Source organism: Enterococcus aquimarinus (assembly GCF_001885765.1).
Classification (GTDB): Bacteria; Bacillota; Bacilli; order Lactobacillales; family Enterococcaceae; genus Enterococcus_I; species Enterococcus_I aquimarinus.
In genome coordinates this window covers 57,672-288,357 of the sequence record NZ_JXKD01000001.1, presented here as the reverse complement: position 1 = coordinate 288,357, position 230,686 = coordinate 57,672, and the positions used below count along the sequence as shown (strand labels likewise).

Sequence of the window (230,686 nt, the reverse complement as noted above, 5' to 3'; positions counted from 1 at the left end):
TAATAAAAAAGGGCTCTTCCCCAAATAATGAAAGAAATGATAAAAGAAAATGTTTAAGCGATGAGTCTATCATCAAAAAGATAATCTATCCGAAAAAACGTTGAGGAATAATACGAATTTTAGTCCTCAACACTAAAAGTTATACAGCCTAAAAAAGAAAGAGCTGCGACAGATTAGCTGTCATAGCTCTTTCTTTTTTGTGGATTTCAAACAGATTACTGGTTAATTTAACCAGTTCACCGGATCTTTTTTCCAATTTGCGAGTAAGGCTAAATCTTTTTCTTCGATATAGTTAGCTTCTAGCGCACTTTCCAATAAAGTCGTGTAGTTGGTTAAGGTGATTAAAGGCATTTCTGCAGCTTTAAAGTTTTCTAATCCTTTTGGTAATTCATAGGTAAAGATTGCAGCGACACCCACGACATCTGCTCCTTCACGAGTTGCTGCTTCACAAGCTTCTAGTACACTACCGCCGGTTGAAATTAAATCTTCCACAACCACCATTTTTTGCCCTTCTGTAATACGGCCTTCAATTTGATTGCCTTTTCCATGGTCTTTGGCTTTGCTTCTGATATAAACCATCGGTAAATCTAAAATTTCCGCAATCCACGCAGCATGCGGAATGCCTGCTGTTGCTGTCCCTGCAATGACTTCTACTTCGGGAAATTCCGCTTTAATTTTTTCTGCTAAACCATTCGCAATCGCACGACGAACGGCTGGATAACTCATTGTCATACGATTATCGCAATAGATAGGGCTTTTTAAGCCACTTGCCCACGTAAAAGGATTTTCGGGATTTAAGAAAACTGCCTCAATTTCTAGTAAATCTTTCGCAATTTTTTTTGCTAATGTCATTTAAACGACTCCATTCCATTCATTTTTGATTGCCAAATAGGTTTCATATGGCTGAGATGCCTGTGTAATCGGTCGTCCTACCACAATCGCGTTTGAGCCGATTTCTTTAGCTAGTGCGGGTGTGACCACCCGCTTTTGATCGCCAACTTCAGCACCACTTGGACGAATCCCGGGCGTGAGACACATAAAGGTATCGGACGTCGCTTGATGGATGTTCTTTGCCTCAAGTGCAGAACAAACCACTCCAGCTAATCCTGCTTTTTCGGTACACTGAGCGTAATGTAACACCGATTCTTCTAGCGTTATCGCAAGCAATTGATCATGTTGCATTTGTTCTTGGGAAGTTGACGTTAGTTGGGTAACGGCAATTAACTGCGGTGTTTTTTCGCCTTTCGGTGTTCCCTTGACTAATCCCGCTTTGGCAGCTTCCATCATTTCGATACCACCGGCTGCGTGAACGTTGGTAATTGCCACGCCTAATTGGGCGATTCGTTCCATCGCGCGACTCACGGTATTTGGAATATCATGTAATTTTAAGTCTAAGAAAATATCGTGCCCTAATTCTTTAAGCCAGCGAACAATTTCTGGTCCTTCTTGATAAAAGATTTCCATTCCGACTTTCACGAAAAGTTTTTCTTCTTTGGGGAACTTTTCTAAAAAGACTTCAATTTCTTTTCTTGAAGGAAAATCTAAGGCAATTATTGGTCGATCAATCATCCGCGACGAGCCTCCCTCACATCTTTAATCAGTTGTTCTAATGATTCAATCCCTAATTCTTTCATGCGACCAGGTAATTGGTCGATTAACTTCGGACAAATATAGGGATCGGTAAAATTAATCGTGCCAATTCCGACTGCACTTGCGCCGGCCATGTACATCTCAAGGACGTCATCGACAGTCATAATGCCACCCATGCCAATAATTGGTAAGTTTGACACACCGGCTACTTGGTGGATCAAGCGAATTGCCACCGGTTTAATTGCTGGTCCGGATAGCCCGCCCGTTTGATTGGCAAGAATCGGTTTGCGCGTTTTTAAATCAATGCGCATTCCCAGTAACGTATTAATCATGGTAAAGCCATCCGCGCCACCGGCTTCAATCGCTTGCGCAATCGGAATAATATCCGTTACATTCGGTGATAATTTCACGTATACCGGTACTTGCGAGACTTTCTTAACCGCTTCTGTCAATTTCCCGGCTACGAGCGGGTCCGTCCCGAAGGTAATCCCACCATGCTTTACGTTCGGACACGAAATATTTAATTCAATCGCTTTGACGTTTGGCGCCTGACTAATTTCACGGCAGACTGTGACATAATCGTCTTGCGTTGATCCTGCAACATTGGCAATAATTGGCAAGTCAGGATGATTGCGATGAAGATCAGGTAAAATCTCTGTCATTACGACTTCAAGACCAGGATTTTGTAGTCCAATCGCATTTAACATGCCGCTTGGCGTTTCAGCCACTCGTGGCGTTGGATTTCCAAATCGAGCTTCCGGTGTTGTTGCTTTGATCATAACAGAACCTAATTGGCTAATATCATAAAATTTGTTAAATTCTTTCCCAAAACCAAAGCATCCACTTGCTGGAATGATTGGGTTTTTAAGGTCTAAACCTGGTAATGAGACAGCTAAAGGATTAACACTCATTATAAAACCACCTTTCCAGCGGGGAAAACAGGACCTTCATCACAGACCTTGACGCTTTTTAACCCTGTTTCATCGTCTCTTAGTTTATTGACGCAAGCATAGCAAGCGCCCATTCCACAAGCCATTCGTGCTTCTAACGAAAGTTGAACATGTTCTACTTTCCCTAAAAACTCGTTTTCCACTGCACGTAACAACCCATTACTACCGCAAGAAAATACAGCATCTGCCGGCGCAGAAGCATGTTCAAATAAATAACCAACATGCCCATGAACCCCGTAGCTACCGTCATCGGTTGCGATGTGCGTTTCGCCAAGTGCACGAAACTCTTCTTCATAGTATTTCACTTCGTTTGAAGCATACCCTAGGAAATGAATCGGTTTGATGCCTTTTGCTACTAGTTGTTTTGATAGCTCATATAAAGGAGGAATCCCAATTCCTCCACCGATAATATAAGCAACATCCCCTGTATTCAACTGAGAGTAAGAAAATCCCTTGCCTAAAGGGCCCATCACATTCAATTTCTCGCCTGCCTGCATCTGTGCAAAAGCGGCCGTACCATCGCCTTCTACACGATATATAATCCGGCAAGTCCCCTCTGCTTTATCGATATGATTAATACTGATTGGGCGACGCAATAACAAATCCGCTCGTGGAACTAATAGATTTAAAAATTGACCAGGTTCATCCATTTGTTGAACCATTTCACCTTTTAGTGTTAATTCATAGATTCGTGGTGCAAGCATGCGTTGTGATGTAATTTCCATCATCTCTATTTTGTTCATGAGATTATAATCTCCTTTCAACTGACTCTCTTTTTAAATCGCATTGACTGAAAATGCGCGTGATTCCATTACTTTTAAGATCGCATCAGCCGTATCTAACGACGTAAATAATGGGACTCCGTGCTCGACTGCTTCTCGGCGAATAATAAAACCGTCTTTTGAAGCATTTTGTCGATTTTTATCCATTGTGTTAATCACTACTTGAGTACGGCCATGACGAATCATATCAACAACCGTTTCTTTTTGAGTGTCTTCTGTAATTTTGGCCACACTGCGTACACGTAACCCATGTTGGGCTAAAAATGCGGCCGTGCCACTCGTTGCAGTCAACGTAAAGCCAATTTCAGAAAAACGTTTTGCCAAGGCAAGTGCTTCTTCTTTCGTTTCATCAGCAATCGTAAATAAAACGGAGCCAAATTCGGGAATGGTTAAGCCTGACGCTTCAAAAGCTTTATAAAGTGCCTTTTCAAGATTATGATCCGTCCCCATTACTTCCCCCGTTGACTTCATTTCAGGGCCTAAGTACGTATCAACCTTCAAGAGTTTTGTGAAAGAGAAGACTGGCGCTTTAATGTGGACCAAATCAGAAGTCGGATATAAGCCTGTTTGATACCCTAAATCCACTAGTTTTTCACCTAAAATCACTTTTGTCGCCACTTGTGACATCGGGATATTGGTCACTTTACTTAGAAACGGCACTGTTCGACTTGCACGAGGATTGACTTCAATCACATACACTTCTTCTTCATAAATAACAAATTGAATATTCATCATCCCTATACAGTTTAACCCAAGTGCAAGACGTTTGGTATAGTCTTCGATTGTTTCAATAATTTTTTTTGATAAATTTTGTGGTGGATAAACAGCCATCGAGTCACCGGAGTGAACACCAGCCCGTTCAATATGTTCCATGATTCCAGGAATAAGCACGGTTTCCCCATCACAAATCGCATCGACTTCACATTCTTTGCCGAGTAAATAACGATCAATTAAAACAGGATGTTCAGGCGAAGCTTTAACAGCTGACTTCATATAATCTTGCAAGTCATTTTGATTCTCGACAATTTCCATACCGCGGCCACCTAGGACATAACTTGGACGAACTAAGACTGGATACCCAATTTTATCGGCAATTGCTACGGCTTCTGGGATACTAGTTGCCGTATCCCCCATGGGTTGTGGAATACTTAATTCTTGTAGCGCTTTTTCAAATAAATGACGATTTTCTGCACGATCTAAATCCGCAATGGTTGTGCCTAAAATCGTAACACCATTTTGAGCAAGTGGTTCTGCTAAGTTAATAGCAGTTTGACCTCCAAATTGTACGATAACGCCAAGCGGTTGTTCTAAATCAATCACATTTAACACATCTTCTAAGGTCAACGGCTCAAAATACAATTTATCCGAAATGGAAAAGTCTGTCGAGACCGTTTCTGGATTACTATTCATAATAATTGCTTCATAGCCGGCTGCTTGGATCGCTTTAACAGAGTGAACCGTCGCGTAATCAAATTCTACCCCTTGTCCAATCCGGATTGGACCTGAACCTAAGACTAAAATCGATGGACGCTCACTTTTTTGACTTTCATTTTCAAACTCATAAGTGCTATAAAAATACGGTGTATTAGATTCAAATTGCGCCGCACACGTATCAACCATTTTATAAACGGGTTGTAAGTTATGAGTTAAACGCAAGTCACGGACTTCTTTTTCTGTCATCCCCCATAATTCGGCAATTTTACGATCCGTGAAGCCGTGTTGTTTCGCCATTTTTAACGTTGGCAGATTTTGAGCATTGTCCATCAATGTCTGCTCTATTTCAACGATATGTAAGATTTTATCTAAGAATAAACGATCAATCTTCGTCATCTCATAGAGGGCATCCAGACTAAATCCACGTCGTAAGGCTTCAACCAAGTAAAACAACCGATCATCTTGGGCTTTGACGACTTTTTCAAGTAATACTTGATCGGTTACTTGACTTAGTTCAGCCATTTCCAAATGGTACGTACCAATCTCTAATGAACGAACCGCTTTTAAGAGGGATTCTTCAATGTTACGTCCCATCGCCATCACTTCACCAGTTGCTTTCATTTGTGTTCCAAGCAAGCGTTCACCACTTTCAAATTTATCAAAGGGCCAACGTGGAATCTTAGAAACCACATAATCAATCGTTGGTTCAAATTCGGCAAAAGACGTCCCTGTGACGGGATTAATCATTTCATCAAGCGTCAATCCTACAGCGATTTTTGCGGCTAATTTGGCAATTGGGAACCCTGTTGCTTTACTTGCTAAAGCGGATGACCGAGAAACACGAGGGTTAACTTCAATGACATAGTAGTTAAAACTATCTGTATCTAACGCTAACTGAACGTTACATCCTCCTTCAATGCCAAGGGCCCGAATAATCATCAACGATGCGTCACGAAGCATTTGGTGCTCAACATCCGTTAAGGTTTGACTTGGTGCAAAAACGATCGAATCACCCGTATGAATCCCGACTGGATCAAAATTTTCCATATTGCAAACAACAATCGCATTGTCGGCTGAATCTCGCATCACTTCGTATTCAATTTCTTTATAACCTGCGATGCTGCGTTCAATTAAACATTGCGTTGCAGGGGATAGCTTTAGGCCGTTTTCAGCGATATGACGTAATTCTGCTTCATTATCGCACATCCCGCCTCCCGTTCCGCCCATTGTAAACGCCGGGCGAACGATGATGGGATAGCCAATTTTATTAGCAAAATCAACCGCTTCTTCAACGGTTGTGACAATCACTGATTCTGGAATTGGTTGGTTCAATTCTTCCATTAATTGTTTAAACAAATCGCGATCTTCCGCTTGATCAATAGCAGAAAGCTTTGTTCCAAGTAACTCAATATTTAATTCTTTTAAAATACCCGATTGTGCTAATTCCATCGCCATATTCAAGCCTGTTTGACCACCCAAAGTAGGTAAAAGCGCATCGGGTTGTTCTTTGCGTAAAATTCGCGCAACGAACTCGAACGTAATCGGTTCGATGTAGACTTTATCGGCTACTTCTTTATCCGTCATGATGGTTGCTGGATTGGAATTGACTAATACAACTTCATATCCTTCTTCTCGCAGTGCTAGACAAGCTTGGGTCCCTGCGTAGTCAAACTCTGCTGCTTGCCCAATAATAATAGGACCTGAGCCGATCACCATAATCTTCTTAATATCTGTACGTCTTGGCATTAATTGTGCTCCTTCCATGTATCCATCATTGCGATAAATTCATCAAATACGTATAAGGCATCGTGTGTTCCAGGTGATGCATCCGGCTGAAATTGAACGCTGAAAGCTGGATATTTGTTGTGTTTTAATCCTTCGATTGATTGATCATTGATTTCTAAATAGGTAACGGTTAATTGATCAGGGTCTACACTAGTTTTTTCGACTGCAAAGCCATGACCTTGCGCACTGAAGTGAACTTTTCCAGTCTCTAATTGACGAACTGGATGATTTCCGTGATGGCCAAATGTCATTTTATACGTATCGGCACCATTGGCTAGCGCAAAAATTTGATGTCCGAGCGCAATGCCAAATAGTGGTACTTTTCCTTGGATTTCTTTCACCATCTCGACCAGGGTCGGCAAGTTTTTAGGATTGCCCGGTCCATTTGTCAGCAAGACACCATCTGGACTTAATTCTAAGATTTCTTCTGCTGTCGCATTAAACGGTAAGACCGTTAGATTACATTCTCGTTTGACTAATTCTTGCATCGTACTGTGTTTTAATCCTAAATCAAGAATCACAACATTATGACCTATTCCAGGACAAGGATAAGGTTTAACGGTTGAGACTTGTTCCACTTGGTTCGTTGGAAGCACTGCCGCTTTTAATTGATCATACGCATGATGAAATTCATCACTTGCATCGACAATACTTGCTTTCATTGTGCCTTTTTCGCGAATTTTGCGTGTTAATGCGCGTGTATCAATCCCGGCAATCCCAGGAATCCCTTTACGTGTTAAAAACTCATCAAGTGTCATTTGACTGCGCCAGTTACTTGCGAGGCGTGCATGTTCTTTGACAACAATTCCTTTACAAGTAGGTGAAAGCGACTCAAAGTCATCACGGTTAATGCCACAATTTCCAATCAATGGATAAGTAAATGTGACGATTTGTCCATTTGTACTTTGACTTGTAATTGTTTCTTGATAACCTGTCATCCCAGTGGTAAAGACAATTTCACCAATAACATTACTTGTTCCGCCAAAACCTTCTCCTTCAAAATACGTACCATCTTCTAAAATTAGCCAACGTTTCATCTATTATTTCCCACCTTTTTTTTGCCATGCTATTTTACCATCTACGAGTGTCACTGTTGTATCACCATATAATTTCCACCCAACGAATGGTGTATTAATACTCTTTGATAAAAATTGTTGATCATCGACTACATATTCCGTTTCTAAATCAAAAATTGCAAGATCTGCGGGTCCGCCAATCGTCAGACGCCCAGCATTTAAACCAAAGATTTCTGCTGGTTTAATCGCCATCCAATCAACAACTTGTTCTAAAGTGAAAACACCTGTTTTTACAAAGTGCGTGTAAATCATTTGGAAAGCATATTCGGAGCCCACAATTCCAAATGGTGAATCAACAAAACTTTGATTTTTTTCTTCGTGACTATGAGGTGCATGGTCCGTTGCAATACAGTCAATCGTGCCATCTAATAAACCTTCAATCAGTGCTTTTTGGTCATCACTCGCCCGGAGCGGTGGATTCATTTTCCAATAACCATTATCTTCTGGAATATCTTCATCCATTAAAACGAGATGGTGTGGGCAAACTTCGCATGTTACGTTGATTCCTGCTTGCTTGGCTTCACGAATAATTCGAACACTTTCTTTACTTGATACGTGGCACACATGATAATGAACACCTGTTTCTTCTGCTAAAAGTAAGTCACGCGCGATTTGCGAAGATTCTGTCGCACTCATGATTCCAGGTAAGCCTAACTCTTCTGAACGTTTGCCTAAGTGCATCACACCGTCAAACAATAAGGACTCATCCTCGGTATGGGCTACGATTGAACGATTATTTTTAGCCGCAGCTTTCATCGCTAAGTACATCGTCCCCGCTGTTTGAACCCCAACGCCATCGTTGGTAAAAGCAAAGGCTCCAGCTTGTGTTAAACCATCATAATCGACTAATGTTTCACTATGTAAGTTTTCAGTCATTGGCGCATATTGCAAGACTTTGACCACCGCGTCACGATCAATGATTTTTTGGACTTCTTCAAAACGTTCGACAGTATCTGGGACTGGGTTTAAGTTCGGCATTGCACAGACCGTTGTGAATCCTCCCCGTGCTGCTGCTTGACTTCCGGTTTCAATCGTTTCTTTATACGTAAAACCAGGCTCTCTAAAATGGACATGGACATCGACTAATCCTGGCGTAATCAATTGACCTTTCACGTCAATCACTTGTTCAAATGTTTCGGCATTAAATGCTTCACCAATTGCGTGAATCTTTCCTTCTTTAATCCAAATATCTACCGTTGTTAATTCGTTATCGTGAGAAACAATTCTCCCATTTTTAATTAATGTATTCATGTCTACTTCCTCCTTATGATCGTCCTGTTAATACTGCTTCTAAAATGGCCATTCGCATATAAACACCGTTAGACATTTGGGTAATAATCCGTGATTGCATCCCTTCTACCAGCGAATCTGCTAGTTCTACATCGCGGTTAACGGGTGCTGGGTGCATAATAATGGCATGTTTTTTAAGACGTTTCGCACGCTCTTCCGTTAACCCATACGCTTGATGATACTCTTCTTTTGAGAAGCTTTTTTCATCGCCATGGCGTTCATGTTGGACACGAAGCATCATCATCACATCGACTTCTTCGACTAATTCATCCAGTGGCAAGTAGTGTCCGTAAACTTCAAATTCATCTTTATACCATTCTTTAGGGCCAGAGAAAAAGACTTTTGCTCCCAAGCGTTTTAACATTTGCATATTTGATTTTGCGACACGCGAGTGCGTGATATCGCCTACGATCGCCACTTTTAAGTTCTCAAAGCTACCAAATTCTTCATAGATGGTCATTAAATCAAGTAAACATTGCGTAGGATGTTGACCACTTCCATCGCCACCATTGATGATGCCACATTGGATCGTGCGACTTTCGATTAATTCATCGTAGTAATGTTCATCTCCGTGACGAATGACTGCGACGTCTACTCCAATCGCTGACATCGTTAAGACCGTGTCATAAAGTGTTTCACCTTTTGTAACGGAGCTTTTTGATTCTTCAAATTCAATCGTTTCAATGCCTAGTTTTCTTTCCGCTACTTCAAAGCTTTTATGCGTTCTTGTACTATTTTCGAAAAATAAATTCGTCGCAAAATACTGACTTTTCTCAGGATTCCATTGCGCACCCCGTTTAAATTCTTGTCCTCGATGGATAAGTCCCATCACTTCTTGGTCGGATAAAGCTTCCACCGATAATAAATGTTTTAAACTAATGCGTTCTGATTGAATAATCATGTTGTTTCCTCCTTGATTTACTTTTCTTCGCTACGAGACGTTTCTGGTAAAATAAGATTTAAAAAGATGCCTAAGACTGTCGCTAAAGCCATCGCTGAGAGTGTGAAGGTCCCAATTTCTAATACGAGTCCGCCAATCCCTACGACTAAAATGACGGAAGCGATGATCAAATTTTTCTTGCGATCAAAGTCGATGTTGTTTTCAATTAAAATTTTTAAGCCACTCGCGGCAATGACACCAAAGAGCACAAAACTAATGCCGGAGATAACCGGATTTGGAATGCTCAAAATTAAGGCACTCATTTTCCCGACGAAGCCAAGAGCGACTGCAAAAACTGCTGCCCCACCAATGACAAACACGCTATGTACTCGCGTGATTGCGAGTACGCCAATATTTTCACCATAACTCGTTGTTGGCGGACCACCGATAAGTCCTGCGACAATTTGCGCAGCCCCGTCACCTGCGAGGGTTTTACTTAATCCAGGATTGTCAAAGAAATTACGTTTCGTTAATTTATTCAAAACCATTAAATGACCGATATGTTCTGTCATTGTCACAAAAGCAATGGGAGCCATTGTGACGATAGCGCCTAACTGGAGCGTTGGCGTATATTGCACAAAGGGAATTTCAAAATTCGGTAATGAGAACCAACTTGCATTGGCAATCAGACTTAAATCCACAATTCCAGCCAGTAATGCGACGATATAACCACTCACAATCCCAAGTAAAATCGGAATTAAGCCTAAGAATCCTTTAAACCACATATTGAAAAAGATTGTTAATGCTAAGGTAGCGAGGGCGACAAAGACGTATCGAAAGTCATAGTTGCCAGCTTCATTAAACATCGCGCTGTTCGCCGCATTAGCTGCTAAACCTAACCCGATCACCATGATAACTGGTCCGACTACGATTGGCGGTAACACTTTATCTAACCATGCTGCACCAATTTTTTGAATAATCACCGCTACAATCAGGTAAACTAGTCCCGTTGTCATTGCTCCTTGAGCAATCGCAGGATAACCTTGCGTTTGCATGAGCATTTGCATCGCGGCAATAAAAGCAAAACTACTTCCAAGATACGCTGGGATTTTTCCTTTGGTAATGGTTAAGTAAACCAATGTTCCAAGGCCAGAACTCACTAAGGCAATCCCAGGATCCAGTCCGACTAAACGAGGAACGAGCACCGTCGCACCAAACATGGTGAATAAATGTTGTAAGCTTAAACCAAGCCATTGAAACGGTTTTGGTCGATCACCGATGTCTAAAACGGCCTCGGTATTTCTAAAAGTGTCTTTCATAAAATCTTTCCTACCCTTCTGTTTTGATGACGATGCGGTCACGTCCATCTAATTCTTGCATTTCCACAATAATTTCTTCTTTCGTTGAAGTTGGAATGTTTTTTCCAACAAAATCAGCGCGAACAGGCAGTTCTCGATGTCCTCGGTCAACAAGGACAGCTAGACCAATTCGTTTTGGCCGACCAAAATCCATAATGGCATCCAGTGCTGCGCGAATAGTGCGTCCGGTAAACAAAACATCATCAATTAAAATAACTTCTTTTCCTTCTAATGAAACTGGGATATTCGAATCATGTAATTCCGCTTCTTCAAGTTCTTGTTTTTTATCATCTCGGTATAACGTAATATCAAGTTCTCCTACCGGGACTTCAATATTTTCTAATTCTTTTAATCGTTGTGCAATCCGTTGTGCAATAAAAATACCGCGTGTTTTAATACCAATTAAAACCACATTCTCGATTCCTTGATGCCGTTCAATGATTTCATATGTTATCCGCGTAATTGCTCGTTTCATCGTTAGCGCATCGACCACTTCTTTTGATTTCATGTTCTTCCTCCTTCATTTTGACAATAAAAAAACTCCTACCCGTTTTAAGGTAGGAGTGACTGTTTTTAGATTTATGGCTACACAAAAAGCCATAGAAATTCCACACGAGATCATCGAGTCTTATTCGCAAATAAGCTCAATCTCTCTTCACTGCCTTCTTAGCCTCACGGGACTACATTAAAGGACACTATTTAATTTTATTAAAGTAACTATACTATTCTTTATCTTAAAAATCAATCTATTTTCTTAAGTTTTGCAAGAGTATTTTCAAATTGTGCGGGAATCGGCACTTCAAAAACGAGTTCTTCACCCGTTTTAGGATGTTTAAAGCCTAGTTTTTTCGCATGTAAATACTGTCCTTGGCCTTCAAGTGTTTTTCGTGGTCCGTAAATGGGATCTCCTGCTAAAGGAAAACCAATATATTGCATATGGACCCGAATTTGGTGCGTTCGTCCCGTTTCCAATTGTAACTCGACTAGCGTAAAGTTCTCAAAACGCTCTAAGACGGTAAAATGTGTAACTGCAGGTTTACCATCCGCGATGACAGCTTGTACTTTACGGTTGGTTTTTGACCGACCAATCGGAGCATTAATCGTTCCTTTGTCGTGTGAAATATTTCCATGCACGAGTGCCACATATTTTCGCAATGTTGTTTTATCTTTTAATTGCTGTGCTAATGATTCATGAGTCGCATTGTTTTTTGCGACCATTAATAAACCGGAAGTGTCCTTGTCGATACGGTGAACAATCCCTGGACGAATCACGTCATTAATGCTTGATAAACTTTTTAAATGATACAATAGCGCGTTGACAAGAGTCCCATTGGGATGCCCAGCAGAAGGATGAACGACCATCCCTTGACCTTTATTGACAACTGCTAAATCATCATCTTCATAAATAATTTCTAGTGGCAAATCTTCTGGTAACAAATCGAGTTCTTTCGGTTCTGGAATCGTAATGACCAATGTTTCTCCTGAAACGACTTTACGACTAGCGCGCACCGCTTCTCCTTCGACGGTCACAACCCCGCTTTTTAACCAATGCTGAATTTGCGAACGACTATATTCAGGTAATAACGCGACCAGTACTTTATCTGTCCTCCCTGTCTCATCTTGAATTGTTACGTTAATTTGCTTTTCCATGTTGTTTTCCTTTCAACTTTTCCTCAAAAATTGTATAGATAAAGATACCTACGACACCTATAAATAAAGTGGCATCCGCTACATTAAAAATCGGGAAAGTAATAAATTCTGTTTGAAACATATCGATGACATAACCAAGACGCATTCGATCAATAAAGTTCCCGATTGCCCCCGCAAGGACAAAAGAAAGACCTAGAAGAAATAGCCAATGTTCGTTCCGATATTTAATCAGTAAATAAGTGATTACTGTCACCGCAATCACGGTAATAATAAAGAAGAAAATCATCTGTCCTTCTAAAATACTCCAAGCAGCTCCTCTGTTTTGGATGTACGTTAAGGATAACACCGATGGAATAAAGCCTTGACTTTCACCTAAGGCTAAATTCGTTACAGTCCAATATTTTACCCATTGGTCGATTCCGATTAAAATGACACTAATAAAAAAATAAATCGCTAGCATATTTCCACTCTCTTCTCATATGTTTAGTATATCTCTTGGGCGAATAATCCCTACCAATTGACCATTAGGTCGACCATCTTTGGTAATTAAAATGGCTTCTAGCAGCCCGTTCTCTTTAAACATTGATTGTGCCACAATCAATGGACAATCTTGTGCGACAAATTCGTAATTACTCGCTTTTCCATCACTTAAAATCAAATCTTTTGCCATTTTTCCTTCTAATTCAACGGATCCTTTAAGACTTTCTTTTGCTAGCCAATAACCGATTGCTCGTAAAGTAATTAAACCCGTAAAGCGTCCTTTGTCATATAGCGGAAATTGAGAGTAGCGTTTGCGCGCAACGATTTTTAACAGCTCGTTTAAGGGAACCGTTTGTTCAAAACCGGTCACTTTTTTACTAAAGCGCGGGAAAACTTTTTCTGGTTGCATCAAATCCGTCTCAATGGTCAAGATTCGATGAACCAACCATTGATTGGGTTCGGCTATAATAAAATTTTCGCTAATTTGCTCATGAACAATCGCATTTCGTAATTGCGAAATTTGCAGAAGATCGTCTTCATACTGTTTGACGAGTAAGTCTGGCCTACTTGCTAGGCGACGCACCATCTGCGAAAACCCCATATTCCGAGGGTTACCCAGCTCTTCTCTTAGCCATTTTTCAATGCGATTAAAACTTGTCAAAAATATATTTGCTTGCTCTCCCATAGTCATCCCTCACACTTCTGTTAATTTTTCAGGAAATTTTTGTTGCAATAGGTGACTGAACGCTTTTTGGTTTTTTGAAAAAAAATAGCCTTCAAATTTTTTTCCATGGTATTCAAATAGCAAGTGATTTTTTTGCCACTGAATCTGTTCGATTTCTTCGTAGGGAATCGAAACAGGACACCACTGCATCACACTAGAGAGCGTTATCGATGTTTCCGAAAAACGTAGATATCTTTTGCGACTTAAAAGAAGCAATAAAAAAAAGAAAAAAAATGCCAATAAACTTTTCCAATAAACAGTTGACTTTTCTAAAGTTAAAATAAAACCTAGGAAGAAGAATGTAAATGTAGTTGACCAATAAATAATAGCAATGGACAATTCTGGCTGCCAGTAAAATTTTCGCGCCATTCTTTCGCCTCCTGAAGTATAATAGAAATATAATAATAAGTGAGGTGGTCTGTCGGATGATTAAAGCCTATATCGATGCTTCTACTAAAGGAAATCCCGGCCCGAGTGCAGGGGGTATTCTTCTTGTTGGCGAGCAGCTACATATTCAAAAAACCATTCCTTTACCCGATTTAACAAATCACCAAGCAGAATTTGCTACTTTTGTCGCATTGCTTGATGAACTAATTGAACAAAAGCATACAAAAGAAACAATTTTTATTTATACAGATAGTAAGATTTTAGCAGAAACCATTGAAAAGGACTATACTAATAACCTGGATTTTAAAAGTTATTTAAGTGAAATAAAAGCGCGCTTGCCTCTGTTTGATTTGGTCATCATCCAGTGGATTCCTGAAAATCAAAATAAAGGCGCCGATAACTTAGCGCGGCAAGGGTTACAAAAACGGTTAGCATCAAAGAATCGGAGATAATAATCGAGCCACAGACTGTTTTGTTTTTAACCATAGCGACTGTTGAGCAATCATTGCATCCGTCAATTCAATGGATTGTTCCAAATCTTTTTCAAATGTTTCGGCTAATGTTTTTGTCAATTCCTGATTATACACAAAAGCATTCACTTCAAAATTCAAAGCATAACTACGAATATCTTGGTTCATGGTTCCAAACGAAGAAATATGGTCATCAATAACCAAGACTTTCGCATGTAAAAATCCTCCCGTATAAATCGAGATTTTTACTCCTTTTTTGTGTAAGTTACTCGCATAATATTGCGTTGCACGATAAATAAAAGGATGATCGGGCATACATGGAATCATAATATTGACTTCAACGCCAGAACGCACAGCAATCAGTAAGGCATCCATCATTGAATCATCTGGAATCAGATATGGCGTTTGAATGAGAATCCGTTTTTTTGCTCCCAAAATCATTTTAATAAAGCCACCTTTTAGTACTTGATCATCACGATTCGGACCATCAGCCACGATTTGCAAACTGATATTCCCGAGTTCTTCTTGCGTTGGGAGAGTAAAGAATTTGGGTTGGTACGTTAAATAATCTTCGGCACACGTCACCGATGCATTCCAATCTCGAATAAAAACTTCTTGCAGACTGAAAGAAGCTGTCCCAATAATTCGCGCATGCGTATCACGCCAATACCCAAACTTCTTTGTCACGTTTAAATATTGATCCCCAACATTAAATCCTCCCGTCCAGCTAATTTTCCCATCAATAATCACTACTTTTCGATGAAGGTGATAATTCAGTCGCGTTTTACGAATAAAGTCGCGGGCTGTAATAAACGGCAAGACTTTTCCACCCGCTTGAATTAATGGGTTAAAAAAGCGGATAGTTGTCCCGCCGCCAAAAGGATCAAATAATACGCGTACCTCTAACCCTTCTTGGGCTTTTTTTACTAATAATTGCAACAATTGATTACCGATTTGATCATCAAAAATCGCGTAATATTCAAGATGAATCGTTGCTTTCGCTTGCTGGATATCTTGTAGTAATTGCTTGAACTTCTCTTGCCCATCGGTAATAATACGGACTTGATTTCCGCGAGTCACAGGCGCTTCTTGCGAGTAATTAAAGTAGTCTTTTAAAAGTTCTGAGCTACTCGATTGGCTTTCGATTAGAAATTGCTGATTATGACTCTCAATTAATTGATTGATTTCTTCAATTCGTTGCTCACGATGGCTGTTCAAGCGATAAATGATTTCATCATCTATTTTTCGCCCGGCAAAGAGATAGAGAAAAAAACCAATACCTGGCAAAAAAATTAAAGCTAGTAACCAAGCAAATACACTGGCAATCGATCGCGGGCGCCGAAAGACCGTAATAATTGCTCCAATGGTATTGATAACCAATAATACGAATAACCCTACTACAAACCAATTATTTTCCATGATATCCCTCACAGATGCCCCTGATTTTACAATAAATAATGATGATCAAGGGTCATTTCTATTTTATAAGCTTCTTTGTAAATTGATAATTGTTGGTGAATCGTTTCTTTAATTTCTTGTTCTTTTACTTGGTTACCTTCAGGAACAACTAAATCAAATTGCAAATGATTATTGGGTAAAATTCGAAAATCATGCATCCGAAAATCTTGATTTAATCCCTTTAAGCAGCCTTTGACAATGCGATGGATTTCTAGATACTCAGGATTGTCAATCGGAACAGGATCTAGATGACAGACCAGATGGACACCTAACGTCTTTCTCACGTCTTTTTCAATTAAATCAACGACATCGTGAGCTTTCATCAAATTCCAACGACTATCGACTTCGATGTGCACAGAGGCGAAGCGTTGCTGCGGTCCATAATTATGAATTAATAAATCATGGTAGCCAAGAAGCATCGGATAACGACTTAATTGATTTTCAATTTTTTTAATTTCTTTATCGGTCGGTCGTTGGCCCACTAATTCATTCACAAAATCTTTCACCATTGAAAGACCACTATACAAAATATACAAGGCAATCAAAAGACCCATATAGCCATCGATTTTTAACCCCGTCGTGCGTTCTACTAGCACGGATACTAAGACAGCCGTTGTCATGTACACGTCATTAAAACTATCTTGGGCATTGACAATGAGTGTCTGCGATTGGATTTTATGACCAGTAAAGCGGTACATTAATCCTTGATAAATTTTGATTAAAATCGATAAGATTAAAACGAGCAAGATCGCCCGTGAAAATTGAATGGCGCTTGGGGTAATGATTTTTTCAATTGAGTTCATTAAGAATTGAAACCCAACGAAACTAATTAATAATGCGACTGCGAGTCCCGTTAAATATTCAAATCGCTCATGTCCATAAGGATGGTCTTTATCGGCTGGTTTTCCGGCGATTTTAAAACCGAATAAAACAATCACAGATGAAATGGTATCGGATAAACTATTCATCGCATCTGCCATAATGGATACCGAATTAGCAGAAAAGCCAATGAAGAATTTGCCTAGAAACAATATAAAATTCGTCAATAAGCCAAAAACTCCCGAGAAAAACCCGATTTTCCCTCTAACTTCTTCTTTTTGATATTTTTTTTCAATTCGGCGAATAAAAAAACGAACCATTACATGCCATCCCTTTCCTATCTTCTTTATATTCTAACGTTTCTACGGTTGAGTTTCAAACTTTATTCTCAGTTATTCAAACAAACATCGATGATTCAATCATTGAGATGAAAAACTTCAAATTCCAGACAAAGATTGTCTAACGAATTTGAAGTTTTCGACATGCTATTTTATTGTTGATTTAACCAGTTTACTGCTTCTGCTAAGGCATTTGGAATACCAGCTGGGTTCTTACCCCCTGCTTGAGCCATATCCGGACGTCCACCGCCGCCACCGCCAACTTTCGGTGCAATAGCTTTAATTAAATCGCCAGCTTTCACGCCTTTAGCGACAGCCGTTTGATTGGATGCTACTAATAAGTTAACTTTATCACCTGAAGCCGTCGCAAGCACTAAAACATCAGAAAGTTCTTTTTGTTTCCACTGGTCAGCCAACTGACGTAATTGATTCATGTCTTTTACCGCCACTTGTGCCGTGATATACGTGATTCCATTGGCTTCTTTGACGTCTTTAAAGATATCTCCTGCTTGTTGATTGGCTAATTTACTTAATAGTTGTTCATTTTCTTTTTGTAAATCTTTAACTTGTTGCTGTAATTGTTCTACTTTGTTCACGACTTCCTTCAATTGAGACGATTTCACGATTTGAGCAATTTGGAGTAATTGATTTTCTTCTGCATCGAAAAATTCATAGGCTTTTTGACTCGTTACTGCTTCAATTCTGCGGACTCCTGCACCAATTCCTGATTCAGATGTGATTTTAAATAGCCCAATTGCTTCCGTATTCGTTACGTGATTCCCACCACATAATTCAATCGACCAATCACCAACATTAACAACCCGAACTTTTTTGCCATATTTCTCCCCAAAGAGTGCCATCGCACCCATTTCTTTGGCAGAGTCGATATCTGTTTCGATCGTCACGACCGGAATTGATTCCCAGATTTTTTCTTCGACTAAGCGTTCCATTTTAGCTAGTTCTTCACTTGTCACTTGACCAAAATGCGTGAAATCAAAACGTAAATAATCAGCGGTTACTAATGAACCTGCTTGATTTGCATGTTCCCCTAGCACTTCTTTCAGCGCTTTATGAAGTAAGTGGGTCGCTGTATGATTTTTTAAGACACTATGATGATGCGCTAGATTCACTTGTAAGAGATACGTTTCTCCGACTTTTAAAGGCGTCATCACACGTAATTGGTGTAAATGTTGCCCATTTGGTGCTCGTTTCACATCAATCACTTCAGCCACGAGTTGGTGATCTGCCGTTAAGATGACACCTTTATCCGCTACTTGCCCACCCATTTCTGCATAGAAAGGGGTTTTCGCAAAAATCGCTTGCGCTTCGTCTGTTACGACGCCCTCAACGAGTTGCTCATCTTGAATTAAAACCAATAGTTCTGATGTTTGCGTTAGGGTTTCATAACCGACATATTCGCTGTCAACCGTGATATCCGTTAATAGACTTGATTGGACACCCATCGATTTTTCTTTACTACGTGCTGCACGAGCGCGTTCTCTTTGAGCAGTCATCGCTTGTTCAAAACCAACGTGATCGGCTGTAAAGCCAGCTTCTTCTACGATTTCTTCTGTTAATTCAACTGGGAACCCATAGGTATCATACAATTTGAAGATGATTGAACCCTCTAATTCTGATTGATTGGATTCTTTTAATTCGGTAATTACTTGTTGTAAGATATCCATTCCTTCATTAATCGTTTCATGGAAGCGTTCCTCTTCCGTACGAACAACTTTTTGAATGAACGTTTGGTTTTCTACTACTTCAGGATAGTAACTTTCCATAATTTGGCCGACAACGGGCACCATTTTATATAAGAAAGCTTCTTTAATTCCTAATTTTTGGCCATGCATCACAGCGCGACGTAATAAGCGGCGCAAAACGTAACCGCGTCCTTCATTAGAAGGCAAGGCGCCGTCCCCAATTGCAAAGGATAAGGCACGGATATGGTCAGCAATTACTTTAAATGACGTATCTGTCAGAGTGTCATCTCCGTATTTAACATGACTCAACGCTTCAACAGCTTGGATAATCGGCATGAACAAATCCGTTTCAAAGTTAGTTGGCGCATTTTGAATAATGGAAACGACCCGTTCCAGTCCCATGCCCGTATCAATGTTTTTATTTGGAAGTGGTACGTAAGTGTTATCAGGTTTGTGGTTAAATTCAGAAAAGACTAAATTCCAAATTTCTAAATAACGCTCATTTTCGCCACCGGGGAAGTTTTCAGGATCATCTTCTGCCACATCATTAAAGGCTTCGCCACGATCATAAAAGATTTCCGTACAAGGACCACTTGGACCCACACCAATATCCCAAAAGTTATCTTGTAACTCAATGACGTGGTCTTCTGGTAACCCAACTTCTTCAATCCATAGACGTTTTGCTTCCGTATCTTCTGGATAAACGGTCACAAATAATTTTTCAGGATCAAATGCTAACCACTGAGGAGACGTTAAAAATTCCCATGCCCAAACAACCGCTTCTTTTTTAAAGTAGTCGCCGATGGAAAAGTTCCCTAACATTTCAAACATCGTATGATGACGCGCCGTTTTCCCAACATTTTCAATATCATTTGTTCGAATGGATTTTTGAGCATTTGTAATTCGCGGATTTTCTGGAACAATGGAACCATCAAAATATTTTTTTAACGTTGCCACACCAGAGTTGATCCATAATAACGTCGGATCATTCACGGGAATTAAAGACGCGCTTGGTTCAATTCGATGCCCTTTTTCTTTAAAAAAATCCAAATACATTTGACGAATTTGTGCACTTGATAATTGCTTCATTTTTTATTTTCCTTCTTTCCTATTCTCTATGAGACACAAAAAAACACCCTGCAAGACAAGGACGTCGATACGCGGTACCACCTTGTTTGCAATGATGTTTCAAATCATTACCTCTTAAACTCGTTAACGCTGAGTGGCGTTGATATTTCTACCAAATTATCCAAGGGAGCCAATTATTCGTTTCTTGTTTTTCTCTCAGCAATGAAAAACTTTCTGTAAAGAAATGGGGAATAAAAGATATCCTTATCTACTTCTTGAATTATAGGGATTATTACGCTCAATGTCAATCAAAAAAACGCGCAGAAATCCCCTCTTTTTTTCAAGTCGCATTCAGCAAAAGATCGTCCTGAAAACCTTTTACTCTGTGAGACTTACTCTTGACGAATAATAATCGCTTTTCGATACGAATACTCTAGAGGCGACAATTCTTTTTCCTTGGCTAAGATTTGACGAGAACGATAATAAGATGCTAAGGGTAAATAATCAAACAATGGAATGCCGGTATCTGTCCACTTTTCTAATTTCAAATAATCCGAATCGGTTAACTCCCACCCCTGTCGTTTGGTCGCAAAACGTAACCCAAACATATTGACTTGGCTCATTTTTCTCGTCACTTGGCGGCCTTGATAATGATTCCCTTGGTCTAATTCGTTACTCCAGCGAAAGAGCCGACGCGTTCCGCCACCATTCACATATTCCCACTCATCTTCTGTTAGTAGATCATAGACTTGGTCATGTACTTGTTGTTTTAAAGTTTGATGGGTGCATGCTTGATGACTGAAAAGACGATACGTATCCGTTTCGAGTTGTAACTGACCGTAATAACAATTTTTTTCAAATAGTTGATTTGGCACTTCAAATGAAAGACACGCTTCTAATGATTCCGGTACACAAAAAAGGGGAGATAATTGATTTTTTATTGGCAAAAAGGACTCCACTTCTCCGGTAAATTCACCTGTCACCAAGTTAAACTCACCTAAATAGGTCGTACCAACAGGCGATGCTTCTTTTTGAACAAGCATCGGTGAAATCGCCACTTTTCTCAAGGGGCTTGTTGATTCGTTCACAAAAACATCCCAATCTTCCGTTGTTTTTAAGTGATAGTTGGTTTTCATTTTTTGATACTCGTTCGTCAACGTATGCGCCTTTTGATCCCAGGTCGTAACCGGTAATCCTTGCGTTCCAAAATTCCAACCCAAAATGGCTTCTTTATTCCCTGGCACCAAAACAAAGCGTTCACCATCGATGGAACATTCGAATGTTTGGCATTTCACACCTGATAACGAGAATTCTTTGTATTCCACATCGGAAACATACTTCAGTGGACTCACAAAATACATTAAAACCTGATTCATCACTTGCATGCGCAATTCATCAGAAAGAATTTTCCAGTTTTTCCACTCTAGCGCTTCAAAAAAATCCATTTTATCCCCTACTTTCACACCGGCTTTTTCTCTAGTATACCATGCTTCTGATTAAAGGAAAAATCCAATTCCAGAAGACAATTTAAGTGTCTTTTGGAATTGGATTACATAATTGTTATCGGATAAATCTGTCAATAAAAAATTATTGATTCGAATTCTTCTTCGCTTTACGGGCTGTTCGAGTCGTTTGACGACCTTCTAGACGTCGTTTGGCTTTGTTGGTTTTATCAATTTCCCATTGAATTTTCTTTTTGTAGCCAGGTTTAATGTTTTTTTGTTTTTTCTTCACTAACCCTTTGATTTTCGGATCCAATTCTTCACGGGATTTTTCACGTTTTTTGCGACGATTACGGTCATATCCGTCGACAATTTCGTTATTCTTAATTTCTTTAGGGACAAAAGGAATTCCTAATTTTTCAATTTCAACGATGATTTCTTCTTGGCCTGGTTTGTACAATGTAATAGCCGTGCCAGCTAAACCATTGCGTCCAGTACGGCCGACGCGGTGAATGAAGAAATCCAATTCTTCCGGCACTTCCGCATTGATAACATGAGAAACACCTTCAATATCAATCCCACGAGCCGCTAAATCAGTCGCCACGACATATTGATATTCTAAGTTTTGAACTTGACGCATAATTCGTTTACGTTCTCTTGGCGTAATATCACCATGAATTTTTGCGACTTTTAAGCCCTTGTCTTTCAAGTATTCCGCAATATCGTCCACACGTGACTTCGTATTGGCAAACACAATCGCTAAATAAGGATGGCCGACAGTTAACAATTGATAAATTAACCGATTCGTATCTTTGCCTTTTGTTGAAATTAACCAGTTATCGATTGTTTCAGAAATAATCGCTTTCGGGCGAATTTCTTCAATAACTGGATTTTCCATGTATTTTTTCAAAAACGGGCGTAGCTTCTCTGGAATCGTTGCAGAAAAGACCAGCATTTGGATTTTACCAGAAAAACAACTCGCAATTTTATCAACTTCATTTAAAAAACCTAAATCAAGCGTCATATCAGCTTCATCAATGACAAACGCAAAAGCCGTATGGATTTTTAAGGCTTGTTCCGTAATTAAGTCTAAAATACGACCCGGAGTTCCAATCACGATATGGGGTTGTTGATTGTTTAAACGGTTGATTTGACGCTGTTTGTCGGTTCCACCAACAAAGTTAGTCACGCGGATTTCGGGATTAGAGAATACCGCGATTTCTTTGGCCACTTGGTAAAGTTGTGTTGCAAGTTCACGACTAGGAGCCGTAATCACAATTTGGACTTGTTCTTTTGTCGCATCAATTTTATCCATTAATGGCAGTAAAAAGGTCAAGGTCTTCCCGCTACCTGTTTGAGATTGACCGACGACACTACGTCCTTGTTGAATTAACGGAATCAGTTTACTTTGGACTTCCGTTGGGGTTTTAAAGTTCTTTTCAGCTAACGCTTGGTAAATAAATGGTTGGAATGCAAAATTTTCAAATGACATTCAAACACCTTCTTTCTTAATAACATCTTTGTGATTATAACATATTCATTTTTGAAAACCTAATGGAACAAAACATCGCAAGAAAAAAGACTAAAGAAAGCGGATTTCTCTAGTCATTTTTACACATTCCATTCGAGATGAAATTGCTCTAAAAATTGCTCCATAAAATCTTTTCGTTCAAAAGCCAACTTGCGTGCATAGTCTGTATGCATTCGCGCAGGCAATAATAATAATTTTTCATGAAAATGATTAATGACCGTACTTCCTCGGCGATACTCCGTCTTTTGACTGTATACTTTCGGGATAATCGATTCATCATGAATTGGATGCCCTTTACCCCCGCCGTAGTAAGCCGTTCGAAGAATCCCGAGCGCACCGATTGCTTCTAATCGATCGGCATCTTGGACAACTTTACCGGCTAAACTTAGCGGTTCACAGCTTTGACTCATTTCTTTTGAAAAAGACATATTTTGAATAATATGTAAAATTTCTTCAATGTCCGTCTTTGAACACTCAAGGGATTGCAATAGCACGTGCACTTCTTTAATCTTAGCCGCAACATCGTCCACGACTTTATCATCAATCACATCATGCAAATAAGCACTTGCGGCCACTACAAAAGAATCGACAGGTAATTGGTCCTCACGAATGATTGTTTCGGCAAGCCGTGCCACACGACTCACGTGCTGAAAATCATGTCCCGTCTTTTCATCGCTAAGTTCCTGTTGCGTAAAGCGTATTACTTTTTCTAAAGCATTACGCTTCATTTGTTTCCACGCGTGGTTGTCTTGGTGGACGTGTTCCCCAGTATTGGAATAAGTCTGTTCTTAAAGCACCGTTATACAATTTGCGTTTCTTCGTCGCTTTCGCTCCGTAGAATTCCTCAAATAATAAATCACTCGTAATAATATATTTGCTCCAAGTGGTTAAAGGTTTAAAGACTTGACCCATCTCACGATAGAGTTGACGTACTTCTTCTTCTTCCCCTAAACGTTCCCCATAAGGCGGATTTGCCACAATGACCCCATATTCCTTATCCGTATGGAAATCTTTCATCGCTTGTTGTTTAAAGACAATCGAATCTCCTAAGCCAATTTCTTCTGCGTTACGACGTGCAATTTCAATAATTTTTCCATTGATATCTGAACCCGTAATATCTAACACAATATCATAATCAGCCGCTTCTTCTGCTTCGTTACGAGCACTCGCAAAGATTTCTGGTTTAAACCAATCCCATTTCTCACAAGCAAACTCACGGTTAAATCCTGGAGCGATATTATGGCCAATCATCGCGGCTTCGATACATAACGTCCCAGAACCACAAACGGGATCATAAAACGGACGATCTTTGCGCCAATTTGTTAACATTACTAAGGCTGCTGCCATATTTTCTTTAAGCGGCGCGCCCCCTTTTTCTAAACGGTAACCACGTTTAAATAAACTCGGCCCCGTCGTATCAAGTGTCACCATCACATGATCTTTTAAAAGTGCCACTTCGAGTTGGAATAACGCGCCCGTTTCTGCTAGAGGAACTGACGCTGGGCGATGATAATACTCACGCAAACGATTAACAATCGCTTTTTTCGTAATCGCTTGGCAATCAGGTGTACTATATAACGTTGATTTGATCGATTTACCTGCTACTGGGAATTGCGCATCAAGTGGCAAAAAATCTTCCCAAGGCAATGCTTTAACACTTTCAAATAACTCATCAAATGTAAAGGCATCAAATTCACCGACGACAATTTTCACTCGATCGGCCGTTCTTAACCACAAGTTTGTTTTCGCGATCGTTTCCATCGTTCCTTTAAAGCGTGCGCGACCATTTTCTACCGTACATTCAATGCCTAAGTCGCGAAGTTCTTTTCCTACTAAGGCTTCTAAGCCACTTGCTGCAGTAGCAACAAGATTAAATTCTTGATTTTCTTTCATTGTTTTTTCTCCTTTGTGATAAAAAAATCCTTCCAAAATGGAAGGATCCCCCTGATGAATTGTGATTTTCTATAAGCCATGTTTTGTCCAATTATTTTACAGGGAAAAATAATATGGATAATCATCTATCTGCAATAATTGCTTATTGCCTCTTTGTCTCGTTCATTTCCGCTCCAAAAAGTGCCCCTACCATAATGTTTGGGTTGCTCACTCGAGGGGTTTACCGCGTTCCACCGTTTAGATTTCTCTAAACGCTTCGTCACTGTGGCACTTTCAAGGATACTCAAGCATAGCTTTGACACCTTAGCTTTTTTTCCTGCCGTTATTTCCTACGAAATACCCTAGCTTATCGTTTCGCTAGGCACGAACACTACAGACATCTCAGTCTGTGTGAGCATGGACTTTCCTCAGCTTGATCTAGTCAAACCGCGATTATCCGAAAACCACAATATTATCATCTGTTGCTTCTTTTATCAGTCTTAAAACTGACGTGTTTTTTCTAAATCATCATCATCAGAAAAATGAACAGCTGAACGATTAAGAGAGCTGTCAAAACCATTTGTTGGCGTCGGTTGATCTAACTTTTTGCCAAACACTTCTTTTTCAAGATTAGACAAGCGTTTTAGAATATCAAAATTCGTTACCGCTTGGCTCTTTGGTGCTTCTGGCGTTGCTTGAATCCGTGACGAGATTGCTTGACTCTTACTTAATTGAGCGATTTTCGCATTTAAGCGATCATTTTCTTCTTGTAAGGTCAAAATTTCTTTATTGTATGTTTCGTAATCTTTAATAATACCATCTAAAAACTCATCAACTTCAATTGGATCATACCCACGCATTTTTGTTTTAAATTCTTGTTGTAAGATATCTTTTGGAGAATAATTTAAATTTGTCATTCGTACACCTCACGAGTTAAATTCTGATAAAATCAGTCTACTTAACCATTCTACCAAAAAAGGCAGATAAATCAAATAGAATCGCTAAAATATATTGCATTTTCTAAATCATCCATCGTAATTTGTAAAATCTGATACGCGTGGCGCTCTTGAAATTTTCTAGCATCTTTCAGAAAATATTCAGTTTTCCCTTTAAATTCCTCATCATAAATCAGTAAACAAGCAGCGGTCTTTTGTAATAAAAAAGCAGTATGGTTTTTTAATTGCGAGGGATTTTGGTATGGCTGGTGACTAGTTGCATTGACGTAATCCGCTCCAGCTTTGACTTTTTCCAGGACGGTTTGGTTTGCTTCTTTCCAATTTTCGCCCCAGCCTTCAAAAGGAAATAGGATTGCTAATTGGATTTCTGGATACTCCTCTTTTAAATCGATGACGACCTCACCTGCCCAAAGTTCAACACCTAAGTTCCCGCCAATCACAATCCACGTGATGCCATCTTCAATTAACGGAATTAATGTCTCTCTTATCACTTTCTTAAGGACTTTAATCTTTGGATCTTTTTCTTGAAAGACTCCTATTTCATAATTGCGATACCCAGTAATTATTAAGGCTTCTTTTGTTTTCATAAACTTCCCTTTTCTTTCTATTTCTCTTTTTGCTATAATGATTGATAGGAGTGTGAATCACATGACAATCAAATATCCAAACGGCTCTCTCCCATTGTATAACGAACGGCAAAAAAAACAAACTAAAGTTGCTAAACAAAAACAATCTTTTGCCAATCGCGGGATGCGTTTTGAAGAAGCCATTAACGAAAGCAATGAGTATTATTTAAATCGCGGATGCGCAGTTATTCACAAAAAACCAACCCCTCTTCAAATCGTTAAAGTGGATTATCCAAAGAGGAGTGCAGCAGTCATCAAAGAAGCATACTTCAAAGAAGCTTCAACAACCGACTACAACGGCGTTTATCAAGGGTATTATATTGATTTTGAAGCTAAGGAAACAAAAAATAAAACCTCTTTTCCGTTAAAAAACCTACATGCCCATCAAATTGAGCACATGAAAAAGTGTCTGAGTCATAGAGGAATTTGTTTTGTTTTACTTTGGTTTTCAAGTCTAAATCGTTGCTTTTTTATTGATAGTCATTATATTGTTCATTACTGGGAGCAACAAGCAACCAAAAAAAAATCACTCTCTCTCGCAACCATTGAAGAAATTGGAATTGAAATCATTCCTGGGGTGGCACCAAGAATTCCGTATCTCCAGGCAGTTGATCAATTCATTGAATTAAAGGAGCAAACATCATGTCAAACAATACACGAACACAGCGTCATGAATCACCAAAAAAGAAAACAGTAAAAAATAAAAAGAAACGTTCCACCGGCTCAATTATTTTGAAAATTACTCTTGGTCTTGTTTTTGTCGGCTGTCTCCTTTTTTTATCAGGAGTCGCTCTGTTTTGGAGTTATGCAAAAGATGCTCCTAAATTAGAGGATGCCAAACTTGAATCACCGAACTCTTCAAAATTTTTCGCAGCTAATGGCGACTTATTTCAAGAAGTCGGTGCAGAAAAAAGAGAAACGATCGAAGCGACTGAGATTCCCCGTTTATTAGAAGATGCGATCATCTCAGTTGAAGATCGCCGTTTTTATGAACACGTCGGCGTTGACCCGATTCGAATCGTCGGCTCGGTAATTTCAAACGTCAGTACCGGCGGCATGCAAGGCGGTAGTACGTTAACACAGCAATTAATTAAACTCTCTTTCTTCTCAACCGACGCTTCTGATCAAACGCTCGAGCGAAAAGCACAAGAAGCATGGATGGCGGTTCAATTAGAAAAAGAAAAATCAAAACAAGAAATTTTAACCTATTACATTAACAAAGTCTACATGTCAAATGGGCTATACGGGATGCAAACAGCGTCCAAAGCGTTTTATGGGTTGTCGTTAGAAGAGTTAAATCTTCCACAAACCGCACTGATTGCGGGCTTACCAAATGCCCCTTCTTACTTTGATCCGTATGCGAATCCCGAAAACGCCAAATCAAGACGAGATATCGTTCTCTTTTCAATGAGAGAAAACGGAAAAATTACCGACGCTGAATACGAAGAAGCCATTGCGACACCGATTGATGAAGGGCTAAAACCACTCAGCACTACGAATGATTCTTGGAAGTATTATGATAATTATTTAACAGAAGTTATCAATGAAGTGGAAGAAAAAACCGGAAAAGACGTGTTTACTGACGGACTAGAAATTTATACGAATCTCGATATTGATGCACAAAAACATTTATATGAAGTGACCAATAGTGATACTTATGTGCAATACCCAGATGACGAAATGCAAGTAGCCGCTACTTTGATCGATGCTAAAACTGGAAAAGTTACCGCACAAATTGGGGGTCGAAATATCGAAGAAGGAACACGGTTAGGAGATAACTTAGCAGTGAACACCAAGCGCGATGTCGGATCCACGGTTAAACCGATTACGGTCTACGCGCCTGCTTTTGAATATCTAGATGTTTCGACTGGTAAAACAATTGTCGATGAACCGTACAAGTATGTCGGAACGAATACTCCTGTTCAGAACTGGGATAATAAATATTGGGGAACCATGACGCTTCGTACCGCATTAATCGAATCTCGTAACGTCCCAGCTGTCAAACTTTTTAACGAAGTCGGTGCAGATAAAATTGAAGACTTTTTAAGTCGTTTAGGCATTCAATATGCCAAGATCCAACAAGCCAATGCGATTTCAAGTAATACGGTAGATCAAGACGGGACAAAATACGGTATGTCTAGTTTAAAACTCGCCGCTGCCTACGCCGCTTTATCAAATGGCGGAACATACAATGAACCACAATACGTAAATAAAATTGTTTTTGCTGACGGTTCTGAGGAAGTGGAAGCCTTTAAAACTCCAGGAATTAAAGCAATGGAAGAAACGACAGCCTACATGGTGACAGATATCTTAAAAGGTGTTATTGAATCTGGTACAGGTTACAACGCGACTATCCAAGGGCTGTATCAAGCAGGTAAAACGGGGACCTCTAATTACACTGAAGAAGAATTGGAAGCTTTGAATGCTGCTTCTACCGTCTTCCCTGACTCCACTTTTGTAGGGTATACGGTGAATTATTCGCTAGCGGTATGGACGGGTTATCGTGATCAAAAAACACCGATTACCAATGAATATTCAGGAGTAGCAAGTGATGTCTATCGAGAAGTCATGCAACATGTCTCAGCTTCGGTTGTCAACGAAGATTGGGTGATGCCAAAAGGTTTAACTCGAATTGGACGAGAACTCTACTTAGAAGGACAATATGTAGCGCCTCCTGTGGCACCACCAGTTGAATCTAAACCGGCCGAAAGTTCATCAGAAAGTTCCGAGTCGTCGAGTTCTTCAACCACTTCTTCATCAGAAAGTACGACTCCAAGTAGTTCGTCCTCTGAAACGACTCCACCGGCTGTTTCGACACAACCACCAGCAGTTGAACCAACACCGACGCCAAGTACAGAAGAAGTACCACCAACGGTTCCAGAGACACCTGTTAGTCCTGAAACCCCGGCTACACCTTAATGATAAGGACACTAAAAAATCGTAAAGACAATCTCGTCTTTACGATTTTTTTACTTTTATCTTTGCTTTTGTTGTTTGGCTTTCATCCGATCTTTGCCTTCTTGACACATCGTCAATAATGGACACACTTCGCATTTTGGTGCACGCGCAGTACAATGATAGCGGCCGAAAAAAATCATTGTATGGTGCATTTTAACCCAATCTTCTTTTGGAACTTTTCGCATCAGTGTCTCTTCTACTTCACTTACAGAAGCATCCAATTTACAAATTCTGAGCCGTTTGGACACGCGTTCGACATGCGTATCGACTGCAATTGCTGGTGTGTCAAATGCGTCGCCTAAGACAACATTCGCGGTTTTTCGTCCCACACCCGCTAGACGCATTAATTCTTCTCGTGTCTCAGGAACGTTCCCATCAAATTCTTCCATAATTTGTTGCGCGCACCGTTTGATATTTTTCGCCTTATTTCGATATAAGCCAATTGTTCGAATGTATTCAGTGATTGTCTCAAGCGGTGCGTTAGCTAATTGCTCGGCATTTGGATAAGCAGCAAACAAATGAGGTGTCACCTTATTTACCGAGACATCGGTTGCTTGTGCACTTAAAATCACGGCAATTAGTAACTGAAACGGCGTCTGATGTTCTAATTCTCCGACCGCATCTGGAAACATTGCATACATTTTTTCTAAAGCCATTTTTGTCTTTTCTTTACTAATCATTTGACTCCTCTTCTAACCAATTATGAAGGGATATTTTCGGAAGTGTTTTGGTCGTCGGTTCTTCTTTTTGCATCATTTGACGTTTTCTACGTTTTTGCTCATCCATTACTTGCTCAGAAGTCCGAATATTTTTCCGTTCCCATGATAATAAAATACGATCAATATAATTTAAACTGTATGCTTGATTTAATACAGCTTCGCGCAAGGCCAGTTGAATCAGCTCGACTTGATAATGATCTTCTTCCAACCATTGCCCAATTCGTTGGTATTCCATTGGTGATAATGGACGCCCGAATTCTGCTTCAAAATTTTGATATAACTCACTAATTTTTTCTTGTATTTGTTTTTCTTCCACTTGCTTTGTCTTTTGTGACAATAAAAGTGCTAATTTTTGATAGACTAAAGTCAAATCATAGGAATCATGCATCATTCCTCGGAGATCTTTTTGCGAGACAATTTGAATGAATTGTTTTTGAACGAGCTGATTTAACAAATAATAAATTTCTTGCTGGTTATAACTCATATCTTCAGCAATTTTCATTAAATCAGGAAATGAATCGCCTGCCTCGACATAGCGATGTAATTGCAACCAGAGTAAAAATTCTTCATTTGACATCCCGATACGGCGATAATTTTCTACTAATAAATTGGAAATCGTCGTTTGACCATTTTTTAAAAAAACTTCTAATGAAATCATTGATTGTTCCCTTCTCACATACATAGATGATTAAAAAAAGAGAGACTTCAATCAGCTCTCTTTTTTTATTGACTTATTTTTTTGAGACGTCTGCAATAATCTCAATTTCAATTAACACGTCTTTTGGTAAGCGAGCCACTTCGACCGCCGAACGTGCCGGTAAAACATCATGGAATAATGTGCCATAGACCTGATTAAACGCGACAAAATCATCCATATTTTTTAAGAAACACGTTGTTTTTACGATATCATTTGGGGTAATTCTCGCTTCGGTTAAAATCGCAGAAATATTTTTTAAAACTTGTGTTGTTTGTTCTTCAATCGTAGAACCAACAACTTCACCCGTTACCGCATCTAAAGGAACTTGACCCGATGCGAATAAAAATCCATTCGCAATTCTTCCTTGAACGTAAGGTCCGATTGCTTTTGGCGCTTGATTGGTTTGAATGACTGTCATATGAAAACTCCTTATTCTGTTATATTTTTACAAGTTGGGCATAACCCGTAGATTTCTAAACGATGACTTTGAATTTGGTAATCCGTTAGACGCTCAGCCGCCATTTCGACATCATCGAGTCTTGGATAGAAGAAATCAGATACTTTTCCACATTTTTGACAAATGACATGATAATGAGGGGTAATCGCAAAATCATAGCGACTAGAAGAACTTCCATAGTTCATCTCTCTTAGAAATCCAATTTCAGTAAATAATTTTAAGTTATTATAAACCGTTGCTACACTAATGCCAGGAAATTTCTCTTCAATCGCTCGGTACACTTCTTCTGCAGTTGGATGTGTGGGTACTTCTGTCAAGAATTCTAAAATCGCAATCCTTTGAGGTGTAATTCGAATATTTTCGCCTTTTAAATAAGCTAAGGCATCATCAAACGTCGCCATGGTTCTCCCTCCTCTACATTTATTTCTTGTCATTATCATACTATGACTACACTAATTTATCTAGCAAAAAAGAAGGGAAATCTCCAGTTTCGGAAATTCTCCTTCTTTTTTATGTTTATCCTACAAGATTACAATGATTTATAAGTATTGATCACATTTTCTGTCGTAAAGCCAAACTCCGCTAACACTTTATCTCCTGGAGCAGAAGCACCAAAGTGATCGATTGCAATGATTTTTCCACGACATTTCGTGTAACGTTCCCAACCAAAAGGCGAACCTGCTTCAATCGCAACACGTTTTTTCACTGATTTTGGTAAGACAGATTCTTTATACTCAGCTGATTGCGCTTCAAATAAATCCATACTCGGCATTGAAACCACAGAGACATCCATGCCTTCAGCAGCTAAAGCTTTTTGGGCTTCAGTAGCGAGGAAGACTTCAGAGCCTGTCGCGATTAAGATTCCTTCTGGTTTTTCACCTTTTTGAGGAGAAACCACGTAAGCACCCTTCGAAACAAAATCATCTGCTAAGGTAGTCGTTCCTTCAATAACAGGTAAATTTTGTCGACTTAAGACTAGAACAGTCGGTGTTTCTTTTGAAGTCATTGCGACTTTCCAAGCCGCACGTGTTTCGTTTCCGTCGGCTGGACGAATGACATGTAAGTTAGGGATACTACGTAAACTTGAAAGTTGCTCTACTGGCTCATGTGTCGGACCATCTTCTCCGACAGCCACTGAATCGTGCGTCAATACATAGGTAACAGGTGTTTTTTGAATCGCTGCAAGACGAACTGCTGGACGTAGGTAATCCACGAATACGAAGAAAGTACCACCATAAATACGTGTCCCACCATGTAATTGAATCCCGTTCATTGCGGCTGCCATCGCAAATTCGCGCACGCCAAACCAAATGTTACGGCCTTCATATTGACCAGGTTCAAAATCTTTTTCTGCCGCAACCATCGTATTATTAGAACCTGATAAATCGGCTGATCCACCCCATAAAGACGGTACCGCTTTAGAGAGTGCTTGAATCATATCTTTACTTGAAACACGACTTGCCTGACTTGAACCCACTTCATAAGTTGGTAAATTATCTGCCCACTCTTCTGGGAGTTCATCTGCAAATGCTTGTCTAAATTGAGCCGCTAATTCTGGATAGGCACCTTCATAACGCGCAAACAATTCATTCCATTCCTCTTCTGCTTTTTGGCCTTCTTCAATCATTGTTTCCTTGAAGCGAGTCGCGACTTCTTCTGGCACTTCAAATTCTGGATAATCCCAGCCATAAATTCCTTTGGCTGCTTGGATTCCTTCGATTCCTAGTGGTGCACCGTGGACAGAAGACGTTCCTTGATTTGGTGCGCCAAAACCAATCACTGTTTTGACTTCAATCAAGGTTGGTTTATTTTTTTCTTGTTTGGCTGCTTCAATCGCGGCTGAAATAGCATTTAAATCACGACCATCTTTTACGAGAATATGTTGCCAACCATACGCTTCATAGCGGGCCCCCACGTTTTCTGTAAAAGCTTTTGAAGTCGGTCCATCTAATGAAATATCATTTGAATCATATAACACAATCAATTTATCTAATTTCATATGACCTGCCATGGAAGACGCTTCATGAGAGATTCCTTCCATTAAATCACCATCACCACAAAGAACATATGTATAGTGATCTACAATTGGAAAATCAGTTTGATTATAAGTTGCCGCTAAATGAGCTTCAGACATCGCCATTCCAACAGCCATTGCAATCCCTTGGCCTAATGGTCCAGTCGTTGCTTCCACACCATCAGTATGAAGAACTTCTGGATGTCCTGGTGTGCGACTATCCCACTGACGGAAGTTTTCTAAATCTTCTTTTTGAACATCGTAACCTGAACAATGTAATAAACTATACAACAACGCTGAACCATGACCTGCTGATAAAACAAAGCGATCACGATCAACCCAATTTCTTGACGTTTTTGGATTGACTTTTAAATGTTTTGTCCATAAAGCATAAGCCATTGGAGCTGCTCCCATCGGTAATCCTGGGTGACCTGAATTGGCTTTTTGTACCATGTCAATACTTAACGTACGTAACGTATTAACACCTAACTCATCAATTTTATCAAACAAATGAAGCGCCTCCTGTTATTTTAGGTTTTTTTTACCTTTATTCATTCTCATTATAAAAGATATCGAATGTTTTTTCAACCTTTTTCATGCGAAAATGTTTTTATTCGCGATTATGAAGCCCTTTTTCTTTCTGAATGGCTTTTAACTTCTCAGGTGTGACATCATTTCCTAGGGGATCGACTACTTTCATCCCTTCAATATGATGTTTCATCCCACCACGAAATGCACTTAAATACTCTTCTCTTAGTATTTTTTGCTCTTTTTCCTCCGTTGGCGTTAAGCCTTCTTTCTTTTTCTTGCGGGCTAATTCATTGATACGGTTTAATTTTTTTTCTGATAACATATTCCCACTCCTCTCATTTGTTTTATCTTATACAAAATTACCCAAAAAAACAATAAGAACTCCTTTTCAAAACCGAACATCTGTTTGATTATATTGTTTTTTTATGTTAAAATTAACTTAATTATACGAAAGAAGGTGTAAACCTTGGCAAAAAAGACAGAAAGTCGTCAAATGGAAGTCTTACGCTTTATTCATAAGCGAGTACTCGATAAGGGTTATCCTCCGACTGTTCGCGAAATCGGTGAAGCAGTGAATCTCTCTTCGACTTCGACCGTTCACGGACACTTGTCCCGTTTAGAAAAAAATGGTTATATCCAACGCGATGCAACGAAACCTCGAGCCATCGAATTAACGGCACTTGGACTCGAAACTGTTGGTGGAGACCAAAAAAATATTCCATTACTTGGTGTTGTAACCGCTGGTGAACCTATTTTAGCTGTGGAAGATGCCTCTGATTTTTTTCCAATTCCACCTCAGTTAGCCAATAGTGAAAGTCAACATTTCATGCTCACCATCTCTGGCGAAAGTATGATTAACGCCGGGATTTTAGATGGCGATCAAGTTATTGTCCGCAAACAAGACATTGCTCGTAATGGCGATATCGTCATTGCTATGACGGACGAGAACGAAGCAACGTGTAAAAGATTTTACAAAGAAGCCAGTCATGTCCGTTTGCAACCTGAGAATGATTTCATGGAGCCATTAATTTTTCCAAATGTCAAAATTTTAGGGTTAGTCGTAGGATTGTATCGTCATTTTTAAAACAAGGCGGACATCCGTAACATCGTTTCAAAAGCGAACACGCTCTACTCTATTTTTCTTGCTATTATTTAGAAGGTGTGACATCAGTCGTCTTGCTCTGAGAAACTGGAGGTACAGTTGAACCCTTGGCTCTTTCAATTACGCGAATATATGGCGGTTCCGAAAGAGCAGACTCTTATCACTCGCTTATCAATCAAAGATTCGTAAAAATCAAAGTAGGCTGTGACTTTTGTCATAGCTTATTTTGATTGCATCATATTCGCCTTGTATCCATCTTAAACCAATCATCCGTATACGATGATATTTCGCTTTTTTCTTTTTATTTACTTTCCCTCTTTACAAAGCGAACAAACATTCGTATAATAAAGATACGAACAAACGTTCTATAAGATAAGGAGTGAGTCGAAATGAAAGCAGTACGTCGTTTTGGTTTTTTAATTGGGGTTTTAGTCATCGGGATTATTATTGGGAACTTTGGGAGTTTAATCGCTTTTTTAATTTTAGGACCATTACTCATTTTATGGCTTATTTTGTGGGACGATCAACGACTACGTCAAAAGAAATACCAACAAGAGCATTTCTTAACAGAGAGCGATTATTCCTATTCAGAAGATGCTTATCGATAATAACAAAGATTCCGCCAGTGCATGAGCGCCACTAGCGGAATCTTTGTTTTAATAATCCATTAATGCAAAAATATCGTAACCTTTAATCTTATCGCGACCTTTTAGTTCCGTTAACTCAATCAAGAACGCACAGCCGACAACGATTCCACCTAAACGTTCAATTAATTCAATACTTGCTTTGACTGTTCCACCAGTCGCTAATAAGTCATCACACAAGAGAACGCGTTGTCCTGGTTTAATCGCATCTTCATGAATCGTCAACGTATCCGACCCGTATTCTAAATCGTAAGAAACTTCAATTGTTTTACGAGGTAATTTCCCAGGTTTACGGACAGGCGCAAATCCTACTCCCGATTCATACGCTACGGGACAACCCACGATAAAGCCACGAGCTTCGGGTCCAACTACCATATCAATATTTTTTTCTTTCGCATAGTCCACAATTTGTTTCGTAGCATAACGATAAGCATCTCCATCAGCCATTAGTGGCGAAATATCTCGGAAAGTAATTCCTTCCGATGGATAGTTGGGTATGCTTGCAATATAATTTTTTAAATTCATGTTTTTCCTCCTGTTTAATTACAAATCCAATTCTTAATCATCGCGAGATCACTAAGTAATAAGAATTCCTCATTTTTAATTTTTCTTTGGCGCGCTTGATAGATTTCACTCTCAGTTAACGCCCGTTTAACGGGTTCATCAATATTTTTTAAAAGGCCATTTTCTAACGTAACAAATTCTAATTCCACAAAAACTTGAATCATAAAGATTAATAATTGGACCGGTATTCCGGTATAATTTGCCATCGCTGGTAACTTATGTCGAACATCGAGTTGGTCTTGTCCTTTGATTAATTTAAATAGCTTCGCATACTGTTCTCTTGAACCAAGCCCTTCTAAATAAGCCTCATCTGAAGAAAGTCCAAGAATGTAGACGCGTGAAATTTGTGTGTCATGGATAATCTCTTTCACCCAATCTAAAATGACTGGCGTATCAATGATGACGAGTTGAGAGCAAGAATGCTCGCTTACGTAAAGTTCTTTAAAAGATTCTATGTTTTCGACATAAATGACTGGATGCTTTTGTTTTTCTTTAAAAACTTTATAGAGTTTTTTGCTAAAGGCAACAAATAGGGTCTTTTCGGTAAAATCTAATTGTTGGTGGTGTTTTTTTCCTCTAAAATCGAACACTTGAATGGTAGACACTTGATAATCTTGTAGCCTTAACTGCGGAATGGTATGACCGTTCCATTCATTAATCGTTAATTGAGCCACTAAATGGATATTCTCCGTCTCAAATTCACTTTGATCTTGGCCGAAACCAAAACCGATACCGTCAACTTGATGACCCTTATCATTGTCGAGCACAAACTTTAAGTGTTTCTGTTCCGAACCAATACTGCGACTCTCACGTACTGAGACATTCTTAAAGACAAATTGCGGAATGGGATTATGCATCCCGTAAGGTGCCAGTCGTTGCAAGGACTGGATCAGTGACAAATCAACGGTTTCAATCGCCAGTTCGCCGTCAATCGCCAAGGGAAGCCCTTTTGTTAAATCAATTTGCTCCTCCAATAGATAGTGATTGATTGCCTCTTGAAGGAGTGGAAGATTCGTTTTAAGCAAACTTAATCCTACAGCCGCATGGTGTCCCCCAAAAGTCGCTAGTAACTCGCGACTTTTTTCTAGCATCTCAAACATATTTAAGGCAGCCGTACTTCGTCCAGAGCCTTTCAGCAGTCCGTCTTCTTTATGCGTTAAGGCAATTGCAGGCTGTCCTGTTTCTTGCATCACACGTCCTGCGACAATTCCTAAAATCCCTTCATGCCAATTTTCACCGACTAAAAGATGAATCTTATTTTCAGGCATGATTTGTTGCAGCGCTTCTTTTGTTGCAATTTCAACTAAATCTTTTCGTTGCTGATTTAATTGATTAAACACTTCCGCTAATTCTTGTGCATGATTTTTATCAAAAGTCGTCATTAAATCAATTGCTGGATTAGGATCTCCTAAGCGTCCAATCGCATTTAAGCGAGGGGCAATCGAAAAACCAATCGTTCCTTCATTGACTTCACTTACTTTTTCTCCACAAATGAGGAGTAACTCATTCAAGCCGATTCGCGCCCCTTGCTTGATTTGTTGGAGTCCCCAAATGACCATTGCACGATTTTCATCGGTTAATGAAACCATATCGGCAATCGTTCCAATCGCAACTAAATCAAGTAATTCTAAGGGAATATCATCGAGTAATGCGCATGCTACCTTAAAAGCAACGCCTACTCCCGCTAGATCTTTAAAAGGATATGCCCCTTTTGGATGACGCGGATGAATAATTCCATAAGCTTGTGGTAGCTCAGACGGCAATTCATGGTGATCGGTCACGATGACGTCAACTCCTTGACTGTTCGCATAGGCAATTGCCTCTTGACCTGAAACACCGTTATCGACTGTTACGATTAATTGAGCGCCCTTTTTGATGAGGTCTTGATAACGTTCCACATTTGGCCCATATCCATCGGTAAAACGATTTGGCAAATAGGTTTCGACATTGGCACCGATTAACTCTAATGCCTCTTTTAAAACCGTTGTACTCGTAATCCCATCTGCATCGTAATCCCCGTAAATGACGATATGCTCTTCTGCGATGACCGCCTCATGCAGGCGCTCAATCACTTTTTCCATATCGTAAAGTAAATAAGGATCATGTAGATCCGTCATTTCCGGTTGGATGAATCGGTGGAGAGCTTCCTTTGTTTTTATTCCGCGATTCCATAGTAATTGTGCTAAAACAGGAGAGAGTTGATACGCTTCGCTTGCTTCAACAAAAGAAGGCGTAGGTTCCTCTATCTTTGGCATCTGCCAATCATATTTTGCTGCTTTCACTTCATCACTCCTAACTTATCAATTATAACAAAGCACTTCACAAAAAAGAAGAGTCTTCTCTTCAGAGAAGGCTCTTTTATAATAAATCTTTAAAAGTTATTCTTCCGGATAGTGCCCATCATGTGTTACATCATCTACTAACGGTGTCTGTACTTGTTGTTGATTTGTCACTTTTAATGCTGTAATTTGTTTTTTTAATTGTTTTATTTCTTTATTTTGTCGCCAATAACTTCCCGTGACCATTAAAGAAACAATCAAAGCACCGATAAAGACAGAACCAAATACGACTAAAATAAGCGGACCACTGAAAGTCGTGAAACCAAAACTAATAGAGACTGTCTGATTATTCAAAATAGCAAAAACAATCATCATAAAAGTAAAAAATAAGCCTAGATATAATCGCCACTGATTTTTCATTCTGACCACTCCTATTTTTTATTAAAGATTCCACCGGCCAAATAATCTCCTAGGCGCGGAAATAACTGATAAAAATGAGCAGCCGCCGACATGATATGCGGACGATTAATTTCACGTTTCGGTGTATTCATACTTTTTACGATTTCTTTGGCTAGTTTTTGAGGATCCAACACAAATTGATTGATGGTTGATAAATAATCCCCGGTAGGATCGGCTAAATCAAAGAAATTCGTTTGAATTGGTCCAGGATTAACAGTTGTGACATAAATATTAAACGGTTTTAATTCTAATCTTAAGGCATTAGAGAAACCAATCACGGCATATTTTGTTGCGGAATAGACTGTCGATTTAGGCGTCGCCATTTTTCCGGCCATCGAAGCAATATTGATAAAATGTCCCTTTTGATGCGGTAACATGTCAATTGCTAAAGCTTGTGTTAAGTACATCATACCAAAGAGATTGACTTCAAACATTTTTCGGGCTTTTTCCAAATCAAAATCAATAAAATCTTCAAAAATCCCAAAACCGGCATTATTAACAACAATATCTACCACTCCAACGGTTTCTTTAATTGATTGGATAAGCGTTTTTATACTATCCGCACTTTCTAGATCGACTGGAAAAGCATAGGCTTCTTTTTGACTCAGTACTTGGCAACGGTCTTTTACTTTTTGAATTAATTCCATTCGACGCGCGCTCACAATGACAATCGCCCCTTGTTTCGCTGCTTCATAGCAAATTGCTTCACCTAAACCTGTCGATCCACCCGTAACGAGTACAATTTTGTTCGTTAATCTCATACTAGAGAGCCTCCTTTTTCTTTAAGGGAATATCAAGCGTATAGAAATCTTTTGCTACCCAGACGTTTTCAAAAATTTCTTTTGCTTCACTTTGAAGCTCTTCCACGTCTTTTCCTAAATAACGCGCACTGATATGCGTTAAAATTAATTTGTCGACTTGAGCTGCTTTGGCAACTTCGGCGGCATCATGCGTTGTTGAATGATAGTAAGCACGCGCTAATTTCGCTTCGTTTTTATTGAATGTACTCTCATGGACTAAAACATCTGCATCACGTGCCAACTCGATTGATTGGCTTGTTTTCCTCGTATCCCCTAAAATCGTAACAATTCGCCCTTTTTTTGACTCGCCAATGTAATTTTTACCATCTATGACACGGCCATCGTCTAACGTCACTTGGTGCCCTTGTTTAATTTTACCAAAGATCGGACCCGGTTTAATCCCTAATTCCTGTAACTGATCGACTTGTAATTCTCCCACATGATCTGCTTCAACCACTCGATATCCGTAACTGTCAATCCCGTGTTCTAATTTCTGACAATACACTTGAAACTGATTATCTTCAAAGAGCAAACCATCTTCTTGTATTTCAATAAATTTTATTGGATAACTCAAACGTGTTTTAGACAAACGTAGCGAGGTTTGAATCCACTCTTGAATCCCTTTTGGACCATAAATTTCTAAGGCGTCTGAACCACCTTGAAATGAACGACTACTAATCAAACCAGGTAACCCGAAGATATGATCACCATGTAAATGAGTAATAAAAATTTTCTCGATCTTGCGTGGTCGAATTGTCGTCCGTAATATTTGTAATTGTGTTCCTTCACCACAATCAAACAGCCAAACAGCATTGCATTCATCCAGTAATTTTAACGCAATACTACTAACATTCCGGTGTTTAGCGGGAACACCCGCACCTGTTCCTAAAAATTCTAATTCCATAGATAAACCTAACTTTCTATTAATTTTCAACTCATTTACTTACTCAGGATGATTCGCTTCCCAGACTTTTTTAGCATTTTCTTTTGTTGTTTCCTCAATATCTTTAACAGTTTTTAGTTCAGCTTCGACTTCTTCATAATCAAAACGATGAATCCGACCCGCTAAATCATACGTTAATAATTGATTTAACACTCGATTGTCTTCTTCTTCTGCAATCACAATCAATCCGGTATCGCCCTCGCCAATTTCGCGACTAAGTAATTCAAAAATCGTATTAGCACGCTTAATCTCCTGCGCGTCTTGGGATGCCCCAATCATACTGCCACCGAACCAACCTAGCATCATCGCTAGCGGGCCTGCAACAATTCCTAGAAGCATTCCAATCATTCCTCCACGTGACGTTTTGTTTGTTCCGGTAAAATCGATAAAATCTTCTACTTTAAAATGGTGGGTACCTTCATTTTTATGCGTCACCACAGCCATTTGCTCGCCTTTTATTTTCCGTTCGATATGGGCTTTTTTGACATTTGAAAATGCTTGGTACGCTTGAGAACTTACTTCAAAATTTACCACAATCACTCTTTTAGTCATCTGACATCCCTCTTTTCTTCTGTTACTCTCATCTTACCAATAAAACGAAAAAAAGAACATGTTTACTAACTATAAAAAGCAAAAAAGATTGGAACTTTCGCTCCAATCTTTCGGCTTTATTCAACAAATTCGAATTCAAATTCTCCAATGCGAACGATATCGCCATCTTTTGCTCCACGTGCTCGTAAGGCTTCATCGACACCCATTGAGCGTAATTGACGGGCAAAACGCATGGCCGTTTCATCATGATCAAAGTTCGTCATTTTGAAGAGTTTCTCTAATTTATCACCATATAAAACCCATGAAGTATCCGGTTGACGCTCAATTGTAAATTCCGGTTCATCGTCAACAAAGTTATATTCCACAACGTCTTGATCGATTTCTTCTTCATAAAGAGGGAATTCCGGTGTCACTTCCAACCAGTCAGCTGTGGCACTTAGTAAAGCATCAATTCCTTTTCTAGAAACCCCTGAAATCGGAAACACTGGAATTGGCTCCGCAAATTCATCCTCTTGCTCTTTTGCCAGTTGTTCTTTGAATTTTTTTAAATTCTCTTCCGCATCTGGCATATCCATTTTATTGGCCACAATTAATTGCGGTCGCTCTAATAAACGTAAGTTATGCGTTCTTAATTCATTATTAATCGCTACGTAATCTTCGTATGGATCACGACCTTCCATCCCACTCATATCAATCATATGTAAGATGACACGCGTTCGCTCAATATGACGTAAGAATTGCGTTCCAAGTCCAACACCTTGTGACGCGCCTTCAATTAAGCCGGGTAAATCAGCCACAACAAAGCTGCGGCCATCTGGAATATGAACCATTCCTAAGTTTGGTACAAGCGTTGTGAAGTGATACGCACCAATTTTAGGTCTTGCAGAAGAAATCACGGATAATAACGTCGATTTCCCAACTGAAGGGAATCCAACTAATCCAACGTCGGCTAAAACTTTTAGTTCTAATTCGATTTTACGTTCTTGTCCTGGTTCCCCATTTTCAGCTAACTCAGGCGCAGGATTGGCTGGTGATGCAAAACGAGTGTTGCCTCGTCCGCCACGGCCACCTTGGGCAATCACTAAGCTTTCTCCGTGCTCAATTAAGTCTCCCAGTAATGCACCTGTCTCAGCATCGCGAACAGTGGTTCCTTGCGGGACTTTAATGTACGTATCTTCTGCCCCACGTCCGTGCATACTTTTACTCATTCCGTGTTCTCCTGGATCTGCTCGGAAATGACGATTAAAACGAAAATCCATTAAGGTTCGTAAACCCTCATCAACAACTAAAACAACGGATCCCCCTTTACCACCATCGCCCCCAGCTGGGCCACCATTTGGAACATATTTTTCGCGACGAAACGCCACCATCCCGTCGCCACCGCTACCGGCTTTAACATCGATTGTTACTTGATCTAAAAACATGGACATATTTTGTCCTCCTATCTATCTACTACTAACTATCCAGCATAAAAGTCTTATTTATTGTACCTACCAATCGGCCGTTTGTCTATCATTTCGTAACGAAAACCAGATATTTCATTGATAATGACCGTTTAGTTTACATAATAATAACCTAGTTAACCTTTTTTTGTCAAAAAAATATCATAAGAGGAGGAACGGTTGATTTACCATTCCTCCTCTTATGATGTTATTTGACTTCAACTAATTTAAAACTCGACCAAGGTTTTAAATAATCTAATAAGAATTGCTCATCTGGTGAAATGTGTCCGACAACATTAACACGCCCATCATTTTTCATTGCTTTAAGCGCAATCTGTGTTTCTCCTTTATATTGACCGTAGCCGACATTATCGATTAAGACGTCTCCTCTTACGATGTCACGCGTCGTGTGAGGCGGAAATTCCTTGTCTTTATAAATCACACGAGTCATTGTTGAACGCAACATGTAAGCCGAACGATCCCCACGATAACTATGGCGATTATCAAATAAACAAATGCGCTCGTTTTCAGTGATGCTTGCTTCTGGCACGACTTTTAGTGCAGGATACGGCGAGTAAAAGGCTTCTGCCATTGCTTTTAATTCTTCTTCAGAGGCATAAGCGTTTCCAATTGAGATATCATCAATTAAACCGGTTAGTAATAGATGCTTCACTTGTGTCCCAATCGCTAAATCGCGGTGGTCTTCAAGAGAACATAGACCATCTTGTGTCGGCCAAGGTCCGAAAGTTGCGGCATGAGAATTCACAAAAGCCATCGTATTCAAATTGTATTTTCTAAATTTTTCCGAACAAGCCACGAAGTGATTATATTCTAGTCCAGTATAACGATGCGGATAGAAATTATGTGACCCTAGTAAATTTTCGGTATTCGGTGAGTATGCCATAATATTATCAACATAACTTGTTCCTTGGCTCATGTTAATTTCGATTTTAATATTATAAGGATTACGTGTCATGCGAGCTTCTTCCGCGCCAGTAAACCCTAAATCCAAACGGACTCCGTAAGCGCCCATTTCATCAAAGAAAGACAAATCGTCGTATGAAATCTCGAGTTGAGCAAACAAGTCAGGATTAATATCTACCATTACTTCCATATTTAAGGCATTCGCATAATCGACGACCTTTTTAAAATCTGCTAAAACTTTTTCTTTATCTTCTGTAATTTGTAACAAACTCGTAAATACTCGTTTAAATCCATACTGATGCGCTAAGTCTAAGTACGCTTTATCCTTTTCATATGTCGAACGCTCTGGATAGATCGAAATCCCTAATTTCCCCATTGTTATAAAATCCTCCTAAAGTGATGTGTAATCAATAAACCGCTTTAATTATAACAAATCAATTAGTTGGGGTCCATGATTAATGAAAAAAGAGGCTTTCTTCAAATCCTATTCTCATAAGAAAGAAGCCCCTTTCAATGTTAGTTCACCAAAAAAAGCGTGATTAATTATTTTGAGTAATAAATTCAAGTATATCGCTCAATTGACTGCTTCCAAAGACATCATAAATGAAATCAACTTGCTCAGGTGGCTCAAATTCTCCGGTTTCCTTTGCATGGATAATTCGTTGTTCAACTTGTAACGGACTATCACCGCGTTGTAACATCCTGGTGCGCATCCGTTCTTCTGTAATTGGTAAGAAAATAATTTTCGTTTCATTAGGAAAGGCTTTTTTCAATGCTTTAGCCCCATTTTTTTCAACCACAACGTGTATAACGCCAGCTTCTTCTAATTTTTTTGTTACTTCTTTCACGGGTAATCCATAATAATTCCCATGGTACGTCGTTGTTTCAATAAAATCCGTCGCTTCAAACGCTGATTTCGATAGAAAATAATAATCACGTCCATCGACTTCGCCTTCTGATTCTCTCGGTGAACGAGTCGTGGCTGTAATACATTTTGGAATTCCATGGGACGCTAATTCTTTAGAGAGATGGGTTTTCCCACTACCGCTTGGGCCGACAATCACAATAATTTGATTCATTTTACATTTTGCTCCTTTATTCACTGCCAGTGTGTGTTGGAAGTTTTGATCGAATATCATTCTAGACTTTCAATAACTATATTATAACTTATTTCCCTCTTTTACTGATTGTTACGCCCTATTTTCCTAATAAAAAAGAAAAGTCATCGTATTTTCATATTTAGCTACTTCTCAAGGATAGTGATATTTGATATGATGAAACAGATTCAGCTGAGAAAGGAACGAAATAAATATGACCTACAAACGATTAATTTTACTTTCAACAACAATTCTTACAACGCTTTCCCTTGCAGCATGCACTACTAATAATTCGGATTCTACGTCCTCTAGCGAAACTTCAACAAGTGAATCAACTAGAGAAGATTTAAGTCAATTGGAACTTCCACAACTAGACACTGAAATCAAAGAAAATGAAAGTGTCGTTGAATTAACAACAACTGCTGGTGTGATTACGGTAAAACTATTCCCAGAAATCGCTCCAAAAGCTGTGGAAAATTTTGTCACTCATGCAAAAGATGGTTACTACGATGGTACGCCGTTTCATCGCGTCATTGAAGGTTTTATGATTCAAGGCGGTGATCCTGAAGGTACTGGTATGGGCGGTGAAAGTATCTGGGGTGAAGGTTTTGAAGTAGAAATTTCCAACCAACTGTATCATATCAGAGGAGCGTTATCGATGGCACGCGCCCAAGCACTAGATAGTCAAGGTAGTCAATTCTTCATCGTACAAGGGACTGAAGATCAATCAGACGGCATGGCTATTCAATTCACTCCTGAAAGAATTATCGAAGCCTACAAAAATGGTGGCGCTAAATCGTTAGATGGCAACTATACCGTCTTTGGACAAGTAATTGAAGGCATGGATGTGGTCGATAAAATTGCGCAAGCAGAAGTAACAAGTAACGGCAGCGAAGTTTCAACCCCTGTTGATCCTGTAACAATTGAAAGCACCAAAGTCTTACAAGAAGCAAAATAAGATCGCTCAATCGTCTACATAGACTCGCAATCACCAAAATAAAAATTAGCTATCGTTGTTCTAATGAAAAAAAGCTACAAGTGTTGATATATCAGCACTTGTAGCTTTTTTATTTATCCATTTTTTTACTTCGCTTGTTTTTGTTCCCCGACGATGAATGTAAACTCACACTCCGCTACGACTTTACCCTCGACTGTAGCGATGGCATCGGCTGTTCCTACCGAACCCTTGACTTTGATAATTTCAAAGGATAATTTCATTGTATCTCCTGGGACTACTTTTTGACGGAACTTTGCCCGGTTAATGGCTCCGATGTAGGCAGTCCGACCTAAAAATTCTTCTGATTTTAAAATCAAAATTGATCCAGCTTGAGCGAGTGTTTCTAAAATTAGCGCACCTGGCATCACTGGGTTTCCTGGAAAATGGCCTTGGAAGAAATCTTCATTAATCGTCACATTTTTAGTTGCTATAATTTTTTTTCCTGATTCAATCTCGTCTACATAGTCGATATAAATAATAGGAAAGCGATTGGGAATGAGATCCATTACTTGCGTTTCCGTTAAAAATTTTTTCATGCTGTTCCCTCTTTTCAAAAATTTTAAAAATATATTACTTTGATAATCAAAGTATCATATTTTAATGGATTTGGCAACTTTAGATTAAAAAAAGTAAATTTAGTTTGACAATCAAACAATTTTATCTAATAATAAGAAATCATGATACTAATTTGTGAAATTATTTATTCATTTTATGAGGAGTGGAAATATGAGTTTCTTATCTGGAAAAAAAATTGTCGTAATGGGTGTTGCCAATAAAAGAAGTATTGCCTGGGGATGTGCGCAAGCTTTGCGTGACCAAGGAGCAGAAGTGATTTATACTTACCAAAGTGAGCGAATGAAAAAATCATTAGAACGCTTACTTGAAGGCAATGAATTTTTAGTGGAATGTGATGTCGCAAGCGATGAAAGTATCGATACTGCTTTTGAGAAAATCAAAGAATATGCTGGTGAAATCCATGGTGTCGTCCATGCGGTTGCTTATGCGAATAAAGAGGATTTACAAGGTGCCGTAACAGAAATTTCACGTGATGGCTATGCCTTAGCCCAAGATATCAGTGCTTATTCCCTAATTGCAGTCACAAAAGCTGCAAAACCAATCCTAGCAGAAAATAGCGGCATTGTGACGCTTACTTACTTAGGAGCAGATCGCGCTGTGCCAAATTATAATATGATGGGTATTGCGAAAGCGGCTTTAGAATCAGCTGTACGTTATTTAGCAGCGGAATTATCTCCACAAAAAATCCGTGTGAACGCAATTTCTGCTGGTGCGATTAAAACACTCGCTGTGACTGGTGTAACCGATTATCAAAAATTGATTCAATTATCCGAAGATCGTACACCCGATCATATTGGGGTAACGATTGAAGAAGTCGGCAATGCGTGTGCCTTTTTAATTAGCCCACTTTCAAGTGGAATCATTGGTGAAGTAATTTTTGTTGATAAAGGGGTACATCTTTCATAATTTTTCCCATCCATTTTGCACTATTATCGGCAAGGGCCCTTTTCTTAAATGGGCCCTTGCCGATTTGCGTACCACCCACCATTGAGCGCGTTTAATTTCTTAAGAATCTTTTTATTCTTTGAAAAAATCAAAGATGAAGACGGATTACTGATAGAAAAGGGTTGTCAGTCCCCTTTCCCTATTGATACAATGATAGAGAAGGAACGAGGAGGATAAGCAATGTTTTATTTATTAACAACAGATAGCTCAGATTCGCCAATTATCGAACCGGCGGCGCAACAACTGAACGCATTACAGAAATGGTGGAGCGAGATTGACTGGGAGGTCGTCATTGGGATTATTATCCAGCGCTCCCTTTCCATTCTTTTCATTACACTTTTATTTTTTGTGTTAAATCGACTCGTGACGTTTGCGATTAAACATATGTTTGGAAAAAATCCCTATCGTTTTTCGATTGTTCGCTTAACCACGCTTCAGACATTAGTTTTAAATGTTAGTCACTATACCTTGGCGTTTTTCTACACCTACTCTCTCTTAGCAATTCTTGGATTACCTATAGGCTCCTTGATTGCAGGTGCTGGGATAGCAGGGATTGCCATTGGACTTGGCGCACAAGGGTTCATGAATGATTTAATTACTGGGTTTTTTATCATTTTTGAGCAACAAATTGATATCGGAGACTACGTATTATTAAAAGATTTGAATCTTGAGGGAACGGTCAATGCGATTGGTCTGAGACTGGTTGAATTACAGTCACTTGATGGGACGATTCACTTTATCCCAAATCGCCATATCACTACTGTCAGTAACTTTTCTCGAGGTGACCGTCGCGTCGTCGTCGATGTGCGGATCAACCCTTCTGAGGACATTGAAGACATCAAACGTTTGATTGATTCCGTCAATCAACAAGTAGCGGAGGAATATTCGTCGTTTATTAAAGTCAATCCATCAATCTTTGGAATGGTCGATTTAGGCAATAGTAATTACGCGATACGAACAACGCTCTATGTCGAAAATGGGAAGCAAGCACAGATTCAACAAGATTTATTAACCAAATCAATATCCATTTTAACTGATGCCGGTTATTCGATTCCAAACACACCGATCACGTTGAAATAACGCAAGAAAACAAGCCATCATCCGGAATCATTCTCCGTGTGGTGGCTTGTTTTCTTGTCCTATTTTTTTAGTACCGTTTTTGGTTCAATCACAAAACGACGATCTAATTCATGAACTAAGTGGTTCACTGATTTTAATATTTCTTTTCGGGTCATAATGCCTTCAAACACATTGTCTTCATTGACAACAGGTAGAAATGAGGCGTCGACTAAAAGGTGTAAAATATCTTCTAATTCTTCTGTCTGCTTCACTTTTGGAACGTTGACTTCCATCACATCTGCAACTGTCAGTCCTTCTAGTAATTGATATTCAAATCCTGTTAGTCCCATCATCTTATTCACAATATTGGCTAAACTAATCAGACCGACTAAGCGATCTTCTGAGTCTAATACCGGAATTTTCGCATAGCCGACTTTCGATAAGACTAATAACGCATGCTCTAACGGATGATTATAGAGCACTGTTGCGACGTTTTCTGCCGGAACAATAAAATTCTCTTGGTTTTCTTTCAATAATTCTTCAGTATATTTGCCTATCAATTGATTCACTCCGATTCGATCTTCTTTATGGTTTGGGGAAAGTAAAGGCTAAATCTGAAATTACCGTAAAATCCTTCCGATAATATTGAACATGAAAGGCCTCTGTTGTACTTTCGATGATACAATAACTCTTTTCTTGAATACTTCCTCTTGGTTGTTCAATACTACCTGGATTCAAGAACAACGTTGGACCGACTTGTTCACAAGCGATTTGGTGGGTATGACCGAACAAAACTAAATCCGCTTGTTCTTCTGCCGCTTTAAAACTTAATGTCTGGAGCCCAAAGCGCACATCATAAAGATGTCCATGTGTGACAAAAATCCGGTCTAGGGGTGTTTCAATCGTTAACGTTTTCGGATACCCACTATCATAGTCACAATTACCCGTGACCTTTTCCACGCCTTCCCATAAGGAATCTTGTGCAGACAATTCTGAATCGCCACAATGGATCATCACGTCGACTGATTGACGATAGTGATTAAATAACGTTTCTAGTACTTCACGATTCCCATGATTATCACTCACTACCAAATATTTCATTCTATTCGTTCCCTTCTAGCCACTGTTGCCACTCATTTTTTAATTTTTTAAGCGCCTTTGCACGATGACTGATGGTATTTTTTTCTTCACTCGAAAGTTCTGCTGCCGTTTTTTCCATCCCTTCGACAACAAATAATGGATCATAACCAAATCCGCCGTCACCACGAGGAATACGACCAATGCGACCATTCCACTGATCTTCTACCACAAGACTTTGCTTTTTAGGAGCCGCAAAGACAAGCGTACAATGGAACTGTGCACCACGTTTTTCGTCAGGAACGTCCGTTAGCTCATACAGTAATTTGGCATTATTAGAAGCGTCATTTTTTTCTTCTCCGGCAAAGCGAGCAGAATAAATACCTGGTAATCCTCCCAAAGCATCCACAGTAAGACCGGAATCATCCGCTAAGACAGGACATTGTAAAATATTGGCAATCGTTTCTGCTTTTAGTCGAGCGTTTTCTTCAAAGGTCTTCCCCGTTTCCTTTACATCAGGTAAATCAGGATAGTCTCTTAACGTTTTGACACGATAGCCGGCTTGAGCAAACATTGCTTCAAACTCTTTTACTTTTCCAAGATTGCCCGTTGCAATCATAATGATTTTGTCTTCATCGATTAATTCTGCTTTTTGTGTGTAAAGTGCTTCTTTTTGTTTCGCAATTAACGCTTGAATCGCGTCTTTTCCAAGCAACAACATTTGATTGAGTTCTTCACCATCAAACGTGGCTTCTTCGCCCGTCCCTTGGATTTCCACAAAACGACCACCTTCTGTCATGACTAAATTCATGTCGACTTTCGCTTGGTGGTCTTCTTCATAATCGAGATCGACTACGCACGTCTGATCGGCTAAAATCCCCACACTAATCGCTGCTAAGTGTTCTTTAATGGGGTCTTGCGCCAGTTCATTGCTTTGGAGTAATTTATCAACCGCCAAACGTAGTGCTACGAAAGCGCCTGTGATACTGGCTGTTCGAGTCCCACCATCTGCTTGTAACACATCACAATCGACAATAATACTTTTTTCACCGAGTAATTCTAAATCGACAACAGAACGCAAAGCACGCCCAATCAATCGTTGAATTTCCATGGTTCGACCGCTGAGTTTCCCTTTACTAGATTCGCGGCGATTACGCGTATTGGTAGCACGAGGCAACATGCTATATTCAGCCGTGACCCATCCAGTCCCTGTTCCTCTTAAAAATGGCGGTACGGATTCTTCGACTGTTGCGGAACAGACCACTTCAGTATCCCCGAAAGAAATGACTACTGAGCCTTCCGGTTGTTTATATACATGCGTATGAATTGCTATTTCTCTTAACTGTTGATTATTTCTACCATCATGTCTCATTTATTCGTCTCCTAATTGAATGTGTTTAGATGCAATGGTTGGGCCTTGCAGCCACTCATTGGCAATCTCATCAAATAATTTGGTTGAACCTGTCGTATAACAAGTTAATTCCCCCGTTTTTGTTGCGTAAAGATTCCCTAATTTGAAATAATCAAGAAGCATGCTGACTTCAGTAATTGTTTCGGCACCAGAATCAATCAATTTGACTTGTCTGCCCATCACATTTTGAATAATTGGACGTAGCAACGGGTAATGCGTACATCCTAAAATTAACGTATCAATTTTTTTGTTTTGCAAGGGTACCAATGTTTCAGCTACCACTTTTTTCGCGATTGGGGATTGATATTGATTGCTTTCAACTAATGGCACAAATTTTGGGCAAGCTAAACTGATGACGTGTGCATTTAAATCTCGACTACGAATCGCTTGTTCATACGATTGGCTTTTGATTGTGCCGAGCGTACCAATGACTCCAATACGCTGGTTTTTCGAAGCTTTGACTGCCCCACGTGTTCCCGGTAAAATCACACCGACAACCGGAATATCCAGTTGTTGGCTAATCTCTTCTAATGCAACAGCCGTCGCCGTATTGCAGGCGATCACTAGCATTTTGATTCCTTTTTTCACTAAAAACCGCGTCATTTGCCACGTATATTCAATGACTTGTTCTGCTGGACGTGCCCCATAAGGACAGCGGGCCGTATCACCTAGGTAAATCATATTTTCGTTGGGGAGTTGCTTCATTGCTTCTTTAATAACGGTTAAACCACCCACACCTGAATCGATAAAACCGATTGGTTCCGTATTCTCCATAAAAAAACTTCCTTTATATTCTTCACTCTATCTTCGTTATTGTCTCCTTTTTTGTCGTATTTTTCAAGTAGTAAGTCTGATTCTTTAGTGAGAATTTAGTTTTGTCATTTCGAACTGAAAATAAAGAAAATCCTGGATAGCAATTGTTTATTCTTGAAAAAAAAGGTAAGATGATAGATAGAATAAAAAAAGAAAAGGTGAACTCTTTGAATACAATCTTAACCGGGGACCGTCCGACTGGACAATTGCATTTCGGGCACTACGTTGGTTCTTTAAAAAAACGTGTCGAAATGCAAGCAGATCCTAATAACGAATTATTTGTCATGGTTGCAGACTTACAAGCCCTAACCGACAATGCAAAAAATCCAGAAAAAGTCGCTGCCAATGTGTTACAAGTGGCTTTAGACTATTTAGCAGTGGGGTTAGATCCCGCTAAATCAACGCTTTTCATTCAATCGCAAATTCCACAATTATCGGAACTCACGATGTATTATCTCAATTTAGTCAGTGTTGCTCGTGTTCGACGCAACCCCACAGTCAAAACCGAAATCGAACAAAAGAATTTTGGAGAAGGTGTTCCTGCTGGCTTCTTCATCTATCCAGTTTCTCAAGCAGCCGATATTACCGCCTTTAAAGCGAACCTTGTTCCAGTTGGCGAAGATCAAAAACCGATGCTTGAACAAGCACAAGAAATTGTGCATAGCTTTAACACGACTTATCAAACAGATCTTTTGGTCACACCAAAAGCCGTCATTCCCCCAAAAGGCTTCGGTCGTTTACCGGGAATTGATGGAAATGGAAAAATGAGTAAATCACTCGGGAACGGGATTTACTTAGCAGATTCTGCGGATATTTTACAAAAGAAAGTCATGAGTATGTACACCGATCCGAATCACATCCGAATTGATGATCCAGGACAAGTGGAAGGCAATATGGTTTTCACTTATCTCGATGTTTTTGGGACCGATAAAGCGCATATCGACGAATTAAAAGCACACTACCGTCGTGGCGGTTTAGGTGATGTCAAAATCAAACGCTATCTAATCGATGTTTTAGAAGCAGAATTTGCTCCTATCAGAGCGCGCCGTGAAGAATTCGCGAAAGACCCAGGCGCTGTGATGGAAATGTTACACCAAGGAAGTCTGAAAGCAGAAAAAGTAGCCGCTGAGACCCTTGCTGAAGTGAAACGCGCAATGGGTATTCAGTATTTTTAATGATCGTCTTAACATAAAAAGCAATAATCATCTTTTTTAGCTGATTGTTGCTTTTTTTCCTTACACAATCGAAAATACGTCAGCGAGTCTATCATTCCTGATTAAAACGTTCTTTCTATCTACAAAATGTTATGGATGAACGCTTCGGCAAAGATTTTCAGTTGAAGCTAGCTGAATGTTTTAGAAGGAAATGATGGTGCTTAAAGAAGGTTAAAAACAAGAGAGTCAAATGATGTTACCGATAGCTTGAATCACTAAAAAACAGGAATGAGTACGTGCTTGTACTCATTCCTGTTTTGATTGTTAACGAATCACGGCACTTAATTCATCCGTTAAACGTTTTGTAACTTTATCCATTGCAAGATTAATTTCTTCATCGGTCAATGTCGCTTCAGGGTTAGCAAACGTTAAACTATAGGCCAAAGATTTATGCCCTTTTTCGATGTTTTCCCCTTGATAGACGTCAAAGATTGTCACATCTGTTAGATATTTCCCTGCAACAGCTTGAATGACTTGAACAATCGCTTGGTTCGTTACGGTTTCTTCCACTAATAAAGCAATGTCACGAGAGACACTTGGGAATTTACTTACTGGTTGATAAACGAAGGTTTTTTCATAAGCAATAATCGCCTCTACGTTTATTTCAGCCACATACGTTTCCGGAATGTCATAAGCTTTGGCTGTCGTTGGATGTACTTGACCAATGAAACCAATATATTGTTCCCCTAAATAAATCGTTGCGGTTCTTCCCGGATGCATTTCTTTAATATCCGTACTCGCTTGATACGTAATGTGATCGACAAGCGACAAACTTTCGAATAAGTGATCAAGCGCACCTTTTAAGTGGAAGTAGTTCACTTTTTCAGCTTTTCCTTGCCAATCTTTTTGGACCCATTCACCTGAAAGTGCGAGTGCCAGATGATTTTCCTCCACAGGTAATTCATTTTTCACTTCGCTTGCTTGGTGGAAGACATTGCCAATTTCATAAAACGCCAGTTGTTGATTTTTACGAGCGACATTATAAGCGACATCATCGAGTAACCCACTAATTAAATTCATGCGTAAGACACTGCGCTCTTCCGTCATCGGCCAATCTAAACGTGTCGGATGGCTTGGAGTGAATAAAAATTCACTTGCCTTTTGCTCTGTAGTTAGCGCGTAACTAATCGCTTCGCTGAGTCCAATTCCTTCAAGGACACTCCGGATTTTACGAGTCATCCGTTGATTTTTCGTTAACGATCCGGCAATTGTTTCACCACTTGGTAATGTTGAAGGTAAATTGTTATAGCCATAAATCCGAGCGACTTCTTCAATCAAGTCTGCTTCGATTTGAATATCCCAACGTCTTGGTGGCACAGTCACACTATAGGTTCCTTCACTGACTGTTGCGGTGAAACCTAATGCTTCAAAAATCTCACTCACGATTTCCTCCGTCAAGGTAGTTCCTAAATAGCCATTGATTCGCTCTAACGTAATTGTGACAGTGACTGCTTGGGCCGTCACTTCTGAGCCAACGACTGCCCCTGTAAGAACTTCTCCTCCTGCAAGAGAGGCAATCATCGCTGCGGCAACATCACACGCTTGGGCAATGGTTGCTTGGTTAATGCCTTTTTCAAAGCGCGCAGAAGATTCGCTTCGTAAATTAAATTGTTTCGACGTACGGCGAACGGATAATGCGTCAAATAAAGCGGCTTCTAGCGCAATCGTCGTCGTTTCTTCCGTCACTTCCGAGTCTAATCCTCCCATAACACCCGCTAACGCGACTGGGACTTGCCCATTCGTTATCACGGTATTTTCAGGTGTTAATTGTCTTTTTTCGCCATCTAATGTGACAAATTCTTCCGCTGCTTTTGCCCGTCGAACGACAATTTCTTGACTACCTAGGCGGTCATAATCAAACGCATGCAACGGTTGGCCAAATAAGATTAACACGTAATTTGTCACGTCTACGACATTATTAATCGGACGAATGCCAGCATTCATCAAACGATTTTGTAACCACTGGGGACTTGGCGCAATCTTAACGTTTTCGATAATACGAATTTGATAAGCTGGCGCATCTTGGTTGTCTTCAACGGTGACTTGAATCTTATCTTTTGCTAGGCGAGGTACTTCCACGAGTGCTTCATCATGAAACTTCGGCTCTTGACGATAAATCGCGCCAACTTCATAAGCCACCCCACGCATGCTTAAAGCGTCTGCTCGGTTTGGCGTAATCGATAGCTCAATGATTGCATCGTCCATATCTAAGTAAGAAAAGACTTCCTCACCCGGAACAGCGTCAGCTGGTAAATATTGAATGCCTTCAGAATACTCTTTTGGAATTACGGAATCGCTATAGCCAATTTCTGCTAATGAACAAATCATACCGTTTGAAACTTCTCCACGGATTTTACCCTTTTTAATTTTGGTATTGCCGACAATTCGAGCGCCTGGCAATGCCACGATTACTTTAATGCCTGCTTTGACATTTGGTGCGCCACACACAATTTGCGAAAGTTCTTCTTCCCCAATATTGACTTGGCAAATATGTAAATGATCAGAGTCAGGATGGTCGACACATTCAATAACTTCCCCTACGATGATTTTCTTTAAGTTTTCAGCTGGCGTTTCGATGCCTTCTACTTCAATTCCCGTAATGGACATCATATCACCGAGTTCTTTTGGTGAAACGCTTGATAAATCTAAATATTCATTTAACCATTTATATGAAACTAACATATGTTCTTATTCCCCCTTAAACTGATGAATGAAACGGATATCATTTTGGTAGAAGTTACGGATGTCATTCACACCATAGCGTAACATGGCAATTCGGTCAGGTCCTAACCCAAAAGCAAACCCTGAATACACACTCGAATCAATACCAGACATTTCTAAGACATTCGGATGTACCATACCCGCGCCGAGTATCTCAATCCATCCAGTTTGCTTACACACATTACACCCTTCTCCGCCACATTTAAAGCAACTCACGTCAACTTCAACAGAGGGCTCTGTAAATGGGAAATAACTTGGGCGTAAGCGGATTTCACGATCTGCACCAAACATCTCTTGCATTAAGACTTCAAGGGTTCCTTTTAAGTCTCCCATTGTAATGTGCTTATCAATGACTAACCCTTCAATTTGGTGGAATTGGTGACTATGGGTTGCATCATCCGTATCACGTCGGAAAACTTTCCCTGGTGAAACCATTCGTAAAGGTCCCTTTGAAAAGTCATGTTGTTCCATCGTCCGTGCTTGAACAGGTGAGGTATGCGTCCGTAACAACACTTCTTCTGTAATGTAAAAAGTATCTTGCATATCACGGGCTGGATGGTCTTTTGGTAAATTCATTCGTTCAAAGTTATAATGATCCCGCTCAACTTCGTATCCTTCAATGACTTGATACCCCATCCCCACAAAGATGTCTTCGATTTCTTCCATAATTTGCGTTAGCACATGACGTGTTCCGATTGGCATTTGTTTGCCAGATAGCGTAACATCTAAACGTTCTTTCGCTAATGCAGCGTCTAACGCACTGGCTTCTAACGCTGATTTTCTCGCTTCAAGGCTTTCTGATAATAAATCACGTATTTCATTGGCAAAACTTCCAACTTTTGGTCGCTCTTCAGCCGATAAGTCTTTCATCCCGCGTAATACTTCTGTAATCGGACCCTTTTTCCCTAAAGTTTCAACTCGAATTTGATTTAACACCGCTAAATCTGTTACTTCTTCAATTTTTGCTAATGTTTGGTCTTTTAACGCTTCTAATTTTTCTTGTAAAGACATGGAAACCCTCCTTAATAAATCATCATAGAAAAGAAAACGACTAAAAAAGAATAAAAAAAACACGAGAAACGTCCTCCTTTATCCAAAGGAACGAATTCTCGTGTTACCATCCTAATTCACAGCTTAAAAAAACTATGCACTTTATTTCTTAACGATTATACTAGATAACCGGCTTATCCCTAAGCAAGCTCCGGAAGTGAACTTCATTTTTCGAATACTTACACTGCTTTCAGTCTATGACAGTGCTCCCTTATTAGTATCAACCAAATTACTCTTTTCCATCGAGGCTTTTTTTTCTATTGAATTACTGCTAGTGTACTAGACTTAATCCCAGAAATCAATAGGGAAGTTCATCAACAAACATGGGAAAAATGGTATTCGTACTTAAAGCAACGAGAAACGTTCGAGTGACAGGCTTGCCTAATGCTTCTTCTAGTGCCTTTTTATATAATCGTAATTGGCCCTGATAATTCGCTTGAAACGCCGCACTATTCCCGTTTATCTTATCCGTTTTAAAATCATATAAGACAATTTCATCTGCATATTCAATGTACCCATCGATCATCCCATGGACTAGTAACTCCGCACCAGGCTCGTCAAAATCTAAATAGACTTCTCGGGCATCTTTAATCATCGAAAAAGGTTGTTCCCGTTTCACTTTCTCCGGATTCGCTAAGATTTCTTTTCCTAAGTCCGTTTCAAAAAACCATAGAATGTCCGTCAATGGAATGTTTTTGGCTAACGCCAATGGTAATTGATGACTCGCGACGAGTTCTTGCAATTTCTGCTTTAAATCAGCTAACGTTGGTTTATTCGTCAAAGGAAGTAATTGCAGTAAAGTATGGGTTGCACTCCCCACGGCTGCGCCATCGATTGCCTGTTCTTGAATAAAGCGAGGCTTTGTCAAACGTTCACTTACGTAACGGTAGTGCTGTCGCTGACTTTGTTCGAATGTACTTTCCCAAGCTAGTTTTGCAATCTCATTTTCATCTGGATCATTATACAGGCGCTTCATTTCCGAAACACTTTGGTAACTGGTCGTCATTGTTGATTTTTTTAACGGATAATCAAATTCCAATAATTGGAAGACCGGTGCTAAATCGACTTCTTGCTCTGCTTTTGTTTCATTACCAGTAGAGGCATCGACTTGAAGAGCTTCGGTTAGTTGCTTAATCCGTGCTTCATCCCACCAATCAATTGAAAAAATGGCTTCATGATGGCGCGGTTTGATCGGATTGACCTCATCGTCAAAGAAAGTTTGCATGAGTGGGTGACGCATGAGTGTCATCCCAATCCAATTCATCAAATTCCCACCAGGAGTAAAACGAATCGGTTGCGCCAATAACCAGGCTTCTTCATTCAAGGACACAGACCATTTCTTATAAGCATCTGCCTGGTCTTTATATGAGCCCACAAGATACAGTTTTTGTTCCGCCCGCGTCAACGCAACGTAAAGTTTGCGCATTTCTTCAGACAAGGCTTTTTCAAGACGCAATTGGCGGATGACCTGATATGGTAGCGTATCGTAGCGCACCCGTTCCTCATCAATATATTGAATCCCTGCGCCTAGCGATTCTTCTAATACAAAGCGTTTGCTTAAATCTTGATTATTAAAACCTTTGTTTAAATCGAGTAGGAAAACAACTGGAAATTCGAGGCCTTTACTCCCGTGAATCGTCATTAATTTCACACAGTCCTCCACCGAATTCACAAAAGGTTGCGCTAAATCTTTTTCTTTTTCTTGAATTTTTTCAATAAAGCGAATGAATTGATACAAACCGCGGAAACTGCTTGATTCATATGCTTCCGCCCGATTCACTAAGGCAATTAGATTCGCATGACGTTGGCCACCAGAAGGCAAGCCAATCACATAATCAAGATAAGCAGTCTCCTCATAGATTTGCCAAAGAAGGGTCGCAATCGATTGTCGACGGGCCATTTCCCGCCAGTCTTCCAGTTGTTTAGCAAACGTTTGTAATCGTTTCGCTAACGGTGTATCTTGCGTTAAAGCCACTAAAAAAGCTTCATAATAGCTACTGTTTTTATTCGCTAGACGAATAGTCGCTAGCTCTTTTTCATTTAATCCCACAATTGGCGAACGTAAAACAGCTGCTAGGGGAATATCTTGATACGGATTATCAATCAGCTGTAAAAGAGCAATGATGATTTGAATTTCAGTCGCTTGAAAGTAATTCTGGGCATCGTTAATCTCGAGTGGAATCGCAAATGTTTGAAAAATATCTAAAATGGTCAAATGATTTTTTCTTGTAGGGGCTAATAACACAATATCACGATACGTAATCGGGCGATCTTGTTTTAATTTCTTATCGTAAATCAAAAATTCCGAATCAATTAATTCTCTGATTTTTAAAGCAACAATATGCAGTTCGCCTTCTGTTTTATCGTCTAATCCCCATTCACCCGAAAGTTCATCGGGATCTTCTATCACTTCGGATCCTTTTTCATAAAGCAATAATTCCGGTGCGAATGATTCGCTTTTTGGAAAATGCGGAAATCCTGGAATAAGTTGTGCAGCTTGATCATACGGGATTTGTCCGAGTTCTTCATCCATTAGTTGTTGAAAAATATAGTTGGTAAAGTGTAACACTTCTGGTCGAGAGCGGAAGTTTTCGGCTAAAATAATGCGGCGCCCATTTTCTTCTTTTTCATACGCTAAGTATTTTTCAATAAATAAAGTCGGATCGGCTAAACGAAAGGCATAAATGGATTGTTTGACGTCCCCTACCATAAATTGATTGCCATGATGATCATCCGCTTGGCGCACCCAAGATAAAATCGCCTCTTGCAAGCGATTGACATCTTGATATTCATCGACTAAGACTTCCTTAAATTGTTGACGATAATAACTGGAGGCTTCGCTACCTTCTCCTGATTCTCCTTGTAAGATTTGCAGCGCATAGTGCTCAAGATCATTAAACTCTAAAACGGCTTTATCTTTTTTCCGTTGTTGTAATTTGTCCATAAAGGCGAGTGTCACTTGCGCCAATTCTTCAACTAAGGGACGCGCTGCCGCCATTAATTCAAGCATTTTTTCTGGTGGGATTGAAAACAGTTCTTTTAAATGATCCAGCCGTGCTTTCACTGCGTCGCGTTGAATTTTAATCGGCTGAGCGACTTCTTTTTCTTCTGCTTTGCGATATCCCGGAAATCTAGCATACGAGAGCGCTGCTAGTAGCTGATAAAACATATCTAACTGATCACTTTCAAGTGCTTGTAATAAGGCAAGTACTTGCTGTTGATCATCTTCAAGCACTGCCACTAATTTATCAAACCCCTGTTGTTGACTAAGCGTCGCTAAACTGACTTGTAATTGCTGCTTGGCATTTTGCAATTGGTGAACAAAAACCGGTTTTAAGTACTCAATATACAAGGGATTTTGACTTAAATCATCGCTTGCTTGATATAAATTGGCTAAATTGGTTAACCAGGCTTTGGGATTCGGACTCGCTTGGGCAAAGCGATGCAAATTCATCACAACATCGGTTAAGCCTTCATCTGAGCGGTCATTTGAAAAATTTTCGGTTAAACGATAAAAAATATCCGATTTTGCTTCATATTTTTCATCACGTAAGGCTTCCCAGACTTCTTCATTCATTAAGAGGCGCTCGGTTTCATCAGACATGAGTCGAAAGACCGGATCGATTCCTAACAAATAATAATAACGGCGAATGACCGCTAAACAAAACGAATGCAACGTCGAGATATGCGCCATTGGTAATAAGGTTAACTGGCGAACGTAGTGATTACGACGCTCAGAATCACTTTCTTGATTGACGGCCGCTTGTAACGCTACTTGAATTCTTTCTTTCATTTCTTGCGCTGCCGCATCGGTAAACGTCACAATTAATAACTCATCAATATTAGTGCCACTTTTTAATTTTTCAATCACCCGCCGAACCAAGACCGTTGTTTTACCCGAACCTGCCGAAGCAGATACTAACAAATGATCGCCTTCGTCAAAAATCGCTTGCCACTGGGTATCAGTGAACGTCTCATTTTGTGGTTTTAAAGGAATCTTACTCATCTTCTTCTCCTCCAATCCGTTTCATAATTTCTTGTTTTTCAAGTTTTTCAATTCGATGATACTGATTTTCTTTTAGCATCACATCAAAATGACAAACACTGCGAAACGGACATAATTCACACGCTCGTTTTTTATCTATAACCTTATAATATGGATTGAGCTTCACTTCTCCTGATAAAATCTGTTGGCCTCCATGCACCAAATTCTTCTCATTGTGTTTACGAAGCCAATCAATTTCTTCTTCTGTATAAAAACGGGCATCATTTTTTTTCGATTTCGTAATGACCTCCTCTTTATTTTTTCTCAAAGGAAACAATACCGAATGCTTCGACGGTTCAATCGATTGATCATAAAGCTCAAATGCCGTTTGATCATCGACAAAAAGACCATTGTATTTAAAGGCTTTTAAGCGCTCTTCTTCCTGCGTTTCTTTTGGATCAATCAAAGGATTATGCACATGGAAATAATACGCTCCAGCGGCTTTAATCTGTTGTTCGCCAATTCCTAAGAGTTGTGTCGCATCTCTTAATGCCACATCGAGATAAGTAATCAATTGCATCGCTAAACCAAAGTAGGCTTCTGTGAGATCAAACTGGCGACTACTTGATTTGTAGTCTATCACTGACAGCCAGAGCGCATCGTTTGCTTCCGCCGTATCAATGCGGTCTATTTTTCCACGAACGTACAAGGTGCTTTGTTCATTTAACGAAAGCTCTAATCCTGGAATGCCGACATTTTTGCCAATTTGACCAAACAAGACTTCCGTTTTTTGTGGGTGCAATGCCGTTTTATCACTTTGCTTATGTAGCGCCCACGTCACACGTTCAATCGTTTTAGCTAATTGATAGCGAATAAATTGCATTCGCGGCGAAGCGTCTAGCACATGGTATTGCTGCAAGCCAAAGACTTCTTTTAAGACGCGGTCGACAAAGTCATTTTTTTGATTTTCGGTCAAAGAAGTCAACTGTTGCCCTTCTTGCAAGACTAAATGTAAAAAGCGATCTAAGACATCATGAAAAAACTCACCGGTTACTAACGCGTTTAAGCCGTAAATTTCGCGTTCTTTCAGACGCAAACCATAATTCGCAAAATACTTGTATTCACATTCATAAAATGTTTCCATCCGAGAAACAGACGTATAGAGGTCTTGCCCATATAAGTCTTGTGCCATGACAGCTGTCAACGGCTGAGGAATATTTTTCTTCACTTGACTGGCTAATACTTTTTTTGCAAGCGGTCCATATGAAGATTGTAATAAGGCTTCTTGTAAGACGCGCCACGGTTTCGGTAACATCGTTTTTTCTTCTTGGACTTGACGATGAATACTATTTAGTTGGCGCACTAGGCCACGATACGAACCAATATGATGCGTGAAAGGACTCGCTAAGGTTAACGTGTCGCGTCTTTGTTCAGGCACGTGACACCACTGAATCAGCCGTCTCACATAAGGCGAAGCTTGGATATTTTGTTTCTCATCTTGATTTTTAGCGTACGTCAAATATACTTTTTGGCTCGCTGATAAGAAGACGCTATAGGCCACAAAAGGTTCATTACGAATCGTGGTTTCATGATGATCGCGAATGAATTGTTCTGGTGGTAAATAAGAATTTAGATACGTCCGTTCATCACTTGACAACAAGGTCTTATTTTCCACTTTGCGCGGGAAGCTTCCTTCGTCAAGCCCAATTGCAAACGTAATTTTACTTTGAAGCGGTCTTGCTAAATCAAGCGGATTAATCTGAATTTGATCAATCGCCGTGGGAATTTTCCCGAATTCTAAATTGGCTAAGCCAGCTGTTAACATATCTTCAAACAAACTGAGTTCAAAGGTTTCTTCTCCGTAAATCTCAACAAACTGATCCAATAACGTCATGAGGGCATCCCACGTTTGTTCGTGATTACGCGCAGCTTCTAAATTCCCACGTTCAACTTCTTGGTTACGCCAAAAAATTAATTGTTGCTCGATTCCGTTATCTACTAGAAATTCATAAAAAAGAGTCACACCTTGCGTCATGGTTTGAGCGTTATTTAAGCGCGTCGCAAACGAAACGATATCCCGACGAAAAGCTCGTCGGACTTGGTTGGTTTCTTCCGTTAATCTTTTGGTATCTTCTAGTTGCTCCGCTTCAAAATCATAGGCGATGAGCTGCCAATCTTGCTCTTTGATCCAGGCATTTCCTTGGAATTGATGAGCTAACGCCACATTTTCGGTTAAATCAAGTTGGCGACGAAACGCATTGCGTCCTTGCTGCCAGTTTTTTTCAGATAGTTGCCAATCGCTCGGAATATAGAGTTCACTACGTAAAAAACGGAAAATATCTTTCAAGCGATAATGATATTTTGGTAGCGCAAATAACCCTTGAACCAATTCGACTAATGGATGCTGATCCATTTTTTTATTTTCATCTAAGTAATAAGGAAGAGCCATTTCTTTAAAAATCGTTGGAATCAACGGATAATACACTTGTGGATTCAACGTTAGTAATTGGATATCACGATAAGCCAAAGGTGTTGGGGTGTGTTTTGAATTTACTACTAAACGCTTAATCTCAACGGCGATTTGTCTTAATTCTTCACTCGGTGTTTGGGCTTGCCAGATTTCAACAAAATCATCGATTCTTTCATTAAGCAGCTCATGCTGTTGCTGGCTTTTTTGCCAATACGACGCTAACGCATGATATCCTGGAGCAACTTCTGTTAAGATTTGGGCTTTTTTATCAAAGTAGACAGGGATTTTTCGTTGCTGCGCAGATGTCTTCAAAAGCTGATACGTTTCTTTTCCCTCATAAAAAAGGTCTAATGGATCCGTCTGATCATTGGGTCGATCCATTAACAAATCAATACAAACATTCGATTTCTCCATTAATACTTGAACGAGTGATTGCTCTTGCGCTGAAAAACTAGAAAAGCCACTAATAATAAATAACGTATTCGTTAACGAACTCTCACCCGTTGAGGAATCGTTATCCAATTCCTGTAAATACTGCGTTAGAAGAGATAATGGTTGGGAAACTTCTAATTCACGCTTCATTAATTCTTGTTCGTAGACCGAAAAAATCAGCTGTAATTCGCGCAACTTCATCTGAACGTCGTTTTCTCGTGGCGCTTTCGTCATCCCCGTTTCTGATGAAGTGAATAAGAAATCCTCTAACTGCACATTCCCAATTTGAAATTCTTGGTATAACTCAAGCAATTGCGCCACAAAACCACCTTGCTCAATTTCTCTGCGATACAGCAGGAGATCTTCTTTTACTTGCGAAAGTACTTTACGCATCAGCAGCAACGCACCTGCTTCGTTGACTTGTTCTTTTCCTAATTTCCCGGTCCTTTGTAGAAAATACCAAGCCAAACGATGAAAACTATAGACTTGGCTATGAATGGTACTAAAATGAACTTGGTTCCGTTTGTTTTTTAAACCACTTAATAGTTCCATTTCTCTTTCAAACTTATTATAGTTTGGCACTAGAAAAAAAACTTCGTGACCTGAAGTTTCTAGCCATGTTGATGCTTGCTCTAAAACGGCCTCGTGGTGATTGGTTTCTCCGCCACCAATGATAAATTGTAAGGTCAAATTGAGCCCTCCTTTTCTTTTTTACGGAAAGCGATTGATTTTATTCGGTGGCCAAAACCGGAATTTGACCTCCCCAATCACTTCTTCTTGTATGACAACACCAAATATGCGACTATCGCGCGAAATTTTCCGATTGTCTCCTAATACAAAATACGCATCATAAGGAATTCTTGTCTCGAATATATCGTCGGTTAAAACCGTGTTTTTAGCTAACGTCGTTTTTAAATCTGCTAAAAAAGGTTCTTCTATTTTCTTCCCATCGACATAAAGAATGTCATTCTCATAACGAATCGTTTCCCCCGGCAAGCCAATAACACGCTTAATTAAGGGTTTATTGGTTTCTTCTTCTCTAAAAACAATAATATCAAATCGGTCTAACTGTCGCCTTTTTAAGACGAATAACCGTTGATTCTCCATTAAATTCGGCACCATCGAATCACCCTTGACGACTACTGGAACAATATAGCGCAGGAAACCGATGAATAACAATAAACACAGAATCACTGGACTCCATTTTATCAACTTTTTACGAAACATCAGGTCTCCCCTTTCTTTTTAGATCCTTATAGTCTAACACAGCTTGGATCATGGTCTTTCGATGAATAAAAAAAGAAAATCCCTGAATCAAATGGAAAGTGACACCCAAAAGATAGATTGTCCGTCTATTTTCGAGGTCGCTACAAATGTGCATTCAGGGTCTTTTTTACGATTGGTTTAAGATAATATCAATAGTTGTCCCTTTTTTCAAACGCTTCGTTAAAAAAGGCAATAGTTCTTCCAATGATTGGTTAAAACGAAAGAGCGGTAAACGCAATCCTTTACGAAAGAAATTAATTTTAATTTCTTTACTTTGAAGATTATGAAGAATGACAACACGGTCAATCTCCTCGTATTGAACCCCCTTATTATCTAGCGAATGAAGGACAATCCGATTTTTAGCCAAGCCGCGATTATTATAAATATAACTTAAAACGACGAGCGCAGAAATCGCACCACGAAAGAGTTCTGCGAATGAACTGGCACTAAGATACATTGAAAAAACAAGCAATGCCGCAAAAATAGGAAAAAAAATACTATTCATTGATTTCCGCTTCGTCACGAAAACCAATTCTTTATGAAGTAAAGTTAAATAAATATATAAGATAAGCGTAAATACACTTAAGAGCAACGTTAAAAAATCCATCGCGATTCATTCCTTTCTAAGCAACTGCCTTCTTGTAGCCCTAGCCAAGTGAAACCGTCCTTCATTCAATCGTTTTTGAACGGATAAAAAAACATGACTGACAAGACTTTCTATCTTCTATTCTATCGTTAAATGAGAAAGATGTAAATGTTTAACCTAGCTAGTCATCTCCACTAATCTTCAAAGATTATCTCTTTTATAAGATATGTAAAATTCAAATTAAAATACGGATAAATCGTACATAACAAGGACATAATTTGTTACAATATAGAAAAAGACAGACAAACAGAATGGGGTCTTCAAAATGCAAAGACGATGGCAAATATTTCAACGTTATCCATTATTACGAGCAACACTTTACTTATTAACAGGGCTACTGGCCTTATTGTATCCGCAGCAATTAACACAATGGTTGATTTATCTGATTGCTATTTACGTCGCATTTTTTGGGATGATCAATATTCTTTCTGGTTTGAGAGAAAAAAGCCGTAGCAATCAATTTGGTTTTGAAATGTACGTAGGACTCTTTTTGGTGGTGATTGCGCTACTCATCTTGGCTTTAGCTAAACCATTATTGACTTTAGCAACCATCTTTTTAGGAATTTTCATTTTAATCAATGGCTTTTTACGTCTATCCCAAGTATTTGAACTTAAAAAAATGAATCAACCTTTCTTATCACTCCTCTTTTATAGCGTGATCCTAATCATTGCGGGCTTCATTTTAATGTTTAATGCGATTACCAGTATCATGACCCTCGTCGGTAGTGTGTTTATTTTTATGGGGCTTTCTGAAATCATTCGATCATTTTCGTTACGTAAATGATACGAAGATAAACGAATAATCTTGAGATAGTATTTTCATGTTTCGTGTAGTATAGTAAGTTTAAGTAAGCGATAAAGAAGGTGAGTACGATGGAAAAAATTTCAAAAGAAACCTGTCATCCAAATGATGTCCCCGTGATATTCATTTATAATCATCAAGATGAAATTATCGGTAAACTATCCATTAATGAATGGAAAGCCCAAAAAAAAGCGGCTCAACTGTTAAATGAGCTTGAAATCAAACTTTACCGCGAAGCGATTAACTATTACACTTCGAATGATTTTGACAAAGCAGAAGATATTTTACTATTTTTAATTTTACAAACGGATTATACTCACTACGAGTATGTAGAACGGCTTGCAAATTTGTATCGTCGCAATCAGCGACACTCGAAAGAAAAAGATATTTTATTAAAAGCGAGAAAAAACATGCTTACATTTGAGGCTACAGAAGGAATTATTCGACGGATTGATAAACGTCTCCTTAGACATGAGACAAGTGATCATACCGCGTCACATTCTTATTTATTGCAATAGGTTCACTAAAAGGAGGACATTATAATATGGGATTAAAATTCCAACGCGAGGATTCACTAGATAAGATGTTCGAAAACTTTGCTTTTTTACCAGAAGAAGAAAAAGAGAATACCACTGAAGAACGAAACAAAGACATTGAGCGCTTTTTAAATCCTCAACCAAAAGAAAACAAACAAAAAACAGAAAATCAAGTCTAGGGCCTTCACCCTTCTTGATTTTCTGTTTTTTTATTTGATTATTCGGCGAATAGTCGTTGCTCAATCGCAGCCCAAGCTTCTTCTTTCCCCATTTTTGTTTCAGAAGAAAACAGGATGAAATCATCGTTATTATCAAAATCAAGTGCTTTTTTAACGATACTTTCGTGTTTATTCCATTTTCCACGGGGAATTTTATCCGCTTTTGTTGCGACCACAATGACAGGAATATCGTAATATTTCAAAAATTGATACATTTGAATATCTTCTTCGCTAGGTTTATGACGTAAATCAACGAGTGAAACGACAGCTCTTAGTTGCTCTCTTGAGGCTAAATACGTTTCAATCATTTTGCCCCATTTTTCTCGTTCTGTTTTGGAAACTTTTGCATACCCATATCCAGGAACATCAACAAAATGTAAGGCATTTTCAATCAAATAAAAGTTTAGCGTTTGCGTCTTTCCAGGTTTTGAAGACGTTCTTGCTAAATTTTTACGATTAATTAATGTGTTGATAAATGATGATTTCCCAACATTTGAGCGGCCTGCTAAGGCGATTTCAGGTAATTGAGTATCAGGATATTGCGCTGGTGAAACAGCACTAATCACAATTTCAGCTGAATGGACGTTCATTTGATTCACTCCTTTTCTCAGACAATTAGCCAGATTGGCAAACACCCAATCTGGCTATCTGTTATCGGTTTATCCGACTTTTTTTTCTTTATAGAAGATTTCTGGTTGCCCTTCTTCTTTAGCTGCTGCTTCGGTAATCACAACTTTTTGCACTTCTTCTTGTGACGGTATTTCAAACATGACGTCCATCATAATATCTTCAATGATAGAACGTAGGCCACGAGCGCCAGTATTTCTTTCAATCGCTTTTGCCGCAATTGCATGCAGTGCTTTTTCTTCAAATTCAAGCGTAGTTTCATCAAGTTCTAGTAATTTTTTGTATTGTTTGACAAGCGCATTTTTCGGTTCGGTTAAAATGCGAACCAAATCATTTTCAGTTAATTTATCTAACGCTGCCATTACTGGTAAGCGACCAATAAATTCAGGGATTAAACCAAATTTTAAAAGGTCTTCCGGAATAATATATTTCATCATACTTTCCTCGTCACCAATTTTTTGGTTATTAGCGCCAAAACCAATCGTTTTTTCACCCATCCGATTTTTCGCGATTGTTTCGATACCATCAAAAGCACCACCAACGATAAATAGAATATTCGTGGTGTCAATTTGAATCATTTCTTGTTGCGGATGTTTCCGTCCCCCTTGAGGCGGTACGGAAGCCACAGTTCCTTCTAAAATTTTCAATAAGGCTTGTTGGACTCCTTCACCAGAGACATCACGTGTAATTGACACGTTCTCACCTTTGCGGGCAATTTTATCAATTTCATCGATATAGATAATGCCTTTTTCAGCACGTTCCACATCATAATCTGCTGCTTGCAATAATTTTAATAAAATGTTCTCAACGTCTTCGCCAACATAGCCAGCCTCTGTTAAGCTTGTCGCATCTGCAATCGCAAACGGCACGTTTAAACTCCGCGCTAATGTTTGAGCTAAGAATGTTTTTCCTGATCCAGTTGGACCAATCAGGCAGATATTACTTTTTTGAAGTTCGACTTCATCTTCTTCCATTTCTGAATTCACGCGTTTATAGTGATTATAAACTGCAACAGATAAAGCGCGTTTTGCGCGATCTTGACCGATTACATATTGATTTAAAATTTCTAACAATTCTTTTGGTTTTGGAACATCCATAAACTCAAAAACTGCTTCTTCATAAAATTCTTCATCAATAATATCTTTGCATAATTCGATACATTCATCACAGATGTAGACACCTGGACCAGCAACGATTTTACGTACTTCTTCTTGTGCTTTTCCACAAAATGAGCAACGTACTGGATCATTTCCTTTTGTATTTTCGTACACGGTGTTCACTCCTTGTTTTTCTTTCTAAAAAATTGTGAAAGAAAAGCTTAATTTAACAATCTTTGCACATTCTATCATAGTTTATTTAAAAGCAAAAGCCTTTGATTCGATTGGCTTAAAGAATTCTAAAGACAACGACGCAATCAATCGTCCCTGTATTCTTCCGTTAGGCCATTATCAATCATAAGAAAAAACTGCCTGAGTACAATCCCTCAGACAGTTTAATGCTTCGTTTAAATTACTCTGCTTCAACAGCTGTAGAAGTGATAATTTCAACGGCTTTTTTCATTGTAATATCATGTTTTAACATGTCTTCTGACAACACACGACGAACTTGCGCTTCTGGCATATTGTAGCTTTCAGCTAATTCTTTGATTTCCGCTTCGATTTCTTCAGCCGTTGCTTCGAAACCTTCTGCTTTAGCAATTGCTTCAATTACTAAGTTTGTTTTTACGCGGTTATCTGCTTCGCCTTCAAATTGTTTATGAAGATCTGCTTCAGTAGAACCTGTTAATTGGTAGTACATTTCAGGAGCGATTCCTTGACGTTGCATGTTGTTTAGGAATTCATCCATTGCACGGTGTACTTCGTCATGAACCATTACGTGTGGTAATTCAACGATTTCTGCATTTTCAACTGCGGCACGAATAGCTGCTTCTTCTACTGCATCTTTCGCTGCTTCTTCTTTGCTGTCTTTAATTTCAGCAAGGAATTTTTCACGTAATGCTGCTAATGTTTCAACAGAATCATCGATATCTTTTGCAAATTCATCATCTAATTCAGGTAATTCTTTTGCTTTTACTTCATGAACGGTTACTTTGAAAGTTGCTTCTTTACCAGCTAAATCTTCTGCTTGGTATTCTTCAGGGAAAGTAACGACTACATCCACGTTTTCGCCTGCTTTTTTACCAATTAATTGATCTTCGAATCCTGGAATAAATGAACCTGAACCTAATTCTAATGAATAGTTCTCGCCTTTTCCACCTTCAAATGCTTCTTCGCCAACGAATCCTTCGTAGTCGATAACAACAGTGTCGCCTTCAACTGCTTCTTCTTCTTTGACAACTAATTCAGCGTGTTGTTTTTGTAAATCAGCTAAACGTGCATCAACATCTGCTTCTGATGCTTCACGATCTTGTTTCGCAACTGTTAAGTTTTTGTATTCGCCTAATTTTACTTCAGGTTTTACAGTAACTTTTGCAGTAATGACCCAATCTTCGCCTTTGTTCATGCTTTTTACATCGATTTCAGGTTGTGATACTGGGTTAATTCCCGCTTCCGCAACTGCTGCATCGTAGTTTGCTGGTAAAACAGCATTTAGAGCATCCTCATACAATGATTCTTCTCCATACATACGATCAAAAACTGTACGGCTAACTTTCCCTTTACGGAAGCCAGGTACGTTTAAGTTTTTCTTTACACGGTTAAAAGCGACCGTTAAGCCTTTTTGAATTTCTTTTTGATCAACAGAAAATGTTAGTACGCCTTCATTAGTGGCTGTTTTTTCCCATTTTGCAGTCATGTGTTTCCCTCCGAATAACTAATAATTTACATATAAAATAACTCTATGCATACCTTTAAATAGTACACTAAGCCGGGTTAAAAGTAAACACGATAAGCATAAAATTCTTGATTAAAACAACTCTTGATAAATTTCACGTAATATTTGTTTTATTTCTTGAATCTCAGGGTATTTTTCAAGCTGTATAGTTGCTTGTTCGTCACCAAACATCGCGCGATATTCCAAATGATAACTTTGTGCCCAATCAGGTATAGCGGTAATTTCTGGCAACACAGGATAGAGTAACGCCAAGTGCGCTTGGGCTTCTAAAGCGATTGCTTCCGCCATTTGTGGATCGTCGTTTTCCCATTTTTCAGCGATTAATTTCAAAAGTAACTGTAATTGAGGAGTTTGTGCTAAAGGTTGTAGCTTTGAAAGATCAATGTCTACTTCTTGATTCGCAATTGTTTTAACAAAAATCGTTTCTTTGACACCACAGCTCAGTAACATTTCGACTAATTTCGGTGACAAAAATGGATTTTGTGACCGAACGAGGTAGGCTCGTGCTAATGAAACAAACCGAGTCAAAGACAGGCGCTTTAACCATTGGTGCCACTGGTTACCTAAAATCGGCAATCGTTGTTGATCCCATAACTGTAATTGAGACTCTTTCACAAGATACGTTTGTTCGCCAATTAAATCTTGCGTGCTTTCCAATAGAAGTAAATCGCGTTGCACCTTTTCATTCGGATATTGTTGCAAAAGACGATGAACGGTTAAATACTGTTCATCTAATAGAAGTAGATGGAGATATTTTTCTAACGTTTGCTCCTGCCCCAAGTACTCTGCTTGATACTCTTCAGCGTAATAGAGCGCTCTTTCAATGTCTCCCAGTAGTCGATACGATTCAACCAACAATTGAACATGATCAAACGTATTGGTTTGTTCATATAACTTTTCAAAATCCTTTTTCGCTGCTAGATAGTCATGGGCCAATAATTTCCGGGTCCCGCTCGCTAGTAATTGTTCTTCTTTTTCTGGGAATGGAATCAACTCAGACACGTCGTTCACCTTTCCTTCTTAGTATAAATGCTTCAATACAATCACTTCTTCAATGGGTCCATCGGCTTTCATTTTAGCCGCTTTTTCTAATAAACTATAGCCCGTAAAAATTTCCCCATTTAATTCATCTTCAATTTGAAAAATTTGTGCTTTTTCTAAAGCAATTGTTTCAGTTAATACTTCTTGAATACTATCCCAACCGGTATCGATAAAGACCTTCGTATCATCCGGTACATTTGCTTCATCTAAACGCTGAATCGCCATTTTTAATTCTTTTAATGTCATTTGATTAAATTCTTGCATCAAAATCCCTCCTGTCTCCTTCATTGTAACGAATATTCCACTAAAAAAATAGAAAAAAGAAAGAAAAAGATTTTTTTTGCACTAGAATAGACGATTCCTTCATCACTAAAAGTCATAAGCGTTTATCTAAGCAAAGCATAAAATACTCCTTGTCCAATCGTTTGAACGATTAAACAAGGAGCGATTTTATCGATGTATCCTCTTCACAAAACATGAAAGAAGCGATTAACGTGCTATCAGAATCAGTCGTCTTGATGACAAGTATTCGATCTAAAAATTCGATACTTCCTTTATTTTTCGAACTGATGATTGCCCTACCAAATCATCTCTTCTAAACCATCAACATCGAGTAATGTCACTTGTTGGCGATTGATTGTTAAATATTTTTTTTCAGCTAATAACTTAAACTTTCTTGATAACGTTTCAGGCGTCGTTCCAAGGAAAGTCGCCAATTCTTTTTTTCTCATAGGTAATGTCAAGTGAGGACCTCCCTCAACTTTAGCTAGGTTCATTAAGTAGGTCGCCAAGCGCTCTTCCACCCGTTCCATCATCAAGAACTGGGATTGTTGTTCTAATGTAGTCATTTTTTGCGCACTAAACATCAATAATTTGAGACTTAGTTGTGGAAATTGTTGCAATAATGCTTGAAAATCGGTTCTTCGAATCATACAAATATCGGTTTGTTGGAGTGCTTCCGCAAATAAATGATGAGAATTAGCACCAAACAGCATATTTTCGCCTTCGTATCCGCCTGGTTCGACGATACGTAATAATTGTTCTTTTCCATTTGAAGACAACTGATACACTTTCATCGAACCACGGGCTACAATGGCTAAGCGATCTTCACTATCAGGCGTGATTATTTGCTCACCTTTTTCAAAAACCTTATGAAAGGCTACTTGGTTAATTAATCGTTGTTCTTCTAGTGCCAAGTGATTAAATAATGGCACAACCGTTACGCATAAATGGTCGCTCAACATTCTTCATCCTCCGTTTTACTTAATTTTTTGACTCAGTACATTAAATCCTATTGACTCGATTGCGCTGCCAATTTCCTCCGCTGATGTTTTGCTAGGATCAATCTCCGCTTTTACTTTACTTGCGTTAAAAAGAACTTTAAACTGCAACACGCCTTCAATTCTCCCCACAGCAGCTTCAATTTTTTGTAAACATGATGGACAAACCAATTCTTCTAATTGTAATATAATTTTTTGCATCCTTTAACACTCCTTCTTCTCTTTTCTTAAGTATACTCATCTTCTTCATCGTTTTACTTGATAGCTATCAAGTTTTTATGAAAGAGATTATTTTTACTTTTTTTTATTTTTCCGCTACAATAATGGTATCATTGTGTAAAGAAGGTTAGGGAATGTCTATCAAACGGTTTGTTCAGTTATTCGTTTTATATTTTTTATCAATTGTTATCGCGGTTCCCCTTACAAATTTATTAAAGGTTAACAATGCTCTCTTGTCTTATTTTATCATTAGTGTGATTGGTTATGTCACATTAACATTACCATTAACGATAATGACAATAAAGAAGGAAAAAAACAAATAAAAGGAAGTGTCTTTATGCCTGAATATGCAGATAATTTCAAAGCAACAGGAATGATTAACGCGTTAATCGAACAGTTCAATCAGCTAGAAAAAGAGTATCCTAACCAACAAGTCATTATTCTAGATGAACATCAACAACGTATCCGTGATATCAAAAAAATTAATTCGGATTTTATTCAACTGACTTTAGATGAAGCGATGCCCACGATTCGTTTTATCCATGCAAATCAATTTAATCTCACGGTAAAAGTAACCTAACTGAAAAAAGGAAGAGATATTCATCAGTCTCTTCCTTTTTTTGTTAGGTCCCCATCAGAACACTGACGGGTGATGGTTTTTGATTGCGTTGTTTTTTCGAATAAATTTTTGTTGCTTGTCCTTTTTTCTTGATGCCCACTTTTATTTTTTGCTTTTCCCCTTCAATTGCGATTTGATACAGTCCTCCTGGCAAATTTTCAAAGATTGCTTTCCCAGAAGCATCCGTCGTTCGAATAAACGGTTGATGATCACGTATCAAAGGTTTTTTCCCCTGTCGATTGTACAATTGAATCGCTTTTTGTGTGTCAGCTGGATCAGAGTTCAATTGAATTGCTAAATCAAAACGGGTTCGACGGAGTGCCTCTTGGCGAATCACTCGAACTAGTAACCACAAACTTAATACAACAATCATGCTCACTCCTGTTAAAATCGCAAACTGCTTGAATCGACGGAAACGATCACCGTTTTGGATGGCTTGTTTGATTTCTGGTGTATAGGGTACTCGTTTACCCGTTACTAATAGCCGATGCGAGTTAATCATATAAGGTGTACAGGTCACGAGTGTCACCAAGTCTTGGTCGTCAATGATTTTTAAGGAGGACGTCTCGTTAGGTTCTACTACCTCACTACTGATGACTTCATACGCCAACGTCTCGCCTAAAACTTCCAACAAAAACAGATCACCGTTGTTTAATTTTGGTAAATTCGTGAACAACTCACGCTCTGGTAACCCTCGATGGGCAGAAATCACGGAATGTGTTCCAGCTCCGCCAACAGGAAAAGACGTACCATTAATCACGGTAGCGCCAACTTCTAATAAATTCGGAGTGGTTGTATCAAAAAGAGGGATTTCAATCGCCAACTTAGGGATATTTACTTGTCCAATCACATGCTTGTCATATTGCTCCTTTGAAAGACGTCCCCCCGCAGTATCTTCAAAAGGATCTGTCGTAAAATGAATCCCTGTTTCCGCTAATTTTCGATTAGCCTCAGCAAGTTGTGCTTGTTGACTGGCGTACTGCTCCTCACTTTTTTTCTGATAGCGTTCCATCCGCACCTGATCCAGATATTGATTTAAAGCGTTAATATAAAACGGATAGAACATGGTTAAACTTCCTACTAAAAATAGGACAATCATCACGATTTTAGAAATAAAGGGATGGTTATTCTTTCTCTTTTTCATGTGACGTCACCTCATTAATGATGTCGATTTGGTTAAATTTAGTTCTTCTCCATAACTTAATTGGACGCGTGATTTTAAAGTAGCGATCATGCAGGAAAAACACTTTCCCTTTTACGGACAATGGCGCACCGCTGCTTCGTACCGCGCGATAGATGCCACCAGGAATTTGTTTAAATGAGACGAGACCATCCTCTTCACTCGTGACCGTGAATGGTTCTTCATTGTCACGAAAAACGGTACGTCCTTTTTTATCCATTAAAACAAATGGCACACCGACTTGTGGTTGATTTTCTTTTAGTAAATAAAAATTGAAGTCATAGCGTTGTTTAATGCTTTGATAATACACGTATTTGCGCCAGATCCAGTAAAAAAATAGTGCGATAAAAAGTGGAATAAGCATCATATAAACTTGAAACCGACGCTTATGATACGTTTGGGTCGTTTGGATTTCTTTTTTTAGTTCTTCTTCTGGAAAAGGCACGCGTTTCCCAGTGACTAATAAGCGATGCGTATTAATCATATATGGTGTACATGTCAAAAGTGTGACCAAATCTTCACCATCTCTGATCTTCAAAGAGTCTATCTCGTGAGGAAGAACTGTTTTAAATGCTTCGATTTGATAAGCTAGCTTTTCTCCTGTAATTTCCACAAAAAAGAAATCCCCTTTTTTTAATTGCTCTAAGTCCGTAAATAGTTTCTGATTGGGAAGACCACTATGACCCGTAATCACAGAATGACTGTTTGGTCCCCCGATTGGGAAAGAAGTGCCTTGTAGGACCGTAGCGCCTTTTTCTAATAAGATTGAATTGGTTTCGCTAAATAATGGTAAACTCACATGAATCGTTGGGATATAGATGGCGCCAATCGTATATTTTTCGAAATAGTCGCTTCCAAGATTTTGGGTATTGTCGACTAAGCTGGTAAAAGGATCTTCGACTAAACCCATTCCTGGTATATTATTCAACTTACCCTCTTCTAGTAAGGCTTGATTTTTTTGTTCAAGTTCTGCTCTTTGCGCCTGGAGTTGCTCTTTATTTTGTTTGTCACTTTTTGCTTGCATCTCTTCGATTCGTATTTGATCATAATAATTATTAATCGCGTCTGCCACAAAAGGATACGAGAAAATGATGGCCCCAGTTAAGAACAAACCAGCCATGACTATCTTTAAAATGAGGTTAATCCGCTCGTCCTTTAGACGTGAATGGGTTTTTTTTTTTGCTTTCATCTCCTCACTCCGTTCTCTGCTTAAAAATGAACGGTAAGATTTGGTAACCTACCATCCCACCGTTCATTTTTAAGCAGTTGAAGTACAAGGGGCTGTACTTCAACAACTTTTTGTATGTCATTTTTGTTAGACTTCCGCTTGTTCTTTTGAACGTTTGAACCAGATATAAGCACCTAGCATCATCATAGAACCGATTGCTAAGAACGCGTAAATCCCAGTTCCACCAGTTGCTGGTAAAAGACCTTTCGGAACGTTTAGAATGGTTTGACGTAATTGTGCTGTTTCGCCGTAACCACCGTAAACGACAGTAAATTCTTGTGGTTCATCTAATAAAACGTAACCGTCTGGCGTCACTGTTTCTTTTAAGAAGTACGTTCCTTGCGTTAAACCAGTAATCTTGATGACGCCATCAGCTGCAGAAGTGACTTCCGTTGCATCTGCTTCATCCGTAACCCAGCCCGCAAAGGCATTCACACCAAGTGCATTCACCGTAAACGTTGCCCACTCCATACCCTCTTCTGTTTCTCTGTAGGCTTTGAATTTCGCGTTTTCTAACGCTTTATCAGTTTGACCATCTTTTTTAATAAATTGTTTACCACCAGTCACCACACCTGGAGGAGGAGTCATCTCAGTGGTTGTAGTACCATTAATAATGATACTCGCATTGTTTTCAATGATGGTATCAGGTACGGCATCTTCGGTTAGTACCATATCGTAAGTAATTACCAATGCATCGCCCGCTAAGGCTTTCACATTAGCACTACCTGGTACTAAGTTAATCGTTAATTCATTTCTTGTCGGCGAAATGGTCACCGTGTAATCTGTCGGAGAAGTTAATCCGGTAACCACTAGATTTTCCGGATCAGCCACGGCCATCCCTGCTCCTGGTGTATCTTTAATCACAAAACTCGTTCTGGTTCCAATGTTAGTTGGAATTTGAATGGTAAGTTTGTAACTTAGCACATCACCAATTTGAACATTCGGATATTCTTTTCCATCAATCGTTACACTGCCAAACGCATCAACATTGGTCATTTCTTTGATATTTTCTGCGCTAACATTCTTTGGATAGACATGAATATCTGTATTTAATTGACCGGCACTGCCCATTGCGGTGTAGATTGGCATTGCTAAAATAAAGGGTGCTGCTTTTTCAATAATGGTTGGACTATCTGGTGTAGTTGTTTCAACAAATAAGTACGCGGCATCTTTACCACTAGAGATTAATGGTAATCCTGTGAACGTTGTTTTTCCACTGGGATCGACTGTTAACTGTTCTGCTTTTGCGACTGGGAAAACGGTAGGTGGTGTCGCATTATGGAGTGCAAGCACGGCATCAATCGCTTCTGCTTGGGTTTTACCAACGATTGCAGCATGATAAGCTACTGTAACATCGTAGACAGTAAATCCTGCCCCAGCTAATGGAGTGCCTCCAAAAGTAGCATCTTCTAAACCAGTATTGACTTTTACTTCAGGCATTTCATCTTCAAAGACGCGTTTATGAACGGTCACATCTGTCGTAGTTGGTGGCGGTGTGGTATCAGCAAATGCACTTATTCCCCCTGCGAATAGCGGAACTAAGAGTAACGTAGCTATCATAATCTTCCAAAGCTTTCTCCCTGTACGCATTGTTGTTTCCTCCCATTTTTTGATTTATTTTTTTGTTCGAATAACCTGTTTACTCGTTCGCCGTCTTTGCCAATAAATAATGACTGAGCCAACGATTAGTATGCCGACAATCCCCATGATACTTTTGGCTTCTCCGGTTTGTGGTAAGCGACCACCCGGAGTCGGTGTTGGTGACGGTTTTGGTTTTTCTTCGCCACCTGTCTGTGGTAAGCGACCACGCAACACATTTTTTGGGTACAGATGAATCGTGTCTAGGAATTGTCCTTCGTTCATCGGATCTTCAACCGGTAAAACAACTAACATCGGAGCAGATTCTTGACGAATCACGCTGTTATTAGGTAGTTTTTCTAAAAACAAAATCGCAGGATTCTGTTCAGCCACTTCACTCAAATCAAGCGTCAAGGTCACCATCCCATTCTCACCTGTTTGTGGATCTTGCGTCGTGGTAATCGTCGTCACTAAGTTTTCCGCTGTCAGTGTCTCTCTTAAGGTATCGGAGTCTGTTTCAAGTATCGCTTGCATCACTTCTTCTATTGTTTTTTGGGCTAATTCGCCTGCAAGATAGGCACTAGCATCATAAACGTCAAAATTGATCCCGTTTATGCCAAATGTTTGAGTGTCATCAATGAGCGCATCATTTGCTTCTGTCACATTTTCTGGTGTAAGTTCTAGACCACTATTAATCTGACTATCAAGAATGCTATTAGGATTCAGAAAGACCCGTTTATGTAACACAAACGTTACTTCTTGTGGAATTTCTGCCGCTTGGGCGCTCCTATGTCCGATTAATCCTAAAGGTGCTAAGAGAAAGATGAATGCCACACTTGCGACTATTTTTCTTAGTGTCATCTCACTTCGCCCCCTTTCGATTACGATACACATAGTAAATTCCAATCACACTTGCGATACTCGCTAAAACGAAGGTTACGATTAGATATTGTTGTGTCCCATTTCCGCCAGTACTAGGCAGTTGTCCTTTTTGGCGATTTTTGACATCAAGCTTAATAATATTGCCTTCTCCTGTAATCACACCTGATTGCGAAACATCATCGACTTTTACGTTACCGTCCAGATCAATCATAATGGTGATTGGATTTTGCAAACCGATATAGCCATCTGGCGTCTGGGTTTCCGTTAACGTATATGTTCCTGGTTTTAGACCCGTGAATTCGAAGAGATTATTCGAGCTCAACAACTCATTTGAATATGGCGGACTTGTCGTCGTACTTTCTAACTTAAACTTGGCTCCGTTAACGGCATTTCCAACAGTATCAAGTTTTTTCACGATTAGTTTAAAGTCCTTCAACCGATTGACCACTTTATTTCCAGTAGGTAAACCATTGACTGACAAAGTGGCATTAGTATCGGAAACCACCAAATTCATCGGATCAATGGGTTCGTATCCTGGTAACGTCAGCGTTTCTTTCACAACGTAAGAACCGATCGGAAGTTGTGTTGGGAAGCTAACTTTACCCGTCGCATCAGAGAGTACTTGTGTTCCAATCGCTGTTGTACCGTTTGCTTTGAATAACGTGAATCCAACCCCCGCTAACGGTGTAGTTCCATCACTTTTCACTTTTGTAAACTCAATCTTCGTCTTCAATAGTTCATTTGTTACTTTTAATGTTTTATTCGTCGAACTAATATTGACAGAAGCAGGAGTATAAACAGGGGCTTTGTACCCCGTCACACGAGTTGGTGTTTCTTTAATGGCATAATCAATTTTTAGACCACTTTCATAGGCTTGGATTCCGGTAAAGGTATAGCTCGTTGTTCCAACTGGTAACGTGATGCTCTTACCAGGGACATCTTCCCAAGTCGTGCCAACTTTTTTCTGTAATTGTAGTGAAATGGATTGGCGTGTCGTCCATGTATTATTATCATCAATCCATTCTTTGGTAACCGGTATATCGAAGGTCGTAGCCTCTTTTTTGACCGATGGAATGGCAAAACCAAATGGATTTGTATATTGATCATCCGCTAAGTAGGTAGGCCCGTTCGCCGGATAGAATTTTCCATCCCGATATTCTTCTTTGAGCGTGACCTCATACTCCACTCGAAAACCATTGAGTTTGGTACTATCTCCAGCTAAAGTCAAATTAGAAAGATTGATTTTATTACCGGTTTTATCAATCACCACATCACTTGCATAAGTTGGATAACTTCCTGACGTGGATGGAATGACAGTCAGTGTTCTTGGAGAGGAACTGAGATTCAATTGTAGCGCAGACGTCTTAACAGTTGCTGCATCCAGCGTGACATAACTACTCATTGGATCAAAGACTTTCGCCTCACGGATTAATGCACTTATATCGATAATTTTTTGTTTAATGTTATTCATGACCGCTGTTAAATCAGACTGACTAGTAGCTGAATATTGTCCCTTAGGCCCTAAAGCAGATAGTATATCTCCTACATTAGAAACATTAAAACCAATGGCATAGCGATCAATATTCGGATAACTTACTGACCGACTGTTAGCATGCGCAATAATCGCATTCCGAGTCGATTGAGGTGTAGCAATACCATCTCCGGTAAATAAGTTAGATCCCGCTGTGAAACGTTCTACCGTAGAAACAGGTTGTGTCCTTGTCATTGCATTACTGGAATTACCTGATGTTTGCCGAATTCCAGTATATGTAGTCGTTGGTGCATAAGTTGGTAGGCCATCCGTTAGAATAATCAAAACTTTTGCAGCATCTGTTCGGGAGTTATAAGCCGGATTAACTAGAAGATCAAGCCCTGCATCCAATCCTAAGAACGTTGGTGTTCCACCTGTAGGTGTTACATTTAAAATAGTATGACTTAGAAAACTTGATGCACTCGTTGTAAATCCAGTATAGTTGCCGACTGTCCCACCAAAGTTCCCAATTTCTCCAAAGGCTGTCCAATTGTTATTCACTTGGGCTCCACCAAAAGAGGCTAGTCCTAAACGCACAGCTCCATCGGCATTGTTAGTACTTCCTAGCAAACCATTTGCAAATGTATTCAATGAATTTTTTAAGACTGTCCAGTTAGAATCTGCCATACTTCCCGACTTATCGACTACGAAGACGACATCAACGTTGCGTCGTGTTTGTAAGTACCCACCAATCATATCCAGTTGCACTTTGAATTTTGTCGGATCACTTGTGGGCATCGCAATTTTCTTCAAATATATATCCTGTGCCGGATTGGTTGTCACTTGGTGTGCATGATAACCTTTATCGAAATTAAGTGGAGTTGTATTCAGAATATTTTTTACAGGAACACCAGAAACGCTATCTGCCGTACTGCCGTAATTGTAATTTTTCACAAATGGACTTGTTAAAGCAGCACTATAATTGTTTGTTCCATGAGTGGGATATTGCCCCCCATCTGGGGTATAGGCAAAGGGATCTGTATAGGATGCTACGGCAAAAGGAGCAATACCTGCGTTATATTGGAAGTTTTGAACAAGATTATCCGCTTCTTTTAACGCTTCCTCGGTACTAGCTGTCTTTTCAAAACTTGAACTTGTTTCACTTGGGGAAGATTCCATTTCGCTCGTTTCTGGCACTTGGCTTTCGACTGTCGTCTCGGACGTTTCCTCACTCGGTGTTACAATTTCTTCTTGAGAGGTGTCCTTCACTTCACTCGAACTCGTAACGGGTGCATCAATTTCGGGTGCAGACAATTCGTGTACATCCGCATCTGGTGTTTGCAAAATATCTTCCGTAATAATCTTTTCTTCTATTACTTCCACTTCTGTTTCGTTGTTAAAGGTAGTGACGACTTCCGAACTGCCGCTACTTTCTTGTGAAGCAAACAATTCTTCTGAGGAAATAGTCTCCTTGACTCTTTCTACTTCTTTAATGATTTCCTCATCGAGTTGAATACGTAAGGCGAGATTCTTTACAGATAAAGCTGTCATCACCACAACGGTTCCTTCTGCGGATGTCTTAAATTCTTCATTCATAAACCAATTATTCTCATTCAAGCGCCAACCATCGATGTGTTCAGGTTGAACGAGCGAAGTATCAACATTTTTTTCTGCTTTTCCTTCATTATCATAAAACTTTAGTTTCAATCGCCGTGCACTATTTTGTGTCGGTGTAGACCATTGATACTGTAGTTCCCAGCGCATTTGATCATTGACTTGTTTCACATTTGTCGTCACTTTTAACGTATCTGTTTGAATAATTGTTTCACGAACTTCATCGGATGATTGTGCATACACGATATATGCCTGCATCAAATTGGGAATCATGCTTGCCAACAACAATATGAATCCAAACCAAACGACTCCTTTACTTCTCATTATCTCCCCTCCTAACCATTATTACTTTTTAATTAAATGATTATTTTATTTTGGATACGGTTTCATTTATGTGGTTCTGTAGCTCTGTAGCTCTCTTTCTCTCATCAAAGAGCGTATTCTTTACTCGATGCATGAAGACGTTTAACAGAGAGAACAATCCACTTTCTTGAGATTAAAAGAAACCGACCACTTAAACACACTCATTGAAATCTAATTAAATTTTATCACTCTCTCATCTTATTTTCATGTTCATCATTTACCTGTCATAAAGCGATTATTTGAACATGTGAAAGGGCTTTTTTTGTAGTATACTGTTCATACATTAGGAGGGATCATGATGAATGTTGAACAATACACTACGGAACCTTTGTTCGGGCTGGATAAAGAATTTTTACTCAAAAACCAATTGTTGCAGATCCTCGATAATTCGTCTAATTACCTAACATTTAAAGAAATCGCACATCACTTCCGAGGTATCAGCATTGATGTACTCCAACAAACATGTCGCAAAATTCAAAGTGATTTTTTAGAATGGTATTCCGTAGAAGAATGTGAGCTAGTCATTCATCCGCAGTTAGGTGCCCGCCTATTACGAAAGAAAATCCCTTTTAAAGCCTTAATAGACGCTTATGCTTGTCAGGAAATATCTTACACGTTACTACAAGAACTTTTTCGTTATCGTGAGCTGATTGCTTCTGATTTTTATGAAAATCAACATGTCAGTGAATCGACTTTGAGACGAAAAATTAAACGAATCAATCAAAGTTTAGCTCACTATAACTTACGGATTACATTTGCCTATAAAATCAAATTAACTGGTTCCGAACTCGCCATTCGTTCCTTTTATTTCTATTTTCTTTTCTTATTTTATCGCCAATTGCCAGCGGTACCCGGTATTGCCGAACAAGGTTTTTTTGAATCCAAGGCAATAAAAATACAAAACCATTTAGGTCTAACGCTCTCTTTAAAAGAGTTAGGTGTCTTTTCACTCATTTATTACGTCCATGAACATGGCGTCCACTCAGGTACACCACTACGTTTAACCGAAAAGGAAAATGAACTTTTCCATCAATTTGATTTTCCGCCTAAACCAAACTTCTTAAATAATTGGTCGTTCAATGATTGGCAATTTTTTTTACTATTTACCATGGCTACCGATCTTTTTGAACAGGACTTTGACATAGCGACAAGAGATGTTTTAGTCCCACTGTTTGTTTTTGAGTCCCTTGCTTGGGGTCAAGCATTTAAGATGGCGTTCGGTCAACTCACTAGTGAAGAACAAGCCCTTGTCCATGAAGCAATCCAAAAGTCCTTGGTTCTGTCCTATTTTATTTCAATCGATGATGAATTTTTCCGCTTATTTCAAGTCATCAACTTCGAAACGTTTCAGCAACAAAATCCACTTTTTTACCAACGCTTCGAACAATTTTGGAATGATTTTCGGTTTAAAGTCCCAGCTTTGGATAGTAGTTCCTTTAAATTTACAAGTTTGATGTTAGCTTCTTACTTTTCCCCGCTCGATACGCAGCTTTACTCTGTTAAAATCGCAGTCTATTCTGAGGTATCCAGTCATTTTAATTACTATTTAGCCAATCGCTTGAAAAGCCAGTTTAAAACAAAATATGATTTTGTTTTTATTACTGATTTCCAACAAGCAGATTTGATTATTACAACCTTTGAATTACCTGCAGAGGAGTGTTATGAAACGCCACAAATTATTATTGATCCGCTTTTAACGAGCAACGATTTACTCCTAATCGATCAGTGGATTGAAAAAATGATTGTGAAAGAGTCAGATTTACTTCTTTCAATGTCAGATATTTGATTTCAATAAAAAAAGATTCAAGCGAGTGTTCTCGCTTGAATCTTTTTGACTAAAATTTAGAGATGTAAGATACTTTCAACCGCTTGTTGCATTTCTGTGACTTCAACGACTTGCGTATGTAAAATTGGCAAATCCGTTAGTTCTTTGACAGCTTGCGGTAACGCAATTCCTGTTAATGCTTCTAGTTGATGGACTAAAGTAAAATCATCCGCCTCTGAAACGCGTCCAGTAATCGCTTCGACAACGGTTCGTGGGAATTTATACGGACTAGCTGTTGAAATCACCACCATTTTTAATGGACTTCCTTGCTCTTCTTGATACTTTGTAGCGACACTTTTAGCGACTGCAGTATGAGGGTCAATCGCATACGCCTCTTCTTTAAAGACGGAAGTAATCGTTTCTTCGACTTCCTTCTCTGTTGCGAATGCGCCGTAAAATTCAGCTAATTCCGCTAACATTGTGGATGAAATTTGGTACTGACCATCGACAAGAAGTGCGTCCATCCATTCTTTCGTTTGTTTCGCATCGGCACCACTCAAATGGTAAATCAGACGTTCCAAGTTACTTGAAACTAAAATGTCCATCGATGGCGATGTGGTTAAGTAGAAAGGACGTTTGCGATTGTACTCGCCTGTTGCAAAGAAATCCGTTAAGACATTATTCGTGTTTGAAGCACAAATCAATTGATTAATCGGCACACCAATTTTCTTAGTGTAATAAGCAGCTAAAATATTCCCAAAATTCCCTGTTGGTACGGAAACGTTGATTGGTTCACCAATGGTAATCTCGTTGCCCTTCACTAGTTGAGCATACGTATAAACATAATAAACAACTTGGGGCAGTAAACGTCCAATATTCATTGAATTCGCAGAAGAAAATTGTTGATTATTTTTAGCTAATTTTTCTTTTAATTCCGCATCATTAAACATTACTTTTACGGCGCTTTGAGCATCGTCAAAATTACCTTTTACCGCAATCACATGGGTATTGGCCCCTTTTTGGGTAACCATTTGTGTCTCTTGAATTTTACTAACGCCTTTTTCAGGATAAAACACAATGATTCGTGTGCCAGGAACATCGGCAAAGCCAGCCATCGCGGCTTTCCCTGTATCGCCAGACGTCGCTGTTAAAATCACGATTTCTTTTTCTACTTGATTTTTTTTAGCAGCCGTTGTCGTTAAATACGGCAAAATAGATAACGCTAAATCTTTGAAGGCAAATGTTGGACCATGAAATAGTTCCAAATAGTAACTATCGCCCTTTTTTTCAAGCGGAGCAATGACCGGATTGTCAAATTTCTCATCGTAAGCACCTGCAACACAGGCTTTAATTTCTTCGGCGGTAAAGTCCGTTAGAAATGCTTGTAAAATGAATTCTGCTACTTCTTGATACGTTTGGGTAGCCAGTTTCGCAAAGTCCAAATGTAAATCTGGAAATTGCGTCGGGACATAGAGACCTCCGTCTGTAGCGAGTCCTTGTAAAATCGCTTCTGAAGCCGTCACAATATTTTTTTCATCTCGTGTACTTTGATATAATAGAGGCATCATTTCAACTCCTTAGAATTTTTCTTATTAATTTCATTATTCTATCATTTTTCATTCTAAAGAACTAGTCATTTTTTTATTCTGCGATTTTCCGCAGTAAGTAGTCATCTAATTCTTCAAGCATTTTCTTTGGCATCGTGGAAGGAATCGGACAAACTTCCGCTTCAATCACACGACTAGCAAACGCTTGGATAAATTCAACGGTCTGATTAAAGCTTTCGACACTAATAAAATCAATCACGTCTTTCTTAGAATGGATTTGGGCACCTCCTACAACAGCCCCTCGCGCAAACGTAATGGCAGGTACTCCACCGTCGGCAAAAGGCGTCGAGTCACTTGGATAAACCCCTGTTGATGTTTTAATGGCGAAATTTAACTCTTTTGCAACAAAATCAATATAGTGAGTAATGGCTTCTTCACCCGTCACACAAGCAATATCCTTTCCTAACACGACACCAAGCATATCTAAATTAATATTTAATTTATACTGATCGATTGTCTCTTGATGTGCTTTCACGTACTGTGTTGCACCAATCAATCCACGTTCTTCCGTACCTAACCAAAGAAATTTCAACGTTCTTTTCGGTTTCTTTTGACTAAAGTATTTTAAGAAATCTAACACAGCGAGTGCACCTGTCGCGTTATCATAGACGCCTTTAGAATGGCGAACGGAATCGTAGTGTCCAGAAAAACAAATGATTTCATCCTCGATATCACCCGGTAATGTGACGACAAGATTGTGTGAAGTGCGCGTACTTTCTTTTGCGTTAACCGTTAGTCTTACTGTCGTAGGATTCAATCTGACAAGTGTCTGAGCATCATGAATACTCATCGTGACACCAGGTATTTTCCCTAATTCTTGCAACTTCGGCCGTAAGTAACGATCTTCTACTTCGATTTCTGTATCATAAACACTTCCGTTAAAGGTAATAAAACCTACCGCACCGGCTTGAATAATTTTTTTATACGAGTCATAGCGCAACGCCCCATTAAATAAAACGATTTTGCCTTTCATTTGACTTAAACTAATCTCATCTAAATCTTGCCCGTAATAAAAAGGCGCTTCTAAGCCTTTTGTGACACCTGCCATTCCAACACCCGTGACTTCAAAGCTTTGATTTTGAGGTGCGGTGATTTCAAAAGTAGCCGTGACTTCTTCAGGAAATTCAATTTCAAACGGCTCGAGCGTCGCATTCAAACCCATTTTCTCAATTTCCTCTTTGATAATCATCGCCGCACGGTACTCTTCCTTTGAACCGGCAATCCGTTCAAAAGATAATTTTTCTAAAAGTGCTAAATTTTCCAATACTTGACACTCCCTACTTCTATTCTTACATTTTAGTATACCTTTCTTGTGGACTAGAAACAAACCAAAAAAATATGCTATAGTAGAAAAAAGAATCGCTTTGGAGGTGCTTGACTTGTTAAGCTTAAAAGAAAAAATTATTCAAAAAAGCAAAGAATTAGGAATTGATAAAATTGGCTTTGCGACGGCTGAACCCTTTGATCATTTAAAAGAGTCCTTAATGGAACAAAAAGAAAAAGGCTTTACTTCGGGATTCGAACATCAAAATATTGACGAGCGTCTGTATCCCGAGTTAACGTTTGAACAACCCAAAAGCATTATCTCGATTGCCTTAGCGTATCCGAATAAATTCCACGGGGAAGTCCCGCGCGATGTGAAGCGTGGTCAATTTGCCCGAGCTTCATGGGGGGAAGACTATCACTCGATTTTGCAAGATCGACTCAAAAAGTTGGTTGCTTATATCGAAAGTGAAGCAAGTTCCGAAGAAGAAAAAAACAAATGGCGTTTTTCACCGCAAGTCGATACTGGAGAATATGTCGATGTGGCTGTCGCCCAACGCGCAGGGTTAGGCTTCATTGGACTGAATGGTTTATTGATTACCAAAGAATTTGGCTCTTTCGTTTACCTCGGTGAAATTACGACCAATATTCAATTTGAACCTGACGAACCGGTCCCAAATGGCTGTGGTGATTGCACGCGTTGTATTACCGCTTGTCCAACGAAAGCCCTCTTAGGGGATGGTCGAATGAACGCCAAGCTATGTCTGTCTTATCAAACGCAGACCAAAGGAATGATGCCGCGTGAGTTTCGTAAAAAAACACGAAATGTGCTCTACGGATGTGATATTTGTCAGCTTGTTTGTCCCTATAATCAAGGAATTGATTCTCACTTTCATCCAGAAATGGAACCTATCGTCGACGAAGTTTTTCCAAAGCTTGAACCGATTTTAACGCTTTCTAATCGAGAATTTAAAGCGCAATTTGGACGACTTGCCGGATCGTGGCGTGGTAAAAAACCACTCCAAAGAAATGCGCTGATTGCCTTAGCCAATTTGGGCGGTCGGGAATCACTACCAGCCATCATTAACTGTCTAGACGATCCACGGCCAGTCATTCGTGGGACAGCCGTTTGGGCAATCACTGAACTGACCAAACGCGATCCAAAAGAAACGATTGGATTATTCGAACAATTACAAGTCAAAGAAACCGATCCAGAAGTCTTGCTCGAAATTACTGAAGCATTTGAGACCTTTAAAAATCCACGACGGAAATAAATAAAGGTACATCAAAAGTTTTTTTCTTCTAAGAAACGAATACGAAATCCAAACAAATAGTACTACGAATTTCTCTAAAAGCACAAATCTTGATTACTCGTGGGTAGCACTAAGAGAGGCTATGACTGTTGTCATAGCCTCTTCTTTTGGTTATTTTTGTTATTCATGAGACGTTGAAAGACCGGTGCTAGCAGAATATAAAAACCAAAATTCCCTAATCCGTGCAACGTATCAAATGAAAGACCTGCAAGGTAATACGCCCAAAAATTAGTCAACCCGTAAATTTGCGTATCAATCACCGCTAAAACGAAGCCGTAGAGATAACCTGCCAGCAAACTATAAATCGCCTGAATCCAAATAAAACGATTGAAAAAGGGAACGGAATTTAACAAACAAGCGAATAAAAGAATCAGGGAAAAACCTATAATTTGCGAAAAAGTCCAGATTCCCATCCCTAAATAAAAATTCGTAATCAAAAGCGAAAGTACAGTGACGATCACACCTCGTGAAAAGCCAAAATGCAAGGCAATCATAATCAGTAGCGCCGTCATCGGTTGTACATTCGGAATAAATTGAAACATTAAGCGCCCCACCACACAAGCAGCTGTCAGCAATGATAAAAAAGCAATCTCTTGCGTCGTAAAGGGTCTGATCGTATTTCCTCTCATAATCCTCCTCCTTCTAAAAAAGATAGCACATCTTATCAAAAGAAGAAAGTAAGAAAAAAGACAACGATTATGAAAGCTCTTTCTTTGTGTAATTACCATTTTCTTGATAGAATACAAGTGTACCATGAATTTATTTTGAAGGAGGAAATAATGATGCCTGATTCTACAGAACGCTTAAATAAATTGGCGGAAGAAACAAGAGAAGAACGTCCTTTTGCAAAATTAGATAAGATGGAAAAAGAACTAAATTTAGATGAATCACCTGATGTCGACTTAGAAGATGCGGAAGTGAATCCTGAACACCCTAAGAAAAAAGTCTTTCTTGATGAGGAAGCAATCATTGAATTAACTGCGACACAACAACAAGCAAAATTTAATAATCAACCCCCGCGGTAATCTTTTTTTATCCGCCTAGTCATATTACCAATGCCATTTTTAAGTATTGATAACAGATATCACTTTCTGTTATCAATACTTTTTTTATTAGCCTTATTCTTCTATCCTTAATCTTCTTAAGAAAATGGTTTAAAAGTCTATAAAATAACTTTTTTATTTTAACAAGTAATCAAGACTTCTAAATACAATCAGTTACTTAAACTATTACTCGAGTAGCCGATACTTTAAGTGAATCGCATCATATGCTATTAATTTTAACTATAAAGGTGGTTATATCGTTTTGCTTCGAATGACAAAAGATGTCTGGCTAAAAATTGATTTATTAGAATTACTAGATAACCATACGGGGGCACTTTATTTTCATGAAATACTTGTTGCCTTCCCACAAATCAGTCTTTCAACACTTCAAAAAAAATGTCATGAATTGCAACAAGAAATTAAGAATTGTTACCTACAAGAAGAAGTACAACTAATTATTGATCGTCGAAACGGAATTGAACTAATCCGTGAAACAACCACTCTCCAAAAAATAATAGAGCGTCTTATTACTAAAGAGCTTCCCTATCAAATTAGTCAAAAATTTATTTATGAGAATGTACTCAATACTGAAGAGTTATGTGAGCAATTCGCGATTAGCCACTCTCACATGCGCCGGAAAATCGCGGTAATCAACGGTTTTATTAATGACTATGACCTACACATTACCGTTTCAAATCAAATAAAGTTATTTGGTAGTGAAAAAAGAAGACGTTCGCTGCTAATTGCGATGGTGTCATTAGCGCATCGACAAATTTCGACGATTGCATGGATCGATAATTCAATTTTTTATTTAAAACAAGCAAAAAAAATCATGGATTATCTACAGCTTCCCGTTAGTTACCATTATTTAGAAACCATTGCTATCATTTCATTTGTGAATGAACAAGCAATCAAACGTTCCCGGAAAATTCTTTTTCAAAAAGAAGAAAAAGTCCTACTTCAAGCGATTCAGTTTCCTAAAAAACCTTATTTTCTATTACATTGGGAGGAAAATGACTGGATATTTTTGCTATTGAGTATTCACAGTATTCCTTTTTCACCTGCTCCATTTTCAATCGAAGAGTCTTTTAAACGTTCTTTTCGGACAAATGCGCTGTACTTGAACTGGAGAATTCTTTTTCAGACCTATTTTTCTCCTTTACAAAAAGAACAAGAGGATCTTCTCCACTATGAATTACTCCGTGAGTATGTAACCTTGAATCTTTTAAAAGTGAATGACACTTTTTCCAATACGTATACCTTAAGTATTTTAAAGACATTAGAAGTGTCTTATCCTCGCTATTTTCAAGTGTTTTCAACTTTTTGGCAAGGATACACCCAGTGCCATCCTTTGTTTAATCTACTACACGCTCAAGTGAATGCCTTATTTATTTGTGAAACTTTTGTACCATGGAATCATTATTTGCCCCAAGTCAGCCTGTTTATTGATACGTATCTAATGCCCAAACTCGAAAAATGGATGACTTTTAAAACCGCAAGTACCTTATCTAAAAAATACCGAATAACTTTTACACAAAACCAAGAAAACGCTGATTTTATTATCACAACGTATCATGATACTCATTTTTTTAAAAAAGAAAAAATCATTTTAGTAGAACCGACTTTTTCCGCGAATGACTTGACGATCATCGAAAAAAGACTCGATGCTTTTTATCAATAAGCATCGAGTCTTTTCTTTTTTATATTTTTTGTTCTAAGGCCTGTAACAACGCCTCTTTGTCAGAAACAATTTCACCATTTAACTTGATGAGACCGGTTGTATAAAGATTTAAATAATGGAATTGATTTTCAGCAATTTCATTTAAAGCCGCAATTTTTTTAGGATGTGTTCCTCCTTGTTGACGAGAATCCGTATATAACCCAATAATCGGAATCCTTTTCGCATAAGCTACTCCGATTTCAGAAGCCACACCTGGATCGATGGCTAAACCATCTAAAACAGCAATCATTAATTGACTTTCGAGAATTTTATTCGTGTCTGCCAGAGCGATCATTTCGCTATTAGCATAAGCTGTTTTGTCATTAATCGCTAAATTTTCTTGTGGGAGATAGATTGCTAATTGTGGATAAGCTTTACGAATTTCCTCAACAATAAAGGTATTATACAATCGTTCGCTTTCGGCAAACATCGGTGCTGCAAAATAAATATTCATCTTTTTTCTCCTTCATGTCCCCATTTTTTAAAAGGTCTTTTAATCGTCAGATAAGTCTTTCATTAAAAGTAGTCACTGAAATATGGCGTGTTATCAGGAATAATCTCTTCTAATATCCGCAACGTACTTTTACTCGTTTGAATCCTCTCGACAAGTGACAAATAAGCTGCCCTACGATAATTCATTAATAAACAAGTGAGCGTTTGAATATCAAGATGTACCGCTTCACCAATTGCCTCACGAAGAACTTCTACTTGATTCGTTTCTTCATCCCAACGCAATCCAAAAACACCACGATTCCACTCCGCTAACGGATCAGAGACAACAAAATGAAACGAACTTTTAAAAGACTTAAACGGAAAGACTTTTAAGAATTCTTCCACATCGACAATTCGAGCCATGTAATACGGTTCAATCGTTTCTTTAATTTTACTATCTTCAAGTAAGAAAGATAATGGTTCGTTTTTATAAATATCACCTTCAATGCGATAAACCATCGAAAAATGAGCCCCAATAAAATTCCATAGCCCATTTCTTGCCTCTTGGTTTAAATAAAACATTTCTTTCACGTGAAAAACTTCTTCGGCTACCCAATAAAAAAGAACCCCTTTTGCAACACCTGATGCATCATAATAAACAGCTGCAGTTCGTTCTTCTTCATTTTCATAACGCCAATATTCTTCCCAGTGGAAATCCGTTCGACTTAAAGCACCGTGATTTTTTTCGGCAAATTGCTGATAAACGTGGATAACATCTACATGATCAACGACATGTCTTTCAACTGTTCCTGAAACGTTCACGTGTTTCGGTAACTGGGTATCGCGAATGCTAAATGATAATTTATCCGACATGATTTCCCATCCTTTAGCCCGATAATAAGGAATACTATACGGATATAAATAAGAAATCCATTGTTTCTCCGCACGCATACTCTCTAAAGCCACTTTCACCAGTTCCAGGATTAATCCTTGTCTAGCATATTCCGGATAGGTACCCACGCCGGTGATGCCGCCCATTTTGTATTGTTTCCCATGGATATTCACTTCACACGGATAAATGGCAATTTGTGAAATCAACTGATCTTGATCAAACCAACCAAAAACTTTGGAATACAATAAAATTGGTTTTTTAGATTTGATCATTTCTCTCTTATCAGCATAACCACTCTCTTCAATATCGGATTCTGTAATTTGGAAAACATAACTTAATAATTCGTTAAATTGATTGAGATCTTTTTCTTCTAAGACTCTAATTTCTAATCCTTCAGCAAATTTTCGCTCCATCTACGTTCACTCCATTGATACTTTTTTTATAGTATAACAAAAACTCCATCAATTGTTTATCTTTTTCAAACGAATGTTATAACAAAAGGCTTTTATTCTCATTCTTTCGTTGGTATAATGAAAGAGCTGACTAATAGAAATGAGGAATAAATGAATGACTACTTTAGATGAAATGAAAAAACGCCAGCAGTTGATTCGAAACTTTTCGATTATTGCTCATATTGACCATGGAAAGTCTACACTAGCAGACCGTATTTTGGAACAAACCGCTACTGTGACTTCGCGTGAAATGCAAGCGCAACTGCTTGATTCCATGGATTTAGAAAGAGAACGTGGTATTACGATCAAATTAAATGCGGTCGAACTTAATTATACTGCAAAAGACGGAGAAACGTATACATTCCACTTAATCGATACCCCCGGACACGTCGACTTTACCTACGAAGTTTCTCGTAGTTTAGCTGCCTGTGAAGGAGCGATTTTAGTCGTTGATGCTGCGCAAGGGATTGAGGCACAGACTTTAGCGAACGTTTACCTCGCGTTAGACAACGACTTGGAAATTTTACCAGTCATTAATAAAATCGATTTACCTGCGGCTGATCCTGAAAGAGTCAGAAAAGAAATTGAAGATGTGATTGGACTTGATGCTAGTGAAGCAGTATTAGCCAGTGCTAAAGCCGGTATTGGAATTGAAGAAATTTTGGAACAAATTGTTGAAAAAGTTCCTGCCCCTTCCGGAGACGTTGATGCGCCTTTAAAAGCTTTAATCTTCGACTCTATCTATGATGCTTATCGTGGTGTTGTCTTAAATATTCGTGTCATTGATGGTGTCGTCCGACCAGGTGATAAAATTCAATTGATGAGTAACGGCAAAACGTTTGATGTGACAGAAGTTGGTGTCTTTTCACCAAAAGCCGTTGAGCGTGACTACTTAATGGTTGGTGACGTGGGTTATGTCACAGCTGCAATTAAAACGATTAAAGATACTCAAGTCGGTGATACCGTTACACTTGCCAATAATCCCGCAGAAAAAGCACTCGAAGGGTATCGTAAAATGACGCCAATGGTTTATTGTGGTCTCTATCCTATCGATAACTCACGATACAATGATCTGAGAGAAGCACTTGAAAAACTACAATTAAACGATGCGGCGTTACAATTTGAACCAGAGTCTTCTCAAGCACTTGGATTTGGTTTCCGCTGTGGTTTCTTAGGTCTGTTGCATATGGATGTTATCCAAGAACGCTTAGAGCGTGAGTTTAATTTAGATATGATTACGACTGCCCCGTCCGTTGTCTATCATGTCAACTTAACCGATGGAAGCACGGTCGTCGTTGATAACCCTGCTGAATTCCCGGATCCAGTACGCATTGAAAACGTGGAAGAACCTTACGTTAAAGCCCAAATCATGGTGCCAAATGAGTACGTCGGTGCTGTAATGGAACTCGCTCAAAGAAAACGTGGCGATTTTGTTACAATGGATTACCTCGATGAATTTCGTGTCAATGTTATCTACGATATTCCATTATCTGAAATCGTTTATGACTTCTTTGATAAATTAAAGTCCAGTACAAAAGGATATGCGTCACTTGATTATGAAATTTCTGGCTATCGTCCAAGTAATTTAGTCAAGATGGATATCTTGTTAAATGCCGAAAAAGTCGATGCGTTAAGTTTTATCGTTCACCGTAACTTCTCCTTCGAACGAGGAAAAGCAATCGTTGAAAAACTAAGAAAACTAATCCCGCGTCAACAATTTGAAGTACCTATCCAAGCAGCCATTGGACAAAAAATTGTTGCTCGTTCAGACATTAAAGCATTACGTAAAAACGTGCTAGCAAAATGTTATGGCGGAGACGTCTCTCGTAAACGTAAATTATTAGAAAAACAAAAACAAGGGAAAAAACGAATGAAACAAATCGGTTCAGTAGAAGTCCCTCAAGATGCCTTCATGGCCGTTCTGAAAATGGATGACGATGCCTAGGCTTTCGTATCAACGTTTGTTTGAAAGTGATTGGAAACAGTTTGTCACTCTCACTTGTTTTGCCGCCATTTTGCCATCCTATTTTTTGTGTAATAACAACCGAAAATAATGGCTACTAATTTTAAAGAAAAAGAAACTGCAAAGATTTCCAGGTTATTTCAGCTAATTTCTTTATGACTAAACTAAATAAAAATAAAAGAAGCGATTTCTAATACAATCGCTTCTTTTATTTTAGTGATTTTCACTCTTTTATTCTTTCATCGTAAGCGAACGATATCTAGGAGGCTATTATGGAAAATTTATTTTTATTATTAACGATAGCAAGTATGGGAGGAATTGGCTATGGTTTTTTTCAAAGCCTCACGAATAAGCTGATAAAAAATAAAACAGTTAAAAAAGATGCTAAGAAAATTATTTTAGCCTCAAGCGCTGCATTCATTATTGGAATTATTGGTTTTGGCATAAATATGCCTCCTTCAGAAAGTTTGACAGATGACACGAATGAACAAATTGCAGCTGAATCAACTTCTGAATCTGACGAATTAGACACCCTCGAACAACAAAAAATCGAGGCTGAATCTTTAGCCCTCTCCCAAAAAAATGAGCAAGCGAGATTCGATTCAGAGCTCCAAGATTTAAGAGCGACGCTCGCCGATTTAGAATATGACGGTACACAAACCATCGAAATAAACGACAACGAGCCTATCTTCGGCCCTCTCGACCTTTCATTAGAAAACGGCAGTTGGGAAACGTATGGAGAGCTTGATAAGTTAAATCGTGCTACATCTGCCGAAGCGATGTTAAATCAAGATTTAATGCCTACTGAAAAACGTGGGGACATTTCGAATGTCGAGCCTACTGGATGGAAAAACAAGAAATTAGGTAAGAGTTATTTATACAATCGCTCTCACCTCATCGGCTTTGCTCTTTCTGGCGAAAACGACAATTGGAAGAATCTTATTACAGCTACTACTCAGTTAAATAATCCTGAAATGCTCCGTCATGAAATGGATATTAAATACTACCTAGAACAAGATAAAAACAATTACGTCCGCTACTCTGTCACTCCTATATTTAAAGATAATGAACTGTTAGCTCGTGGTGTTCATTTAATGGCAAAATCCGTCAATGATGATACGATTCGCTTTAACGTGTATATCTTCAATATTCAAGACGACGTTGAATTAAATTATGCTGACGGATCAAGCGTCACGGAAGAAGAAATAGCTGAGAAAGATCGTATTGCTACTGAAAAAGCGGATCAAGATCGCATTGCTGCCGAGGATGCTAGTGTACAAGCTGAACAAATAGAAGCTACTACTCAATCACAAGAAACGCAGTATGTTGATGCGAATGACCAAGGAACTATTAAAGGCTCCAATTCTGGAATTTATCATCTTCCAGGAAGTACGTATTATCATAAAACAACAAATGTGGCTCAATGGTTTAAAACCATTAGTGAAGCAGAAAACGCAGGCTATAGAGCGCCTAAAAGATAATCTACTTCCCCTTCCCAAGTAAAATCTATCGTTTGCTTATTGACCAATCATTCGAAAAGGGAAATGACTCCATCAAACGATTGCCTCGCTTATTTCAACGAACAACAATAAAAGAATCTCTCTGCCGTAGAAAATGTATCATTTTCTACGGCTTTTTTCTGTCTTCTAAAGATTTAATTATTTGTTCCCCTTCACAAACAGAACAAACGTTCGTATAATTAGTGTAATAAGCGAACGAAAGGAGAACAATCGATGTATTTTAATTATGATGATGAGCCTCGAAGTGATTATCTTTGTATTGATTGTCGATCTTTTTATGCAAGTTGTGAAGCTGTGCTACGTGGACTCAATCCGTTAGAAACGATGCTTGTAGTGATGAGTGGTGGTGATCGCCCAGGGGGATTAATTTTATCTGCTTCCCCTAAAGCAAAGGAAGTTCTCGGAATTTCCAACGTCACTCGACGATTCGAATTACCTGATCATCCGGATTTAATCATCGCCCCTCCTCAAATGCAAAAATATATTGAGATGAACTTACAAATGATGGAAACCATCACACAGTACGTCCCGGTCGAAGATATGCATGTCTACTCCATCGACGAATTATTTATTCGCTATGATTATGTCAAAAAACTCTATCATCACACTGATGTGAAACTTTTTGCACTAGCGATCATGCGTCAAATTTTAAAAAAAACGGGTATTCCTACGGCAATCGGTATTGGAGACAACATGTTACTCGCAAAGCTTGCATTAGATAATGCGGCCAAAAAAAATGCAAATGCTATCGCGGAATGGCGCTATGAGACAATCGCACAAACCGTTTGGAAAATAAAAGAGTTAAGCGATTTTTGGGGTATTGGTCATCAAACAAAAAAACGACTACTCGATAAAGGCATTCGAACCGTTGAGGAACTTGCGCATTATAATCCTTATCTATTGAAACAATCGATGGGTGCGCTGGGTGTGCAACTCCATGCTCATGCAAATGGAATTGATCGCAGCCAAATTGGAGACATCTATCAGCCAAGTGACAAAAGTTTGAGTCATTCACAGATTTTATTAACTGATTATGATAATCGTTCAACAATTAAAGTCATTATTCAAGAAATGAGTGATTTAGTGGCCTCGCGCTTAAGACAATCACATGTTAAAACAGAGTGTCTTTACTTAAGTATTGGGTATTCTAAAACAGAACGTGAAAAAGGATTTTCAAAACATTTAAAGATTCCAGCAACGAATGATCAAAAAGAAATGACGCACTACCTTTTTTATTTGTTTGATTCCTCGTATCAAATAGGAAAACCAGTAAGACAAGTGAGCGTGGGATGCACGAAGCTCGTTCAAGATATCAGTCTTCAACTTGATCTGTTTACGGATCCATACGAGCAACTCAATCAAGCAAAACTCAATCATTTACAAGATAAAATCAGAGAAAAATATGGATTTAGTAGCTTAATGTATGCTAGCTCATTACTAGAAGGTGCCACCGCTAAGAGTCGTGCCACAAAAATTGGCGGCCACTAACCGTTAAAAATATTAATTATTAGGAGGTTTTCACATGAATTATGGCAAGAATTATACCGATCGGGGAATCATGAAGTGGGCTGGAATGTATCTAGCCGAACATACGGCACAGTTAGAAGCGTTTCAAAAAAAGGAACATACACTTGTTACACAAAAAAAACAAATGAGTAGCCTTGAAATCGATGAGATCGTAGCCTGTGCTGTTTTAAAAAATGTAGCAGTCTGTATTCAAAAAGAAGCCCGCGATCTCAATGGTCATTATTATCCTGATGTTATTGGGAAAATCCAAGGATATGATAATCGCGGACTCTTCATTAATGCTGAAAAAGTGGATTTCGATGAAATACGCCACATCAACATCCAGGCAGCCATCAAATGGTTTGAGTAGCCCAAAAATAGCTTCCATTTTTTTCAATTCACTCTCACCTTTCGTCAAATTCATTGCGTTGGTAGTTTTCATTCGCCTTTTTTTCAAGTATAATAGGTTGTTAGGTGATGAAGTAAAAATACGGAGGTACGACATTTGAAAAAAATTAAAGTCAATTGGAATGAATGGATTATTCGTTTTGTCTTTTTAATGCTAGTTATTATTGGCTATCGCGTAGTGACAAACTACAAAGAAATCTTAGGGGCACTACAAAACTTTGTAAGTGTTCTTTCGCCTTTCATATTAGGATTTGCCTTGGCTTATTTGTTAAACGGCGCACAAGAGCGAATCAAAGCTTTATTAGCGAAATCTAACAATCAATTTATCAAAAAAAATAAACACGGATTGAGTGTTCTCTTGTTATACATTGTGTTGATCCTCCTTCTGTTCTTAGCGTTGAACTATATGATTCCGCTACTTATTAGTAATATCATTGATTTGATGGGATTACTCCCAACGTTTATCAATTACTTAATTGATCTAGCCTCGAAAATCCAAATTAATGGATTAGAAAAACTATTTTCAATTGATGATCTGATCGCTTCGCTTTTAGGTGCGTTCTCTTTAGAAAAAATGTTGAATCAATGGACGCAATCATTAGCTTCAATTGGCCAATTATCACTTGGTCTCTCATCACTTGTCTTAAATGGTTTTCTAACATTCGTTATCTCAATCTATGTGCTGGTTTTTAAAGAATCCATTCTAGATTTCACGAATCGTTTTTTTGGTAAGTTATTACCGGAAAAAGCCTTTAGTAGTAGTAAATATTGGATTCATACGACAAATAAAGTCTTTTACAAGTTTATTACTTCTCAATTTTTAGATGCTTGTATTATTGCCTTTTTATCGTCGATTATTCTGAGTGTTTTAGGCGTCCCGTTTGCCATTACCTTAGGAATCGTTTTAGGTGTTTCGAATATGATTCCTTACTTTGGATCGATTTTCGCTTCAATCTTTGTAGCAATCGTTACACTCTTTACAAGTGGCCCTAGTTTAGCATTTGCCGTGTTAATTGCATTAACGATCCTTCAACAAATTGATGGTAATGTTATTGGCCCCCGGATTATGGCCGGCGCGTTGAATTTAAATCCGATTATCATCATTATTTCTATCACGATTGGTGGGGCGTACTTTGGTATTTTAGGAATGTTTCTTGCCGTTCCAATCGCAGCCATTATCAAAATCATCACAATGAATTGGTTAGGTGAAGATACAACTCCGATTATCGAGTCTCCGATCGAAGTCGAAACGACAGATATCAATGACGGCATATAATTCCTACTCTTTTATTTCGATTACTAGGTAATTGCTACACACAATAAAAAAGACTCGCTAGAAACAAATATATTTCCAGCGAGTCTTTTTTTGTGTACTTCTATTTCGTTCTTTGTTCATGTTTAATCGCGTTATTCTTCTTCTACCGGTCGATTTTCAAATACTAATTGGTCATTTAATAATTCTATCGTCACTTCCGTCTTAGGCATCACGCGACCAGAGACGATTTCTCGAGCCAACGGTGTTTCCACTTCTTTCGTAATGAAACGTCTAAGCGGTCGCGCACCATACGCAGGTTCATAAGAATTCTCCGCTAACCACGTTTTGGCTGCATCCGAAATAGTTAAATAGATTTCTTGTTGAGCAAGACGTGTTGCTAAGTGACTAATAATCTTCTCAACGATTCCTTTTACATCTTCTAAGCTTAGTGGCGTAAATAAAATGGTATCGTCAATCCGATTTAAGAATTCAGGTTTGAAGTGTCCACGTAACGTTTGCAACACTTGCTCTTCCACTTCTTCAGAAATATGCCCTTGCGCAGTTACGCCTGACAATAAGAGTTGGGAACCGATGTTACTTGTCATAATCAATACGGTATTTTTAAAGTCAACTACGCGACCTTTTGAATCCGTTAAGCGTCCATCATCGAGTACTTGTAATAACAAATTAAAGACATCTGGATGGGCTTTTTCAATTTCATCGAGTAAGACAATCGTATAAGGATTGCGGCGTACTGCTTCTGTAAGCTGTCCACCTTCTTCGTAGCCAATATATCCTGGAGGTGCTCCGACTAAACGAGAAACCGCATGTTTTTCCATGTACTCACTCATATCAATTCGGACCATATGATTTTCAGCATCGAATAGATTTTCCGCTAACGCTTTAGCGAGTTCCGTTTTCCCAACCCCAGTAGGTCCTAAGAATAAGAACGAACCTAGCGGACGATTCGGATCTTGTAAACCTGCTCGTGAGCGAATCACGGCATCACTCACTGCATTCACGGCTTCATCTTGACCGATTACTCGTTGGTGAAGTGTCTCATTTAACTTCATCAGTTTTTCCCGTTCACCTTCTACGAGTTTTGTAACGGGGATACCGGTCAGACGACCAACGACTACTGCAATTTCATTTTCCGTTACAGATTCTTGGACCATTTTCCCTTGTTCGAGTTGATTTTTTCGTTCTAGCTCAGCTAATTCCTTTTCTAATTGCGGAATTGTGCCATGACGTAGAACCGCCGCTCTTTCTAAATCGTAATTGTTTTCCGCATCTTCTAATTCATGTTTCGCTTTGTCAATTTCTGCTCGTTTATTGGATAAGACATTGACTTCTTCTTTTTCAGTTTCCCACTGCATCTTCATTTGATTGGCTTCTTCTCGTAATTCAGCTAACTCTTCTTGAAGAACCCCTAATCTTTTTTTAGAAGCATCATCGGACTCTTTCTTCAAAGCGGCTTCTTCAATTTCCAATTGCATCAAACGACGAATCACTTGATCTAACTCTGTTGGCATGGAGTTCATTTCCACTCGAATTGTCGCCGATGCTTCATCCATCAAATCAATGGCTTTATCAGGTAAAAAGCGGTCGGTAATATAACGATCAGATAACACGGCAGCCGCAACTAAGGCGTTGTCATGAATGTTTACGCCATGATGAATTTCAAAACGTTCTTTCAGTCCACGTAAAATCGAAATCGTATCTTCGACCGTTGGCTCTTGAACGAGTACTTTTTGGAAACGACGTTCGAGCGCTTTATCTGATTCCATGTATTCACGGTATTCATCGAGCGTCGTTGCGCCAATCGTATGCAATTCTCCTCGGGCAAGCATTGGTTTGAGAATATTCCCAGCATCCATACTACCTTCCGTTTTTCCAGCTCCTACGATTGTATGAATTTCATCAATAAATAAAATAATACGACCTTCTGATTTTTTGACTTCTTGTAAGACCGCTTTTAGTCTTTCTTCAAATTCTCCACGGAATTTCGCACCGGCAATTAACGAGCCCATGTCTAATGAAAAAATGGTTTTATCTTTTAAATTCTCTGGTACGTCTTTACGAACAATTCGTTGTGCCAGACCCTCAACAATGGCCGTTTTACCGACCCCTGGTTCCCCAATTAAAACCGGATTATTTTTTGTTTTCCGGGTTAGAATTCGAATCACATCTCGAATCTCTTCATCACGTCCGATAATTGGATCCATCTTACCATTTTTCACAAGTTGAACTAAATCAACACCGTATTTTTCAAGCGCTTTGTATTGTTCTTCTTGATTTTGTGATGTCACACGATCCCCTCCTCGAATTTCTTCAATATTTTTACGTAATTCTTTTTCAGTTATTCCTCGTTGTTTTAAATATTTCGTTAAGACATAATTTTTTAATTGCATTAAGGCTAAGACAACGATTTCCGTTGATAAATACTCGTCACCAAACGCATTTTTTAGTTGATCGGCTTCATTAAACAATTGAAATAAATTTTGACTCATCGATTGCCCGTATTGGACATTCCCACCAGAAACAGTTGGTCGACGATCGAGTTCTTTGTCGATTTCGGTTTCAAAAGCATCCACATCGACACCTGCATCTGCATAGAAGTTACGAGCAAATTGGTTTGGTTGCATAAAAATTTTCCATAAATGAACGATATCAATTTCTTGATGATGACGGGTAATCGCGACTTGTTGCGCTTCAGACAGTGCACTTTGTAAAGTGGTAGTCATTTTTTCAATATTCATTTAGTTGTTCCTCCCATCTTGAAGTTTTAACTTCATTTATTATTATAATCAATTGGTCAACATTGGTCAAATAAAAACCTTTTTAAATAATCGCTATTGAAGAAGGCACTATAATCATTTCAATGTTGTAAAAAAAATGAAAAAATAGAGTAAAAAGAGCATCCACCTTCTCTTTTTACTCTATTTTTTTAGCTCACGCTTGATGAACCCATTCGTTGAAACGACATAGATTAGGCCTACTAAAAACGGAATCAAGAATGTCGCGTAACGATACAGTAACAACGAAGACGCCGCATCGACAGTTCCAACTAACGCTCTAAAAACAACTAGATAGGCAAAATCAAATGAACCGATACCAGCCGGCGTAGGAATAACACCCGCAATCACGGTGACAAAGCTAATTAAACCAATCGTCCAGAAAATATTTATTTCCGGATAATCACTGACTAAACAGGCATACGGAATAATAAACCACGCGAGAATTTTCACGATACTCCAAAAATAGACTTTATACAGTACCGTTTTATTTTGCATCGTTTCGTGTAACATTCGTCTTAAGGCATTAATTTGGATATTTCCTCGATCAACTACAGCACGTGCTTTGTCATTTTTTAAAAAACGATTGCACAAACTCATTAATCCAATTTGCAATTTGATTGATAAGGCCGCCAAAAGGAGTCCTCCAGAGAGTGCCGCATTAATCAGTATACTCATAATCAATACCCAGAAAAAACTAGGCGACGTGGCATATAATTCTCTAAAACTCAAACTTAACGCGATTATAGCAATGGTAAGTGTCGAAATCTTAAAAAAAATAAATCGTAAAATCGCAACGCCAACACCTTGAGAAACCGTCATTTGTTTACGATGATAAAAATTAATTTCTGCAAAAATCGTTCCTGTACCAAATGTAATCAGTCGGTAAAAAGCCGTATAACAGGAAGCCATCATGCCATTCCAGGTCGTAAAGGTTTGAGAGAATGGTGCAACGGTTTCTTTGAGCATCTTCCCTTCTAAAAATAAATAACCCATTCCTAAGCTTGTCACAATAATCAAAAGACGCAGACTCGTTTGACCTAATTGCTGAAAAATATCTCCAAAAGAAGCACGTAGATAATAGGCGATAAATGCTAAAAAAATGAGTAATATGAGTACTTTTACTAAAAATTTCATCGTATTTGTTGTCTTATTTGATGTTGCCAAATCGCCACTTCCTTCTTGGTCAGTCATTCTTATCATACCATTTTTAGAGGAGGTGTACAGAAAAAAAACCATTATTTATGCGAAAATAATGGTTTTTTCGTAAGCGACAGGTGCCTTATCGTGAAAAGCTGAAAAAGGGAATCTAATCAGGCTATTGTGCAGGTAACTTAAAGTTAAAGAAAAGATGAAATATATTTATTTCGCATTCAATTCTGCTATTTTTACAATAACCTCAGTTGCTTTTTCCATCGATTCTAACGCAACAAACTCAAAGCGGCCATGCATATTTTCGCCACCCGCAAAAATATTTGGTGTAGGAATTCCCATGAAAGAAATTTTCGAACCATCTGTTCCACCGCGGACGGGTTCAATAATTGGGGTAATTCCTAATTCAATCATCGCATTTTTAGCCAGTTCTACAATGCTCATGTCTTTTTCAATGACTTCTTTCATATTGTAATAGTTATCTTCTAACGTCATTTGGACACGTTCTTCGCTAAAACGAGCATTGATTTGAGATTGAATGGTGCGGACAAGTTCCTTGCGTGCTTGGAATTTTTCACGGTCATGATCACGAATAATAATGGATAATTTTGCTTCTTCTGGATTTCCTTCAAAGCTCATCAAATGGAAAAATCCTTCTGATCCTTCGGTTTTTTCAGGAACTTCATCAGCCGGCAAGGCATTGTTAAATTCAATTCCTAATAAGACTGCATTGATCAGCGTATCTTTGGCCGTGCCAGGATGAACGTTTTTACCGTAAATGGTAATATCCGCTTGGGCAGCATTAAACGTCTCGTACTGCAATTCGCCCACGGGACCGCCATCCATCGTATAAGCAAAATCAACCGCAAATTGCGCGACGTCAAATTTATCCGCGCCCACACCAATTTCTTCATCAGGACCAAAAGCAACCTTAATTTCACCATGTTTGATTTCAGGGTTTGCAAGTAAGACTTCCATGGCCGTCATGATTTCTGCAATCCCCGATTTATCATCTGCTCCAAGTAACGTGGAGCCATCCGTTGTAATTAGTGTCTGTCCTTGATAATTTTTTAAGTTAGGGAAATCCTCAATATTTAACGTGTATTTCCCTTGTGCATCTAACGAAATCGTTGACTCACCATCGTAATTTTCGACGATTTTTGGTTGAACGTTCACTGCATTAAAATCAGCCGTGTCTAAATGGGCAATAAAGCCAATCGAAGGGACTTTCTTGTCAGTGTTTGCAGGTAACGTTGCCGTTAAAAAACCATTCGCTTCATTGTAAAAAACATCCGACATGCCTAATTCTTCTAATTCTTTTTTTAGAATCATCGCAAAATCGACTTGTGATTGCGTTGATGGTGTCGTCTTGCTCGTTGGATCTGATTGCGTTTCAATTTGAACATAACGTAAAAAACGGGGTAATAAATTGTCATATTTCATTTTACTTTTTCTCCTCATCTATCATCTATCTTGGAAAGGATTCGTATTCGTCCGGGAAGGAATAATCGCAACATCCCATTCTTCTGTTTTTTTCCATTTTTCTAATATTTCTACTACTTTAGGGACACAAAGCACTTCAATATGGTGTCCAGGATCAATCACAGTCAACCCTGCAGCTTGCATATCATGAGCTGTATGATAGTAGACGTCCCCGGTAAGATAAACATCTGCTCGGTGTTTTAAAGCATCAACATAAAACTTCTCACCTGAACCACCACAAATAGCAATGCGCTTAATGTGTTTTTTAGGATTCGTTGGTTCGATTACGCGTAGTGTCTCTAAATCAAAGCAACGTTTTACTTTCTCAACAAAATCATCAAGCGACATGGCTTCTTTTAACGAACCTACTCGTCCGACGCCATAAGTCTGCGGCGGATTGTGTAAAGAGAGGATATCATAAGCAGGTTCTTCATAAGGATGAACCGCAAGCATCGCTTCTATCACTTGACGTTCAATCGTTTCAGGATAGATGACTTCAATTCTTTCTTCAGAAACTTCTTCCGGTTGATGCGCTACGCCAATGGTCGGGTCTGCCGACTCAGTAGGTGTAAAGCGTCCAATACCGGACATGGAATAACTCGTATGATGGTATTCGCCTTGTGATCCTGCTCCCGCATCGCCCAATGCTTGTCGCATCGTATGAGCATTATCTTTTGGTGTAAACACGACTAATTTGCGCAAAGCCACTTCATGCGTTTTTGTTAGATAATGATCGACTTCCACTCCTAAAGCTTCACAAAACCAATCATTTAAGCCATTTTGAGCAATATCCATATTCGTATGTGCTGCATAAACCGCAATGTCATGCTTAATCAAATCCAAATACATTTTAGTTTGCGGATTTTCAGGCGTCAAGCGCTGAATCGGACGAAAAATTGGCGGATGTTTTGCAATAATGAGATCGACTTGCTTTTCGATTGCTTCTGCAACGACTTCTGGACGAACGTCTAAGGTAACCATGATACGCTCAATATTGCGATCAAGCTCTCCAATATGTAATCCAACCGGATCGCCTTCTTCTGCCAACCATAAAGGGAAACGCGTTTCGAAACGACGAATCACTTCTAAGCCATTCACCATTATGCTAAGACCTCCTCGATCCATTGTAATTGTTCTTTGACTTCTGCTATTTTTTCCAGAGGTAATTCTTGCGCTTTTGTTAATTCTTTGAGCACGCGTTGTTTATTCGTTAACTCTTTTTGCCATTTTTGTAAGAAAATAAGCGATCGCTCCTTTAATAAAATCGGTCCAAAAAACAACTCTTTCTTTGAATACGACAAGTTACGATCACTGGGAATCGCTACAATGATTTCATAAATTTTTTGATTTTCTTCTAGTATTTCTTCATGACGAATTTCATAGTCATTTCGTATCAACCAGTTTCGCAACGTTGCTTCACCCACATTGGGTTGTAAAATCAAGGTTTCATTACCTGTTAGTTGTCCTTGTTGTTTACCATTTTCTAATATGTTGCGAATCAAGGCGCCACCCATTCCAGCAATGGAAATCGCATCAATCTGATCTTCTGCATGGATTGCCGCGAGACCATCTGCTAACCGAACAATAATCTGATTTTCTAAGCCGTTTTTTGCTACTTGTTTCTTTGCCGATTCATATGGCCCTCTAACGACTTCTCCCGCAACGGCAAAAGGAATTTGCTGCTTTAATACTAAGTAAGTAGGTAAATAAGCATGATCGGAACCGATATCCGCTAAACGTGCACCGAGTGGAACTTGTTTTCCGACTTGCATTAACCTTGATGATAAAACTTGTTCATTCACTAAAAAAACAACCTCCAAAATAAAATGATAAGAGAGTTGCGACAGGAAATCGTCGCAACTCTTAAAAAGAAATTACTTCACTAATTCCACCGAAAGAATTGAATTCCCTGGAATTTGCGGTGGGATGGACATGGTCATGATCGCTGGGTGATCCAACGATACTTTCAGTTTATCGCCCGCTTTTAGATCATTAAAATCAAAATCCAGTGTTGTAGGATCAACATTAATTGCCACCCCGTCATTAAACGAAGTCGTCGCATTTTCGGAATCTTGCACGGCTTCTACATCGGTTAGTAAAATTTGGACAGCTGATTCTTGTGTTTCTAATTCTGTTACACTTTCAACCGTTGCTGTAAAAATGGTCACGATTTCTTCCTCCTTCGTTGTAGACATGCTATTGCTACTTTCAACCATCGACTCACTCTGAGTCGATTCGGTATTTGTTGTTGTTGTACAGGCACCTAGTAACATCACTGAAAATAAGATTAAACTACCATTGATTATTTTTTTCATACTGTGTTGATCCTCCTCATGATTGATTTCGGCGATTTTTACCGGTCATTTCAATTTCTTTTGTTAAATAACGAATGCGCTCCATAATTCGCTTCGCTTTTAGTGGTTCTTCTTCTCCACGTTGTGTCACGGATAGATGGCGTTCTAATTCTAACATGGTGAAATTGGAGGAAAAGAAAGTAGGCAATTGTTCTTGCATACGATGTTGCAAGATGACACCGAATACTTCATCGCGAATCCAGCTACTCATCGCATCCGCCCCAATATCATCTAACATTAAAACGGGCGCATTTTTAATCTCATTGAGTTTTTCGCCTACTAAATCTTTGCCAATTGCTTGCTTCATTTCCACTGCAAAAGTCGGAAAATGCAGGAGGGTTGTTGAATACCCCGCTTCTGCTAAGTCACGCGCAATCGCACCTAATAAGTAGGTTTTGCCAATGCCAAAACTTCCGACAAGATATAACCCTTTGTGAAATTGTTTCGGATTTGCCGTATAGGACTCAATAAAATCAATACTCGCCATTAAGGCTTCACCGCGTCCTGTCGTGCCTTCGTAATTACTAATCCGTGCATCTTGAATATCTTTTGGCATATTAACAGCATGAATTCGATTTCGGACTTCTTCTTGATGTTTCCGTGCTAATAAGTCTTGGGTCGGGACATACGTAACATCGATTGAATGGAAATTCAAGATTAATTGCGGTTCGTAACCAGGGGCAATCATCCGTTGATCTTGCGCATCGAATTTTCGTTTTTCTTGCACGAATTCGTATAATTTTGCATAACTTTTTTCAATATCCATTTCCGTCAAATAGTCTTTGTTTTCGTCGATAAAGCTTTTCACTTCAGGATTGGCTAGGACTTCTGCCATCATCTCTTGAAAACGCGCACGATAATTGCGTTGGTCAATCAGCTTATTTAATTCTCTTCCGACATTTTCCATTAACTTTCACCTTCTTTGCGTTTTAAATAGGCTTGCAAGCGCTGATTAATTTCAGCTTGTTTTTCGGGGTTTTCTTCTGTCACTTTTGGCTTGATGGCCCAATCTGGCAACGTTTCTTTGCGAATCGGTGGGCGCGAATAATTATTGGGACGTGTATTTTTCACTTGTTCGCGAGCTGCTTGTTTTTCTTTTGATTCTTTCACAAATTCTCGCGCATATTGAATAGCTGTTTCAGGACTTTGAAACCCTTTTTCAGACCAATTCGTCGCAATCGTATTCACAAAATTCGGTTGCAATGTACTATTGTCTTGGATAACTAAGACGTAGTGAATCAAAATATTAATCACTGAGTTTGGTAATGGGCTTCGTTCAACTAACGATTTCAACAACCATTTTTCACTGTCCGTCACATAACTCTTCTTTTCCACTTTAATTGCTTCTAAAAAATCATACGGTGCCGTTTTTTCGCTCAGTTTAATTAATTGAATATCTTTTTCAGAGTAACCCGTTTGACGAAGTAAATTAAATCGACGCACATCTGCTTCTTCACTAACCGGCTGCATGCTTGGTCTTTGAAATGTCGTTTGGTGCTTTCTTTCGACAAATTGTTTGAGTTGTCTAGCATCAACCAGTCCTGTATCAAGTGCGACGACTTGGACTAATAAATCGTCTACCAGTTCGAGTTCATTATAACCATATAAGTTCGCGTATACGGTCAGTTGTGCTTTAAAATCACTCGTAAAATTCGTTTTTGAAATAAATTTTTTGTTCGCTAGCTCCATTAAGAAATGCCAATCTAGCTGCGTAGAATCCACCTTTAAACCAGATTCTTTTGCTTGTTCGTATTCTTTTGCAACTTTTTCCAATTGATCAGAAGTACGGGAAAATAGATTTAAATCAAGATTCCCATAAACAGTCGTAAAGTTAGCTGTCACTTCTTGATAATCGGCTATATTCATTTTTTTAGGTTTAAAGCGACGGGTTAATTGTTTAAACTTTCGTTCACCTACGGCTTGATGTAGCAAAAAGCTATACGTGACATCTTTTATAAACTTTTGTGGAACGAGTGGTTCTTCTAATTGATAAAGGTACATTTTTCCGAATTCTGGATCCTCTTTTTCAAAAACGGTTAATAGACCCATCCCTTCTAAGCGTTTGCGCGCTTCTAAAAAAGGAGATAACCCGATATTTAAGGCATTTAAACAATCTAAATGGATGAACTCACTTTCGTTTGAGTCCGCTTCATCACCTAAAAACTGAAAATATAAGGCTAACGCTTGGGCCCCAATAATCGGTTGATATAAATAAAGGAGGCCATCCTTGCCTTCTTGTGTCAGAGGGAGCGCTTTGAATACTTGATATATCGTATTTGGTGTTATTTTTTCCCACGTATTAGGCATCTTACTCCTCCTTTACGCGTCATTTTTATCCTTTGCCTTTTCAACGATATCCTGTAATTCCTTTAAGAAAACGGACATGTCTTTGAATTGACGATACACACTTGCAAAACGAATATAGGCAATTTCATCTAAATCAACTAAATATTCCATGACGTATTCCCCAATTAAATTAGTCGGGATTTCACTTTCGCCAGATTCGCGAATTTTACGTTCGACTTGATCGACAATTTTTTCCATTTGATCCATCGTTACCGGACGTTTTTCAGCCGATCGTACGAGTCCACGCAAAACTTTTTCACGATTAAATTCTTCTCGGGTACCGTTTTTCTTAATAACGAGTAAAGGTGTTTCTTCGATTCTTTCAAAAGTGGTAAATCGGAACCCACAATTTTCACATTCTCGACGACGACGAATGGTACGACCATCGTCCGCTTGACGACTATCAACAACTTTGGAATTATTGTGATGACATTTTGGACATTGCATTTTCCCACCTCATTTTCATTTTATTCGAATACTCCAACAAAGAAGTTTTCTATTTAAGGATATTATAACATGATTTCTTCCTATCGCTCTCATTTAATGACAAAAAACTCTAGATACGCTAGAGTTTTTATCGTTTTTTTAAAATGTTAGAACCTAAGTGAATAACGATTTTTTCTTTTCTTTTTCTCAAGAAATAAATTGCTCTTGTTTCAACCAATCCATTACTTGCTTTTTGGTTGCGTCGACGCTTCCTTGATTATCAAAGACGACTGCTGCCTGCTCTTTTTTTCTGTCAATCGGTAATTGACTGCGAATGCGTGCCCATGCTTCATTTTCTGATAACTGATCACGCGCCATTAAACGAGTGAGCTGAACACTTTCTGGCACATAGACGACCGCTACTTGGTCGACCACAGATTCATATTTTCGTTCAAACAGCAGTGGGATATCGACGATGACCAGCGGCGCTTCTTGTTTTTTTTCGGCCACTTGCTGCAAGATCGCCTCGCGTAAGTATGGATCTAGTAATTGATCTAATGCTTCGCGTTTAGGCGGATTTGAAAAGATGATCTCGCCCAATTTTTTGCGATTGAGTTCGCCATTTTCAAAAAGGACTGCCGAACCAAAATGATCCGCAATCGCTGCTAAGGCGGGTTTTCCCGGTTCAACAATCAAGCGCGCAATCTCATCGCCATCGACAATTGGAAATCCTAAAGCACGAAAAATTGACACAACCGTACTTTTCCCAGTCGCAATACCACCTGTCAATCCTAGCACTCGTGTCATCTTCTCACCTCTTTATTTTTTGACAAGTTGGACAAAAATGGGTGCCGCGTTGCGCGACTTTTATTTTTTGGATTGGCGTTTGACATCTAGCACACGGCTGACCGGTTTGACCATAGACCTGAAGCGATACTTGAAATGTCCCTGCTTCTCCTAACGCATTGGCATAGGTTCGAATCGTCGTCCCACCCGCTTCAACCGCTTGACCTAAGACCGCAATGATACTCTCATACAAAAGACTTGTCTCACGCTCGGTAAGTGAACTGGCTAAGCGCTCAGGATGAATACTCGCTAACCACAATGCTTCATCTACATAGATATTGCCTAAGCCAACCACGATTTTTTGATTTAGGAGTAACGGTTTAATTGCCATTGTTTTCTTTTTTAACGCCTCTTGAAAGGCAATCTTATCAAAATCATGACTTAACGGTTCCGGACCTAATTGTTTAATGCCTTTATATTCCGAACTTTGATTTTTAGGAACGAGCGCCATCCGACCAAATTTACGCACATCACGGTATTGTAACTGACTCCCATCTTGCATTTGAAAGATCACGTGCGTATGTTTATCTTGAATAGCCGTTTGTGCGGAAGGGAAATATTCGTATTTCCCTTCCATTCGCAAGTGAGAAACTAAATCAAAGTCCGTTAATTTGAGAATCAAAAACTTTCCGCGTCGTTGTACGCCTATGATTTCTTGACCGCTTAAAAAAGCTTGAAATAGTGGAACTTCCGGTAATTCAATAATTCTTGGCCATAAAACGGTGACAGTATCAATCGTTTTGCCCACGACTAACCGTTCGAGACCTTTTCGAACGGTTTCAACTTCTGGTAATTCAGGCACAGTGCCTTCCTCCTCTTAACCTATTTTGCTTCGTACCATGTCTTACCCCAACTACTGTCCGTCACAAGTGGAACAGTCAATGTAACGGCATTTTCCATAACTTCTTTAACGAGAGCATCAAGTTGGGTCAATTCATTTTCAGGTACTTCAAAGACAAGCTCATCATGAACTTGTAGTAGCATTTTCGCTTCTAATTTTTCTTCTTTTAGACGCTTTTCTAATTGAATCATCGCCATTTTAATAATATCAGCGGCACTTCCTTGAATCGGTGAATTAATGGCTGTTCGTTCCGCAAATGAACGTAAATTAAAGTTCCGTGAATTAATCTCCGGTAAATAGCGACGACGATGGAAAAGCGTTTCAACGTAGCCGGTATCTTTTGCTTCACGCACGATTTCTTGCATGAACGTTTTTACACCCGGATAGCGCTCAAAGTAAGTATCAATGTACTGTTGCGCTTCTTTTCGGGAAATTCCTAAGTTTTGGGATAAGCCATAATCCGAAATCCCATACACAATACCAAAATTGACGGCTTTTGCTTGCCGGCGCATATTGGCAGTCACTTCTTTCGGATCCTCAATGCCAAAAACACGCATGGCGGTGCTTGTATGGATATCTTGCCCTTCAATAAAGGCTTGTTTTAAATGTTCATCATCCGAAATATGAGCCAAGACCCGTAATTCGATTTGAGAATAGTCAGAAGCATAAATTAGCCAATCTTTTTGTTTTGGCACAAACGCTTCGCGAATTCTGCGTCCTTCTTCCAAACGAATCGGAATATTTTGTAAGTTGGGATCGACAGAACTGAGACGTCCCGTTTGGGTCAACGTTTGTACGTAGCGTGTATGAACACGACCGTCCGCTTGAATCATCTTCAATAAGCCTTCAATATAGGTCGATTGAATTTTTGAAATTTGACGATAAATCAAAATGTCATCGACAATGGGGGCTTGTTCTCGTAACTGTTCTAAGACATCGACAGCCGTTGAATAGCCTGTTTTGGTTTTTTTAATGACCGGTAACCCCATTTTTTCAAACAAGATCACGCCTAATTGTTTTGGCGAATTTAAATTAAACGTCTCGCCTGCCATTTCATAAATTTTCGTTTCAATTTCGTGTAATCGTTTGGCAAAATCAACGCGCATGTGTTCGAGACGTTCACTATCAACCGTAATCCCGATAATTTCCATCTCTGCTAAGACTTCTGACAAGGGTAATTCCATTTGATGGAATAACTGATCTTGATTTTTTTCCGCCAGCGCTTCTTCTAATTGATTGGTTAATCCTTTAATCACTTTAATCTTACGTGCTAAGTGTTCAAACATCACCCCGTCTTCTGGGAGTGCTCGTTTCGCGCCTTTTCCGTAAATGGAGACATCTGATTGGATTTCTGTGTACCCATATTGTTGGGCAACCGCAGCCATATCTGTCCCTAAATCATTGGTGTCGAGTAAATAGGCCCCTAATAATACATCAAAGGATACCCCTTTTAAGCGTGTGCCGTGCTTGGCAATCGCCACAATTGTTCGTTTCGCATCATAGACTTCTTTTTTCTGATTGACGTCTTCTAACCACATTTTCATCAGCGGGTCTTGGAGTAACGCGATATTTTTTGAGACATAAACCTTCTCACTCGTTCCCCAAGCCAAGCCCACCATTTCGCTTACGTGATAATTATCATCAAGCATCTCGACATAAAGAGCCGCTTCATTCGGAAACATTTCAGCCGTCACGGTCTCCACTACTTCAAAATCAATGTCTTCCAGTGTTTCGACTTCCTCAACGATATTCAATTTTTCTAAGAAGGTATTAAAATTCATTTCTTTATAAAAAGGAATGAGTTTCTCTAAATCTTTGCCTTCGTATTGTAACTGATTCACATCGACATCGATAGGAGCATTGACTTCAATCGTCGCTAATTTCTTAGAAAGAAAAGCTTGTTCCTTGTCGTTTATCAGATTTTCTTTCATTTTACTTGGCTTTAGAGTATCAATTTGTTCGTAAATCCCTTCAACTGAACCAAATTCTTTTAATAATTTGATGGCTGTTTTTTCACCAATTTTGGTCACACCTGGGATATTATCCGAAGCATCACCAGCTAGCCCTTTCATATCAATGATTTGATTTGGCGTTAACCCGTCATATTTTTCCGCAATAAATGCAGGAGTATACGAATCAATTTCACTGACTCCTTTGACGGTAATATCCACTTTAATATCCTCTGTCGCAAGTTGCGTTAAATCCCGGTCACCCGTTAAAATCACGACGTCAAAAAGAGATTTGTCGACTTGGTGCGCAAGTGTTCCGATAATATCGTCGGCTTCATAATTATCTAGTTCGTAATAAGTAACTCCTAGCGCATTAATTAATTCGCGAATATAAGGCATTTGTTCTTTAAATTCACCAGGTGTCTTCGAACGACCTCCCTTATACGCGTCATACCACTCATGTCGAAAAGTCGTTTTTCCTGCATCAAAAGCGACTAATACATGCGTTGGTTTTTCTTTCGTCATGACATTATCGAACATCGTATGGAACGCATAAATCGCATTCGTGTGTAAGCCATTGTTATTTTTAAAGCGGCTCAAAGAATTGTGTAAGGCAAAAAACGCGCGAAAAGCCACACTGTTGCCATCAATTAATAGTAATTTATTTTTCATTGAATTAAGCTCCTTATTATTTCGTCCCTTCTTATTCTAACAAAGAACGGCCATTTAAGCATTAAGAAAGACTGGGATATTTGTCCGTCCCACATAAATAAAGCGAAAAAATCCCACTTGCCTCTCAATAGTTTTTCAGTTATGCCAAATCCAAAATGGCTGCTTGGGTTTTCTTCGGTAGTTGCTCAAAAACTAGCTGATAAGAGGTTTGGAGCAAGTGGATTAATTCCGTGACTGATAAGTCCGATTCTTCTAAAATCACGGAAATCCAGTGGGTTTTATTGCTATAATATCCAGGCACAATAAAAGCATATTGTTCCTTTAATTGTTCATTGATTTCTGGGCGTCCTTTGACTGTCATCACCCGTTGATTCGCCTTGTTTTTTCCTAATAAACAAAACCCTTTTTGTGCGACTTGAAAATAATCACAATCCCAACTTTCCCGATAAGCAACCGTCGCTCCTGGCCACTCACTGGCTTCTTTTTTCAAACAATCTATCATCTCATTCATTTTTTTCTACCTCCTCTTGTTTTTTCAGTGAAAAAGAGTCCTTTTTCTCAAATATTCTTTGAAAAAAAGGACTCTCATTATTTTTTACTAGTCTTTTCCACCAAAAATTCTTAAAATCGATAAGAATAAGTTGATGAAGTTTAAATATAATTGTAAGGCCATAAACGCCGCAAAGCCTGTATTATCTTGACCTAATGTTCCATAGTAGACGCCGCGAATACGTTGATTATCATACGCGGTTAATCCGATAAAGATAATCACCGTTGCATACGATAAGAAATAATCAACTGCCGCACTACCCATGAAGATATTAAGGACCGTCGCAATAATGACACCCCATAACAATCCAATCGCTGCTCGTCCAACGCCGGATAAATCACGTTTGGTCATCACACCGAAAATCGACATCCCGATGAACGTACCAGCCGCCACGACAAAGGCTTGCGCCACATCTGCTGAAGAGTACATGGATAACGTAATCGATAATACTAACCCCATTAAGAGCGAATACACGATAAAACCGGCAATCGTGAGGGATGGATTATTTTTGGCTTTTGCACTTAATAAAATCACTAAGCCAATTTGAATTAACCAAAGACCGGTCATTCCGAGTGGGAAATTTTGAATAAAGGTCACGACTTCTTCAAAAAAGTAATTCATGGATAAGAATGACGTGAGCGCCGTTAACGCTAAACCTAGGCCAAAAATGCCGTATACTTTTGCATAAAACTGATTTAATCCTTTTGCTTCTACTACTGTTGAATTGTTCATGTAATTCCTCACCTTCTCTATCTATTGTAGGCTATTTACATTCCTACGTTTGTGCTCATTATAATTCTATCAAATTCGCTTCAAAGTGCAAGTCCGAATGACAAAAAGGTAAGAAAACAAACAGATTGTTACCTTACCTTTTTTCATATAAATTATAAGACGTTTCTGGTTGTCGTACTTAATAATTTTTCATAAGCCCGCTCAAATTTTTGGACATCGCCTGCTCCCATGAAAATAATGACCGCATTCTCATGTTCTAATAACGGTGAGACATTTTCTTCTTTAATGACTTGACCACCTTTAGTGATACGATTGCTGAGGTCTTCAATTTTAACAGACCCTTGCGTTTCACGAGCCGAACCAAAAATGTCACATAAATAGACACGGTCCGCTAGATCAAGTGCGGCACTGAATTCATCCATTAACGCAATCGTCCGCGTAAAAGTATGTGGTTGGAACACGGCAATAATTTCTTTTTCTGGATATTTTTGACGTGCGCCATCAATCGTTGCAATGATTTCAGCAGGATGATGGGCATAATCATCGACAATCGTCATATCAGCCATTACTTTTTCACTAAAGCGACGTTTCACGCCTTTAAAGGTCAGCATTTCGCGCGCTACTTCCGCCATTGGTAACCCTTCTAAGTAACAAAGTGCGATCACGCTTAATGCATTGTTGATATTGTGTTGACCATAAGCAGGTGACACAAAATGCCCAATCTTTTCGCCACGGAAATAAACATCAAACGCTGACCCGTCCGTCGTGCGTTTAATATTTCGAGCTTGAAAATCATCTGCTTCTTCAACGCCGTAATAATAGACCGGAACGTCGACTGTTAACTGGCGTAAATGGGCATCTTCGCCAAAGGCAATAATCCCTTTTTTGACTTTTTCTCCCATTGATTGAAAAGCAGAGAAGACATCTTCAATACTCTCATAGTAATCAGGATGATCAAAGTCAATATTTAACATAATGGCATAATCGGGTGAGTAAGCTAAGAAATGACGGCGATATTCACAGGCTTCAAACGCAAAGAATTCCGCCGAATCATTTCCACTACCAGTCCCATCCCCAATCAAATAACTAGTCGGACGAATACCCGAAAGCACGTGGGCTAATAGACCGGTGGTACTTGTTTTCCCGTGCGATCCGGTTACGCCAATACTGGTGAAATTTTGAATCAATTGAGCTAAAAAGTCATGGTAACGAATGATTTCGAGTCCTAATTCACGCGCACGAACCACTTCTTCATGTGTATCAGGAAAAGCATTTCCTGCAATAATTGTTAAGCCTTCAGTAATATTTTCGGGACTAAAAACCATTAAAGGAATCCCGGCTTTTTCTAAATCTCTTTGTGTGAAGAAATATTCTTCGACATCAGAGCCTTGCACTTTGAAGCCTTTTTCATGTAGAACGAGCGCAAGTGAACTCATTCCAGAACCTTTGATTCCAATAAAGTGATACGTTGTATTTTTATGATTAATCATTCATTATTTCCTCTTTTCCAGGGCAGATCATAATCTATTGTATTTCTAAGAACGATGATAATTATCTTACAAAACGGATGAAATAGCAACGATATTACTAAAATTCCAATGAAAAGATTGGTTTCTTTAGACTTTTTTAGGAGGTAACATCGTTAAGCTAATCCGGCCTTTAGCAAGCTCAACTTTTTCCACCCAGACCGTCACAATATCCCCCACTGCCACGACATCTTTCGGGTGTTTGACAAAGCGTTGACTGAGTTTGGATAAGTGGACGAGTCCATCTTGTTTCACCCCAATATCAACAAACGCCCCAAAATCAATCACGTTTCGAATCGTTCCTTTTAACTCCATCCCGACTTGCAAATCTTCCATCGATAAGACATCAGTTCGCAGTAAAGGTGCGGGCATCGAATCACGCATATCTCGACCTGGTTGCAATAGCGCATGGATAATATCTTTAATTGTTTCTTCCCCAACACCCAAATCATTGGCCAGTGTCGCTGGATGCAATGATTTTAGCTTTGCAATCGTTTCTTCTTTTCCAAGATCGTTTAACCCAACATTAATTTTTGCTAGGATATCCTTCGTCACTTGATAACTCTCCGGGTGAATCCCCGTGTTATCTAAAATATTCTTCCCACCAGGAATCCGTAAAAAACCAATCGCTTGTTCGTAGGCTTTTGGACCTAAACGTGGAACTTTTTTCAGTTGATTGCGCTGGATGAACGCCCCATTTTCTTCACGATACGCAAAAATATTTTGTGCCGTCGTTTTGTTCAATCCCGCCACATGAACAAGTAATTGTGGACTAGCAGTATTGACGTCAACACCGACTTGGTTTACGACCGTTTCCACCACAAAATCCAGTTGTTCGCTTAATCGTTTTTGGGCGACATCATGTTGGTACTGACCAACGCCGACCGCTTTTGGTTCGATTTTGACCAATTCTGCTAACGGATCTTGCAGACGGCGGCCGATGCTAATCGCACTACGTTCTTCGACTTGAAGTTGCGGAAATTCCTGACGAGCCACGTCACTTGCTGAATAAACAGACGCTCCTGCTTCATTGACAATCACAAAGAAAATCTCACGTTTCATTTTCTTTAATTGTTCTGCGACAAACAGTTCCGATTCTCGACTAGCAGTCCCATTGCCAATTGCGACCATATCCACTTGATATTTTTCTAACAATTGCATAAAAATCTCCTGGGATTCTTTATGACGTTTTTCAGAAGAGGCATGCGGGTAAATAACCGTGGTATTCAGTAATTTCCCTGTCTCATCGACAATGGCAAGCTTACACCCTGTCCGATACGCCGGATCAAATCCTAACACCACTTTACCTTTTAAGGGCGATTGTAACAAGAGATGGCGCAAGTTTTCGCCAAAGATAGCAATCGCTTGTTCATCGGCTTCTTCTGTTAACGCATTCCGGATTTCACGTTCAACGGAAGGCGCGATAAAACGTTTATACGCATCTTGATACGCCGCAACCACTAACGGTGCCACAAGCGAGTCTGCCTCTTTAATCAACTGACGATGAAAATAGCGTTCAATCAATGTCTCATCGACGACTAACTGAACTTTTAAAATCCCCTCTTTTTCGCCGCGATTCGTCGCTAGAATCCGATGAGAGACCATTTTGGGAATGGGTTCTGAAAAATCATAGTACATTTCGTAGACTTTTTTCTCATCTTTTTCAGCATCTTTGACCTGACTGACATATTGTCCTTTTTTAGTCGTGTATTCTCGAATCCATGTCCGAAATTCAGCTGAATCACTGATTTGTTCCGCTAAAATTTCATGCACGCCGGCTAAAACATCTTCTGTCGTTAAAAGATCTTCTGTTAGATATTTTTCTAACTCCGATTGGATCTCACATTTTGGAAAAGTCATGAACCAATCAGCCAGTGGTTCTAATCCTTGCTCCTTGGCAATCGTTGCTTTCGTCCGTCGTTTTTGTTTGTACGGCCGATACAAGTCTTCAATTTCTTGTAACTTATGTGCTTTTTGAAGACGTTTCGCCAAATCTTCCGTTAACTTCCCTTGTTCGTCGATGATACGCAGAACTTCTTCCTTACGCTTTTCTAAATTTTCTAAATAATGATAACGTTCTTCAATTTCCCGAATTTGAACCTCATCTAACGCATTCGTCATTTCTTTGCGGTAACGGGCAATAAACGGCACGGTATTCCCATCATGCAATAACTCTAGTACTTTCGTAATCTGAGGCAGACGATACTGCGTTAATTCTTTTGCCAGTAATTGAATCACTGGATTTTGTGTCTCGACTGTCATAACATCACTCTTTCTTTCAAAAGTCCGGTTTCCACGGCCCTTTCATATTTTGATATTCAATATCTTGAATCAAACGCTCTGGATTAAAAATCACACCATGAACAGAACCGCCAAAAATCGCTCCGCCATCTATTCCGATTTTATCATCCGAAAACCATAGATCTGTTGTCTGGCCATCGCCATGTAAACTCGGGGTAATCGTGTGTCCAAAAACAATGACTTTCCCAGTGTGATTCTTTCCATTCAAAAAAGGTTCCCGAATCCAAATGAAATCACGTAAACTCGTTTGATGCCAATCGGCCTTCGTTAAATCAATTCCTGCATGAACAAACACATACTTTTCCCACTCGTAGTAGTAAGGCAAGTCGGTTAAAAATTGGATTAATTCCTTGTAACGCGAACGAATCATTAGCGCAATTTCCGTCGGTGAATATTCTTGTGTTGCCCCAGGATGGAGCAAACTATTGACGGTCTCTTTGCCACCATTCAACCAATACCTCTCCGCAATTTCTTCTGGGTCTTGCAAAAACTGTAAAAGATATTGTTCATGATTGCCCCGCAAGTAAATACACCCTTGTTTTTGGACCAGTTCCATTCCTAACAATAAGCATTCTTTACTCCGAGGTCCGCGGTCATTTAAGTCGCCTATTAAGACCAACTGATGCAACATAGGATCAAAGTCACGTAAAAGTTGTTGGAATAAATCGAGTTGTCCATGAATGTCGCTAATTACATACACAAGTGATTTCATGAGAATCCTCCTTTATGCATAAGAAAAATCCATCCTATTCGCTTTGAATAAGATGAATCTTCCAAATTATTCTGCTATTTCGCCTGTAACTGCAAAGTAATTTCCATCGAGATCTGCAAAATTAAACACATATTTATCCGTCAGTTGAATGAGTTCACCAACTTGAACATGATTAGCTTGCATTTTTTTGTATAACGCAAAAATGTCTTCCGTGAAAAACATCAAGGACGGTGCGTTCGTTGCGACTTCTGGTGAATGACGTTCAATAAACTCACGATCATACAGCACAAAATGAACCGCCGCACCCTTACTTATTGCGAGCTCAACGACCAATGTACCATCCATTTCTTGCTCTTCAATCAAACAAAAATCTAAAGCTAACCAAAAATCACGCGCTTTTGCGACGTCATCGACATAAACCATTAATTGAATATTCGTTGAAAACATAAATTATTCCTTTTCCTGACTAAAATTTAAGTTAATACCCGGTTGATCCGTTACGATTTCTGTTACTTCATACGTTAAACGTTGTAGCATATCAAATAATGGTGCCACCAATTCATTTGCTTCTTCTTGTGTCAAATCTTCTTGTTTTGCCACTTGACGATTAATAAAGTGATTAATTTGACCAATCGCACCACTGACGATAAAGTCTGGAAAAACCACTTCAAATTGTAAACGTCCAGCTAAAATACTATTTTCTTTTGGATAATTTTCATCCGGCGCAGGAAATGGTGCAAACCCCACATTAATTTTTGTTTTTGCTTCTTTTTTAGGATCGCGCATATCAAAATGATACGCCTCTACGATTGGTTGCTGTCTTTTAATTTCCAATTTTTTCACACTCCTCAAAGAAAATTATACCATAAAAAAACACTTTGAAAACGGAAACTTCAGGTCTTTGGGGATTTTGAGTGTTTTCTTCTATGCGTGTACTTTTTCGCTGCAAATCAATTGCCATAAACCTTTTCGCCGACTATCTATTGATAATAGCATTGCGAATCATTCCGGTCTTTTTCTATAACCGTACCCATTCCTAACTCTGGCTTTCCTTCTTAAATGGATTTACAAACAGGACTAAAATCATTTGACACCCGAAAATGATACTAGGATACAAGAAAGAATGTCCTATCGGCGTGAGGGGTTTCAACCAACTATTCGGAGGGGCTCCGATAATCAGAAATAATAGGAACCCTAAAATCACAGAGATGGCATAACACTGAAATAGCATGCGGAACATCACACGATTCTTTTTATTCCACATCAAAAATACCGTGATTGTTGGAACAAATAACAGTGGATATAACAACAGGCTCGGTGAAGACAACCGAAGAATTTGATGGTATTCAAGTAAAATAAAGATGACACCAAGCGGTAAACAATTCAGCATGATGCCCAGTTTCTTTTTCATTTGCAACACCTACCCTTTCCAATTTCCCATCGCATCTGTTTGATTCATACATTATCAGAAACTTCGCTAAAAATCCAGAAACAACCAAACTCACCGCGCTCGCTACGATTGGCTATAGAGGGATTGAATATCTTTAATGAAGATTCAAATAGATAGCCATTTTTTAGACAAATACGCATTCTTTTTCTAAAACGAGTCAATTGACCTAGAAAGCGATTTCATGCAATAATGGGTTGATAGAATAATAGTAGAAAAGAGGAAACGAAATGACAGCCATGGTCTTTGTTAATTTCCCCGTTACGGACTTGTCACGTTCAATTGAATTTTACACTGCCTTAGGTTTTAAACAAAACAAGGAATTTTCTAACGACGAAGCCGCTGCGATGATGTGGGACGACACTTTCTGGATTATGCTTCTCACCCATGATTTTTATCGGAAATTTTTGAAAAACAAAGAGATCGCGGATACACAAAAAGTAAGTGCTGCTTTAATTTCGTTTAGTCTCGACAGTATAGCAGCAGTCAAAGCGTTTGGGGCAACCGCCGAAAAACACGGTGGAACCGTTCACCATGTTGAAATGGGGATGCCTGAAAGTATGATGTACGGACTAGAAGTACAGGATTTAGACGGCAACTGTTTAGAACCATCATGGATGAAAATGGATTAAAGTCGCCATTCATTGCCTTCGATTCAATAAAAAATACGTTCTATTCGCCTAGAAAATTGATTTAGGCGAATAGAACGTATTTTAATTATTTGAATTCAAGTTCGATCAAGTTTAGCTGTACTAATACTCCATAATGATCACTCACAATTGGCGTTTCATGACCATCAAAAATCACGCGGTATTCCAAAACGTGCCAATCATGCGAGTGAAAGAGGTAATCAATTCTTAATTTTTCAGTATTTTCTTCCCAACCGTCAATCGTTTCTTCGACCGTGAAAGAGCCCTTTTTATGGATCGCGGTGACATACGCATCTTGATAAGTGCTAGTGACTAAAGCATATCCTTCCTCTTCCAAATGGGCGGGACTATTGAAATCCCCCAGAAAAAGAGTTGGCAGGTCTTTTGTTTCGAGTTTTTCTAAGGTTTGTTGCCATTCAAATGCAAAGCCTGAATCTTTTGTTTGCTCCCACCAGGAATAATGACAAACGCAAACCATAATTGAACCTTGCGGGCAAGTAATTTTGGCTGCTAGTTGTTTTCTTCGGCGGTAATTGGTGAGCTCCGCAATGTTTGAGACTAAGATTCCTTTTGGATCGATTGGATATCTGGATAAGATTGCTTCTCCTTCATGATACCGATCATACCCAATATGGCTACAAACCCAACTCCAATAATAATTCACTCCGAGCTCTCTTAATCGTGAAACTAATAAAAATGCAAAGTTATCTTCTTTCATACTGATTTCACTTTCAGCACATTGATAATAGTCATCGATCATAGCGTCTGGACTTTCTATTAATTGGTTCACCTCTTGCAATCCGATAATATCGACTTCTTCTTTCAAGAGATATTGGGCGATTTGTTCAAGTTTTTCGAGCGGCGCTGCTTCTAGCCAGCTATGTGTATTTAAAGTCAACACTTTCATGTTGCTACTCCTCCTCTATAATAATCGTTTACGTCGCCTTGATTTTCGTCACGGCAAGAAGAATTGCCAGCGACAAAACGCTCGCTGGCAATTCAACCCTTTTACTATTAAATGGTAATCGTACCCACTGTTGTATTTACTGTTGTTGCACCGGTTTTTTCAAGTTTAAACTGATCAATCGCTGCACTATTTGTAAAGACGACAACCACAGTTGTACCTTTACCAGCTGCTCGCACTTTTTCCCAATCTGCTTCAGCAATTTTGGTTCCTTGTTCAATATGATCGCCTTCTTTTACAAAGACATCAAACGCTTGGTCAGTCATTTCGACAGTATCAAGTCCCATATGAACCAAGACTTCAATGCCATCTTCCGTCACCATACCAATCGCATGTTTCGTTGGAAAAACAGCTGTCACTGTGCCAGAAAGCGGTGCTACCACGATCGTTCCTGTTGGTTCAACTGCAAACCCTTCACCCATCATTTTTTGAGAGAAGACCTGGTCATTGACTGCTTCAATCGCGATAACCGTTCCATCAACAACAGAAGTAAAAGAACGTTTTTCACCGATAAAATTCGTTGTTTCAGACGCCTTCGCCACGTCTTCTGATGAACGTTGACGTTCAGGAATGGTCATGCCTGAATCTAAGACGTCTTGAATATCTGATTTTAAGACATCTGCTTTCGGACCGTAAATCGCTTGAATGCCATTATCTTTCACAATCAGTCCCATCGCACCGGTTTTTTTCCATTCATTTTCTGAAGCGACTTGTTGACTATCTTTAACCGAAATTCTTAAACGTGTCATACAAGCATCGACATCCGAAATATTTTCTTTGCCACCTAATAAGCCAATAATATCAAAGACTTGTTGATTACCAGCCGTTTCAGTTCCGACTTGTTGCTCATCGGTTGATGCTTCAATCTCGTAATTGCCATTTCTTCCAGGTGTCGCAAAATTAAATTTCTTAATCATAAACATTGTTAAGAAATAAGTAAAGACTCCAAAAACAATCGTCACAATCACAAAATTAATTAAATCGCCCGCAATTCCAGCTTTAATAATAATCGGTGTTCTTGTCAGAAGTTCGATATTACCAAAAGAATGCACTCTTAAGTTAATCAAATCTGCCATCGCAAACGACAATCCTTGAATCACGGAATACACAACGTAAAGTGGGACTGCTGCAAACATGAACATGAACTCAAGTGGCTCTGTAACTCCTGTTAAAAAGACTGCTAATGCGGCAGATAAATACATGGATTTGTACTGTGCGCGTTTATCGCTATCAACACTACGGTACATCGCAAACGCGAGTCCCATCAAAGTACCAGAAGCTCCGATCATTTGTCCAACTTTAAAACGAGCCGGAGTCCAATTTGATAACACATAACCATATTGATCTAAATTCGAACCATCATTTAAATTCACTAAATCAGTTGCCCACGCTAACCATAAAGGATCTTGCCCATAAACAATTGTTCCTGCTTGTGCACCAGATAAAATTTCATACGTGCCACCGAGTTGCGTATAGTTGATTGGAATCGTCAACATATGATGTAAGCCAAATGGTAACAGCAATCGTTCTAATGTTCCATATAAGAACGGTGCCAAAATTGGAGCAGAATCTTGTGATTGTGCAATCCACAAACCAAAATTATTAATCCCTGATTGAATGACTGGCCATATAATTGCTAGACCAAGAGAAACGATAACTGACCATAAAATCACTACGAATGGAACAAAGCGCTTTCCATTGAAAAACGAGAGTGCTTCAGGTAATTTTCGATAATTATAGTATTTGTTAAAAGCCATCGCCCCAACAAAACCGGCAATAATTCCGACAAACACACCCATATTTAAAGCAGGTGCTTCTAAAACACTTGTAAAAAAGCCTTTAACCATAATTTTTGTTCCAAACAACGTGTGGGTATAAGCTTCTTCATTCGCTAACATATCACTCGTCACGCCAAATAACGCGCCGGTAATTCGATTAATCAGTACGAACGAAATCCCCGCCGCAAATGCACCACCTGCTTTGTCTTTCGCCCAACTTCCACCAATCGCTAATGCAAATAATAAGTGCAAATTCCCAATAATTGCCCAACCAATACTTTCAACAACACTTCCTGTTGTCACTAAAAAACCTAAATCCTGATTGATTAACGGGATCGTTTTCCCAATACTAATCATCAAACCCGCTGCTGGCATCACAGCGACTACCACCATTAAAGCCTTTCCGAACTTTTGCCAAAACTCAAAATTAAATATTTTCTTCATTCGTTTTCCCTCCTGTTTTTACGCAAACGATTTCCTTGAATGATTATAGACGTAAAATGCTGATATGTAAACATCATTTTTTTTATTCTTTTAAATAAAAGACAAAAATTCTTTGCACAAAGCTATTGTTTTCGCAACCGGTTGCGTGTATGATAGCAATATAGATAAAATTTTTTGAGGAGGAATTTCAATTGGAACATTTGAAACGATTATTTGATATTGATCCATGGAAATTAACAACGACAACATTACACAAGGACGACTTCAGACTGCAAGAATCACTCACAAGTATCGGAAATGGTTATATGGGGATGCGCGGAAACTTTGAAGAAAGTTATAGTGGTGATCACCATCAAGGAACCTATCTTGCAGGAGTTTGGTATCCAGACAAAACGCGTGTTGGTTGGTGGAAAAATGGTTATCCAGAATATTTTGGAAAAGTAATCAACGCCATGAACTTTATTGCAATGGATATCTATGTCAATGATACGAAAATTGATTTAGCAACGCAACCAATTGAAGATTTCTACCAAGAATTAAATATGCAAGACGGGATTCTTTCACGTCAATTCAAGATAACAGTAGATGGATTGACCATCAACTGTCGCTTCTCCCGCTTTTTAAGTATCACCACAAAAGAATTAGCCGTGATTCAATTTAAGGCAGAAGTCCTAGCTGGAGAAGGTACGGTCAAAGTGGTTTCTCGACTGGATAACAATGTTCAAAATGAAGATAGTAACTATGATGATCGCTTCTGGGAAACAACGGATGCCGTTGACAATGATACTGCACTCTTCGTGACTGCTCGGACGATTCCAAATAATTTTGGGATTGAACAATTTACCGTGACTGGCTTAATGGAAAACCAGACAGCAAATGACGTCGTTCGTTCGAGCGAAAAATCATCATTAGCAACAGCTGAAACACTCGTATTCACTGTCAAACAAGGTGACACGATTGCCGTTGATAAAAAAGTGATTCTTGTGACAAGTCGTGACGTTGCCGCAAATGAGCAACTAGCAACAGCACAAGCTTTAATGGACGAAACAAATCAACAGTCGATTGCTGAATTAACACAAGCACATCAACAAGCTTGGGCGCAACGTTGGGCACTCGCAGATGTCGTCATTGAAGGCGATCATGAAGCGCAACAAGGGATTCGCTTTAATCTCTTCCAATTGTTCTCAACTTACTATGGAGAAGATGAGCGCTTGAATATCGGACCAAAAGGCTTTACCGGCGAAAAATACGGCGGTGCTACCTACTGGGATACAGAAGCCTACGCTGTCCCACTTTACTTAGCATTAACCGATTCTGAAGTAACGAAAAACTTATTGAAATACCGTCACAACCAATTACCACAAGCACAACATAATGCCCGTCAACAAGGATTAGCCGGTGCGCTCTATCCGATGGTAACCTTCACAGGTGTTGAGTGTCATAATGAGTGGGAAATCACCTTTGAAGAAATCCACCGTAATGGCGCGATTGCTTACGCGATTTACAACTATACGAATTATACAGGCGATACTTCATACATTAAAAACGAAGGATTAGAAGTCTTAGTTGAAATTGCACGCTTTTGGGCGGACCGTGTTCATTACTCCAAACGCAATGACCGTTATATGATTCATGGTGTAACTGGTCCTAATGAATACGAAAATAATATCAACAATAACTGGTATACAAACTATATCGCAACTTGGGTCTTAAAATATACCTTAGAAAACTATCGCGCGTTTCAATCTGAAGCAACTGTAACGCTTGAAGCGGCTGAATTAACGAAATGGGAAGATATTATCGCCAAAATGTACTTCCCTGTCGACAATGAACTGGGGATTTTTGTCCAACACGATACGTTCTTAGACAAAGAATTACTACCGACAACAGCACTTTCAGCCTCTGACGTGCCATTAAATCAAAATTGGTCGTGGGATCGCATTCTCCGTTCATGCTTCATTAAGCAAGCCGACGTTTTACAAGGAATTTATTTCTTTGGCGATCAGTTTACAACGGAAGAAAAACAACGCAACTTTGATTTCTATGAGCCAATGACCGTTCATGAATCTTCCCTATCCCCTTCAATTCACGCCGTTCTTGCAGCTGAATTAGGAATGGAAGAAAAAGCGGTAGAAATGTACCAACGAACTGCTCGTTTAGACTTAGATAACTACAATAACGATACCGAAGATGGCCTTCATATCACATCAATGACTGGTAGTTGGTTAGCGATTGTTCAAGGTTTCGCTCAAATGAAAACTTTTGATGAGCAACTAAGCTTCGCGCCATTTTTACCAAAATCTTGGGACAAATATGCCTTCCACATCAACTATCGTAATCGTCAACTCCATATTAACATCGACAAAGAATGGGTGACTATTACATTAAAATCGGGTGATGCCTTAGCATTAACCATTTATGGCGAAGAACACGAATTAACCGATACTGTACAAATCGCATTAAAAAAATAAAAATGAATCCCAAATAGCGTGAGTTGCTATTTGGGATTTTCGAAAGGAAGTTTACGATGTTTAAAGGTGTACTATTTGATTTAGATGGTGTTATTACGGATACCGCAGAATATCATTACCATGCATGGAAGAAATTAGCCGATGGACTTGGCATCTCGATTGATCGAGCGTTCAACGAATCGTTAAAAGGTGTCAGCCGTGAAGATTCACTGCGTTTAATTCTTGCACACGGTAAAAAACAAGCAGAGATTCCTGCAGCACAATTTGCCCAACTTGCTAAAGAAAAAAACGATCATTATGTTGAACTGATCGAACGATTTTCCGAAAAAGATATTTATCCTGGTATTTTATCACTACTCCAAACATTAAAAGAAAATAAGATTAAGATTGCCCTTGCTTCTGCAAGTAAAAATGGACCAATGCTTTTAGAAAAAATGGGACTGACCTCGCTTTTTGACGCCATTGCAGATCCCGCAGCTGTGGCTAGCGGCAAACCCGCTCCCGATATTTTCCTAGAAGCAGCCAGACTTATTGATGTTCCTATTACAGAATGTCTTGGAATCGAAGACGCCCTTGCAGGCATTCAAGCGATTAAAACGAGCGGTGCAACGCCCGTTGGTGTGGGCCGCGCGGAAGATTTAGGTGACGATATTCCATTAGTTCCTTCAACCGAAGCCTTAACGTTTGATTACCTTAAAGACGTGTGGGAAAACCGTTGAGTCCGATCGTTTCGGTTCACCATGACCCTCAAACAAAAATCGATTTTATTACGTTAAGCAATGGCTGTTTGTCGGCGACGTTTCTTAATTTCGGCGCTCGCTTCTATGCGTTTTTCACGCCTGACAAATATGGAAAATCAGAAAATATTTGTTTAAGCTTAGCAACGCCGCAAGATATCTTAAATGATCCGGCCCAATTTGGCGCGTTTATCGGACCTGTTGCCGGTCGTATAAAAGAGGCACGATGGCAAGACGTTCATCTGGAGAAAAATCACGGATCGCATCATATCCACGGTGGCAGCCAAGGTTGGTCGAATCAGTTTTGGGAATATGCGTTTACGACAACAGATGGACATGCAGAAGTCACTTTTTCTTTAAACGATGAGCATTCGGGTTATCCAGGACCAATTGCCGTTAAAACGACTTACACGCTCACAACAAAAGCGGTCATCATGAAAACCACTTGTACAACAAAGAAGAAAACGATTGTCAATCCAACAAATCATGTTTATTTTAATCTTTCAGGAAATACCAAAGAAGATATCACGAAGCATCAGCTACAAATTCAAGCTGCTGAAAGACTGGAATTAGACGGCGAACAACTTCCTACGGGAAAAATGCTACCCGTCAAAGGTACTGGATATGATTTCCAAGAACCAACCTTCCTTGACGAAGTACTCACGACACTAGAAAACGGGCTTGATGATGCGTATTGCTTAAAGCAGATACAACCTGCCATCGTTCTCACCCATCCCACGAGTGGCCGTCAACTAAGGATTCATACCAATCGCCAAGCAGTCGTCGTCTTTTCGACTACGGGTTTTGATTTACTACTTCCATTAAGCGAGCAACAAACCATGCGTTCACAATTAGGGATTGCTTTAGAAACACAAGAGCTTCCCGATGTGATCAACCATCCTCATTTCGGCGCAATCGAACTTTTGCCAGGGGAACAAAAAGTCTTTCAAACGACTTACGAAATTGAGTTGCAACACGATTAATAAACAACCTCCCAACAACGAGTGTTCATCGCGTTATTGGGAGGTTGTTTTGATTCTCTCTATCACGTGGTATTGACATAATCTCGCCACTTATGCAGCAGTTTGTTACGTTTACATTTACATCAAAAAATTAAGACATCACTTGTCTTTATGGCATCATTCATTATTTTCTAAATAATCAATCGCATCTTTTACTGTTTTTACCGGAACAAGAACCATTTCAGTATCGAGTTCTTCTAATACTTGTTTCGCTTCTTCATAATTCGATAAAATTCCTGGATACTCTTCTTTCATCTCAGCCGTGATTTCATCATCAGGTGCAAAGAAGATATCAATTCCTGCGGCTACCGCACCGGCGATTTTCTTGTCAATCCCACCAATTCGACCGATTGTTCCATCTAAGTTCATCGTTCCTGTCCCTGCAATATCACGACCTTGGCGTAAATCATTGCCTGTTAATTGGTCATAAATTTGGAGAGTAAACATCATCCCAGCAGACGGTCCCCCGATATTTTCAACATGAAACTCAATTGATTCATCGGAAGAAATGGCCGTATGATCGATTAACGTAATCCCTATACCTGCTTTTTTATTGGTTGGCAGTTCCATTAATTCACCCGTCGCTTCTTTTTCTGCGCCATCATGTAAAAACGTAATCGTCACCGTATCACCGACTTTTTGGCTTTGGACATATTCCATGAACTCAGGCGAACTTTCAAATTGTTTCCCATCGACTTTTGTGACCGTATCGCCAATACTAATTTGATGATAAAAATTCGAATTAGGATCCACATTCATCACATAAACGCCTTTAAATTCAAACTCAAACGGTTTATTTGCGAGGGTTAACGCTTGTTCAATGGCACTATTTTGGGAAGATTCCATATAATATTGTTGCATTTGATTATACTCTTCTCCTGTTGCATCGCCAAATAATTCTTTTTCACTTAATAAATCAGCAAACGGCTCAAACTTCGATTTAAGCGCCTGAAAGACCGTCGCCTGATAAATCGCCACAGAGGTCAACGAGTACGATCCCTCAGCCTCATCTTGCTCGCCATTGACCGTTACTAACTCATTTAAATGCGTCGGAACTCCTGGACGTTCGATATAATACGGAATTGGCACAAGAATGCTTGCAGCTACAATTATTGCTAAGATCGTTAAGAGTATCGGCTTGACCGATCGTTTATTTTTATTCATTCATCTCACGCTTCTTTTCCATCATCATTTGATAGACGTTTTCGGGTAGATAGGCTTTAACATCGCCTCCAAATAACATCACTTCTTTAATTAAACTCGAGCTAATATGGCTGTACTGTGACGTTGCAAGCAAAAAGATGGTTTCAATTTCCTCATCTAAATGTTGATTCATCTCCATAATTTCTCTTTCATACTCGTAATCTTTCACACTACGAATCCCACGTAATAAAAATTGTGCCCCTAAGCGTTTCGCCGCTGTCACAGTTAATTCTGTTTCTTGCGAGACAACCGTCACATTGGGGATCGCTGCCACTGCATCGGTTACCAGTTGGACCTTTTCTTCGGTGGTAAAAAACGATTGCTTTTGACTATTAATAAAGACACCGACAATTAATTCATCGACTAACTTTGCCCCGCGACGAATCGTTTCTAAATGTCCCATCGTAAAGGGATCAAAACTTCCTGGAAATAACGCAATTTTTTTCAAAATTATTCCTCGTTTCTATAAATGGTCACAGCAGAAAAACCATAGACTTGATGACGGGTTTGCTGTAACGTTCCGATTGTTTCGGGCAAGATAACTTTTTTATCCGTTTCACAGACGATTCGCGCATCTTTTGTTAAGAGTCCTAGTTTCAGCATTTGAGTGAGTTGATCGACGATTGCTTGGTCAGCATACGGCGGATCTAAAAACACAAGATCAAAGACGTTTTGCTCAGCTGCAAATCGATGCAGCAACTTATTTGCATCGCCTTTAATTGCAGCGAATTTATTTGGTTCTTTCGTAATCGCAATGTTTTCTTGAATGACTTTGATTGCTTGGTAATGACGGTCCACACATATCGCATAGTCCATCCCTCTTGAGACAGCTTCAATCGCTAAACTTCCACTGCCTGAAAAAAGATCAAGCACCGTACCACCATCAAAATACGGGCCAATCATATTAAAAATCGATTCTTTTACTTTATCACTCGTGGGTCTTGTATTGTCACCATTCAGACTTTTTAATTTTCGACCACGATAATTACCAGATATTACGCGCATATTTTCACTCCTACAGAAATAAACCACTTTTTCTTCTTAAACAGTATAGCGATGACAAAATTTCGAGCATCTACTCCGCTGTTGCTAAGAGGAAAAAGTGGTATTTATCTTTTATTCACTTACAGATGTTCGGCTAAGCGGATTTCAGGTATTTGTACATCACTTTCAAAATCAGGTTCATCTTCCTCTTGAAAAGCAGCTTTCGTGCCAATTTTATCCGCAAAATTCATTTCGATATCTGGTCGATGAGAAACATCTACTTCCCGGACAAAATGAAGTTTATTGATTTTTTCAAGTGTCGCTTCGACATCTTCCTCGTTGACATACAGTACAACATATTTCATTTTACTAGAAACAAAATGAATTAATCCAAAACGACGTAAATTTTTTAATTGTCGTAAACTATAGACCCAAACGATTAACCCTCTTCTTTTTTGTATCACAAACTCATCCATGATGACAACCTCCCCCACAACTTGATTTTGATTCAAAAAATGGATTCCCAGTATTGACAATCACTTTCTCTGAAAAAGTTGCAGCAACTTTTAAAATAATTTCATCTAAAATCCCTTGCAGTTGCGTTTCACTTAAGCGAAACTCCGCAACTTTCGGATGCAAATCTAAGGCTCGTTTCGTCTTTCTCAACGCACGTTGGCGCTCCCGATAATCTGGCGCATGTTTTCCGTAAGCACTGATTTTGTCAAATGCTTCTTTTTTGAGAGTGAAATCTTGACGGAGGGTTGCAACTTCTTGATCTTGATACATGTCGATTTTATTAAGAATGTACTGTTGAAAAGAATTACTTTCAATCAGTCGCTCAACCACTCGTTGAACTTGATCTTCTATCGCAAAAAAATGATCATTATATATCAAGGCTGCTCACTACTTTCTGTCGGTTGATTGATTTCTTGAAATAAGACTAACATATTTTCTTTCGAAAAGGCAACACCAATTGCTTCGGACTCATCATAAAAAAGGCGGGATACGAGGTAAGGGTTACTATACCAAGATAATAGCGTAAAAATCGGATCATAAACTGGCATTTCAAAATGAGCAAATGTCTTCTCTTCATCCAGTTCTTCGACTAACGTTCGCACCTCTTGATTCGTGAGTACCCAATTTTGATTCAATTCTTGCCGCTGGATTCGTTGAAACGAACGCAAACGTTCGGTTGAAAGGTAATCTTCCTGATTAATTAAAAAGTCTGTCAAGAGCGCTTGGGTTTCTCGTTGCAAAGCAAGTGAAGTTGAATAGGCAGGAAAATCATAACTTCGTCTGAGTTGTTGCATTAAGTAACGACTCGTTTCACTTTTCTGATCATCAATAGTAATCCAATCAGCCGCCTTTTCCGCCACAAAAAATTGTGGTTGACCCTCTGTTAGCACATACGGCGCAAGCTTTAACAATGTTTCCGTATCTAAATACATCAAACTATAAAGACCACTCCGTTTGTCTTGATGATCAAAAAATAAAATGGCATAACTACCATTATCAAAAGCGACAAGTGGACGATAATTAATATCATCTTCCATCAATTCCAAACTATAGGTTTCTCCGCCATATTCAACACTTACAATCGGTGAAATAACCGTATAGGTCGTCAACTCTTCTAAGCTCATCTGATACTCAAAAGGGCCAATATCCATCGAGGTTTCTCCCAGCACTTTAATACTGGTGATTCGTTGATCGATCGTTGTAACTTCCATAAAGGCATCTGCATCCATTCGAAATTGATGACTGAAAAAACCAAATCCTGAATCGGTTACTGATTGCGCTTCTCCGTAGAGAGTGGTAAAAGCTTTCATCGGTTGTCCAATCCACTGCGCAATTCCTTGCGTTGGGATTGATTCAAGATTTAAAGAGGTAGGCGGTGGACTTTGTAGCGGGAGTTCTTGTCCATCATTCGGACTTATTTGATAAGACCAAATAGGTTCCATATAAACAATCACCAAACTGATTAGGAACAATCCGAAAAACAATAGTCCTCGTCGCATCAAGTTACGCGCCTCCTCTTCTTTCATTTTTTACTATTTTTCTTTTACTTCCATTAATAAATCACCTGAAGCAATTGGTTCCCCAGCTGACACATGGATGCGTTCAACGACGCCATCAAAACGAGCTTCAATCGCAGTCTCCATCTTCATCGCTTCCGTCACAAGTAGCGTTTCGCCACGTTTTACTTTATCCCCTTTGCTTACAAGGACTTCTAGCACAGAGCCTGACATGGTTGCTCCAATATGTTCTTTATTCGTCGGTTCTGCTTTGCGTTTCGCTTGAACCTGACTCTTAATTGAACTATCTTTGACTAACACTTCACGACGTTGACCATTTAAGTTAAAGAAGACGTTTCGGTTTCCTTCAATATCGGGTTCACCAATCTCATCTAAGCGAATAATTAATACTTTTCCTTTTTCGATTTCAACATCGATTCGCTCACCTAAACGCATTCCATAAAAGAATGTTGGTGTATCGAGTACTTTGACATCAGCAAAGCTTTCATACGCTTTGCGGTACGTTAAGAAGACTTCAGGGTACATTAAGTAACTTAACACTTCTTCTTTCTTCGGTTCATAGCCAATTAAATCGGTTAGTTCTTGTTTCACTTCTTCAAAGTCGATTGGCGCTGCTAGTGACCCAGGACGGACAGTATATGCTTCACGATCTTTTAAAATAATTTTTTGTAATTTCTCTGGGAAGCCACCAACTGGTTGACCTAAATCGCCACGGAATAAGCTAATCACGGAATCAGGGAAACTCATTTCATGTCCACGCGCATAAATATCTTCTTCAGTAATATCATTTTGTACCATAAAGAGTGCCATATCGCCGACAACTTTAGAAGAAGGCGTTACCTTCACAATATCACCAAACATCATATTCACTTCGCGGTACATATTTTTAATCTCATCCCAACGCTCGCCTAAACCAACTGCTTTGGCTTGTTGTTGCAAGTTCGAGTATTGACCACCTGGCATTTCATGTAAGTACACTTCTGTTTGTGGCGCATTTAAGCCATTTTCAAAAGGTGCGTAGTATTGACGAACATCTTCCCAATAATGATTCAATTTTTGAACTTTTTTAATGTCAACATCTGGAACACGATTTCCATTAACGAGTGCAAAATACAAACTACTTAAGCTTGGTTGACTCGTGTTACTACTCATCGCACTCATCGCCACGTCGACGATATCGACACCAGCTGTTACAGCTGCTGAATACGTAATAATCCCATTACCACTTGTATCGTGTGTATGTAAATGAATTGGAATATCAATCGCAGACTTCAATTCGCTGATTAAACGATAAGATGCTTGAGGCATTAATAATCCCGCCATATCTTTAATCGCAATCGTGTGAGCTCCTAGTGCTTGTAATTCTTTTGCCATATCGATGTAATATTGCACATTATATTTCGCACGACTTGGATCATTAATATCACCAGTATAACAAATCGCCGCTTCTGCAATCTTACCGGCATCACGAACCGCTTGAATACTTTTTTCCATTTGAGGAATCCAGTTTAAGCTATCGAAAATACGGAAAACGTCAATTCCTTGACTTGCTGCTTCATTAATAAATTCCACAATCACGTTATCTGGATAATTAGAATAACCAACCGCATTTGAACCACGGAATAACATTTGTAGTAACGTATTTGGCATTTTTTTACGTAGTAGTCGTAATCTTTCCCATGGATCTTCTGTTAGGAAGCGATAAGAGACATCAAACGTTGCGCCGCCCCACATTTCGCTTGAGAAAAGTTGTGGAATCGCTTGTTCTGTTTGAGTCGCAATTTTCGCAAAGTCCGTTGTCCGGACACGAGTTGCTAAAATACTTTGATGCGCGTCCCGGAATGTCGTATCCGTCAATAAGACATTTTTTTGTTCTTTAATCCACTCCGTTACTGCATCCGCACCTTTTGTATCTAAAATATTTTTAGCCGTCACGATAGAAGTCGGTAACGTCTCTAACACTTTTGGTACACGAGGTAAATCAAAATGTTTCTTGCGTTGTTTTTCGATACCCGGGAAGCCATTTACCGTAATCTCAGCAATATATTTCATCGTTTTGTTTCCGCGGTCTCTCGTCCGGGGGAACTCAAATAACTCAGGAGTCGTATCAATAAAGGTCGTTGCTGCATTTCCTGAACGGAATGTCGGATGTTTCACCACGTTACGCATAAACGGAATATTCGTTTCAACACCACGAATTCGGAATTCTTTTAAGCAACGTTCCATTTTACCAATGGCTTGTTCAAAGGTTGCGCCGTGCGTACATACTTTTACTAAGAGGGAATCAAAGTAAGGAGTAACGACTGCACCTGCGTAAGCATTTCCGACGTCTAATCGAACGCCAAAACCACCTGGTGAACGGTATGTATCAATTTTTCCAGTGTCTGGCATAAATTGATTTAAGGGGTCTTCCGTTGTGATCCGGCATTGAATTGCTGAACCTTCAAACGTTAATTGATCTTGTGTTGGAATCCCGATTTCTTTATGTAAGTCTTTGCCTTGCGCAATTAAAATTTGGCTTGTCACAATATCGATATCCGTAATCATTTCTGTGATGGTATGCTCTACTTGAACACGAGGATTTACTTCAATAAAGTAAAATTGATCGCCTTCAACTAAGAATTCTACCGTTCCAGCATTCACGTAACCAACATGACGCATTAATTGAACTGCCGCGTTACAAATTTCTGCACGTTGGTCATCGTCCATTGAAATACAAGGGGCAACTTCCACGACTTTTTGGTGACGACGTTGAACAGAACAATCACGTTCAAACAAATGAATCACATTACCATGAGCATCTCCTAAAATTTGAACTTCAATATGTTTTGGTTGCGCAATATATTTTTCAACATAGACTTCATCGCTACCAAAAGCGGCTTTTGCTTCACTTTTCGCTCGTTCGTAACCTTCTCTTGCTTCTTCTTCATTGTGGGCCACACGCATTCCACGTCCGCCACCACCAAGAGCCGCTTTAATCATAATCGGATAACCTGATTGATTCGCAAATGCTAAAATATCATCAACTGTTTCGATTGGATCTTCGGAACCCGGAATCGATTGGATGCCCGCTGCAATTGCCGCTTCTTTCGCTTTGATTTTGTCGCCGAAAATATCTAAATGATACGGTGTTGGACCGATGAAGATAATGCCTTCTTCTTCACAACGTTTAGCAAATTCTAAATTTTCTGATAGAAAACCGTAACCCGGGTGAATCGCTTCTGCCCCTGATTCTTTGGCAATTCGAATAATATCTTCAATATCTAAATAAGCATCAATCGGGCGTTTTCCTTTACCAACAACATACGCCTCATCTGCTTTAAAACGATGCACAGAATATTCATCTTCTTGTGCGTACACCGCTACTGTTTTAATATTTAACTCTGAACACGCTCGAAAGACTCGTGTTGCAATTTCTCCTCGGTTTGCGACTAATACTTTTTTCATCTAACCACTCCTCTTTTATCTTTAAATCAATTGATATTGTTTTCTTCTTTCATCCGCGCTGATATTTAATACAAAGCCGATACAAATCGAAAACATCAATAAGCTTGATCCACCCTGACTAATAAATGGGAACGTAATCCCCGTCAATGGAATGATTCCAGTAATGCCTCCTAAATTAACGAAGACTGAAACTAAAAATAATACGCCAATACCCAAACACATCATGCTATTAAACGGGTCATTTGCTCGTATGCCAATCAACAAAATACGGGCAATTAAATAAAAAAGCAGACCTAAAATAGCGATGGCGGCAATTAAACCTAACTCTTCCACGACAATTGCAAAAGCAAAATCGGTATGAGCAAACTTTAAAAAGCCATTTTTTTGAATACTGTTTCCTAAGCCACGTCCGAATAACCCGCCATTGAACATTGCGTAGTATCCTTGAATAAGCTGATGACCTAAATCATACTCATACTCAAAAGGATTACGGAAGGCCGCAAAGCGATCTGCAACGTGACCTGGGACTAACGCTTTCCCAATACCATTGACAAACCAAACTACAACCACACTACCTACCACGGATAGTGCACCTGTTAGGATAGTTAAGCGGAAATTGACACCACTTGTTAAAAGAACGACCATCACCAACAAAACGATAATCGCTGCATTCCCATAATCGGGGTAGATTCCTAATAGAATAATTTGAAACACGATAGCAGCAAGAGAACCTTTAATCGTATGAAACAATTGTCCCTCGTGCACATTGTTTTGATTATTAGACAAAATAACAGCTAAAAACCAAACAACAATGATTTTTAAAAACTCGGCTGGTTGAATCGTACCAACTCCGGGAATGGGAATCCATCCCCAGCTACCATTCACCTTATTAAAGAAAAAAGCAAGGATTAACAGCACGGTAATGATAACCATCGCCGTTATGACTAAACTTTTTTGCTTAATGAAATTTAATTTCATTTTATAAATAATCGTAATGACAATTAAACTGACAATCCAAAAGGCTAACTGCGAAATGGCACTCTTCGCCGTGTTTTCACCTATTACAAGTTGGACATAGGTCGTCGTACTATAGACCATCATCAGCCCGATGACACTAAGAATCAAGTAAGGAATTAAGATTCCTAAATCTAATAAATGATGCTTTTTTAGTTTCCCTGGCAAGGCTAAACCTCCTTACCTATTTCTTTTTCTTTTCTTTCGGAAAAGACTTCGTGATACATCCTGTCCAAATCACGTTCTAAATCACTCAATAATTGTTGACCTTCGGTATTTGTAATGGCTTCTAGAGAGATTGCAAAGGCAATCTGACGCGACAAACCATACATTTGCGTATCAACAACTTCTTCAAAAGCTTTACAGTGAGCGATACAAAGCGTATTTTTTTGATTTTTAATCAAAAGACGAATCCGATTTGCTTCTTCCTCGAGGATCGACCTCGCCTTATTTTCGGAAGATGATGTCATTTCAATACCCTCCTTTTATCTATTCGTTTCATTATTATAGCACAAACTTTTTGTTTATTCCTTGGAACTTTTCAAGAAAAATGATTTTTATCATTCGTGAAACAAAGATAAAATATGAAACAAATTTTTGCGTAATTACTAAATCTCGTTTTTCGAAAAGCTTGTCTATCAACCTTTCACTTAATTCTAAAAGAAGTTACCCACAAAAAAAGCGGAATGCTTCTTTTTCGCTATCGATTTCCCTCAAAAAACCGTGATGTTTCGCCCAGGCTAAAGCCGAACATTGCAAGCTCGTATCACTTGTTTTTTGTTTCATTCTTTCGTGATGATTGAAGACAACTTATCTACTAAGTAAATAATGACACATTCGCTTTCAATCATCACCAAAAAAGGCCTATAAAAAAGGAGAAAACCCTTGTGAGGTTCTCTCCTTTTTTATTTATTAAAGCATCAACTAGTTTATTCTGATTTTTTCTTTTTCTTCGTTGCTTTTTCACGTTCCGCTTTGTTTAAGATTTGTTTACGTAAACGGATGTTTTGTGGTGTTACTTCACAGTACTCATCTTCGTTTAAGAACTCTAATGATTCTTCTAACGTTAAACGACGTGGTTTTTTGATAACTGATGTTTGGTCTTTATTTGCTGAACGAACGTTCGACATTTGTTTCGCTTTTGTAATGTTAACAGTTAAGTCATTCTCACGAGAGTGTTCCCCAACGATCATGCCTTCGTACACTTCTGTTGTTGGCTCCACAAAAATGGTTCCACGTTCTTCAATACTCATAATAGAATATGTTGTCGCTTTACCAGTGTCAATCGATACTAAAGCTCCTTGACGACGTCCGCCTAATTGTTGTTGGATCATCGGTAAATATTGATCGAACGTGTGGTGGAAAATACCATAACCACGTGTCAATGATAAGAACTCTGTCGTATAACCGATTAAGCCACGAGCTGGCGCTAAGAAAATAATCCGTACTTGACCGTTTCCTGTATTAATCATATCTTGCATTTCTGCTTTACGATTTCCTAAAGATTCAATAACCGAACCTAAGTATTCTTCTGGCGTATCGATTTGAACACGTTCAAATGGTTCACATTTCACGCCATCAATTTCACGTTGAATCACTTCTGGACGAGAAACTTGTAATTCATAACCTTCACGACGCATGTTTTCAATTAAAATAGATAAGTGAAGTTCACCACGACCAGAAACAATCCAAGAATCCGGACCGATTGGTTCAATGCGTAGAGAAACGTCTGTTTGCAATTCTGCCATTAAACGATCTTCAATTTTACGAGACGTTACGAATTTTCCTTCACGACCAGCAAATGGTGAGTTATTAATAAGGAATGTCATTTGTAGTGTTGGTTCGTCAATATGTAAGATTGGAAGTGCTTCCTGATGGTCAGCCGGTGTAACGGTTTCCCCAACGAAGATATCTTCCATTCCTGAAACGGCAATTAAATCCCCTGCACTCGCTTCTTGAATTTCGACACGGTCGAATCCTAAGAAACCAAGTAATTTTGTGACGCGGAAGTTTTTCACAGTTCCGTCAAGTTTAATTAATGACACTTGATCGCCGACACGAATAGTTCCACGGAAAACGCGACCAATTCCGATACGACCAACGTAGTCATTATAATCAAGTAATGATACTTGGAATTGTAATGGCTCGTCGCTATTATCAATAGGCGCTGGGATATGTTCTAAAATAGTATCAAACACATGGCTCATTGTTTTTTCTTGGTCTTCTGGGTTATCAGATAAACTAGATGTACCGTTTAAAGCAGACGCATAAATCACTGGGAAATCTAATTGATCGTCTTCAGCACCTAGTTCGATAAATAATTCTAATACTTCATCGACAACATGAGCCGGACGCGCAGACGGTTTATCAATCTTATTGATAACGACGATTGGCGTAACTCCTTGTTCCAATGCTTTTTTTAATACGAAACGGGTTTGTGGCATTGTACCTTCATAAGAATCGACGACTAAAATAACACCGTCAACCATTTTCATGATTCGTTCAACTTCTCCACCAAAATCGGCATGTCCAGGGGTATCTAAGATATTAATACGAGCATCTTTATAGTCCACGGCGGTGTTTTTCGCTAAAATGGTAATTCCACGCTCTTGTTCAAGCGCGTTTGAATCCATTGATTTCGCTTCCCCGCGTTTATTTGCTAAATCTGATTGATTTAACAATTCATCCACGAGTGTTGTTTTTCCATGGTCTACGTGGGCAATAATCGCAACGTTGCGAAGGTTATTTCTGTATTTCAATTAAGTTTGCTCCTTTTTTCTTTTGGCATTACATTCGACGAGTAATTATAACAAAAAAACTTTCTGAAATATAGTGAAAAGTTTTCAAATTTGAAAAAAAAACAGATTATCCCCACGGAAGATCAACTGAAAGCCCTTCCGACAGTTTTTTATGTGCTTCTCTTTCGATTAATCGGTGTTTGCGACGTTCTTCATAACCGGCACAAACATTCATTTCTTCTTCTGTTTCTGGTAGGACTTGTGGTAGCACAAAGATTTTTTCTTCATTCATATGGGATGCAATTGCCACAAACGTCATAAAACTCGTTGCGGCCAAATAACGTTCTCCTGTAACGAGGTTTTCGCCAATGACTTTGACGAAGACTTCCATTGATTTGCGATGCACTCCCGAAATATAGGTCTCAATACACACGGAATGATTCGAATGAAGGGGTTTTAAAAAATTCAATTGATCTAATGAAGCAGTCACCGCACCTCTGCGACAATGACGACTCACAGAAATCGATGCAGCATCATCGATTAACGTCATTAATTTTCCACCAAATAAAAAGCCAAAAGGATTTAAATCAAACGGGAAAATCCGGTGTGTTTGAATGACTCTTGAGTCGCGACAAAATTTTACCTCTGTCATCTTATCTCTCCTCCAACGATTATTTAGAGCGCTACATTTTATAATAAGCATTATAAAAACAGTAGTCAAGGAAAAACGTACGTCTTTGCCTTGACTACTGTTTACTTTAATATTTTCTAAAACGTTGGTATCTGGCTTCCAGGAGTTCCGGAAGCTCTTTACTGGAAAGTTCCTTCAACTTATAAATCAGATCAGCCTTCAAGCGTTTCACGATGGCTGCTTGCGTCAAGGGCTCGCCACGGAACGTCTCAGGAATGACACGTTCAATGACGCCCAATTCTTTTAATTCACGTGCCGTGATTTTCATCAACTCAGCAGCTTCTACACTTCGACTACCGTCTTTCCATAAAATAGAAGCAAAGCCTTCAGGTGATAAAATCGCGTAAATGGAGTGTTCTAACATCCACACTTCATCGCCCAAAGCTAAGGCTAAGGCGCCACCACTACCGCCTTCTCCAATAATAATCGCAATAATTGGCACTTTCAAATCGGACATTTCGAGGAGATTTTTCGCGATTGCTTCACCCTCGCCACGTTCTTCTGCGCCAATCCCACAAAATGCGCCGGCTGTATTGATAAACGTGATGACAGGCCGCTGAAACTTCTCTGCTTGTTTCATTAAGCGTAACGCCTTACGATACCCTTCCGGATGCGGTGAACCAAAGTTACGCCGTAAATTTTCGGGCAAATTCCGTCCTTTTTGAATCCCAATCACCGTCACGGGTTTATTGTCTAATAATGCGACGCCTCCAACGACAGCCTCATCGTCAGAAAATAAGCGATCACCATGAAATTCCTGGTACTCATCAAATATTTTTTCAAAATAATCCAAGGCAGTCAACCGATCCTTTGAACGCGCGATTTGAACAATTTCATGTGCTGTTCTAGTCATGATTTTTCCACCCTTTCATTGTGTGTATGTTGATTAGATCTAAAATCCGTTGTCGCAACTGGGTTCTAGGTACGATTTGATCGACAAAGCCATGTTCGAGTAAAAATTCCGCTTTTTGAAAGTCTTCTGGCAACTCTTGCTTAATCGTTTGTTCAATGACACGACGTCCGGCAAAACCGATTAATGCTTGCGGTTCAGCCAAAATAATATCGCCTTCCATCGCAAAACTAGCTGTCACACCGCCTGTTGTCGGATCCGTTAAGACCGTCAAATAAAACAAACCAGCTTGGTGATGACGTTTGACCGCCGCCGAGATTTTCGCCATTTGCATCAATGAAAAAATCCCTTCTTGCATCCGAGCCCCACCGGAAGCCGTAAAAATCACGACCGGTAGTTGTTGTTCGAGTGCTTTTTCAAAAAGACGCGTAATTTTTTCACCCACGATGGTTCCCATGCTTCCCATAATGAAATGTGAATCCATAATACCAAGCGCAATCGCGTGACTGCCAATCGTCGCTTCCCCCGTCAAAACAGCTTCGTGTAACCCTGTTTTTTCTTGCATCTGACTTACTTTCTCTAAGTAACCAGGGAAGTCTAATGGATCCTTTGTCTGAATATCCGTGTCCCATTCTGTAAAACTATTGTCATCCACCGTCAAGGCGAGTCGTTCCCGTGCCGTAATGCGAAAATTATAGCCACAGTTTGGACAAATCTTTTCAGCACCCATTTCTTTGGTGTACAAGGTATGTTTACAACTCGGACATTTCGCCCACATGTCATCCGGAACGAATGGCCCTTCTGTCGGTGTTTCATCGCGATTTGGACGAATTCGGATATAGTTTTTTTTCTTTTTAAATAAAGCCATAACACGACCTCCTCCTAGTTTTCAGGCGTCCAATTCGGCAAAAATTCCTCTTGTAAAAAGGCAGTCGTATAGTCGCCGGCAATTACTTTAGGATCACTGATTAAATCCAACTGGAACTCAACATTCGTCGTCACACCGTCTGTTACAAATTCCCCGAGCGCACGTTGCATTTTCATTAACGCTTCAAAGCGCGTCTCTGCATGCACGATGACTTTGGCAATCATCGAATCGTAAAATGGCGGAATCGTGTATCCTGAGTACATCGCACTATCGACACGTAATCCCATACCGCCACCAGGTAAAAACAAGTTCGTAATCTTACCTGGAGAAGGCGCAAAGTTAAAGGCCGGATTTTCAGCGTTAATACGACACTCGATCGCATGTCCAGAAATGTTAATCTCCGACTGTTGGATGTTCAGCGGTTCCCCACTTGCTATCTCTAATTGCTTTTGCACAAGATCAATCCCGGTTACCATCTCTGTAATCGGATGCTCCACTTGAATGCGGGTATTCATTTCCATGAAATAAAAGTCCCCCGACTCATCCATTAAAAACTCGATTGTTCCGGCATTACGGTAATCAACGGCTTTGGCCGCACGGACCGCCGCGTCTCCGATTGCTTGACGTTTCGTGTGATCGATTGCGACTGACGGTGCTTCTTCTAAAACTTTTTGATTATTTCTTTGTAAGGAGCAATCCCGTTCGCCTAAGTGAATCACATGGCCAAAGTGGTCCCCTAAAATTTGGACTTCGATATGACGCGCTGGATAAATGATTTTTTCAATATACATCTCATCATTTCCAAAAGCCGCTTTTGCTTCTTGCTGAGCAGAAGCAAAATGTTGCGGTAATTCTTCTTTTGAGAGCACTTTACGAATTCCTTTACCACCACCGCCGGCTGCTGCTTTTAGCATCACGGGATATCCGATGTCATTGGCAATCGTCAAGGCTTCTTCAACGGTCGATAATGCGCCGTCGCTTCCTGGAATTACCGGGACACCCGCTTCAATCATTAAACGGCGTGCATTAATTTTATTGCCCATATCATCAATTGTTTGACTTTTTGGGCCAATAAAGACAATATTGCACTCTTCGCACATCGCTGCAAAACGACTGTTTTCAGATAAAAAACCAAATCCTGGATGAATCGCTTCAGCCTTTGTCACAATGGCGGCACTTAAAATTTGTTGGACGTTTAAATAAGAATCGGCTGCTTTCGCCGGTCCAATACAAATGGCTTCATCTGCTAATTCTGTATGGAGCGCATCTTTATCTGCTTCTGAATAAACCGCGACTGTTTGAATTCCGAGTTCGCGACACGCGCGAATAATTCGAACAGCGATTTCACCACGGTTTGCAATTAATATTTTTGAAAACATAGGTCACCTATCCAATCATGAACGTTAATTCTGCTTCGGCAACTTTCTTGCCATCCACACGAGCGATTCCTTTGCCAATTCCAGCAGAAGATTTCACTTTAATAATTTCGACTTCTAAAATCAGTGTATCACCCGGTGTCACTTTTTGTCGGAATTTTGCTTTGTCAATCCCACCAAAATACGCTGTTTTCCCACGGAATTGTTCTAAAGATAATAAAGCAACCGCTCCTGCTTGGGCCATCGCTTCAACAATTAGCACACCTGGCATCACTGGTTCATGAGGAAAATGACCTTGAAAGAACGGCTCATTGATTGTGACATTTTTCTTAGCAATGACTTTCTCGCCATCAATGAGTTCCTCCACACGGTCGATTAACAACATCGGATAGCGATGTGGAATAATTTCTTTAATTTGTTGAATGTTTAATTGTGTCATGTTATGCTTCCTCCTTCACACGGAATAATGGTTGATTGAATTCAATCACTTGTTCATTTTCAATCAGAACAGCCACGATTTCACCGGTTACATCACTTGTAATTTCGTTCATGACTTTCATCGCTTCAATGATACACACCACTTCACCTTTAGTTACTTTATCGCCAACTTTTTTAAAGTTTGGTTTGTCCGGAGAAGGTTGTAAATAAGCAACACCCACGAGCGGTGACACAATATTTTTACCCGCAACTTCTTCTACTGGCGCCTTTTCTACCGCAACAGGTGCTTCAGTAGCGACTTGGACTGGTGTTTGTACAGTTGCTGCTGCCTCGTTCCCTACGGATGAAGCAACAGGCATTTGAGCCGCTGGTGCCGAAGAGGTTAATTGACTTCTTGACATCGTATTTTTATTTAAATAAAGTTCAAAGCCACCATCTTTTAAATGAAATTCCATTAAATTGGATTGTCCGACTAAGTGTAACAGTTCAATAAGTTCTTTTTGTTCCATAACGATGATTAAGCCTCCCAACGTTTCATTAAAATAACCGCATTATGGCCACCAAAACCTAATGAGTTACTCATTGCATACGTTAATTTTGTTTCGATACTGTCATTGATAACGAGATTTAAATCAATCTCAGGATCTTTTTCCGTCACATTGATGGTCGGTGGGATAAATTGGTGTTGCAACGCAAGTAAAGATGCAATCGCCTCAACGCCTCCAGCTGCCCCTAATAAATGACCTGTCATTGATTTCGTACTGCTGACATACGCGCCTTTGTAGTCCTCGCCTAAACCATATTTGATCGACGTTCCTTCCGCACTATCATTAGCCGGCGTACTTGTTCCATGAGCATTAATATAGCCAATCTCACTTGATTGAACACCTGCTTCTGCCATCGCTAGTTTCATCGCTTTTCCTGCACCCGAACCATCAGGATTTGGTGCGGTCATATGATAAGCATCACAGTTTGCGCCGTAACCGACAACTTCTCCTAAAATATTCGCGCCACGAGCCAGAGCATGATCCAGTGATTCCATCACAAAAATCCCTGCGCCTTCTCCCATGACAAAACCACTACGATTTTTATCAAATGGAGTGGAAGCTTTATCGGGATCTGTTGCTGTCGTAAGTGCCGTAAGTGAAGCAAAACCGGCAATGCCGATTTCACAAATCGTTGCTTCTGAACCACCCGCTAAAATGACATCTGAATAGCCGTGTTTAATATTACGGAATGCTTCTCCAATTGAATGCGTTCCTGAAGCACAAGCCGTTACGGTCGTTGTACAGATTCCTTTCGCGCCGACACGAAGCGCAATATTCCCAGCTACCATATTGACAATGGACATTGGAACAAACATTGGAGATACGCGGGCTGCTCCCCGGTCATTCATTCGTGTGACTTGATCTTGAATTGTTGGTAATCCGCCAATTCCTGATCCAACCATCACGCCTAAGCGATCCGCATCCATTTGATCAGCCGTTAGATTTGCCATCTCAAGTGCTTCTAATGCAGCATAAATACCAAAAATCGAAAACATATCCATGCGTTTCGTGTCTTTTTTCTTAAAGTATTTTTCTAACGGAAAATCTTTGACTTCTCCTGCTACCGAAATCCCTGTAGCTGTTGCATCAAATTTCGTAATCGGGCCAATCCCATTTTTTCCTTCTTTTAAGCTTGCTAAAAATTCTTCTGGTGTATTGCCAATCGGAGATGTCACTCCGTAACCTGTAATTACTACTCGATTCATCTTTTGTTCCCCTTTCTTATCCGTGCATCACTAAGCCGCCATCAACATTGATGACTTGACCGGTAATATATGGATTCTTCGCTAAGAAAATGGCCGTTTGCGCAACATCTTCAACTTGACCAAAGCGTTGTAATGGAATATTTTGTGTGACTTGTTCTTTCACTTTATCTGATAATACGTCCGTCATATCGGTTTGAATAAATCCAGGTGCAATCGCGTTACACGTAATCCCACGCGGTGCTACTTCTCTGGCAACGGATTTTGTAAACCCAACCACTCCTGCTTTACTTGCCGCATAGTTTGCTTGACCGACATTGCCAATTAAGCCTGACACGCTCGATAAATTAATGATGGCCCCTTCACGTTGTTTCAACATTTTTTTCAAGACTTGTTGCGTCATGTTAAAGGTTCCCACTAAATTAATTTTCAAGATTTGATCAAATTCTTCTGGTTTCATTCGTAGCATCAATTTATCATTCGTAATCCCTGCATTATTGATTAAAATCGTAATAGGACCGAGCTTTTCTTGGGTTTCTTGAATCATTCTGCCCGCTTCTTCAAAGTCAGAAATATCACCTGACACCCCAATACATTGCACGCCAAATGCTTCAATTTCCGCAATGAGTTCTGCTGAAATCGCACTACGACCATTTAAGACAATATTCGCGCCTTCTTGTGCAAAAGCTTTTGCGATTGCTAAACCAATTCCACGCGTACTTCCTGTGATGAAAGTTACTTTTCCTTTTAAATCCATCATAGCCTCCTAAGCCAAAACCTTTAACGTATCAGCCAGTGTCTGACTGTCTTCTAAACGAGTAACCGTCATGGTTTTATCAATTTTTTTCATAAAGCCGCTCAACACTTTGCCAGGTCCAATTTCTACGACTTGTTCCACCCCTAAATCTTTTAAGGTAGCAATACTTTCATAAAAACGAACCGGTGACATGACTTGCTTTTCTAACAATTCTTTTACTTGATCCTCTTGCATGACTTGCGCCGTTGTATTGCTAATAACCGGTATCGTCATTGGTTGAAAGGAAACAGTGTCCAACTCGCGCTTTAATTTTTCTGCAGCGGGTTTTAAAAGAGCCGTGTGAAAGGGACCACTGACATTCAATGGAATCATCCGTTTCGCTCCTGCTTCGGTCAAATAAGCCATCGCTTGCTCAACTGCCGCCACTTCACCGCCAATCACGATTTGTTGTGGCGTATTATAATTTGCTGGTGACACAATTCCGATAGCACTGGCTTTTTGACAAGCTTCTTCGATAACCTCAATCGGCGTATTCATAACTGCAACCATCTTTCCCGTTCCTTGTGGCGCAGCAGTCGCCATAAAAGCGCCACGTTTGGCTACGAGTGTTACTGCCGTTTTAAAATCAAGGGCACCGCTGGCTACTAGTGCAGAATATTCTCCTAAGCTGAGACCCGCGACAACATCGGCTTGATACCCTTTTTCTTGTAACAAACGCCAAAAAGCAATACTAACCGTTAAAATCGCCGGTTGCGTATATTCTGTTTGATTTAAACGTTCATTTTCAGTAAAACAGAGTTCGGCAACATCATACCCTAAAGCGTGACTTGCTTCTTCAAAAGTCGCACGGACAATTGGTTCTTGTTCATAAAGCTCTTGCCCCATCCCAACGTACTGTGCGCCTTGACCACTAAATAAAAAAGCTCTTTTCATTTCAATCTCCTTTAGGATTTCTGAAGACTTCGTTGATTTTTAAATATGTATTCGAATGGATTCAACGTTTCTTCATTGATTATGGCTAAAAGGAAAGGCCAGGCTTTTGGCCCAGCCTTTACGATTATGCTTGTTGTTTTTCTACGTATTTAACTAAATCTTCAACAGTTGTAATACCGTCTTCTGTTTCGATTTTCACATCGAATTCATCTTCAATTTCGTTGATGATTTGGAATAAATCTAAGCTATCCGCTTCTAAATCCTCTTGGATGTTTGTTGTTAATTTTACTTCTTCCACTTCTTTACCTAATTCTTCTGCAATAATTCCTTGAATTTTTTCGAATACCATTTAAAATTCCTCCAATATTATATGTTTTTATTTTTTTAAATTTATATGTCTACAAGTTTAGAGTGTCAGTAACACGGATGCCCATGTTAAGCCGCCACCAAAACCTGAAAGAACCACTGTTTGATTGTCTCCCAATACGATTGTTCCTGCTGCGACTGCTTCATCTAATAAAATCGGAATCGTAGCTGCAGAAGTATTGCCGTATTTTTCAACGTTTTGTAAAAATTTTGAGCGATCGATTTGCAACTTGCGCGCAATCTTATCTAAGATCCGTGAATTTGCTTGATGCAAAAGAAAGTAATCAATCTGCTCTTTTTCACCTTCGATTAATGCTGCGAGGCTTTGAACCACATCTCTTGTCGCAAAGTCAAAAATATCACGACCGATCATGGATAAGCAGGCATTTTGCGGAGGTTGAGCGTGACCGTACGGATTGTTATGAGCGTTCACATAGCCTGATGTCAATGACATCGCGCGTGACCCATCTGCGTGAATGCTTTCTTTTAGCAAGTGTTGTTGTTCAACAGGCTCGAGTAACACGCCTCCTGCCCCATCACCGAATAAAACGGCAGTTGAACGATCTTGCCAATCTAAGACTTTGGAAATCACTTCGCCGCCAATCACAAGTCCTTTACCTGAACCTGTCCGAATCAATTTTTCACCCATCGATAACGCGTAAACAAATCCCGCACAAGCAGCACTAAGATCAAATGCCAAGGCGTTTGTTGCCCCTATTGCACCTTGTACAAGACAAGCAACTGACGGTGAATGATAATCCGGTGACATCGTAGCAACGATAATAAACGAAATTTCTTCTGGTTTCGTTTGACTCTTCGCTAGTAAACGATTGGCAACTTCAATACATAAATCTGACGTATTTTCCGTTGTGACAATATGGCGTTCTTTGATGCCTGTTCGCGAATAAATCCATTCATCGCTTGTATCCATAATTTGTGCTAATTGATCGTTTGTGACGATTTGTTCAGGCACATAACTCGCTGTTGCTGTAATTTTACCAAATTTCATCATTCGTATACTCTCACTTATATTCTTGTAAGAAATGATGAAGATTCCCTAATGCTTTTAACAAAGCAGCAGCTTCATCTTTCTCCATATCTACCAAGATTGCTTCAATCATTTGACGATGAAAGCTTTGATGGACACGATACAATAATTTTCCTTTTTTCGTCAACGATAATTTGACAACTCGTCGATCGTCTTCACTACGAATGCGTTCAACATAGTCTTTTTTCACCAAACGGTTAACAGCAGTGGTTAAAGTGCCGACAGTTATTGAAAGTTCTTTCGCAACTTCAGAAGTGGTTTTCTTACGATACATCCCAATCGCTTCGAGTGTATGCATTTCAGTAATCGTTAAATCATTAAAACGGGATTTCCTTAGTTCTGATTCTTCGATAACCAAAATATCATTAAAAACCTCTACTAATAAATCGTTGATCCTTTCAAAATCAGGTCGCATGTTTACCATCACCATCCAATTAGTTTGATAGTCAAATCGTTTGACAATCAAACTATAATTTAAAATCATGTTAATTGCAAGTATATTTTTAAAATTGTCTCTTTTTTTTAGAATTTATTTCGTTTTTTTTACTTTTTTATTTTGAAAATCAAACCATTCAACAACCTCATTTGCCCATCATTTGATGTCTTTCATTAACCAAAATATTCGCTCAAAGTATATCACAACATTAGGTACAGCGCTTATCGATTCGACGATGAGTCAAGCTCGTAGTTAAGAGACAACAGGCTGCCTGATGAACCCTTAAACCGCTGTCTCTTACTCTACTAGTCTCTTGGTTTCTTTTGAAAAAAGCTCAACGAAAGATTCGTCGAGGTCTCAACCACTTTTAGTAGTTCAAAGCCTTGCTTTAAATAAAAGCGAACGGCTGGTTGATTTTGACTTCCTGTCATCACCACCACTTTGCGGTGGACATGGCGCTCTACCTCTTGAAGAAGCGCTCGAGCAATCTGTTGACCAAAAAATGCAGGGTGAACAAATAAACGATGAATATCAATAACCTCATCTTTTATGCAATACCCTAAGACACCAACTAGGACACCCTCTTTTTCATATCCAATAAACACTTCGTCGCACGTTTGAAACGCCTCAAAGGTCTCTTGTAAAGGCGGAATGTCACGCGTACCTAAATAAGTTGCTTCCACGCTATAAGCGAGCTGTTGGAGCTCGTAAACAGCTTTCGCTTGAGCGATATTGTTTAAATCGATTTGGCGAATCAAATCCAGCCCCTCCTCTATTAAAAAAAACTGAAAAGAAATGAATGAATCATTTCCTTTCAGTTTTTCTTATTGAATTAAATCGTAAATTTCAATCGCTACCATGTCGATGTTATCGAACTGGTAAGGTTGTTTTGTTTGGCTATCCGTTAATTCGAATGTTTCAGTTGAATGATCATAACTTACGATACATTGTTCTACGCCTTCTTTTTCAAAACGTCGAATTTGTACCTCATTATCTTGTGCTTCAATCATCGCTTCTAAGCGTTTGATGATTGCTACTAGCTGAGAATGTTTCATCACTAGACCTCCTTTTCTCACTTCTGTTACATTGTAACAAAAGAGGAGCTTTCTTGTATAGATTTTTAACCAATTTTTCGCACTTTTTTAGCTATTCTTCATTTTCAGCGATAAAAAAAAGGCGTTTTTTAACGAAAATTCTCTTTTTATGACGATTTATAAAATGCGAAGATAGCTTTTCTGTAAATAATCGATAACATTTTTTTACATCTGTTTTTTTTGATTCAAAAAACACTTAATTGAAAAGCGTTTACTTCAATTAAGTGTTTGACTATTTTATTTCCACCAAAGTTTAATTAGCGCTTGGGTACCGTCATTTTCGTAGCCTTCATTTGCGAGTTTTTCGTATAATTCTTTCGCAAGTGCCGTACCGGGTAACGCAATCTGTTGTTTTTCAGCTTCATCCAAAGCTATTTTTAAATCTTTGATAAAATGTTTAACGAAAAAACCTGGACTAAAATCGTTTTGTAAAATTCTTGGAGAATAGTTACTCATCGACCAGTTCGCTGCGGCGCCACCAGAGAGTGTTTCCAGAACTTTTTCTAGCTCTAAGCCGGTCGCTTTCGCATATACGAGCATTTCTGTCATACCAGTCATTGTTCCAGCAATCATAATCTGATTGGCCATTTTTGTGTGCTGCCCTTTACCAGCTGAGCCATGAAGCATACAGACTTTCGCAAAGTGTTTAAAAAGCGGGAGTACTTGTTGATACGTCGCTTCTTCTCCACCAACCATGACCGTTAACGTTCCATTCCTCGCTCCTAAGTCACCACCAGAAACCGGCGCATCTAGGCTATTCGCATTGTTAGCACGAGCAGTCGCATAAATTGCCTCAGCCAGTGTTGGTGTACTTGTCGTCAGATCAACGAACGTTTTACCTGCGATGTCTGCTGCAAATAATCCAGTATGCTCGTCAAAGTACGTCATTTCGACGTCAGACGGATAGCCGACCATCGTAAAAACGACTTCACTCGCCGCCGCAACCTCTTTTGGGGTATCCACCCAATCCGCTCCACGCGCCATTAAATCGGTTGCTTTACTCTTCGTCCGCGTATAAAGCGTGACATGATGACCCGCATCTAGCAAGTGTCCCACGATTGAATGCCCCATCACACCAATACCGATAAATCCAATCTTCAAAGTAATTCCTCCTCCGCATACGTCTTCTTACTTCGTTTTGGCGATAATTTAAACGTCCGCAATTTAGTTTTTATTTTACTTTCATTGATTTTTTTGTTTTCTGCCGCAGTGACATAATAAACCATCATTTCTTGATAAAATTTCAACATCGAATGACCAAAACATTCTGCTGAAATTTCGTACATTTTTTGCTCTAAAACCGCTTCATCTACCGGAATCGCACTTTCGATATAGTGCAGTAAACAAGGAACGAAATCCTCTTCTTGCTGATACGTTACACCTAGTGAAGGGTCGCTAATCAAATGATCCAAATAGGCATTCCCCGCAACGACCATCTGCAAACGCGAAGCCATGGCCTCCGTATACGTTAATCCTTGTGTTTCTGAAGTGGAGGCACTCACAAAGTAATCAGCGGTGTGATAATAATCAGCCACTTTATTACTTGCGATTTCGCCAACAAAGATCACATAAGTAGTGAGATTTTTTTCTTTCACGATTGTTTCGAGCATCTCACGGTAAGGTCCATCGCCGACAATCATTAATCGCACTTCCGGCCGAGCAGCAATAATTTCAGGTAAAGCCTCCAAAATCAGATGAATTTTCTTTTCGTAAGATAAGCGACTCAAAGAAAGTAAGACGATATTTTCTTCGGTTAACGCCCATTTTTCGCGCAATTCTTGTCTGATTTGTGGCGCCAAATCGGTCTGTTGGAAATTTTCAAATTTGATCCCAGTAGGTATGATGCGCATCGGTGCGATCGCGCCATACCCTCTTAAAGTATCGACCACTCGTTGACTCGGACAGACAACACCCGTGCTATGATCCACAAATTGACGAGAAAGGTATTTGACATGCCCGGGACGCACGACCTTTCCTTTTGCGATGTAATGGATATAATCTTCGTACATCGTGTGATACGTGTGAATCACGGGGATTTCTAGCCGTTTACCGACCCATTTCCCTAATAAACCCGCCCCGAATTCTGTATGCGTATGAATTAAATCCAGTTCTAATTCTTTTGCGGTTAAATACGCAAACCACATACCTCGAACGACAATCCTTCGTTCTTTAAACGAAATAAAAGGCACACTTGGCATCCGGATAATATTGACTTCTTCTTTTGACGCCTTAGGATCGGTCGTCGTAAAGATATACACTTCATGTCCATAACGTTCTAACTGCTCTTTCAACGTTTGAATTGAGGTTGCTACGCCGCTTACTTGAGGTAAGTAGGTATCTGTAAAAAAACCAATTTTCATTTTTTTCCTCCAAACTCCCTTGTTAGTTTCCAAGAACTTTTTCATAAACTGATTTTAGTTGTTGACCAATTGCTTGAATACTCTTCCCCTGAGCTGTTTGCCAGCCGTTTTCACGCAAATCAATGGCTTTTTTTTCAATAATCTGCTCAATTTGATTGCAAAAATCTTCATTCGTCCGTCCCATATAGGCATTCTCACCTGGCACTAACCATCCATCATAAACGGGAATTTCGCGGACTAAGACGTGTTGTCGACTTGCTAAGGCTTCTAACACCACAATCCCTTCCGTTTCTTCATAAGAAGGAAAAAAGAATAAATCCGCGTTTGTATACGCCCCTTCAATAATATCGCCTTTAATATATCCAGGAAAAATGACATTATCCGGATGATCTCCTTGGATAATCGCACGAATCTTCTTAGGAATGGTATAAAGCGGCGTATGACCGAACCAGATGAACGTATATTCTGGGAACCGGCGCGCCACTTCAACAAAATCAACGAGCCCTTTTCGTTCAAAGTACAGCCCTACTGAAATAATCACTTTTTTATCGGGCGGTAATTGAAAATAATCCCGGAATTGTTTTTCTTTTTCGACGTTTCGGTTAAATCTCGTTAAATCAATCCCGTTTGAGATTGCCTCGATTGGCTGCTCAATGCCATAACCTTCGATGACTTTTTTAGAATACAACGTTGGGGTGATGATAAAATCCGCAGAAGAATAGAGTCGAACTAAATGTTTTTTATAAATTGCTGAAACTTGATTGGACCCGATAAAAGAGTTCCGAAAATCTTCTTCCGTCGAATGCGCGTGATAGATGACTTTTTTGTCGGCTCTTTTAGCTTTACGAACCATCCGCTGACTATTTAAGCCATATGTATTAATATGAAGAATATCATAATCCAACTCATTTTCATCGGTGCTATATGGCACACCAGCACTCTCTAACGCTTTTTTTTGATGATCAAAAGCGCGACCGATTCCTGATTTAGATAATAACTGTTGACCTTCGAAATAAATAAGGACTTTCATGGAAGACTCCTTCCTTTCTTTTTTTACTCCTTCAGTATAGCATAGCTAATTCAAATGAAAACCATCCCCGAGTCTGATTTTAACTGCTTTGACGATAAAAATGTAGCGTAAAGCAAATAACAAAAATCGATGCTATTATATTTTTTCCAACATATTTACATCTGCAGTGTTATTTTATCACATAAAAAAATAAGTTAGAACCTTAACCTCTTCAGATTAAGATTCTAACTTATCATCTAGTAGGATTACCCTACGTATTCTTGCATTAATTCAAGTACTTCTTCCATTGTGTCACATTCTGTTAACGCGCGATCTGCTAATTCTTTCATTTTACTTGTGTCTAATGTTTTCATTAAGCTACGCGTTTTAAGAATTGAAGTGGCACTCATTGAGAACTCATCAAGACCGATTCCCATTAACAATGGTACTGCTGTTTGATCGCCTGCCATTTCGCCACACATTCCAGCCCATTTACCTTCAGCATGCGCTGCATCAACAACGTTTTTAACTAAACGTAAAATTGATGGGTTATATGGTTGGTATAGGTAAGAAACTTGTTCGTTCATTCGGTCAGCGGCCATCGTATATTGAATCAAGTCGTTGGTTCCAATACTGAAGAAGTCAACTTCTTTTGCAAAACGATCGGCTAAAATAGCAGCCGCAGGAATTTCAATCATGATCCCAACTTGAATGGTTTCTGATACTGCAACGCCTTCAGCGATTAATTTTGCTTTTTCTTCGTCATACATTTTCTTAGCTGCACGGAATTCTTTTAATGTTGCCACCATTGGGAACATAATACGTAAGTTTCCATGAACAGATGCACGTAGTAATGCACGTAATTGTGTACGGAACATTCCTTCTCCTAATGTTGAAAGACTGATACGTAAAGCACGATAACCTAAGAATGGATTCATTTCATGTGGAAGTTTCAAGTATGGTAACTCTTTATCCCCACCAATATCCATTGTACGAACGACAACTGGTTTCCCAGCCATACCTTCTAGGACTTCTTTATAAGCTTCAAATTGAGCGTCTTCTGTTGGGAAATCGGATGAATCCATGTATAAGAATTCAGTACGGTATAAACCAACGCCTTCGCCACCATTATTATGAACACCCGTTAAATCTTTTGGTGTCCCAATATTTGCAGCTAACTCAAAGTGTTTGCCATCAGCAGTCACTGTTTCAGCATGTTTTAATTTTTCCCACTCTGCTTTTTGGGCAGCGTAAGCTTCACCAGCTTGAATGAAGTTTGCTTTTTGTTCTTCTGTTGGATGAACAATCACATCTCCTTCAATTCCGTTAACAGCTAAGATATCGCCTGCTTTCACTTTAGCAGTGATTTCACCAGTTCCAACAATTGCTGGAATTTCCAATGAACGAGCCATAATCGCAGAATGTGAAGTACGTCCACCAATATCCGTTACAAAAGCTTTAACGAAGTTACGGTCTAATTGTGCAGTATCACTCGGAGTTAAATCGTGAGCAACCACAATTACTTCTTCGTTAATCATTGCTGGGTTAGGTAACGTTACTTGCAATAAGTGAGCTAAAACGCGTTTTGCGACGTCGCGGATATCCGCTGCTCTTTCTTGCATGTAGGCATTATCTTCCATTGATTCGAACATACCGATATACATATCAGTCACTTCTTTTAATGCATGTTCTGCATTAACTTTGTTGTCTGAAATGCTTTGTTTAATTTGACCGACCATTTCTGGATCGCTTAAGACCATTAAGTGCGCATCAAATACTTGTGCCTCTTCTTCGCCTAAGTTTTCAGCTGCTTTGTTACGAATTAATTGTAATTCGTCAGAGGATTTGCTTAACGCATCATCCAAACGAGCAGTTTCAGCAGAAACGTCTTTGATTGTTACTTTTGTAAAGGATAAGTCAGGTTGGACTAATAGATATGCTTTTGCAACAGCTACTCCATCACTCGCAGCAATTCCTTTTAGCATTTCAACCATTAGTTAGACAATCCTTCCTTTTGCATTGTTTCTGCAATAGCAGCGATTGCTTCTGCTTCGTCAGTTCCTTCAGCAGTGATTGTTACGTCAGATCCTTGACCAACGCCTAAAGACATTACGCCCATGATTGATTTAAGGTTTACTGATTTACCTTTGTACTCTAAGTTAATATCAGAGTTAAATTTGCTCGCTGTTTGTACTAATAATGTTGCAGGACGTGCGTGAATTCCAGTCTCTGCGATTACATTGAAATCTTTCTTTTCCATATGTATCAATCTCCTTCATGTTTTGAATTGTTTTTTGAGAGTTGCTTTTAGTCCTTCGGTATAATCGACGACTAAAAATACCCTTTCAGTTGTTAAGGTTACCATTTTTTTAGAAGTTAGACAACTACTTTTGTAACAATTACTAAGAAATAACGACTTTATTTGGTCAACTTGACAAAGCGATAGATAATTTGGCCATTCAATCCAGCTTCACCCACGATTTCTACCCGATTTTCTGTTTGCATCCAGGCTTCACGAAAGGTCATAAAATCTTCCCGTTTGACAATAATTTCCTCAAGTTCTCCTGTTTTTAGTAAGTTGATTGCTTCTATATAATGATTGATTTCCATCATACACCCATTCCCTCTCTTATTTCTACTTTTGCGCCTATCTATTTTAACATGACACTTACAAAAATGTGTGAATAAACAAAATACTTGCAGATATTTCGAAACATTGTATAATAAAAACACGAAGGTCAACAAAGGTCAGAGTTGCCATTTGTCTTTTGTTCCTTGCTTAAAAATTCAACGATAACAGAAAGGTCGTGGACAATCATGCGCTGTCAAAATTGTGATCAAAACGAAGCTACCATTCATTTGTACGCTAACGTTGGTGGACATAGAAAACAAATTGACTATTGTCAAAATTGTTACCAAAAAATGAAAAATCAAATGTCCAACACAGTCAATAACGGACCAAAAGATCCTTTTGGTTTTAATAACTTAGATGAACTATTCAAACAACTTTCACAACAAATGCAACAAGCGAATAACCAAGAACCACAATCATCGCCTACCCAGTCTGGTGGTGGAAATAACTTCTTTAATGGAGGCAATCGTCCAAATCATCCGCAACAAGGAGGATTGTTAGCCGAGTTTGGTACCAACATCACCCAACAAGCACGAGACGGTAAGATTGATCCTGTGATCGGTCGCGATGATGAAGTCATTCGCTTAATCGAAATATTGAATCGTCGAACAAAAAATAATCCGGTGCTGATTGGCGAACCAGGCGTTGGTAAAACAGCAGTAGTCGAAGGATTTGCCCAACAAATTGTGGATGGTGCTGTTCCACAAAAATTAAGAAATAAAGAAGTCATTCGTTTAGACGTCGCTTCCCTTGTTCAAGGAACAGGAATTCGCGGACAATTTGAGGAACGGATGCAAAAATTAATCGAGGAAGTCAAAGCACAAGATAATATTATCTTATTTATTGACGAGGTTCATGAAATTGTGGGTGCTGGAAATGCGGGAGATGGTAACTTAGATGCCGGTAATATTCTAAAACCAGCACTAGCAAGAGGCGAACTTCAAATGGTCGGGGCAACGACGTTAAATGAGTATCGCATTATCGAAAAAGATCCTGCACTTGAGCGTCGGATGCAGCCTGTAAGAGTTGACGAGCCAACAGTAGAAGAAACGATTGCCATCTTAAAAGGACTGCAATCACGTTATGAAGATTACCATCACGTAAAATATACGGATGAAGCCATTGAAGCTGCTGCTACGCTCTCCCATCGCTACATTCAAGATCGTTTTTTACCCGACAAAGCCATTGATTTACTGGATGAATCCGGCTCTAAGAAAAATTTAACGATTCAAACAGTCGATCCACATGTCATCGAAAAACGCTTAGCGGATGCACAAGAGCAAAAAATAAAAGCTTCTCAGGAAGAAGATTTTGAAAAAGCAGCCTATTACCGTGATCAAATTGTGAAGCTCGAAAAAATGAAAGAACACCAAATGACCGATGAAGAAACACCGGTCATCACGGAAAAAACGATGGAAGAAATCGTTGAAGCTCGGACTGGAATCCCAGTGGGTGAACTAAAAGAAAAAGAGCAAACGCAATTAAAAAATCTTGCTGCCGATCTAAAAAAACAAGTCATTGGCCAAGACGAAGCCATTGATAAAGTTGCTAAAGCTATTCGTCGTAATCGTGTGGGCCTTGGCAATCAAAATCGACCAATTGGTTCTTTCCTCTTTGTGGGACCTACAGGTGTCGGTAAAACAGAGTTAGCGAAGCAATTAGCCAATGAAATGTTCGGTTCACCAGATGCCATGATTCGCTTTGATATGTCTGAGTACATGGAAAAACATAGTACATCAAAATTAATCGGTTCGCCCCCAGGTTATGTGGGTTATGAAGAAGCAGGTCAGTTAACAGAACAAGTCCGTCGCAATCCTTATAGCTTGATTTTATTAGATGAAGTCGAAAAAGCGCATCCAGATGTATTACACATGTTCCTGCAAATTCTAGAAGACGGACGACTAACCGATGCGAAAGGTCGCACAGTCAGCTTCAAGGATTCGTTAATTATCATGACAAGTAACGCAGGTACCCGCAATGTCGAAGCGAGCGTCGGTTTTGCTGCGACACGCGAAGGAATCACTCGTTCGATCATGAATCAATTACACCATTATTTTGCGCCAGAATTTTTAAATCGCTTTGATGGGATTATTGAATTCAAAGCACTTAAAAAAGAAGAGCTCCTTTCAATTGTTTCGTTAATGATTCGCGATGTCAATGATCAAATCAACCATCAGAAACTTTCAATTGACGTCTCACATGAAGTATTAGAAAAACTCGTAGAATTAGGATATGATCCTGCAATGGGTGCTCGGCCACTTCGTCGAACGATTCAAGAACAAATTGAAGACGGCATTGCCGAATATTTCTTAGATCATCCTGAAACGCATGAACTAAAAGCCACTTTAAATGATGAAGCAGAAATTGTCATTTTACCAGTGACTGTCGAAGAAAACTCAATTGAAGTCACACCTTAATTCACGCGCCATCGCAACCATTATTCTTTCAATAGGAAGGAATAATGGTTGTTTTTTGTTTCATTCCCACCATTTCAAAAGTTTTTTGACTTTTCAGTGTTTTTTCCTTTCTTTATTGGGCAAAAATAATTATACTTAACTAAACAAAGGAAAATGAGGTGATTCAAATGCGACTTATCAATGTAACCAATAGTTATTCACGTCTGGTTCTTCAGCAATTAGAAAATACGGATGCCGAATTAGTAAAAGTGTATACCTCAGGAAGTATCACGATTATTTATACAGCAGCCCCTTTACACAATGAAATTGTGATGGTGAGTAAAAAACGTGCGATTAAACCAGAAGAAATTAATGAAGTAAAGGCGTATTTTTTAGATAAACTGTCTGAAAGTGAATATATCGAAGAAAACATTTCGATAATTGAAAGTCCGAGTTTAGTTGAAATTTCCATTCCTAAACATCCAAAAGAAAGAAAAAACCGAGCATACGGCTAATTTGACGTTGTTGGTAAGAAATTGACGTTAGGCCCTCATGCATTCGTGAGTGTTTAACGTCAGTTTTTTTAACCAAAAATCCATCTTAGGGCGGATTTTTGGTTAGCGTATTCCTGTTATACTTAACGTACCCAAAATAAGTAAAAAAGGAATTGTGAAAATAATGAAGAAAAAAACATGGATCACGCTCGGATTAATGAGTCTATCAGCAGCTGTTTTAGTCGGCTGTACGACAACGACAGATAATACAACCAATCAAAGCTCTACCACGATAACGAGCACAACAACGAGCGAAGGAAACACCAGTCTCGATTCGACAGAAAATGCGATGACGACGATGTCTTGGCAAGACGCTGTTGCTGTTTTTCAAGAAAAATTTCCAGAGACTTCGATTACAAGTATTTCATTCGATACGTCTTTTGGAAAATGGTATTATGACATCGAAGGGATTAACGACACAACCGAATTCGAGTTACGTATCGACCCGGCAACTGGGGAGACGAGTCGTGAAGAACAACAAACACTCGACAAAGATGAGCAAAACGCCGCTTACCGCGAAAGTGAAGCCTTAGATTTAGAGGGTGTCATTTCGATTGAGGAAGCTTCACAAATTGCTTTAGATGCTGTCGGTTCAGGTGAAGTAACTGATTTGGATTTAGAAAGAGAATTATCAGTCACTTACTGGAAAGTCACCATAGAAGATGGCCGTAAAGAGTTTGAAGTTTCCATTGATGCACGGACAAAAGAAGTATTAACGACTGAACGAGACGACTAACAAAAGAAACCCTCAGGAAAAATAAAATTCCTAAGGGTTTCTTTTTCTATTCTACGATCAAAATAGCTAATAGCTAATTCATCGTCTTTTTACTTCGACGAAAATACTTTTTGGAGAAATGAACTAAACATTTTTTTGTTCAATTAATACGCAATCTTCCATTTTATAAACGCGATCACTCCATTTTAACATTCGAGGATCATGCGTGACCATGACTGTTGCCTTTTCTTTCTCGTGAGCTTCTTTCGCAAGTAACTCCACCACATTATACGCATGTTCCGTATCAAGACTTGCTGTTGGTTCATCTGCTAACATGAGGCTTGGTTGGTTGAAAAGCGCACGCCCGATAGCCACCCGTTGACGCTCACCGCCCGATAAATCACTTGGAAAACTTTTCTTTAAATGATCAATCCCTAAAGAAGTTAACAAAGTATCGATATCTTTTTTCGATACGGCTTCTTTTTTAACTTGACCGACTAAATAAAATTGGTCTTCAATCGTTAAAAACGGAATTAAATTTGAACTTTGTAAAATAAAACCAATTTCTTGAAAGCGTAGTTTAGCTCTTTCTTTTTCGGATACATTGGTAAAATCAATTCCATTAATGTGGATTGTCCCACTACTTGGTGATTGTAATCCGCCAGCTAGCGTTAAAAAGGTACTTTTTCCTGAACCAGAAGGACCAATAATACTAATAAATTCCCCTGGCGAAGCAGTAAAGTTCAATTGATTTAGCGCTGTGACTTGCTTGCTTCCTGTCCCAAAGGTTTTGGTGATATTTGTCATATTTAAACTATACGTCATGCTTTCTATCCTCCTATTGCTTGAATGGGGTCAACTTTTGTTACTGTCAAGGTCGAAAATAGACCACCGATAATCGCGACTAGAACGAGTACGGCCCCATAGATTGTCCAAAGACCTAAATCAACGGCAAATGGCATCCCGCTTGGCAAGACAAAACTTAATCCATAACTGACAAGTCCTGCCAATGTCGCGCCAATGATTCCCACAAAAAATGATTGGGCAATAATTGACTTCGCGATAAACCATGTGCTAATCCCTTGAACTTTCATTACGCCAAAAAGAGCTGTCTTTTGAAGCGTAATGACATACATAAAAATCCCAATGACTGCCGCAGCAATCACAAATAAGAAATAAATCATCGCGTTTAACGTCAAGTTTTGTTCGGCATAGCCTGGTAATTGCGCAATAAACTCTTCCGTACTTAACGATTGAAAAGCCTTATTCTCAATAATAGGATCCGTTTCTTCCGTTAAAATAGCGTTCATTGGATAATTCGTTTGAGCAGCTAAAAAATCAGATCCGAACTTCGTTTCCACTACTGCTTTAATCGAGCCATACATCACAGGTGTGACAACATAAGACGTTTTGGGGAATATTCCTGTCACGATGACTTCGACCCCTTGGCTACCAATGGTAATCGTATCGCCAATCGCCAGACCCGCATCTGCGAGTGCTTGCGAAATAATCACTTCATTTTTTTCGTTAAATGATTTTCCTTCTGTTAGTTCTGGTAAGAAAAATGCCTCCGGTTGGGTGCCGAAAAAGGAAAGATTCTCTTTCTCCCCTCCAATTTCAACCGAACCACTGTACAAAGCCAAAGGTGCTTTTTCAGAAGTTTTCACTTCAGAAAGATCATCAATGGTCAATTGCGATGCCGCTAAAACACCGTTACTCTCCTCTGAAAGAACAATCCGTCCGGCATCCCAACGATCAATTACCTCACTGAATTCAGTGGCTAACCCATTGGCTAAACCGGATAGTAAAAACACGACAAAACTAATTAAAAACATAATACCAATAATTAACGCGTAACGTAATTTGGCATATTTCATTTCCTTGATTGCTAAAAACAAATCAATCTCCTCCTACTATTATTACAAAGTGACATTTTGTCACTTTGTTACAATTAAAAAAGAAACGAATAGATATCGCGGTGAGCCCTGAGACTCCCTCTTTCGCTTCTTATTAAATGTCTAAAAAATGTTTGATGACGCATGATAGGAGGCCGTTACTTTCTGCAGGAGACTCTGTTAACGAGCAACAACTCCGTGGACTAACCACTTCACTTTATAATGGTAATCTTCGAGTAATGCTTCACTCGTCCAATCATTCACGATAAAATCACTTAACGAACCCATGACTAATTCCATCATAAAATACAAAAAACTACTCGCTTCATTTGTCGATATAATCTGAAACTGATTGTATCGTAAGATGGTCAACCATTGTGTCATCATCGAATTCGTTTCGTCCATTTCAATTCGTTTCATTGTCCGACCGTACTCAGAAGATGTCAATAATTTCAATGCTTTCCAATAAGTATCCGACGTATCGAGCGCACTACACCAGAGAAGATAACGTTCAATCCCTTTAAAAAAATCTGATTGAAATTCTTGGATATACGCCAAAATGTCTTGATGAATAATCAACGAATGCTTCTTGATAATGTAACGATAAGCATCTTCTAAATCATCAAAATACTTATAAAAAGCACCCCGAGACATTCCCATTTGATCAACAATTTGCGAAACTTTCACTTGGCTAATTGACTGTGCATAAAATGTTTGAAGCAAAATATCATCAATTACCGCTTGTTTACTCTTAGGTAAATTAAGAAATGTTTCTTTCGGCATCCAATCTCCTCCTATCAACCAATGAAGCACTTGATTATAGTAGCACACGAGTGACATTTTGTCACTTTATTTCGATTAACACTTATTAAAAATGGTGACATCGATAGATAAAATAAATGATTTTTTAGAATTTAGACAGGAAGAATGCTGTAACTATTTTTCGGCAAACATCAAAAGACTATTCATAGATTAAGCCCCTTTCTAACTGAGTCAAGGAAAAATATCGCATTATTTTTGAATAAGCGTTCTCCTTCAAATTAAGTTTGTTAAAAAGAATAACGAATCGTGTCATCATCTACATAAAATCACTAAAATTATTTTATTTTCATTCTACTGCCAACCATCATCTGGACGTGTTGGTTCATTCACTTTTAAGTCATCCTCATTAAAATTCACAATATTTTTTGCGACGAAACACTTATCTAATCTAAAATCACGACTTTTCAAGAATGTTTCCTGTATAATTAGATTGAAAATAAAAAATAAGGAGGTTATTTATGGAAGCTTTTATTTCAAATCAACATTCAGTTGTTTTATTTCTCTTGTTTATCATTTTCCTAGTGATTTTATCAAAGTCAACCGATATCCTCATTGACCGTGCCGTTGATATTTCTCACGAATTCGGCATCTCACAAATCATTATCGGTGCGACCATCGTTTCAATTGGAACGTCTCTTCCAGAATTATCGACCTCTATTGTCGCTATTCTTAAAGGAACTTCTGATTTTGCTCTTGGAAATGCGTTGGGATCTGTGATTACCAATACAGCTCTCGTATTAGGGGTAGGCGCATTAGCTGGTTCAATCCCCGTCCCAAGTTCGATTGCTAGCCGCTTATTTTTCTTAATCGCGTCCTTATTCATTTTAATATTCGCCAGTATTGAGACCTTTAATCTCCAGTTCTTGAGTTCATACGGGCAACTCCAACCAATGATTGGAATTTTCTTTCTTGTGACCGTTCCATTTTTTCTATTATCTTCTTTTATTCAAAAAGGCAAGCGGACCAAATCGAAAGCTCCACAGGAAAAACAGCCAATAAATAAAAAAGTTCTAATGATCCAAATCACCGTTATTTTGCTTAGTGCGATTGCTGTTGCACTAAGCGCTACATCTTTGGTCACGACCGTTTCGGAAATGGCCTTTCGTTTGGGAATTTCTGAAGCTATTATCGCAGGAACCATTGTCGCACTCGGCACAAGTTTACCAGAATTATCAACCACGTTTACTGCTGCCAGAAAAGGACACGGTAGTTTGGCGATGGGCAATGTCCTAGGAGCAAATGTCCTGAATATCCTATTAGTATTAGGTGTGTCCATTGCGATGAGCCCAAATGGAATTTCGGTCCCTCCAATTTTTTACCAAATCCATTTTCCAGTCGCGCTAGCGCTAATTGGTTTACTTACCTACTTTATTTTTAATACCAAAAAACATGAAATTAGTAAAAATGAAGGAAAAGTACTGATCAGTATTTATTTACTATACATGGGGATCAGTTTCATTCTTTAATAATGCTATATTTTGATACAAAAAACGACGCTAAGAAATGCCATTTGCGTTGAAAAAAACAACAAACAATTAAGCTGAGCACTTATTGTTTGTTGTTTTTCATTTTTGTAGCGTCATTTTTAATTTAAATTTGTCAGTTGAATCCCTTTTGGAAGGTGATAGATCGTTGGCTCTTGGCTACTTAATGCGTCTTCTGTGAGTGCAATCGTGACGATTCGGTTTGAATCGTGGTTGTTTAAATAATAAATTTTCTCCGTCGTATTCAAGATGGCACGATATTGCGTATAATCATCGGCCCCATCGTCTTTGATATTGACACCTTTTGGAATCGTCACATTTCCTAAGATGTGCATGATATTCATCACACCTTCATCTGTGGTGCTTGCTTGACGCGTATATTGTAATAAATAAGCAGCTCTCACAAAACGCTCTGGACTCGTATAGCCTCCTGGTAACCCAAATGTTCCAGATCCTTGTCCAAAAGGCGACGCTGCATATTCTCCCACAGTTTTTTGTTTAAAGTTATGTGGTTGTAAACCAATATAATTGTTGAGATTTTTAATGTGCCACTCAAGTTCTGGGCTATTAGCCATCACATGAATGGGGTTTTCTTTAATTTTTAGTGCTTGTCCATCTGGTTCGATAACAATCGTGTTCCCACTTTCGTCTGTCAAAATATAATGAAGTGGCAGGATAATTCCTAGTAAGTCATTCTCTTTTGAGACAATCGCTACTTCGGAGAGACGTTCTTTTAATTCTTCCAAACTTGAAATTTCACCTAAAATCCAAGAGATAATCTCATGTGGTGCTAAATTGATTTTACCTTCAACTGGCTTAGATTCATATTTCGCTTCATTTGGAAAGTATAACTCCGCAATCGCTAAGCCTTTTTCGTTCACTCCATCTGCAAATAAGAAATTCTCCATCTTGCGACCTGTTCCGACATAGCCGTACTTCGTCGCAATTTCCCCACCTAATTCAAGTTGCCAGTGATAACCACGCGGAATAATAATTGGTTGTCCATGTAATTCAAAACCAAAATCCATTGTTCGCGCTAAAAAATTAATCCCATTTTCTGTTTGATACCGAATGCTTGTACACATTTTATCAACCCCTTATTGGTTTGTTAGTGACACGATTGTTGATTTTCATTGTTTCTTCATACTAGTTAAATCATAACAAAATCAATTAAGGAATGCGCTTGTAAATTACCTTCAAACCAGATGGCCAGCAAGGAATCAAGCGTTTTTTCATCATTTTCGTTCAATTCAAAAATCATTCGTTCACCTCTTACATTCAATGTATTTACCTAGAAATGTTGATTTGTCGCTATGATACAAATTGTAGCATGCAAATTCTAGCCATTCCAGTAATCGCTTCTTTCTTTTTTGCTTCTTTTTAAGCATAATGAAATGGAGGTGAGAAAATGACTATTGGAAAACGAATCAAAGAAGAACGATTAGCTAAGAAATGGACTCAAGAGCAGTTAGCCGTCAAACTTAACGTCTCTCGTTCGACGGTTTCTAGTTGGGAAGTTGAACGAAATTATCCGGACTTAGAAACGATTATTGCGATTAGCGACTTATTTGGCCAATCACTCGATCAACTATTAAGGGAGGATCCTGAAATGATTACGAAAAAAGATCGAAAAGTTAAAAACGAAAAAGTTTATTTTAGATTATTAGGACTTATTGGAATCTGTTTCCTCATTTTTATTGGAAACTACGTTATCAAAATCACAGAAAACAGCCACTATCAGGCAAATCTGAAAGACGCCGGTTGGACAAAAATACAAGATGCTTATATTTTGGAAGAGGACGATCACTATTACTGGGCAACACTCCCACCTGTAGGGTCCTTTCAACCAAATGATTCCATCGCACTTTTGGCCGCAACCAACCCGGAAGATTATTCAGAATGCACGTTACAGTTAGAATTTGATCAATCGCTCGGTCTATCCTTTACAACAACAGACGAAATGGATCTCCCGCATTCTTTTTTTGTGACGATCGATGAAAAAGGACAGCTAACAGGTGACTATTCGATATGGTCAAGTGAAGAACTTACGCTCATCAATGATTATCTAACTGACAATCAACACGCGGTCCAAGAATTAATCGACGATATTTTTACAAAAAAACAACAAATACAAGCATCATAAAAAAACGTGACTTACACAAGTCACGTTTTTTTAATCATCGCTAATCTGGACGCCTAAGAATTGAATAAAAACACTTGCTTGTAACGGACTAATGATCGCACCTTTTAATTGTTCGATGGAAACGCGCAAAGAATCAAAATAACTTTTCGAAAAATCGACATCTTTTAATCGCGTATCTAAAAAATCAGCGTCATTCATGTCACAACGAACAAACTTCAACCCTTTTTTTATTTTGACGCTTTGAAAAGACGATTCGATTAAATTCGTATCGGTAAAGGTACACGTTTCAATCGTCGAATCATTGATATTTACATAATTTGCTTTAGAATCAATTACTTTCGTGTTTTTCCAATGATTATGATAAAAATTTGTCCCTGTCAACTGGCAAGTATGAAAGGTGCATCGATAAAACACACTATGATCAAAGGTCGCATTTGCGAAATGAATATTCACAAAATGGCAATCCAACCACTCACTATCTTCAAAGACTTGTTGTTGAAATTCACATCGTTCAAAGGTCACATCTGAAAATCGCAAAGAATCTCCATCTTCGCCAGCCATTAAGTGGCAATTCTTATAGTAGCCACCCGTTTCGACCTCATCCATTGTTAATGTCTTGTGTTCAATCATCCTGACTTTCTTCCCTTTCATCAACGTATTTTGTGTGGGGTAATGCATGATTTGAGAAGATAATTTCTAGCAAAGAACACCCTCAAAAAGAGCTTTCCTCTATCCTTTATTCAAAAACCCTTCCTAAGAATGACGATTCTCAGGAAGGGTTTAGCAAGGAATCACGATTAACCAGTTTGTTTAAGACTCGTTCAATCGTTTCCTTCAATTTTCTTACATCAAACTCTTCAATTCAACTTCTGGATATTTATCCGCAAACCAACGCATCGCAAATTGATTTTCGAATAAGAATAGTGGTTGGTCGAAGCGATCGCGTGCTAAGATGTTTCGACTTGAGCTCATTTTTTCGTCCAAATCTTTTGGATCAATCCAGCGAGCAATCTTGCTGCCCATCGGTGTCATGACGACTTCTGAATTGTATTCATTTAACATCCGGTGTTGGAATACTTCAAATTGTAATTGTCCAACAGCACCCAGGATATATTCTTCCGTTAAGTAGGTTTTATATAACTGAATAGCCCCTTCTTGCACGAGTTGATAAATCCCTTTGTGGAAAGATTTTTGCTTCATGACATTTTTCGCCGAAACTTTCATAAACAATTCTGGCGTAAATGACGGTAAATCTTCAAAAGAAACATTTAATTTTCCTTCAAAAATAGTATCGCCAATTTGATAATTACCGGTATCGTAAACTCCAATAATATCACCCGCGACAGCTTCTTGGATATTTTCACGGGCATCGGCCATAAATTGCGTGACGTTACTTAATTTCATTTTTTTCTTCGTACGCTCTAATGTGACGTCCATTCCGCGTTCAAATGTCCCAGAACAAACGCGGACAAACGCAATACGATCACGATGGGCCGGATTCATATTGGCTTGAATTTTAAAGACAAAGCCAGAAAAATTCTCTTCGTAAGGACTTAACGTTTCACCATTTTCCAACTCATGAGCGTAAGGCGCATGGGCAAATTGTAAAAAGGTTTCTAAAAAGGTTTGAACGCCAAAGTTCGTCAAGGCTGACCCAAAAAAGACGGGTGTTTGTTCGCCACGATCGACTTTTGCCGGATCAAATTCATCGCCAGCTTCCGTCAAGAGTTCGACTTCATCTAACACTTGGCGATAAATACTATTTTTCGTTAAGGGATGATCACTTGGGATTTCACCGTTTTCATCTAACGGTAAATACGCTTCGCCACCATAATTTTCAGGACGATAAAATTCAATGCGCTTATTGTAAATATCATATAAGCCTTCCAGTCCTTTACCCATTCCAAGCGGCCAGTTCATTGGATAAGATTCAATATCTAAGAGCTCTTCTAACTCTTCTAATAGTTCAAGCGGATCGCGGCCATCACGATCGAGTTTGTTAATAAACGTAAAAATCGGAATGCCACGACGTTTGACAACTTGGAATAATTTCTTTGTTTGAGCCTCAATCCCTTTGGCACTATCAATCACCATGACGGCACTATCGACGGCCATTAACGTACGATACGTATCTTCCGAGAAATCCTCATGTCCCGGAGTATCCAAAATGTTGACCCGTTTTCCCTCGTAATCAAATTGCATCACCGAACTAGTAACAGAAATTCCACGTTGTTTTTCAATTTCCATCCAGTCAGAAGTCGCAAAGTTCCCTGTTTTTTTCCCTTTAACCGTTCCTGCTTGGCGAATGGCGCCACCAAAGTATAATAATTTTTCAGTAATTGTTGTTTTTCCCGCATCCGGGTGAGAAATAATCGCAAATGTTCGGCGACTATCAACCTGTTGTTTTAAATTTGGGTTTTTCATATAGTATTAATAATCCTTTCTATCCTTCACAAGCGTTCATTCTTGAACGCTTCCTTCGTTACACATTTCAACTCAATTAGTTTACCATGAATTTAACTTCTGAAAAAGAGCACGTCTTAAAAAAAAAGCTTATGAAGGGCTTCATAAGCTTTTGGTTTATCTTCTAGGCTCATCGTCATCAAAATCTTTTCGGAAGAATCGTCTTTCTTCTTCCGGCTCTACTTCAGTGTTTTCTGGATTTCGAACCTCCACGTGAATTCTTAGGACACGTGAACCTTCCACTTCTTCGGTCGTTAAAATAAAATTATCGACTTCAAAAGGAATCTTTTTGTTCTCATCAGGAATGACGCCGAGTGCCGTAATTAAATAACCAGCCATGGTATCAACATCTGACATATGTAAATTCGCATTAAAGACAGTATTGAATTCATCAATCAACATTCTACCTTGAATAATGTATTCATTCTCGTTAATGACTTCATACAAGGTTTCCACTTCATCCGATTCATCGTCGATTTCACCGACAATTTCTTCTAACAAATCTTCTAACGTAACGAGACCGACGACACCGCCGTATTCGTCTAGTAAAACAGCCATTTGATTTTGTGTTTTCTTTAATTCGTAAAGCAAATCGTCAATAAAGACGGTTTCTGGGACAAATAAAGGCTCTTGCATCAAAGGTAATAATTGCAAATTATCAAAGCCCACTTCATAAGCGGCTTTTAGTAACGTTTTTGTATGTAAAATACCAATAATTTTATCTTTATCCTCGTTATATACCGGAATTCGTGAATAACTTTCGGATAGAATACGTTGTAAGTTCTCTTTGACATCACTGTGGATATCAATCATAAAGGCATCCGTTCTTGGGACCATCACTTCCCGTGCGACTTTCGTGTCTAAAGAGAAAATTCCTTGTAACATCTCGAGTTCGTCTTCTTCGAACACGCCTTCGTTGGCTAACATGTAGCGCATTTCATCGCGGGTCATTTTAGAATCTTCATCATCGAAGGTCATTGGGGTAATTCTAGACAACAAATTCGTCGAAGCAGACAATAACCAGACGAAAGGTTTCGTAATCACTTCAAGCACACGAATCACACCAGAAGTAAACATCGCCACTTCTTCCGATTTATTCATGGCAATTCGTTTTGGATAAAGCTCACCAAAAACAATTGACACATACGTTAAGATAGCTAAGACGATAAACGTCGCCATACTTCTTGCAGCGGTACTTGTTCCAATATAAGGTGCCAAGCGTGCCGCTAAGCTATCCGCTAAAGATGCTCCGGATAGGATGTTCACTAACGTAATTCCAACTTGAATAGTTGATAAGAAATTAGTTGGGTTCTCTAAGATTTTTAAGATTTTTTTGGCTTTTTTGTCACCATCTTCTGCCTTTTGTTCGATTCGATTTTTGTTAATCGAAACAACCGCAATTTCTGATGCAGCTAAAAAGGCGTTGACGAGTGTTAAAACCACTAGTAATAAAATTTGCGCGAGTAGCGACTGACTATCGGGGTCAGGATTCATAGTTTGTTTCTCTCCTTGTTCTTCTCATATTAATAAAAAAGTGTGGAAATATCCACGAGAGAATCGTATCATAAAGCGCGTTTCTTTGCAATCAAAAAACGTGAACGTCTACTATAATAAAAGGATAACGACATTCATTTATTTACGCTCAATAATTTAACAGGTATAATTGAGGGTAGAGGTGAAATAAATGGAAATTAAGATGACAACCGATTTGACCAACCAAGTGTATCTTGACGCACTCAGCATTCGCTATACGGTCTTTGTTGATGAGCAACAGGTCCCAAAAGCGTTAGAAGTTGATGAAGATGAGGCTGCAGCGATTCACTTTGTTCTTTATGAAGAGGATCAACCCTTGGCTACTTTGCGATTATTACCGCTCAGTCATTCTCAAGTCAAGCTTCAGCGGATGGCCGTTCAACAAGATGCGCGTCAAAAGAGTTTAGGGAAACAGTTGATATTATTTGCAGAAAATTATGCTAACGAACAAGGGTATCAGACGATTACTTTAGGTGCCCAACAAACGGCGATTCCTTTCTACGAGAAAATCGGCTATCAACCACAAGGCGAGCCGTTTATGGATGCTGGTATTCCCCACATCACGATGCACAAAACGATTTAACGCAGAAAATCAAAAAGACTGGACGATTTGGTCCAGTCTTTTTTCCTATTTTTGTGACAATTGCTTGTAGCGCTCGTACCATATATCGATGTATCCTTGGGAAAATGGGCCTTTTCCATTATTGATCCAATCGACTAAAATTTTGACATTTTCTTTTAAGATATAATCAATGTCATCGGGATAACCCATGATTTTGCTATGCAATTCATACTCATCCACATCTAACAAACGCTTCTCTCCATCAGGGAAAACCTTAATATCCAAATCGTAGTCAATGTACTTTAGTGCTTCTTCATCCAGTAAATAGGGTGAACCGAGATTACAATAATAAGAAACGCCTTTTTCTCGAATCATTGCGATGACATTAAACCAATATTTTTTGTGGAAATACACAATCGCGGGTTCACGTGTAACCCAGCGTCTGCCATCTGACTCCGTTACTAATGTATGATCATTAACGCCAATCATCGAATATTCACTGGTTTTTAAGACCATGGTATCACGCCACGTGCGATGCAATTTGCCATCATGTTTGTAGCTTTGAATGCTGACAAACTCTCCTTCTTTTGGAACGCGCATAGCAACCCTTCCCTCAGCGAACAAACGCAATTGTTTGGGTGTTAATCACACCGACCTCGTAAACATTATAGCAATAAAAAACGCTCTTGCCTAGAAATCTTTCGGAACTTTATCATTTTCAGACCATTGTTGGACTAATTTTTGTTGAATCTTAGGAAAGACAAGGCTCGAAAAGGCCTCTTTTGCTAACCAACGACTGTTTTCAACTTGTAATGGTCGTTGTGTTCTGCCATAAAAAAGTAAAAGATGCCAACGTAAATGACTAAAGACATGTTTGACTTCCCCTAAATGACGTTTTTGCCAAGTCACGGGATACGTGTCAAAAATAGCTAACATCGGATCTTCGGCCACTAAATCCAACGTGCCTTGAATGGTTTCTTTAGCATACTGCGTTTTATAGGCGAGATACGTTTCCTTGGAGACTTCTTCTAACGGGAAATGCCACATTTTTGCGAGCAAGCCTTTTTCCGGTCGTTGCATCAATAGAAATTCTTTTTGGTCATTTTCGATAACAGCCGCGACGTAATAAACATCTTTCGGCGGTTCTTTTTTTGTTTTAACCGGATAGGCGAGCTGCGTGCCTGTTTGATAGGCCTGACAAAAGTCTTTTAAAGGACAGTTTAAACAATCTGGACTCGTTGGCGTACAAATGCTCGAGCCTAAATCCATAAAGGCTTGATTCATATCCCCCGGCGCTTCTTCCGAGATCACCTCACGAAAGGCTTGTTCAAAAATAGTACGACTACTTGGTTTGGCGATATCAGCATCAATTCCAAAAAGCCGGCTTCCCACACGCATTAAATTGCCATCAATTGCCGGTTCAGGTAGTTGAAAAGCAATACTACCAATCGCTGCGGCTGTGTATGGACCAATGCCTTTTAACGTACGGATGGCTTCCATCGTTTCGGGAAACTGCCCGTCGTAATCATTCATTACTTGTTGTGCGGCAACTTTCAAATTTCGCGCGCGTGAATAATACCCTAGTCCTTCCCAGACTTTTAAAAGACTTTGTTCGTCCGCTTCCGCCAACGCCTCAATCGTGGGATATTGCTCAATAAAGCGGTAATAATACCCGATCACTGTATCAACGCGTGTTTGTTGGAGCATAATTTCTGAAATCCAAATGTAATAAGGATTATTCGTCCCACGCCATGGTAGTGTTCGCTTATGTTGGTAGTACCAGTTCAAAAACGTTTCTTTAAATGCCATAATTTCTAACGTTTCCCACTGTTTTAAGTATTCATTCTTCATCCGTAACTTCCTCATCAATAAACTGTTGGATTTGATCCATCGCAAATCCTTTTTGATATAACTGATTTTTTATTTTTTGAACACGTGGTCGATAGGCTAATCGTTGATGGCGACGTAATGCTTTGTGACCTTCTTTGACCAGATTATCCCACTCAGATTCTTCGTCTTTTTCTTGGGGGAGTTCACCCAAAACAAATTGAATCACTTCAGCACCGAAACCTTTTTGCATCAACGTCGAGCGAACTTTATTGAGGTTCTCACGATGACTTCGGCTATGGTTTTTGTTCCAGATTTTCTCAGCAGCTTTTAGCGCGACGTCATTTTGCGTCTCTTCTGAATACAAGTCTAATGCTTGTAAAATAAAGTCTTCAGGGATCCCCTTTTGCTTTAGCTGTTGGGATAAATGAAAGGGTCCCTTATCACTCATCCGAATTTGCGTGCGAACATAGCTTTGAGCAAAGACCAAATCATCGATCAAACGGAGTTCTTTTAGACGCTCAATCACGCGCTGTGCATCTTGCGCCGAAATTTCTTTCTTCTTTAAATATTGCAACATTTCAAGTTCGCTGCGCAACTGATAACTGACATAGTTATAGGCCATTTGTAACCCCATATCAAATCCCGCACTGCTTTTTAATTCCTCAAAAAGTTCTGGTGTAATTTCGGTTCCTTTTAATAAACGGTAGCGAACAAGTAAATCTTCTGAGACCTTCACTTTTTCACCCGTTTCAAACGTTACCGTATAAAAATTATTTTTTCCGACTTTAATTTGTTTAATAATCATCTTATTCACTCCTTAAATAGCCATCTTCTAGTCTAACATACTTTTACAAAAGTACTTAAAACTATGCTAAAATAAAGAAAAAAAGAAAACAGATTGAGGCAAAAAAATGAACAACCCCGTACAACTAAAAATCGATCAAACATTACAAATTAAAATTAAACGCTTAGGTATTAACGGTGAAGGCATTGGGTATCACAAACGACTCATTATCTTTGTCCCACGTGTCTTACCTGGTGAAGAAGTACAAGTGCGTGTCACCAAGGCTTCTCCACGGTATGCCGAAGCTGAACTCATCAAAATCATCAAACAAAGTCCCGATCGCATCACGCCACCGTGCGAGGTTTACGACCGTTGTGGTGGTTGCCAGCTTCAACATTTAGCCTATCCGAAACAACTTGATTTCAAAAAAGATTTATTGAAACAAGCACTAGAGAAATTTAAACCCTTGGATTATAAAAATTACGCCTTAAAAGAAACGATTGGCATGGAAGATCCTTGGCATTACCGGAACAAAGCACAGTTCCAGTTTCAATTTAATCCAACAAGCCAAAAAACTGAAGCTGGGCTTTACGAAATGAATTCTCATCGCCTCGTAGCGATTGATAACTGTCTGGTGCAAGAAGAAATCACACAAAGCGTCATGAATGCGGTGGTCGAACTGGTTAACGCTTATGAGATCCCCATTTATAATGAACAGCAAAATAGTGGGATTTTACGAACAGTGATGGTGCGCGTCGGAATTGAAACAAAACAAGTGCAAGTCGTTTTTATTACTTCAACGCCAAAATTCCCACGAAAAAATGCGATTATTCGTGAACTCAATGAGCGTTTCCCACAAGTTGTTTCAATTATGCAAAACGTCCAAAACAAAAAAACGTCTCTTGTGATGGGCGATGAGACGATTCATCTTTGGGGTAAAACAGCCATTGAGGAAACTATGAATGACTTAACCTTTGAATTATCCGCACGAGCGTTCTTCCAACTGAATCCAAAACAAACAAAAGTCTTATATGACGAAGCACGCAAAGCGCTGGATTTAAGTCAGAATGAAACCGTTGTGGATGCTTATTGTGGTGTGGGAACCATTGGACTGAGTCTTGCACATCTTGCAAAAGAAGTTCGTGGTATGGATATTATCCCGCAAGCCATTGATGATGCACGAGCGAACGCCTTGCGTAAAGGATTTACCAATACCCATTATGAAGTTGGAACGGCCGAGGAATTACTACCGACTTGGTTAAATCAAGGCTTTAAACCCGATGCGATTGTCGTCGATCCGCCAAGAACGGGCTTAGGCGAGCCTTTGTTAAAGGCACTCACTCAGTTCCCAGCCAAAAAACTAGTTTATGTTTCTTGTAACGTTTCGACTTTAGCCCGTGATTTGCAAGTCTTAGCCAAAACGTATCAGATCGATTACTTACAGTCGGTAGATATGTTCCCACAAACGGCTCGCTGTGAAGTCGTTGTGAAATTAACGAAAAAATAATTCAATTAGCCGAGCCCCCAAATGATCGAAATCATTTGGGGGCTCTTTAACAGTATCGGGCACGTTATGCGACTGCATGGAATGAAAAACGAATGCCATTTAAAAAACATTTCGGATGATAGACAATGATTCATGGCTTCTCGTGAAAAAAGTCTGATTCTCCCCAAATACCATAGAAGCGCGAGTAAGATAAAAAATCAATCTTACTCGCGCTTGTATCATGTTTGTGATGGTGCTCAAAAATAAGGCTTAAAGTAAGAAGAGACAGCTACTTTTAATCATTTATGGAACATAATCGAGTGCATCCATTAATTGTTCATGCGTAAAACCATACATATACGCATCATTATAATCATTTGCTTGATAAATAACTGCAGCGTCATAAACATTCACGACATCACCAGCTTCATCATAGACGCCATTGGCTTGCTGTTTTTCGTTCTTCTCTTTTTCAAACATAACCACCAACTCCATTTCTTGTCTATTTGCTACTTTCATTATACCAGAAAAACGCGTGCATTTGAAAGCGTTTCACTTGCCGACCTCTCGCATTATCCTTATCAGCGATTTTTTTTGAAAAAATGAACATAAATATTGTGACCAGTCCTATGTCCATGTATAATTTAAATGAATGGCATGATATTGATGGTCGGACTCGTGATGTTTTGCCTGTTTGCCACAGAAGTAGTCCGTTACATTTTTTTATTTGTGTTATCACTTTAAGATTGGGGGTCACTTATGCAACAACAAGAAAAGCATACTATTAGTAGCGAAAGAGAGCTCTCGGAGCATTCTAAATATGGTTTATTAATCGGATTTGCCTTATTTATGGGTGGTATCGGCTTTTTATTTAACACTCCGCAAGAAATATGGGAAGGAAATGTAACCATCTTAACCTCCCCGGCAAACTTACTAACCGATTATATGGCTCTGACAAGTGTCGGTGCGACGTTAGTGAACGTATCGCTAATGACACTGCAGTCACTTTGGATTGTCCGAATGGCGGATGCTAAAATCAATGGTCCGGTCATCGCCGGTATTTTAACGATTGCAGGCTTTGCTTTTTTCGGTAAGAACTTATTTAATTCCATTCCTATTAGCATTGGCGCTTTTGCATATGCAAAAGTCACACACGCTCCGATTCACAAGTCTTTACTAGCCGCACTTTTTGGAACAGCCTTAGCCCCTTTAGTGAGCGAGTTATCTTTTAACTTAGGCATCGCTCAACCATACGGCATCCTACTAGGGATCGCTGCCGGCTTTATCTCTGGCTTTTCAATTCCTCCTTTAGCCAATCACTTCGTCACCTTCACAAGAGGATTCAGCCTCTATAATGTCGGTTTCACATGCGGTATCATCGGGACTGTCTTTATTTCCTTAATCCGTAACTTTGGGTACGGTATCGAAAACGTCAATATTCTGGCTAGTGGTTATAACCGACCATTTATCATCATCTTGAGTATATTATTTAGTGTGATGCTATTACTTGGACTCTGGTTAAACCGTTGGACATTCCATGGTTTGAATCGCATTTTACGTCATTCAGGTCAATTGTCAACCGATTATTTAGAACTTGGTGGCTTAGGGGCAACCTTGATTAATATGGGTTTCCTCGGTTTTATGGCACTCGGATATATTCTTTTGATGGGTGGCGAAATCAACGGTCCTGTCCTTGGGGGCATTTTTACGGTTATCGGTTTTGGCGCATTTGGTAAAAATATCAAAAACGTTCTGCCGATTTTAATTGGTGTCACGCTGATGGGCCGAATCAATTATCACGATAGTCAGTCAACGTTAGTCTTAATTTCAGCGTTATTTGGTACGACCTTAGCACCACTGGCGGGTCGTTACGGAACGGCTGCGGGTATCTTAGCTGGTGCGATGCACTTAACGCTCGTGATGAATATCGGTTATTTACACGGAGGCGTCAATCTTTATAATAATGGGTTTTCTGGAGGTCTTGTCGCGGCCATTTTAGTGCCAATTCTAGAAGCCCTTCATCTGCACCGGACAAATCAGCGTGCGTTACGTGGCGCTGTCAACCCAGCAGATGAGGTTGAAGTCGATTCAGGAAAATAGCTGAATCAATTAGCTACCTCTAAAGAAGGAGACGTTATGAGAGCAAGCGTAGTGATTCTTGATAAGAGTCGAAAGTATCTGATTTTAATTAAACGAGTCAAAGAAAATAGACAGCCGGAAAATGACCATTTTTCCCGAATTTGATTTCGATTTAGTCAATCAAGTGATTAACCCAATCGCGACACGAAAGCTTTTATGATGATCATTCACGTTGTTCGTCAACGATTGAAGCAACCAAAAAAGCCGCCAGAAGATGCGTTCTTCTGACGGCTTTTTAGTGTACCTGATACTTTGGTTGTCTAGGCGACGGTGCGTTTAAAACATGTCAAACAATGACAGCTGATTTTCATCAGGCAGGTCTTTTAAGACGCCGTTTTCGGTCATGTAATCGATCAGTGTTTTCGAAACTTTTCCGCGATTGGCTAAATCTTCTTTTGATAAAAACGGTCCGTCTTTGCGGGCTTTAACGATTTGGTGCGCCACATTGGCCCCAAGACTCGGAACAGCACGAAAAGGCGCAATCAATTTGTTGCCTTCAATAATAAAGTTTTCGGCATCTGATTTGTACAAATCGATCATGCCAAATTCATAGCCACGCTCCAACATTTCATTCGCTAATTCAAGCACCGTTAATAAGTTTTTCTCTTTCGTAGAGGCATCCATTCCTTTTTGATTAATCTCATTGATGGCCTCTTTCACGGCATCTTTACCTTTTGACATCGCGACTAAATCAAAATCAGAAGCACGCACTGAAAAGTAAGCACAGTAATATAAAATTGGGAAATAGACTTTGAAATAAGCCACTCGTAACGCCATGAGGACATACGCTGCCGCATGGGCTTTCGGGAACATGTATTTGATTTTCAAACAAGAATCGATGTACCATTCCGGCACATTGTGTTTGCGCATTTCCGCTTGCCACTCTTCCGGTATCCCTTTTCCTTTACGAACACCTTCCATAATATTAAAGGCAATCCCATCGTCCAGACCGGCATGCATTAAGTAAACCATAATATCATCCCGACAACCAATCACATTGGCTAAATCGGCTGTTCCGTTACGAATCAATTCTTCCGCATTTCCAAGCCACACATCCGTTCCATGTGACAGACCCGAAATTTGTAACAATTCCGCAAACGTTGACGGATGGGTTTGATCAAGCATCCCACGAACGAAACGTGTCCCAAACTCGGGAATTCCAAGCGTACCGGTTTTGGAGAAGATCTGTTCAGGCGTCACTCCTAAAACGTCCGTCCCTTCAAAAATACGCATCACTTCAGGATCATCGGTCGGAATCGTAATGGGATCAATTCCGGATAAGTCTTGTAACATGCGGATGACGGTCGGGTCATCATGTCCTAAAATATCAAGTTTTAAAATATTATCATGAATCGAATGGAAATCAAAATGGGTCGTCTTCCATTCTGACTGTAGGTCATCCGCTGGGTATTGGATTGGCGTAAAGTCATAGACATCCATATAGTCCGGAATAACGATAATTCCACCTGGATGCTGTCCAGTCGTTCGCCGTACGCCTGTCGAACCTTTGGCGAGTCGATCGATCTCAGCCGAACGTAGATGTAAATTATTATCACGCTCGTACCCTTTCACATAGCCATAAGCCGTCTTATCAGCGACCGTACCAATGGTTCCAGCCCGAAACACATAGTCTTCTCCAAACAGTTCCTTCGTGTAGTTATGCGCTTGAGGTTGATACTCACCCGAGAAGTTTAAATCGATATCGGGTACTTTATCCCCATGGAACCCTAAAAAGGTTTCAAACGGAATATCATGACCGTCTTTCGTTAGGCGTGTGCCACACTCCGGACACGCTTTTTCGGGCATATCAAAACCAGAACCATACGAGCCATCTTCATAAAACTCGGAATACTGGCATTTTGGACAATGGTAATGCGGCGCTAGTGGATTCACCTCCGTAATTCCCGTCATCGTTGCCACGAAACTGGAACCAACCGAACCCCGCGAACCTACCAAATATCCATCCGCATTGCTTTTATGGACGAGTTTTTGCGAGATTAAATAAATCACCGAGAATCCATTACCGATAATCGAATTCAATTCTTTTTCCAAACGTTTTTCAACGATATCTGGCAACGGATCGCCGTAAAGTTCTTTCGCTCGGTTATAACTTAAATCCGTAATCTCTTGTTCAGAACCAGGAATTTTTGGCGTATATAAGTCATCTTTCACTGGAACAACGTTGTCACAGCGATCCGCAATTAAATTGGGATTGGTCACGACAATTTCTTCTGCTAAGTCGCTTCCTAAAAATTGAAAGGCTGTTAACATTTCATCAGTCGTTCGAAAATGGACTTTTGGTAAGGAATGACGATTTAACGCATTGGCATGCCCCATCGAATTGACGAGTATTTTACGATAAATCGCATCTTCTTCATTTAAGTAATGCACATTTCCAGTCGCAACTACGGGTTTATCTAGCTCTTTTCCAATGCGGACAAGATTTGCGATAATCTCTTCCAAATCTTTTTCACTATCGACCAATTCTTGTTCAATTAGTGGCGCATAGACTTCTTTAGGCATGACTTCGATATAGTCATAGAAATAGGCTTTTTCTTTGGCTGCTTCATACCCTTTTTGCATCATCGCAACGAAGACTTCGCCTTTATCACACGCTGTTCCAATTAAAAGACCTTCTCTAAGTTTCGTCAATTCCGTCCGAGGGATACGCGGCACTTTTCCGTGAAAATACGTAATATTGGATAATGAGATCAGTTTGAATAAGTTTTTAAGCCCCGTTTGTGTTTGAGCTAAAATCGTCGCATGAAACGGTCGCGCTGCTTTGATTGATTCTGCACTCCCAACATGACGATTCAAATCCTCGTGTAAATACATTTGATGCGACTCCATCGCTTCTTTGACAAAAATCCAGGCTAAATGCCCGGTCGCTTCCGCATCATAAATCGCACGGTGATGTTGGGTTAACCCGACACCAAAACGTTTGGTTAAGACACCGAGTCCAAAACGTTTAAAATCAGGATATAAAAAACGTGCCAATTCTAACGTATCAATGACTGGATTCTCCGCTTCTGGTAATCCGTGACGCTTATAGGCCATATTTAAAAAGGCCATATCAAAAGAGGCATTATGCGCCACTAAAATACAATCTTTTGAGAACTCACGAAAAGCGCGCAAGACTTCTGCTTCACTTTTTGATCCTCGAACCATTTCGTCGGTAATCCCCGTTAGTTCAATCGTTGTTTTCGATAACGCATGTCCTGGATCCAGAAACTCTTCAAAGGTTTGTTCCACATTTCCTTTATTCATTTTGACAGCGGCTAGTTCAATGATTTTGTTGTAAACGGCGGATAATCCCGTCGTCTCCACGTCAAAAACGACATAATTGGCATCGGTCAACGTGACTGGTTGAGGATTGTAAGCAACCTCTACCCCATCATCGACAATATTCGCTTCCACGCCATAGAGAATTTTGACGCCAGCTTTTTTACCTGCTTGATGGGCGTCCGGGAATGCCTGTGCTCCTCCATGATCGGTAATCGCAATCGCTTTATGCCCCCATTTACCCGCTTGTGCCACCAAATCACCAATATGATTCGTCGCATCCATTGTACTCATATTCGAGTGCAAATGCAGCTCGACTCTTTTTTGACCTTCTGGCGCATAATCTTTACGACTTTCATGTGTAACTTCCATTAAATCTTGGGCGTTCATAACCAAATCACGCATAAACGTGTCTTCTTGAACACTGCCTCGAACTTTTAGCCAAGAACCTTTCTTAATCGCTTCAAAGACTTGTTCATCCTTTTCACCATTCGAAAATTTCTTCACGATAAAGGAGGACGTATAGTCGGTCATCTTAATAATTAAGATTTTACGTTTCGAACGTAACTCACGGACCTCTACGTCAAAGATATACCCTTGAATCGTGACCCGTCGTTCTTCTTCTAAAATATTGGCCATTGGCATCACCAATTCATCGGCCGGAATAGTGCGTCCTAACATAATCGGGCCACTTAATGCAGGTGTTTCTTTTTTCCGTTTTTCATTCGACGCAATGGCTTGTGCGGCTTGTTCCATGTATTGTGCTTCTTGTTGTTGTTGACGCTCCGCTAATTCTTTTAAATCGACCTCAACTTGGGCTTCATTGACTTGCGGCACAATACGAAACTTTTGAAAGCCGAAATGTTGGTAGTTTTCTTCAATTGATGGCAAGTATTGCTGTTGTAAAATACTACTAACCGCTTCATTTGTCACCGATAACAAAACTTTTTTATTGTTTAACACAGGTAACTGCGTTTTTAATACTTGTTGAACGAGTGGCGTATCACAGGATTCATTGGCTAATGCGAATAACCAATATTCTTGTAATAACGCTTCTGACCATCCATCTTCTCGCGTTTGAATTTTCATCGAGACTTCCGCGATTTCCTTAAACGCCATCATCAAATGTTGCTGAAAGGTTTGATATAAGGCGGCTGGTAAAATTCGATCAAATTCTAAGGTAAAGTCCCATTTTTTTGATTTTTTATGGACCAACACTTGAACAATTTCGCCAGTCTGAATCAACGGATGATTCTTAACATCCTCAGTGACGTTCATTTGATCTAGCAAGATTTTAAACTTCTCTTTATTTTTCGACAAGATGTTTTCACCCTTTTCTTTTCGCTTAAAACAGTATACAATCTTTTGCATGAAAAAGTCTAGGAAGCCTTATTAAGAGGTTTCCCAGACTGCTCCTTTATTCCGCTGAATAAAATAAAATATTTAAGGTATCGACCAATTCTTCTTTCCGAACTTCGATTACCGCTTCTGTCGCTCGGATTTTGACTTCGAGAATCCCTTCAACGGCTTTCTTTCCAATCGTAATTTCAATCGGACAACCAATAAAGGCTGCTTCATTTTGTTTTTCTTCTAAAGGTAAGTTTCGATCATCGATTAAAATTTGAAACTCCTCTGCCATCATCGCATTGACGGCTTCCACCAACTCCTGTTGATAAGAATCTGTTAAATCTGTTGGAATCAGGTGCAAGTCAAATGGTGCGACCTCTTCTGGCCAAATAATCCCTGATTCTGTGCGATGTTGCTGCGCAATCATCAAAAATAAGCGGCTTAAATCGAGTTGATAGTGCCCAATATGAAAAGGAATCGTCGCTTTTTCCTCTTCCGGAAGAGTTTGATTCTTTTTATACAATTGACCGATTTTTACCCCTTTTTTGAAAGTCAGAACTCCTTGACCATCTGGTGAGGGATCCCCTTCTTTAACAAAACAAAAGTCAGCAAATGCAACATTGGGAAAATCTCTTAGCGGATTGATATTCTCGTAGTATTCTTGTTCAGAATGTGGCGCAATCATTTTCGTATTCGTCAAAAATTCGACTTCTAAATCACCTAAATACGTCACTTCTTGCGGCAAATTCCAAACATCGAGCATTTCACGCGCTTGTCCAAAGTATTTTTCAATTTCTTTTGGTTTCACTTGAACAACCTTTTGTTTAAAGAAATTGGTTACTTTTGCCAAATTCAACTGATCTTCTTGCCGTAAAAATAAGACAATCGGTTGCTTTCCTGCGCGTAAAAAATAAGATTTGAGCCATTGTCCCTGTGCTTCTTCTATATTTTCAGCGAACGTTTTTTTGACTAATGGTAAATAGGAAGCATGCGATTTTTTACCTGAGCATAAACGAGTTGCCACTTCTATCTTTGCACGATAGTCACTTTCAGAAGAAGCACAATATTGTTCATCCCCCTCAAGACTATCGGCGATGATTTCTTTTGTATCTTGTTGATTCGTTTCTTTATTTAGCGCAATCACACTTTGAAATTGGAGATCACAACGCGCTAAAATCCGTCCAAATAATTGTTCGTAGCGATGATAATTTTCGCTTAAACTCACGCTCGTTTCGTGAAATGAGAATGCGTCTAAGTAGGTTGACTCAAAATTCGTCAAAAAATGCCCCGCCTTTTTTTGATTGGCAATCAGAGCGGTCTGAATCTGATACAGTTGCATGGATGTATTATTTTGTAAATTTTCAGGTTCCTTCAATAAAAGAGTACTTAAATATTCCTCCGCATGAAGCGAAGATTGAACCGGTAACTGAAATTCAACGGCGGATAGTTTTTCCAATTCTTCGGTGACGATGTTCTTAATATTTTCAATGACGCGCATCGCTAATGGTAAAAACACATATTGGTTATCTTGAAAAGAACCGAGAAAACCAGATTTGACTAGAAATCGCTGACTTGCCTCAGTAATTTCCTCCCCTAACATCCGTTGTAAATCAGGTATTAACAGATTTGACTGTTTCATTTTTTTCTCCTTTACCAACTACCCTCTACTTTTAAAAGAAAAAGCGTTGGATATCATTCCAAGTAACAAACACCATCAATAACATTAAAAATCCAAAACCAATGATGGAAATTAACCCTTCTTTTTCTTGACTTAACGGTTTCCCCCGAACACCTTCAATCAAGTTTAACAATAATTTACCACCGTCGAGCCCTGGGATTGGAATTAAATTAAAGATCCCTAAGTTCATTGAAATCATCGCCATCAATGAAATTACTGTCATCACACCACGGCTCGCCGCTTGAGAAGATAACTCATAAATCGCGACTGGACCTCCAAGTTGATTCACGTCAAAATTAAAAATAATATTCCGTAAAGCGACTAGGATTTGAGTGAAGCTCGAAATACTTTGATTAAATGCCCCTACTACTTTATCGACAAAACCTGTTTTCATCGGCGCTTCGATACCAACTTGTCCGTAGGTCTGACCGTCTTCTTCAATGATAATAGGCTGAACTTGAAATTCTTTTGATTGCCCTTCTCGCTCAACAACCATCTTTAGTTCTTCTGTCGCATGACTTTGAATATAGGCGCGCACGTCAGTCCACGTTGCGACTGATTCTTCGTTAATCGATACAATCTTATCGCCGCCTTGCATGCCTGCCACAGCAGCCGGTGCATCTGGCACAACGCCACTAATCACAGTGGAATTCATATCCACGACACCACCTTGGGCAAACACAATCACTAAAAATAAGACAAAAGCTAAGATGAAATTGTTCATTGGACCCGCAAAATTGGTTAACGCCCGCTGCCATAATTTCGCTGACTGGAATTGCACATTTCTTGGCGCAATTCGAATTTCCGTGCCGTCTTCTTCAATGATAAAGGCCTTAGGATCGACGGAATACGTGATTGTTTCACTTTCATCCCCATTAATAAAGCCAGTAATCGTTAAATTATCGACTAAATCATGTCTTGCCACTTCCATTGGTATGGCATTCGCTAGTTGTACTTTTTTACTTGTATTAATTTTTGTCACGACGCCATTTTCATCTAGCAACAATGAGATCGGTGTCCCTGGTTTCATTTCCTCTTCTTCTTCATAACCAGCCATTCGAACATAGCCACCAATTGGTAACGCGCGAATCGTGTAGGCTGTCCCATCTTTGCCTTGATGACTAAAGATTTTTGGCCCCATTCCAATCGCAAACTCGCGGACTAAAATCCCAGCTCTTTTTGCAAAATAAAAATGTCCTAACTCATGGATAACTACGACCACAGAGAAGACAATGATGAACGTTAAAATCGTCTTCATTTATTTTCCTCGCTTTCTATTCCATTCTTATTATCTGTCTCAAAAAATATAGAAGTATCCTTATTATTTTATCACATCTGACTAATTACACAATTGTTCTAGCGCATTGTAACGAGAACGTAACGTTTAGGGCCAAAAAAATAAATATAATTTGTTATTTTTACTATTTGACATCCTTCAGTATACCGTTCATGATTGCAAATACCTCAAAAACGTCTCTTCGTTGCACCAAAAAAAAGAACCCTAAACGCATAACGTCTCTGATTCTCTTTATTTTGAATATGAATGATTAAAAAATACCAAAAAGATGCATCATTGGAAAAACAAATAACATGCTGTCAAAGCGATCTAAAATACCGCCATGTCCTGGTAAGATAATGCCGGAATCTTTCACGCCGTAATGACGTTTAAAGGCTGACTCGACTAAATCGCCGAATTGACCAATAATCGAAAAAATCACGGTCATTAAAATTAACGTCAGTGAAGGATAACCAAAATACGTGATGGCAGGAAAGGCAATTAAGTAGATAATCGCAATGACTACTGCACTTAAGATTCCTCCTAAGGCACCTTCAACGGTTTTATTCGGGGAAATTTCTGGCCATAATTTTCGTTTGCCGTATTCTCGTCCGACCATGTAAGCGCCAATATCTGTTGCCCAAACAATCAGAAGACCAAAGAACAATACAACCAGGCTTTCCGCACGGGCACTCGCAAAGCTGCCAAATCCCATCCCGACGTATAAACTTGTAATGACAGGAAACGCCGCTTCGTCAATCGTATACATATTCTTCGATAATACCGAAATTCCTAAGAGGATTAATACGACAAAATAATACAAAGCAAATTTATCGGTTTTCTCTGGTAAAAAAGTAAACCAAGGATCTCTTGGGAGCGCCAAAATTATCGCGCCAATGATTGCCAGCACCCCTTCAAAGCTAATGACTGTCAATCCTTTCATCCGGAAAAGTTCGTAGACCCCTACCCCAGCTAACGCTGCCGAAAGTAATCCTACTGAAATACCAAAGAAATCAAAGTAGATAATCGGGATAAAAAAAGCTAAAGCAACTACGGCTGTTATCACACGTTGTCTCATTTATTTGCCTCCTTTTTGTTTGATGCCGCCAAAGCGACGATCACGATTTTGAAAACTGGCAATGGCTGATTCGAGCGCTTGTTCATCGAAATCTGGCCACAATGCCTTCGTAAACACTAATTCACTATAAGCAATTTGCCATAGTAAAAAGTTACTGATACGTTCTTCACCACTCGTGCGAATCATTAATGAAGGATCGCGTAATTCTTCGGATAGAAAACCGGTCATTAAATGTTTTTCAAACATTTTCTCATCCAGTGATTCAATGGGAAGATTCTTTTCAGCTAGTTCTTCATACAAGGATTTCATCGCCGTCACCATCTCGGCACGGCTCCCATAATTAAGGGCAAAGTTCAAAATCAATCCCGTATTTTCTTTTGTCTCTTCCATCGCACGGCGTACCGCTTCTTGCGTATGCTCCGGCAAAAACTCTTGATAGCCCATCACATTGACTTGAACATTTTCTTTTTTCAACTCTGGAACAAACGTATCGAAAAAATCAACCGGTAGTTGCATTAAAAAATCGACTTCTTCGGTTGGTCGTTTCCAATTTTCAGTTGAAAACGCATATAACGTCAAAACTTTGACCCCGATTTTTGAGGCATGCATCGTTATTTTCTTAACGACCTCCATCCCTTCTTTGTGTCCTGCAACGCGAGGTAAGCGTCTATTTTGCGCCCAGCGTCCATTGCCATCCATAATGATTGCGATGTGTTTGGGAATGGGTAATTCGGTCGAGAATGTATACTCATTTTCTTCCGGAACATATTTCTTTTTCTGCGGTAAAAAACGCAACATACTACGCCCTCCTTTTTATTATTTCAGAAAGTCATCTAGGTTATTATAGCAATAATTCACTTCATTGCCTACGAAAAATGCAAAGTTCCTATGGATTTTACCTTTTCGCTTACCTTTTAGAAGGCGATTTTGCACAATTTTAATGAATCATGTGACAAAAAAAGAGTTGATAACAAGCACAAATGCCGTTCATCAACTCTTTTATTCATCTTTTTGCTTAGATATCTAATAGCTCTTTTTCTTTTTCAGCAGCAATCGCATCTAATTTTTTCACAAATTCATCTGTCAACGCTTGTACATCTTTTTCGTATACTTTTAATTCGTCTTCAGAAATTTCACTTGCTTTTTCTTGTTTTTTGAAAGCATCAATGGCATCACGACGGGCACTACGAACACCGACTTTTGCATTTTCAGCAATTTTTTTCACTTCTTTAGCTAATTCTTTCCGACGTTCTTCTGTTAATTGCGGAAGCACTAAACGGATAACGGAACCATCATTTGATGGATTGATTCCTAAGTCTGACGCAAGAATTGCTTTTTCAATTTCACCTAAAATTGTTTTGTCAAATGGTGTAATCATTAACACACGCGCTTCTGGAATAGTGATAGAAGCCATTTGATTTAATGGTGTTGGTGCACCATAGTAAACAACAGAGATACGATCTAATAAACTAGCATTCGCACGACCTGCACGAATTTGACCAAGTTCGCGTTGTAAACCGTCTGCTGATTTTTGCATTTTTGCTTTTGTTTCAGTTAAAATTGCATTTGCCATGATTATTTCCCCCTTACGGTTGTTCCAATATTTTCTCCCATAATTGCTCGTTGAATGTTTCCTGGTTCGTTTAAGTTGAAGACAACTAACGGAATATCGTTATCCATACTTAATGAACTTGCCGTTGAATCCATGACTTGTAAGCCTTTAGCAATTACATCTAAATGAGTTAACTCATCAAATTTCACTGCTTTTGCATCGAGTTTTGGATCAGCAGAGTAAACGCCATCGACATTATTTTTAGCCATTAGGATGACATCGGCATTAATTTCAGCGGCTCTTAAGGCTGCCGTTGTATCTGTTGAGAAGTACGGATTCCCTGTTCCACCTGCGAAGATAACAACGCGACCTTTTTCAAGATGGCGTTCAGCACGACGACGAATGTAAGGTTCAGCAATTTGACGCATTTCAATTGATGTTTGAACACGCGTTGGAACGCCTGCATTTTCTAAGGTATCTTGAAGTGCTAAAGCATTCATTACGGTTGCTAACATGCCCATATAATCGGCTTGTGCACGTTCCATCCCCATTTGAGCACCGATTTGTCCACGCCAAATGTTACCACCACCGACAACAATCGCCAACTCTACACCTAAATCATGAACTGCTTTTAATTCTTTGACAAATTCTTGAATGGTTGGCGGGTTGATGCCAAATCCTTCGTTTCCAGCTAAAGCTTCACCGCTTAATTTTAAAATAACGCGTTGGTATTTTGGTTTTGACATAATAATTCCTCCGTAAATTCTCTAGTCCTATTGTAGCACAATCGCCCGTAGATATCAGTTATTTTGTAAATTTCCCTAAAAAAAGGGAGCGCATAAATATGCGTTCCCGATCTATTCAAATTCAAAAATTATTTTTTGATTTGGCTCATTACTTCTTCCGCAAAGTTTTCTTCACGTTTTTCGATACCTTCGCCAACTTCAAAACGGACAAATGATTTCACAGTTGCGCCTTTAGCTGCAACATATTTTGCCACTGTTGTATCTGGATCTTTAACGAATGGTTGGTCAACTAATGAAATTTCAGCTTTAAATTTGCTTAAGCGGCCGATAACCATTTTTTCAACGATATTCGCTGGTTTACCTTCGTTTAATGCTTGTTCTGTTAAGATATTTTTTTCGTGCTCTAATTCAGCAGCAGGAATTTGAGATTCGTCAACATAACGAGGGTTGATCGCTGCCACGTGCATTGCAACGTCTTTTGCGACTGCTTCGTCGTTTGTTCCTTCTAAAACAGCTAATACTGCAATACGTCCGCCCATATGTAAGTAGCCACCAAATGCATCTGCATCTGTTTTTTCGATTACTTCAAAGCGACGGAAGTTAATTCTTTCGCCGATAACTTGGTTTGCTTCGATTAATGTTTCAGCAACTGTTCCTTTTGATGCTGGTAAAGCCATCGCTGCATCCATATCAGCAGGTTTGTGCTCTGCCACGATTGTTGCTAATTCTTGAACTAAATCTTGGAACATTTCGTTTTTCGCAACGAAGTCTGTTTCTGAGTTTACTTCAACGATTGCTGCAGTGTTACCGTTAGTTGCCACAGCTGCTAATCCTTCAGCTGCAATACGGTCGCTCTTGCTACCAGCTTTTGCCATGCCTTTTTCACGTAAAAAGTCGATTGCTTTTTCCATGTCGCCTTCTACGGCTACTAATGCTTTTTTCGCGTCCATCATACCAACGCCTGTTTTATCACGTAATTCTTTTACTAATTTAGCTGCAATTTGAGTCATGTTCTCATTTCCTCCTGAATGGTTAGTATTATATTATTAGCGCTTGTTTAAAAAAAGCTGTTTCAAAGGTTTTTAAAGGCTGGACGCCTAGCCTCTGAAACAGCTCGCTTCGTTACGAATTACTCAGCTGAAGCGTTGTTTCCTTCAACTACATCAACAATTTCTTCAATTGAAGTTGCAGTTTCAACAGTTGCTTCAGTTGCAAAATCTTCTGCAACCACTTCGTCTTGACCTTGGTTTGCTTCGATAAATGCATCAGCCATTTTTGCAGTGATTAATTTAACTGCACGAATTGCATCGTCATTTGAAGGGATAACTACGTCGATCTCATCTGGATCACAGTTAGTATCAACCATCGCTACGATTGGGATATTAAGTTTGCGCGCTTCTTGAATTGCAATACGCTCTTTACGGGGGTCAACCACGTACATTACGTCTGGAATTCTAGGCATATCAGCGATTCCACCTAAGAATTTTTCTAAGCGGTCACGTTCTTTGTTTAAGCCAGCAACTTCTTTTTTAGGAAGTAATTCGAAAGTTCCGTCTTCTTCCATTTTGTTGATTGATTTTAAGCGTGAAATACGTTTTTGGATTGTTTCCCAGTTAGTCAACGTTCCGCCTAACCAACGGTGGTTAACGAAGTATTGACCTGAACGGATCGCTTCTTCTTTGATTGCTTCTTGAGCTTGTTTTTTAGTACCTACGAAAAGCGCGATTCCGCCTTCGTCTGCAACGTTTTTCATGTATTCGTAAGCTGCATCAACTAATTTAACTGTTTTTTGTAAATCGATGATGTAGATTCCGTTTCTTTCTGTGAAGATATATTTCTTCATTTTTGGGTTCCAGCGACGAGTTTGGTGACCAAAGTGTACACCAGCTTCTAGTAACTGTTTCATTGAGATTACTGCCATTGTTTGTTGCCTCCATTTGGTTTTTGTATTTCCTCTTAGCTGTTTCAACTCTCAATAGAACTGAAAAATTCAGCACCACTATTGAAATCACAGATAATGTGGATTCAGTCAAGGCTCTTGATGAGCACTCAACCTTTAATAGTATAACTACTTTCATTGAAAATTACAAGTGATTTACTTATTTTTTTAATGCGTATTCCATTTTCGGGATTTTTCAGCTGTCGTTTCCCTTGATGTTCGTTAATAAATCACTTGTAGTAACACCAAAATCACAAAAAGATAGCCCACGATCGAATAAACTAAACTACTTGTCGCAAATGTTTCATCTGCTCCATAACCTTTTGCCAAAATCGGCATCGAGTTTTGTACAGGCATCGCGGATTGTAAAATAAAGACGTTGAGCATAAGTGTTGGCACGGGGATTACTTTGGATAATAAAATAATCACGAGTGGACTAACGAGGTAACGACCAACCAGAACGCCTATCGTATCTTTGTCTAACGTTAAATTTTTAAGGCCGGTTTGATAAATAATAATGCCGATCACAAATAACGATAAGGGCGTTGTGAGCTGACTTAGATAATGCGCAAAGTCGCGCAGTGGCGCCGCTAAAGGGATTTCTAACAACATCCAACATAAGCCAATAAAAAAACCAAGTAACGCCGGAGAGAGTAACTTTCGAACGATAAAACGAAACGAAAATGACGGGGGCGTGTGATGTGCAGTTAAATTATCGCGCTGAATCAAGTAGATTCCGATTGTAAAAAAGAACGTCGTATTACAAATATAATAAAGGAGTGCATAGGGAATCGCTTTTTCCCCAAAGACGGCAATATTCACGGGCAATCCCATAAAAATCGTATTGGAAGCTGTAAACATCACCTTAAAAGCCCCTTGTCGCCCGATTGGGACTCTGATGAGTTTCGCATAACCAATACTGATCAAATAGGTAATCACAATTGATAATGCCGGTAATAAAATCCCGCGAAATAATTCTAAAAATTCGGCTTTCGTAAACCGTTCTGTCATATTCAAAAACATGTTCAATGGTAAGGCAATATTCAAAACCAATTTGGAAAAAACGTCGGCAATATGGTTGTCAAACCATTTTCGCCACGTGAGCACATAACCCACGAGCATCACCGCAAAAATCACTAAAATATTTAAGTATGCTTCTAACAAACCCTGCCTCCTCTTCCTTTTTGTTCTATTCTATCATGCTTTTACGGGTGTTACCACGACTTGGGTCATCAAAAATACGCCTTTATTCCTTCAACGAATTATTTCTAGGAATTATGAATCATTTTTGATATGATAGAGGCGAATCTAACCGAAGGAGGAACCCACTTGAAAAAAAGTGAACGCCATGCCATTATTGAACATTTAATTCGTACCCATGTGATTCATACGCAAGAAGAGTTACTCGCACTTTTAAAAGAAAATGGCGTAACTGCGACCCAAGCCACGATTTCGCGCGATATTCGTGATCTTAAAATCGTCAAATCCATTGACGCGTCAGGTCGAGCTTCTTTTCAACAACTTCAATCAGAATCACCTGACGTCCAATCCGAAACGCAACATCTCAGTCAATTAACCCAAGATGTGGTGACTAAGATCGACCGGGTACAATTCATGACCATTTTACATACGATTCCCAATAACGCGCCGATCTTAGCTGCGGCCATCGACGAAGTGACGATGAAAGAAAAAGTCTGTACCTTAGCAGGATTTGATACTGTCGCTGTTATCTCGCCGGATGAAGCATCCGCAATTATTCTCGAAACATTTTTTAAACAGAATCTTAACTAAAAATGCGCCACCACAAAGACCGCTCAAAGATTCTTGACATACTAAAACAGCTCGTCTCTTTCAATTTGATCGAGGCGAGCTGTTTTGGTGATTAGTAAGAGAAGTCCGCTAGTACATTTTGATGTTTGAGTATGCGACTACTACGTATATGTCGATAATCGGTGGCATAACACAACGCCTCACGATACGTCCGAAACTGTTTTTGTTTCGTCCCATCTGCAATTGTCATCGCAATCACTAAATAAATCATCCGCTCCCCACATTCCCTTCTGACAACCTTACGTTTAACATCGATTCATAGGCTGTTACTCTCCTTATCGTCCGAATGCAGTCGGATTCAAGAGACGAAGCCAAAAAAACGCCCCACTTCTTGCATCTTGTGCAAGAAATGGAACGAATGCGAATTACTTGGGTGCTTACATTTTTTCTGGTGCGTGTAAACCAAGAAGACGTAAATCTTCTTTTAATAAGACCGTCACCGCATAAACTAACGCTAGACGTGCTTCTTTTTCTTGGTCATCGACTAAGATTTTGGTATTTGCATAGTATTTATTAAAGACTTGTGCCAATTTAATCGCATGTTTGGCAATGACAGATGGTTCGTATTTTTCAGCCGCTTGTAAAATGACTTCTGGATAACGTTGAATGTGTTTCAAGACTTCCCAGCTACCTTCATCGTTTAAGCGATATTCTTTTGCTTCATCCAATTGGAAGTCCGCTTTCGTTAAAATACTCATCGCCCGTGCATGTGCGTATTGAACGTATGGTCCGGTTTCGCCTTCAAAACGAACGACTTCTTCTAAGGTAAAGTCAAAGCTATTCAAACGATCATTTTTCAAGTCGTGGAAAATAACGGCACCAACACCAACTTGTCTTGCGACTTCTTCTTTGTTTTCTAAATCAGGATTTTTTTCACTGATTTGTTTATTCGCTAACGCAATCGCTTCATTCAAGACTTCTTCTAATAAGACAATTTTCCCTTGACGCGTAGACAATTTCTTGCCGTCTTTTGTGATTAAGCCAAATGGGATGTGGTGCATATCGTTTGACCAGTCAAAGCCCATCTCAAGTAAAACGGCTTTTAGTTGTTTAAAGTGATAGCTTTGCTCATTTCCCACTACATAAAGTGATTTGGCAAATTGATACGTGCGCTTACGGTATAACGCCGCTGCCATATCACGCGTAATGTATAACGTTGCCCCATCGGATTTACGGATTAATGCTGGATTTAAATCATAACTTGTTAAATCAACAATTTCCGCTCCTTGACTCATCGATAATAAGTGTTTTTCTTCTAATAGTTCCACCACTTCATCCATTTTGTCGTTATAAAAAGCTTCGCCATTCAATGAATCAAACGAGACTTCTAACATATCGTAGATTTTATTAAACTCTTTCATAGACTCGTCACGGAACCATTTCCACAAACGCATCGCTTCGGCTTCGCCTTCTTCAAGTTGTTTGAACCAAGCACGTGCTTCGTCATTTAACGCGTCATTTTCTTCCGCTTCTTCATGGAAACGCACGTATAATTTCAATAATTCGGCAATCGGTTCTTGTTGGAGCGCTTCTTCACTACCCCATTTTTTGTACGCCACAATCAGTTTTCCAAATTGGGTACCCCAGTCGCCTAAGTGGTTGATGCGAATCGGTTGGTAGCCAATTTTTTCTAAAATAAAACCAATCGAGTTCCCAATCACAGTCGAACGTAAATGCCCCATTGAAATCGGTTTGGCAATGTTGGGTGAAGACATATCAATTGGTACAGCGCCTTGATTGCCAATTGAAGCATCGCCATAATGATTTTTTTCTTTAATCACTTGTCCTAAAACGGCTTGTGTCACGGCGCCTTTATCCATAAAGAAGTTTAAGTACGGACCGACCACTTCAATTTTCTCAAAATTCGCACCGTCGATTTTTTCCGCTAAGTCTTGGGCAATTTGTTGTGGTGCTTTGCGATAAGCTTTTGCTAAACCAAATGCCGGAAAAGCGACGTCCCCATGGTCAACTGATTTTGGTGTTTCTAAAAATCGTAAAATTTGTTCAAGTGTTAGATCCTCTTTTACAACGTCATAGATTGCTTTTGCAACAATGTTTTGATTATTCATTTATCTTCCTCCTATAAAATAATAATAAAAAAATCCCTAGTGTTAAAAAACACTAGAGACGAGATTTCCCGCGGTACCACTCTGTTTGTTCGACAATCGAACCGACTTTATCTGATAACGGTAGATACCGTTTGCTAAGCAAATATTCTCAAGTGCGCTTCGCTTTTTCTTCTTTATTCGGCTTCCACCTTCCCGAACTCGCTTGAAAATCGTAAAAAGTTACTCTTCTTGATTAGACAATCATTCATTTAATTTTTTAATCAGATGAATTATAACAAATTTCTCCTGATTTAGCTAGTGAATATCCACTAAGCCTGTACTTTATTTGGAAAGACTAAACTCGGATTGGCATTTAAATCCATTTGAGCGAAGTGTTTTTTCCTTAATTCCACGTGAGCTGCCGCACCAATCATCGCGGCATTGTCTCCACATAACGCAAATGGCGGAAAAATTAATTGAACGTCGGGCAAAGATTTTGCCACCGCTTCGTGTAATCCACTGCGCAGTCCTTGATTAGCTGCGACGCCTCCTGCCACAATCAATTGTTTCACCGGATAATTTTTGCACGCGCGAATGGTTTTAGCGACTAATACATCCACCACACTCGCTTGAAAACTCGCGGCTAAATTTTCTAACACGAGTTCTTCCTCTCGTTGTTGCGCGTTATGCACTAAATTAATGAACGAACTCTTCAAACCACTAAAACTAAAATCGAAATTGTCTTCATGGATCATCGCACGAGGAAACGCATACGTGTCTTCTCCTTGATGCGCCAATTGGTCGATTTCTTTCCCACTTGGATAACGCAACCCGAGCACACGTCCGACTTTATCGTACGCTTCACCCGCCGCATCATCACGTGTTTCACCGATAATTTCAAAAGAGCCGTCTTCTGCCATGTAGACAAGTTCCGTGTGACCGCCACTGACTAACAGTGCCATTAACGGGAAGGTCAACGGTTCGACAAAACGCGCGGCATAAATATGACCCGCCATATGATTCACAGGAATTAACGGCAATTGGTGCGCCCAAGCAAAGGCTTTAGCCGCGGCCACGCCAATGAGTAACGCCCCCACGAGTCCTGGTCCTTGTGTCACCGCAACAGCTGTTAATTCAGCGGGCACAACTTGAGCTGTTTTCAACGCTTCTTCAATACATAACGTCATTTCTTCCACGTGATGACGACTCGCCACTTCCGGTACTACACCGCCAAAACGCTGGTGACTCTTAATTTGCGAGGCTACAATGTTACTTAAAATAATCGATCCTTCTTCAATGACCGCCACACTTGTTTCGTCACAACTACTTTCAATTGCTAAAATTAATTCTCTCATTTAGTTTTTATTTCCCTCAATTCTTTCCGCATGATTAGCGCATCTTCAACCGGATGATGATAGTAGTCTTTCCGGCGATAAATCGTTACAAATCCATTTTTTTCATATAATCGCTTGGCTGCTTGATTCGACTGGCGCACTTCTAAAAAAACCGCTACAACTTCCGTGCGTTGTCCTTCTTCAAGTAGCCCTATCAGTAACTGCTGGCCAATCCCTTGCCCTTTTCTATCAGGTGCGACAGCGACGTGCATGATCTCGATTTCATCAAAGAGTTGATGAAACCCCACAAAACCAGCTAGGCGATCGTCCTCTAATGTGAAGATCAAATACTGACTCCATTCATTTTGCAAATCGGCTAAAAATTGCCCGACCTGCCAAGGTGAACCATTGGGGTAACTTTGCTCGGCAAGCTCATACAACGCTTGGGCCAATTCTTCCAAACGATAATCTGTTTTTCTTTTTAACATAAATATTTCACCATATCAATCGCATCTTCATTGTTTTCATTATAATAATTTGGCAAGACCCGGCGCGAAACATAGCCTAAACGCCGATACAACCGTTGCGCATCGCTATTACTTTTACGCACTTCTAGCGACATTGTTTGACAGCGATGGCTTTTTGCGAATATTTCCGCCTCTTGTAATAAAAAGGCGCCAAGTCCCCAACCTTGAAATTTCGGGATAATGGCAATATTCGTAATGTGTCCATCTTCTAAAAAAAGTCGAACTCCCATAAAGCCAATCACTTTTTCCTCGTGAACGACTCCTAAATACAGGTGCGTATAACGCGAATAAAGTTCGGATAAGAACCCACTACGCGTCCATGGCGTTTGACCATCATACGTCAAACGTTGCACTGCTAGTAACTCTTTAATATCCCCTAATTCAAGTTCGCGAATCAAGAACCGTTCTTGCTTAATTTCCAGCCATTGCGGGGTATATTGTAAAGGGGCGTTTGGTAAAAAGAGTGAGCGAAACCAATTACATTTTTTCCACATACCTTTCGTCTCCTACTTCGTTGGTTTCCAACCACTTCTCCTCTGCTTCCACGAGTTTCAAATAAGCAGGTGAAAAACCATGACTATTTTCGACTTTCTTTTCGGTGGCACCTAATAAAGCTAAGACAATCCCATTTGGATAATTCCATTCAACAACCGAGTTAATCGCTGTTTCTCCAAAGGCATTGGCAATTTCGGATTGAAAAACTTGAGTGTCTTCTCCGACAAAATAGACCGCTTGACCGTTTAATTTTTCGAATAAGTCGACTAACGAGAGATGTTGATCTGGCAACACGTTGATTAACTCTCCAGCTTGCCACTGATACGCTCCAGCATAAACGTTTTGGCGACGCGCATTAAAGATTGGGACAATCCACTCTTTACGTCCGCGGCAATTCGCTGCGAGCACTTTTAAACTCGAAACGCCGACAAGCTCGCATGCTAAAGTGGCGGCTAACGTTTTGGCAGTCGTCACGCCAATGCGCAATCCGGTATAAGATCCTGGACCTTGCGCGACCACAATCCGGTCAAAATCACTTGGTTGCAATCCGACTTGTTCGACGAGCGAGACGACTGCAGGCATCAAGGTGACGCTATGATTTTTATTAATCGTGGTTTGTAGTTGTCCGAGTACTTGTTGGTCTTCTGTCACTCCAATAGCTAATGTTTGATTGGAGGTGTCCATTGCTAATATTTTCATGTATTTATTCCCTACCTTCACAGATTCCAATCTATTTTACCACAAAACAAAAAAGAGCAACAGTTTGGATGTATTGGCTTTTTTGAAAGTGTTCAAACCTGCCTGAGCGTGTCGATAAATGAGACGAAGATCAAGCAACCCTACGCGAAATAGTTCAACCAAAAAAACAGGAGCCACCATTTGGCAACACCCAACTTTTCGTGGGCATTGCCAAATAGTAGACTCCTCAATTATTTTATGAATCACGGGTCGATTCACGTAGGATCAATTCTGTTCCGACGGTAATTTTGCGAGGAACAGGGGCTTTTTCTTGAATCAACTCTAAAATCGTTGACACCGCCAGTTCACCCATCCATTCGGTATAGACTTTCACCGTCGTGAGCGCAGGTGTCACATATTTGGCCACACTGACATCATTAAACCCAATCACGGAAATATCTTCCGGAATCCGTAAGCCGTGACCTTGAATCGCACGCATCGCCCCGATTGCCAAGGCATCACTTGAAGCAAAGAACGCAGTCGGATAATCCGTATGGCTTTCCAAATACGTCTTCATCGCGGTATAACCACCCTCAATGGTAAAAGCGCCTTGTAGATGATCTGCTTCGTTGTATAACTTCAAGCGCGTCAGGTATTCCCGAAAGACTAAAAAGCGTGGATCATCAATTTCATGGCGACTCCCCTTCGTGTACTCCATCCCCGAAAGAATCCCAATCCGTTCGTGCTTTTCCTTAATGAACTGATCGATAATCAATTGAACCCCTTGCGAAAAATCAACGACTAAGGAATTAATCCCAAGTGATAAGCCGTCAAAGTCGACAAAAAGCAATTCTTCATTTAACTTTTTGAGCTGTTTCATTTGTGCTTGATCGAATTTCCCGACGGCAATTGTCCCTTGAGTTTCCGTATCAGAGAGTTCACTCATTTGTTCTTTGATTAGACGGATATTTAATTCTTCCGCGCGTTTTTCGATCCCTAAGCGAATCGCTAAATAATACAAATCCGCCAACTCTTCTTCACTGTCATACCACTGGACGAGTCGTAACACCGCTGATTCTCGGCGTTTATTTTTATGTTTCGTATAATTTAATACTTCAGCAATCTCAAACACTTTTTGTTCCGTTTCTTTACTCACAGAGAGATCAGGGTCATAATTTAAGACACGAGAAACGGTTGCGGGCGACACACCCGCTTTTTGTGCAATATCTTTAATTGTTGCCATGGTCTCTCCTTTCTTTGTTGACTATAACTGCGTCACAAATGCATTAAAGGCTGCTTGCCCTTTTTCGTCGCGTTTAAAGACACCAGCATGCTCTAAGACTTGTTTGAAAATCAAGCCAACTTCTTGTTGGACAATCGCTTGGACATTTTCAGCCGTTACGTGATGCGCAGCTTTCATGTTCTCCGCCCACGGCAAGTGATAGTCAGCAATTTCGTTTGCTTCATTGATTAAATATTTTTCGACTTCAACTAATTCTTTTTCAAGTCGTGGCGGTAAAACAGCCAAGCCCATGACTTCGATTAAGCCGATGTTTTCTTTTTTAATATGTTGCACTTCTTGATGCGGATGGAAAATCCCATCTGGATGTTCTGCTGAAACATTATTGTCCCGTAACACCAAATCGATTTCAAATAACTCGCCGCGACGTCGTGCAATCGGTGTAACCGTGTGATGCGGCGTCCCGTCTGGGCTAAAAGCAACAATTTCTAGTTCTGGAACCGAGTACGTTTGCCAACTTACTAAAATCCGTTCAGAGGCATCGACAATCGCTTTTTTATCGGCACTTTGCAAACGGATAACCGACATTGGCCATTTGACAATCCCAGCTGAAACTTGAGGGAAATCAGCCATGTCAAAGGTCGTTTCAATCGGTGCTTTTGCCATCGCAAATTCATACCGTCCACCTTGATAGTGATCGTGGGATAAAATCGATCCACCGACTATCGGTAAATCCGCATTTGACCCTGCAAAATAATGCGGTAAGACATCGACAATTTTAACCAAGCGTTCAAAACTGCTCCGTTCAATTTTCATTGGACGGTGTTCTTCTGATAAGAAAATACAATGCTCATTGTAATACGCATAAGGAGAATACTGGAAGCCCCATGACTCACCATCTAAATTCATGCGAATAATGCGATGATTCGTACGCGCTGGATAATTCGAACGCCCGAGGTACCCTTCATTTTCCATACATAGCATACATTTTGGATAGTCAACCGCCACGACTTGTTTTTGAGCCGCAATTTCTTTTGGATCTTTTTCGGGTTTGGACAAATTAATCGTAATGTCTAACGCGCCATACTCCGTGTCAATTGGAAAGACAATATTTTTGGCGATACCCCGTGTTTTGATGTAGTCATTGCGCTGACATAATTCAAAAAAGTAATCCGTTGCAGTCGCAGGACTCGTCTCATAGTGTTGTGCAAAAAAAGCATTCACAACTGAAGGCGGTGGCGTTAAGAAATCCATTAATTGCCCTTCTAAAATCTCGGTTTCCGCTAAAGTTTCCCCAATCACTTGATTGGCTTTTGCTTTGGCTACGAGCTGATCCATCAACGTAATCGGTTTTTCAGTAACCGGGCGCACTTCAGTTTCCGTCAGGGCGACTTCCCCGATTAATCCTAAGATGCGATTTTGTAAATAAAGACGATCCATCTCCATCCAGCCACCAGACTGAATCGCGCAAGTGGTAAAATCAACAATCATTTGACTGACATTCATTGCATACTCTCCTAGTCTTGATAACCATTTGGATGGCTCACATGCCAATTCCACGCAGTTTCAATAATTTTTTTGACGTCTGTATATTCTGGTTCCCAACCTAAGACTGTCTTCGCTTTTTCACTTGAGGCAACTAAAGAAGCCGGATCTCCCGCACGTCTTGGTGCTACTTTTGCCGCGATTTCTTTGCCAGTCACTTCACGGGCAGCATCTAACATTTCTTTCACCGAATAGCCATTATTACTTCCAAGGTTAAAGACATTGCTGTCATTCCCCGCTTTTAAGTATTCCAATGCTAAAATATGCGCTGCAATTAAATCTTCAACATGGACATAATCACGAATACACGTCCCGTCTGGCGTCGCGTAGTCGTCTCCAAAAATCGCTAACGATTCTCGTTGCCCTAATGCAACTTGTAAAATAATCGGCACTAAATGACTTTCCGGCGTATGATCTTCACCGATTGAAGCATCGCGTTTTGCTCCTGCAACGTTAAAGTAACGCAGAGCCACATACTTCATTCCGTACGCGCCATCACACCACTTCATCATTTTTTCCATTGCTAACTTGCTCTCGCCATACGGATTTTTAGGATTCGTTGGCGTTTGTTCCGTAATCGGACTTTCTTTTGGCTCGCCGTATGTGGCAGCTGTAGAAGAAAAGACGATATGTTTCACGTCATGTTCTTGCATCACTTCTAGTAAAATTTGCATGCCATACACATTATTATTAAAGTACATTAACGGTTTTTCAACGGATTCTCCCACTAAAGAACTCGCCGCAAAATGCATCACACCGTCAATGTCCTCTTTATCAAAAACCGTTGTTAAAAATTCTTTATCCCGCACATCACCTTTATAAAAAACAGCTTTCGGATGAATCGCTTGCTCATGACCGGTTAATAAATTATCAACCACGACCACCTCGTACCCTTTATTCACTAATTGATCGACTGCATGAGAACCGATATAACCGGCTCCTCCTAAGACTAAAATTGACATCTTATTCATCCTTCCTATCTCTTATAATTTTTTTGCGCCATCGCCAATACTTGCTTGATAGATTGCCGTTTCGTAACCAATTTTTTCAACATACTCTTTTGAAACAGTTGCGACGAAATCATCCCAATCACTCGCTTTTACGAGCGCAATCGCACAGCCACCAAAACCAGCACCTGTCATGCGCGCACCTAAAACACTCGGATGTGCTTGTGCCGCTGCGACTAACGTATCTAATTCAATCCCTGTTACCTCATAATCTTCTTTTAGTGACAAGTGAGACGCATTCAGTAATTGGCCAAACGCTGCTAAATCGCCCGCTTGTAACGCTTTTTTCGCTTTTAAAGTTCGTTGATTTTCTGTTACTGCATGTTTGGCACGTTTAATCAGTGTTTCATCTTCAATCAAGGCCGTATTCGCAAAGAATGTTTCTTCGTCTAGCGCACCAAGCGCATCAATCGCCAATTCACTTTGTAAACGACGTAACGCTTCTTCACACTCACTCCGACGCTCGTTATATTTCGAATCCGCTAATTCACGACGTTTATTCGTGTTCATAATCGCCACGACATATTCGCCAAACTCAGCCGGAACCACTTCATATTCTAACGTATTCGTATCTAATAATAAAGCATGGTCTTTTTTACCCATTCCAATCGCAAATTGGTCCATGATACCGGAATTCACACCAATAAACTCATTTTCCACTTGTTTGCCAATTTTCACTAGATCTAACATCTCAATCTTTAAGTCAAATAAATCTTTTAAAATGACGCCTGTTAGTAATTCGATAGAAGCAGAGGAAGAAAGACCCGCACCATTTGGAATCGTGCCGTAATACACCACTTCAAAACCTGAATCAATCACATAACCTGCTTCTTGTAAGAAATGCGTCACTCCTTTTGGATAGTTCGTCCAGTCATGTGCCTTGTCATAAGTTAAATCATCTAGCGAAAACGTGATGATTCCTTTTTCTGGGAAGTTTTCAGAGTAGAGACGAATTTCACGGTCGTCACGTTTTTTGGCTAAACCATAAGTGCCTAACGTAATACTCGCCGGGAAAACATACCCTCCATTATAGTCCGTGTGTTCCCCAATTAAATTAATCCGACCTGGCGCAAAATATTCTCCTGTTGCTGCTTCACTAAATTTTTCTTTAAAAATGGCTTGCAAATCTTTTTCCATTCCCACTACCTCTTTTCTATTTTTATTAGTAAAACTATTATAAAACATTTAGTAAATAAATTCAAATATTTTTATTTTTATTTTTTTAATCATTTTTACTTTGCAAATACGCGACAATAGTTCATAATAAAAAGAGAAAGAAACGAGGTGATAGAACAATGAAAAAATTCGTTACTGGTTTTGTAGTTGGTTCTTTAGTCACAACTGCAGCAACGGTTTGCCTAGTCGCAACCCTTAAAAAAACGGTCATCGATCCAATCGAAGAAAAAGAAGCAAAAATCGATGAAAGCCGCCGCAAAGCACATCGCAAAAGCTTTGCCCGTTAATTCGTTAACGTTAAAAGAAGCCCTGACCTCGCGTCACGGCTTTTTTTGTGTTTTCATTGCGCGAAAAAAAAGAAAAAGCTCTCAGGAAAAATTTCCCAAGAGCTGTTGAGTAATTATTTACACTACTTTTTTCTTTTTCGTTTTACCAGACCATTCTTGATAGCCTTTTTTCAAAATGAAAATATCTTGATAGCCATTTTTACGTAATTTATTTGCTGCACGAACACTTAACGTTGTCGTATTGTCATACAAATAAATCGGCACATCTTTACGAATCCCAGCCATTGATTGCACGAAGGTTGTATAAGGAATATTACGCGCTCCTAAAATGTGACCCGCGTCAAATTCATTTTTTTCACGAACGTCAATGACTTGTGCCTTGCGCATGCCTTCTTTAAATTCTTCTTCGGTAATAATCGTTGCTGAGCGTTTACCCATGAAGTAATAAAACAACCAGTTCACTCCAAAGAACAATAAGATTGCTACTAAAATTACGTTTAACCAAATTAAAAATCCTGACATATTAAATCGACCTTTCTAGTCTTGAAATTGTAATGCAAGAGACCCCGCCCCAATAACACCAGCATCATTGCCTAATTCGGCTAATTTGATAACGGTACTTTCGTTTACTTGCGGGAACGTAAATTGACGGAAGTATTTTTCTACGCGACTACGTAAAAATTCACCCGCTGCACTCACGCCACCACCTAAAACAATACTTGAAGGATTCAAGGTATTCCCTAAGTTTCCACAAGCTAGTCCTAAATAAAAACAAACTTTGTCGACAACCATTAACGCAAAGACATCGCCTTTTGCTGCCAACTCAAACACATCTTTACTCGTAACCGCTTGACCGTCATCAAGATTTGCTTTCAGCTGCGATTCGCCTGCAAATTCTTCTGCTAAGTGACGGGCGACACGCACAACCCCTGTTGCACTAGAAACCGTTTCTAAACAGCCTACTTTGCCACACGTACAAGCAAACCCTTCAGGATCAACCGTAATGTGACCAATTTCACCTGCACAGCCAGCAACACCGTGTAACAACATGTTTTCCATAATAATGCCGCCACCGACACCCGTGCCTAACGTAATAAAGATTACATCTGGATTGTTTTCACCGGCACCTTTCCAACGCTCACCAAGAGCCGCCACGTTGGCATCATTATCTAATGCAAAACGAATGCCGGTTCCTTCTTCGATTTGTTGACGAATCGGTTGTAGCGTTTTCCAGTTCAAGTTGTAAGCGCCAATAACGGTTCCTTCCGCTCGATCAACACTTCCTGGTGTCCCCATTCCGATACCGATAAAATCATCCGCCGTTAAATCGTATAAATCAAGGTGATGATTAATCGACGCAATAATGTCCGGTACAATATGGGTACCCTCATCTAAAATATTTGTTTCAATACTCCATTTTTGTTGAATTTCTCCATCAACTGTTAAAATGGCAAATTTTGCCGTTGTCCCACCTAAATCAATTCCAATTACTTTCTTTGTTGACATTTACAAGTCCTCCCTGCTCAATTCAATCTGGTGTTCTCTTTTTAATATTGCCCATGCTTTTAAGTAAGTTTGTTGTTCAATTAAATGGCTGTCGTATAAATTTTTGATTTCCTGAGACATCAGTTCAATATCATATACACGTTTCCCAACATAAATAATGATCCCAAATCGCTTTAATAATTGCTGGACATCATATAAACTTTCCATTTAAAAACACTTCCTATCATTATACTAATATTTGACTTTTTTTCAATCGCTTTCGTAAAAATAGACAAGGAAGCCACGCGAAAAATTCATTAAATGACTTGATATCTTTTTAAGCCATAAACAATACAAAAGAAAAGTAAAAATAGCAAGATCATCGCAGAAATAATCCGCACATGAATCGAATACGTTTTACCCACTCTCATTGGTAATGCCACAATATTCCCCATCAAAATCCCGCCGATTAAACCACCTAGGTGCCCGTACATATCGATCGTTTGATCAAAGAGACCAAACACGAGATTTAACACGATAAAAAGTGAAAATTGACGGACCATCGCTTGAATTCCGGGATTGTTTTTGAAATGAATGCCTAACACAATAAACGCCCCAAAAATCCCAAAGAGCGATGTACTTGCGCCAGCTGCTTGAACATTCATATCATTAAACGCAAAGCCTAAAACATTCCCCAGCACCCCACTAAGCAAATAAATGAGGAAAAAACGTCCATGGCCATAAATCGCTTCGACTTGTTGCCCCATGTAATACAAAATCACCGAGTTAATCGCAAAATGCATTAAACCATAATGAATAAAAATCGGTGTGACAAAACGCCAGTACTCATGATTAAGTGCAATCAGCGGGCCAAACATTGAGCCACGAAACTCAATCAGTAAACCTGGCAATAAATACGCTAACAAGAAAACCGCTGTTTGAATCGATAAAAAGCCTATCGTCACAAATGGTTGATTTTTTAATTTATTCCAGTTCATTGCGTCGCCTCCTTCATCTTATAAGAATCCGTATAAATCCGCTCCACCGCAACATCTAATGGCTCGTTCGTCCATTCATTATTCAATTGTTCCGCAAAGACCAAACTACACGTCCGCCCTTGGTAATGAGCCAAATAACGATCATAATAGCCGCCACCAAACCCAATCCGATAGCCCTTAGAAGAAAACACCAAGCCAGGCACAACAATCAAATCAATTTCTTCTTTTGTGACAATTAAGTTACTGATCGGCTCTTCCACCCCAAACTGGGTACGTTGATAGACCGTATCCTCATCGACTTCATAAAAAGCTAATTTTCTTTCAGGAAGCGACTTTGGAATCACGACTTTCTTGCCTTGCGAAAGCGCCCGCTGAATTACTTTTCCAGTATCAAATTCAAACTCTAACGCCTTTGTTACCGCAATGGTGTCACTCGTTTTCCATTGTTGCGAAGCAAATAAAAACGTCAAGATTTGCTGTTCTTTCTTCGTTTTTAGCGCCGGATGATTCGCCAGTTTCTTCAAGGCTCGAATGCCTTGTTCACGTAATTGTTTTTTACTCAACATCTTCACACTCCTACTAGGAAATAGTACCGAAAAATCGATTGAATAGCAAACTGATTTCACCATTCTTCCAAAATTTATGACTCAATCCTCGTCAAGTAAAACTACTTAACAAAATTCGCAAAAAGACTAGCTTTTTTACGAAAGTCATGCTATTATATTCAAGTCTGAGAATTGTCTTAGAGAATTCTTTAAGTATGGGAGGGAAAATCATGCGTATTAACATCACTTTAGAATGTACTTCTTGTAAAGAACGTAACTACCTAACAAGCAAAAGCAAACGTAACACTCCGGACCGTTTAGAAAAACAAAAATACTGTCCACGTGAAAGAAAAGTTACTTTACACCGCGAAACAAAATAATCTTTTTAAAATGAGCACCGAATCCTTTGGTAACAATGGGTTTGGTGCTTTTTTGTTTTGGGGAAATGGATTTCCACACGGTTTAGTTTGTAGTGTATTGGCTAAGCATCTTCTTTGTTGAATGTTTGAATAACCGTAGCTTGCACCCTTTTTTTATGCCGCCTCGTCAAGTAGAAGTGCTTGCGAATTTTATTGTTATTTATTTTATATTCATAGTTTGGTAACAAAGATTTCAAATTTCAAACCGTGAAGTCGTTCTTCTATGTTATCCTCTAGTTATCAATATGTATAGAAGAAAATATGAGGAGGCTAGTAATGAAAAAGATTATTTTGTGCTTAGGAATAGTATTATCGTTAGATTTAGCAGGTTGCAGAAATCAAGATGATGGTAAAAATCCTACTGATTCGTCTGAAGTAAATCTAGAATATTCTAAAATTATAGGTTCTACAACCGATGTATCTATTAGTCTTGCAGAAAAAGATGTGCCCGTATCATCGGAAAATAAGGAAACAAACAACATAGTAGGATCATCTGAAAGTACGATTTCTGTAGATACAACCGAACTTACTCATGAACAAGTTATGGAATGGCTCACAGTAATTGCCGACGAATATAAAATCGCAATAGATAGAACTGATCTCGATTATGAGATTGAACCTTTTCCTATTGAAAACCTTCCTTTAAGAGAAACTAACTCTATCTATTACATTACACGATTCAACTCTTATGGAGATATTTTTTACATTTCTAGAATCAATTCATCTGGCAAATTAGAAATAGAGATAAATACACTTAATCCTACAACTCCTGATGGCGGTAGATTTTACATTTATCGTACCATCTCAAGCGAATTTATGGATGTTAGTGGCGTCCAATCTTTTATTAATAGCCGTAATTAATATCTTCAAACCAATAAGCTATTAGATCCAACAAAAAAATCTGGCTATTCCAATCTTATAATAATCATTTGTAAACGTTTTTACAAGTAGTATAATTGACCTAGAAAGTGTGGTGATACAAATGAGCAAGCCAATTAAACCGGGAACTGATAATCAGCAACCTGGGAGATATGAAGAAAGGGGTCCTCGCGGTGGTCAAGTTCCAAAACCAAGAACTGTAGAAATAGACCGCGGTGACCGCCTCCCTCCTACCCAAGAACCTAATAGAACTTGGGTAAAAAAATAATTCAGTAACTTAGGGAGTTCAGCTACTCCCTATTTTTACCTAAGTAGCGTTTTCACATTTAAATAATCGATAACATATTTTCATAATATAATATTTAGTTGTTATCTCCCTCTAAAAGAAAATGCTCAACAAAGTCACGACCGAATTTAGAAATCTTTAATCTATCCTTATCATTGAATTTAACGTCAGACTTAGAAGTTAATTTCTTAACATCTGAAACTTTTTTCTTTCCGTTTATCACGTCATAGAGACCTGAAACGGTCACTTTTTTCTCTTTAATAGCTTGTTCTACGTTCTTATAATCTTTTTCAATTTTATTATCGTATTCATTTTCGAATAATCCCATTCTAATACTACAACAACTATCGTTATGTCGAATCTTTAAATAGTTATTCACCTAATGAATATCGAAAGTTAGCTACATAAAAAAATGCAATCTCATAATAAAGATTGCATCAAATATAAAATATGTTTTTATTTTTATCACTGTCTACTTGACAGGGGTACTTCATATTAAGAGATAAGGTTTTTTGTAAAACAATTAATTGATGTGCTTATTTCAATATATCGTAATCTAAATGGAGTAAAAACGATCAAGCTTCTGAGTCCAAAACTTTAGTGAATCAATCGACATGTAAACGATATGATTACTTTAAATTAAATATACGCGTTTTCCATTTATTTGAAACAATTTTTGACATCACTAATTTTTGTTGTGTAGACAGACTTATTTCATAGAAACAAATAATTTCCAACATAAAATCAAAGCAATGTTTAATATCATGTTTAATCTCATTCATGTCTGATTTTTCATATTCTTTAGTTAATTTTTTTTCTAATAGCGACCGTAAAGTCCCTTCAGGTATAGATTTCAAATGTACTTTATTTGATCTTTCGCTATATATCCGAAAAGTGTTCTCTACTTTATTTTTATTTTCTTCAAAGATCTTTAATTTATCCTTGTTATCTTTCATTGTTCGATAACCTTTGGTAATTGTATCTTCACTTGGATTTTCTAAAAAATAAATTAACTTTAATATATATTCTACACAATTTCGAATAGATACATTGATTGATACCATTTCATTTAACGGAATAAAATACAACAAGTTATTTAAATTATATTCGATAATACTAGTGTACTTGTTTAATTCATCACTACTTGATAAACATTGGCATGCTTTAGATAAACTTAATGTGTTATTGAATATCTCTTTAAATTCTACTGTATCTATATTTTTACTAATTTTAGTATATGGAAAGTAACTATTTAAATACCATCGATAATTCTCAAATTCTTCTTCAATCATTTTCTTCATAATTAAATATTAACCTAGTTGATTAAATATATCATCGAATATATTTTTTTTCTTTCTTTTCTTTTTTTCCACTTCCTCATTTTTGGAATCACTAACATCCATCGTATTATTTGAGTTTTCTTTTTCAAATTGCTCTATGTAATTTTTCATTTTTTCCAATAAATTATTTAATTCTTCTTCGTCTTTTTTCTCTACAATCCTAATTACTCGAGATAAAAGAATTGTTCTACTTTTATAAACATATGGTAGGAAAGTGAAATCAAAATAGTTCATTAATTTTTCTAAATCACTATTTTTAATAGCATATATTTTAGACAAAATTAATGTTGTAAAATATCCATATAATTGATTTTTTATTCGATCTGTATTTTCTTTGTATAATTTATTTTCAATTCTAATTATATTCTCTTTGTAGCTCATCTATTCTTCCCTCCATCTCTTTAAAAATTAATTCCAAACTATTAATTAATCTCTCGTCGTTATGATCACTTATAAAGTAGTTTGGTCTATCAATCAATTTTTTAGAATGTAAAAATCTACCTTCAAAAAAATATACACCTAATTCTTTCATCTTTTTAGTTTCTACAATCATTTCAGCTAAATAATCGGACTCCTCTTTATATCTTGTAAATACTACACCTAAGTTTTTTATAGGTTTATCTTTAAAAAAGACTACGTTTGGTTCTTTTATTGCAGCGACTACTTTTTCTAACATACGTATTCCTAAAACAGAATAAATACCAGGCTCGACAGGCACAAAATAATAATCACTAGGTAACAATGCTGCTATTGTATAAATGGAATAGGTTGGAGGACAATCAATTAATATATAATCATATTTATTTCTTAAATTATGTTCTTCGATAAAATTATAAATTGATTTTTCCATATTAGATGCATTGGCCGACCTCTCTAAGAAAACGGTCGATAAAGTTCCTGGAATGATGTCAAACTCTACACCTCTAGCACTACTTAACGAGTGGATAACCTCTTTTAAATCTAAATTTTTTATAGATGACGACTCAAACAAATTTTGAATAGAAGCTTCCGTAAGTTGCGTTTTACCTGGTTGATCATTCAAATCTTCCTTATGTCTCAGTCAGTATGTTAAGAAAAATGATTGAGTTAAATTTGATTGTGGATCCAAATCAATAAATAGAATTTTCTTTTTTTTACTGTCTGCCATAAAATATCCTAATTCTTTTGTTAATGTTGTTTTCCCAACTCCACCCTTCATATTTATAATTGAAATTACCTTTCCCATACCCTTCAACCTCCAAATTTTATTTGTAATTGAACCTGTATACTTATATTATAAGATACCACATATTTTTTTTTGCTACCATAAGAGAAGAGGTTTAAAAGCTTGCCTAAGATTAATATATAAAGATCGAGTATGAGAATAATCATTAATTATTTATTCGTCCTCTCACACCAACGTACGTACCGATCGGTATACGGCTGTTCCATTTTATACTAAACATGTATGTTGTTATAGTGCTCTACACAAGAGACTAATCCAAATTGGCTTAGTCTTTTATTTGTAATAGTCGTTTTCAGAACCCAAGAATAGGCTATGCGGGTGACACCTTTGCTAGTATGGCTATTTTTATAAGCATTATATTTGTCCATACCTAATTTCATGAGGTTTTTCCGACGATTCTTAGCTGTTTTCCATTTATGCCAGATACACATTCTAATTCATTGCTTGTACCGTCAGATTTTAATATTAATATTCCGTTTTATGTAGTTGCAATGCCACCGTTAATTTGCCAATGTGTTCGCCCGTCAGAAAAATCGCTATTGCGAGCTAGATTAGTTGCTGAATAATCTGACTCTGGCGCCGATTGATAAACGCCACAATCTTGCCAATTCCTTGATACTGCTTCCCAATAATACCAATGTCCATTTTTTTATTAATAAAACACCCTCTTTACCATCAGGGGACTTATTCTGCAAATCTGCAAGTATATCAAAAATTTCTTTTGGACCAGTTTTCATTGCTATATTTTCTAAATACGACAAATTATCATTAATTACTTGTGCTTTTATCTCCCCTGAAACCGACTTAATTACCATATTATCCTCTCCTTTTACCTATTTTTTGCATAAGAAAAAGCCTAGCGATTGCTAGACTTTAGTTTTCTTATAAAAATCATTACCAAAATTATTGCAGAAGATAAGATGCTTAGATATTTTCCAGCTATTATTGCTACAATCCCCCACGCTACTATCCCTAATGCTAAACCGCACAACATTCCAATAAATAATGAGCTAAACACTATTGGTAATTTATTTTTTCTAATAATTAAATATTTCATAAATCCCGGCTTAATGTATTCAATCCAATCTGCTAATCTAGGCTTTCCGTGTAACCTATAGGTATATAATCTTAGAGATTTACGTGTTTCGAATGAAAATTCACTTATAAGCACGTTCAATTTCGAAGTTATTTTTTCTGATTTTTTTACTTCTTTAAATAAAATCAATGGTCTAAATTCTTCTTGGATATTGAATATCGTTTCTTTTAGTTCTCCAACTAAATCTACTAACTCATTTGCTTTTCTCACAGCTTTATGTTCATCACGAGAGTCAGAAAAATACAATTCGAATTGCACTAAATTCTCAATAATTTTAATCGCATTTTTGTTCACTTGCTCAAGTTTCTCAATTTTATTATTTTCTATATATAATAAAGCTTCTTCTTTTGATTTTGTTAAATCCGATTGATTTCCCGATCTAATTTCTTCAAATTTCATAATTAGATCTATATAAGTATTCACTCCTACAGCAATTTCATTTGCACTAGTTACAATTGCTGTAGCGTGTTTTCTCACTTCTTTCTTTATTTCTGCTTCGTTAAGGTAATCAATTTCCTGTTTTTTATTATTCTTTTGCATTTTTACAACAATAATTGAAACCAAGCCAGTAAGAACAGCGACTGTAAAAGAATGGTTAACTATAGCTTTTAATAGTTCTGTCAAATTTATAAACCCCTTTCAAATAGTTTTATATTATTATAAGATAACAACGATAATAAAACTATATAAATCTATGCAATCATCTAGAACTAACTTTACCTTTTGCGATATCTCCTTTTAAAATAAATCCATTATCTCCAGGAAACAGCTTAAAAAAATGCAAATTAGATCTACTAACAATATCTTGACCATTAATCTTTATAGTCTTTTTCTCGGTATCAATTTCAAATGAATAAGTTATTCTTCTTTATTTTTCAAATGCTGAATCAATACACGATTAGTTTCAATAGCTTTCTCTAATCCACGAGAATTAAGTTCTAGTAAAAATTCCAAAAAAAAATATACGTTAGTTTAAATATTAATTTTCTTTCTCCATTTATTTACACCTCTTCTATTGAATAATTTAATATTTTTACATCTCAGACCCAGTAACGATTATAACGTGCTGGGTATATTCTATCACCTATCAAATTTTATAATTCGCATCAATTCAGCATATTTGTTCTTAATGTATTGATATGCATATCCGGTTTCATCCGCAATTGATTCTAATGTCAATCCTTCAACATATTTCAATTAAAAATTTGCTTATTCAATCCATAAAAATTTCCAATCAGCTCAACAATTTCTTTACGTTCTTTCTCTAGCTGTTCAATCCAATTGCTCAAATCCCTGAACACTTCCTTTAATCTTGCTTGCTTTCTTAAAGCTGTTAAAAATTTTGGTATTTAGCAAAAGTCGCCATCGTTATCTCTTGTATAATTGGTCAATAGATACAGTTCTTTTTCATTTAACTTAAGCGACAACTTTATCTCATAAAGCTTAGTTACTAATTTAAGACCTGTATATAAGAAAGATTATTCGAGACTCCCCCATATTTTGGAAGTTGATTGATTCAGTTGATTATTTTTACATATTTTTTATTTGTTATGTACTCCGAATATTTATAAGGCTTATCGCAATAAATTTAAAAACATCTATGACTTTACCACTTGCCATTTGATCATCAATAAAACAATAGCAAAGTATAGTTTAATAGAAACTCATATAATTTATTTAGATATATGAATGAAATTGTGCTATTCATCCATCATATGTTTTTAAGTACTATATCTGTAAGACTATCCACCGAGTCTCCTCACGCCTAATTTCTCGTTATATTAAAAATGATACTGATATTGAAATTAAGTATACATATATTCATAATGATATTTAGGATAATGTGAGGCCAGTTTCCAGTTCCATTATTCGTTAGTATTGAATACAGCGACAATAAGATAGGCATACCTGTTAATTGATAATTCTATTAATTTTGAAATCCAAATAAAATCTGCCATGTTTTACTTGTATGCTATAGTCTATTTCATATCATCACAAAAAGTGATTAAGTCTTATAATGAAGAAGAAAATAGTTTATATCAGTTTATTTATTGCTTTAATAATAAATCTAGTAAAAATGATTTTTGGTCATCATAATAGAAGTTTGACTACTATCACAACCCTTGCTTTACTTTATTTAGTATTCTACGAGAATGGTAAAGAAGAATAGTATATAAATGAATCCAACGAATGATTCTAATTGGCATTTTCCAGTTGTATCAATAACACGTATTAACAAATTAGCAGTAGGGATGTAACCACTATGAAATCCCCCGATTAAGTGAATTCTCACCCAGAAAAAATAGAAACTATAGAAATATGCAAAATCTCCTAGTGAAATCACTCTTCTCATACGAAACGTCTTCAAAATAAACAATATTGGATGTTCTTCCCCCCTTACATCTCCCCCAGCATCTAAGGGATAATAACCCCAAACAAATAGAGAAGAGGGTCATGGTGATGGGATTATTTGATGGATTACTAGGCAATGCAACAGAGGCGAATCATGAGGAAGTGAAGCAAGAATTAGCGAGTGTGCTGATACCAGAAGAAAAAATTAACTTAGCGTTTAAGTTAGTTCGAGATTTGGTTGTCTTTACGGACTATCGCTTGATTGTAGTCGACAAACAAGGTTTTACAGGTAAAAAAGTCGATTACAAAACATTTCCGTATAAAAGCATCTCGCGTTTTAGTGTCGAGACGGCTGGTCATTTTGATTTGGATGCGGAATTAAAGATTTGGGTATCCGGTGCTGCGGAACCGGCACAATATTTACAATTTAAAAAAGATAAGAGTATTACCGAGATTCAACAAGCTTTGGCACTTGCGATTTTAAAATAAAATAAGCTGAGCAACCCTCGATTTGTACTAATACGAGGGTTGTTCAGCTTTTTTTTATAACGGATTAGTCGACTAATGCAACATCGTAAATGGTATAGTCACAGCGGTAAATAAACAAGTACTGGCCATCAATTAATAACCCGGTACTTTTTGGCACATCGGTTTTATATAAAGAAACGTTATTACCGGCATAAGTAGCCAGCGGTGTGCCGTTTTGACTACGGATAAGGATGACTTTTTCTTTCCCATCGAAGGATTGACGGAAATCGTTCACCATCGAATTAATGACGGGAATGCCGCGTTGCGTACTTTCGGCTTCGACTGTTTTTGCATATTCTTCAAAGACATTTTCTAACTGACTTTCGGCAATAATCATCGATGATCCTACGTGATGAATTTCGTTTGATCCCACTGAAATCTTAATAACCGAAGAATCTTTACTTTCGGCATCACTATCAAAGGTAGCATCGCGCTCGATCATCACCGAACGCCCCGTGATTTGATCAATCACTTGGCTATCTTCATCATATGTTTGGATTGTCATCTCTAATCCTTTAAAACTTTCTTCAAATCCTTTGAAATACAATCGAATATCTTGGCAGCCCGCTAAGCCGATGGTTACGGCAACTAAGACGGATGCGAAGATGATTTTTGAGCTACTTTTTTCATTAGAATCCTCCCCTTCTGTTGTTATTCTAGCACGAAATCCGTGAAGTATGACGGGACTTCAGACGGATATTGCGCATTTTTCGAGAAATAATTTCGGCGTCTTAAGAATTTATTAAGCTGCAAAACGTTGATTTATCAATGAATACAGAATTTGTTACTTTCCTTCTAGCGTCTCAGTGAGTCAAAATTGACATTCTTTCAAAAAACGTGCTATACTTACAAAGGAATTTCGTTATTAACCTGTTAAGGGTACCTTTCGTGAAACAAATTGAGAAAGGAGAATGCCATATGACATTCTATAACAACAAATTGGAGTACCGCGTAACACTTGATACTGAATTAAACCTATTCATCGTCTTTGATAAACATGACGAAAATCATTTCGCTACCGGCCGCACCATTGAACAAGCAGTACAAGAATTATCAAAACAAGTATAAGGAGAGCGAGTCTTCCATGGACGAACATTCGAGTACAACAAAATAGCACCTACTGAAATCAAACAGTAGGTGCTATTTTTGTATTGTTTTTTTAATTTTTAGCCTCGAGATCAGACTTGTTTTTAGCAAGCGCTTGGTCAATTGGATATTTCCGAGCATTTTTAACTAACTTTTTGTTAATAAATTCTTCCACATCAAAGTTAAGATTATCGGCCATCATCAACGAATAAACGCTTCTTTTAATCATTCGCGCTTCGTCACGAAACTTGTTAATATCTTGAATAATTCTCTCCTTATTTAACTTATTTTTGTATCGATTGGTTTAGAAAGATCCAATTTTAATCGTTCTCTTTCTTGTTGAATAATATTTTTCACCATTGCAGTATCAGAAATATCGACAGATTGCACTGATTGATCTGAAATATAAGAATGTTTAGCAAAGTTATCAAAAACATTCTGCTTTGTATTTAACATATTCATCATCTGTTCATCAATACTCTTTTCGGTTAATAAACGATAAACAAAAACCGGTCTTGTTTGGCCCATGCGATGCGCTCTAGCAATTGCTTGGGTTTCCAACGAAGGTTTAATTTGTGGTTCACAAAAAACAATAATACTAGCAGATTGAATATTTAAACCAAAGCCGCCTGCCACAATTTGAGATAATAAAACCGTCCCAGCAGGTGCCTTCTCAAAATCGTCTAAGATTTCTTGCCGCTGTTTAGAACTCACACTTCCCGTAATTGGTAAAAGTGTCTGCTCTCCTAGAAAATCAGAGAGTTGTGAAATAACGTTTCGGAAAAAAGAAAAGACAATGATTTTTTCGCCACTTTCTTTTGCGCCCTCACAAATTTCTATTAAGCGTTCTAATTTAGGAGACTTTTCTGGACTGCCACCTAACCAAGCACACCTTCTCATCCGCATAAATTTCCCATCTTCAACTGCCTGTTCATAAGCAATACGTTCTTCTGGACCAAACGTTTCCCATTCTTCATTTTGCGTCAGTGGTGGTAATTCACTTAGCACGTCCTCTTTTTTCCTTCTTAGATAAACCGGCGCAATCGCTTCTCGGTATTTTCCAGGCGATACAAAATAATCTTTACTTTGAATATCCTCTGATATTTTCGGTTGTAGCGTTTTAATTAAAGCAGTCATTTCATCAACGTTATTTTCAATCGCAGTCCCGGTCATGTACATGACATAGGGTGTTTTATCCGCCCACTTATGAACAACAATGGAACGTTTGGCCGATGGATTTTTTACGTAATGAGCTTCATCGTCAACTAAACCCGAGAGCTCAAAACCATCAGCGATTGGTAAACGTTGTAGCGTTTCAAAGGTCGTCACTCCAACTCCCTCATTTTGAATCCAAGTTCTGGTCTCTGCATTTCTTGACGAGCCGTGCAGACGATAAACAGGCAAATCGCTATGTTTTTCAATTTCTCGCTCCCAATTTATGATAATACTCGCTGGACAAACAACTAAAAAATGCGTTTTTCCACGAGCATATAAATCAGCCATAACGCCAATCGATTCAATTGTCTTTCCTAGACCCATCTCATCTCCAATGAGCACCTTCTTTTGAACAAGCGTGTATTTGACAGCAAATGTTTGCCAACCACGTAAAGAAGCTTTTAATTTAGAATAATTAATCTCTTGCTTATTAATTTTTTCTAGAATTTCTTTCGCAATTCCCGAATCGCTGGTAACCTGCGACTGATTAATTCCACCAAACTTTTCAACTAACGCATAAAAACTAGCCGCATTTGATTGAAACCATTCCTTGATTTCATTATCATGTAGTTCTCCTAAGGCAATTTTTGCCATTCTAATTTCATCTGTTAATGCGGGAATTTTCTCTGACATTACTTCTATTGAGTGTTGAATCGCACTAAAATTCTCGCTATTTTTCGACTCAAAATAGCACCATAACAATTCTAAATTCTTTTCAGCATTTTGATATCGAAGAGGAATACGTTTCATTCCTTCCTTAAATTCAAATAACTGGTTAAAGATCGTCTGATTTTCAGTTACCGTATGAATGACTTGAATCAGTTTTTTCTGATCTTGCGAGAGATTGGTGATATCGATTTTAAAAACTGGATTCTCATAAACTTTGATTTTAAAAGCGTCGTAGGCATTTTGAATTAATTGACTCTTTTTAGGCCCAATTCCATCAATCCGTTCAAAACGACCGGAATATCGACTCAGTTCTTTCAAATTTAAAAAGTTGGCGGTTAAGACCTTGCCAGGTAATCCCGGATAAGCAAGCACAAAATCATCAATCGAAAAATGATTGAATTGATTGTCCATGTCATTTTTCATAATCTGACTGCTTAATCTTTGAATATCATGAACAAGTAAATCATATGTTTTTGAAATGGGCTCAAGCTTGTGATTCAAATCAACCACTTGATCAAGTGACTTTGCCAGTGATTGCATATTCGGTAATTTTTCTGGCGCAATGACCGTGACACCTAGTATTTCCTGGTAGATCTCTTGAACCTCATCAAAATGATTTTCAAGCCAGTGATTAACACTTGTCGTGTCCACCTTCACATCAAAGGAGGTTTCATTTATTCTCTCAGATAATTTCTCATCACGGATTTTCTGATTGATTTCAATTAAATTGTAGACTGATTCTATATAGACAGCTTTTTTTGAAGAACTTAAAAAACTTGAACGAATCTTACCCAATGCGCGATTGGGTATCCGCTGTTCTAAATATTTAAATGTCGCAACTTCTTCCAACAACTGCTTACATGCCTCTTGATTCAAGTGGAGCCAATAAGCTTGTTGGATATTTTCGAGTAATTCGGAATTTTCCTCTACTCGAAAAAAATTAAATATTCCAGCTCGATACGGTACGCGATAAGAATTTGTTTGTTTTTCCGGAGTTACTCCAAACGCTTCAGGAATATCATAATCAAACTGATTTAATTGATTGACTAGGCTTTTCATTGTAACAAGAAAATCATTTTTCACATTATCAAAATGATTCTTGTAATCCCTAGCATCTTTTTTAAATTGATGATACTTAGTTAATTCAAGATTCACTGCGACCTTATCAGGGAAATGAGAGCGATTAATCATAGTAACCCTCCTAACTTATTTATTTTTTATGATTTCAAAACCATTTCTTATAAAATGTTTATTCGTCGGATTACCACCTATCAGTTTACTCGTGTCAATTCCTTGGCCTGTAGCAAGATGAACAGTTTAAATACATCGAACTATCTGACATAAAACAATTACACCTGTATTTCTTTATCTAGACTACTCAACGTTTTCCCTTCAACGGTCTTCCAATCAGTTTTCCCATTTGTATTCATTCCTAAAATAAAAGAAGCGGCATATGAAGGACTTTTGAAAAGTACTTCCTCTTGTAAGATACCATTCTCGTTGATGTCCGCTTTTTGTCGCATCATTTTTATACTAGCTGGAATCGCAATTGAATCAATCACTTCAACTTGACTCCCTCTTAACACAACAAATCCTTCGGCCGTTTGCTTACACTGAGCTTCAATTAATTGGTTACTCTTACGGCTCTTTCTTTTCAAGAATAGTAATAGTTCATCCGGTGCCTTTTCAGGTTCCTCTACAGCTCGACTAGAGGGTAATAACGGTTCAAAAAGATTATATCCGAGCGTTCCGATTATAATTTTTGCATAATCAATAAACTCTTCAAGTTCACTTTCTTTTTCTTCAGTTACATTTCCAGGTGTTGGTTCCATGTTATTTTTTACTTGTAAACGATTATTTTTACAAGCTAATGCATAAAATCGATTTTCCAAGTAGCTTATCTCTGTTGGACCAAAAGAGTTATTGGCTGTTGTAAAAATTACAGCCTCGGTCCAATAATCTTTCTCTGAAGATCTTTTATGTTCGGCTATTCGGTTTAATACACCTTCATTATTCTTTCTAGCCCCCGCTTGCCCAATATAAACAATATCTTCATCCGATTCTTCTGCTTTCCCAAACAAAAAATAAACACCAGTCTGAGATAGCAATTTTATATCTTTTGATTGTTCTACTCTTGTACAAGGGATTTTATACGCTACTCCTGTCCAGTTTGCGAGTGTACATTTGATCCGCCCTTTTGGTTCGCCATCAATTAAAAAAACTTGAATGGTCTTTCCTCTTTTAGCCAATGTCCCACCTCTACTCATTATCTTTCTCTCAATGGTAAAATATTTTCTTTCATCATCTCATCTAAATTATTTCGAACTTCTTTCCAATAGCGTAATTTAGAAACGGGTTGTTCCGTATTTTCACGGTAATTCTGATAATCTGAAGTATTTTTTAATTCACTTTCACCGCTTTGCTTATCTTTCTGTAAATTATAGTTAGCGACAACATATGCCAGTGTTTCCTCTTCTACAAACCATTGATTCGAAAATGATGCGACCTTTTCCCGCTCTGCTTCATCTGATAATTGTTCCATCAGCATAGATACATTTTGGTCACGGTATTTTTCGGGATTAAGATGAATATCATCCCATAACGATTTCATTAACGTTGCCAGTATTAAATTATCCTTAGATAGATTTTCAATATAACGATTGACCTCGGTTGCTGCCTTTTCATTTTCTCTTGCAATCAATTCATATTCATCATCACCACTTGGAATGAAGGCTTGGATTAACATCAAAATATATTCATAATTGATTTTTTCTGTTTTGATTGACTCTAATTCATATGCGATATTAATATCAAAATCTGGTCCTGGACCCGGGTATGGATCAGGTCTAATAGCAATTAATGCATTTTTATATTTTCCATGGTAATGTTCAATTTCTTTCTTATCAAAAGCAAATACATCCCCTATCATTGAATCTTCATATTCCCCATAAACTTGAACATTAGAAAAAGTACGGTCAAATTGTTGAAATGCATTGATTTACTTCTCCCTGTTTTATTTCAAATATAGATTACCCACGAATCTCCGCTTCATCAGAAACCTGCTTAAATTTAATATCTGTATCAACTGCTTTAAAGTGTTTCTCACCAGCCAGAATCTTAGCCCGTTCATGAGGACGTAACTGTTCAAAGCTTGTATCACCTTTCGTTTCAACGATGAAGTATAGGTGTTGCTCATCATCTTCTTCATACAGCAAGGCCCAAGCGGTGTGCGAATCTTGAACCAATCTGGCAGCTTAATGTAGAACTTAACATTGTCATCCATTTCAGCCTTACGAGCAAAATCCTTTTCAATGCTCGAATCAGTTACAACATAGTCATAAACAGTCTTTTGTTTACTTTCATCAACTTTAACCGAATTCCCTTTTTCACCGAGGTAAGCATTCAAGGTTTCAGTGCTAAACAGCGTCTGTTCATATTCATCATTTGTACGAGTATATTCAATACCATTCACAATCAATTGATTCTTGATTGCGTTGATAATCTTCGCAGCCTGATTCATATATGACAATGGATTGTTCTTAAAACTATCCAGATTGTTGACTGACTGCAAAATTGCGACGATTGTCTTGCGAGTCAAACTTGTTTCATTTTGCAAGAAAGTAATGATATCTGGCAATTTGTATGCACCACTCGTTGTTGCACGAACACTGCTTTCGCTAGATTCATCAGCCTTCACACCGGCTTGACTCATCTCAACCATCCCCTTCTTGTAAAGGTAGGTCCCCTTGCGAGTCTGGATGGAATCAACTCCGTCAAATGATTCATTTCCTTTTGCAGCAAATTCGATTAATTTGTTTGAATCAAAATGAATCTTATAAGTCGTCTTGTATTTGATTTTGTTCCAAAGTTCTAAAAAGTCATCTGCTAAGGCTTCTTTTACAACCTTGACTTCGACTTTATCCTTGGCATCTTTGATATCAAGACTCTTAACTTTAGATTTAGCAACAACCAAGATCTGTGGCACAACATCAATAAATTCTTCCGGTACTTCAATTTCCTGATCAGTAATCGCTTGTTTCAACTTATCGGTTGCTCGCCCGGATGAATTAATAAATTCTTCCTGTTTGAGGTAGTTGAACAATTGCTCAGATTTTTCTTTGCCAAGAATTTCCATTTCTTCCGTAACTTCATCGTAATGCGTAATAATCGTCGCAAAGCTATCTTTATTAAATACACCAAAGATAACACCATCTTCTTCGTATTCTTTTTGAAGACCTTCAGCAAAATCCTTATAGCTTTCATTTGCCATAACAGTCAGCGTGTTAACAGCAAATCCAGGGACACGTTCACCATCTTTACTCCCTGACTCTTTACATAATCCATTTCTTAGCCTGTTACACTTGAGGCAAAAAGACGTTGAACATGTTCATTGCCATTATCAATTATTTTAGATAATCACCGATCAATCATCCTCATAAAAAAACGCAGTTGACTTCAATACCTTGGGTCTGATACATCGCATTTAATATTTTTCCAATATTCTCTTGCGCAATTTCAATGAATTCTTCTTTGCCAAGAATTTCTTCTTCTATATTTTCCATCACTTTTTTCTGGATGTTTAATCCCTTCATGTTATCATCTTGAATCCAGACAGAGTTTTTGGCTACGTAGTACTCAAAATCCAAACTATAATCGGAATCTTTCATTAATAATTTCACACCTGGTGCTGGCATCGTAATTTCTAGTATTTTGTTCTCTTCGTCGTAGGTATTGGTCGCTTGTGCAAGATCATAGAAAATTTGAGCTTTGAAGTGAAAGACATACAACGATCGTTCTTTTCCGACGGTCAATCCAAATACTCGATGACTCTCTTCTTCATTTAAAATCTTATCGTAATAAATACTGGCGACATCCAGTTCCCCAATTTTTTCGACATTATAGCTCCCAGCTGAAGTCGTGATTTTTGATTTGGCATCAACATAATAAAGTGTACTAAAAAATATCACTCCTGCAAATACAACGAGTCCGACTATCGACAGAATCAATTTCGTCTTCTTTTTCATATTCTTTTTCACATCCGCTCCTCCTTTTCTTTAACCCCTATTATTCTTAAGGTAATTTTAACATATCCGACCTTAAATGACATCGGTCTCCCAAAATTCTTCCTATAAAAAAAGAAGCAACCCAAAGGCGCTTCTTCGTATAGACTATTCTTTTGTCGCCTGTCCTGTCACATAATCAATCGTATAGCCTTCTTGTACGTTATACAAAAAGACGTTGAAGGAAATATCGTTGTCTTCGATGCTCTGGGCTTCCATTTGGACACCACGCGCGACAAGTTCATTGTCTTTGAAATATGGCGTGATGCGATAACGAACGTGATGATTGGTTGTTTTGAGATAGGCCGCGACTTCTTGCTCGTATTTTTTCATCAGCACTTGGTTCATGTACTGGGTACCGGTCATGAGATTCTGCCAGTTATCGTTTTCCCCGGTGAATTGGTAGCCGATGAGGTGCGAGCGATTGTAGAGCATCTCGCCGGAAGTCATTTTCTTTTGTTTCCAACCAGTCGGATAGACGTTCGAAATATTGCCACGTTCTTCAGTCGGCATAAAATCGCGATGCAACATGGCATTGGCCTGGCCAACACGGTTTAAGGTGTCTAGATTCGTGAAGGTTTGCCAATAGCCTTCTTCTAGTGACAGTTCGGCTTGGGTAAACGTTGGTTGATTGTCGTTAATGAATAGGACTGCATTTTCCCCATCAAATGGTGGGACGTTTGACAGTTCTTCCGTTAAGATTGATTGGCCTGGTGTTTCTTGAAAGATATCCCCAATCGTTTCTAAACGATCTGGATCAAATTTACTAAGATCGATTTGGCCGGCTGTTGCGGTAAAAATGAGTAAGGCAACGAGACCAAATAAGAATCCTTTATTTTTTTTACTGAGTTTATTCTTTTTCATTTAAATTATTCTACTTTCTATATTTGCGTTCAGGCGTTCAAAAAAGAAAAAGCCACCCCTCGTAGCGCCTATCTGATGCCTCGCTTTAAAAGGCGATGATCCTCTTTTTTGCTTCAAACCAAAACGTTGAGGCAAAGCAAAAGAATCGCGACTCTTAGCGTTTCACAAGATAGGAGCTTGAACGATGGATAGCCCCTTAATGGTTTAGACGGATTGCTTAAAAGAATTCACCGTATACGTCATCGACTGTTTGTTTAGGATCGATTACGATATAAAGGCTCTTCGTTTTTTCACTGACACGAGTAGATTGGTATTCATTGTCTAATCCTTCAGTTGTTTTATCTTTGTATGGGAAGTAAACCAAATCAGGTGTGCCTGTTTGATAAATGATTTCCATGCGTTCGATATCTTCATATTTTAACGCACGTGAAAACATTCCTAGCTCTAAGCCGCCAAGGTTGATATCGTGTGTTTTAACATGATCGCCTTCTGCATAAATTTCAATTTTGAATCCTTCACAAGGATGAATTTCAACGAATTCGCTTCCTTTGATTCGTCCGAAGCTTGTTGTGATTTGTTTGATCCATAAATCACCAATGTAACGACGGTCAATTGTCCATGTTTCGCCATTACGGAATAAAATTTTTAAAGCTTTCATTTCTCTTGCCATATTGAACGCTCCTCACTGATTTTGTTTATTAAATGTTTACATCTCTAGTTTAACATAACAATCTTTAAGCGTAAACTCGATAACCGTTTAATTCTTTTTTCACAAAGAAACAAGGTGTGACTGCGTCTCTTGCAAGAATTCTAATAGGGCAGCTTGTTCGTTTGCGACCTCCTGATTAATAACAGCTGTTTTGCATGCAAGTAAGGCTTCTTTCAACCAGATGCCGCCTTTTTTGTTGAAGGTTTCCATCAAAATCGTCCCGTTCACAGCCAAATCGGTTAAGGCTTTGATCGGTAATGCATCATACGCGGCGATGAAGTGCGGTGCTTGATTTTCCAAGCCATAGTACGGCAAAAGACTTTCCACAATCGCAATCGTTTCGACTTGTAATTCGTACAATAACATTTGCGTATAAGCTTGCGTTTTGCGCCACTGCAGTCCTTTAAACGCTTGTTGGACACTACGGATAAGCTGATTAGAGCATTTCCAGCCTTTTAAGAAAGAACGAATGGCGTCTGATGGTAAGCCTAATTGGTCAATCAATAAGGTCCACGCTTGAATCTCATTTGTTAACGGCATGCTTGGCAGTTCCGCAAAGCGTTGTAACCCAGCTTTGTGCTCGGCTAATCCAGGACAATAGTGGTAACAATTTGTTTCAACGAGCATTTCGACCCCTAGACGACGGTTTTTGCCTAAAAGTAATTTTACGAACTCGACGGTGATTCGTTCCACTGAAATCTTAGCCAGTAACGCATGATTTTCGATAATCGAGGCTTTCGTCTTTTCTTCTAACGTAAATCCTAGTTGGCTGACAAAACGTAAGCCACGCATCATCCGCAACGCATCTTCATGGAAACGTTCGTAAGGATTCCCGACTGCTCGTAAAACCTGATTGTCTAAATCGTTTAGCCCACCAAATAAATCAACGATGGCACCATCTTCTTTTAAAGCAAAGGCATTGATCGTAAAATCACGGCGCTGCAAATCTTCTTCTAAGGAGCGCACGAACGCAACCTGATCGGGTCTGCGAAAATCTTGATACGTCGATTCTGTTCGAAACGTCGTGATTTCATAACTTTCGTCGCCGTCTAAGACTAGTACCGTCCCGTGTTCAATCCCGATATCAATCGTCCGAGGGAAAATTTGTTTAATCTCAGCTGGAAAGGCACTCGTCGCAATATCAACGTCATGAATGGGTTGACCAAGGAGCACATCCCGCACACTTCCGCCAACGAAGTATCCTTCAAATCCCGCTTCTTCGATTTTTTTAAGCAGAGGAAGTGCTTTTTGATATTCTAATGGTAATTGAGTTAATTTCAAATTGTCACTCCTCATCTTTCGTGCGGCCATCGATTCGTTCAAAACGGTAGTGATCGCGACGCTGAAATTTCGTCATATTTTGTTCAAAGACCGACGTCAAATCAATCTCTAAGGCATTGGCCATAATGATTGTATTAATCAAGACGTCCCCTAGTTCTTCCGCGACACTATTGGGCGCTTCTGTCGCTTTTTTTTGTTTTTCGCCGTACGTATGGTTGACCTCGCGTGCCAACTCCCCGACTTCTTCGGTGATACGAGCCATTAAGGCTAAGGGCGAAAAATACCCGGCTTTAAATTGTTGGATATAATCATCGACTTCTTGTTGCATCGCAGCCAACGTTTGTTGTTCTTCTTGCACTTTCCTCACCTCATTTTCTATAGTATCAAAAGAAGCCTCCCTTGCCTAGAAAAAGTCGATTGCTTAAGCCATTTTCAGCAAAAAGAAAAAGCAACCGTCATTAGGTCGCTTCTTCTTTTTGCCGTAGTAACTCTTTGACTTTCTTCGTTAAGTCATGAAATTGGAGTTGATCGGCTTTTTCAAGTGATTCGTCGATTTGTTGATACAGCCCTTGAAGCTCGTTCTCAATTTCCATTTGATGGAAGAAACGATCGACACGTTCCACAACCGTTGGGTCCATGGAATCATTCCATTTGTGGTACGGATTGTCTTCTAAAACGGCTAAGTATAATTCGTTATTCCACGATTCAGGGAAGATACACTCTAAATAGAGTGGTTTTTGCCAGTTAAAGCGAATTTCATGAAAAATTTGATCACTATCTTGGTATTGTCGCTCGCCTAAAAATAAGGTAATCGATTGGTCAGAAACGGAAGAACTCTTGATTGAGATTCCACGAGGCGTACTTTGTGCTGATTCCACAAAATGCACTTGTTTTAAAATCGTCTCATGCAAGACTAAATAGTTTAAAATCCAGGACACTTCACGACGGGTAAAAAACTCATGTGTAATCAACCACGTTAAAAAACGCTTTTTATCTTGAATATCGATTGCCATCCTTAACGCCTACCTTTCTAGTAAGTCTTCTAAAATGGAGAGAGCTTCTAAATCCCCTGGTTCAAATTGAAGATATGTGGTTAAAATTGTTTTGGCTTCGCGTAAACGGCCTTCTTCTCGTAAAAACAAGCCATATTCTTTTAAGAATTCCGCGTCTTCACTTAATAAATCACTCGCTTCGTCGTAGTATTTTGCAGCAAGATGATAATCTTCTAAATGATAATGGGCTTGTGCTAAGTTCCATAACGCATACGGATGATCCGGATTTTCTAAGCCTTCAATCACTTCGATTGCTTCTTCGTACATTTCTTCATTCAGATACAAGTTACTTAAGATCAGCCGTGTTTCATCTTCTTTTTCGCCGGTTTCAAGGGCGTCAATTAAGAAACGTTCCGCTTTCTCACTATCGTGCAGGCGGTAACTATTTTCAGAGGCAAAGTGATAAAATTCCACTTGATAAGGATTTTGGGCAATTCCTGCTTCAATCACTTCTTGCGCTTCTTCAATGCGTTCTTCTTTTTGCAACGCTTCGGCTAAGTATAAATAAACACCTTGGTATTGTGGATCGAGTTGACGAATCGTTTCGAGCAATGGAATTGCTTTTTCATTTTCGTCGATTTGCAAGTAGACGAATGCTAGTTGGAATAAAGAATCCGGTGTCTCTTTTTCTTGAATGGCCGACTCTAAATACGGTATCGCTGCTTCAAACTGCCCTTGCATACTCAGTAACGCGCCAATACGTTCAATCATTGAAATACCGAGCACTTCTGGAATTTTCGCATCGAGTAACGCTTGATAATAGCCGTGCGCTTCGCCATATTGTTGGTTCGAAAAATACAATTCTGCAAAGGCAAAATCAATCATTGGCTCGTCAGGAAGAAGGGTCTTCGCTTCTTGTAATTTTGCTTCACTGACTTCAGGAATCCCTAAGATTTGATACAAATCCGCGGTTACCAGTAGCGACTGCGGATAATAAGGGTTGTCTTTGTCAATTTTTTCTAACTGTTCAAAAGCTTCTTCGATTTCGTTATTTTCTATCGCGATTTCCGCTAACGGGATCAAGAAAGCCGCCGCTTCTTCGGGTAATCGTTTGATTAACGTCTCATAGACACTGGTTGCTTCTTCCAAAAAGCCAATCGAGAGTAAGACTTCCCCAAGCTCAATCAGCGTCTCGGAATCATCTGTTTTGATTGCTTCGTTCAATTCAATTTGCGCTTGAACCAAATCTTCGTTTTGGATAGCGGCCATCATTTGTTCACTGTGTGTCATCTTTCATAGCTCCTTATAGTTGTTCACATATTTTTTGATAGTTTTCAAACGCTTCGATTAAGCGCTGTTGCGTCACGACTTTTGCCTCTCCTCGTTGCCCAACTTTGCGTAACGTGAGGAGCGTCCCTGCTTCTCCGACTAATGTTAGCACGTTCTCCAAATATTCCGCCATCGAAATTTGCGTCGGGAATTGAATGGGAAAGCCTAAATGTTGGAGCCAGATGAGAAAATTATCGCAGCGAAAGTCCCAAGATTCTTCTACGGCATTCCAGAAAAAATGCATCAAAAACCCTAAAAAACGTTTCATGTTTTCGGAAAGAAAATGGCCATTGGTCGTGAGATAGAAGGCTTCTTCAAAGACGCGACCGTAGGATTCGATTTCCTCGGAAGCTTCTTGATAATAATCGGTCAGTTCTTCGATTAACGCCGTAAAATTGGTGACTTGCAGTTGTTTTTGATTCGGATATTCTTTAAACAACCGCTGCAGTAACGGATAATCACAGACAACAGCCGTCCGAATGAAAACTTGTAAATCAATCAACCGTCCATCTTTTTGTGGCGAGAGCATCGTTTGATCAAGGAAAATATTTTCGGGTAAATTGAGTTGCTTTAAAATCGCCAAACTCGGTTGCCGGCAAATCGTGCGCGCCGCAACGAGTGCTTGGGCGTAACTTTGAAAAGACACGGGAATCACCCAAAACGTACTCTTCAACAAACTCACTTTTTGTAAAAAACCAGTTAATTCGACGACACCGACGTTTCCGATGGCAATGATTAAATACTCTTTTTGAGTCGAAAAACGGTCTAAATAATCTAATAATCCCATCCATTCATCCAAGGTATTAGCATACAGTTGATTGCGACAAATGTACCAATCGACCGTCGTTTCAGCAAAGACGCCTTGAATTTTCTCGAAAAAGTGATCATAATAGCGCTGATTGGTGATGACAATCACCGCCTTGTCCTGATACATTGCCGGTTGGATACTACTGGTCAAAATCTCACCATACGTAATCGTTGTCGCAAGTCCTGCTTGTTGATAGGTCATCTGCATCTTATCACCACCTCGAATCTTGATTGAAAGTCGAACAATCCTTTCGTCGTTCTTTCTCTTCTTAATGATTATAACATAGCGCCTTTCAGAGACCAAAACATGTGCGAGCATTTTATGTTGGGTTCATAGAAAAAAACGCAATCCTATCAGCTTGGATTGCGTTTTTGGTTCAAGCATTGTCTCAGACCACTTCATGTTAGATGGTGACGACTATTTTACCGCTCGTTCGTTGTGATAAAAGACTTCAAAGGCAAAACTGCCGCTATAGTCTGTCTCACCAGCTTTGGTAAACGTAAAGTTTGTGACATTCCAAATTCGTTCAAACGTGCGCACGCCTTCAAGCAATGCTTGCATGTTTCCAGGTTGGGCACTCGTCATTTCGACTTGGTATCGGCTCTTGAAGTAATTGCCATCGATTTCGTCGACAGGCAATGCCGCTTCGACGCGTGAAACACTTGAAATCGTCACGTTTTCCACCGTCGCCAATGCTTCTAAGCGCAACAACTCCGCATTAATTTGTTCCCCTTCTGGTAAGAACTGTTGGGTTTCTTCATACAAACTCTGATAGGTCGCCAGTTCCGTTTCGTCTGGTGGGTAAGTCGCTAACAAGTCTTTTTGCTTGTCGACCACTTGACTCACTTGTTGGGCTTGTTCTCGGACGTCGGTTAAGAAAAAATAATTGCCGTAAAATGCCACTAGCACCAACAGTGACGTTAGGCCAAATACAAGAATAACTGCGAGGCGATTCCATTTTAACATCATGGCTGCACCTCCGCTTTCAGTTGTGCTTCATTTAATTCGACACTGATTTCTGCTTCAAAGGTACTCTCTTCTGCACGGTCAAGACGGATGAAGTTCGTATTCGTCACAAAATCCAAAGCCTGCAAGCGCGTAATGGTCGTTGAAACGTCATCAACCGCTACGTCTTCGAGGACAATCGTCGCTTGTTTGACACCGTCTAGCGTAAACGTGGTAATCCCTTGATTGTCATCCGGCAATTGCGCGATCAAATCACTCGCCACTTGCGCGATCGGAATCTGCAAGGCTTGAAACAGCGGATAATTGGCCGTCAATTGGTCCGTCAAGCGATCGTATTCTTCCATTTGCCGTGAGACACGAATGGCCTCGGCTTCTTGGACGAGCCACTCGCGGTTTGAACGGGCTTGACTGACATAGACATTATACGAAACGGTAAGGTACCCCGCCAATAAGAGTAGCAGTGTCAGAAAAATCCCGACAATGAGGTGGGGCAAGTAATTCGTTTGTTTTTTTTCAAAAAAATTGATTTCAAACATCGGCTCTTACGCCCCTTTCCTTTTTTTCTTTTTGCGAGTGGGTGCTTTCTTTTCTTTCATCGTCAAACCATACAAAGTTAAATACGGCTCTTCAAGCGATTCTACTGGTGAAAAGCGATGGATTGGAAGCGAAAAGCGTTCGTTCAGTCGCTGTTCGACCTGTTCTAAGTGCGGAAAGGTTCCGGTTAGGTAAATCTCTGTAATCCCTGCTTCCCCATTCATCACAGAGTAACGATAAAAGTCCATAAACCGTTCCAAACTATCGATCCGGATCTCCGTTGCATTCGCCACCGTCTCGGTTTCACCGGTCCAGATAAAACGTCCTTCATGGTCGATATCCCACAATTCTGTCAGACGCGAAGCCTTCGAGTAACGAATGAATTTCGGGCGATGTTCATGAAAAACCGTCATAATATTGTGCGTCGGATGCCACTGTAACACCATGCGATGCGATGTTTCATCAAGCTCCGATGCTTGTTGGTGTAACAAAATACGATACAAGCACAACGATGATAAATCCGCAACTTGCGGCGTTAAGCCAACATTTTCAAGCAATTCTTGATACTGATGAATAACCTCACTTGAATACATTAATAACAAAATCGTCTGCGTCGCCTCACCTGGCTCCAAAACTTCAAAATGAAAACTCGTTTGTTTAAATGGTGAGCGAATCAATTGGCTCATATGTAAAGCGAGGTAATCTTTGACTTCTGATTCGGTTAGTTGTCCCGGAACTTGTTCTTCACGCACGATCACAAAGTCTTCGGGTAAAACAACCGAC

The 230,686-nt window shown here is 39.1% G+C and carries 216 protein-coding genes, 1 other RNA gene, 1 pseudogene and 1 other annotated feature (1 of these 219 running past the window's edge); of the genes and pseudogenes, 41 read left to right on the top strand and 177 right to left on the bottom strand.

Annotation, left to right across the window (positions count from 1 at the left end; translation table 11 throughout):
* Positions 1 to 222: 222 nt before the first annotated feature.
* The 14 genes from pyrE to RU93_RS01315 all read right to left on the bottom strand — a co-directional run bounded on the left by pyrE (position 223) and on the right by RU93_RS01315 (position 14,368).
* Positions 223 to 852, bottom strand: coding sequence for an orotate phosphoribosyltransferase (gene pyrE / locus RU93_RS01380; protein ID WP_071873821.1), 630 nt, complete (start codon positions 850 to 852; stop codon positions 223 to 225).
* Positions 853 to 1,569 (bottom strand): orotidine-5'-phosphate decarboxylase, encoded by a 717-nt coding sequence (gene pyrF, locus RU93_RS01375; RefSeq protein ID WP_071873820.1) that lies wholly within the window; start codon positions 1,567 to 1,569, stop codon positions 853 to 855. It lies immediately after the preceding gene.
* Complete coding sequence (locus RU93_RS01370; protein ID WP_071873819.1) at positions 1,566 to 2,501, bottom strand: dihydroorotate dehydrogenase; 936 nt, start codon at positions 2,499 to 2,501, stop codon at positions 1,566 to 1,568. Before RU93_RS01370 ends, pyrF begins: the two co-directional genes overlap by 4 nt.
* Positions 2,501 to 3,283 carry a dihydroorotate dehydrogenase electron transfer subunit gene (locus RU93_RS01365; protein ID WP_071873818.1) on the bottom strand — a complete coding sequence of 261 codons (783 nt, stop codon included), beginning with the start codon at positions 3,281 to 3,283 and terminating at the stop codon, positions 2,501 to 2,503. The genes RU93_RS01370 and RU93_RS01365 overlap by 1 nt, the downstream gene beginning before the upstream one ends.
* A gap of 33 nt (positions 3,284 to 3,316) precedes the next feature.
* Entirely contained in the window at positions 3,317 to 6,502 is a 3,186-nt protein-coding gene (carB, locus tag RU93_RS01360) for a carbamoyl-phosphate synthase large subunit (protein WP_071873817.1), read from the bottom strand.
* A complete protein-coding gene (locus tag RU93_RS01355; protein WP_071873816.1) occupies positions 6,502 to 7,578 on the bottom strand; it encodes a carbamoyl phosphate synthase small subunit in 1,077 nt (358 codons plus the stop codon). The genes carB and RU93_RS01355 overlap by 1 nt, the downstream gene beginning before the upstream one ends.
* A gap of 3 nt (positions 7,579 to 7,581) precedes the next feature.
* On the bottom strand, positions 7,582 to 8,868 hold the full coding sequence (locus tag RU93_RS01350; protein WP_071873815.1) for a dihydroorotase: 1,287 nt from the start codon (positions 8,866 to 8,868) through the stop codon (positions 7,582 to 7,584).
* Between the two features lie 13 nt (positions 8,869 to 8,881).
* Positions 8,882 to 9,808 (bottom strand): aspartate carbamoyltransferase catalytic subunit, encoded by a 927-nt coding sequence (locus RU93_RS01345; RefSeq protein ID WP_071873814.1) that lies wholly within the window; start codon positions 9,806 to 9,808, stop codon positions 8,882 to 8,884.
* Positions 9,809 to 9,825: 17 nt separating this feature from the next.
* On the bottom strand, positions 9,826 to 11,106 hold the full coding sequence (locus RU93_RS01340; protein WP_071873813.1) for a uracil-xanthine permease family protein: 1,281 nt from the start codon (positions 11,104 to 11,106) through the stop codon (positions 9,826 to 9,828).
* Between the two features lie 10 nt (positions 11,107 to 11,116).
* Positions 11,117 to 11,653: a bifunctional pyr operon transcriptional regulator/uracil phosphoribosyltransferase PyrR gene (gene pyrR / locus RU93_RS01335; RefSeq protein WP_071873812.1), complete on the bottom strand. Its 537-nt coding sequence runs from the start codon at positions 11,651 to 11,653 to the stop codon at positions 11,117 to 11,119.
* 233 nt (positions 11,654 to 11,886) lie between these two features.
* Positions 11,887 to 12,795: an RluA family pseudouridine synthase gene (locus RU93_RS01330; protein WP_071873811.1), complete on the bottom strand. Its 909-nt coding sequence runs from the start codon at positions 12,793 to 12,795 to the stop codon at positions 11,887 to 11,889.
* Positions 12,779 to 13,255: a signal peptidase II gene (gene lspA, locus RU93_RS01325; protein WP_071873810.1), complete on the bottom strand. Its 477-nt coding sequence runs from the start codon at positions 13,253 to 13,255 to the stop codon at positions 12,779 to 12,781. Before lspA ends, RU93_RS01330 begins: the two co-directional genes overlap by 17 nt.
* 15 nt (positions 13,256 to 13,270) lie before the next feature.
* A complete protein-coding gene (locus RU93_RS01320; RefSeq protein WP_071873809.1) occupies positions 13,271 to 13,960 on the bottom strand; it encodes a CBS domain-containing protein in 690 nt (229 codons plus the stop codon).
* Positions 13,961 to 13,969: 9 nt separating this feature from the next.
* Positions 13,970 to 14,368, bottom strand: coding sequence for an EbsA family protein (locus RU93_RS01315; protein WP_071873808.1), 399 nt, complete (start codon positions 14,366 to 14,368; stop codon positions 13,970 to 13,972).
* A 56-nt stretch (positions 14,369 to 14,424) separates the two neighbouring features.
* Between RU93_RS01315 and RU93_RS01310 the strand changes: the two genes are divergently transcribed.
* Entirely contained in the window at positions 14,425 to 14,838 is a 414-nt protein-coding gene (locus RU93_RS01310; protein ID WP_071873807.1) for a ribonuclease HI family protein, read from the top strand.
* Here RU93_RS01310 and cls read toward each other — a convergent pair.
* From cls to RU93_RS01260, 10 genes are all read right to left on the bottom strand, one after another.
* Positions 14,821 to 16,275, bottom strand: a complete 1,455-nt coding sequence (gene cls / locus RU93_RS01305; RefSeq protein ID WP_071873806.1) for a cardiolipin synthase — start codon at positions 16,273 to 16,275, stop codon at positions 14,821 to 14,823. The genes RU93_RS01310 and cls overlap by 18 nt on opposite strands.
* A 26-nt stretch (positions 16,276 to 16,301) precedes the next feature.
* Positions 16,302 to 17,453, bottom strand: a complete 1,152-nt coding sequence (locus RU93_RS01300) for a cation diffusion facilitator family transporter (protein WP_071873805.1) — start codon at positions 17,451 to 17,453, stop codon at positions 16,302 to 16,304.
* A gap of 170 nt (positions 17,454 to 17,623) precedes the next feature.
* Positions 17,624 to 20,263 (bottom strand): alanine--tRNA ligase, encoded by a 2,640-nt coding sequence (gene alaS / locus RU93_RS01295; protein ID WP_071873804.1) that lies wholly within the window; start codon positions 20,261 to 20,263, stop codon positions 17,624 to 17,626.
* Positions 20,264 to 20,634: 371 nt separating this feature from the next.
* The gene (locus RU93_RS01290; RefSeq protein ID WP_071873803.1) at positions 20,635 to 21,687 is read right to left on the bottom strand and encodes a DUF7278 family profilin-like fold-containing protein; all 1,053 of its coding nucleotides are present in this window, start codon (positions 21,685 to 21,687) and stop codon (positions 20,635 to 20,637) included.
* A gap of 142 nt (positions 21,688 to 21,829) precedes the next feature.
* Positions 21,830 to 23,176 (bottom strand): DEAD/DEAH box helicase, encoded by a 1,347-nt coding sequence (locus tag RU93_RS01285; protein ID WP_071873802.1) that lies wholly within the window; start codon positions 23,174 to 23,176, stop codon positions 21,830 to 21,832.
* 119 nt (positions 23,177 to 23,295) lie between these two features.
* Entirely contained in the window at positions 23,296 to 23,943 is a 648-nt protein-coding gene (locus tag RU93_RS01280; RefSeq protein ID WP_071873801.1) for an HD domain-containing protein, read from the bottom strand.
* Positions 23,933 to 25,108 (bottom strand): THUMP domain-containing class I SAM-dependent RNA methyltransferase, encoded by a 1,176-nt coding sequence (locus tag RU93_RS01275; RefSeq protein ID WP_071873875.1) that lies wholly within the window; start codon positions 25,106 to 25,108, stop codon positions 23,933 to 23,935. The genes RU93_RS01280 and RU93_RS01275 overlap by 11 nt, the downstream gene beginning before the upstream one ends.
* 67 nt (positions 25,109 to 25,175) lie before the next feature.
* Positions 25,176 to 25,552: RNase P RNA component class B (rnpB, locus tag RU93_RS01270), an RNA gene on the bottom strand.
* Positions 25,553 to 25,587: 35 nt separating this feature from the next.
* Positions 25,588 to 26,004, bottom strand: a complete 417-nt coding sequence (gene gpsB / locus RU93_RS01265) for a cell division regulator GpsB (protein WP_071873800.1) — start codon at positions 26,002 to 26,004, stop codon at positions 25,588 to 25,590.
* 71 nt (positions 26,005 to 26,075) lie between these two features.
* Positions 26,076 to 26,630, bottom strand: coding sequence for an SLOG family protein (locus RU93_RS01260; RefSeq protein ID WP_071873799.1), 555 nt, complete (start codon positions 26,628 to 26,630; stop codon positions 26,076 to 26,078).
* Between the two features lie 61 nt (positions 26,631 to 26,691).
* On the opposite strand from RU93_RS01260, the gene recU reads away from it, so the two are divergent.
* Both recU and RU93_RS01250 read left to right on the top strand, forming a co-directional pair.
* Entirely contained in the window at positions 26,692 to 27,366 is a 675-nt protein-coding gene (recU, locus tag RU93_RS01255) for a Holliday junction resolvase RecU (RefSeq protein ID WP_071873798.1), read from the top strand.
* The gene (locus RU93_RS01250) at positions 27,312 to 29,588 is read left to right on the top strand and encodes a PBP1A family penicillin-binding protein (protein WP_071873797.1); all 2,277 of its coding nucleotides are present in this window, start codon (positions 27,312 to 27,314) and stop codon (positions 29,586 to 29,588) included. Before recU ends, RU93_RS01250 begins: the two co-directional genes overlap by 55 nt.
* Positions 29,589 to 29,644: 56 nt before the next feature.
* Here the strand turns inward: RU93_RS01250 and nth are convergent, their stop codons facing one another.
* From nth to RU93_RS01220, 6 genes are all read right to left on the bottom strand, one after another.
* Positions 29,645 to 30,307 carry an endonuclease III gene (gene nth, locus RU93_RS01245; protein WP_071873796.1) on the bottom strand — a complete coding sequence of 221 codons (663 nt, stop codon included), beginning with the start codon at positions 30,305 to 30,307 and terminating at the stop codon, positions 29,645 to 29,647.
* Positions 30,300 to 31,004 (bottom strand): DnaD domain protein, encoded by a 705-nt coding sequence (locus RU93_RS01240; protein ID WP_071873795.1) that lies wholly within the window; start codon positions 31,002 to 31,004, stop codon positions 30,300 to 30,302. The genes nth and RU93_RS01240 overlap by 8 nt, the downstream gene beginning before the upstream one ends.
* A 73-nt stretch (positions 31,005 to 31,077) precedes the next feature.
* Entirely contained in the window at positions 31,078 to 31,461 is a 384-nt protein-coding gene (locus tag RU93_RS01235) for a RidA family protein (protein WP_071873794.1), read from the bottom strand.
* 11 nt (positions 31,462 to 31,472) lie between these two features.
* Entirely contained in the window at positions 31,473 to 31,901 is a 429-nt protein-coding gene (locus tag RU93_RS01230; protein ID WP_071873793.1) for a Fur family transcriptional regulator, read from the bottom strand.
* Between the two features lie 128 nt (positions 31,902 to 32,029).
* On the bottom strand, positions 32,030 to 34,024 hold the full coding sequence (tkt, locus tag RU93_RS01225) for a transketolase (protein WP_071873792.1): 1,995 nt from the start codon (positions 34,022 to 34,024) through the stop codon (positions 32,030 to 32,032).
* Positions 34,025 to 34,124: 100 nt separating this feature from the next.
* Positions 34,125 to 34,367 (bottom strand): DUF896 family protein, encoded by a 243-nt coding sequence (locus RU93_RS01220; protein ID WP_071873791.1) that lies wholly within the window; start codon positions 34,365 to 34,367, stop codon positions 34,125 to 34,127.
* Between the two features lie 144 nt (positions 34,368 to 34,511).
* On the opposite strand from RU93_RS01220, the gene lexA reads away from it, so the two are divergent.
* Both lexA and RU93_RS01210 read left to right on the top strand, forming a co-directional pair.
* A complete protein-coding gene (lexA, locus tag RU93_RS01215; protein ID WP_071873790.1) occupies positions 34,512 to 35,129 on the top strand; it encodes a transcriptional repressor LexA in 618 nt (205 codons plus the stop codon).
* A 407-nt stretch (positions 35,130 to 35,536) separates the two neighbouring features.
* The gene (locus RU93_RS01210) at positions 35,537 to 35,755 is read left to right on the top strand and encodes a hypothetical protein (protein WP_071873789.1); all 219 of its coding nucleotides are present in this window, start codon (positions 35,537 to 35,539) and stop codon (positions 35,753 to 35,755) included.
* A gap of 48 nt (positions 35,756 to 35,803) precedes the next feature.
* Here RU93_RS01210 and RU93_RS01205 read toward each other — a convergent pair whose 3' ends face one another.
* The 9 genes from RU93_RS01205 to RU93_RS01165 form a co-directional block, all read right to left on the bottom strand.
* Positions 35,804 to 36,316: an adenine phosphoribosyltransferase gene (locus RU93_RS01205; protein WP_071873788.1), complete on the bottom strand. Its 513-nt coding sequence runs from the start codon at positions 36,314 to 36,316 to the stop codon at positions 35,804 to 35,806.
* A 14-nt stretch (positions 36,317 to 36,330) separates the two neighbouring features.
* The gene (recJ, locus tag RU93_RS01200) at positions 36,331 to 38,637 is read right to left on the bottom strand and encodes a single-stranded-DNA-specific exonuclease RecJ (RefSeq protein ID WP_071873787.1); all 2,307 of its coding nucleotides are present in this window, start codon (positions 38,635 to 38,637) and stop codon (positions 36,331 to 36,333) included.
* A 96-nt stretch (positions 38,638 to 38,733) separates the two neighbouring features.
* Positions 38,734 to 39,054: a LapA family protein gene (locus tag RU93_RS01195; protein WP_071873786.1), complete on the bottom strand. Its 321-nt coding sequence runs from the start codon at positions 39,052 to 39,054 to the stop codon at positions 38,734 to 38,736.
* Positions 39,055 to 39,065: 11 nt separating this feature from the next.
* Positions 39,066 to 39,854 (bottom strand): SDR family NAD(P)-dependent oxidoreductase, encoded by a 789-nt coding sequence (locus RU93_RS01190; RefSeq protein ID WP_071873785.1) that lies wholly within the window; start codon positions 39,852 to 39,854, stop codon positions 39,066 to 39,068.
* A 1-nt stretch (position 39,855) separates the two neighbouring features.
* Positions 39,856 to 40,797 (bottom strand): ribonuclease Z, encoded by a 942-nt coding sequence (rnz, locus tag RU93_RS01185; RefSeq protein ID WP_071873784.1) that lies wholly within the window; start codon positions 40,795 to 40,797, stop codon positions 39,856 to 39,858.
* A 39-nt stretch (positions 40,798 to 40,836) separates the two neighbouring features.
* Entirely contained in the window at positions 40,837 to 41,388 is a 552-nt protein-coding gene (locus RU93_RS01180) for a DUF1269 domain-containing protein (protein WP_071873783.1), read from the bottom strand.
* Between the two features lie 116 nt (positions 41,389 to 41,504).
* Positions 41,505 to 42,818 (bottom strand): GTPase ObgE, encoded by a 1,314-nt coding sequence (gene obgE / locus RU93_RS01175; RefSeq protein WP_071873782.1) that lies wholly within the window; start codon positions 42,816 to 42,818, stop codon positions 41,505 to 41,507.
* A 220-nt stretch (positions 42,819 to 43,038) separates the two neighbouring features.
* Positions 43,039 to 44,130: a DUF871 domain-containing protein gene (locus RU93_RS01170; RefSeq protein ID WP_071873781.1), complete on the bottom strand. Its 1,092-nt coding sequence runs from the start codon at positions 44,128 to 44,130 to the stop codon at positions 43,039 to 43,041.
* A gap of 163 nt (positions 44,131 to 44,293) precedes the next feature.
* A complete protein-coding gene (locus RU93_RS01165) occupies positions 44,294 to 44,893 on the bottom strand; it encodes a guanylate kinase (RefSeq protein ID WP_084131091.1) in 600 nt (199 codons plus the stop codon).
* A 172-nt stretch (positions 44,894 to 45,065) separates the two neighbouring features.
* Here RU93_RS01165 and RU93_RS01160 point away from each other — a divergent pair, with 172 nt between their 5' ends.
* On the top strand, positions 45,066 to 45,809 hold the full coding sequence (locus RU93_RS01160) for a peptidylprolyl isomerase (RefSeq protein ID WP_071873779.1): 744 nt from the start codon (positions 45,066 to 45,068) through the stop codon (positions 45,807 to 45,809).
* Positions 45,810 to 45,934: 125 nt separating this feature from the next.
* Here the strand turns inward: RU93_RS01160 and fabZ (RU93_RS01155) are convergent, their stop codons facing one another.
* Complete coding sequence (fabZ, locus tag RU93_RS01155; RefSeq protein WP_071873778.1) at positions 45,935 to 46,384, bottom strand: 3-hydroxyacyl-ACP dehydratase FabZ; 450 nt, start codon at positions 46,382 to 46,384, stop codon at positions 45,935 to 45,937.
* A 190-nt stretch (positions 46,385 to 46,574) separates the two neighbouring features.
* On the opposite strand from fabZ (RU93_RS01155), the gene fabI reads away from it, so the two are divergent.
* Positions 46,575 to 47,330, top strand: coding sequence for an enoyl-ACP reductase FabI (gene fabI / locus RU93_RS01150; protein ID WP_071873777.1), 756 nt, complete (start codon positions 46,575 to 46,577; stop codon positions 47,328 to 47,330).
* 219 nt (positions 47,331 to 47,549) lie between these two features.
* Entirely contained in the window at positions 47,550 to 48,449 is a 900-nt protein-coding gene (locus RU93_RS01145; protein WP_071873776.1) for a mechanosensitive ion channel family protein, read from the top strand.
* Between the two features lie 59 nt (positions 48,450 to 48,508).
* Here RU93_RS01145 and cbpB read toward each other — a convergent pair whose 3' ends face one another.
* From cbpB to racE, 4 genes are read right to left on the bottom strand one after another with little or no spacing between them, the layout of a single operon-like run.
* Positions 48,509 to 48,988, bottom strand: a complete 480-nt coding sequence (gene cbpB / locus RU93_RS01140) for a cyclic-di-AMP-binding protein CbpB (RefSeq protein ID WP_071873874.1) — start codon at positions 48,986 to 48,988, stop codon at positions 48,509 to 48,511.
* Positions 48,989 to 49,013: 25 nt separating this feature from the next.
* A complete protein-coding gene (locus RU93_RS01135) occupies positions 49,014 to 49,529 on the bottom strand; it encodes a metallophosphoesterase (RefSeq protein ID WP_071873775.1) in 516 nt (171 codons plus the stop codon).
* Position 49,530: 1 nt separating this feature from the next.
* Positions 49,531 to 50,877 (bottom strand): ribonuclease PH, encoded by a 1,347-nt coding sequence (gene rph / locus RU93_RS01130; protein WP_071873774.1) that lies wholly within the window; start codon positions 50,875 to 50,877, stop codon positions 49,531 to 49,533.
* Positions 50,878 to 51,690, bottom strand: a complete 813-nt coding sequence (racE, locus tag RU93_RS01125) for a glutamate racemase (RefSeq protein WP_071873773.1) — start codon at positions 51,688 to 51,690, stop codon at positions 50,878 to 50,880.
* Positions 51,691 to 51,896: 206 nt separating this feature from the next.
* Here racE and trpS point away from each other — a divergent pair, with 206 nt between their 5' ends.
* Positions 51,897 to 52,904: a tryptophan--tRNA ligase gene (gene trpS / locus RU93_RS01120; RefSeq protein WP_143139402.1), complete on the top strand. Its 1,008-nt coding sequence runs from the start codon at positions 51,897 to 51,899 to the stop codon at positions 52,902 to 52,904.
* Between the two features lie 303 nt (positions 52,905 to 53,207).
* On the opposite strand, the gene pheT is transcribed toward trpS, so the two are convergent.
* The 6 genes from pheT to RU93_RS01090 form a co-directional block, all read right to left on the bottom strand.
* On the bottom strand, positions 53,208 to 55,625 hold the full coding sequence (pheT, locus tag RU93_RS01115) for a phenylalanine--tRNA ligase subunit beta (protein WP_071873771.1): 2,418 nt from the start codon (positions 55,623 to 55,625) through the stop codon (positions 53,208 to 53,210).
* Positions 55,626 to 55,631: 6 nt separating this feature from the next.
* Complete coding sequence (gene pheS / locus RU93_RS01110; protein ID WP_071873770.1) at positions 55,632 to 56,675, bottom strand: phenylalanine--tRNA ligase subunit alpha; 1,044 nt, start codon at positions 56,673 to 56,675, stop codon at positions 55,632 to 55,634.
* Between the two features lie 337 nt (positions 56,676 to 57,012).
* A complete protein-coding gene (gene addA, locus RU93_RS01105; protein ID WP_071873769.1) occupies positions 57,013 to 60,720 on the bottom strand; it encodes a helicase-exonuclease AddAB subunit AddA in 3,708 nt (1,235 codons plus the stop codon).
* Complete coding sequence (locus tag RU93_RS01100; RefSeq protein WP_071873768.1) at positions 60,713 to 64,291, bottom strand: PD-(D/E)XK nuclease family protein; 3,579 nt, start codon at positions 64,289 to 64,291, stop codon at positions 60,713 to 60,715. The genes addA and RU93_RS01100 overlap by 8 nt, the downstream gene beginning before the upstream one ends.
* A gap of 21 nt (positions 64,292 to 64,312) precedes the next feature.
* Complete coding sequence (gene lepB, locus RU93_RS01095) at positions 64,313 to 64,828, bottom strand: signal peptidase I (RefSeq protein ID WP_071873767.1); 516 nt, start codon at positions 64,826 to 64,828, stop codon at positions 64,313 to 64,315.
* A gap of 166 nt (positions 64,829 to 64,994) precedes the next feature.
* Positions 64,995 to 65,474, bottom strand: a complete 480-nt coding sequence (locus RU93_RS01090; protein ID WP_071873766.1) for a hypothetical protein — start codon at positions 65,472 to 65,474, stop codon at positions 64,995 to 64,997.
* A gap of 304 nt (positions 65,475 to 65,778) precedes the next feature.
* On the opposite strand from RU93_RS01090, the gene RU93_RS01085 reads away from it, so the two are divergent.
* From RU93_RS01085 to RU93_RS12020, 3 genes are all read left to right on the top strand, one after another.
* Complete coding sequence (locus tag RU93_RS01085) at positions 65,779 to 66,297, top strand: HdeD family acid-resistance protein (protein ID WP_071873765.1); 519 nt, start codon at positions 65,779 to 65,781, stop codon at positions 66,295 to 66,297.
* Between the two features lie 89 nt (positions 66,298 to 66,386).
* Positions 66,387 to 66,833 (top strand): hypothetical protein, encoded by a 447-nt coding sequence (locus RU93_RS01080; protein WP_071873764.1) that lies wholly within the window; start codon positions 66,387 to 66,389, stop codon positions 66,831 to 66,833.
* Positions 66,834 to 66,859: 26 nt separating this feature from the next.
* Entirely contained in the window at positions 66,860 to 67,030 is a 171-nt protein-coding gene (locus tag RU93_RS12020; protein WP_169818072.1) for an SPJ_0845 family protein, read from the top strand.
* A 38-nt stretch (positions 67,031 to 67,068) separates the two neighbouring features.
* On the opposite strand, the gene yihA is transcribed toward RU93_RS12020, so the two are convergent.
* The 7 genes from yihA to RU93_RS01045 all read right to left on the bottom strand — a co-directional run bounded on the left by yihA (position 67,069) and on the right by RU93_RS01045 (position 73,050).
* Positions 67,069 to 67,659, bottom strand: a complete 591-nt coding sequence (gene yihA, locus RU93_RS01075) for a ribosome biogenesis GTP-binding protein YihA/YsxC (RefSeq protein ID WP_071873763.1) — start codon at positions 67,657 to 67,659, stop codon at positions 67,069 to 67,071.
* Positions 67,660 to 67,728: 69 nt separating this feature from the next.
* Entirely contained in the window at positions 67,729 to 68,967 is a 1,239-nt protein-coding gene (clpX, locus tag RU93_RS01070) for an ATP-dependent Clp protease ATP-binding subunit ClpX (RefSeq protein WP_071873762.1), read from the bottom strand.
* Between the two features lie 238 nt (positions 68,968 to 69,205).
* Positions 69,206 to 70,489 (bottom strand): trigger factor, encoded by a 1,284-nt coding sequence (tig, locus tag RU93_RS01065; RefSeq protein ID WP_071873761.1) that lies wholly within the window; start codon positions 70,487 to 70,489, stop codon positions 69,206 to 69,208.
* A 111-nt stretch (positions 70,490 to 70,600) separates the two neighbouring features.
* The gene (locus tag RU93_RS01060) at positions 70,601 to 71,530 is read right to left on the bottom strand and encodes a hypothetical protein (RefSeq protein ID WP_071873873.1); all 930 of its coding nucleotides are present in this window, start codon (positions 71,528 to 71,530) and stop codon (positions 70,601 to 70,603) included.
* Positions 71,531 to 71,548: 18 nt separating this feature from the next.
* Positions 71,549 to 71,833 (bottom strand): hypothetical protein, encoded by a 285-nt coding sequence (locus RU93_RS01055; protein ID WP_071873760.1) that lies wholly within the window; start codon positions 71,831 to 71,833, stop codon positions 71,549 to 71,551.
* 314 nt (positions 71,834 to 72,147) lie between these two features.
* Complete coding sequence (locus RU93_RS01050) at positions 72,148 to 72,813, bottom strand: Crp/Fnr family transcriptional regulator (protein WP_071873759.1); 666 nt, start codon at positions 72,811 to 72,813, stop codon at positions 72,148 to 72,150.
* 15 nt (positions 72,814 to 72,828) lie between these two features.
* Complete coding sequence (locus tag RU93_RS01045; RefSeq protein WP_071873758.1) at positions 72,829 to 73,050, bottom strand: heavy-metal-associated domain-containing protein; 222 nt, start codon at positions 73,048 to 73,050, stop codon at positions 72,829 to 72,831.
* Between the two features lie 355 nt (positions 73,051 to 73,405).
* On the opposite strand from RU93_RS01045, the gene RU93_RS01035 reads away from it, so the two are divergent.
* Positions 73,406 to 73,648: a hypothetical protein gene (locus RU93_RS01035; protein ID WP_071873756.1), complete on the top strand. Its 243-nt coding sequence runs from the start codon at positions 73,406 to 73,408 to the stop codon at positions 73,646 to 73,648.
* Positions 73,649 to 73,691: 43 nt separating this feature from the next.
* On the opposite strand, the gene RU93_RS01030 is transcribed toward RU93_RS01035, so the two are convergent.
* The 5 genes from RU93_RS01030 to RU93_RS01010 form a co-directional block, all read right to left on the bottom strand.
* On the bottom strand, positions 73,692 to 74,831 hold the full coding sequence (locus tag RU93_RS01030) for a class C sortase (protein WP_071873755.1): 1,140 nt from the start codon (positions 74,829 to 74,831) through the stop codon (positions 73,692 to 73,694).
* On the bottom strand, positions 74,812 to 76,056 hold the full coding sequence (locus tag RU93_RS01025; RefSeq protein ID WP_071873754.1) for a class C sortase: 1,245 nt from the start codon (positions 76,054 to 76,056) through the stop codon (positions 74,812 to 74,814). Before RU93_RS01025 ends, RU93_RS01030 begins: the two co-directional genes overlap by 20 nt.
* A 126-nt stretch (positions 76,057 to 76,182) precedes the next feature.
* The gene (locus RU93_RS01020) at positions 76,183 to 77,685 is read right to left on the bottom strand and encodes a SpaH/EbpB family LPXTG-anchored major pilin (protein ID WP_071873753.1); all 1,503 of its coding nucleotides are present in this window, start codon (positions 77,683 to 77,685) and stop codon (positions 76,183 to 76,185) included.
* A gap of 24 nt (positions 77,686 to 77,709) precedes the next feature.
* Entirely contained in the window at positions 77,710 to 78,534 is an 825-nt protein-coding gene (locus tag RU93_RS01015) for a pilin N-terminal domain-containing protein (protein WP_071873752.1), read from the bottom strand.
* A 1-nt stretch (position 78,535) separates the two neighbouring features.
* Positions 78,536 to 81,964 carry a vWA domain-containing protein gene (locus tag RU93_RS01010; protein ID WP_071873751.1) on the bottom strand — a complete coding sequence of 1,143 codons (3,429 nt, stop codon included), beginning with the start codon at positions 81,962 to 81,964 and terminating at the stop codon, positions 78,536 to 78,538.
* Between the two features lie 337 nt (positions 81,965 to 82,301).
* Between RU93_RS01010 and RU93_RS01005 the strand changes: the two genes are divergently transcribed.
* Positions 82,302 to 83,789 carry a helix-turn-helix domain-containing protein gene (locus RU93_RS01005; protein WP_071873750.1) on the top strand — a complete coding sequence of 496 codons (1,488 nt, stop codon included), beginning with the start codon at positions 82,302 to 82,304 and terminating at the stop codon, positions 83,787 to 83,789.
* 56 nt (positions 83,790 to 83,845) lie between these two features.
* Here RU93_RS01005 and thrC read toward each other — a convergent pair whose 3' ends face one another.
* Entirely contained in the window at positions 83,846 to 85,333 is a 1,488-nt protein-coding gene (gene thrC / locus RU93_RS01000; RefSeq protein WP_071873749.1) for a threonine synthase, read from the bottom strand.
* Between the two features lie 76 nt (positions 85,334 to 85,409).
* On the bottom strand, positions 85,410 to 86,639 hold the full coding sequence (locus tag RU93_RS00995; protein ID WP_071873748.1) for a M28 family metallopeptidase: 1,230 nt from the start codon (positions 86,637 to 86,639) through the stop codon (positions 85,410 to 85,412).
* Positions 86,640 to 86,754: 115 nt separating this feature from the next.
* Between RU93_RS00995 and queG the strand changes: the two genes are divergently transcribed.
* Positions 86,755 to 87,912, top strand: coding sequence for a tRNA epoxyqueuosine(34) reductase QueG (gene queG, locus RU93_RS00990; RefSeq protein ID WP_071873747.1), 1,158 nt, complete (start codon positions 86,755 to 86,757; stop codon positions 87,910 to 87,912).
* A 131-nt stretch (positions 87,913 to 88,043) separates the two neighbouring features.
* Here queG and RU93_RS00985 read toward each other — a convergent pair whose 3' ends face one another.
* Positions 88,044 to 88,580: an ECF transporter S component gene (locus RU93_RS00985; protein WP_071873746.1), complete on the bottom strand. Its 537-nt coding sequence runs from the start codon at positions 88,578 to 88,580 to the stop codon at positions 88,044 to 88,046.
* Between the two features lie 153 nt (positions 88,581 to 88,733).
* Here RU93_RS00985 and RU93_RS00980 point away from each other — a divergent pair, with 153 nt between their 5' ends.
* The gene (locus RU93_RS00980; protein ID WP_071873745.1) at positions 88,734 to 88,976 is read left to right on the top strand and encodes a hypothetical protein; all 243 of its coding nucleotides are present in this window, start codon (positions 88,734 to 88,736) and stop codon (positions 88,974 to 88,976) included.
* A gap of 289 nt (positions 88,977 to 89,265) precedes the next feature.
* Entirely contained in the window at positions 89,266 to 90,675 is a 1,410-nt protein-coding gene (locus RU93_RS00975) for a helix-turn-helix domain-containing protein (RefSeq protein ID WP_245785353.1), read from the top strand.
* A gap of 19 nt (positions 90,676 to 90,694) precedes the next feature.
* On the opposite strand, the gene RU93_RS00970 is transcribed toward RU93_RS00975, so the two are convergent.
* The gene (locus RU93_RS00970; protein WP_071873743.1) at positions 90,695 to 91,168 is read right to left on the bottom strand and encodes a nucleoside 2-deoxyribosyltransferase; all 474 of its coding nucleotides are present in this window, start codon (positions 91,166 to 91,168) and stop codon (positions 90,695 to 90,697) included.
* A gap of 62 nt (positions 91,169 to 91,230) precedes the next feature.
* On the bottom strand, positions 91,231 to 92,451 hold the full coding sequence (locus tag RU93_RS00965) for a GNAT family N-acetyltransferase (protein WP_071873742.1): 1,221 nt from the start codon (positions 92,449 to 92,451) through the stop codon (positions 91,231 to 91,233).
* A 154-nt stretch (positions 92,452 to 92,605) separates the two neighbouring features.
* On the opposite strand from RU93_RS00965, the gene lepA reads away from it, so the two are divergent.
* The 5 genes from lepA to RU93_RS00940 all read left to right on the top strand — a co-directional run bounded on the left by lepA (position 92,606) and on the right by RU93_RS00940 (position 99,163).
* Positions 92,606 to 94,435, top strand: a complete 1,830-nt coding sequence (lepA, locus tag RU93_RS00960; RefSeq protein ID WP_071873741.1) for a translation elongation factor 4 — start codon at positions 92,606 to 92,608, stop codon at positions 94,433 to 94,435.
* Positions 94,436 to 94,725: 290 nt separating this feature from the next.
* Positions 94,726 to 95,934, top strand: a complete 1,209-nt coding sequence (locus RU93_RS00955; RefSeq protein ID WP_071873740.1) for a DNA/RNA non-specific endonuclease — start codon at positions 94,726 to 94,728, stop codon at positions 95,932 to 95,934.
* 252 nt (positions 95,935 to 96,186) lie between these two features.
* Positions 96,187 to 97,461 (top strand): Y-family DNA polymerase, encoded by a 1,275-nt coding sequence (locus RU93_RS00950; protein WP_071873739.1) that lies wholly within the window; start codon positions 96,187 to 96,189, stop codon positions 97,459 to 97,461.
* Positions 97,462 to 97,495: 34 nt separating this feature from the next.
* Positions 97,496 to 97,849, top strand: coding sequence for a hypothetical protein (locus RU93_RS00945; RefSeq protein WP_071873738.1), 354 nt, complete (start codon positions 97,496 to 97,498; stop codon positions 97,847 to 97,849).
* 135 nt (positions 97,850 to 97,984) lie between these two features.
* Complete coding sequence (locus tag RU93_RS00940; protein WP_084131083.1) at positions 97,985 to 99,163, top strand: AI-2E family transporter; 1,179 nt, start codon at positions 97,985 to 97,987, stop codon at positions 99,161 to 99,163.
* A 131-nt stretch (positions 99,164 to 99,294) separates the two neighbouring features.
* Here the strand turns inward: RU93_RS00940 and clpB are convergent, their stop codons facing one another.
* The 19 genes from clpB to RU93_RS00845 all read right to left on the bottom strand — a co-directional run bounded on the left by clpB (position 99,295) and on the right by RU93_RS00845 (position 120,660).
* Positions 99,295 to 101,901, bottom strand: a complete 2,607-nt coding sequence (clpB, locus tag RU93_RS00935) for an ATP-dependent chaperone ClpB (protein WP_071873737.1) — start codon at positions 101,899 to 101,901, stop codon at positions 99,295 to 99,297.
* A gap of 180 nt (positions 101,902 to 102,081) precedes the next feature.
* Positions 102,082 to 103,131 carry a lysylphosphatidylglycerol synthase transmembrane domain-containing protein gene (locus RU93_RS00930; RefSeq protein ID WP_169818071.1) on the bottom strand — a complete coding sequence of 350 codons (1,050 nt, stop codon included), beginning with the start codon at positions 103,129 to 103,131 and terminating at the stop codon, positions 102,082 to 102,084.
* A 168-nt stretch (positions 103,132 to 103,299) separates the two neighbouring features.
* The gene (pepT, locus tag RU93_RS00925) at positions 103,300 to 104,532 is read right to left on the bottom strand and encodes a peptidase T (protein ID WP_071873736.1); all 1,233 of its coding nucleotides are present in this window, start codon (positions 104,530 to 104,532) and stop codon (positions 103,300 to 103,302) included.
* 21 nt (positions 104,533 to 104,553) lie between these two features.
* Complete coding sequence (locus RU93_RS00920) at positions 104,554 to 105,675, bottom strand: Nif3-like dinuclear metal center hexameric protein (protein WP_084131106.1); 1,122 nt, start codon at positions 105,673 to 105,675, stop codon at positions 104,554 to 104,556.
* Positions 105,672 to 106,373: a tRNA (adenine(22)-N(1))-methyltransferase gene (locus RU93_RS00915; RefSeq protein ID WP_071873734.1), complete on the bottom strand. Its 702-nt coding sequence runs from the start codon at positions 106,371 to 106,373 to the stop codon at positions 105,672 to 105,674. The genes RU93_RS00920 and RU93_RS00915 overlap by 4 nt, the downstream gene beginning before the upstream one ends.
* A 72-nt stretch (positions 106,374 to 106,445) precedes the next feature.
* A complete protein-coding gene (locus tag RU93_RS00910) occupies positions 106,446 to 106,886 on the bottom strand; it encodes a hypothetical protein (protein ID WP_071873733.1) in 441 nt (146 codons plus the stop codon).
* A 16-nt stretch (positions 106,887 to 106,902) separates the two neighbouring features.
* Entirely contained in the window at positions 106,903 to 107,832 is a 930-nt protein-coding gene (dnaI, locus tag RU93_RS00905; protein WP_071873732.1) for a primosomal protein DnaI, read from the bottom strand.
* On the bottom strand, positions 107,832 to 109,232 hold the full coding sequence (locus RU93_RS00900; protein ID WP_071873731.1) for a replication initiation and membrane attachment family protein: 1,401 nt from the start codon (positions 109,230 to 109,232) through the stop codon (positions 107,832 to 107,834). Before RU93_RS00900 ends, dnaI begins: the two co-directional genes overlap by 1 nt.
* 12 nt (positions 109,233 to 109,244) lie before the next feature.
* The gene (gene nrdR / locus RU93_RS00895) at positions 109,245 to 109,718 is read right to left on the bottom strand and encodes a transcriptional regulator NrdR (protein ID WP_071873730.1); all 474 of its coding nucleotides are present in this window, start codon (positions 109,716 to 109,718) and stop codon (positions 109,245 to 109,247) included.
* A gap of 186 nt (positions 109,719 to 109,904) precedes the next feature.
* Complete coding sequence (coaE, locus tag RU93_RS00890) at positions 109,905 to 110,504, bottom strand: dephospho-CoA kinase (protein ID WP_071873729.1); 600 nt, start codon at positions 110,502 to 110,504, stop codon at positions 109,905 to 109,907.
* Positions 110,505 to 110,508: 4 nt separating this feature from the next.
* Positions 110,509 to 111,345: a DNA-formamidopyrimidine glycosylase gene (gene mutM / locus RU93_RS00885; protein WP_071873728.1), complete on the bottom strand. Its 837-nt coding sequence runs from the start codon at positions 111,343 to 111,345 to the stop codon at positions 110,509 to 110,511.
* 20 nt (positions 111,346 to 111,365) lie between these two features.
* Positions 111,366 to 114,005 carry a DNA polymerase I gene (gene polA / locus RU93_RS00880; protein ID WP_071873727.1) on the bottom strand — a complete coding sequence of 880 codons (2,640 nt, stop codon included), beginning with the start codon at positions 114,003 to 114,005 and terminating at the stop codon, positions 111,366 to 111,368.
* A gap of 139 nt (positions 114,006 to 114,144) precedes the next feature.
* Positions 114,145 to 114,516: an MmcQ/YjbR family DNA-binding protein gene (locus RU93_RS00875; RefSeq protein ID WP_071873726.1), complete on the bottom strand. Its 372-nt coding sequence runs from the start codon at positions 114,514 to 114,516 to the stop codon at positions 114,145 to 114,147.
* Between the two features lie 87 nt (positions 114,517 to 114,603).
* A complete protein-coding gene (locus tag RU93_RS00870) occupies positions 114,604 to 115,287 on the bottom strand; it encodes a Bax inhibitor-1/YccA family protein (protein WP_071873725.1) in 684 nt (227 codons plus the stop codon).
* 152 nt (positions 115,288 to 115,439) lie between these two features.
* A complete protein-coding gene (gene murC / locus RU93_RS00865) occupies positions 115,440 to 116,777 on the bottom strand; it encodes a UDP-N-acetylmuramate--L-alanine ligase (RefSeq protein WP_071873724.1) in 1,338 nt (445 codons plus the stop codon).
* Between the two features lie 126 nt (positions 116,778 to 116,903).
* On the bottom strand, positions 116,904 to 119,075 hold the full coding sequence (locus RU93_RS00860; protein WP_071873723.1) for a Tex family protein: 2,172 nt from the start codon (positions 119,073 to 119,075) through the stop codon (positions 116,904 to 116,906).
* Between the two features lie 16 nt (positions 119,076 to 119,091).
* Positions 119,092 to 119,826 carry a metallophosphoesterase family protein gene (locus tag RU93_RS00855; protein ID WP_071873722.1) on the bottom strand — a complete coding sequence of 245 codons (735 nt, stop codon included), beginning with the start codon at positions 119,824 to 119,826 and terminating at the stop codon, positions 119,092 to 119,094.
* A gap of 66 nt (positions 119,827 to 119,892) precedes the next feature.
* Positions 119,893 to 120,273 carry a VOC family protein gene (locus RU93_RS00850; protein ID WP_071873721.1) on the bottom strand — a complete coding sequence of 127 codons (381 nt, stop codon included), beginning with the start codon at positions 120,271 to 120,273 and terminating at the stop codon, positions 119,893 to 119,895.
* A 3-nt stretch (positions 120,274 to 120,276) separates the two neighbouring features.
* Positions 120,277 to 120,660: a DUF1149 family protein gene (locus RU93_RS00845; RefSeq protein ID WP_071873720.1), complete on the bottom strand. Its 384-nt coding sequence runs from the start codon at positions 120,658 to 120,660 to the stop codon at positions 120,277 to 120,279.
* Positions 120,661 to 121,503: 843 nt separating this feature from the next.
* On the opposite strand from RU93_RS00845, the gene RU93_RS00835 reads away from it, so the two are divergent.
* Complete coding sequence (locus RU93_RS00835) at positions 121,504 to 121,905, top strand: VOC family protein (protein WP_071873718.1); 402 nt, start codon at positions 121,504 to 121,506, stop codon at positions 121,903 to 121,905.
* 85 nt (positions 121,906 to 121,990) lie between these two features.
* Here the strand turns inward: RU93_RS00835 and RU93_RS00830 are convergent, their stop codons facing one another.
* Together RU93_RS00830 and RU93_RS00825 are read right to left on the bottom strand one after the other, a co-directional pair.
* On the bottom strand, positions 121,991 to 122,830 hold the full coding sequence (locus RU93_RS00830) for an endonuclease/exonuclease/phosphatase family protein (RefSeq protein ID WP_071873717.1): 840 nt from the start codon (positions 122,828 to 122,830) through the stop codon (positions 121,991 to 121,993).
* A 107-nt stretch (positions 122,831 to 122,937) separates the two neighbouring features.
* Positions 122,938 to 125,109, bottom strand: a complete 2,172-nt coding sequence (locus RU93_RS00825) for a PTS transporter subunit IIBC (RefSeq protein WP_071873716.1) — start codon at positions 125,107 to 125,109, stop codon at positions 122,938 to 122,940.
* Positions 125,110 to 125,300: 191 nt separating this feature from the next.
* Between RU93_RS00825 and RU93_RS00820 the strand changes: the two genes are divergently transcribed.
* The 3 genes from RU93_RS00820 to RU93_RS00810 are packed head-to-tail and all read left to right on the top strand — an operon-like array spanning position 125,301 to position 129,300.
* Positions 125,301 to 127,580 carry a glycoside hydrolase family 65 protein gene (locus RU93_RS00820; RefSeq protein WP_071873715.1) on the top strand — a complete coding sequence of 760 codons (2,280 nt, stop codon included), beginning with the start codon at positions 125,301 to 125,303 and terminating at the stop codon, positions 127,578 to 127,580.
* A 56-nt stretch (positions 127,581 to 127,636) separates the two neighbouring features.
* Positions 127,637 to 128,299, top strand: coding sequence for a beta-phosphoglucomutase (gene pgmB / locus RU93_RS00815; protein WP_071873714.1), 663 nt, complete (start codon positions 127,637 to 127,639; stop codon positions 128,297 to 128,299).
* Positions 128,296 to 129,300, top strand: a complete 1,005-nt coding sequence (locus RU93_RS00810) for an aldose epimerase family protein (RefSeq protein ID WP_071873713.1) — start codon at positions 128,296 to 128,298, stop codon at positions 129,298 to 129,300. Before pgmB ends, RU93_RS00810 begins: the two co-directional genes overlap by 4 nt.
* A 156-nt stretch (positions 129,301 to 129,456) precedes the next feature.
* Here the strand turns inward: RU93_RS00810 and RU93_RS00805 are convergent, their stop codons facing one another.
* From RU93_RS00805 to RU93_RS00660, 30 genes are all read right to left on the bottom strand, one after another.
* Positions 129,457 to 130,503, bottom strand: coding sequence for a SepM family pheromone-processing serine protease (locus RU93_RS00805; protein ID WP_071873712.1), 1,047 nt, complete (start codon positions 130,501 to 130,503; stop codon positions 129,457 to 129,459).
* Entirely contained in the window at positions 130,496 to 130,990 is a 495-nt protein-coding gene (gene coaD, locus RU93_RS00800) for a pantetheine-phosphate adenylyltransferase (protein WP_071873711.1), read from the bottom strand. The genes RU93_RS00805 and coaD overlap by 8 nt, the downstream gene beginning before the upstream one ends.
* 2 nt (positions 130,991 to 130,992) lie before the next feature.
* Positions 130,993 to 131,547 carry a 16S rRNA (guanine(966)-N(2))-methyltransferase RsmD gene (gene rsmD, locus RU93_RS00795; protein WP_071873710.1) on the bottom strand — a complete coding sequence of 185 codons (555 nt, stop codon included), beginning with the start codon at positions 131,545 to 131,547 and terminating at the stop codon, positions 130,993 to 130,995.
* A gap of 119 nt (positions 131,548 to 131,666) precedes the next feature.
* Positions 131,667 to 132,002, bottom strand: a complete 336-nt coding sequence (locus tag RU93_RS00790) for a YlbG family protein (protein WP_071873709.1) — start codon at positions 132,000 to 132,002, stop codon at positions 131,667 to 131,669.
* Positions 131,995 to 132,420: a YlbF/YmcA family competence regulator gene (locus tag RU93_RS00785; protein ID WP_071873708.1), complete on the bottom strand. Its 426-nt coding sequence runs from the start codon at positions 132,418 to 132,420 to the stop codon at positions 131,995 to 131,997. Before RU93_RS00785 ends, RU93_RS00790 begins: the two co-directional genes overlap by 8 nt.
* Entirely contained in the window at positions 132,417 to 133,541 is a 1,125-nt protein-coding gene (locus RU93_RS00780; protein ID WP_071873707.1) for a CAP-associated domain-containing protein, read from the bottom strand. The genes RU93_RS00785 and RU93_RS00780 overlap by 4 nt, the downstream gene beginning before the upstream one ends.
* Positions 133,542 to 133,574: 33 nt before the next feature.
* The gene (locus RU93_RS00775; RefSeq protein ID WP_071873706.1) at positions 133,575 to 137,006 is read right to left on the bottom strand and encodes a pyruvate carboxylase; all 3,432 of its coding nucleotides are present in this window, start codon (positions 137,004 to 137,006) and stop codon (positions 133,575 to 133,577) included.
* Between the two features lie 21 nt (positions 137,007 to 137,027).
* A complete protein-coding gene (locus RU93_RS00770; protein ID WP_071873705.1) occupies positions 137,028 to 138,188 on the bottom strand; it encodes an FtsW/RodA/SpoVE family cell cycle protein in 1,161 nt (386 codons plus the stop codon).
* 2 nt (positions 138,189 to 138,190) lie between these two features.
* The gene (locus tag RU93_RS00765) at positions 138,191 to 138,490 is read right to left on the bottom strand and encodes a DUF1507 family protein (protein ID WP_071873704.1); all 300 of its coding nucleotides are present in this window, start codon (positions 138,488 to 138,490) and stop codon (positions 138,191 to 138,193) included.
* 459 nt (positions 138,491 to 138,949) lie between these two features.
* The gene (gene typA / locus RU93_RS00760) at positions 138,950 to 140,779 is read right to left on the bottom strand and encodes a translational GTPase TypA (RefSeq protein ID WP_071873703.1); all 1,830 of its coding nucleotides are present in this window, start codon (positions 140,777 to 140,779) and stop codon (positions 138,950 to 138,952) included.
* Between the two features lie 106 nt (positions 140,780 to 140,885).
* Positions 140,886 to 141,410, bottom strand: a complete 525-nt coding sequence (locus RU93_RS00755) for an acyl-CoA thioesterase (protein ID WP_071873702.1) — start codon at positions 141,408 to 141,410, stop codon at positions 140,886 to 140,888.
* A gap of 106 nt (positions 141,411 to 141,516) precedes the next feature.
* Positions 141,517 to 142,302 carry an acetyl-CoA carboxylase carboxyl transferase subunit alpha gene (locus tag RU93_RS00750; protein ID WP_071873701.1) on the bottom strand — a complete coding sequence of 262 codons (786 nt, stop codon included), beginning with the start codon at positions 142,300 to 142,302 and terminating at the stop codon, positions 141,517 to 141,519.
* The gene (accD, locus tag RU93_RS00745) at positions 142,295 to 143,167 is read right to left on the bottom strand and encodes an acetyl-CoA carboxylase, carboxyltransferase subunit beta (RefSeq protein ID WP_071873700.1); all 873 of its coding nucleotides are present in this window, start codon (positions 143,165 to 143,167) and stop codon (positions 142,295 to 142,297) included. The genes RU93_RS00750 and accD overlap by 8 nt, the downstream gene beginning before the upstream one ends.
* Before the next feature lie 14 nt (positions 143,168 to 143,181).
* Positions 143,182 to 144,546, bottom strand: a complete 1,365-nt coding sequence (locus tag RU93_RS00740) for an acetyl-CoA carboxylase biotin carboxylase subunit (RefSeq protein ID WP_071873699.1) — start codon at positions 144,544 to 144,546, stop codon at positions 143,182 to 143,184.
* 7 nt (positions 144,547 to 144,553) lie between these two features.
* Positions 144,554 to 144,982: a 3-hydroxyacyl-ACP dehydratase FabZ gene (gene fabZ / locus RU93_RS00735; RefSeq protein ID WP_071873698.1), complete on the bottom strand. Its 429-nt coding sequence runs from the start codon at positions 144,980 to 144,982 to the stop codon at positions 144,554 to 144,556.
* A gap of 1 nt (position 144,983) precedes the next feature.
* Positions 144,984 to 145,490: an acetyl-CoA carboxylase biotin carboxyl carrier protein gene (gene accB, locus RU93_RS00730; protein WP_071873697.1), complete on the bottom strand. Its 507-nt coding sequence runs from the start codon at positions 145,488 to 145,490 to the stop codon at positions 144,984 to 144,986.
* Between the two features lie 8 nt (positions 145,491 to 145,498).
* Positions 145,499 to 146,734: a beta-ketoacyl-ACP synthase II gene (fabF, locus tag RU93_RS00725; RefSeq protein ID WP_071873696.1), complete on the bottom strand. Its 1,236-nt coding sequence runs from the start codon at positions 146,732 to 146,734 to the stop codon at positions 145,499 to 145,501.
* A gap of 16 nt (positions 146,735 to 146,750) precedes the next feature.
* A complete protein-coding gene (gene fabG / locus RU93_RS00720) occupies positions 146,751 to 147,488 on the bottom strand; it encodes a 3-oxoacyl-[acyl-carrier-protein] reductase (RefSeq protein ID WP_071873695.1) in 738 nt (245 codons plus the stop codon).
* 9 nt (positions 147,489 to 147,497) lie between these two features.
* Positions 147,498 to 148,421: an ACP S-malonyltransferase gene (gene fabD / locus RU93_RS00715; protein WP_071873694.1), complete on the bottom strand. Its 924-nt coding sequence runs from the start codon at positions 148,419 to 148,421 to the stop codon at positions 147,498 to 147,500.
* A gap of 124 nt (positions 148,422 to 148,545) precedes the next feature.
* Positions 148,546 to 148,770 carry an acyl carrier protein gene (locus RU93_RS00710; protein ID WP_071873693.1) on the bottom strand — a complete coding sequence of 75 codons (225 nt, stop codon included), beginning with the start codon at positions 148,768 to 148,770 and terminating at the stop codon, positions 148,546 to 148,548.
* Positions 148,771 to 148,827: 57 nt separating this feature from the next.
* On the bottom strand, positions 148,828 to 149,799 hold the full coding sequence (locus RU93_RS00705) for a beta-ketoacyl-ACP synthase III (protein ID WP_071873692.1): 972 nt from the start codon (positions 149,797 to 149,799) through the stop codon (positions 148,828 to 148,830).
* A gap of 10 nt (positions 149,800 to 149,809) precedes the next feature.
* Positions 149,810 to 150,250 carry a fatty acid biosynthesis transcriptional regulator FabT gene (fabT, locus tag RU93_RS00700; RefSeq protein ID WP_071873870.1) on the bottom strand — a complete coding sequence of 147 codons (441 nt, stop codon included), beginning with the start codon at positions 150,248 to 150,250 and terminating at the stop codon, positions 149,810 to 149,812.
* Between the two features lie 326 nt (positions 150,251 to 150,576).
* On the bottom strand, positions 150,577 to 151,029 hold the full coding sequence (locus RU93_RS00695; RefSeq protein WP_071873691.1) for a GNAT family N-acetyltransferase: 453 nt from the start codon (positions 151,027 to 151,029) through the stop codon (positions 150,577 to 150,579).
* 66 nt (positions 151,030 to 151,095) lie between these two features.
* The gene (locus tag RU93_RS00690) at positions 151,096 to 151,326 is read right to left on the bottom strand and encodes a YkuJ family protein (protein WP_071873690.1); all 231 of its coding nucleotides are present in this window, start codon (positions 151,324 to 151,326) and stop codon (positions 151,096 to 151,098) included.
* A 276-nt stretch (positions 151,327 to 151,602) separates the two neighbouring features.
* Positions 151,603 to 152,466 (bottom strand): NAD(P)-dependent oxidoreductase, encoded by an 864-nt coding sequence (locus tag RU93_RS00685; RefSeq protein WP_071873689.1) that lies wholly within the window; start codon positions 152,464 to 152,466, stop codon positions 151,603 to 151,605.
* Positions 152,463 to 153,725: a glycosyltransferase family 4 protein gene (locus RU93_RS00680; RefSeq protein WP_071873688.1), complete on the bottom strand. Its 1,263-nt coding sequence runs from the start codon at positions 153,723 to 153,725 to the stop codon at positions 152,463 to 152,465. The genes RU93_RS00685 and RU93_RS00680 overlap by 4 nt, the downstream gene beginning before the upstream one ends.
* A 22-nt stretch (positions 153,726 to 153,747) precedes the next feature.
* Positions 153,748 to 154,755: an LTA glycolipid anchor biosynthesis glycosyltransferase, IagA/BgsA family gene (locus RU93_RS00675; protein WP_071873687.1), complete on the bottom strand. Its 1,008-nt coding sequence runs from the start codon at positions 154,753 to 154,755 to the stop codon at positions 153,748 to 153,750.
* A gap of 245 nt (positions 154,756 to 155,000) precedes the next feature.
* Positions 155,001 to 156,728, bottom strand: coding sequence for a phosphoenolpyruvate--protein phosphotransferase (gene ptsP / locus RU93_RS00670; RefSeq protein WP_071873686.1), 1,728 nt, complete (start codon positions 156,726 to 156,728; stop codon positions 155,001 to 155,003).
* On the bottom strand, positions 156,728 to 156,994 hold the full coding sequence (locus RU93_RS00665; protein ID WP_071873685.1) for a phosphocarrier protein HPr: 267 nt from the start codon (positions 156,992 to 156,994) through the stop codon (positions 156,728 to 156,730). The genes ptsP and RU93_RS00665 overlap by 1 nt, the downstream gene beginning before the upstream one ends.
* A gap of 158 nt (positions 156,995 to 157,152) precedes the next feature.
* Positions 157,153 to 157,344, bottom strand: coding sequence for a hypothetical protein (locus RU93_RS00660; protein ID WP_071873869.1), 192 nt, complete (start codon positions 157,342 to 157,344; stop codon positions 157,153 to 157,155).
* A 207-nt stretch (positions 157,345 to 157,551) separates the two neighbouring features.
* Between RU93_RS00660 and RU93_RS00655 the strand changes: the two genes are divergently transcribed.
* The 3 genes from RU93_RS00655 to RU93_RS00645 all read left to right on the top strand — a co-directional run bounded on the left by RU93_RS00655 (position 157,552) and on the right by RU93_RS00645 (position 161,052).
* Positions 157,552 to 159,783, top strand: coding sequence for an ATP-dependent Clp protease ATP-binding subunit (locus tag RU93_RS00655; protein WP_071873684.1), 2,232 nt, complete (start codon positions 157,552 to 157,554; stop codon positions 159,781 to 159,783).
* A gap of 167 nt (positions 159,784 to 159,950) precedes the next feature.
* Entirely contained in the window at positions 159,951 to 160,277 is a 327-nt protein-coding gene (locus RU93_RS00650; protein ID WP_071873683.1) for a DUF1827 family protein, read from the top strand.
* A 163-nt stretch (positions 160,278 to 160,440) separates the two neighbouring features.
* Positions 160,441 to 161,052 carry a PepSY domain-containing protein gene (locus RU93_RS00645; protein WP_071873682.1) on the top strand — a complete coding sequence of 204 codons (612 nt, stop codon included), beginning with the start codon at positions 160,441 to 160,443 and terminating at the stop codon, positions 161,050 to 161,052.
* Between the two features lie 123 nt (positions 161,053 to 161,175).
* Here RU93_RS00645 and RU93_RS00640 read toward each other — a convergent pair whose 3' ends face one another.
* From RU93_RS00640 to RU93_RS00630, 3 genes are all read right to left on the bottom strand, one after another.
* A complete protein-coding gene (locus RU93_RS00640; protein WP_071873681.1) occupies positions 161,176 to 161,856 on the bottom strand; it encodes an ABC transporter ATP-binding protein in 681 nt (226 codons plus the stop codon).
* A 5-nt stretch (positions 161,857 to 161,861) separates the two neighbouring features.
* Positions 161,862 to 162,929: an ABC transporter permease gene (locus RU93_RS00635; protein ID WP_071873680.1), complete on the bottom strand. Its 1,068-nt coding sequence runs from the start codon at positions 162,927 to 162,929 to the stop codon at positions 161,862 to 161,864.
* A gap of 177 nt (positions 162,930 to 163,106) precedes the next feature.
* Positions 163,107 to 163,709: a TetR/AcrR family transcriptional regulator gene (locus RU93_RS00630; RefSeq protein WP_071873679.1), complete on the bottom strand. Its 603-nt coding sequence runs from the start codon at positions 163,707 to 163,709 to the stop codon at positions 163,107 to 163,109.
* A 497-nt stretch (positions 163,710 to 164,206) separates the two neighbouring features.
* On the opposite strand from RU93_RS00630, the gene RU93_RS00625 reads away from it, so the two are divergent.
* Positions 164,207 to 165,214: a calcium/sodium antiporter gene (locus tag RU93_RS00625; RefSeq protein ID WP_071873678.1), complete on the top strand. Its 1,008-nt coding sequence runs from the start codon at positions 164,207 to 164,209 to the stop codon at positions 165,212 to 165,214.
* 119 nt (positions 165,215 to 165,333) lie between these two features.
* Here RU93_RS00625 and RU93_RS00620 read toward each other — a convergent pair whose 3' ends face one another.
* Positions 165,334 to 166,317 carry a choloylglycine hydrolase family protein gene (locus tag RU93_RS00620; RefSeq protein ID WP_071873677.1) on the bottom strand — a complete coding sequence of 328 codons (984 nt, stop codon included), beginning with the start codon at positions 166,315 to 166,317 and terminating at the stop codon, positions 165,334 to 165,336.
* A 323-nt stretch (positions 166,318 to 166,640) separates the two neighbouring features.
* Between RU93_RS00620 and RU93_RS00615 the strand changes: the two genes are divergently transcribed.
* Positions 166,641 to 167,375, top strand: coding sequence for a helix-turn-helix domain-containing protein (locus RU93_RS00615; RefSeq protein WP_071873676.1), 735 nt, complete (start codon positions 166,641 to 166,643; stop codon positions 167,373 to 167,375).
* Positions 167,376 to 167,405: 30 nt separating this feature from the next.
* Here RU93_RS00615 and RU93_RS00610 read toward each other — a convergent pair whose 3' ends face one another.
* The 3 genes from RU93_RS00610 to RU93_RS00600 form a co-directional block, all read right to left on the bottom strand.
* Complete coding sequence (locus RU93_RS00610) at positions 167,406 to 168,005, bottom strand: pentapeptide repeat-containing protein (protein WP_071873675.1); 600 nt, start codon at positions 168,003 to 168,005, stop codon at positions 167,406 to 167,408.
* Between the two features lie 213 nt (positions 168,006 to 168,218).
* Positions 168,219 to 169,799 (bottom strand): peptide chain release factor 3, encoded by a 1,581-nt coding sequence (locus tag RU93_RS00605; protein WP_071873674.1) that lies wholly within the window; start codon positions 169,797 to 169,799, stop codon positions 168,219 to 168,221.
* 156 nt (positions 169,800 to 169,955) lie between these two features.
* On the bottom strand, positions 169,956 to 171,332 hold the full coding sequence (locus RU93_RS00600) for a hemolysin family protein (protein WP_071873673.1): 1,377 nt from the start codon (positions 171,330 to 171,332) through the stop codon (positions 169,956 to 169,958).
* A 190-nt stretch (positions 171,333 to 171,522) separates the two neighbouring features.
* Here RU93_RS00600 and RU93_RS00595 point away from each other — a divergent pair, with 190 nt between their 5' ends.
* Positions 171,523 to 171,954 carry a GNAT family N-acetyltransferase gene (locus tag RU93_RS00595; RefSeq protein WP_071873672.1) on the top strand — a complete coding sequence of 144 codons (432 nt, stop codon included), beginning with the start codon at positions 171,523 to 171,525 and terminating at the stop codon, positions 171,952 to 171,954.
* A gap of 45 nt (positions 171,955 to 171,999) precedes the next feature.
* Here the strand turns inward: RU93_RS00595 and ntdP are convergent, their stop codons facing one another.
* The 3 genes from ntdP to recX all read right to left on the bottom strand — a co-directional run bounded on the left by ntdP (position 172,000) and on the right by recX (position 174,568).
* Positions 172,000 to 172,533: a nucleoside tri-diphosphate phosphatase gene (gene ntdP, locus RU93_RS00590; RefSeq protein ID WP_071873671.1), complete on the bottom strand. Its 534-nt coding sequence runs from the start codon at positions 172,531 to 172,533 to the stop codon at positions 172,000 to 172,002.
* A 90-nt stretch (positions 172,534 to 172,623) separates the two neighbouring features.
* On the bottom strand, positions 172,624 to 173,784 hold the full coding sequence (gene mutY, locus RU93_RS00585) for an A/G-specific adenine glycosylase (protein ID WP_071873670.1): 1,161 nt from the start codon (positions 173,782 to 173,784) through the stop codon (positions 172,624 to 172,626).
* Positions 173,774 to 174,568 carry a recombination regulator RecX gene (gene recX, locus RU93_RS00580; RefSeq protein WP_071873669.1) on the bottom strand — a complete coding sequence of 265 codons (795 nt, stop codon included), beginning with the start codon at positions 174,566 to 174,568 and terminating at the stop codon, positions 173,774 to 173,776. Before recX ends, mutY begins: the two co-directional genes overlap by 11 nt.
* A 106-nt stretch (positions 174,569 to 174,674) precedes the next feature.
* On the opposite strand from recX, the gene rlmD reads away from it, so the two are divergent.
* Positions 174,675 to 176,054 (top strand): 23S rRNA (uracil(1939)-C(5))-methyltransferase RlmD, encoded by a 1,380-nt coding sequence (gene rlmD, locus RU93_RS00575; protein ID WP_071873668.1) that lies wholly within the window; start codon positions 174,675 to 174,677, stop codon positions 176,052 to 176,054.
* A 282-nt stretch (positions 176,055 to 176,336) separates the two neighbouring features.
* Here the strand turns inward: rlmD and RU93_RS12015 are convergent, their stop codons facing one another.
* Positions 176,337 to 176,513: a hypothetical protein gene (locus RU93_RS12015; protein WP_169818070.1), complete on the bottom strand. Its 177-nt coding sequence runs from the start codon at positions 176,511 to 176,513 to the stop codon at positions 176,337 to 176,339.
* Between the two features lie 279 nt (positions 176,514 to 176,792).
* Here RU93_RS12015 and RU93_RS00570 point away from each other — a divergent pair, with 279 nt between their 5' ends.
* Positions 176,793 to 178,133, top strand: coding sequence for a DUF1576 domain-containing protein (locus RU93_RS00570; RefSeq protein ID WP_071873667.1), 1,341 nt, complete (start codon positions 176,793 to 176,795; stop codon positions 178,131 to 178,133).
* Positions 178,134 to 178,448: 315 nt separating this feature from the next.
* On the opposite strand, the gene RU93_RS00565 is transcribed toward RU93_RS00570, so the two are convergent.
* The 10 genes from RU93_RS00565 to RU93_RS00520 form a co-directional block, all read right to left on the bottom strand.
* Positions 178,449 to 182,774 (bottom strand): PolC-type DNA polymerase III, encoded by a 4,326-nt coding sequence (locus tag RU93_RS00565; protein WP_071873666.1) that lies wholly within the window; start codon positions 182,772 to 182,774, stop codon positions 178,449 to 178,451.
* 97 nt (positions 182,775 to 182,871) lie between these two features.
* Entirely contained in the window at positions 182,872 to 184,440 is a 1,569-nt protein-coding gene (locus tag RU93_RS00560) for a His/Gly/Thr/Pro-type tRNA ligase C-terminal domain-containing protein (protein ID WP_071873665.1), read from the bottom strand.
* 31 nt (positions 184,441 to 184,471) lie between these two features.
* Positions 184,472 to 185,737 (bottom strand): RIP metalloprotease RseP, encoded by a 1,266-nt coding sequence (gene rseP / locus RU93_RS00555; RefSeq protein WP_071873664.1) that lies wholly within the window; start codon positions 185,735 to 185,737, stop codon positions 184,472 to 184,474.
* A 289-nt stretch (positions 185,738 to 186,026) separates the two neighbouring features.
* Positions 186,027 to 186,833 carry a phosphatidate cytidylyltransferase gene (locus RU93_RS00550; protein ID WP_071873663.1) on the bottom strand — a complete coding sequence of 269 codons (807 nt, stop codon included), beginning with the start codon at positions 186,831 to 186,833 and terminating at the stop codon, positions 186,027 to 186,029.
* On the bottom strand, positions 186,834 to 187,631 hold the full coding sequence (locus RU93_RS00545) for an undecaprenyl pyrophosphate synthase (protein WP_071873662.1): 798 nt from the start codon (positions 187,629 to 187,631) through the stop codon (positions 186,834 to 186,836). It lies immediately after the preceding gene.
* Between the two features lie 217 nt (positions 187,632 to 187,848).
* Positions 187,849 to 188,406: a ribosome recycling factor gene (frr, locus tag RU93_RS00540; RefSeq protein ID WP_071873661.1), complete on the bottom strand. Its 558-nt coding sequence runs from the start codon at positions 188,404 to 188,406 to the stop codon at positions 187,849 to 187,851.
* Positions 188,407 to 188,408: 2 nt separating this feature from the next.
* Entirely contained in the window at positions 188,409 to 189,131 is a 723-nt protein-coding gene (gene pyrH / locus RU93_RS00535; protein WP_071873660.1) for a UMP kinase, read from the bottom strand.
* 128 nt (positions 189,132 to 189,259) lie between these two features.
* Positions 189,260 to 190,141, bottom strand: coding sequence for a translation elongation factor Ts (gene tsf / locus RU93_RS00530; protein ID WP_071873659.1), 882 nt, complete (start codon positions 190,139 to 190,141; stop codon positions 189,260 to 189,262).
* 119 nt (positions 190,142 to 190,260) lie between these two features.
* Positions 190,261 to 191,052: a 30S ribosomal protein S2 gene (rpsB, locus tag RU93_RS00525; protein ID WP_071873658.1), complete on the bottom strand. Its 792-nt coding sequence runs from the start codon at positions 191,050 to 191,052 to the stop codon at positions 190,261 to 190,263.
* A gap of 240 nt (positions 191,053 to 191,292) precedes the next feature.
* Positions 191,293 to 192,234: an AEC family transporter gene (locus RU93_RS00520; protein WP_071873657.1), complete on the bottom strand. Its 942-nt coding sequence runs from the start codon at positions 192,232 to 192,234 to the stop codon at positions 191,293 to 191,295.
* Between the two features lie 165 nt (positions 192,235 to 192,399).
* Here RU93_RS00520 and RU93_RS00515 point away from each other — a divergent pair, with 165 nt between their 5' ends.
* Positions 192,400 to 192,861 (top strand): arginine repressor, encoded by a 462-nt coding sequence (locus RU93_RS00515; RefSeq protein ID WP_071873656.1) that lies wholly within the window; start codon positions 192,400 to 192,402, stop codon positions 192,859 to 192,861.
* 91 nt (positions 192,862 to 192,952) lie between these two features.
* On the opposite strand, the gene RU93_RS12010 is transcribed toward RU93_RS00515, so the two are convergent.
* The 10 genes from RU93_RS12010 to RU93_RS00470 form a co-directional block, all read right to left on the bottom strand.
* Positions 192,953 to 193,111, bottom strand: a complete 159-nt coding sequence (locus RU93_RS12010; protein ID WP_169818069.1) for a hypothetical protein — start codon at positions 193,109 to 193,111, stop codon at positions 192,953 to 192,955.
* Positions 193,112 to 193,277: 166 nt separating this feature from the next.
* Complete coding sequence (gene argS / locus RU93_RS00510; RefSeq protein ID WP_071873655.1) at positions 193,278 to 194,969, bottom strand: arginine--tRNA ligase; 1,692 nt, start codon at positions 194,967 to 194,969, stop codon at positions 193,278 to 193,280.
* Between the two features lie 51 nt (positions 194,970 to 195,020).
* Positions 195,021 to 195,213: a binding site (T-box leader), on the bottom strand.
* Positions 195,214 to 195,277: 64 nt separating this feature from the next.
* Positions 195,278 to 196,303: a tRNA (adenosine(37)-N6)-threonylcarbamoyltransferase complex transferase subunit TsaD gene (gene tsaD, locus RU93_RS00505; protein WP_071873654.1), complete on the bottom strand. Its 1,026-nt coding sequence runs from the start codon at positions 196,301 to 196,303 to the stop codon at positions 195,278 to 195,280.
* Entirely contained in the window at positions 196,300 to 196,770 is a 471-nt protein-coding gene (gene rimI, locus RU93_RS00500) for a ribosomal protein S18-alanine N-acetyltransferase (protein WP_071873653.1), read from the bottom strand. The genes tsaD and rimI (RU93_RS00500) overlap by 4 nt, the downstream gene beginning before the upstream one ends.
* Complete coding sequence (gene rimI / locus RU93_RS00495; RefSeq protein ID WP_071873652.1) at positions 196,764 to 197,303, bottom strand: ribosomal protein S18-alanine N-acetyltransferase; 540 nt, start codon at positions 197,301 to 197,303, stop codon at positions 196,764 to 196,766. The genes rimI (RU93_RS00500) and rimI (RU93_RS00495) overlap by 7 nt, the downstream gene beginning before the upstream one ends.
* Positions 197,287 to 198,003 (bottom strand): tRNA (adenosine(37)-N6)-threonylcarbamoyltransferase complex dimerization subunit type 1 TsaB, encoded by a 717-nt coding sequence (gene tsaB / locus RU93_RS00490; RefSeq protein WP_071873651.1) that lies wholly within the window; start codon positions 198,001 to 198,003, stop codon positions 197,287 to 197,289. Before tsaB ends, rimI (RU93_RS00495) begins: the two co-directional genes overlap by 17 nt.
* 235 nt (positions 198,004 to 198,238) lie before the next feature.
* Positions 198,239 to 199,225: a LacI family DNA-binding transcriptional regulator gene (locus tag RU93_RS00485; RefSeq protein ID WP_071873650.1), complete on the bottom strand. Its 987-nt coding sequence runs from the start codon at positions 199,223 to 199,225 to the stop codon at positions 198,239 to 198,241.
* A gap of 21 nt (positions 199,226 to 199,246) precedes the next feature.
* Complete coding sequence (galT, locus tag RU93_RS00480; RefSeq protein WP_071873649.1) at positions 199,247 to 200,728, bottom strand: UDP-glucose--hexose-1-phosphate uridylyltransferase; 1,482 nt, start codon at positions 200,726 to 200,728, stop codon at positions 199,247 to 199,249.
* 11 nt (positions 200,729 to 200,739) lie between these two features.
* Complete coding sequence (galE, locus tag RU93_RS00475) at positions 200,740 to 201,729, bottom strand: UDP-glucose 4-epimerase GalE (RefSeq protein ID WP_071873648.1); 990 nt, start codon at positions 201,727 to 201,729, stop codon at positions 200,740 to 200,742.
* Between the two features lie 21 nt (positions 201,730 to 201,750).
* Positions 201,751 to 202,911 carry a galactokinase gene (locus RU93_RS00470; protein WP_071873647.1) on the bottom strand — a complete coding sequence of 387 codons (1,161 nt, stop codon included), beginning with the start codon at positions 202,909 to 202,911 and terminating at the stop codon, positions 201,751 to 201,753.
* Between the two features lie 158 nt (positions 202,912 to 203,069).
* Here RU93_RS00470 and RU93_RS00465 point away from each other — a divergent pair, with 158 nt between their 5' ends.
* Complete coding sequence (locus RU93_RS00465; protein WP_071873646.1) at positions 203,070 to 203,237, top strand: DUF3042 family protein; 168 nt, start codon at positions 203,070 to 203,072, stop codon at positions 203,235 to 203,237.
* A gap of 117 nt (positions 203,238 to 203,354) precedes the next feature.
* On the opposite strand, the gene RU93_RS00460 is transcribed toward RU93_RS00465, so the two are convergent.
* The 5 genes from RU93_RS00460 to RU93_RS00440 all read right to left on the bottom strand — a co-directional run bounded on the left by RU93_RS00460 (position 203,355) and on the right by RU93_RS00440 (position 206,286).
* Positions 203,355 to 203,759 (bottom strand): rhodanese-like domain-containing protein, encoded by a 405-nt coding sequence (locus RU93_RS00460; protein ID WP_071873645.1) that lies wholly within the window; start codon positions 203,757 to 203,759, stop codon positions 203,355 to 203,357.
* A gap of 15 nt (positions 203,760 to 203,774) precedes the next feature.
* Positions 203,775 to 204,743 carry an ROK family glucokinase gene (locus RU93_RS00455; protein ID WP_071873644.1) on the bottom strand — a complete coding sequence of 323 codons (969 nt, stop codon included), beginning with the start codon at positions 204,741 to 204,743 and terminating at the stop codon, positions 203,775 to 203,777.
* The gene (locus RU93_RS00450) at positions 204,744 to 204,950 is read right to left on the bottom strand and encodes a YqgQ family protein (protein WP_071873643.1); all 207 of its coding nucleotides are present in this window, start codon (positions 204,948 to 204,950) and stop codon (positions 204,744 to 204,746) included.
* Positions 204,951 to 205,039: 89 nt separating this feature from the next.
* Positions 205,040 to 205,720, bottom strand: coding sequence for a rhomboid family intramembrane serine protease (locus RU93_RS00445; RefSeq protein WP_071873642.1), 681 nt, complete (start codon positions 205,718 to 205,720; stop codon positions 205,040 to 205,042).
* Positions 205,717 to 206,286: a 5-formyltetrahydrofolate cyclo-ligase gene (locus tag RU93_RS00440; protein ID WP_425429259.1), complete on the bottom strand. Its 570-nt coding sequence runs from the start codon at positions 206,284 to 206,286 to the stop codon at positions 205,717 to 205,719. Before RU93_RS00440 ends, RU93_RS00445 begins: the two co-directional genes overlap by 4 nt.
* 209 nt (positions 206,287 to 206,495) lie before the next feature.
* On the opposite strand from RU93_RS00440, the gene rpmG reads away from it, so the two are divergent.
* The 3 genes from rpmG (at position 206,496) to RU93_RS00425 (ending at position 207,831) form a co-directional block, all read left to right on the top strand.
* Positions 206,496 to 206,645: a 50S ribosomal protein L33 gene (rpmG, locus tag RU93_RS00435; protein ID WP_071873641.1), complete on the top strand. Its 150-nt coding sequence runs from the start codon at positions 206,496 to 206,498 to the stop codon at positions 206,643 to 206,645.
* A 315-nt stretch (positions 206,646 to 206,960) separates the two neighbouring features.
* The gene (locus RU93_RS00430) at positions 206,961 to 207,545 is read left to right on the top strand and encodes a hypothetical protein (protein ID WP_071873640.1); all 585 of its coding nucleotides are present in this window, start codon (positions 206,961 to 206,963) and stop codon (positions 207,543 to 207,545) included.
* A gap of 121 nt (positions 207,546 to 207,666) precedes the next feature.
* Positions 207,667 to 207,831 carry a YjzC family protein gene (locus RU93_RS00425; protein ID WP_071873639.1) on the top strand — a complete coding sequence of 55 codons (165 nt, stop codon included), beginning with the start codon at positions 207,667 to 207,669 and terminating at the stop codon, positions 207,829 to 207,831.
* A gap of 94 nt (positions 207,832 to 207,925) precedes the next feature.
* Here RU93_RS00425 and RU93_RS00420 read toward each other — a convergent pair whose 3' ends face one another.
* The 6 genes and pseudogenes from RU93_RS00420 to RU93_RS00390 form a co-directional block, all read right to left on the bottom strand.
* Positions 207,926 to 208,177 carry a hypothetical protein gene (locus RU93_RS00420; protein WP_071873638.1) on the bottom strand — a complete coding sequence of 84 codons (252 nt, stop codon included), beginning with the start codon at positions 208,175 to 208,177 and terminating at the stop codon, positions 207,926 to 207,928.
* Positions 208,178 to 208,478: 301 nt separating this feature from the next.
* Positions 208,479 to 209,150, bottom strand: a complete 672-nt coding sequence (locus RU93_RS00415) for a hypothetical protein (RefSeq protein ID WP_071873637.1) — start codon at positions 209,148 to 209,150, stop codon at positions 208,479 to 208,481.
* A gap of 9 nt (positions 209,151 to 209,159) precedes the next feature.
* The gene (locus RU93_RS00410; protein WP_071873636.1) at positions 209,160 to 209,570 is read right to left on the bottom strand and encodes a hypothetical protein; all 411 of its coding nucleotides are present in this window, start codon (positions 209,568 to 209,570) and stop codon (positions 209,160 to 209,162) included.
* Positions 209,545 to 210,414 (bottom strand): annotated as a pseudogene (locus RU93_RS00405) (ParA family protein). Before RU93_RS00405 ends, RU93_RS00410 begins: the two are co-directional and overlap by 26 nt.
* 551 nt (positions 210,415 to 210,965) lie before the next feature.
* Complete coding sequence (locus RU93_RS00395) at positions 210,966 to 211,229, bottom strand: hypothetical protein (RefSeq protein ID WP_071873635.1); 264 nt, start codon at positions 211,227 to 211,229, stop codon at positions 210,966 to 210,968.
* A gap of 41 nt (positions 211,230 to 211,270) precedes the next feature.
* Positions 211,271 to 212,134, bottom strand: a complete 864-nt coding sequence (locus RU93_RS00390) for a TMEM14 family protein (RefSeq protein ID WP_071873634.1) — start codon at positions 212,132 to 212,134, stop codon at positions 211,271 to 211,273.
* Positions 212,135 to 213,970: 1,836 nt separating this feature from the next.
* Between RU93_RS00390 and RU93_RS00380 the strand changes: the two genes are divergently transcribed.
* Entirely contained in the window at positions 213,971 to 214,351 is a 381-nt protein-coding gene (locus RU93_RS00380; protein ID WP_071873633.1) for a PH domain-containing protein, read from the top strand.
* Positions 214,352 to 214,415: 64 nt separating this feature from the next.
* Here the strand turns inward: RU93_RS00380 and RU93_RS00375 are convergent, their stop codons facing one another.
* Positions 214,416 to 215,000 carry a DUF5052 family protein gene (locus RU93_RS00375; RefSeq protein WP_143139401.1) on the bottom strand — a complete coding sequence of 195 codons (585 nt, stop codon included), beginning with the start codon at positions 214,998 to 215,000 and terminating at the stop codon, positions 214,416 to 214,418.
* A 308-nt stretch (positions 215,001 to 215,308) separates the two neighbouring features.
* Between RU93_RS00375 and RU93_RS12005 the strand changes: the two genes are divergently transcribed.
* Positions 215,309 to 215,458, top strand: coding sequence for a hypothetical protein (locus RU93_RS12005; RefSeq protein WP_169818068.1), 150 nt, complete (start codon positions 215,309 to 215,311; stop codon positions 215,456 to 215,458).
* A gap of 91 nt (positions 215,459 to 215,549) precedes the next feature.
* Here RU93_RS12005 and RU93_RS00370 read toward each other — a convergent pair whose 3' ends face one another.
* From RU93_RS00370 to pilM, 16 genes are all read right to left on the bottom strand, one after another.
* Positions 215,550 to 215,678, bottom strand: coding sequence for a MazG-like family protein (locus tag RU93_RS00370; protein WP_143139405.1), 129 nt, complete (start codon positions 215,676 to 215,678; stop codon positions 215,550 to 215,552).
* 77 nt (positions 215,679 to 215,755) lie between these two features.
* Complete coding sequence (locus RU93_RS00365) at positions 215,756 to 218,551, bottom strand: DEAD/DEAH box helicase (RefSeq protein WP_071873631.1); 2,796 nt, start codon at positions 218,549 to 218,551, stop codon at positions 215,756 to 215,758.
* A 158-nt stretch (positions 218,552 to 218,709) separates the two neighbouring features.
* The gene (locus tag RU93_RS00360; protein WP_071873630.1) at positions 218,710 to 219,627 is read right to left on the bottom strand and encodes a GIY-YIG nuclease family protein; all 918 of its coding nucleotides are present in this window, start codon (positions 219,625 to 219,627) and stop codon (positions 218,710 to 218,712) included.
* Entirely contained in the window at positions 219,627 to 220,358 is a 732-nt protein-coding gene (locus tag RU93_RS00355) for a type I restriction endonuclease subunit R, EcoR124 family (RefSeq protein ID WP_084131074.1), read from the bottom strand. The genes RU93_RS00360 and RU93_RS00355 overlap by 1 nt, the downstream gene beginning before the upstream one ends.
* A 15-nt stretch (positions 220,359 to 220,373) precedes the next feature.
* On the bottom strand, positions 220,374 to 221,630 hold the full coding sequence (locus RU93_RS12385) for a restriction endonuclease (protein WP_425429258.1): 1,257 nt from the start codon (positions 221,628 to 221,630) through the stop codon (positions 220,374 to 220,376).
* A 163-nt stretch (positions 221,631 to 221,793) separates the two neighbouring features.
* Complete coding sequence (locus RU93_RS00345; protein ID WP_071873628.1) at positions 221,794 to 222,396, bottom strand: DUF4230 domain-containing protein; 603 nt, start codon at positions 222,394 to 222,396, stop codon at positions 221,794 to 221,796.
* A 132-nt stretch (positions 222,397 to 222,528) separates the two neighbouring features.
* The gene (locus RU93_RS00340) at positions 222,529 to 223,284 is read right to left on the bottom strand and encodes a DNA/RNA non-specific endonuclease (protein ID WP_071873627.1); all 756 of its coding nucleotides are present in this window, start codon (positions 223,282 to 223,284) and stop codon (positions 222,529 to 222,531) included.
* Positions 223,285 to 223,501: 217 nt separating this feature from the next.
* The gene (locus tag RU93_RS00335) at positions 223,502 to 223,954 is read right to left on the bottom strand and encodes a hypothetical protein (protein WP_071873626.1); all 453 of its coding nucleotides are present in this window, start codon (positions 223,952 to 223,954) and stop codon (positions 223,502 to 223,504) included.
* Positions 223,955 to 224,053: 99 nt separating this feature from the next.
* Positions 224,054 to 225,274 carry a CCA tRNA nucleotidyltransferase gene (locus RU93_RS00330; protein ID WP_071873625.1) on the bottom strand — a complete coding sequence of 407 codons (1,221 nt, stop codon included), beginning with the start codon at positions 225,272 to 225,274 and terminating at the stop codon, positions 224,054 to 224,056.
* A 4-nt stretch (positions 225,275 to 225,278) separates the two neighbouring features.
* Positions 225,279 to 225,602: a nucleotide pyrophosphohydrolase gene (locus tag RU93_RS00325; RefSeq protein WP_071873867.1), complete on the bottom strand. Its 324-nt coding sequence runs from the start codon at positions 225,600 to 225,602 to the stop codon at positions 225,279 to 225,281.
* Positions 225,603 to 225,732: 130 nt separating this feature from the next.
* The gene (locus RU93_RS00320; protein ID WP_071873624.1) at positions 225,733 to 226,287 is read right to left on the bottom strand and encodes a YpiB family protein; all 555 of its coding nucleotides are present in this window, start codon (positions 226,285 to 226,287) and stop codon (positions 225,733 to 225,735) included.
* Positions 226,288 to 226,296: 9 nt separating this feature from the next.
* Positions 226,297 to 227,556, bottom strand: a complete 1,260-nt coding sequence (locus tag RU93_RS00315) for a tetratricopeptide repeat protein (RefSeq protein WP_071873623.1) — start codon at positions 227,554 to 227,556, stop codon at positions 226,297 to 226,299.
* 13 nt (positions 227,557 to 227,569) lie between these two features.
* Positions 227,570 to 228,610, bottom strand: coding sequence for a hypothetical protein (locus RU93_RS00310; RefSeq protein ID WP_071873622.1), 1,041 nt, complete (start codon positions 228,608 to 228,610; stop codon positions 227,570 to 227,572).
* A 210-nt stretch (positions 228,611 to 228,820) separates the two neighbouring features.
* Positions 228,821 to 229,372 (bottom strand): hypothetical protein, encoded by a 552-nt coding sequence (locus tag RU93_RS00305; RefSeq protein WP_071873621.1) that lies wholly within the window; start codon positions 229,370 to 229,372, stop codon positions 228,821 to 228,823.
* Positions 229,369 to 229,905, bottom strand: a complete 537-nt coding sequence (locus RU93_RS00300; RefSeq protein WP_071873620.1) for a hypothetical protein — start codon at positions 229,903 to 229,905, stop codon at positions 229,369 to 229,371. Before RU93_RS00300 ends, RU93_RS00305 begins: the two co-directional genes overlap by 4 nt.
* A gap of 6 nt (positions 229,906 to 229,911) precedes the next feature.
* Positions 229,912 to 230,686, bottom strand: partial view of a type IV pilus biogenesis protein PilM gene (gene pilM / locus RU93_RS00295; RefSeq protein ID WP_071873619.1) — the 3' portion only. It continues 215 nt past the right edge of the window; the window shows 775 of its 990 coding nt (coding positions 216-990); the start codon falls outside the window, past its right edge — the gene reads right to left on this strand; the stop codon is at positions 229,912 to 229,914.

Excerpts from the sequence above, each read along its gene's own strand:
- pyrE (WP_071873821.1), bottom strand. The coding sequence starts at position 852 with ATGACATTAGCAAAAAAAATTGCGAAAGATTTACTAGAAATTGAGGCA.
- pyrF (WP_071873820.1), bottom strand. The coding sequence starts at position 1,569 with ATGATTGATCGACCAATAATTGCCTTAGATTTTCCTTCAAGAAAAGAA.
- RU93_RS01370 (WP_071873819.1), bottom strand. The coding sequence starts at position 2,501 with ATGAGTGTTAATCCTTTAGCTGTCTCATTACCAGGTTTAGACCTTAAA.
- RU93_RS01365 (WP_071873818.1), bottom strand. The coding sequence starts at position 3,283 with ATGAACAAAATAGAGATGATGGAAATTACATCACAACGCATGCTTGCA.
- carB (WP_071873817.1), bottom strand. The coding sequence starts at position 6,502 with ATGCCAAGACGTACAGATATTAAGAAGATTATGGTGATCGGCTCAGGT.
- RU93_RS01355 (WP_071873816.1), bottom strand. The coding sequence starts at position 7,578 with ATGAAACGTTGGCTAATTTTAGAAGATGGTACGTATTTTGAAGGAGAA.
- RU93_RS01350 (WP_071873815.1), bottom strand. The coding sequence starts at position 8,868 with ATGAATACATTAATTAAAAATGGGAGAATTGTTTCTCACGATAACGAA.
- RU93_RS01345 (WP_071873814.1), bottom strand. The coding sequence starts at position 9,808 with ATGATTATTCAATCAGAACGCATTAGTTTAAAACATTTATTATCGGTG.
- RU93_RS01340 (WP_071873813.1), bottom strand. The coding sequence starts at position 11,106 with ATGAAAGACACTTTTAGAAATACCGAGGCCGTTTTAGACATCGGTGAT.
- pyrR (WP_071873812.1), bottom strand. The coding sequence starts at position 11,653 with ATGAAATCAAAAGAAGTGGTCGATGCGCTAACGATGAAACGAGCAATT.
- RU93_RS01330 (WP_071873811.1), bottom strand. The coding sequence starts at position 12,795 with ATGGAAAAGCAAATTAACGTAACAATTCAAGATGAGACAGGGAGGACA.
- lspA (WP_071873810.1), bottom strand. The coding sequence starts at position 13,255 with ATGCTAGCGATTTATTTTTTTATTAGTGTCATTTTAATCGGAATCGAC.
- RU93_RS01320 (WP_071873809.1), bottom strand. The coding sequence starts at position 13,960 with ATGGGAGAGCAAGCAAATATATTTTTGACAAGTTTTAATCGCATTGAA.
- RU93_RS01315 (WP_071873808.1), bottom strand. The coding sequence starts at position 14,368 with ATGGCGCGAAAATTTTACTGGCAGCCAGAATTGTCCATTGCTATTATT.
- RU93_RS01310 (WP_071873807.1), top strand. The coding sequence starts at position 14,425 with ATGATTAAAGCCTATATCGATGCTTCTACTAAAGGAAATCCCGGCCCG.
- cls (WP_071873806.1), bottom strand. The coding sequence starts at position 16,275 with ATGGAAAATAATTGGTTTGTAGTAGGGTTATTCGTATTATTGGTTATC.
- RU93_RS01300 (WP_071873805.1), bottom strand. The coding sequence starts at position 17,453 with ATGGTTCGTTTTTTTATTCGCCGAATTGAAAAAAAATATCAAAAAGAA.
- alaS (WP_071873804.1), bottom strand. The coding sequence starts at position 20,263 with ATGAAGCAATTATCAAGTGCACAAATTCGTCAAATGTATTTGGATTTT.
- RU93_RS01290 (WP_071873803.1), bottom strand. The coding sequence starts at position 21,687 with ATGGATTTTTTTGAAGCGCTAGAGTGGAAAAACTGGAAAATTCTTTCT.
- RU93_RS01285 (WP_071873802.1), bottom strand. The coding sequence starts at position 23,176 with ATGTCATTTGAAAATTTTGCATTCCAACCATTTATTTACCAAGCGTTA.
- RU93_RS01280 (WP_071873801.1), bottom strand. The coding sequence starts at position 23,943 with ATGAAGCGTAATGCTTTAGAAAAAGTAATACGCTTTACGCAACAGGAA.
- RU93_RS01275 (WP_071873875.1), bottom strand. The coding sequence starts at position 25,108 with ATGAAAGAAAATCAAGAATTTAATCTTGTTGCTACTGCAGCAAGTGGC.
- gpsB (WP_071873800.1), bottom strand. The coding sequence starts at position 26,004 with ATGACAAATTTAAATTATTCTCCAAAAGATATCTTACAACAAGAATTT.
- RU93_RS01260 (WP_071873799.1), bottom strand. The coding sequence starts at position 26,630 with ATGAAAACAAAAGAAGCCTTAATAATTACTGGGTATCGCAATTATGAA.
- recU (WP_071873798.1), top strand. The coding sequence starts at position 26,692 with ATGACAATCAAATATCCAAACGGCTCTCTCCCATTGTATAACGAACGG.
- RU93_RS01250 (WP_071873797.1), top strand. The coding sequence starts at position 27,312 with ATGTCAAACAATACACGAACACAGCGTCATGAATCACCAAAAAAGAAA.
- nth (WP_071873796.1), bottom strand. The coding sequence starts at position 30,307 with ATGATTAGTAAAGAAAAGACAAAAATGGCTTTAGAAAAAATGTATGCA.
- RU93_RS01240 (WP_071873795.1), bottom strand. The coding sequence starts at position 31,004 with ATGATTTCATTAGAAGTTTTTTTAAAAAATGGTCAAACGACGATTTCC.
- RU93_RS01235 (WP_071873794.1), bottom strand. The coding sequence starts at position 31,461 with ATGACAGTCATTCAAACCAATCAAGCGCCAAAAGCAATCGGACCTTAC.
- RU93_RS01230 (WP_071873793.1), bottom strand. The coding sequence starts at position 31,901 with ATGGCGACGTTTGATGATGCCTTAGCTTATTTAAAAGGCGAAAATATT.
- RU93_RS01220 (WP_071873791.1), bottom strand. The coding sequence starts at position 34,367 with ATGTTATCAGAAAAAAAATTAAACCGTATCAATGAATTAGCCCGCAAG.
- RU93_RS01210 (WP_071873789.1), top strand. The coding sequence starts at position 35,537 with ATGAAAGCAGTACGTCGTTTTGGTTTTTTAATTGGGGTTTTAGTCATC.
- RU93_RS01205 (WP_071873788.1), bottom strand. The coding sequence starts at position 36,316 with ATGAATTTAAAAAATTATATTGCAAGCATACCCAACTATCCATCGGAA.
- RU93_RS01195 (WP_071873786.1), bottom strand. The coding sequence starts at position 39,054 with ATGAAAAATCAGTGGCGATTATATCTAGGCTTATTTTTTACTTTTATG.
- RU93_RS01190 (WP_071873785.1), bottom strand. The coding sequence starts at position 39,854 with ATGAGATTAACGAACAAAATTGTACTCGTTACGGGTGGATCGACAGGT.
- rnz (WP_071873784.1), bottom strand. The coding sequence starts at position 40,797 with ATGGAATTAGAATTTTTAGGAACAGGTGCGGGTGTTCCCGCTAAACAC.
- RU93_RS01180 (WP_071873783.1), bottom strand. The coding sequence starts at position 41,388 with ATGACTAAAAGAGTGATTGTGGTAAATTTTGAAGTAAGTTCTCAAGCG.
- obgE (WP_071873782.1), bottom strand. The coding sequence starts at position 42,818 with ATGTCCATGTTTTTAGATCAAGTAACAATCGATGTTAAAGCCGGTAGC.
- RU93_RS01170 (WP_071873781.1), bottom strand. The coding sequence starts at position 44,130 with ATGGGGAAATTAGGGATTTCGATCTATCCAGAGCGTTCGACATATGAA.
- RU93_RS01165 (WP_084131091.1), bottom strand. The coding sequence starts at position 44,893 with ATGATATTCGATCAAAACTTCCAACACACACTGGCAGTGAATAAAGGA.
- RU93_RS01160 (WP_071873779.1), top strand. The coding sequence starts at position 45,066 with ATGACCTACAAACGATTAATTTTACTTTCAACAACAATTCTTACAACG.
- fabZ (WP_071873778.1), bottom strand. The coding sequence starts at position 46,384 with ATGAAAAAATTTTTAACGGAAACGCAAGTAATGGATCTCATTCCCAAT.
- fabI (WP_071873777.1), top strand. The coding sequence starts at position 46,575 with ATGAGTTTCTTATCTGGAAAAAAAATTGTCGTAATGGGTGTTGCCAAT.
- RU93_RS01145 (WP_071873776.1), top strand. The coding sequence starts at position 47,550 with ATGTTTTATTTATTAACAACAGATAGCTCAGATTCGCCAATTATCGAA.
- RU93_RS01135 (WP_071873775.1), bottom strand. The coding sequence starts at position 49,529 with ATGAAATATTTGGTAGTGAGTGATAATCATGGGAATCGTGAAGTACTA.
- rph (WP_071873774.1), bottom strand. The coding sequence starts at position 50,877 with ATGAGACATGATGGTAGAAATAATCAACAGTTAAGAGAAATAGCAATT.
- racE (WP_071873773.1), bottom strand. The coding sequence starts at position 51,690 with ATGGAGAATACGGAACCAATCGGTTTTATCGATTCAGGTGTGGGTGGT.
- pheT (WP_071873771.1), bottom strand. The coding sequence starts at position 55,625 with ATGTTAGTTTCATATAAATGGTTAAATGAATATTTAGATTTATCAAGC.
- pheS (WP_071873770.1), bottom strand. The coding sequence starts at position 56,675 with ATGTCTTTACAAGAAAAATTAGAAGCGTTAAAAGACCAAACATTAGCA.
- addA (WP_071873769.1), bottom strand. The coding sequence starts at position 60,720 with ATGAGTAAGATTCCTTTAAAACCACAAAATGAGACGTTCACTGATACC.
- lepB (WP_071873767.1), bottom strand. The coding sequence starts at position 64,828 with ATGTTTCGTAAAAAGTTGATAAAATGGAGTCCAGTGATTCTGTGTTTA.
- RU93_RS01090 (WP_071873766.1), bottom strand. The coding sequence starts at position 65,474 with ATGGATTTTTTAACGTTGCTCTTAAGTGTATTTACGCTTATCTTATAT.
- RU93_RS01085 (WP_071873765.1), top strand. The coding sequence starts at position 65,779 with ATGCAAAGACGATGGCAAATATTTCAACGTTATCCATTATTACGAGCA.
- RU93_RS01080 (WP_071873764.1), top strand. The coding sequence starts at position 66,387 with ATGGAAAAAATTTCAAAAGAAACCTGTCATCCAAATGATGTCCCCGTG.
- RU93_RS12020 (WP_169818072.1), top strand. The coding sequence starts at position 66,860 with ATGGGATTAAAATTCCAACGCGAGGATTCACTAGATAAGATGTTCGAA.
- yihA (WP_071873763.1), bottom strand. The coding sequence starts at position 67,659 with ATGAACGTCCATTCAGCTGAAATTGTGATTAGTGCTGTTTCACCAGCG.
- tig (WP_071873761.1), bottom strand. The coding sequence starts at position 70,489 with ATGACTGCAAAATGGGAAAAAACAGCCACTAATGAAGGCGTACTAACA.
- RU93_RS01055 (WP_071873760.1), bottom strand. The coding sequence starts at position 71,833 with ATGCAAGAATTTAATCAAATGACATTAAAAGAATTAAAAATGGCGATT.
- RU93_RS01050 (WP_071873759.1), bottom strand. The coding sequence starts at position 72,813 with ATGTTGAGCGACCATTTATGCGTAACGGTTGTGCCATTATTTAATCAC.
- RU93_RS01045 (WP_071873758.1), bottom strand. The coding sequence starts at position 73,050 with ATGCAAAAAATTATATTACAATTAGAAGAATTGGTTTGTCCATCATGT.
- RU93_RS01035 (WP_071873756.1), top strand. The coding sequence starts at position 73,406 with ATGCCTGAATATGCAGATAATTTCAAAGCAACAGGAATGATTAACGCG.
- RU93_RS01030 (WP_071873755.1), bottom strand. The coding sequence starts at position 74,831 with ATGAAAAAGAGAAAGAATAACCATCCCTTTATTTCTAAAATCGTGATG.
- RU93_RS01025 (WP_071873754.1), bottom strand. The coding sequence starts at position 76,056 with ATGAAAGCAAAAAAAAAAACCCATTCACGTCTAAAGGACGAGCGGATT.
- RU93_RS01020 (WP_071873753.1), bottom strand. The coding sequence starts at position 77,685 with ATGCGTACAGGGAGAAAGCTTTGGAAGATTATGATAGCTACGTTACTC.
- RU93_RS01015 (WP_071873752.1), bottom strand. The coding sequence starts at position 78,534 with ATGACACTAAGAAAAATAGTCGCAAGTGTGGCATTCATCTTTCTCTTA.
- RU93_RS01010 (WP_071873751.1), bottom strand. The coding sequence starts at position 81,964 with ATGAGAAGTAAAGGAGTCGTTTGGTTTGGATTCATATTGTTGTTGGCA.
- RU93_RS01005 (WP_071873750.1), top strand. The coding sequence starts at position 82,302 with ATGAATGTTGAACAATACACTACGGAACCTTTGTTCGGGCTGGATAAA.
- thrC (WP_071873749.1), bottom strand. The coding sequence starts at position 85,333 with ATGCCTCTATTATATCAAAGTACACGAGATGAAAAAAATATTGTGACG.
- RU93_RS00985 (WP_071873746.1), bottom strand. The coding sequence starts at position 88,580 with ATGAGAGGAAATACGATCAGACCCTTTACGACGCAAGAGATTGCTTTT.
- RU93_RS00980 (WP_071873745.1), top strand. The coding sequence starts at position 88,734 with ATGCCTGATTCTACAGAACGCTTAAATAAATTGGCGGAAGAAACAAGA.
- RU93_RS00975 (WP_245785353.1), top strand. The coding sequence starts at position 89,266 with ATGACAAAAGATGTCTGGCTAAAAATTGATTTATTAGAATTACTAGAT.
- RU93_RS00970 (WP_071873743.1), bottom strand. The coding sequence starts at position 91,168 with ATGAATATTTATTTTGCAGCACCGATGTTTGCCGAAAGCGAACGATTG.
- RU93_RS00965 (WP_071873742.1), bottom strand. The coding sequence starts at position 92,451 with ATGGAGCGAAAATTTGCTGAAGGATTAGAAATTAGAGTCTTAGAAGAA.
- lepA (WP_071873741.1), top strand. The coding sequence starts at position 92,606 with ATGACTACTTTAGATGAAATGAAAAAACGCCAGCAGTTGATTCGAAAC.
- RU93_RS00955 (WP_071873740.1), top strand. The coding sequence starts at position 94,726 with ATGGAAAATTTATTTTTATTATTAACGATAGCAAGTATGGGAGGAATT.
- RU93_RS00950 (WP_071873739.1), top strand. The coding sequence starts at position 96,187 with ATGTATTTTAATTATGATGATGAGCCTCGAAGTGATTATCTTTGTATT.
- RU93_RS00945 (WP_071873738.1), top strand. The coding sequence starts at position 97,496 with ATGAATTATGGCAAGAATTATACCGATCGGGGAATCATGAAGTGGGCT.
- clpB (WP_071873737.1), bottom strand. The coding sequence starts at position 101,901 with ATGAATATTGAAAAAATGACTACCACTTTACAAAGTGCACTGTCTGAA.
- RU93_RS00930 (WP_169818071.1), bottom strand. The coding sequence starts at position 103,131 with ATGACTGACCAAGAAGGAAGTGGCGATTTGGCAACATCAAATAAGACA.
- pepT (WP_071873736.1), bottom strand. The coding sequence starts at position 104,532 with ATGAAATATGACAATTTATTACCCCGTTTTTTACGTTATGTTCAAATT.
- RU93_RS00910 (WP_071873733.1), bottom strand. The coding sequence starts at position 106,886 with ATGAAAAAAATAATCAATGGTAGTTTAATCTTATTTTCAGTGATGTTA.
- dnaI (WP_071873732.1), bottom strand. The coding sequence starts at position 107,832 with ATGGAAAATGTCGGAAGAGAATTAAATAAGCTGATTGACCAACGCAAT.
- RU93_RS00900 (WP_071873731.1), bottom strand. The coding sequence starts at position 109,232 with ATGCCTAATACGTGGGAAAAAATAACACCAAATACGATATATCAAGTA.
- nrdR (WP_071873730.1), bottom strand. The coding sequence starts at position 109,718 with ATGCAATGTCCAAAATGTCATCACAATAATTCCAAAGTTGTTGATAGT.
- coaE (WP_071873729.1), bottom strand. The coding sequence starts at position 110,504 with ATGACACGAGTGCTAGGATTGACAGGTGGTATTGCGACTGGGAAAAGT.
- polA (WP_071873727.1), bottom strand. The coding sequence starts at position 114,005 with ATGAAAAATAAATTACTATTAATTGATGGCAACAGTGTGGCTTTTCGC.
- RU93_RS00875 (WP_071873726.1), bottom strand. The coding sequence starts at position 114,516 with ATGAATGAGATGATAGATTGTTTGAAAAAAGAAGCCAGTGAGTGGCCA.
- RU93_RS00870 (WP_071873725.1), bottom strand. The coding sequence starts at position 115,287 with ATGAACAATTCAACAGTAGTAGAAGCAAAAGGATTAAATCAGTTTTAT.
- murC (WP_071873724.1), bottom strand. The coding sequence starts at position 116,777 with ATGATTAATCATAAAAATACAACGTATCACTTTATTGGAATCAAAGGT.
- RU93_RS00860 (WP_071873723.1), bottom strand. The coding sequence starts at position 119,075 with ATGACAGTCGAGACACAAAATCCAGTGATTCAATTACTGGCAAAAGAA.
- RU93_RS00855 (WP_071873722.1), bottom strand. The coding sequence starts at position 119,826 with ATGAAATCACTTGTGTATGTAATTAGCGACATTCATGGACAACTCGAT.
- RU93_RS00850 (WP_071873721.1), bottom strand. The coding sequence starts at position 120,273 with ATGTTTTCAACGAATATTCAATTAATGGTTTATGTCGATGACGTCGCA.
- RU93_RS00835 (WP_071873718.1), top strand. The coding sequence starts at position 121,504 with ATGACAGCCATGGTCTTTGTTAATTTCCCCGTTACGGACTTGTCACGT.
- RU93_RS00830 (WP_071873717.1), bottom strand. The coding sequence starts at position 122,830 with ATGAAAGTGTTGACTTTAAATACACATAGCTGGCTAGAAGCAGCGCCG.
- RU93_RS00825 (WP_071873716.1), bottom strand. The coding sequence starts at position 125,109 with ATGAAGAAAATATTTAATTTTGAGTTTTGGCAAAAGTTCGGAAAGGCT.
- pgmB (WP_071873714.1), top strand. The coding sequence starts at position 127,637 with ATGTTTAAAGGTGTACTATTTGATTTAGATGGTGTTATTACGGATACC.
- RU93_RS00805 (WP_071873712.1), bottom strand. The coding sequence starts at position 130,503 with ATGAATAAAAATAAACGATCGGTCAAGCCGATACTCTTAACGATCTTA.
- rsmD (WP_071873710.1), bottom strand. The coding sequence starts at position 131,547 with ATGCGCGTAATATCTGGTAATTATCGTGGTCGAAAATTAAAAAGTCTG.
- RU93_RS00790 (WP_071873709.1), bottom strand. The coding sequence starts at position 132,002 with ATGGATGAGTTTGTGATACAAAAAAGAAGAGGGTTAATCGTTTGGGTC.
- RU93_RS00780 (WP_071873707.1), bottom strand. The coding sequence starts at position 133,541 with ATGCGACGAGGACTATTGTTTTTCGGATTGTTCCTAATCAGTTTGGTG.
- RU93_RS00775 (WP_071873706.1), bottom strand. The coding sequence starts at position 137,006 with ATGAAAAAAGTATTAGTCGCAAACCGAGGAGAAATTGCAACACGAGTC.
- RU93_RS00765 (WP_071873704.1), bottom strand. The coding sequence starts at position 138,490 with ATGACATCATCTTCCGAAAATAAGGCGAGGTCGATCCTCGAGGAAGAA.
- RU93_RS00755 (WP_071873702.1), bottom strand. The coding sequence starts at position 141,410 with ATGACAGAGGTAAAATTTTGTCGCGACTCAAGAGTCATTCAAACACAC.
- RU93_RS00750 (WP_071873701.1), bottom strand. The coding sequence starts at position 142,302 with ATGACTAGAACAGCACATGAAATTGTTCAAATCGCGCGTTCAAAGGAT.
- accD (WP_071873700.1), bottom strand. The coding sequence starts at position 143,167 with ATGGCTTTATTTAAAAAGAAAAAAAACTATATCCGAATTCGTCCAAAT.
- RU93_RS00740 (WP_071873699.1), bottom strand. The coding sequence starts at position 144,546 with ATGTTTTCAAAAATATTAATTGCAAACCGTGGTGAAATCGCTGTTCGA.
- fabZ (WP_071873698.1), bottom strand. The coding sequence starts at position 144,982 with ATGACACAATTAAACATTCAACAAATTAAAGAAATTATTCCACATCGC.
- accB (WP_071873697.1), bottom strand. The coding sequence starts at position 145,490 with ATGGAACAAAAAGAACTTATTGAACTGTTACACTTAGTCGGACAATCC.
- fabF (WP_071873696.1), bottom strand. The coding sequence starts at position 146,734 with ATGAATCGAGTAGTAATTACAGGTTACGGAGTGACATCTCCGATTGGC.
- fabG (WP_071873695.1), bottom strand. The coding sequence starts at position 147,488 with ATGGATTTAAAAGGAAAAGTAACTTTCATCACAGGAAGTACGCGTGGA.
- fabD (WP_071873694.1), bottom strand. The coding sequence starts at position 148,421 with ATGAAAAGAGCTTTTTTATTTAGTGGTCAAGGCGCACAGTACGTTGGG.
- RU93_RS00710 (WP_071873693.1), bottom strand. The coding sequence starts at position 148,770 with ATGGTATTCGAAAAAATTCAAGGAATTATTGCAGAAGAATTAGGTAAA.
- RU93_RS00705 (WP_071873692.1), bottom strand. The coding sequence starts at position 149,799 with ATGATGAAATTTGGTAAAATTACAGCAACAGCGAGTTATGTGCCTGAA.
- fabT (WP_071873870.1), bottom strand. The coding sequence starts at position 150,250 with ATGCGACCTGATTTTGAAAGGATCAACGATTTATTAGTAGAGGTTTTT.
- RU93_RS00690 (WP_071873690.1), bottom strand. The coding sequence starts at position 151,326 with ATGAAACATTCTCAGCTAGTAGCAATCATCAAACGCTTAGAAGCGATG.
- RU93_RS00680 (WP_071873688.1), bottom strand. The coding sequence starts at position 153,725 with ATGAAAATTGGTTTTTTTACAGATACCTACTTACCTCAAGTAAGCGGC.
- RU93_RS00675 (WP_071873687.1), bottom strand. The coding sequence starts at position 154,755 with ATGAAAGTCCTTATTTATTTCGAAGGTCAACAGTTATTATCTAAATCA.
- ptsP (WP_071873686.1), bottom strand. The coding sequence starts at position 156,728 with ATGGTTGAAATGCTAAAAGGAATTGCTGCGAGTGATGGAGTAGCTGTT.
- RU93_RS00665 (WP_071873685.1), bottom strand. The coding sequence starts at position 156,994 with ATGGAAAAGAAAGATTTCAATGTAATCGCAGAGACTGGAATTCACGCA.
- RU93_RS00660 (WP_071873869.1), bottom strand. The coding sequence starts at position 157,344 with ATGGAAATCAATCATTATATAGAAGCAATCAACTTACTAAAAACAGGA.
- RU93_RS00655 (WP_071873684.1), top strand. The coding sequence starts at position 157,552 with ATGCGCTGTCAAAATTGTGATCAAAACGAAGCTACCATTCATTTGTAC.
- RU93_RS00650 (WP_071873683.1), top strand. The coding sequence starts at position 159,951 with ATGCGACTTATCAATGTAACCAATAGTTATTCACGTCTGGTTCTTCAG.
- RU93_RS00645 (WP_071873682.1), top strand. The coding sequence starts at position 160,441 with ATGAAGAAAAAAACATGGATCACGCTCGGATTAATGAGTCTATCAGCA.
- RU93_RS00640 (WP_071873681.1), bottom strand. The coding sequence starts at position 161,856 with ATGACGTATAGTTTAAATATGACAAATATCACCAAAACCTTTGGGACA.
- RU93_RS00630 (WP_071873679.1), bottom strand. The coding sequence starts at position 163,709 with ATGCCGAAAGAAACATTTCTTAATTTACCTAAGAGTAAACAAGCGGTA.
- RU93_RS00625 (WP_071873678.1), top strand. The coding sequence starts at position 164,207 with ATGGAAGCTTTTATTTCAAATCAACATTCAGTTGTTTTATTTCTCTTG.
- RU93_RS00620 (WP_071873677.1), bottom strand. The coding sequence starts at position 166,317 with ATGTGTACAAGCATTCGGTATCAAACAGAAAATGGGATTAATTTTTTA.
- RU93_RS00615 (WP_071873676.1), top strand. The coding sequence starts at position 166,641 with ATGACTATTGGAAAACGAATCAAAGAAGAACGATTAGCTAAGAAATGG.
- RU93_RS00610 (WP_071873675.1), bottom strand. The coding sequence starts at position 168,005 with ATGATTGAACACAAGACATTAACAATGGATGAGGTCGAAACGGGTGGC.
- RU93_RS00605 (WP_071873674.1), bottom strand. The coding sequence starts at position 169,799 with ATGAAAAACCCAAATTTAAAACAACAGGTTGATAGTCGCCGAACATTT.
- RU93_RS00600 (WP_071873673.1), bottom strand. The coding sequence starts at position 171,332 with ATGAATCCTGACCCCGATAGTCAGTCGCTACTCGCGCAAATTTTATTA.
- RU93_RS00595 (WP_071873672.1), top strand. The coding sequence starts at position 171,523 with ATGGAAATTAAGATGACAACCGATTTGACCAACCAAGTGTATCTTGAC.
- ntdP (WP_071873671.1), bottom strand. The coding sequence starts at position 172,533 with ATGCGCGTTCCAAAAGAAGGAGAGTTTGTCAGCATTCAAAGCTACAAA.
- mutY (WP_071873670.1), bottom strand. The coding sequence starts at position 173,784 with ATGAAGAATGAATACTTAAAACAGTGGGAAACGTTAGAAATTATGGCA.
- recX (WP_071873669.1), bottom strand. The coding sequence starts at position 174,568 with ATGATTATTAAACAAATTAAAGTCGGAAAAAATAATTTTTATACGGTA.
- rlmD (WP_071873668.1), top strand. The coding sequence starts at position 174,675 with ATGAACAACCCCGTACAACTAAAAATCGATCAAACATTACAAATTAAA.
- RU93_RS12015 (WP_169818070.1), bottom strand. The coding sequence starts at position 176,513 with ATGTTTGAAAAAGAGAAGAACGAAAAACAGCAAGCCAATGGCGTCTAT.
- RU93_RS00570 (WP_071873667.1), top strand. The coding sequence starts at position 176,793 with ATGCAACAACAAGAAAAGCATACTATTAGTAGCGAAAGAGAGCTCTCG.
- RU93_RS00560 (WP_071873665.1), bottom strand. The coding sequence starts at position 184,440 with ATGAAACAGTCAAATCTGTTAATACCTGATTTACAACGGATGTTAGGG.
- rseP (WP_071873664.1), bottom strand. The coding sequence starts at position 185,737 with ATGAAGACGATTTTAACGTTCATCATTGTCTTCTCTGTGGTCGTAGTT.
- RU93_RS00550 (WP_071873663.1), bottom strand. The coding sequence starts at position 186,833 with ATGAGACAACGTGTGATAACAGCCGTAGTTGCTTTAGCTTTTTTTATC.
- RU93_RS00545 (WP_071873662.1), bottom strand. The coding sequence starts at position 187,631 with ATGTTGCGTTTTTTACCGCAGAAAAAGAAATATGTTCCGGAAGAAAAT.
- frr (WP_071873661.1), bottom strand. The coding sequence starts at position 188,406 with ATGGCAAATGCAATTTTAACTGAAACAAAAGCAAAAATGCAAAAATCA.
- pyrH (WP_071873660.1), bottom strand. The coding sequence starts at position 189,131 with ATGTCAAAACCAAAATACCAACGCGTTATTTTAAAATTAAGCGGTGAA.
- tsf (WP_071873659.1), bottom strand. The coding sequence starts at position 190,141 with ATGACTCAAATTGCAGCTAAATTAGTAAAAGAATTACGTGATAAAACA.
- rpsB (WP_071873658.1), bottom strand. The coding sequence starts at position 191,052 with ATGGCAGTAATCTCAATGAAACAGTTACTAGAAGCTGGTGTACACTTT.
- RU93_RS12010 (WP_169818069.1), bottom strand. The coding sequence starts at position 193,111 with ATGATTTATTTAGTGATTGCGATGACAATTGCAGATGGGACGAAACAA.
- argS (WP_071873655.1), bottom strand. The coding sequence starts at position 194,969 with ATGAATAATCAAAACATTGTTGCAAAAGCAATCTATGACGTTGTAAAA.
- tsaD (WP_071873654.1), bottom strand. The coding sequence starts at position 196,303 with ATGAGAGAATTAATTTTAGCAATTGAAAGTAGTTGTGACGAAACAAGT.
- rimI (WP_071873653.1), bottom strand. The coding sequence starts at position 196,770 with ATGTTAAAAAGAAAAACAGATTATCGTTTGGAAGAATTGGCCCAAGCG.
- rimI (WP_071873652.1), bottom strand. The coding sequence starts at position 197,303 with ATGTGGAAAAAATGTAATTGGTTTCGCTCACTCTTTTTACCAAACGCC.
- tsaB (WP_071873651.1), bottom strand. The coding sequence starts at position 198,003 with ATGAAAATATTAGCAATGGACACCTCCAATCAAACATTAGCTATTGGA.
- RU93_RS00485 (WP_071873650.1), bottom strand. The coding sequence starts at position 199,225 with ATGGCAACAATTAAAGATATTGCACAAAAAGCGGGTGTGTCGCCCGCA.
- galT (WP_071873649.1), bottom strand. The coding sequence starts at position 200,728 with ATGAATGTCAGTCAAATGATTGTTGATTTTACCACTTGCGCGATTCAG.
- galE (WP_071873648.1), bottom strand. The coding sequence starts at position 201,729 with ATGTCAATTTTAGTCTTAGGAGGAGCCGGTTATATCGGTTCTCATGCA.
- RU93_RS00470 (WP_071873647.1), bottom strand. The coding sequence starts at position 202,911 with ATGGAAAAAGATTTGCAAGCCATTTTTAAAGAAAAATTTAGTGAAGCA.
- RU93_RS00465 (WP_071873646.1), top strand. The coding sequence starts at position 203,070 with ATGAAAAAATTCGTTACTGGTTTTGTAGTTGGTTCTTTAGTCACAACT.
- RU93_RS00460 (WP_071873645.1), bottom strand. The coding sequence starts at position 203,759 with ATGTCAGGATTTTTAATTTGGTTAAACGTAATTTTAGTAGCAATCTTA.
- RU93_RS00455 (WP_071873644.1), bottom strand. The coding sequence starts at position 204,743 with ATGTCAACAAAGAAAGTAATTGGAATTGATTTAGGTGGGACAACGGCA.
- RU93_RS00450 (WP_071873643.1), bottom strand. The coding sequence starts at position 204,950 with ATGGAAAGTTTATATGATGTCCAGCAATTATTAAAGCGATTTGGGATC.
- RU93_RS00445 (WP_071873642.1), bottom strand. The coding sequence starts at position 205,720 with ATGAACTGGAATAAATTAAAAAATCAACCATTTGTGACGATAGGCTTT.
- RU93_RS00440 (WP_425429259.1), bottom strand. The coding sequence starts at position 206,286 with ATGTTGAGTAAAAAACAATTACGTGAACAAGGCATTCGAGCCTTGAAG.
- rpmG (WP_071873641.1), top strand. The coding sequence starts at position 206,496 with ATGCGTATTAACATCACTTTAGAATGTACTTCTTGTAAAGAACGTAAC.
- RU93_RS00430 (WP_071873640.1), top strand. The coding sequence starts at position 206,961 with ATGAAAAAGATTATTTTGTGCTTAGGAATAGTATTATCGTTAGATTTA.
- RU93_RS00425 (WP_071873639.1), top strand. The coding sequence starts at position 207,667 with ATGAGCAAGCCAATTAAACCGGGAACTGATAATCAGCAACCTGGGAGA.
- RU93_RS00420 (WP_071873638.1), bottom strand. The coding sequence starts at position 208,177 with ATGGGATTATTCGAAAATGAATACGATAATAAAATTGAAAAAGATTAT.
- RU93_RS00415 (WP_071873637.1), bottom strand. The coding sequence starts at position 209,150 with ATGAAGAAAATGATTGAAGAAGAATTTGAGAATTATCGATGGTATTTA.
- RU93_RS00410 (WP_071873636.1), bottom strand. The coding sequence starts at position 209,570 with ATGAGCTACAAAGAGAATATAATTAGAATTGAAAATAAATTATACAAA.
- RU93_RS00395 (WP_071873635.1), bottom strand. The coding sequence starts at position 211,229 with ATGGTAATTAAGTCGGTTTCAGGGGAGATAAAAGCACAAGTAATTAAT.
- RU93_RS00380 (WP_071873633.1), top strand. The coding sequence starts at position 213,971 with ATGGGATTATTTGATGGATTACTAGGCAATGCAACAGAGGCGAATCAT.
- RU93_RS12005 (WP_169818068.1), top strand. The coding sequence starts at position 215,309 with ATGACATTCTATAACAACAAATTGGAGTACCGCGTAACACTTGATACT.
- RU93_RS00370 (WP_143139405.1), bottom strand. The coding sequence starts at position 215,678 with ATGATGGCCGATAATCTTAACTTTGATGTGGAAGAATTTATTAACAAA.
- RU93_RS00365 (WP_071873631.1), bottom strand. The coding sequence starts at position 218,551 with ATGATTAATCGCTCTCATTTCCCTGATAAGGTCGCAGTGAATCTTGAA.
- RU93_RS00360 (WP_071873630.1), bottom strand. The coding sequence starts at position 219,627 with ATGAGTAGAGGTGGGACATTGGCTAAAAGAGGAAAGACCATTCAAGTT.
- RU93_RS12385 (WP_425429258.1), bottom strand. The coding sequence starts at position 221,630 with ATGGCAAATGAAAGCTATAAGGATTTTGCTGAAGGTCTTCAAAAAGAA.
- RU93_RS00340 (WP_071873627.1), bottom strand. The coding sequence starts at position 223,284 with ATGAAAAAGAATAAACTCAGTAAAAAAAATAAAGGATTCTTATTTGGT.
- RU93_RS00335 (WP_071873626.1), bottom strand. The coding sequence starts at position 223,954 with ATGGCAAGAGAAATGAAAGCTTTAAAAATTTTATTCCGTAATGGCGAA.
- RU93_RS00325 (WP_071873867.1), bottom strand. The coding sequence starts at position 225,602 with ATGCAACAAGAAGTCGATGATTATATCCAACAATTTAAAGCCGGGTAT.
- RU93_RS00320 (WP_071873624.1), bottom strand. The coding sequence starts at position 226,287 with ATGGCAATCGATATTCAAGATAAAAAGCGTTTTTTAACGTGGTTGATT.
- RU93_RS00315 (WP_071873623.1), bottom strand. The coding sequence starts at position 227,556 with ATGACACACAGTGAACAAATGATGGCCGCTATCCAAAACGAAGATTTG.
- RU93_RS00310 (WP_071873622.1), bottom strand. The coding sequence starts at position 228,610 with ATGCAGATGACCTATCAACAAGCAGGACTTGCGACAACGATTACGTAT.
- RU93_RS00305 (WP_071873621.1), bottom strand. The coding sequence starts at position 229,372 with ATGATGTTAAAATGGAATCGCCTCGCAGTTATTCTTGTATTTGGCCTA.
- RU93_RS00300 (WP_071873620.1), bottom strand. The coding sequence starts at position 229,905 with ATGTTTGAAATCAATTTTTTTGAAAAAAAACAAACGAATTACTTGCCC.